Origin of the sequence: Buchnera aphidicola (Kaburagia rhusicola ensigallis) (genome assembly GCA_039830025.1) — a bacterium.
Lineage (GTDB): Bacteria > Pseudomonadota > Gammaproteobacteria > Enterobacterales > Enterobacteriaceae > Buchnera_B > Buchnera_B aphidicola_AW.
The window spans coordinates 230,685-461,370 of record CP140040.1 but is presented as its reverse complement, the minus strand read 5'-3'; the positions used below and the strand labels follow the sequence as shown (position 1 = coordinate 461,370).

The 230,686-nt window shown below is 25.6% G+C and carries 192 protein-coding genes, 12 tRNA genes, 1 rRNA gene and 4 pseudogenes (2 of these 209 only partly in view); 99 read left to right on the top strand and 110 right to left on the bottom strand.

Going from position 1 to position 230,686, the window contains the following annotated elements; genetic code table 11:
* From holA to ygfZ, 6 genes are all read right to left on the bottom strand, one after another.
* Positions 1 to 163 carry the start of a DNA polymerase III subunit delta gene (gene holA, locus U0T55_02020; protein XBC42688.1) on the bottom strand. 839 nt of this gene lie to the left of the window's left edge, so only the first 163 of its 1,002 coding nucleotides appear in the window; its start codon is at positions 161 to 163; its stop codon lies beyond the left edge, outside the window.
* 68 nt (positions 164 to 231) lie between these two features.
* A complete protein-coding gene (leuS, locus tag U0T55_02015; GenBank protein ID XBC42687.1) occupies positions 232 to 2,823 on the bottom strand; it encodes a leucine--tRNA ligase in 2,592 nt (863 codons plus the stop codon).
* Positions 2,824 to 3,723: 900 nt separating this feature from the next.
* Complete coding sequence (corC, locus tag U0T55_02010) at positions 3,724 to 4,623, bottom strand: CNNM family magnesium/cobalt transport protein CorC (GenBank protein XBC42686.1); 900 nt, start codon at positions 4,621 to 4,623, stop codon at positions 3,724 to 3,726.
* An 84-nt stretch (positions 4,624 to 4,707) separates the two neighbouring features.
* Complete coding sequence (gene ybeY, locus U0T55_02005) at positions 4,708 to 5,166, bottom strand: rRNA maturation RNase YbeY (GenBank protein XBC42685.1); 459 nt, start codon at positions 5,164 to 5,166, stop codon at positions 4,708 to 4,710.
* 103 nt (positions 5,167 to 5,269) lie between these two features.
* Entirely contained in the window at positions 5,270 to 6,631 is a 1,362-nt protein-coding gene (gene miaB, locus U0T55_02000; protein ID XBC42684.1) for a tRNA (N6-isopentenyl adenosine(37)-C2)-methylthiotransferase MiaB, read from the bottom strand.
* Between the two features lie 122 nt (positions 6,632 to 6,753).
* Complete coding sequence (gene ygfZ, locus U0T55_01995) at positions 6,754 to 7,716, bottom strand: tRNA-modifying protein YgfZ (protein XBC42683.1); 963 nt, start codon at positions 7,714 to 7,716, stop codon at positions 6,754 to 6,756.
* 273 nt (positions 7,717 to 7,989) lie between these two features.
* On the opposite strand from ygfZ, the gene prfB reads away from it, so the two are divergent.
* The 6 genes from prfB to gmk all read left to right on the top strand — a co-directional run bounded on the left by prfB (position 7,990) and on the right by gmk (position 14,752).
* Positions 7,990 to 9,088, top strand: a protein-coding gene (gene prfB / locus U0T55_01990) for a peptide chain release factor 2 (GenBank protein XBC42682.1) whose coding sequence is annotated in 2 segments (ribosomal slippage) — positions 7,990 to 8,052 and positions 8,054 to 9,088 — 1,098 coding nt in all. Because the reading frame shifts where the segments join, the coding sequence is not laid out codon by codon here.
* Positions 9,089 to 9,134: 46 nt separating this feature from the next.
* On the top strand, positions 9,135 to 10,631 hold the full coding sequence (gene lysS / locus U0T55_01985) for a lysine--tRNA ligase (protein ID XBC42681.1): 1,497 nt from the start codon (positions 9,135 to 9,137) through the stop codon (positions 10,629 to 10,631).
* Positions 10,632 to 10,866: 235 nt separating this feature from the next.
* The gene (gene lysA / locus U0T55_01980) at positions 10,867 to 12,123 is read left to right on the top strand and encodes a diaminopimelate decarboxylase (protein XBC42680.1); all 1,257 of its coding nucleotides are present in this window, start codon (positions 10,867 to 10,869) and stop codon (positions 12,121 to 12,123) included.
* Positions 12,124 to 12,384: 261 nt separating this feature from the next.
* Positions 12,385 to 13,245, top strand: coding sequence for a prolipoprotein diacylglyceryl transferase (gene lgt, locus U0T55_01975; GenBank protein ID XBC43074.1), 861 nt, complete (start codon positions 12,385 to 12,387; stop codon positions 13,243 to 13,245).
* Positions 13,246 to 13,254: 9 nt separating this feature from the next.
* The gene (thyA, locus tag U0T55_01970; GenBank protein ID XBC42679.1) at positions 13,255 to 14,049 is read left to right on the top strand and encodes a thymidylate synthase; all 795 of its coding nucleotides are present in this window, start codon (positions 13,255 to 13,257) and stop codon (positions 14,047 to 14,049) included.
* Between the two features lie 82 nt (positions 14,050 to 14,131).
* Positions 14,132 to 14,752 (top strand): guanylate kinase, encoded by a 621-nt coding sequence (gene gmk / locus U0T55_01965; GenBank protein ID XBC42678.1) that lies wholly within the window; start codon positions 14,132 to 14,134, stop codon positions 14,750 to 14,752.
* A gap of 110 nt (positions 14,753 to 14,862) precedes the next feature.
* On the opposite strand, the gene typA is transcribed toward gmk, so the two are convergent.
* Positions 14,863 to 16,683, bottom strand: a complete 1,821-nt coding sequence (gene typA, locus U0T55_01960; GenBank protein ID XBC42677.1) for a translational GTPase TypA — start codon at positions 16,681 to 16,683, stop codon at positions 14,863 to 14,865.
* Positions 16,684 to 16,971: 288 nt separating this feature from the next.
* On the opposite strand from typA, the gene yihA reads away from it, so the two are divergent.
* Positions 16,972 to 17,577, top strand: coding sequence for a ribosome biogenesis GTP-binding protein YihA/YsxC (gene yihA, locus U0T55_01955; protein ID XBC42676.1), 606 nt, complete (start codon positions 16,972 to 16,974; stop codon positions 17,575 to 17,577).
* A gap of 459 nt (positions 17,578 to 18,036) precedes the next feature.
* Here yihA and U0T55_01950 read toward each other — a convergent pair whose 3' ends face one another.
* Complete coding sequence (locus U0T55_01950) at positions 18,037 to 18,921, bottom strand: 5'-3' exonuclease H3TH domain-containing protein (GenBank protein ID XBC42675.1); 885 nt, start codon at positions 18,919 to 18,921, stop codon at positions 18,037 to 18,039.
* A gap of 122 nt (positions 18,922 to 19,043) precedes the next feature.
* Positions 19,044 to 19,673, bottom strand: a complete 630-nt coding sequence (locus tag U0T55_01945) for a DsbA family protein (GenBank protein ID XBC42674.1) — start codon at positions 19,671 to 19,673, stop codon at positions 19,044 to 19,046.
* Between the two features lie 2,520 nt (positions 19,674 to 22,193).
* Here U0T55_01945 and U0T55_01940 point away from each other — a divergent pair.
* From U0T55_01940 to ispF, 3 genes are read left to right on the top strand one after another with little or no spacing between them, the layout of a single operon-like run.
* Positions 22,194 to 22,487: a septum formation initiator family protein gene (locus U0T55_01940; protein ID XBC42673.1), complete on the top strand. Its 294-nt coding sequence runs from the start codon at positions 22,194 to 22,196 to the stop codon at positions 22,485 to 22,487.
* A gap of 29 nt (positions 22,488 to 22,516) precedes the next feature.
* Positions 22,517 to 23,221: a 2-C-methyl-D-erythritol 4-phosphate cytidylyltransferase gene (ispD, locus tag U0T55_01935; GenBank protein XBC43073.1), complete on the top strand. Its 705-nt coding sequence runs from the start codon at positions 22,517 to 22,519 to the stop codon at positions 23,219 to 23,221.
* Between the two features lie 12 nt (positions 23,222 to 23,233).
* Positions 23,234 to 23,722: a 2-C-methyl-D-erythritol 2,4-cyclodiphosphate synthase gene (ispF, locus tag U0T55_01930; protein ID XBC42672.1), complete on the top strand. Its 489-nt coding sequence runs from the start codon at positions 23,234 to 23,236 to the stop codon at positions 23,720 to 23,722.
* A gap of 712 nt (positions 23,723 to 24,434) precedes the next feature.
* Here the strand turns inward: ispF and eno are convergent.
* The 3 genes from eno to glnS form a co-directional block, all read right to left on the bottom strand.
* Positions 24,435 to 25,691: a phosphopyruvate hydratase gene (eno, locus tag U0T55_01925; protein ID XBC42671.1), complete on the bottom strand. Its 1,257-nt coding sequence runs from the start codon at positions 25,689 to 25,691 to the stop codon at positions 24,435 to 24,437.
* Positions 25,692 to 25,753: 62 nt separating this feature from the next.
* Complete coding sequence (locus U0T55_01920; protein ID XBC42670.1) at positions 25,754 to 27,397, bottom strand: CTP synthase; 1,644 nt, start codon at positions 27,395 to 27,397, stop codon at positions 25,754 to 25,756.
* Positions 27,398 to 27,752: 355 nt separating this feature from the next.
* Positions 27,753 to 29,420: a glutamine--tRNA ligase gene (gene glnS, locus U0T55_01915; protein ID XBC42669.1), complete on the bottom strand. Its 1,668-nt coding sequence runs from the start codon at positions 29,418 to 29,420 to the stop codon at positions 27,753 to 27,755.
* Between the two features lie 204 nt (positions 29,421 to 29,624).
* Here glnS and U0T55_01910 point away from each other — a divergent pair.
* The 6 genes from U0T55_01910 (at position 29,625) to U0T55_01885 (ending at position 32,025) form a co-directional block, all read left to right on the top strand.
* Positions 29,625 to 29,698, top strand: a tRNA-Met gene (locus U0T55_01910).
* 32 nt (positions 29,699 to 29,730) lie between these two features.
* A tRNA-Leu gene (locus tag U0T55_01905) sits at positions 29,731 to 29,812 on the top strand.
* Between the two features lie 25 nt (positions 29,813 to 29,837).
* Positions 29,838 to 29,908 (top strand) — tRNA-Gln (locus U0T55_01900).
* A 186-nt stretch (positions 29,909 to 30,094) separates the two neighbouring features.
* Complete coding sequence (gene rpiA / locus U0T55_01895) at positions 30,095 to 30,754, top strand: ribose-5-phosphate isomerase RpiA (GenBank protein ID XBC42668.1); 660 nt, start codon at positions 30,095 to 30,097, stop codon at positions 30,752 to 30,754.
* Between the two features lie 332 nt (positions 30,755 to 31,086).
* Positions 31,087 to 31,371 carry a cell division protein ZapA gene (zapA, locus tag U0T55_01890; GenBank protein XBC42667.1) on the top strand — a complete coding sequence of 95 codons (285 nt, stop codon included), beginning with the start codon at positions 31,087 to 31,089 and terminating at the stop codon, positions 31,369 to 31,371.
* A 66-nt stretch (positions 31,372 to 31,437) separates the two neighbouring features.
* Positions 31,438 to 32,025, top strand: a complete 588-nt coding sequence (locus U0T55_01885; GenBank protein XBC42666.1) for a 5-formyltetrahydrofolate cyclo-ligase — start codon at positions 31,438 to 31,440, stop codon at positions 32,023 to 32,025.
* Positions 32,026 to 32,150: 125 nt separating this feature from the next.
* On the opposite strand, the gene U0T55_01880 is transcribed toward U0T55_01885, so the two are convergent.
* The 6 genes from U0T55_01880 to alaS all read right to left on the bottom strand — a co-directional run bounded on the left by U0T55_01880 (position 32,151) and on the right by alaS (position 38,192).
* Positions 32,151 to 32,879: an endonuclease gene (locus U0T55_01880; protein XBC42665.1), complete on the bottom strand. Its 729-nt coding sequence runs from the start codon at positions 32,877 to 32,879 to the stop codon at positions 32,151 to 32,153.
* Positions 32,880 to 33,145: 266 nt separating this feature from the next.
* Complete coding sequence (gene gshA, locus U0T55_01875; protein XBC42664.1) at positions 33,146 to 34,690, bottom strand: glutamate--cysteine ligase; 1,545 nt, start codon at positions 34,688 to 34,690, stop codon at positions 33,146 to 33,148.
* 141 nt (positions 34,691 to 34,831) lie between these two features.
* Positions 34,832 to 34,905 (bottom strand) — tRNA-Arg (locus tag U0T55_01870).
* Between the two features lie 12 nt (positions 34,906 to 34,917).
* A tRNA-Ser gene (locus U0T55_01865) sits at positions 34,918 to 35,005 on the bottom strand.
* A 233-nt stretch (positions 35,006 to 35,238) separates the two neighbouring features.
* A complete protein-coding gene (csrA, locus tag U0T55_01860) occupies positions 35,239 to 35,424 on the bottom strand; it encodes a carbon storage regulator CsrA (GenBank protein XBC42663.1) in 186 nt (61 codons plus the stop codon).
* Positions 35,425 to 35,582: 158 nt separating this feature from the next.
* Positions 35,583 to 38,192, bottom strand: a complete 2,610-nt coding sequence (gene alaS / locus U0T55_01855; protein XBC42662.1) for an alanine--tRNA ligase — start codon at positions 38,190 to 38,192, stop codon at positions 35,583 to 35,585.
* A 321-nt stretch (positions 38,193 to 38,513) separates the two neighbouring features.
* On the opposite strand from alaS, the gene rluD reads away from it, so the two are divergent.
* Complete coding sequence (gene rluD, locus U0T55_01850) at positions 38,514 to 39,491, top strand: 23S rRNA pseudouridine(1911/1915/1917) synthase RluD (protein ID XBC42661.1); 978 nt, start codon at positions 38,514 to 38,516, stop codon at positions 39,489 to 39,491.
* Between the two features lie 154 nt (positions 39,492 to 39,645).
* On the opposite strand, the gene aroQ is transcribed toward rluD, so the two are convergent.
* Positions 39,646 to 40,104, bottom strand: coding sequence for a type II 3-dehydroquinate dehydratase (aroQ, locus tag U0T55_01845; protein XBC42660.1), 459 nt, complete (start codon positions 40,102 to 40,104; stop codon positions 39,646 to 39,648).
* A 399-nt stretch (positions 40,105 to 40,503) separates the two neighbouring features.
* Between aroQ and tldD the strand changes: the two genes are divergently transcribed.
* Entirely contained in the window at positions 40,504 to 41,961 is a 1,458-nt protein-coding gene (gene tldD, locus U0T55_01840; GenBank protein ID XBC42659.1) for a metalloprotease TldD, read from the top strand.
* 163 nt (positions 41,962 to 42,124) lie between these two features.
* Here the strand turns inward: tldD and rplS are convergent, their stop codons facing one another.
* From rplS to U0T55_01810, 6 genes are all read right to left on the bottom strand, one after another.
* On the bottom strand, positions 42,125 to 42,478 hold the full coding sequence (gene rplS, locus U0T55_01835) for a 50S ribosomal protein L19 (GenBank protein ID XBC43072.1): 354 nt from the start codon (positions 42,476 to 42,478) through the stop codon (positions 42,125 to 42,127).
* 40 nt (positions 42,479 to 42,518) lie between these two features.
* On the bottom strand, positions 42,519 to 43,271 hold the full coding sequence (gene trmD, locus U0T55_01830; GenBank protein XBC43071.1) for a tRNA (guanosine(37)-N1)-methyltransferase TrmD: 753 nt from the start codon (positions 43,269 to 43,271) through the stop codon (positions 42,519 to 42,521).
* A 25-nt stretch (positions 43,272 to 43,296) separates the two neighbouring features.
* Positions 43,297 to 43,530 carry a hypothetical protein gene (locus U0T55_01825; protein ID XBC42658.1) on the bottom strand — a complete coding sequence of 78 codons (234 nt, stop codon included), beginning with the start codon at positions 43,528 to 43,530 and terminating at the stop codon, positions 43,297 to 43,299.
* Positions 43,531 to 43,847: 317 nt separating this feature from the next.
* Positions 43,848 to 44,111, bottom strand: coding sequence for a 30S ribosomal protein S16 (gene rpsP / locus U0T55_01820; GenBank protein ID XBC42657.1), 264 nt, complete (start codon positions 44,109 to 44,111; stop codon positions 43,848 to 43,850).
* A 69-nt stretch (positions 44,112 to 44,180) separates the two neighbouring features.
* Positions 44,181 to 45,542 carry a signal recognition particle protein gene (gene ffh / locus U0T55_01815; GenBank protein ID XBC42656.1) on the bottom strand — a complete coding sequence of 454 codons (1,362 nt, stop codon included), beginning with the start codon at positions 45,540 to 45,542 and terminating at the stop codon, positions 44,181 to 44,183.
* A 356-nt stretch (positions 45,543 to 45,898) separates the two neighbouring features.
* Complete coding sequence (locus tag U0T55_01810) at positions 45,899 to 47,041, bottom strand: chorismate mutase (GenBank protein ID XBC42655.1); 1,143 nt, start codon at positions 47,039 to 47,041, stop codon at positions 45,899 to 45,901.
* A gap of 502 nt (positions 47,042 to 47,543) precedes the next feature.
* Here U0T55_01810 and rplM point away from each other — a divergent pair.
* The gene (gene rplM / locus U0T55_01805) at positions 47,544 to 47,972 is read left to right on the top strand and encodes a 50S ribosomal protein L13 (protein ID XBC42654.1); all 429 of its coding nucleotides are present in this window, start codon (positions 47,544 to 47,546) and stop codon (positions 47,970 to 47,972) included.
* Positions 47,973 to 47,987: 15 nt separating this feature from the next.
* Positions 47,988 to 48,380 carry a 30S ribosomal protein S9 gene (gene rpsI / locus U0T55_01800; GenBank protein XBC42653.1) on the top strand — a complete coding sequence of 131 codons (393 nt, stop codon included), beginning with the start codon at positions 47,988 to 47,990 and terminating at the stop codon, positions 48,378 to 48,380.
* A gap of 233 nt (positions 48,381 to 48,613) precedes the next feature.
* On the opposite strand, the gene cgtA is transcribed toward rpsI, so the two are convergent.
* From cgtA to U0T55_01775, 5 genes are all read right to left on the bottom strand, one after another.
* Positions 48,614 to 49,648: an Obg family GTPase CgtA gene (gene cgtA, locus U0T55_01795; GenBank protein ID XBC42652.1), complete on the bottom strand. Its 1,035-nt coding sequence runs from the start codon at positions 49,646 to 49,648 to the stop codon at positions 48,614 to 48,616.
* A 158-nt stretch (positions 49,649 to 49,806) separates the two neighbouring features.
* Complete coding sequence (gene rpmA / locus U0T55_01790; protein XBC42651.1) at positions 49,807 to 50,064, bottom strand: 50S ribosomal protein L27; 258 nt, start codon at positions 50,062 to 50,064, stop codon at positions 49,807 to 49,809.
* 11 nt (positions 50,065 to 50,075) lie between these two features.
* Positions 50,076 to 50,390 carry a 50S ribosomal protein L21 gene (rplU, locus tag U0T55_01785; GenBank protein ID XBC42650.1) on the bottom strand — a complete coding sequence of 105 codons (315 nt, stop codon included), beginning with the start codon at positions 50,388 to 50,390 and terminating at the stop codon, positions 50,076 to 50,078.
* A gap of 249 nt (positions 50,391 to 50,639) precedes the next feature.
* Entirely contained in the window at positions 50,640 to 51,905 is a 1,266-nt protein-coding gene (murA, locus tag U0T55_01780) for a UDP-N-acetylglucosamine 1-carboxyvinyltransferase (protein XBC42649.1), read from the bottom strand.
* Positions 51,902 to 52,150, bottom strand: a complete 249-nt coding sequence (locus U0T55_01775) for a BolA/IbaG family iron-sulfur metabolism protein (GenBank protein XBC42648.1) — start codon at positions 52,148 to 52,150, stop codon at positions 51,902 to 51,904. The genes murA and U0T55_01775 overlap by 4 nt, the downstream gene beginning before the upstream one ends.
* 392 nt (positions 52,151 to 52,542) lie before the next feature.
* Between U0T55_01775 and greA the strand changes: the two genes are divergently transcribed.
* The 13 genes from greA (at position 52,543) to U0T55_01710 (ending at position 68,925) form a co-directional block, all read left to right on the top strand.
* Complete coding sequence (gene greA / locus U0T55_01770) at positions 52,543 to 53,022, top strand: transcription elongation factor GreA (GenBank protein XBC42647.1); 480 nt, start codon at positions 52,543 to 52,545, stop codon at positions 53,020 to 53,022.
* Between the two features lie 295 nt (positions 53,023 to 53,317).
* The gene (locus tag U0T55_01765; GenBank protein ID XBC42646.1) at positions 53,318 to 53,944 is read left to right on the top strand and encodes an SAM-dependent methyltransferase; all 627 of its coding nucleotides are present in this window, start codon (positions 53,318 to 53,320) and stop codon (positions 53,942 to 53,944) included.
* Positions 53,945 to 53,997: 53 nt separating this feature from the next.
* Positions 53,998 to 55,827 (top strand): ATP-dependent zinc metalloprotease FtsH, encoded by a 1,830-nt coding sequence (ftsH, locus tag U0T55_01760; protein ID XBC43070.1) that lies wholly within the window; start codon positions 53,998 to 54,000, stop codon positions 55,825 to 55,827.
* A 378-nt stretch (positions 55,828 to 56,205) separates the two neighbouring features.
* Positions 56,206 to 57,531, top strand: coding sequence for a phosphoglucosamine mutase (gene glmM, locus U0T55_01755; protein XBC42645.1), 1,326 nt, complete (start codon positions 56,206 to 56,208; stop codon positions 57,529 to 57,531).
* Between the two features lie 144 nt (positions 57,532 to 57,675).
* A complete protein-coding gene (secG, locus tag U0T55_01750) occupies positions 57,676 to 57,912 on the top strand; it encodes a preprotein translocase subunit SecG (GenBank protein ID XBC42644.1) in 237 nt (78 codons plus the stop codon).
* A 47-nt stretch (positions 57,913 to 57,959) separates the two neighbouring features.
* Positions 57,960 to 58,041, top strand: a tRNA-Leu gene (locus U0T55_01745).
* A 306-nt stretch (positions 58,042 to 58,347) separates the two neighbouring features.
* Positions 58,348 to 59,835 carry a transcription termination factor NusA gene (gene nusA / locus U0T55_01740; GenBank protein XBC42643.1) on the top strand — a complete coding sequence of 496 codons (1,488 nt, stop codon included), beginning with the start codon at positions 58,348 to 58,350 and terminating at the stop codon, positions 59,833 to 59,835.
* Between the two features lie 14 nt (positions 59,836 to 59,849).
* The gene (infB, locus tag U0T55_01735) at positions 59,850 to 62,447 is read left to right on the top strand and encodes a translation initiation factor IF-2 (protein ID XBC43069.1); all 2,598 of its coding nucleotides are present in this window, start codon (positions 59,850 to 59,852) and stop codon (positions 62,445 to 62,447) included.
* Between the two features lie 60 nt (positions 62,448 to 62,507).
* Positions 62,508 to 62,864: a 30S ribosome-binding factor RbfA gene (rbfA, locus tag U0T55_01730; protein ID XBC42642.1), complete on the top strand. Its 357-nt coding sequence runs from the start codon at positions 62,508 to 62,510 to the stop codon at positions 62,862 to 62,864.
* Between the two features lie 22 nt (positions 62,865 to 62,886).
* Entirely contained in the window at positions 62,887 to 63,804 is a 918-nt protein-coding gene (gene truB, locus U0T55_01725; GenBank protein ID XBC42641.1) for a tRNA pseudouridine(55) synthase TruB, read from the top strand.
* A 125-nt stretch (positions 63,805 to 63,929) separates the two neighbouring features.
* The gene (gene rpsO / locus U0T55_01720) at positions 63,930 to 64,199 is read left to right on the top strand and encodes a 30S ribosomal protein S15 (protein XBC42640.1); all 270 of its coding nucleotides are present in this window, start codon (positions 63,930 to 63,932) and stop codon (positions 64,197 to 64,199) included.
* A gap of 278 nt (positions 64,200 to 64,477) precedes the next feature.
* Positions 64,478 to 66,559 (top strand): polyribonucleotide nucleotidyltransferase, encoded by a 2,082-nt coding sequence (gene pnp, locus U0T55_01715; protein ID XBC42639.1) that lies wholly within the window; start codon positions 64,478 to 64,480, stop codon positions 66,557 to 66,559.
* A gap of 560 nt (positions 66,560 to 67,119) precedes the next feature.
* Positions 67,120 to 68,925 carry a DEAD/DEAH box helicase gene (locus U0T55_01710; protein XBC43068.1) on the top strand — a complete coding sequence of 602 codons (1,806 nt, stop codon included), beginning with the start codon at positions 67,120 to 67,122 and terminating at the stop codon, positions 68,923 to 68,925.
* Positions 68,926 to 69,186: 261 nt separating this feature from the next.
* Here the strand turns inward: U0T55_01710 and U0T55_01705 are convergent, their stop codons facing one another.
* The 4 genes and pseudogenes from U0T55_01705 to argF form a co-directional block, all read right to left on the bottom strand.
* Entirely contained in the window at positions 69,187 to 69,576 is a 390-nt protein-coding gene (locus tag U0T55_01705; protein XBC42638.1) for a RidA family protein, read from the bottom strand.
* A 75-nt stretch (positions 69,577 to 69,651) separates the two neighbouring features.
* Positions 69,652 to 70,119 carry an aspartate carbamoyltransferase regulatory subunit gene (gene pyrI / locus U0T55_01700; protein XBC42637.1) on the bottom strand — a complete coding sequence of 156 codons (468 nt, stop codon included), beginning with the start codon at positions 70,117 to 70,119 and terminating at the stop codon, positions 69,652 to 69,654.
* Positions 70,106 to 71,046, bottom strand: a pseudogene (gene pyrB / locus U0T55_01695) (aspartate carbamoyltransferase). Before pyrB ends, pyrI begins: the two are co-directional and overlap by 14 nt.
* 156 nt (positions 71,047 to 71,202) lie before the next feature.
* Positions 71,203 to 72,219, bottom strand: coding sequence for an ornithine carbamoyltransferase (gene argF, locus U0T55_01690; GenBank protein ID XBC42636.1), 1,017 nt, complete (start codon positions 72,217 to 72,219; stop codon positions 71,203 to 71,205).
* Between the two features lie 621 nt (positions 72,220 to 72,840).
* On the opposite strand from argF, the gene U0T55_01685 reads away from it, so the two are divergent.
* From U0T55_01685 to U0T55_01675, 3 genes are all read left to right on the top strand, one after another.
* Positions 72,841 to 74,346, top strand: coding sequence for a leucyl aminopeptidase (locus U0T55_01685; GenBank protein ID XBC42635.1), 1,506 nt, complete (start codon positions 72,841 to 72,843; stop codon positions 74,344 to 74,346).
* A gap of 80 nt (positions 74,347 to 74,426) precedes the next feature.
* The gene (locus tag U0T55_01680) at positions 74,427 to 77,285 is read left to right on the top strand and encodes a valine--tRNA ligase (GenBank protein XBC42634.1); all 2,859 of its coding nucleotides are present in this window, start codon (positions 74,427 to 74,429) and stop codon (positions 77,283 to 77,285) included.
* Positions 77,286 to 77,371: 86 nt separating this feature from the next.
* Complete coding sequence (locus U0T55_01675) at positions 77,372 to 78,322, top strand: rhodanese-related sulfurtransferase (GenBank protein XBC42633.1); 951 nt, start codon at positions 77,372 to 77,374, stop codon at positions 78,320 to 78,322.
* 87 nt (positions 78,323 to 78,409) lie between these two features.
* On the opposite strand, the gene U0T55_01670 is transcribed toward U0T55_01675, so the two are convergent.
* Positions 78,410 to 80,305, bottom strand: coding sequence for an ATP-binding cassette domain-containing protein (locus U0T55_01670; GenBank protein ID XBC42632.1), 1,896 nt, complete (start codon positions 80,303 to 80,305; stop codon positions 78,410 to 78,412).
* Between the two features lie 925 nt (positions 80,306 to 81,230).
* Here U0T55_01670 and pncB point away from each other — a divergent pair.
* Positions 81,231 to 82,421: a nicotinate phosphoribosyltransferase gene (gene pncB / locus U0T55_01665; GenBank protein XBC42631.1), complete on the top strand. Its 1,191-nt coding sequence runs from the start codon at positions 81,231 to 81,233 to the stop codon at positions 82,419 to 82,421.
* Between the two features lie 46 nt (positions 82,422 to 82,467).
* Positions 82,468 to 83,868, top strand: coding sequence for an asparagine--tRNA ligase (gene asnS / locus U0T55_01660; GenBank protein XBC42630.1), 1,401 nt, complete (start codon positions 82,468 to 82,470; stop codon positions 83,866 to 83,868).
* Positions 83,869 to 84,348: 480 nt separating this feature from the next.
* Here the strand turns inward: asnS and U0T55_01655 are convergent, their stop codons facing one another.
* From U0T55_01655 to U0T55_01605, 11 genes are all read right to left on the bottom strand, one after another.
* Positions 84,349 to 84,753 carry a hypothetical protein gene (locus U0T55_01655; protein XBC42629.1) on the bottom strand — a complete coding sequence of 135 codons (405 nt, stop codon included), beginning with the start codon at positions 84,751 to 84,753 and terminating at the stop codon, positions 84,349 to 84,351.
* Positions 84,754 to 84,961: 208 nt separating this feature from the next.
* Positions 84,962 to 85,309, bottom strand: a complete 348-nt coding sequence (locus tag U0T55_01650) for a histidine triad nucleotide-binding protein (protein XBC42628.1) — start codon at positions 85,307 to 85,309, stop codon at positions 84,962 to 84,964.
* Between the two features lie 103 nt (positions 85,310 to 85,412).
* Positions 85,413 to 86,846: a PTS glucose transporter subunit IIBC gene (ptsG, locus tag U0T55_01645; GenBank protein XBC42627.1), complete on the bottom strand. Its 1,434-nt coding sequence runs from the start codon at positions 86,844 to 86,846 to the stop codon at positions 85,413 to 85,415.
* A 139-nt stretch (positions 86,847 to 86,985) separates the two neighbouring features.
* Complete coding sequence (locus U0T55_01640; GenBank protein ID XBC42626.1) at positions 86,986 to 87,786, bottom strand: YchF/TatD family DNA exonuclease; 801 nt, start codon at positions 87,784 to 87,786, stop codon at positions 86,986 to 86,988.
* A gap of 26 nt (positions 87,787 to 87,812) precedes the next feature.
* The gene (locus U0T55_01635; GenBank protein ID XBC42625.1) at positions 87,813 to 88,808 is read right to left on the bottom strand and encodes a DNA polymerase III subunit delta' C-terminal domain-containing protein; all 996 of its coding nucleotides are present in this window, start codon (positions 88,806 to 88,808) and stop codon (positions 87,813 to 87,815) included.
* The gene (tmk, locus tag U0T55_01630; protein XBC42624.1) at positions 88,805 to 89,440 is read right to left on the bottom strand and encodes a dTMP kinase; all 636 of its coding nucleotides are present in this window, start codon (positions 89,438 to 89,440) and stop codon (positions 88,805 to 88,807) included. The genes U0T55_01635 and tmk overlap by 4 nt, the downstream gene beginning before the upstream one ends.
* A gap of 79 nt (positions 89,441 to 89,519) precedes the next feature.
* Positions 89,520 to 89,756: an acyl carrier protein gene (acpP, locus tag U0T55_01625; GenBank protein XBC42623.1), complete on the bottom strand. Its 237-nt coding sequence runs from the start codon at positions 89,754 to 89,756 to the stop codon at positions 89,520 to 89,522.
* 93 nt (positions 89,757 to 89,849) lie between these two features.
* The gene (fabG, locus tag U0T55_01620) at positions 89,850 to 90,581 is read right to left on the bottom strand and encodes a 3-oxoacyl-ACP reductase FabG (protein XBC42622.1); all 732 of its coding nucleotides are present in this window, start codon (positions 90,579 to 90,581) and stop codon (positions 89,850 to 89,852) included.
* 62 nt (positions 90,582 to 90,643) lie between these two features.
* Positions 90,644 to 91,522: an ACP S-malonyltransferase gene (gene fabD / locus U0T55_01615; GenBank protein XBC42621.1), complete on the bottom strand. Its 879-nt coding sequence runs from the start codon at positions 91,520 to 91,522 to the stop codon at positions 90,644 to 90,646.
* Positions 91,523 to 91,796: 274 nt separating this feature from the next.
* Complete coding sequence (gene rpmF / locus U0T55_01610) at positions 91,797 to 91,961, bottom strand: 50S ribosomal protein L32 (protein ID XBC42620.1); 165 nt, start codon at positions 91,959 to 91,961, stop codon at positions 91,797 to 91,799.
* 160 nt (positions 91,962 to 92,121) lie between these two features.
* Complete coding sequence (locus U0T55_01605; GenBank protein XBC42619.1) at positions 92,122 to 93,066, bottom strand: RluA family pseudouridine synthase; 945 nt, start codon at positions 93,064 to 93,066, stop codon at positions 92,122 to 92,124.
* A gap of 475 nt (positions 93,067 to 93,541) precedes the next feature.
* Between U0T55_01605 and U0T55_01600 the strand changes: the two are divergent.
* Positions 93,542 to 94,835 (top strand): annotated as a pseudogene (locus U0T55_01600) (Rne/Rng family ribonuclease).
* An 874-nt stretch (positions 94,836 to 95,709) separates the two neighbouring features.
* Here U0T55_01600 and U0T55_01595 read toward each other — a convergent pair.
* The 7 genes from U0T55_01595 to flgB all read right to left on the bottom strand — a co-directional run bounded on the left by U0T55_01595 (position 95,710) and on the right by flgB (position 100,919).
* A complete protein-coding gene (locus U0T55_01595; protein ID XBC42618.1) occupies positions 95,710 to 95,889 on the bottom strand; it encodes a rod-binding protein in 180 nt (59 codons plus the stop codon).
* A 139-nt stretch (positions 95,890 to 96,028) separates the two neighbouring features.
* A complete protein-coding gene (locus U0T55_01590; GenBank protein ID XBC42617.1) occupies positions 96,029 to 97,147 on the bottom strand; it encodes a flagellar basal body P-ring protein FlgI in 1,119 nt (372 codons plus the stop codon).
* Between the two features lie 103 nt (positions 97,148 to 97,250).
* Positions 97,251 to 97,955, bottom strand: coding sequence for a flagellar basal body L-ring protein FlgH (locus U0T55_01585; protein ID XBC42616.1), 705 nt, complete (start codon positions 97,953 to 97,955; stop codon positions 97,251 to 97,253).
* A gap of 50 nt (positions 97,956 to 98,005) precedes the next feature.
* On the bottom strand, positions 98,006 to 98,788 hold the full coding sequence (gene flgG, locus U0T55_01580; protein XBC42615.1) for a flagellar basal-body rod protein FlgG: 783 nt from the start codon (positions 98,786 to 98,788) through the stop codon (positions 98,006 to 98,008).
* Between the two features lie 17 nt (positions 98,789 to 98,805).
* Complete coding sequence (locus U0T55_01575) at positions 98,806 to 99,546, bottom strand: flagellar basal body rod C-terminal domain-containing protein (GenBank protein ID XBC42614.1); 741 nt, start codon at positions 99,544 to 99,546, stop codon at positions 98,806 to 98,808.
* Positions 99,547 to 100,100: 554 nt separating this feature from the next.
* Positions 100,101 to 100,511: a flagellar basal body rod protein FlgC gene (gene flgC / locus U0T55_01570; protein ID XBC42613.1), complete on the bottom strand. Its 411-nt coding sequence runs from the start codon at positions 100,509 to 100,511 to the stop codon at positions 100,101 to 100,103.
* A gap of 3 nt (positions 100,512 to 100,514) precedes the next feature.
* Entirely contained in the window at positions 100,515 to 100,919 is a 405-nt protein-coding gene (flgB, locus tag U0T55_01565; GenBank protein XBC42612.1) for a flagellar basal body rod protein FlgB, read from the bottom strand.
* A gap of 221 nt (positions 100,920 to 101,140) precedes the next feature.
* On the opposite strand from flgB, the gene flgA reads away from it, so the two are divergent.
* Together flgA and murJ are read left to right on the top strand one after the other, a co-directional pair.
* Positions 101,141 to 101,806, top strand: a complete 666-nt coding sequence (gene flgA, locus U0T55_01560; GenBank protein ID XBC42611.1) for a flagellar basal body P-ring formation chaperone FlgA — start codon at positions 101,141 to 101,143, stop codon at positions 101,804 to 101,806.
* Between the two features lie 643 nt (positions 101,807 to 102,449).
* Positions 102,450 to 103,982: a murein biosynthesis integral membrane protein MurJ gene (murJ, locus tag U0T55_01555; GenBank protein XBC42610.1), complete on the top strand. Its 1,533-nt coding sequence runs from the start codon at positions 102,450 to 102,452 to the stop codon at positions 103,980 to 103,982.
* 5 nt (positions 103,983 to 103,987) lie between these two features.
* Here murJ and U0T55_01550 read toward each other — a convergent pair.
* A tRNA-Ser gene (locus U0T55_01550) sits at positions 103,988 to 104,072 on the bottom strand.
* 165 nt (positions 104,073 to 104,237) lie between these two features.
* Between U0T55_01550 and U0T55_01545 the strand changes: the two genes are divergently transcribed.
* Together U0T55_01545 and U0T55_01540 are read left to right on the top strand one after the other, a co-directional pair.
* Positions 104,238 to 104,308, top strand: a tRNA-Cys gene (locus U0T55_01545).
* Between the two features lie 27 nt (positions 104,309 to 104,335).
* A tRNA-Leu gene (locus U0T55_01540) sits at positions 104,336 to 104,419 on the top strand.
* A gap of 13 nt (positions 104,420 to 104,432) precedes the next feature.
* Here U0T55_01540 and rsmC read toward each other — a convergent pair.
* Positions 104,433 to 105,383, bottom strand: a complete 951-nt coding sequence (rsmC, locus tag U0T55_01535) for a 16S rRNA (guanine(1207)-N(2))-methyltransferase RsmC (protein XBC43067.1) — start codon at positions 105,381 to 105,383, stop codon at positions 104,433 to 104,435.
* 388 nt (positions 105,384 to 105,771) lie between these two features.
* Between rsmC and minC the strand changes: the two genes are divergently transcribed.
* Genes minC through minE form a run of 3 tightly spaced genes read left to right on the top strand, consistent with a single transcriptional unit; the run spans position 105,772 to position 107,557 of the window.
* Positions 105,772 to 106,464 (top strand): septum site-determining protein MinC, encoded by a 693-nt coding sequence (minC, locus tag U0T55_01530; protein ID XBC42609.1) that lies wholly within the window; start codon positions 105,772 to 105,774, stop codon positions 106,462 to 106,464.
* Between the two features lie 23 nt (positions 106,465 to 106,487).
* Positions 106,488 to 107,303 carry a septum site-determining protein MinD gene (minD, locus tag U0T55_01525; protein ID XBC42608.1) on the top strand — a complete coding sequence of 272 codons (816 nt, stop codon included), beginning with the start codon at positions 106,488 to 106,490 and terminating at the stop codon, positions 107,301 to 107,303.
* Between the two features lie 2 nt (positions 107,304 to 107,305).
* The gene (gene minE, locus U0T55_01520) at positions 107,306 to 107,557 is read left to right on the top strand and encodes a cell division topological specificity factor MinE (GenBank protein XBC42607.1); all 252 of its coding nucleotides are present in this window, start codon (positions 107,306 to 107,308) and stop codon (positions 107,555 to 107,557) included.
* A gap of 128 nt (positions 107,558 to 107,685) precedes the next feature.
* Here minE and tsaB read toward each other — a convergent pair whose 3' ends face one another.
* The 4 genes from tsaB to zwf all read right to left on the bottom strand — a co-directional run bounded on the left by tsaB (position 107,686) and on the right by zwf (position 113,346).
* Positions 107,686 to 108,354, bottom strand: coding sequence for a tRNA (adenosine(37)-N6)-threonylcarbamoyltransferase complex dimerization subunit type 1 TsaB (gene tsaB / locus U0T55_01515; protein XBC42606.1), 669 nt, complete (start codon positions 108,352 to 108,354; stop codon positions 107,686 to 107,688).
* A gap of 118 nt (positions 108,355 to 108,472) precedes the next feature.
* On the bottom strand, positions 108,473 to 110,056 hold the full coding sequence (locus tag U0T55_01510; protein XBC42605.1) for a TerC family protein: 1,584 nt from the start codon (positions 110,054 to 110,056) through the stop codon (positions 108,473 to 108,475).
* Positions 110,057 to 110,435: 379 nt separating this feature from the next.
* Positions 110,436 to 111,314, bottom strand: a complete 879-nt coding sequence (htpX, locus tag U0T55_01505; GenBank protein ID XBC42604.1) for a protease HtpX — start codon at positions 111,312 to 111,314, stop codon at positions 110,436 to 110,438.
* A gap of 562 nt (positions 111,315 to 111,876) precedes the next feature.
* Positions 111,877 to 113,346 (bottom strand): glucose-6-phosphate dehydrogenase, encoded by a 1,470-nt coding sequence (zwf, locus tag U0T55_01500; GenBank protein ID XBC42603.1) that lies wholly within the window; start codon positions 113,344 to 113,346, stop codon positions 111,877 to 111,879.
* Positions 113,347 to 113,763: 417 nt separating this feature from the next.
* Here zwf and pyk point away from each other — a divergent pair, with 417 nt between their 5' ends.
* A complete protein-coding gene (gene pyk, locus U0T55_01495; protein XBC42602.1) occupies positions 113,764 to 115,203 on the top strand; it encodes a pyruvate kinase in 1,440 nt (479 codons plus the stop codon).
* Positions 115,204 to 115,248: 45 nt separating this feature from the next.
* On the opposite strand, the gene U0T55_01490 is transcribed toward pyk, so the two are convergent.
* Entirely contained in the window at positions 115,249 to 116,313 is a 1,065-nt protein-coding gene (locus tag U0T55_01490; GenBank protein ID XBC42601.1) for a peptidoglycan DD-metalloendopeptidase family protein, read from the bottom strand.
* Positions 116,314 to 116,722: 409 nt separating this feature from the next.
* Here U0T55_01490 and znuC point away from each other — a divergent pair, with 409 nt between their 5' ends.
* Together znuC and znuB are read left to right on the top strand one after the other, a co-directional pair.
* Positions 116,723 to 117,433, top strand: a complete 711-nt coding sequence (gene znuC, locus U0T55_01485) for a zinc ABC transporter ATP-binding protein ZnuC (GenBank protein XBC42600.1) — start codon at positions 116,723 to 116,725, stop codon at positions 117,431 to 117,433.
* 41 nt (positions 117,434 to 117,474) lie between these two features.
* A complete protein-coding gene (znuB, locus tag U0T55_01480) occupies positions 117,475 to 118,254 on the top strand; it encodes a zinc ABC transporter permease subunit ZnuB (protein XBC42599.1) in 780 nt (259 codons plus the stop codon).
* Positions 118,255 to 118,436: 182 nt separating this feature from the next.
* Here the strand turns inward: znuB and aspS are convergent, their stop codons facing one another.
* The 3 genes from aspS to trxB all read right to left on the bottom strand — a co-directional run bounded on the left by aspS (position 118,437) and on the right by trxB (position 121,673).
* Positions 118,437 to 120,173, bottom strand: a complete 1,737-nt coding sequence (aspS, locus tag U0T55_01475; protein XBC42598.1) for an aspartate--tRNA ligase — start codon at positions 120,171 to 120,173, stop codon at positions 118,437 to 118,439.
* A 248-nt stretch (positions 120,174 to 120,421) separates the two neighbouring features.
* Positions 120,422 to 120,640, bottom strand: coding sequence for a translation initiation factor IF-1 (infA, locus tag U0T55_01470; GenBank protein ID XBC42597.1), 219 nt, complete (start codon positions 120,638 to 120,640; stop codon positions 120,422 to 120,424).
* Between the two features lie 73 nt (positions 120,641 to 120,713).
* A complete protein-coding gene (trxB, locus tag U0T55_01465) occupies positions 120,714 to 121,673 on the bottom strand; it encodes a thioredoxin-disulfide reductase (protein XBC42596.1) in 960 nt (319 codons plus the stop codon).
* Positions 121,674 to 122,429: 756 nt separating this feature from the next.
* On the opposite strand from trxB, the gene serS reads away from it, so the two are divergent.
* The 7 genes from serS (at position 122,430) to U0T55_01430 (ending at position 130,564) form a co-directional block, all read left to right on the top strand.
* Complete coding sequence (gene serS / locus U0T55_01460) at positions 122,430 to 123,722, top strand: serine--tRNA ligase (GenBank protein ID XBC42595.1); 1,293 nt, start codon at positions 122,430 to 122,432, stop codon at positions 123,720 to 123,722.
* Between the two features lie 112 nt (positions 123,723 to 123,834).
* Positions 123,835 to 124,935, top strand: a complete 1,101-nt coding sequence (serC, locus tag U0T55_01455; GenBank protein ID XBC42594.1) for a 3-phosphoserine/phosphohydroxythreonine transaminase — start codon at positions 123,835 to 123,837, stop codon at positions 124,933 to 124,935.
* An 82-nt stretch (positions 124,936 to 125,017) separates the two neighbouring features.
* A complete protein-coding gene (gene aroA, locus U0T55_01450) occupies positions 125,018 to 126,298 on the top strand; it encodes a 3-phosphoshikimate 1-carboxyvinyltransferase (GenBank protein ID XBC42593.1) in 1,281 nt (426 codons plus the stop codon).
* Positions 126,299 to 126,435: 137 nt separating this feature from the next.
* A complete protein-coding gene (cmk, locus tag U0T55_01445) occupies positions 126,436 to 127,125 on the top strand; it encodes a (d)CMP kinase (protein XBC42592.1) in 690 nt (229 codons plus the stop codon).
* Between the two features lie 97 nt (positions 127,126 to 127,222).
* On the top strand, positions 127,223 to 128,905 hold the full coding sequence (gene rpsA / locus U0T55_01440; protein XBC42591.1) for a 30S ribosomal protein S1: 1,683 nt from the start codon (positions 127,223 to 127,225) through the stop codon (positions 128,903 to 128,905).
* Positions 128,906 to 129,246: 341 nt separating this feature from the next.
* The gene (gene tpiA / locus U0T55_01435) at positions 129,247 to 130,011 is read left to right on the top strand and encodes a triose-phosphate isomerase (protein XBC42590.1); all 765 of its coding nucleotides are present in this window, start codon (positions 129,247 to 129,249) and stop codon (positions 130,009 to 130,011) included.
* A 118-nt stretch (positions 130,012 to 130,129) separates the two neighbouring features.
* On the top strand, positions 130,130 to 130,564 hold the full coding sequence (locus U0T55_01430) for a hypothetical protein (GenBank protein ID XBC42589.1): 435 nt from the start codon (positions 130,130 to 130,132) through the stop codon (positions 130,562 to 130,564).
* 358 nt (positions 130,565 to 130,922) lie between these two features.
* On the opposite strand, the gene pfkA is transcribed toward U0T55_01430, so the two are convergent.
* Both pfkA and gpmA read right to left on the bottom strand, forming a co-directional pair.
* Positions 130,923 to 131,885 carry a 6-phosphofructokinase gene (gene pfkA / locus U0T55_01425; GenBank protein ID XBC42588.1) on the bottom strand — a complete coding sequence of 321 codons (963 nt, stop codon included), beginning with the start codon at positions 131,883 to 131,885 and terminating at the stop codon, positions 130,923 to 130,925.
* Positions 131,886 to 132,063: 178 nt separating this feature from the next.
* Positions 132,064 to 132,756: a 2,3-diphosphoglycerate-dependent phosphoglycerate mutase gene (gpmA, locus tag U0T55_01420; GenBank protein XBC42587.1), complete on the bottom strand. Its 693-nt coding sequence runs from the start codon at positions 132,754 to 132,756 to the stop codon at positions 132,064 to 132,066.
* 720 nt (positions 132,757 to 133,476) lie between these two features.
* Here gpmA and U0T55_01415 point away from each other — a divergent pair.
* Positions 133,477 to 133,971, top strand: a complete 495-nt coding sequence (locus tag U0T55_01415; protein ID XBC42586.1) for an OmpA family protein — start codon at positions 133,477 to 133,479, stop codon at positions 133,969 to 133,971.
* An 81-nt stretch (positions 133,972 to 134,052) separates the two neighbouring features.
* On the opposite strand, the gene sucB is transcribed toward U0T55_01415, so the two are convergent.
* The 4 genes from sucB to phrB form a co-directional block, all read right to left on the bottom strand.
* Complete coding sequence (gene sucB, locus U0T55_01410) at positions 134,053 to 135,270, bottom strand: dihydrolipoyllysine-residue succinyltransferase (protein XBC42585.1); 1,218 nt, start codon at positions 135,268 to 135,270, stop codon at positions 134,053 to 134,055.
* Positions 135,271 to 135,284: 14 nt separating this feature from the next.
* On the bottom strand, positions 135,285 to 138,044 hold the full coding sequence (locus U0T55_01405) for a 2-oxoglutarate dehydrogenase E1 component (protein XBC42584.1): 2,760 nt from the start codon (positions 138,042 to 138,044) through the stop codon (positions 135,285 to 135,287).
* Positions 138,045 to 138,399: 355 nt separating this feature from the next.
* Complete coding sequence (locus U0T55_01400) at positions 138,400 to 139,143, bottom strand: Nif3-like dinuclear metal center hexameric protein (GenBank protein ID XBC42583.1); 744 nt, start codon at positions 139,141 to 139,143, stop codon at positions 138,400 to 138,402.
* Between the two features lie 18 nt (positions 139,144 to 139,161).
* Positions 139,162 to 140,592 (bottom strand): deoxyribodipyrimidine photo-lyase, encoded by a 1,431-nt coding sequence (gene phrB, locus U0T55_01395; protein ID XBC42582.1) that lies wholly within the window; start codon positions 140,590 to 140,592, stop codon positions 139,162 to 139,164.
* 269 nt (positions 140,593 to 140,861) lie between these two features.
* Between phrB and fldA the strand changes: the two genes are divergently transcribed.
* On the top strand, positions 140,862 to 141,380 hold the full coding sequence (fldA, locus tag U0T55_01390; GenBank protein XBC42581.1) for a flavodoxin FldA: 519 nt from the start codon (positions 140,862 to 140,864) through the stop codon (positions 141,378 to 141,380).
* 150 nt (positions 141,381 to 141,530) lie between these two features.
* On the opposite strand, the gene gap is transcribed toward fldA, so the two are convergent.
* The 4 genes and pseudogenes from gap to U0T55_01370 form a co-directional block, all read right to left on the bottom strand.
* A complete protein-coding gene (gene gap, locus U0T55_01385) occupies positions 141,531 to 142,523 on the bottom strand; it encodes a type I glyceraldehyde-3-phosphate dehydrogenase (protein ID XBC42580.1) in 993 nt (330 codons plus the stop codon).
* Between the two features lie 419 nt (positions 142,524 to 142,942).
* Positions 142,943 to 144,181, bottom strand: coding sequence for an FtsX-like permease family protein (locus tag U0T55_01380; protein ID XBC42579.1), 1,239 nt, complete (start codon positions 144,179 to 144,181; stop codon positions 142,943 to 142,945).
* A 15-nt stretch (positions 144,182 to 144,196) separates the two neighbouring features.
* Positions 144,197 to 144,885, bottom strand: a pseudogene (lolD, locus tag U0T55_01375) (lipoprotein-releasing ABC transporter ATP-binding protein LolD).
* Positions 144,878 to 146,080 carry an FtsX-like permease family protein gene (locus tag U0T55_01370; GenBank protein ID XBC42578.1) on the bottom strand — a complete coding sequence of 401 codons (1,203 nt, stop codon included), beginning with the start codon at positions 146,078 to 146,080 and terminating at the stop codon, positions 144,878 to 144,880. Before U0T55_01370 ends, lolD begins: the two are co-directional and overlap by 8 nt.
* A gap of 1,006 nt (positions 146,081 to 147,086) precedes the next feature.
* Here U0T55_01370 and pgl point away from each other — a divergent pair.
* Complete coding sequence (gene pgl, locus U0T55_01365; GenBank protein XBC42577.1) at positions 147,087 to 148,082, top strand: 6-phosphogluconolactonase; 996 nt, start codon at positions 147,087 to 147,089, stop codon at positions 148,080 to 148,082.
* A gap of 50 nt (positions 148,083 to 148,132) precedes the next feature.
* Here pgl and bioA read toward each other — a convergent pair whose 3' ends face one another.
* Positions 148,133 to 149,425: an adenosylmethionine--8-amino-7-oxononanoate transaminase gene (gene bioA, locus U0T55_01360; GenBank protein XBC42576.1), complete on the bottom strand. Its 1,293-nt coding sequence runs from the start codon at positions 149,423 to 149,425 to the stop codon at positions 148,133 to 148,135.
* A gap of 75 nt (positions 149,426 to 149,500) precedes the next feature.
* Here bioA and bioB point away from each other — a divergent pair, with 75 nt between their 5' ends.
* Positions 149,501 to 150,532: a biotin synthase BioB gene (gene bioB, locus U0T55_01355; GenBank protein XBC42575.1), complete on the top strand. Its 1,032-nt coding sequence runs from the start codon at positions 149,501 to 149,503 to the stop codon at positions 150,530 to 150,532.
* 928 nt (positions 150,533 to 151,460) lie between these two features.
* On the top strand, positions 151,461 to 152,144 hold the full coding sequence (gene bioD, locus U0T55_01350; protein ID XBC42574.1) for a dethiobiotin synthase: 684 nt from the start codon (positions 151,461 to 151,463) through the stop codon (positions 152,142 to 152,144).
* A gap of 88 nt (positions 152,145 to 152,232) precedes the next feature.
* Here bioD and glyA read toward each other — a convergent pair whose 3' ends face one another.
* The 4 genes from glyA to rlmN all read right to left on the bottom strand — a co-directional run bounded on the left by glyA (position 152,233) and on the right by rlmN (position 157,334).
* Positions 152,233 to 153,435 (bottom strand): serine hydroxymethyltransferase, encoded by a 1,203-nt coding sequence (gene glyA / locus U0T55_01345; protein XBC43066.1) that lies wholly within the window; start codon positions 153,433 to 153,435, stop codon positions 152,233 to 152,235.
* A gap of 181 nt (positions 153,436 to 153,616) precedes the next feature.
* Positions 153,617 to 154,891, bottom strand: coding sequence for a histidine--tRNA ligase (gene hisS, locus U0T55_01340; protein XBC43058.1), 1,275 nt, complete (start codon positions 154,889 to 154,891; stop codon positions 153,617 to 153,619).
* Positions 154,892 to 155,000: 109 nt separating this feature from the next.
* Positions 155,001 to 156,095: a flavodoxin-dependent (E)-4-hydroxy-3-methylbut-2-enyl-diphosphate synthase gene (gene ispG / locus U0T55_01335; GenBank protein ID XBC43057.1), complete on the bottom strand. Its 1,095-nt coding sequence runs from the start codon at positions 156,093 to 156,095 to the stop codon at positions 155,001 to 155,003.
* Positions 156,096 to 156,215: 120 nt separating this feature from the next.
* Positions 156,216 to 157,334 carry a 23S rRNA (adenine(2503)-C(2))-methyltransferase RlmN gene (gene rlmN, locus U0T55_01330; protein XBC43065.1) on the bottom strand — a complete coding sequence of 373 codons (1,119 nt, stop codon included), beginning with the start codon at positions 157,332 to 157,334 and terminating at the stop codon, positions 156,216 to 156,218.
* Positions 157,335 to 157,584: 250 nt separating this feature from the next.
* Between rlmN and U0T55_01325 the strand changes: the two genes are divergently transcribed.
* On the top strand, positions 157,585 to 158,376 hold the full coding sequence (locus tag U0T55_01325) for an inositol monophosphatase family protein (GenBank protein ID XBC43056.1): 792 nt from the start codon (positions 157,585 to 157,587) through the stop codon (positions 158,374 to 158,376).
* Between the two features lie 469 nt (positions 158,377 to 158,845).
* On the opposite strand, the gene sohB is transcribed toward U0T55_01325, so the two are convergent.
* Together sohB and U0T55_01315 are read right to left on the bottom strand one after the other, a co-directional pair.
* A complete protein-coding gene (sohB, locus tag U0T55_01320) occupies positions 158,846 to 159,883 on the bottom strand; it encodes a protease SohB (GenBank protein ID XBC43055.1) in 1,038 nt (345 codons plus the stop codon).
* Between the two features lie 487 nt (positions 159,884 to 160,370).
* The gene (locus U0T55_01315; protein ID XBC43054.1) at positions 160,371 to 161,291 is read right to left on the bottom strand and encodes a DMT family transporter; all 921 of its coding nucleotides are present in this window, start codon (positions 161,289 to 161,291) and stop codon (positions 160,371 to 160,373) included.
* A gap of 279 nt (positions 161,292 to 161,570) precedes the next feature.
* Here U0T55_01315 and trpD point away from each other — a divergent pair, with 279 nt between their 5' ends.
* From trpD to cls, 8 genes are all read left to right on the top strand, one after another.
* Entirely contained in the window at positions 161,571 to 162,566 is a 996-nt protein-coding gene (gene trpD / locus U0T55_01310; GenBank protein ID XBC43053.1) for an anthranilate phosphoribosyltransferase, read from the top strand.
* 15 nt (positions 162,567 to 162,581) lie between these two features.
* Positions 162,582 to 163,970 carry a bifunctional indole-3-glycerol-phosphate synthase TrpC/phosphoribosylanthranilate isomerase TrpF gene (gene trpCF / locus U0T55_01305; protein ID XBC43052.1) on the top strand — a complete coding sequence of 463 codons (1,389 nt, stop codon included), beginning with the start codon at positions 162,582 to 162,584 and terminating at the stop codon, positions 163,968 to 163,970.
* 15 nt (positions 163,971 to 163,985) lie between these two features.
* The gene (trpB, locus tag U0T55_01300) at positions 163,986 to 165,170 is read left to right on the top strand and encodes a tryptophan synthase subunit beta (GenBank protein ID XBC43051.1); all 1,185 of its coding nucleotides are present in this window, start codon (positions 163,986 to 163,988) and stop codon (positions 165,168 to 165,170) included.
* 8 nt (positions 165,171 to 165,178) lie between these two features.
* Positions 165,179 to 165,991, top strand: a complete 813-nt coding sequence (trpA, locus tag U0T55_01295) for a tryptophan synthase subunit alpha (GenBank protein ID XBC43050.1) — start codon at positions 165,179 to 165,181, stop codon at positions 165,989 to 165,991.
* Positions 165,992 to 166,133: 142 nt separating this feature from the next.
* Positions 166,134 to 166,874: a YciC family protein gene (locus U0T55_01290; GenBank protein XBC43049.1), complete on the top strand. Its 741-nt coding sequence runs from the start codon at positions 166,134 to 166,136 to the stop codon at positions 166,872 to 166,874.
* A 37-nt stretch (positions 166,875 to 166,911) separates the two neighbouring features.
* The gene (locus U0T55_01285; protein ID XBC43048.1) at positions 166,912 to 167,448 is read left to right on the top strand and encodes a septation protein A; all 537 of its coding nucleotides are present in this window, start codon (positions 166,912 to 166,914) and stop codon (positions 167,446 to 167,448) included.
* Between the two features lie 30 nt (positions 167,449 to 167,478).
* Positions 167,479 to 167,886, top strand: coding sequence for an acyl-CoA thioester hydrolase YciA (gene yciA, locus U0T55_01280; GenBank protein ID XBC43047.1), 408 nt, complete (start codon positions 167,479 to 167,481; stop codon positions 167,884 to 167,886).
* Positions 167,887 to 168,135: 249 nt separating this feature from the next.
* Complete coding sequence (gene cls, locus U0T55_01275) at positions 168,136 to 169,596, top strand: cardiolipin synthase (protein ID XBC43046.1); 1,461 nt, start codon at positions 168,136 to 168,138, stop codon at positions 169,594 to 169,596.
* 944 nt (positions 169,597 to 170,540) lie between these two features.
* On the opposite strand, the gene ribA is transcribed toward cls, so the two are convergent.
* Positions 170,541 to 171,140 (bottom strand): GTP cyclohydrolase II, encoded by a 600-nt coding sequence (ribA, locus tag U0T55_01270; protein XBC43045.1) that lies wholly within the window; start codon positions 171,138 to 171,140, stop codon positions 170,541 to 170,543.
* A gap of 477 nt (positions 171,141 to 171,617) precedes the next feature.
* On the opposite strand from ribA, the gene pyrF reads away from it, so the two are divergent.
* The gene (pyrF, locus tag U0T55_01265; GenBank protein ID XBC43044.1) at positions 171,618 to 172,322 is read left to right on the top strand and encodes an orotidine-5'-phosphate decarboxylase; all 705 of its coding nucleotides are present in this window, start codon (positions 171,618 to 171,620) and stop codon (positions 172,320 to 172,322) included.
* A gap of 12 nt (positions 172,323 to 172,334) precedes the next feature.
* Here pyrF and lipA read toward each other — a convergent pair whose 3' ends face one another.
* The 9 genes from lipA to mnmA all read right to left on the bottom strand — a co-directional run bounded on the left by lipA (position 172,335) and on the right by mnmA (position 182,188).
* The gene (gene lipA / locus U0T55_01260; GenBank protein ID XBC43043.1) at positions 172,335 to 173,312 is read right to left on the bottom strand and encodes a lipoyl synthase; all 978 of its coding nucleotides are present in this window, start codon (positions 173,310 to 173,312) and stop codon (positions 172,335 to 172,337) included.
* A gap of 125 nt (positions 173,313 to 173,437) precedes the next feature.
* A complete protein-coding gene (gene lipB / locus U0T55_01255) occupies positions 173,438 to 174,064 on the bottom strand; it encodes a lipoyl(octanoyl) transferase LipB (protein ID XBC43042.1) in 627 nt (208 codons plus the stop codon).
* A 140-nt stretch (positions 174,065 to 174,204) separates the two neighbouring features.
* Positions 174,205 to 174,852 (bottom strand): YchE family NAAT transporter, encoded by a 648-nt coding sequence (locus U0T55_01250; protein XBC43041.1) that lies wholly within the window; start codon positions 174,850 to 174,852, stop codon positions 174,205 to 174,207.
* Positions 174,853 to 175,067: 215 nt separating this feature from the next.
* Positions 175,068 to 177,008 (bottom strand): exoribonuclease II, encoded by a 1,941-nt coding sequence (locus U0T55_01245; GenBank protein XBC43040.1) that lies wholly within the window; start codon positions 177,006 to 177,008, stop codon positions 175,068 to 175,070.
* Between the two features lie 312 nt (positions 177,009 to 177,320).
* The gene (locus tag U0T55_01240) at positions 177,321 to 178,115 is read right to left on the bottom strand and encodes an enoyl-ACP reductase (protein ID XBC43039.1); all 795 of its coding nucleotides are present in this window, start codon (positions 178,113 to 178,115) and stop codon (positions 177,321 to 177,323) included.
* A gap of 109 nt (positions 178,116 to 178,224) precedes the next feature.
* A complete protein-coding gene (locus tag U0T55_01235) occupies positions 178,225 to 178,797 on the bottom strand; it encodes a transglycosylase SLT domain-containing protein (protein ID XBC43038.1) in 573 nt (190 codons plus the stop codon).
* Positions 178,798 to 178,951: 154 nt separating this feature from the next.
* Positions 178,952 to 180,340 carry an adenylosuccinate lyase gene (gene purB, locus U0T55_01230; protein XBC43037.1) on the bottom strand — a complete coding sequence of 463 codons (1,389 nt, stop codon included), beginning with the start codon at positions 180,338 to 180,340 and terminating at the stop codon, positions 178,952 to 178,954.
* Between the two features lie 57 nt (positions 180,341 to 180,397).
* Entirely contained in the window at positions 180,398 to 181,033 is a 636-nt protein-coding gene (gene hflD, locus U0T55_01225; protein ID XBC43036.1) for a high frequency lysogenization protein HflD, read from the bottom strand.
* Between the two features lie 42 nt (positions 181,034 to 181,075).
* Complete coding sequence (mnmA, locus tag U0T55_01220; GenBank protein ID XBC43035.1) at positions 181,076 to 182,188, bottom strand: tRNA 2-thiouridine(34) synthase MnmA; 1,113 nt, start codon at positions 182,186 to 182,188, stop codon at positions 181,076 to 181,078.
* Positions 182,189 to 182,618: 430 nt separating this feature from the next.
* Here mnmA and lepA point away from each other — a divergent pair, with 430 nt between their 5' ends.
* The 5 genes from lepA to acpS all read left to right on the top strand — a co-directional run bounded on the left by lepA (position 182,619) and on the right by acpS (position 187,468).
* Positions 182,619 to 184,427 carry a translation elongation factor 4 gene (gene lepA / locus U0T55_01215; GenBank protein XBC43034.1) on the top strand — a complete coding sequence of 603 codons (1,809 nt, stop codon included), beginning with the start codon at positions 182,619 to 182,621 and terminating at the stop codon, positions 184,425 to 184,427.
* A gap of 154 nt (positions 184,428 to 184,581) precedes the next feature.
* On the top strand, positions 184,582 to 185,331 hold the full coding sequence (gene lepB, locus U0T55_01210; protein ID XBC43033.1) for a signal peptidase I: 750 nt from the start codon (positions 184,582 to 184,584) through the stop codon (positions 185,329 to 185,331).
* A gap of 96 nt (positions 185,332 to 185,427) precedes the next feature.
* Positions 185,428 to 186,108, top strand: coding sequence for a ribonuclease III (gene rnc / locus U0T55_01205; protein ID XBC43032.1), 681 nt, complete (start codon positions 185,428 to 185,430; stop codon positions 186,106 to 186,108).
* Positions 186,105 to 186,974, top strand: coding sequence for a GTPase Era (gene era, locus U0T55_01200; GenBank protein XBC43031.1), 870 nt, complete (start codon positions 186,105 to 186,107; stop codon positions 186,972 to 186,974). Before rnc ends, era begins: the two co-directional genes overlap by 4 nt.
* A gap of 113 nt (positions 186,975 to 187,087) precedes the next feature.
* Positions 187,088 to 187,468 carry a holo-ACP synthase gene (gene acpS / locus U0T55_01195; GenBank protein XBC43030.1) on the top strand — a complete coding sequence of 127 codons (381 nt, stop codon included), beginning with the start codon at positions 187,088 to 187,090 and terminating at the stop codon, positions 187,466 to 187,468.
* Here acpS and tadA read toward each other — a convergent pair.
* Both tadA and smpB read right to left on the bottom strand, forming a co-directional pair.
* A complete protein-coding gene (gene tadA, locus U0T55_01190) occupies positions 187,455 to 187,952 on the bottom strand; it encodes a tRNA adenosine(34) deaminase TadA (GenBank protein XBC43029.1) in 498 nt (165 codons plus the stop codon). The two genes, acpS and tadA, sit on opposite strands and share 14 nt — an antisense overlap.
* Positions 187,953 to 187,999: 47 nt before the next feature.
* A complete protein-coding gene (gene smpB / locus U0T55_01185; GenBank protein XBC43028.1) occupies positions 188,000 to 188,485 on the bottom strand; it encodes an SsrA-binding protein SmpB in 486 nt (161 codons plus the stop codon).
* Between the two features lie 133 nt (positions 188,486 to 188,618).
* Between smpB and U0T55_01180 the strand changes: the two genes are divergently transcribed.
* A complete protein-coding gene (locus tag U0T55_01180; protein XBC43027.1) occupies positions 188,619 to 188,897 on the top strand; it encodes an RnfH family protein in 279 nt (92 codons plus the stop codon).
* A 95-nt stretch (positions 188,898 to 188,992) separates the two neighbouring features.
* Here the strand turns inward: U0T55_01180 and grpE are convergent, their stop codons facing one another.
* From grpE to dnaQ, 4 genes are all read right to left on the bottom strand, one after another.
* Positions 188,993 to 189,550: a nucleotide exchange factor GrpE gene (gene grpE, locus U0T55_01175; protein XBC43026.1), complete on the bottom strand. Its 558-nt coding sequence runs from the start codon at positions 189,548 to 189,550 to the stop codon at positions 188,993 to 188,995.
* A 29-nt stretch (positions 189,551 to 189,579) separates the two neighbouring features.
* A complete protein-coding gene (gpt, locus tag U0T55_01170; protein ID XBC43025.1) occupies positions 189,580 to 190,050 on the bottom strand; it encodes a xanthine phosphoribosyltransferase in 471 nt (156 codons plus the stop codon).
* Between the two features lie 337 nt (positions 190,051 to 190,387).
* Positions 190,388 to 190,461, bottom strand: a tRNA-Asp gene (locus U0T55_01165).
* Positions 190,462 to 190,531: 70 nt separating this feature from the next.
* Positions 190,532 to 191,254, bottom strand: coding sequence for a DNA polymerase III subunit epsilon (dnaQ, locus tag U0T55_01160; protein ID XBC43024.1), 723 nt, complete (start codon positions 191,252 to 191,254; stop codon positions 190,532 to 190,534).
* 37 nt (positions 191,255 to 191,291) lie between these two features.
* Between dnaQ and rnhA the strand changes: the two genes are divergently transcribed.
* Positions 191,292 to 191,753, top strand: coding sequence for a ribonuclease HI (gene rnhA / locus U0T55_01155; protein ID XBC43023.1), 462 nt, complete (start codon positions 191,292 to 191,294; stop codon positions 191,751 to 191,753).
* An 85-nt stretch (positions 191,754 to 191,838) separates the two neighbouring features.
* The gene (gloB, locus tag U0T55_01150) at positions 191,839 to 192,600 is read left to right on the top strand and encodes a hydroxyacylglutathione hydrolase (GenBank protein ID XBC43022.1); all 762 of its coding nucleotides are present in this window, start codon (positions 191,839 to 191,841) and stop codon (positions 192,598 to 192,600) included.
* Between the two features lie 3 nt (positions 192,601 to 192,603).
* Here the strand turns inward: gloB and U0T55_01145 are convergent.
* The 3 genes from U0T55_01145 to U0T55_01135 form a co-directional block, all read right to left on the bottom strand.
* Positions 192,604 to 192,676 (bottom strand) — tRNA-Ala (locus U0T55_01145).
* A 34-nt stretch (positions 192,677 to 192,710) separates the two neighbouring features.
* Positions 192,711 to 192,787, bottom strand: a tRNA-Ile gene (locus U0T55_01140).
* 64 nt (positions 192,788 to 192,851) lie between these two features.
* A 16S ribosomal RNA gene (locus tag U0T55_01135) occupies positions 192,852 to 194,404 on the bottom strand.
* Between the two features lie 385 nt (positions 194,405 to 194,789).
* Here U0T55_01135 and argS point away from each other — a divergent pair.
* Positions 194,790 to 196,514 (top strand): arginine--tRNA ligase, encoded by a 1,725-nt coding sequence (gene argS / locus U0T55_01130; protein ID XBC43021.1) that lies wholly within the window; start codon positions 194,790 to 194,792, stop codon positions 196,512 to 196,514.
* Positions 196,515 to 196,704: 190 nt separating this feature from the next.
* Here argS and flhA read toward each other — a convergent pair whose 3' ends face one another.
* Positions 196,705 to 198,798, bottom strand: a complete 2,094-nt coding sequence (flhA, locus tag U0T55_01125) for a flagellar biosynthesis protein FlhA (protein XBC43020.1) — start codon at positions 198,796 to 198,798, stop codon at positions 196,705 to 196,707.
* On the bottom strand, positions 198,798 to 199,922 hold the full coding sequence (gene flhB, locus U0T55_01120; GenBank protein ID XBC43019.1) for a flagellar biosynthesis protein FlhB: 1,125 nt from the start codon (positions 199,920 to 199,922) through the stop codon (positions 198,798 to 198,800). The genes flhA and flhB overlap by 1 nt, the downstream gene beginning before the upstream one ends.
* A gap of 237 nt (positions 199,923 to 200,159) precedes the next feature.
* On the opposite strand from flhB, the gene U0T55_01115 reads away from it, so the two are divergent.
* Entirely contained in the window at positions 200,160 to 201,872 is a 1,713-nt protein-coding gene (locus tag U0T55_01115; protein ID XBC43018.1) for a proline--tRNA ligase, read from the top strand.
* A 295-nt stretch (positions 201,873 to 202,167) separates the two neighbouring features.
* On the opposite strand, the gene dnaE is transcribed toward U0T55_01115, so the two are convergent.
* The 8 genes from dnaE to rpsB form a co-directional block, all read right to left on the bottom strand.
* Complete coding sequence (dnaE, locus tag U0T55_01110) at positions 202,168 to 205,413, bottom strand: DNA polymerase III subunit alpha (protein XBC43017.1); 3,246 nt, start codon at positions 205,411 to 205,413, stop codon at positions 202,168 to 202,170.
* 21 nt (positions 205,414 to 205,434) lie between these two features.
* Complete coding sequence (gene fabZ / locus U0T55_01105) at positions 205,435 to 205,893, bottom strand: 3-hydroxyacyl-ACP dehydratase FabZ (protein ID XBC43016.1); 459 nt, start codon at positions 205,891 to 205,893, stop codon at positions 205,435 to 205,437.
* A gap of 225 nt (positions 205,894 to 206,118) precedes the next feature.
* A complete protein-coding gene (gene uppS, locus U0T55_01100; protein XBC43015.1) occupies positions 206,119 to 206,862 on the bottom strand; it encodes a polyprenyl diphosphate synthase in 744 nt (247 codons plus the stop codon).
* 46 nt (positions 206,863 to 206,908) lie between these two features.
* On the bottom strand, positions 206,909 to 208,111 hold the full coding sequence (ispC, locus tag U0T55_01095) for a 1-deoxy-D-xylulose-5-phosphate reductoisomerase (GenBank protein XBC43014.1): 1,203 nt from the start codon (positions 208,109 to 208,111) through the stop codon (positions 206,909 to 206,911).
* Positions 208,112 to 208,233: 122 nt separating this feature from the next.
* On the bottom strand, positions 208,234 to 208,791 hold the full coding sequence (gene frr, locus U0T55_01090) for a ribosome recycling factor (protein XBC43013.1): 558 nt from the start codon (positions 208,789 to 208,791) through the stop codon (positions 208,234 to 208,236).
* An 83-nt stretch (positions 208,792 to 208,874) separates the two neighbouring features.
* Positions 208,875 to 209,606 (bottom strand): UMP kinase, encoded by a 732-nt coding sequence (gene pyrH / locus U0T55_01085; protein ID XBC43012.1) that lies wholly within the window; start codon positions 209,604 to 209,606, stop codon positions 208,875 to 208,877.
* 155 nt (positions 209,607 to 209,761) lie between these two features.
* Positions 209,762 to 210,571: a translation elongation factor Ts gene (gene tsf, locus U0T55_01080; protein XBC43011.1), complete on the bottom strand. Its 810-nt coding sequence runs from the start codon at positions 210,569 to 210,571 to the stop codon at positions 209,762 to 209,764.
* A gap of 28 nt (positions 210,572 to 210,599) precedes the next feature.
* Positions 210,600 to 211,313 carry a 30S ribosomal protein S2 gene (gene rpsB, locus U0T55_01075; GenBank protein ID XBC43010.1) on the bottom strand — a complete coding sequence of 238 codons (714 nt, stop codon included), beginning with the start codon at positions 211,311 to 211,313 and terminating at the stop codon, positions 210,600 to 210,602.
* Positions 211,314 to 211,635: 322 nt separating this feature from the next.
* Between rpsB and map the strand changes: the two genes are divergently transcribed.
* The gene (gene map / locus U0T55_01070; GenBank protein XBC43009.1) at positions 211,636 to 212,436 is read left to right on the top strand and encodes a type I methionyl aminopeptidase; all 801 of its coding nucleotides are present in this window, start codon (positions 211,636 to 211,638) and stop codon (positions 212,434 to 212,436) included.
* A gap of 91 nt (positions 212,437 to 212,527) precedes the next feature.
* Positions 212,528 to 213,352, top strand: a complete 825-nt coding sequence (gene dapD / locus U0T55_01065) for a 2,3,4,5-tetrahydropyridine-2,6-dicarboxylate N-succinyltransferase (protein ID XBC43008.1) — start codon at positions 212,528 to 212,530, stop codon at positions 213,350 to 213,352.
* 96 nt (positions 213,353 to 213,448) lie between these two features.
* Here dapD and U0T55_01060 read toward each other — a convergent pair whose 3' ends face one another.
* Entirely contained in the window at positions 213,449 to 214,891 is a 1,443-nt protein-coding gene (locus U0T55_01060) for a Do family serine endopeptidase (protein XBC43007.1), read from the bottom strand.
* A gap of 594 nt (positions 214,892 to 215,485) precedes the next feature.
* Between U0T55_01060 and U0T55_01055 the strand changes: the two genes are divergently transcribed.
* The 16 genes and pseudogenes from U0T55_01055 to murC form a co-directional block, all read left to right on the top strand.
* Positions 215,486 to 216,412 carry an FAD:protein FMN transferase gene (locus U0T55_01055; protein XBC43006.1) on the top strand — a complete coding sequence of 309 codons (927 nt, stop codon included), beginning with the start codon at positions 215,486 to 215,488 and terminating at the stop codon, positions 216,410 to 216,412.
* 156 nt (positions 216,413 to 216,568) lie between these two features.
* A complete protein-coding gene (locus tag U0T55_01050; protein ID XBC43005.1) occupies positions 216,569 to 218,290 on the top strand; it encodes an acetolactate synthase 3 large subunit in 1,722 nt (573 codons plus the stop codon).
* A gap of 5 nt (positions 218,291 to 218,295) precedes the next feature.
* The gene (ilvN, locus tag U0T55_01045; GenBank protein ID XBC43004.1) at positions 218,296 to 218,775 is read left to right on the top strand and encodes an acetolactate synthase small subunit; all 480 of its coding nucleotides are present in this window, start codon (positions 218,296 to 218,298) and stop codon (positions 218,773 to 218,775) included.
* 163 nt (positions 218,776 to 218,938) lie between these two features.
* On the top strand, positions 218,939 to 219,871 hold the full coding sequence (rsmH, locus tag U0T55_01040) for a 16S rRNA (cytosine(1402)-N(4))-methyltransferase RsmH (GenBank protein ID XBC43003.1): 933 nt from the start codon (positions 218,939 to 218,941) through the stop codon (positions 219,869 to 219,871).
* Positions 219,872 to 220,186, top strand: a complete 315-nt coding sequence (gene ftsL, locus U0T55_01035; GenBank protein XBC43002.1) for a cell division protein FtsL — start codon at positions 219,872 to 219,874, stop codon at positions 220,184 to 220,186.
* Between the two features lie 160 nt (positions 220,187 to 220,346).
* Positions 220,347 to 220,526 (top strand): hypothetical protein, encoded by a 180-nt coding sequence (locus tag U0T55_01030; GenBank protein ID XBC43001.1) that lies wholly within the window; start codon positions 220,347 to 220,349, stop codon positions 220,524 to 220,526.
* A pseudogene (locus U0T55_01025) lies at positions 220,505 to 220,816 on the top strand (peptidoglycan glycosyltransferase FtsI). The gene U0T55_01030 and the pseudogene U0T55_01025 overlap by 22 nt, the downstream one beginning before the upstream one ends.
* A gap of 3 nt (positions 220,817 to 220,819) precedes the next feature.
* The gene (locus tag U0T55_01020; GenBank protein XBC43000.1) at positions 220,820 to 221,929 is read left to right on the top strand and encodes a penicillin-binding transpeptidase domain-containing protein; all 1,110 of its coding nucleotides are present in this window, start codon (positions 220,820 to 220,822) and stop codon (positions 221,927 to 221,929) included.
* 27 nt (positions 221,930 to 221,956) lie between these two features.
* Positions 221,957 to 222,181, top strand: a complete 225-nt coding sequence (locus tag U0T55_01015) for a Mur ligase domain-containing protein (protein XBC42999.1) — start codon at positions 221,957 to 221,959, stop codon at positions 222,179 to 222,181.
* Positions 222,145 to 223,497: a UDP-N-acetylmuramoyl-L-alanyl-D-glutamate--2,6-diaminopimelate ligase gene (locus tag U0T55_01010; GenBank protein XBC42998.1), complete on the top strand. Its 1,353-nt coding sequence runs from the start codon at positions 222,145 to 222,147 to the stop codon at positions 223,495 to 223,497. The genes U0T55_01015 and U0T55_01010 overlap by 37 nt, the downstream gene beginning before the upstream one ends.
* Positions 223,442 to 224,830, top strand: a complete 1,389-nt coding sequence (gene murF / locus U0T55_01005) for a UDP-N-acetylmuramoyl-tripeptide--D-alanyl-D-alanine ligase (protein XBC42997.1) — start codon at positions 223,442 to 223,444, stop codon at positions 224,828 to 224,830. Before U0T55_01010 ends, murF begins: the two co-directional genes overlap by 56 nt.
* Complete coding sequence (gene mraY / locus U0T55_01000; protein XBC42996.1) at positions 224,811 to 225,890, top strand: phospho-N-acetylmuramoyl-pentapeptide-transferase; 1,080 nt, start codon at positions 224,811 to 224,813, stop codon at positions 225,888 to 225,890. The genes murF and mraY overlap by 20 nt, the downstream gene beginning before the upstream one ends.
* A gap of 40 nt (positions 225,891 to 225,930) precedes the next feature.
* Positions 225,931 to 227,223, top strand: coding sequence for a UDP-N-acetylmuramoyl-L-alanine--D-glutamate ligase (murD, locus tag U0T55_00995; GenBank protein XBC42995.1), 1,293 nt, complete (start codon positions 225,931 to 225,933; stop codon positions 227,221 to 227,223).
* A complete protein-coding gene (gene ftsW / locus U0T55_00990) occupies positions 227,220 to 228,404 on the top strand; it encodes a cell division protein FtsW (protein XBC42994.1) in 1,185 nt (394 codons plus the stop codon). The genes murD and ftsW overlap by 4 nt, the downstream gene beginning before the upstream one ends.
* The gene (gene murG / locus U0T55_00985) at positions 228,404 to 229,465 is read left to right on the top strand and encodes an undecaprenyldiphospho-muramoylpentapeptide beta-N-acetylglucosaminyltransferase (GenBank protein ID XBC42993.1); all 1,062 of its coding nucleotides are present in this window, start codon (positions 228,404 to 228,406) and stop codon (positions 229,463 to 229,465) included. The genes ftsW and murG overlap by 1 nt, the downstream gene beginning before the upstream one ends.
* A gap of 67 nt (positions 229,466 to 229,532) precedes the next feature.
* On the top strand, positions 229,533 to 230,686 hold the 5' portion of the coding sequence (gene murC / locus U0T55_00980) for a UDP-N-acetylmuramate--L-alanine ligase (GenBank protein ID XBC42992.1). It continues 283 nt past the right edge of the window; 1,154 of the gene's 1,437 nt are visible here — the first part of the coding sequence; it begins with the start codon at positions 229,533 to 229,535; its stop codon lies beyond the right edge, outside the window.

Sequence of the window (230,686 nt, the reverse complement as noted above, 5' to 3'; positions counted from 1 at the left end):
TTGTATGTATAGTATATTCAGTAAATCCATGTTTTTTAGCAGTAGAAATTATAATTTTTTTACTTTCTTGAATAAAAAATTCATCATTTCCAATTAAAACATAATAAGAATTTAATGTATTAAAAAAAACAGGAAATAATTGTTTTGGATAAATAATTTTCATAATTTTATTTTTTTAAATATTATTGCTTATTAATGTTTATATGTATATGAATAATATTCAGATTATTTTTAGTGATGCATTATTAAATTTATGAGTTTATTTGGAACATATATTATATTACTAATTTCATATTTTTGAGTATATTTAAATATTTTTGGTTCTTTCAAAACTTTATCTAATATTTCTTTTTTAGAATGTTGTTGCGCGATCGTAATTTTATGACGCATTTTCCCGTTTATTTGTATTACTATTACAGTAGTATTTTTATTTAAAATAATGTTTTTTTCAATTTTTGGCCATGAAATGTTTTTTAGATGTTGTGTTGTCAATAAATATTGTAATAGTGTATGACTGAAATGAGGTGTAAAAGGATATAAAATTTTTATAATAGATAATAAGGAATATTGAATTAGTTCTTGACTATCATTTTTATTTAAAGCAAACTTTAAAAGTTTATTAACTAATTTCATAATTGCAGCAATTGCTGTATTAAATGATTGTTTTTTACTAATGTCATCTTCTACTTTTTGCATAGTTTGATGTAATAGTATATATAGTTCTTTTTGATCATGAGTAAAACTTTCATAATTAAGTAATATATTAGAACATTTGTAGTTTTGAATATGATCATAACAAAATGTCCATAACTTTTTTAGAAATCGATACATTCCTTTTACTCCAGATTCTTTCCATTCTAATGATGCTTCTACTGGAGCGGCGAACATAATAAATAGTCTTACTGTGTCTGCACCATATTTGTTAATCATTTTTTCCGGTTCTACCCCATTTTTTTTTGATTTTGACATTTTAATCATACCTGCATGAAAAATTTTTTTTCCATGGTATTTAAAAGTTTTTTTTATATTTCCATTAAGATCATATTGAAAATTAGAAGCCGTAATGTTAATCCAATTTTGCGCATTTTTATTATCAATATAGTAGAAAGCATCGGATAACACCATTCCTTGACATAATAGTTTTTTTACTGGTTCATCTGATTGGACTAATCCAAAATCTCTTAATAATTTATGAAAAAATCGAAAATATATTAAATGCATAATAGAATGTTCTATGCCACCAATATATAAATCTATAGGAAGCCAATAATTAGCAGCGTTTTTGTCTATCATTCCTTGATTAAATTTGGTGCAGGTATATCTAGCGTAATACCATGATGACTCCACAAATGTATCTAATGTATCAGATTCGCATAGTGCTATTTTCCCGTTGATATATATTTTCTTTTTTTTAAAAGTATTTGAAAAATAGTTATGGGTGTATGTAGTATTTGTTTTTTCAGATAATAATTTTATAGGAAGGTATTTTTCTGGTATAGGAACGATCTCATTGTTTTCTAAAGTTGCCATTGGAATAGGGACTCCCCAATAGCGTTGTCTTGATACTCCCCAATCTTTAAGTTTACAATGTGTTGTTTTTTCTCCTATTTTTCGGTTTTTTAGTTCTGATATTATGGAAAGATATCCCTCCTTAGTATGTAGATTATCATATTGTTCAGAATTAAATAATTTTCCTGGTTTAGTCATAGCTATGGTTTGTATATTGGGTATTTTATCATTTTCATCAAGTATTACTGGTTTAATAGTGAGGTGATGTATTTTTGCGAAATCAAGGTCGTTTTGATTATGAGCAGGTACACCTAATATTGCTTTAGTGTTATATTCAGATATTATATAGTTGGCTATCCATATAGGTATTTTTTTTTCAGTTATTGGATGAAAAGCAAATTTTCCGGTATTAATTCCTTCATTTTTTTCAAAATTATTATAATTTAGATTAAGGTAAGATTTTTTTTTAATGAAATGATGTACATCTCGGTTGATATTAGATATTTTTTTAACTAATTTGTGAAAAGGTGAAATTGCGACAAATGTTGCCCCCATTAATACTTCAGGTTGAGATATGAAAACTTTGCATTTTTCTTGCGTATCAGACAATTTTAAATTTATTGTTGCTCCATAAGAAAGACCAATCCAGTTGGATTGCATTTTTTTTACTTTATTAGGCCATTTTTTTAATTTTTTTAATCCATTTAATAATTCTTCGGCATAATTTGTAATTTTAATAAACCATTGAGAAATATTTTTTTTAATAATTTTGGTATTGCAACGCCAACATAATCCGTTGATAACTTGTTCATTAGCTAAGATTGTTTGATCTGTTGTACACCAATTTACCCAAGATTTTTTTTTGTATACCAAATTTTTTTTGTATAGTTCTATAAAAAACCATTGTTCCCATTTGTAATATTCAGGTGAACAAGTTGTAATTTCTCTATTCCAATCGTAACTTAATCCTAATGATTGCAGTTGTTTTTTCATATAACTTATATTGTTATTAGTCCATATAGCAGGACTAACGTTATTTTGTATGGCAGCTATTTCTGCAGGTAGTCCAAATGCGTCCCATCCCATAGGATGTAATACGTTTTTCCCAATCATTCGTTGATATCTTGCTACAACATCACTAATGGTGTAATTTCTTACATGTCCCATATGTAATTTTCCAGAAGGATAAGGAATCATAGAAAGACAATAATATTTTTCTTGTTTTTTGTTTTCAGTTACTGAAAACATGTTGTTCTTTTCCCATAATTTTTGAATATTGTTTTCTATTTCTTTGGGCATATATTTTTTTTTCATTTTTATATTCATTTTTTGTATTGTAATAGAATTAAAAAATAAATTTTGTATGTTATTTTGATGATTGAATAGTGAGAATTTATAAAAAATGTTAATAAGAATTCATGTTTTGCATTTATTTTTTTGCTTTTAAATATAAATTTTAAATTTGATAAAATTTTAATTTATGTTGTTTATGGATATGAATTATTATTTTTTATTTAATGCTTTTATAATTTTGATATATTTTAAGAAATTTTTTAACTAGATGTTACTCAAAATAGAAAAAATAAAACATTTATATAAATTAAACAATAGTTTTTGATTTTAAAAAATAATTTATTATTAATTTTGTGTTTATGAGTGGCTTATTTTAACATCATTATAGATAGCTGAATGATAGAGTATAAACAATTTTTTTAATACGAGATAATTAAGTGTTAGATACGTTATTTTTAAATAGCGAAATTAAAATTAGAAGTAATTATAAGCGTAAAAAGTAATTACTTCTATAGTAGGAGTTTAGAAGCGTATCTTTTAATGACATTATGTTAATAAATAGTACTATTATTTTTATGGTATGCGTAAGCTGTTTAAAAATTTAATAAAATAACATGAAAAAATATAAGTTTTAACATAAAGTAAAATTAAATTTTTTGATTAAAAGTATGTTTTATTTGATTTGAATTTAGAATTGGGTATTTTACCATAAATTAATGCATAAAAATATGTTATTGACATGATAAATTGTAAACTTTTTATAAAAAATAAGAATTAATAAAATATATACTAGAATATATTTAATATATTTTAGCATTTAATAAATGAACTTTGTACTTACTTCTTGTTTTTAATTTATAAAAACATTTATTTTTTAAAAATAAAATTTTTTTGATTTCATTAAGCATATAACATTGATTGTTACCGTATTGTATGAATTTTTTTATTTTTTTTTGATAATTCGAGATAGTTTGTATCTTTCGGAATAGTAACTTGTAATTTTATAATTTTTCTATTATTGGCCATATTAACTTTAAATACGTATTTAGAAATATTTATAAGTTCGCCTTGTATAGGAAGATGTCCTAATCTTTTTATAATTAAACCACCAATAGTATCTACTTCTTCGTTATTGAAATTAGTTTTAAAGGTATCATTAAATTCTTTTATAGAAGTAAAAGATTTTACTATAAATTCATATTTGTTTAATTGTTGAATATTAGATTTATTTTCATCGTATTCATCATCAATATTACCTACGATTAATTCCAATATGTCTTCTATTGTTACTAATCCAGAAACTGCTCCAAATTCATCTACTACCATTGCCATATGACTTTTTTTTAATTGAAATTCTTTCAACATACAGTTTACGTGTTTACTTTCAGGAACTACAACAGCTGGTCTTAATATTTTTTTTATACAAAAGTTATTTTGTTCATTTTTTATAAAAGGTAAAAAGTCCTTAGCTATTAAAAATCCTTCGATGTAGTTTTCGTCATAGTTCATCACAGGAAATCGTGAGTGAGCGGATTCTATAATTATATCTAGACATTTTTTTAGTGAATAAGTTAATTTTAGAGTGATCATTTGCGTCCGAGGTATCATTATTTCTCGAACTTTTTGTTGTGTTATGTCAATAACTCCTTCTAACATATTACAAGTTTCTTGGTCTATTAACTTGTTTTTTTTTGAATATCGTATTAATGCTAATAGTTCTTTTTTATTTTTTGGTTCTTCATGAAATATTTGATTTAATAAAATAGAAAAGAAATTTTTTTTATTATGTCTATTATTATATCGAGAATCATCATCATTCATAACATGTTAATAAAGATTTTTTTATATGTTAATTTTAGTTGAATTTTTTTAAAAAAGTTTTAAGAAAGTGTTTGTAGTATTATTTTATTCTAAGTAAGGATTTTTATATCCTAAAGACAACATAATTTTGGTTTCTAAACTTTGCATTTTTTTTAAATTATAGTAATTTTTGTGGTCGTACCCTAATAAATGTAATGTACCATGTACTATCATATGTGCCCAATGTGATTCTATATTTTTATTATAAGTATTAGCTTCTTTTTTAATAACGTCACTGCAAATGATTAAGTCACCAATAAAATAAGATTGCATTGTTTTATACGTAGTAGATGGAAACGATAATATGTTGGTAGTTTTATTTTTATTTCTATATTTATAATTTAAAAATTGCATTTCACATGTTCTCACAACTCTTATTGTTATTTCTACATTAATTTTTTTTTTATTTAGACTAGCTTGTATCCATTCTAAGTATTTTGATTTTTTTGGAAAATATGATTTCTTAGAACAAGCTGTTTGTAAATCAATAATAATTTCTGTCATGATAATTGCAAGGATATTATTTATAATGAATAAATATTTTAGAATATAATATAACATTATTTTATATTTTATCAGATTTTTATAAATAAAAAATTTATATATTTTAAGTTATTTTTTGATTTTTATTATTAAATGTTTTGGAATAACTTCCCTTGAGAGAATGAGGATTTATTCCTATAATTTTTAAATTAATAAATTTTCCTATCATATTTGAGTGTCCTTCAAAGTTGACTATACGATTGTTTTCTGTTCTTCCTGATAGTTCCATAGGATTTCTATGAGATGGTCCTTCGACTAGTATTGATTGTATACTTCCTAACATTTTTTCATTCCATGACTTTGTATTTTTATTAATTAGCTTTTGAAGTTCATACAATCTTGTTTTTTTTTCGTCTAATGAAGTATGATCCAATAACTCTGATGCTGGTGTACCTGGACGAGAAGAATAAATAAAGCTAAAACTCATATCAAAATTCATTTCTTTAATTAAACGTAATGTTTGTTCGAAATCTTCTTGTGTTTCTCCTGGAAATCCAACAATAAAGTCTGAACTAATTTGCATATTAGGACGATGCGAAATTATTTTTTGTATAATATTTTTATATTCTTTAATATTGTGAGCTCTTTTCATTAATTGCAAAATTCTATCAGATCCACTTTGTACAGGTAAATGTAAAAAACTTACTACTTTTTTTGTATCAGAATAAACATCTATGATGTCATCAGTAAATTCAATAGGATTGCTTGTTGTGAATCTAATTCTATCAATACCTTTTATTAATGCTACTAATCTTAATAGTTCTGAAAATTTACAAATTTTCCCATCAAAAGTTTTTCCCTTGTATGCATTAACATTTTGTCCTAACAAGTTAATTTCTCGAACTCCTCTTTCAGCTAATATAGAAATTTCTAATAATATTTCGTCGACTGGACGGCTAATTTCATAGCCTCTAGTATAAGGCACAATGCAAAATGAGCAGAATTTGTTGCATCCTTCTATTATCGTTACATATGCTGTCACTCCCGGATAATCAGGATATTCAATAGTATCAAATTTTTCGATTAAGGGAAATTCAATGTCAATAACGTGTTTATTTCGTTCTTTTACTTTTTTTATCATATTTGGCAATCTATGTAACGTTTGCGTACCAAATATTATATCAACGTAGTTTGCGCGTTTATAGATTTCTTTTCCTTCTTGTGTTGCTACACAACCACCTACTGCAATAATTATATTAGGATTTTTATTTTTTAATTTTTTCCATCTTCCTAATTGATGAAAAACTTTTTCTTGCGCTTTTTCGCGGATAGAGCAAGTATTAAGAATTAAGATGTCAGCTAACTCAGGAAGGTGAGTTTCTTGGAAGTAATGCTTTTTTTTCAATAGTTGAGTTATCATTGAGGAATCATATTCGTTCATTTGACAACCCCAAGTTTTTATGTATATATTTTCTTTTTTTATCATTTTATTATCGCGTTGCAGTCAAAATGTTAAACAGATGTTAGTATAAATATATTAAAATGGATATACATAATTTTTTATAAAATAACATCTAATTGTGCAAGTGTATTTATGCAAAACATAGTTTATTTTTTTATATATAAATTACTTTCTTCATCATTTTTTATACGAAGTGTATTATCTATTTTAAAACTCTTTTTTAATACCGCTTGTATCCAGGTAGTTTTTTGATCGATTTTTGCAAATGCTAAAATATGTCCGATTTTGTGCCATTTATCGTCGTAGTTAGATTCTATTATTTCTCCTATATGTAATATTCGATTAGATTTTGTAATTAACCAGTACAAGTCATATTGGTTTAGTTTTTTAAATTGTGATTTAGCAATCATTTCTTGACCATGATAGCATCCTTTATTGAAGTCTATACCGTTTAAATTTTCTAAATTCAATGATTGAGGAAGAAATTTTTTGCTCATTTCTTGATCAATAATAGGGAATTTAGAACTAATATCTAAAGCTAGCCATAGGTTATCTGTGTTTTCTACTTTTATTAATGTTAATATTTTTTTTAAAATAGGATTATGTTTTTTTGCGATAAGCAAAAATCTTTCGCATGGAGTATTGAACCACAATAGTATTATGTCATTATAATGACGTACTGGGAATTTTTTATTGGGCAATTTATTAAAATATTTTTTTAATTTTTCTTTTGCTGTTATTCCAGTGATTCCCAATAAATTTACCGTATCATCATTAAATATATTAACGTTAGAAAAAATAGCATATTTTTTTAACGCTGCTACTTGATGGTAAGATATACTTTTTCTTTGAATGTACATATAATGATTTTTATTGATTCGAAACAATCTTAAATTACTTAATACTTTTCCATTAATGTTACAGTGAGAACATAATTCATGGTTGTTTTTTTTTAGTTTATCGATATTAATGGTCACTTGGCTTTGTAAATAGTTTGCACTATCATTACCTATTATTGTTGTTAGAGACCAGTTACTTAAATTTATTAACATTATATCTTTTTTTAAGAAGCTTGATAAATATTGGTTGCTTGATAGTAACATTGTCATGTTATTTTTTTTCTTATTTTTTAAATAGAGATTAGTATACTTTTAAAAATTTGAGATGAAAATATATATTTTTATATGCATAAAAATGTCAATTAAACTACATATATGTTTAATTAGAATTAAAAGTTTTAAATTATTTATTATTAGAAAGTGCGAAATGTCATAAAAATTTTGTTTATTTTGAAAGATTTATAGAATAATTTGTGCAGAAAAAGTATATTTTTATGTTTCTGTAATATAGTCGTTTAAAAATATGATTAAGAGAACAAAAATATGTGCGAAATTAATTTAATACAACATCGTGTTCAAATGTATAACAATAAAATTAATAGTTTAAAAGAATTTCTTTGACTATAGTAAGAAAAAGAATAGATTGCTAGAAATTAACATTTTACTCAAATCCTCTAAAATATGGAAAAATTTTAATTTAATAGAAAGTTTAAATCACGAAAAAAAAATATTGACCCATTTAGTTTATTCTATAGATAAGATAGAATCAAATTTAGATGCAATGTTAGATATTTTAACGTTGTCTATTCAAGAAAATAATAAGCAGTTATTACGAGATGTGATTAATGAATTAGATATATTAGATAATGTGATTCATGAATTGGAATTAATACTTGTTTTTTCAAAAAAAAACGATCATTTAAATTGTTATTTAGATATACAATCTGGATCTGGAGGAACAGAAGCTCAAGATTGGGCTAATATGTTGTTCAGAATGTATTTAAAATGGGCAAATAATAAAGGTTTTGAAACAGAAATTATTGAGAGAACACACGGTGAAATAGTTGGAATTAAATCTGTCACAGTAAAAGTATTAGGAAGATATGCTTATGGTTGGTTACGAACTGAAACAGGAATTCATCGTTTAGTAAGAAAAAGTCCATTTAGTTCTAATAATCATCGTCATACTTCTTTCGCTTCCGCTTTCGTTTATCCTGATATTGATGATCCTGTAAAAGTAAAAATTAATTCTTATGATTTGAGAATTGATGTATATAAAGCATCTGGAGCTGGAGGTCAACATGTTAATAAAACTGAATCAGCTGTTCGAATTACGCATATTCCTTCAGGATTAGTAACTCAATCTCAAAGTAGTCGTTCTCAGCATAAAAATAAAGATAGAGCGCTAAAACAATTGAAAGCAAAATTGTATGAGGCAATTTTTAATAAAAAAAATAATGCAAAAAAAGTACTTGAAAATAAAAAATCAGATATTCGATGGGGTAATCAAATACGTTCATACATATTAGATAGTTCTAGAATCAAAGATTTAAGAACTAAAATAGAAGTGAATGATGTATATTCAGTTTTGAATGGAGATTTAGATCTTTTTATTTTATCTAGTTTAAGAAAAGGATTTTAATAAACATTAAAACATAATTTTATTTAAGAGTACGCAAGAGGTTAATATGAACACATGTAATAATGAAGAGCAACAGAGACGTAAAAAATTATATATTCTTAAAAAAAACGGTTTTAATTTTCCTAATGATTTTAAACCAGATCAAAATATAATAGATATTAACAATAATTATGAGTTATGTAGCAATGATCAATTAAAAATTTTGAATGTATGTGTTAGCATAGCTGGTAGGATTATACGAAAACGTATTATGGGAAAAAGTTCTTTTTTTATATTAAAAGATTGTTTAGGAGAAATTCAATTATATATTACAGAGAAATATAGTGTAAATTTTTGTTACGCAGATACAGTTAAAGAATTGGATTTAGGTGATATTATAGGAGTTAAAGGAAGTTTATTTAAAACAAAAACAGAAGAGTTATCTATTTATTGTAAAGAATTAAAATTATTAACTAAATCGTTAAAACCATTGCCTAATAAATTTCATGGATTGTACAACAAAGAAATAAGATATAGACAAAGATATTTAGATCTTATTAGTAACAAACATTTGAGTTGTATTTTTAAAGAAAGATCGCAAATTTTTATTTATATTAGAACATTCATGTTGGAAAATAAATTTTTAGAAGTTGAAACTCCTATGATGCAAAGCATTCCTGGAGGAGCTACTGCACGACCTTTCGTTACTTATCACAATTCTTTAGATCTTAATTTATATTTAAGAATATCCCCTGAGTTATATTTAAAAAGATTAATTATTGGAGGATTTAATCGAATTTTTGAAATAAATAGAAATTTTCGTAATGAAGGAATTTCAACTCGACATAATCCAGAATTTACTATGATGGAAGTATATATGGCTTATTCAGATTATACAGATATGATGATTTTTACTGAAAACTTGTTGAAAAATTTAGTTCAGAAAACGCAAGGTAATTTAATATTTAAATATGGAAAATACGAACTAAATTTTGAAAAAAGTTTTTGTAAACTTACAATGAAGCAAGCTATATTAAACTTTAATTCTAATATTAAAATGTCCGATTTAGATAATTTAGAAAAAATGAAAAATATAGCAAATACGCTTGGAATAAAAATAGAACACAATTGGGAAATAGGTAAATTAATGTCAGAGATATTTGAAAAAACAGCAGAAAAATGTTTAATTCAACCCACTTTTATTACTGACTATCCTATAGATATTTCTCCATTATCTAGAAGAAATAATAAAAATATTGATGTTGCTGATCGATTCGAATTATTCATCGCTGGTTACGAATTAGCGAATGGATTTTCTGAATTAAATGATCCAGACGATCAAAAAGAACGATTTTTTAGTCAAACTCGAGAATTAGACGTACGATGCGAAGATAATTCAACGTTTTATGATGAAGATTATATAGCCGCACTTGAGTATGGACTGCCTCCAACTTCTGGATTGGGAATAGGAATTGATCGATTAATTATGATTTTAACTAATCAGAAAAGTATTCGTGATGTTATTTTTTTTCCTATTCTTAAACCGCTCCATTCTAAAATATAAATTATATGTATGTGTGATGTATTGAATTTTTTATGTTTTCATTTTTTCATGTATTGTTCTTCAACGTTTGTTTTTGATAAAATCATATATTTAATTTTTTATTTAACGTTTTTTAATAAATAGTATTCTATATTTTTAAAAATTTAATGTTTTACATCATTTTAATGTTAATATTGATTTTTTTATAAAAACATTTGCATATAAAAGCAATATGTCATTCTTGAGACAATGGGTTATGTTGAATTCCAAAAATAAAAAAAATACGATATTTAATAGAGATAATATATTAAAGTTAATTAAAAAATATTGTTCTCCGTTATGGATATATGATTCTACTGTGATATTGAATAACATTAAAAAATTACATCAATTTGATGTAATCAGGTTTGCTCAAAAAGCTTGTTCTAATATTCATATTTTAAATTTTTTTCGTAAACAAGGAGTAAAAGTTGATGCTGTATCACTAGGAGAAATTGAAAGAGGCTTGATTTCTGGATATCATCCTACTGATCAAGGGATTATATTTACAGCAGATGTTATAGATAGATGTACGTTAAAAAAAATAAAAAGATATCATATTCCAGTAAATGTGGGATCACTTGATATGCTACAGCAAATTGGAGAAGTATCTCCAGGGCACAATATTTGGTTACGTATTAATCCGAGATTTGGTGATGGATATAGTAAAAAAACTAATACCGGTGGGGAAAACAGTAAACATGGAATTTGGGATATTAGTTTGGCTAAGTCATTTATTAAGAAATATAATTTTAAATTAATAGGTTTACATATACATATTGGGTCTGGCGTAAATTACAAGTATTTGGAGCGTGTATGTCAAGAAATGGTTCGACAAGTATTACGTTTTAATCATGATATTTTCGTGATATCAGCAGGAGGAGGTTTAACAGTTCCTTATAAATTATACGAAAGCTCATTTGATGTTAATAAATATTTTATGTTATGGGATATGGCACGAAAAGAAATTTCTAATTATTTGAATCATTCTATTCAATTAGAAATAGAACCTGGAAGATTTTTAGTAGCAGAATCTGGAATATTAGTCACTGAAGTAAGATCAGTAAAAAAAACTAGTTCTAAATTGTTTGTATTAGTCGATGCCGGATTTAATGATTTAGTTAGACCTGTTATGTATGGAAGTTATCATCATATATCTGTTATTTCAGGTGATGGGCGCAAAATTAATGAATATGATACAGTAGAGACTGTAGTTGGAGGTCCTTTATGTGAGTCAGGAGATTTATTTACTCAAAATGGGCAAGGTGATATAGAAATTAGAATGTTACCTAAGGTAAAACCAGGTGATTATTTAATATTTCATGATACTGGAGCATATGGAGCTTCTATGTCATCCAACTACAATAGCCGTTTATTGATTCCAGAGATTTTATTTGAAAATGGAAATTTTCGTATTATTCGAAGACGTCAAACTATAAAAGAACTATTAGAACCTGAAATAAGTTGCATTTGACCAAATAAAGTATTTATTAATTAATGTTGTTTTATTTAAACAGCAGTCATATAATTACATAACTTATTTATTAGTGGAGAGCAGATGTATTATATGCAAATATTAATATTATTGAGTTTTGTTTGTATGTTTTTTTAAAAATATATAATATTTTAGCATAAGAATTTTGGTGCAATGTAATTTTAATAATTTAATTGTTAACTTTATGTAAATAAATATTTTAGTCAAATAAATATATTGTGAATAGGATGAGTAAAATTGATACATAATTCTTATATATTGTTTCCCAATTTTAATCCTATAATTATTTCTATATTTAATGTTTCTATACGTTGGTATGGAGTAATGTATTTATTAGGGTTTGTTTTTATTTTAAATAAAGGGACAAAAAGTATAAAAAAAATAGGATTAAAAAAAACAGAAATAGAAGATATTTTATATTTTAGTTTTTTTGGTTTGATCATTGGAGGAAGATTGGGGTATATATTATTTTATAATCCATTATTTTATTTTAATAACTTTATACATATATTTAAAGTATGGGAAGGAGGTATGTCTTTTCATGGAGGGTTATTAGGAGTGATTATAGTAATTCTGTATTTTTCTAGAAAGTTTAATAGAAATTTTTTTTTAATTTCTGATTCGATTGTCCCGTTAGTTCCAATTGCGTTAGGAGCAGGAAGAATAGGGAATTTTATTAATGGAGAATTATGGGGTCGTGTTGCTCCTGGTTTTTCTTTTTCTATTTTATTTCCTATGTCTAGAGAAATGGATTTAGAATTAGCTAAAAATGATTTGCAATTACAACTGTTGATCAAAAAATTTGGAATGTTACCTAGACATCCATCTCAAATATATGAATTTTTTTTAGAAGGAATAATTTTGTTTTTTGTCTTGTATTATTATTCAAAAAAGGTAAAAACTACTGGAGTTATTTCAAGTATATTTTTGATTTTTTATGGAATTTTTCGTATTATTGTTGAAATATTTCGCGAACCTGATTATCAAATAGGGTTATTTAAAAATGTTTTAACTATGGGACAAATATTATCCATTCCCATGATAATATTGGGAATTTTAATTATTTTTTCTATACGACGAAAATCTAAAACTCTCATATAATAGGATAATATGAAATCTTACTTATTACTTCTAAAAAAAATATTGAATAAAGGAAACAACAAACAAGATCGTACTGGAGTAGGGACATTATCTATTTTTGGTCATCATATGAAATTTAATTTACAAACAGGATTTCCGTTGGTTACTACCAAAAAATGTCATTTTATTTCTATTGTTCACGAACTTTTATGGTTTTTAAAAGGAGATACTAACGTTAAATATTTAAATGATAATAAAGTATCGATTTGGAATTCATGGGCGAATGAATTCGGAGATTTAGGTCCTATTTATGGACAGCAATGGAGAAGATGGAAAAACACAGATGGTACAGAAATCGATCAAATACAAAATGTAATTAAACAAATTAAGAATAATCCTAATTCCAGAAGAATGTTAGTATCAAGTTGGAATGTGAGTGATTTAGAAAAAATGGCGTTATTTCCGTGTCACGTATTATTTCAGTTCTATGTTATTAACAATGTTTTAAGTTGTCAATTGTATCAGCGTTCTTGTGATGTTTTTTTAGGACTGCCATTTAATATTGCTAGTTATTCCTTATTGATCCATATAATAGCAAATCAATGTTGTTTAAAAGTTGGTCATTTTTTATGGACTGGAGGTGATGTTCATATATATAAGAATCATATAGATCAAGTTAATACTCAATTATTACGTCAACCCTATCGTTTGCCAACATTAATGATTAAAGATAAACCTGAAAAAATATCTGATTATTGTGCGAAAAATTTTTGTTTATTAAAATATAAATCCCATCCTTCTATTAAAGCAAACATAGCAATATAAATGTTTAAAACAAATTGTCTTTCTATTTTAAATTTTTATGGCAGTATTTAGATATTTAGATTTATTTTAACTTTAGATGATTATGATAAAAGGCATATTATTTATAATTTCCGCCCCCAGTGGAACAGGAAAGTCTAGTTTAATTCGAGAAATGTTACAAACTAATTTATTGTTTAAAATACAAGTATCAATATCTCATACTACTCGTATAATTAGACCAGGAGAATATAATGGTAAACATTACTATTTTATTTCTATTCATCAATTTAAAAATATGATAAAGAAAAAAAAATTTTTAGAATATGCAAAAGTATTTAACAATTATTATGGGACATCTTATAAAGAAATTAATCAATGTTTATTAGCTGGAATAGATGTTTTTATGGATATTGATTGGCAAGGAGCACAACAAGTACGTCGCAAAATTCCAAATTCAAAGAGTATTTTTATATTACCTCCGTCTAAAGATGAATTGTATAGACGATTATGTAAACGAGATCAAGATAGTGAAGTAATAATACAAAAAAGGATGAATCAAGCAGTATCTGACATGCGGCATTACGTTGAATATGATTATGTAATTATTAATGATAATTTTAAATTAGCCGTGTCTAATTTAAATAAAATTGTTCAAGTAGAACATTTGTCTAGACAATATCAAACAAAAAAAAACAGTAATTTACTTCGTAATTTATTAAAATAATCGTATATTTTTAATAAGATACTGTTATTGAGCATAGAACATGTTTCTAATTATTATGTGGTTTACAAATACATTTATGTCAGACGCTACGTTTTAATATATTTTTTTTATTACAATTCCTTTTTTCTTGAAAATATCTTTCTTGAATTTTCTGTTAAGTGTTCTTTTCTTAATCTAATAGATAGCGGTGTTATTTCTACTAATTCGTCGTGATTAATAAAACTAATAGCATACTCTAAATTAACGGTTATAGGTGTAGTTAATGTTATTGCATCATCAGATCCTGATGCTCGCATGTTTGTTAACTTTTTACCTAATAAACAATTTACAGTTAAATCGTTTTTTCTGTTATGAATACCAATGATTTGTCCTTCATATACTTTTTCTCCATGTCCTATGAACAGTTTTCCACGATTTTGTAAATTAAATAGAGAAAAACCTACTGAATACCCTGTTTTGTTTGAAATTAGTACTCCGTTTTTTCGCAGTCCTATTGTTTCAGACTGAATTTTCCCATAATGGCTGAAAGAAGAGTGAAATGTTCCAGATCCTGAGGTAATAGTAGTGAATTCTGATCTAAATCCAATTAAAGCATTACTACTTAGAATGCAATCAATTCTTGTTCTATCTGTTTTATCTGAAGTAATATTAGAAATTGTTCCTTTGCGTTCACCTATTAATCTTATAATAGTTCCTTGATTTGCATTTTTAATATCTAATATAACTATTTCAAATGGTTCGTGTTTGATTCCTTTTATTTCACGTATAATTACTTTTGGACGGGATACTTCTAATTCAAACCCTTCTCTTCTCATATTTTCAATTAATATCGACAAATGTAGTTCACCGCGTCCAGACACTGCAAAAACATTGGAATTCGCTGTTTCTTTTATTTTTAAAGCAACATTGTGTATCATTTCTTGTTTTAATCGATTCAAAATTTGTCGAGAGGTAATATGTTTCCCTTCTGTTCCTGAAAAAGGAGAAGTATTAACAGAAAACATCATTTCTACTGTTGGTTCATCAACCTGTAATTTTGGTAATGGTTTTATATTAGTAGGATCACAAATAGTATCTGAAATATAAAGTTTTTCAATACCTGTTATAGCTACTATGTCTCCCGATTGTGCTTGATTAACTTCTATTTTTTCTAATCCAAAATAAGTTAGTACTTTTCCTATTTTTCCGTTGATTTTTAGTCCTTTATTATTGATAATTGTTATGTTTTGGTTGGGTTTTATAGATCCTTGATTAATTCGTCCAATTCCAATTGTTCCTAAATAATTGTCATAGTCTAGTTGCGAAATTTGCATTTGTAACGTTTTGCTAACATTAATTTTTGGAGGTGGTGTATATTTTATAATAGTTTCGTACAACGATGACATATCTAGTCCTATATCTTTGTAGTTAGTTCCAGATGTTCCAAGTAATGCAGAAGTATATATGACTGGAAAATCAAGTTGTTCATCAGTAGCATTAAGATGGACAAATAAATCAAAAATTTGGTCTACTACCCAGTTTGGTCTAGCATTTTTTCGATCAATTTTGTTTATTACTACAATAGGTTTGATTCCATAGTTAAAAGATTTTTGAGTAACAAATCTTGTTTGCGGCATTGGACCGTCTAATGCATCCACTACTAATAGAACAGAATCTACCATGGATAGTATGCGTTCTACTTCTCCACCAAAATCAGAATGTCCAGGAGTATCTATGATATTAATACGATAATTCTTCCATTTAATCGCAGCATTTTTTGCTAAAATAGTTATTCCTCGTTCTTTTTCGAGATCGTTTGAATCCATAATACGTTCGGAATATTTTTTATAGCTTTTAAAATGATCAGATTGTTTTAGTAATGCATCTACTAAGGTGGTTTTTCCATGATCAACATGAGCGATAATAGCTATGTTTCTTAAGTTTTTGTTCATTTTTTATTGGCATCGTAAAAGAAGTAAAAATAATTGTGGTTGTAAAATAATTGAACAACATTATAGAATTTTTATTCTAACATGTTTATTATTGAAATAATAATCTTTTGATACGTATTCATAAAATATAAATATTAAACTGAATGTAAGTGATTATATATGTTATTAGTTTAAATGTTATAATATTTTATTTTTTTATTATCACTAAATAATATTAAATATATTATTTTTTATGTAGTATGATTCATTAAAGTTAATAGTATTATAGTGTATTTTTGGAGCTGTATTGTGATTAGAAACAATTATTGTAACACTGTTTTTTTAAAAAGCATTGTAAATATAAAAAAAGAAAAATATAATTTTGGGTTTGAATTTGCTTTTATTGGATATTCTAATTCAGGAAAGTCTACTGTTATTAATGTTTTAACTAATCAAAAACATTTAGCTAGGGTTAGTAAAATTCCAGGAAGAACACAATTAATTAATATTTTTAAAGTTTCTTCCGAAATGCGTTTAGTTGATTTACCTGGCTATGGTTATTCTAAAGTTTCTAAAAATATTATGATGAACTTAAAAAAAATGGTGTTTCAGTATTTAAAAACTCAAACGTGTTTAAAAGGATTAATTATGTTGATGGATATTCGATATCCTATGAAATCTCTAGATGAAATGATAATTAATTTAACGAGGTTGAACCATATTCCGATGTTAATTTTGTTAAATAAAGCTGACAAAATGGTTTTTTCTAAACAGCAAGAACAATTACGCATTATTCGTTTAAATAGATTAATTTTACTATATGGTATACGAGTAGAATTATTTTCGTCATTTAAAAAAATTGGTATTGATAGTTTAAAGGATCAATTGGATTATTGGATGCATGACAATATGTAATTGTTAGATTAAAAGTTAATATTTTTGATTAGATGTTTTTCTTAAATATTAGTTATTAAGATAGAATTTAACTTTTTAGTATTGATATCTTATTAACATACATTTATATTTTTTGAATAGTGTTTAAATCATAATAGCGTTTGTTTTTTATTTTTCAAAGTTTGTATTATTGTTTACAGCAATGAATTGTATACGTTTCTGTATTCATATTTTTTTTAATCAATGTTTAAATAGAGGTTTTATTGTTTAAGCGAAAAATATTTTAGTTAATGTGATTTAAATTTATATAAAAAAATTTTGTTTTATAATTTGAATTATTTATTTTGTTCTGAAAATAAAATATTTTATTTCAGAAATTAAAATTCATGGTTAAGAAATTAGTGCATTCAGTATTTTAAGTCAAAATACACTTATATGCATTTTTTATTTTTAGGTAATTTATGTTTGTTTTTACTATTTTCATTCTCGTAATAATTTTAACCAATGATGAAATTTATAGTATTTAAAAAAATGAGTTAGTTTATGTATTGATGGTTTAGACATTTTTATTTCATTTATGGATTTATTTATAGTTACATCTGTTTTGATTGTAGCTAGTTTTTTTGAAAGAAGCGCTAAGTTTTTATGAATCATTAGCATTTCAGTAATATGTTTAGCTCGTTTAAATGAATATTGCGATATTTCATCAATATGAATATATATGTCTTCTAAAGAGTTAAAATGTTTCAATAAAGTAAGTGCTGTTTTTTTTCCTATTGTTGGTACTCCTGGAATATTATCTGATTTATCTCCCATTAATCCTAGTAAATCAGGAATTAAAGTAGGTATTACTCCATATTTATGTTTTATTTCTTGTTCTCCTAATATTGTATTAAATTTACTTTCTAATATATTAACATTAACATTTACTAATTGCGCTAGATCTTTATCATTAGTACAAATTAAAGTAAATTTTTTTTCTTTATTTGCCGCATGCGACAATGTTCCTATAATATCATCTGCTTCAAAATAAGGTATTATTACGATTGGAAATCCCATTGCTGTTATTATTTCGTATAACGGTTTAATTTGTAATTTTAAATTTGTTGGCATACTTGGACGGTTAGCTTTATATGGTTGAAATAATATATGCCTAAAATTTTTTGTTGGTGAATCAAATATTATGATTATTTGAGATTTTGGGTATTTTTTAGATAACGTTTTGAGCATTTTTATTACACCATATATAGCCCCGGATGGTGTATTATTTTTATTGCTCAGTGTAGAAAAAGAATAATATGATCTATAGAGGTATGATGTACCATCTATTAATAAATAATGGACGAATTTTTTTTTGGAATTCATATATATAAATTTATATCAGTTATAATTACATGTATTTAATATATATTGTAGTTTTTAATATTAATAAGATAATTAGAGAAGTTAAATAATTAATATGAAAATAATTTTTTAAGATAGTTATGTTAATGTTTATTAAGTAAACATTTTACAATATATACGTATTCTTTAATAAAATCTTTATTCGATTTTTGACTGATATTTGTGTTGTTTATAGCATATTTTCCATTAATAAATATAGAGGGAATACGATCTATTTTTAGAGTATTTTGTATAATCTGTTGATTATATAACATAGATTTTACAACAAAACTGTTCCAAAGGAAATTAAATTCTTTTTCATCAATTTTTGCTAACTTTAAAAATTCATTTTTTAAGGTATAGACATCAGTGATAGTTTTTTGTTGTTGAATTTTTTCAAATATAGGCATAAGAATTTTTTTGTCTAATTCCATCATTTTTGATATTTCCCATATGTGAGTTAATGATTCACCTAATTCTCCTCCTAAAAAATTAACGTGATATTTTACAATTTTAATAGAATTAGATATGTTGTTTTTTATATGGTAATCGAGTCGATATTTTTGTTCTAAAGTATAGCAATGAGGGCATAAAAAAGAAAAAAATTCTATTATTGGAGCAGCGTTTGCAATTTTTTTATCAAGTACGGTATATTTTTGTTTTTCTATAATGGGTGTATCTATGTTACAAAATCCAAATGACATGAGCGTCGCTAATATTAAAAATTTTTTCATACGTTTATTATATAATTAATTTTGTTATTTTTTTAAATGTTTTAGTTATCTATATCATAGCGTATTTTTAAAAAATCGTATATTTTTGGTGAACTAATATTTAATAAAATATTATTATTTTTTAGAAAAAGTAATAATGTAACTTTGATGTTAATCATACGTGTTTATTATTTGTTTGTGCGCGAGTAAAGTTATGAATAAAAATAGAGTGTTATGGTCTTTTAAATATGATTTGTATAAAAAGGATAATATTTAGGATTAAAAGTTCCGATGTCTAGTATTCCAGATAATTCATTAAAATGTCCATTTTTACTTAAATTAGTATGAAAAAAATAAAAGATTTAGAGCGAATTGTATAAATAGAGAATGATTAAAAAAGAGTGTACGATGATCTAAAATCGCCAGCAGTGCGAGAGTGAAAAAATTAGGTATAGAATTATTTAAAATTGTATATAACAAGATTTTTTGCTCAAATATGTTATTGCGTTTTTCTAATTTATCTGAACGAAATTTTGTGTATTAAATTATGTTTGTCCTAGTGTGTAGTTTGGAAGAGTTACATGCATGTTTTAATTGGTATTAATGTAATATGGATAAGATAGTTTATCCATACTAGCACATTAAAATTAGTATTGTGATAAAATTTTACTCGTATTAGTTTAGTAGAATGATGTAACTAATAGATAATAAATTCTGATTATGAAAATGATAGAAATTTCTAATATTTTTAAAAAATTCTAATCAAAATAGTTTAATTTTTTTTTATTAATAAGATTTTTTAGAGGAATGTCGATACATGATAAGTTATCTTTAACTTGGATTTTAAATATGGATTGTTTGATTGATACACTTAAATCTACGATGTTATTTTCTATTCATTATTGTACATTTGCTAACTTAAAAAAATAATTTTAAAAAAACATGTAAAGAATTTATATTTTTATTTGATAGAATATAATGAAAAAATTTCTTTTATATATTCTTTAAAAGAAAAATTTTATTATAAAAATTATGCTATTGTTTGTTATTTTATTAGTTAAATTTCTATTTTCAGTTACTTTGTGGAGTAGCTAAAAGAAAATTTAATGAATTATCAAGTATTTAAATAAAATTTTTTATATTTTTAATAATGTATGTAATATTTTTTATTTTATTTTTCTGATATTTGTATAATTTTGTATTATATTTTAAATGTTTTATAAGGTGTTAACATGAATTACGTATTACTAAATTAATTTTTAGTTAGATAAAAAAAATAAAAAGTATAGTTTTTAAAAAAATAAATTTTTTATTGTGGTTTAATATATCTTATTTTTATTTTTTAGGGTATTAACTGAAAAATACAATGTTGTTTTTATTTTATAAGTAAAAATACAATATTAAAAAATATAATTTATACAATTTTACAATATTATTTATATCTGATTTTTAATTTATACACTAACACTTATAAAAGGTTCTGTAATATTTATAAAAATAGGAAATATTTTTGTATTAAGTTTATATTTGAATTATATAAACATTTTTAAATAAATAAATAGTAAGAAATTGTGTAGTGTTTGTATAGTTATTAGTAATATTTTAATACAATTTTTTCATATGTTTATTGATAGTAGAGTAATTTTTAGAAAATATGTTAATTAAAATTTTTATTGTTTTGAAAATATTATAATGATTAGTTTATTGGTTATGTAGTAATCATATGCAATAAGTTAGTTTTATTTTATTTCGTTAACGTTATTTTTTTAACGTTAGTATAAATTAGGGGGTGTTATTTCTTGATATGTATTTAAAATGAGTTCATTAAGTTAATTAAAAAATGATAAATACTAGATAAATTAAACATGCAAGGTATATTGCATAACTTATAAATATGAATTAATAAACATTAATGATATTTTAATAGTTTGTATTTTAAGCGTAAATAAGTAGTATAGAATTCGGTTGAAATAAATTACTTTTTATAAAATAAAAAAATATTTTCAACTGTCAATTGAATTTATTTTTTTTGTTATATTAAAAATGTAAAGAACGTTATGTGTTATATATAAAAATTATTGAATTGGCATGAAAAGAAATTTATATATAATAAAAATATTGTTTTTTAACTTTAATAAGATTAGATTGACAATCTAACATATTTTAAAACAAAACACTATATGAAACATGATTATTATATTATATAGTAATAATTTGAAATGTTTATTTGTGTTTATATGTTTAGAAAAATATCTTGTCTTTTAAGAAACAATTAATATGTTTTATAATTGATGATTTTAGATTTCATTTATTATTATTTTAGTAGACATATGATATTTTATATATATGTATCATTATAATGTATGTAATATATATAAAATGTAGAAAATCTTGTATTTCACATGGATAAATAAATTTCAGTACAAACGTTAATTAAGGACTTAGCTTATTAAATTGGATTACTAAATAACATTACATTAACTATTTTAGTTTATTAGTTATTGATAGTTATATAATTAGTAATAAATTTAGAGTATATATATGATATTAATTAAGATAGGACTATTGGCATTATTATTATTATTGCAAATAAATTTTTTTGTAGGACAAGATGGTTTGTACGAATATATGAAATTGAGAAAAAAAATTTTACAAAAAAAATTAGATATTTTTTATCTTACAGAACGAAATGTAAAATTGTTTTCTGAAATACAGCTTTGGAATATGAATAATGAGTTAGTCGAAGAATATGCAAGAAGTAATTTGGGTATGATAAAAAATGGTGAAACCTTTTATAGAATTATAATTAATCATAATTTTGATGATATTAAATAATGCATTATAAAAGATTTGTAAATGATTTTATGAATAATATTGGTACTTTTCATTCTAACATTGTAGCTATTATTCCTGCAGCTGGAATTGGTAGTAGAATGTTGTTAAATAAGCCTAAACAATATATAAAAATTAAAGGGTATACTGTTCTTGAACATAGTATAAAATTTTTTTTGGTACATAATAATATTAAAAGAATCATAGTTATTTTAAATAAAAAAGATGTTTTTTTTCATAAATTATCTGTTTCTTTTCATCCGCGAGTTTATTTTGTTTTTGGGGGAGAACTTCGTGTACATTCTGTATTAGCTGGTTTATTGGTAGTTCATGATGCTAAATGGGTAATAATTCATGATGCTGTAAGACCTTGTTTAAGTTTACACGATTTAAATAAAATTATATCTTTAGTTGATACAAGTGCTATAGGGGGTATATTAGCTACACCGGTAAATAATACTATTAAATATAGTATGAATCATATTGATATTTTTGGAACTATAAATCGATACCAATTGTGGAATGCGTTAACTCCTCAATGTTTTCCTACGAAACTTTTGTTATTTTGTTTAAAAAAAGCTATAAAAGAAGGAATAAATATAACTGATGAAGCATCAGCTATGGAATATTGCGGATATCATCCAAAATTAGTAAGAGGTAGAGATAGCAATATAAAAATTACTTATCCAGAAGATATTTCTTTTGTTCGTTGTTATTTAAAAACGCAAATGTTATAAGAGAATGAGTTTATGAAAATCGGACATGGTTTTGATGTGCATGCATTTGGTAGCATAAAACCTTTGATTATTGGAGGAGTGATTATACCTTATATACATGGTTTGACAGCTCATTCTGACGGTGATGTTTTAGTACATACCGTCATTGACGCATTAATGGGAGCTACTGCTATGGGAGATATTGGTTCAGTATTTTCTAATACTGATCAAAAATATAAAAATATTGATAGTCGCATATTATTGAGGAAAACATGGAAAGAAATTACGAAAAAAGGATACGTTTTGTCTAACATTGATATAACAGTTATTGCGCAACTTCCGAAAATGTTAATTTATAGAAATAAAATGAGAGATAATATTTCTAGAGATCTTACGTGTTTAGTAGACAATGTTAGCGTTAAATTTACTACTACTGAAAAATTAGGTTTTATTGGGCGAAATGAAGGAATAGCGTGTGAATCGATTGTTATGTTGGATAATTTTAAATCGGATATAATTTAACATTTATAAACATATTGAAAATAATGATTTTAATTATTTTTTAAAGAAAATTTCTTTTAAGTATGTATTTTATGTATAGTCAGTCAATTTGACTACATATTATTTATTTTGGTATGTTATTTAAATTTATTTTTAGCGAATATTCGAAAAATAAAATTATTTAAAATAATTTTATTTTGAAAATTTAAAAAGATTATATTAAAAATATGAAATCGTATTTGTTTGAGTTGTTTGGTAAAAAGTTTTGATAAAGTATTTATTTTAAAATTGTTATAGTAGACAAATAAATGTTTTATGTTGAAACTATAATTTATTATAGAAATTTTTTTTAAAGAATTGATTTTCTTAAAAATAAGCGTATTAAAATAGTGACTTAATAATTATTCGATGTGTAATATGACTTTTGAATTTTATGTGCTTATATTATAGTCGTTTTGATAAAATACAATTTTAATATGTAAATAATGTAGGATTTTTGGAATAACCTAGTTTAAATACAGAATTTATAATGTTATACATTAAAAATAAATTAGTTTATATTTTGCATTGCATGCAATTTCATTGAATTATTTATCTCTATACTAAACTCTGTTTTTATTAGTATTTTACAAATAGCAGGTTTTAGTTAATGTTTAATATACATTAATTCTGCTATTTGTTAAAAGTATTTAATTACAAATATACAAAAATATTTTTTAATAAATAATTTTTTTTATTTTAAATTTTCTTCTATTCTTATTAGTTGATTGTATTTAGATGTGCGTTCTGACCTACTCATAGAACCAGCTTTTATTTTTTTAGCAGCGATTCCTACAGACAAATCAGATATAAAAGTGTCTTCTGTTTCTCCTGAACGATGTGAAATAATTACAGTATAATTTGCTTTGTTTGCCATTTGTATAGCTTTCAATGTTTCGCTTAAAGTTCCAATTTGGTTTGGTTTGATTAAAATAGAATTAGCTATACCTTTTTTTATGCCTTTTTTTAGTAATTGAGTATTAGTTACAAATAAATCATCACCTACTAATTGAATTTTTTTTCCCAATCTTTCTGTTTGATATAGGAATCCATCCCAATCTGATTCATCTTGTCCATCTTCTATAGAAGTAATAGGATATTTTTTAACTAGGTCTTCTAAATAATGGGTAAATTCTTGTGATGTAAATTGTTTTTTTTCTCCATGCAACATATATTTTTTTGTATGCTTGTTGTAAAGTTCAGAAGCTGCACAATCTAAAGCAATAGTAACATTTTTTTCTAATATGTATCCAGATTTTTTAATAGCTTCTTGAATAATTGTAAGCACTGATTCATTAGAGTTTAAATTAGGAGCATAACCACCTTCATCTCCAACAGATGTGCTTAATTTTTTTTGTTTTAAAATAATTCCCAATGTATGAAATATTTCCGATCCTATTTGAATAGCTTCTTTTATGTTACTAGTATTAATGGGTTGTATCATAAATTCTTGTATATCTATGTTATTATTTGCGTGTTTTCCTCCATTTATGATATTTATCATGGGAATAGGTATAGAAAATTTTCCTGGAGTATTATTTAATTCAGAAATATGTTGGTATAAAGGTATACCTTTATATTTTGATGCAGCTTTTGCTATTGCTAACGAAACAGAAAGAATAGTGTTTGATCCTAATTTAGATTTGTTTTTAGTTCCATCTAGCTGAATCAAAATGTTATCGATAGTTTCTTGATCATCGGCGTTTTTGTTTTTTAATTGTTTAGAAATAATGCTGTTAATTAGTTGAACAGATTTGGTTACTCCTTTCCCGAAAAATCTTGATGCATCATTATCGCGTAGTTCTAATGCTTCCTTAGAACCAGTAGAAGATCCAGACGGTGATGATGCTAATCCAACAAATCCTCCTTCTAAATGAACTTCAGATTCAACAGTTGGATATCCTCTAGAATCTATTATTTCTCTAGCAATTATTTTTTTAATTTTAGACATAAATAAATTGTTCCTTGTAAATAAGCATCTTTTACGTAAATATGTATGAATAGATTTCATATTTAATGATTAACGTTGTGTTTTTTTTTATATTTTATAGCAGCTTCAATGAAGCCAGAAAATAATGGATGTCCATCTCTAGGTGTTGATGTAAATTCTGGATGAAATTGACATGCTAAAAACCATGTATGGCCAGACAACTCAATAATTTCCACTAGTTTTTTTTCTTCAGAAAATCCTGTGACTAATAGTCCATGTCTTTCTATTGTTCGTAAAAAATTATTATTAACTTCGTATCGATGTCTATGTCTTTCTAATATGGTGTTAGTTTTATATAATTTTTTTGATAGGCTATCGTTTTTTAAATAGCATATTTGACTACCTAATCTCATTTTTCCTTCTAATATTTTCTTGTTCGTTACAATTTTTTTACTATATAATACATTTTTTCGTTCATGAATGAGAGAAATAATAGGATATTTACATTTTGGAGAAAATTCTGTAGAATTAGCTTCTTTTAATCCTACTACATTTCTAACAAATTCTATTAATGCAATTTGCATTCCTAAACAAATTCCAAAAAATGGAATATTGTTTTCTCTAGCGTATTGTACAGATATTATTTTTCCGTTTATTCCTTTTTTTCCAAATCCACCAGGAATTAAGATCCCATGAAGAAATTTTAGTGTATCCACATTTAATTTTTTAATTTTTTTTGAATCAATTAATTTTATATTAACAATTGTTTTATGTTTTAGTCCACCATGTTTTAACGCTTCTATAACAGATTTATAAGCATCTGGTAATTCGACATATTTTCCAATAATTCCGACGGTTACTGTTTGTGTAGAATTGTATTCGTCGTATATAACTTGATCCCATTCTGATAAATTAGCTTGAGGAACATACAATCTAAAATGATTACAAATTAAATCATCAACTTTTTGTATATTTAATAATTTAGGAATAGTATAAATAGATTTAACATCTTTTAATGAAATAACTGATTTTTCTGAAACATTACAAAATAAAGCAATTTTTTTACGTTCAATAATTGAAATCGTTTTTTTTGAGCGGCATATTAATATATCTGGTTGTATTCCAATAGATAACAGTTCTTTAACTGAATGTTGAGTAGGTTTAGTTTTAATTTCTCCTGTAGTAGATATATAAGGTACTAAAGTTAAATGAATATACATAGTATTTTTTTTTCCTACATCTACTGCCATTTGTCGAATAGCTTCTAAAAATGGTAAAGATTCTATATCACCTACTGTACCTCCTATTTCTACAAAAATAATGTCTTTATTTTTCGAACATTCAAAAATTCTATCTTTTATAGCATTAGTAATATGCGGAATAACTTGAATAGTAGCGCCTAAATAATCTCCATTTCTTTCTTTTTGAAGAACTTCAGAATAAATACTACCTGTAGTAAAATTATTACAACGAGTCATTTTGTTTCTAATGAATCGTTCGTAGTGCCCTAAATCTAGATCTGTTTCTGCACCATCTTCAGTAACAAACACTTCACCATGTTGTATGGGACTTATAGTACCTGGATCTATATTAATATATGGGTCTAATTTTATAATAGTTACATTGAGATTTCGTGCTTCAAGAATTGCAGCTAAAGAAGCTGTTGTAATGCCTTTTCCGAGAGATGATACTACACCTCCAGTTATAAAAATATAATGTGTTGTCATATTTAACCAACATGTGGATGAAATATCGAACAAGATTGTTAAAAAATGAAAATAATAGTATAGTTTTTAAAATTATGTGGAACGTTATTTGTTAGTAAATGTCATATAGAATCTATTTTTTAACACGAGTTTTTAATTGTGGTTAGTTAATAATATTAATTATTGTATAATTGTTTATGTAGATATAAAATATTTTAAGTCAGTTGTTTAAATTGTTGGATACTCGTTTCTAATGAATAAAATATTACTTTTGTTAGACGATATTTAGACGTGTGTTTTAGAGTCAAATATTTTAACTATGTATACAATTATGAAATTTATAGTGTATTGTGTAAGGTGTTTACTAAATAATATATTATTTGTTAATATTTTTTTTTATATTATCTTTTAATTTTACTATCCTGTTAAATATTAAGTTGTTTTTAATAGAACAATTTTTATCAAGATAAAAATATCCTTCTCTTTCAAACTGATATCTATTTTCAGAAATATTATGCAGAATATCAGATTCTACAAATCCTGTTTTAATAATTAATGAATTTCTGTTAATGTACTTTAAGAAATCTATTTGTGTTTCAGGATCTTTGAGTAAAAATAGTTTTTCATATAAATTAAATTGAGCTGGTAATGCATTTTTTTCAGAAATCCAATGGATTACTCCTGATACTTTTTTATGAATAGGATTTTTTCCTAATGTGTTTTTGTCGTATGTACAAATAATTTTAATTATGTTGTTATCAGTATCTTTGATTATTTTTTTTGCACAAATAGTATAAGCATGACGTAATCTAATTTCGTTCCCTATAGTTAATTTTTTATTTGGTATAGTGTTATTTTCTTGAAAATCAAAACGATCTATATATATTTTATTGCTAAAAATAGATTTGTGTGTTCCCATAGTATTAATATTAGGGTGGTTTGGAATCGTTAATATTTCTGTATAATCGTCAGATAAATTGCAAATATATATTTTTATTGGGTTAATAACTGCCATATAACGAATAGTATTTATATTTAGTTCATTTCGAATACAAGATTCTAATAGCGATAATTCTATGATATTCTCTTGTTTTGTAACTCCAATTTTTTCGCAAAATTCGCGTATAGAAGAGGATGTATATCCTCTTCGTTTTAATCCAGAAATTGTTGGCATTCTGGGATCATCCCATCCAGTCACGATGTTATTAGTTATCAAGAGTTGTAGTTTTCTTTTAGATAATACAGAGTATTCTAATTTTAATCTAGAAAATTCATATTGGTGAGGATAATGAGTAACACTAATATTATTTAATATCCATTCGTATAATTGTCGATTGTCTTGAAATTCTAACGTGCATATAGAATGTGTTATTTTTTCTATAGAATCGGAAATACAATGAGCAAAATCATATGTTGGATATATGCACCATTTTGTTTGAGTTTGGTGATGTTTTGAAAATAAAATTCGATATAATACAGGATCTCTCATGATCATTGAAGGTGATCTCATATCTATTTTTGCTCTCAAACATGCATTTCCTTCAAAAAAATGTCCATGTTTCATTTTTTTAAATAATGATAAATTTTCTTTAATAGTGCGCGTTCGATATGGACTATTGATTCCAGGTGAAGTTAATGTTCCCCTATATTTGCGTATTTCTTCTTTATTCAATTGATCAACGTAAGCTAATCCTTTCATAATTAATTCTTTAGCATATTGGTAAATTATTTTAAAGTAAGAAGATGCATAAAATATGTTGTTATCCCATTTACATTCTAACCATTTTATATCTTCAACGATTCTATTGATGTAGTGAACGTTTTCTTTTCTAGGATTAGTATCATCAAAACGAAGATTAAATGTTCCTTTAAATTGTTTAGCTAAATAAAAATTTAAAAATATAGATTTCGCATGGCCAATATGCAAGTAACCATTAGGTTCAGGAGGAAAACGTGTTTTAATATTTTTTACTTTGTTTTTTTTTAAATCATGATAAATTATTTTTTGAATGAAATTATGTATTTTTTTATTTTGATTATTCATTTTATTTCCTGTAGATATTTATCTAAAGTAACAAAGAGAAATTAAAAAAATAAAAACAAATAACTAGTTAATAGATAATTTTGGTACTATGGTATAAATAGTTTTACAAAGATCGTTTTTATAGTTATATCTTTTTAAAAATCATTGTTGACATTATTAGTATAACACAGCATAATTTAAAGTATAAAATAATTTTATATTTCCGGCTACGTAGCTCAGTTGGATAGAGCACAGCACTCATAACGCTGAGGTCACAGGTTCAATTCCTGTCGTAGCTACTTTTGAAATTTAAAAATTAAAATTTTAGAGTGTGGAAGTGGCGAAATTGGTATACGCACCAGATTTAGGTTCTGGCACCATTAGGTTTGCGAGTTCGAGTCTCGCCTTCCGCACATACAATATTTTAAATAATTATTTTGGGGTATAGCCAAGTGGAAAGGCACCGGTTTTTGATACCGGCATCCCTGGTTCAAATCCAGGTACCCCAGCAATACTTGGCTATAAAAAGTAAAAGTAAAATTTAAATTAAAATAGTATAATTCTTATCTAAAAAATCAAATAACATTCTTTTTTGTCTATTTATTTAAATATATTTTGAGTTAAATTATATAATAATAAAATTTAAAATAAATTTAATTGTTATACATAATAAAATTTAGTATAGGTTTTATTTTATGGATTCTGAAGAATTAAAAAAATCTGTTGCAAAGGCTGTTTTGGACTATATTTATCCCGGTTCAGTAATTGGTGTTGGAACAGGTTCAACTGTATTTCATTTCATTGAAGCACTAAGTTATACTAAAAATTTAGTTCATGGAGTGGTGTCTAGTTCTAGTTCTTCTACATTATTTTTGAAAAAACATGGAATTCCTGTGTATAATTTAAGTGATATTAAATCATTAATGTTATATATAGACAGTGCAGACGAGATAAATTTTAAATTACAAATGATAAAAGGAGGAGGTGCTGCTTTAACTAGAGAAAAAATTTTGGCTTCTGCGGCAAAAACTTTTATTTGCATTGTAGATGAATCAAAATTAGTGAAAGTATTAGGAAAATTCCCGTTGCCTATTGAAATTATACCTATGTCTATTTCTTATATACTAGATAAATTGATAAAATTAGGAGGCATACCAAAAATTAGGCACAATGTTATTACAGATAATGGGAACATCATTGTTGATGTTTATGATTTCAAAATATTAGACCCAATTAAAATAGAACATAAAATTAATTCTTTACCTGGAGTAGTGAGTGTAGGATTATTTGCAACTCGCACAGCAGATATTGCTTTAATTAGCAAACAATCAGGTATAACAGTTATGAAAAAATAAAATATATTTTATATAATGTGTTTGTTTTTACAGGTTTTTTAAATCAGCCAATGTGCGGAAGATATGTATAAACTTTAAGATTAATAAAACATTTTTAAAAATATATTTTTAGTGAATTAAGATTTTATGTTTTCTTTTTTAGTTTTAAAATTGTTGTATAAAAAATCTTGCATATTGATGTAAATACTTATGCTTATGCATGTATTATAATTATTTTGTGGATATTTAAATAATTTATATATACTATGTTACAAATGTTGTCTTTTTCATTAATAACGTTAAATATGTTATTAAAATAATTTAATTGGTTTATATTGGATAGTATAAATAAAATGCCAGTTCAATGTATAGAAGTCAAGCTTTTTGGTCAATTATTAAAAGTTAATTGCCCTAATGAGCTGAAAAATGACTTATATAATGCAGTTAATAGTTTGAATAAAAAATTACAGAATTTAAAGATTAAAACTGGAGTATCTAATACAGAGCATTTAGTGTTTGTAACAGCGTTAAATGTATCTTATGAATTAGAGCATGAAAAATCAAAAATAAAAGAAATTATTTTAAGATCCAAAAAAATTATCTCGCATTTAAATAAATTGAAGATAATTAAAGTTTAGTATAATTATTATGTATTAATTTTTATAGATGTATAATCATTTTTTCATTTTTTGTGATGTTATTTTATGCTATTTATAAGTCGTAATATTCAAAGAGAGTATTTTAGAAAATTGAGAAAAACAGTGAAATTGAAAGAAAAAATAGTTTCATCTATAAACATTTCTCATTTAGCTTTTTATTGCGAATATTTACGTGTTGCTAAAAATGTCGCTATTTTTTTTTCTTTTGATGGAGAAATTGATACTCACGTATTAATTTTAAAATTATGGAAAAAAAAATATAATGTTTTTTTGCCCATTATTGACTCAATTTTGGATAAAAAATTATTATTTTCTCAATATTTTCCTAATACTTGTTTAAAATTAAATGCATTTAATATTTTTGAACCAATTTTACATAAAGATATGGTTTTATCTTGTAATGACATGGACGTAATTTTTGTTCCACTAGTGACTTTTGATAAATTTGGTTATCGTTTAGGAATGGGTGGAGGATTTTATGACAAAATTTTAAGTAATTGGAAACAAAAAGGTTTTTTCCCCATTGGATTAGCCTACAATTTTCAATTAGTTGATAAAATTGTTCCTCTTCCTTGGGAATTTTCTTTACCTGCAGTTTTAACACCTAATAAATTATGGACGTGGAATTATTAATATAATATAGTATCAATAGTTACTATCTCTTTTAGTTCTACATGCTCTCAATAATAAATTTTGTATATGTTTAGTGTTGATGCAAATAATATTATATGTCAATTTTTTAGTTGGTGTCCATTTGATTAGTTCTTATTTTTAATAGTTTTCGTACAATTAGAATACACGTAAGGATTATGATTTCCTTGAATTTGAAAAATTAGTGTATCTCTTTTACATTCCCAAATACTAATAGGATATTTTTTATTCCATGTATTAAATAATTTCATTTGTTCATTAGAAATATTTAATTTATAGGTTTGATTCATATAGAAGTAGGTTCTGGCAATGATTCCTTTAGAGTTGTCAGGTGGTTCTGCTATTTTATTTTTAAAATCAATTTTCATTGAACAACGCCCATATTGATTTTTTTGTTTTTTATCTAGCTCTCCATACATAAAATTACTTCGGTCTGCATTGATTTCTCCAATTACAGGTTGTAAGTTATGTAAATCGGTTTCTATTTTTTCATAATTTGTATCGTGAGCACAATTTTTTCTTCCACCTTTTTTCCAACATTTTTTTAAATGCCCAAATTGCCATGCTGGTACTACATGTTCCCATTCTATTCGATTAGCTCTGTTTGTATTTTTTCGAATTCGATAACCACAAGATGTTAGTTGTGGAATGCCTTTTTTTTTGATCCACGATATTTTGCAACCGCAGTAAAATGAACTTGGTATATTAGCATTAACTTCTTGTGCTAGTAATTTAGTTTGATAAAAATTTCTATAATGATGTTGATACATTGTACTTTCATTAGAAGGTAATGTAATAAAAGAAGACAACAATATAAATAGTGTTTTAATTAGCATTTTATTTAAATCATTATAAAAATAATAGTTTATCAAAATACATTTAAATTTTAAACAAAATTTACTTTAAATTACAATAATTATGTATTTTTTGTATATAACTTGTTTAATATGATTCCATAAGAAGTATATTGTTTATTACGTTTAATATGCATTTTTTGTATTATATTTAAATATGAATTTTTTATATTAACGCATAAAGTTATTTCTATGTATTGGTTTTTTAAAAATTATTAGTTTTTAAAATTAATATTATCATAGCATTTTTAATAAAAAAATTTTTTTGAATACAATTTATCGTTCAATTCTATTATTTTTTGCATGAAATGAGAGCGATATGTTTCGTTCATAAAATCATTTTTATACAATTGTTCTAATTTTTCTTTTTTTAATTTACTTTTATTTTCTATAGCTAATTTGATTCCAAGATCTTGGATAGTATTGTTTATATATTGATTTAAAATTTTTTCAGAATAAGTTAGATCAGTGTGATCAAAATATTTAAATATTTTTTGACATGTTTTTTGATATTGATTGCTTTGGGATTGATGGTCCAAAATTTCTGCTATATGAAAAAAACCTTCTATTAAATATTTTCCTATCGATTCTAGTGATTTTTTTTGATGGTATACATTAATACGCACTGTTTGTTTAGGTTTTCTTCCTTCTAGACTAACTATTTCCCAATTTTTAGAGTGATATTGAAGATCTTTATTGGTCATTTTTGGAGAATCGGCAATTACGCACCAAATTAAAAATAGATCTAATAGTAATATTTGTATTTTTTTAATTCCTATACATGAAAAAGGATTTATATCTAATGATCGTATTTCTATGTATTGAATTCCTTTTTGTTTTAAAGCATTTAAAATAGTTTCGTTAAACGTTGTAGTTCTTTTAGGTCGAATATAAGTATATAATTCATTCTCCATTTGTAATATGTTAGTATTAATTTGTTTCTTATTACCACAAAAATCTGTTAGTCCTATTTTGTTAAATGTTTCAGACGTTGTATACAAACCATATTGTAGCGATGATATATAGTTATCTAAAGAATTAAACGTTAGTTTTAAATTTTTAATGGATTGATTAGTATAACCTAAACTACTTAGTCTCAAAGAAGTAGACCACGGCAAAAACAACATCCCATTTTTTTTAATAAAGTTTAAATTATGTTTTTTATTTTCAATGAAAAATGGTTCAATAGCTGGTGATGTACCGAATAAATAAGGAATGATCCATCCAAATCGATAAAAATTTCTGATTAAACATAAATATCCATTAGAAACAAAGTTTTTTTGGGTTATTTTATTGTTGTATTTCCATTCTTTCCAAAATGCCATTGGTAATGAAAAATTGTAATGAACTCCAGAAATAATATTCATTAGTGTACCATATCTGTTATTTAATCCTTTTCTATATAATGTCTTAATGCTTCCAAGATTAGATGTTCCGTATTTTGCTAAAGCTATAGAGTTAGTAGAATCCACGAATGGAGGAAGACTAAATGGCCACAAATATTCTTTATCTATATTTTTATTTACAAATCTGTGAATATCACGCAAAATTTTTAATAAATGGTTTATATTGTGAGTAGGTGGAGTAACAAGTTCTAATAGTGATTCAGAAAAATCCGTTGTAATCCATTTATGAGTTAAAGCTGATCCTAAAACATAAGGATGATCATTTTTAGAAATTTTTCCATTTACATTTATGCGTAACGCTTCACGTTCAACACCTCTTAATATATTTTGTATAATTTTTGGATTAGATTTTAACCAATTGATTTTGTGTAGTATTTTTGGAATCAAAGTAACCTCTGAAATAAATATAAGTAATATAAAACATTAATTATATCATTTTTTAATAATGATTTTGTAAACAAGTTTATGCGTAAATTAGAAAGTTTGGATTGAATTTTTAATAGAGAAATGTTAGTTACTAGAATTTTTTGCATCCGGAAGGATTTGAACCTCCGACCTCTCGGTTCGTAGCCGAGTACTCTATCCAACTGAGCTACGGATGCTATTTTGCTTTTCGGTGAGAGAGGGATTCGAACCCTCGATGCAATTGTATTACATACTCCCTTAGCAGGGGAGTGCCTTCAACCACTCGGCCATCTCACCTAACAATATTATAATGTTATTACTTTAAAAATGTATTATGTGGTAAATTAATAATTTATATATAATTTGCATCAGGTTATCATATTGATTTTAGATTGTATAGTAATTTTAAAAAATAGTTATTGTAGTATTATATTCAATTATTATTTAATGTTATAATTTACAATTTAAAATAATAGGTTAAGTAATTACAGCATCTCGCTTTGATAGAAGATAAGCAAGATGCTGATATTTTAGCAATTAGATTTTTGACTTTTTTCAGCTTGAATTCTTTGATATATTTCTTCACGATGTACTGAGATTGTTTTAGGAGCGTTTACACCAATACGCACTTGATTACCTTTTACACCTAATACTGTTACAGATATCTCATCACCGATGATGAGTGTTTCCCCTACTCGACGAGTTAGAATAAGCATGTATTTTCCTTAAAAACTTTTGAAAGATGCAACCGATCCGAATGTTGGCATGATGCCTAATACTAAACTAAATAAAAAATTTTATGATATCATATACTATGATATGTAATTTTAACATTTTGTGTGATTTTTAAAACATTTAATTTTAATTAAATGTTTTATAACTTAGAATTAATCCAACTTTTTATATTAATTAATTCTTGTTTTAACAAAGTTAAATTTTTTATTCCTCCTTCAGCTATAGAAATTTTTCCTCCTCCTTTTCCGTTTAACTTGTGTAAAAGTATATGCAATAGTTCGTTAGCAGAAATTTTTTTCGATATACTAGGTGTAATTCCTACAATAATTGTTGCATGGTTATTAGTAATATTTGCTAATATAATGATAACTGATTTTAATTGGTTTTTGATTTTATCTATTATGTTTCTTAACGTTTCAGGTTTTTGGTTTTTAAATGTATGTATGATTATTTTTATAGATTTTATTAAGATAAAATTTTTACTAAGTTTATTAACTATTTTGCATATTTCTTGCTCATGTATTTTATTTATCTTTCTTTCTAATTTTTTGTTATTTAATAATAGAGCTTGAACATTGCTTTTAATATTTTTGTTGTGAGTTTTAAGTATAGTTGCAATATTTTCTATTTCTATTTCTTGTTTATGAATACTAGATAAGGCTATTTGACCAGTTTTTGCTTCTATTCTTCTAGTTCCAGATGATATACCTTTTTCAGTAGTAATTTTGAATAAACCTATGTTTCCTGTTCTTTTAGTGTGAGTACCTGCGCATAATTCAATTGAAAAATCGTTAATCGAAAGAACACGAACTATTTCAGTATATTTATCTTGAAATAGAGCTATAATATTTTTTTTTCGTGCTTCGTTTAACGTCATGATATCTGTTTTAATTAATATATTATGACTAATTTTCATATTGACCATATTTTCAATTTTTTGTATATCATTTAAATGTATCGGGGAATGATGAGAGAAATCAAATCGTAAAAATTGATCTGTGATGTAAGAGCCTTTTTGAAAAATATGATTTCCTAATATCATTCGTAATGAAGAATATAGTAAATGAGTAGCAGAATGATTAATTTGAATTAATACTCTTCGATCATAATTAATTTTAGCTAGGACTCTACTGCGAACATTTAGATGTCCTGATATTAACTTACCAATATGTCCAATAGCATTTCCGTATTTTTTAGTATTGTAAACTATAAAATTTCCGTGTATATTTTTAATTGTTCCGGTATCACCAATTTGTCCTCCTAATTCTGCGTAAAAAGGAGTATTTTCTAATATCAATATGGCTGTATCATTGTCTGATATAGTTGTACAATATGAATTATTGCAAATCATACCTATTATATATGATTGCGTTTCTATAGTATTATATCCTATAAAATTAGATGACAAAGCATTATTTATGGGAGTATTAATGTTAATGTTGCTTATTTTACAAATTTTTTTTTCGTTTGTTTTTTTTCGTTGATTTTTTTGATATTTTTTAAGTTCTACGAGATTTACGAAAATATTTTTTTCACGACAAATTTCTATGGTTAGGTCTATAGGAAAACCAAATGTATCGTATAATTCAAAAATTAATTTTTCACTAATAGTATTGTTTTTAAGCTTTTTAATTTCTGTTTCAAGTAATCTTAATCCTTTTTCCAGGGTACAGATAAACTTGTTTTCTTCTAATTTTAATATAGTTTCTATTTGTTTTTGTTTCTTTTTTAAAATATAAGCATGTTCTCCCATGGAATGTATTAAAGTAGGGATTAGCTTATATAAAAATAGTCCTTTGATTCCAATATAATGTCCATGCCTTACAGCTCTTCTAATGATTCTTCTCAGAACATAACCGTGTTTTTCATTAGAAGGAGTAATATTTTCGGATATAATAAAAGCACTAGATCGAATGTGATCTGCAATAACATACATATGTTTGTAATCAAAGTTAGAATTGTTGCTCATTTTTTTAATTAAGTTTAATAATGGTTGGAATACGTCAATTTCATAATTAGAAATCACATTTTGTATGATTGCTGAAATACGTTCTAATCCCATTCCTGTATCAACTGAAGGTTTGGATAATTTTACAACGTTTTTATCATTTATCTTATTGAATTGCATAAATACGATATTCCAAATTTCGACAAATCGTTCTCCGTTGTCTGTATTGTATCCAGGAGGTTTTCCAAATAATTGATGTCCTTTGTCATAAAAAATTTCTGTAGATGGGCCGCATGGACCTGTGTTTCCCATTTGCCAAAAGTTATCGGAGGCATATTTATTGTGTTTTTTATGCCCTATTTTAATAATTTTTTGTTCTTGTATATTAATAATATTTTTCCATATGTTATAAGATTCTAGATCGTCTTTATATACAGTAATCCATAATTTTTCTGAAGATATATTTAACCATTTTTTTGATGTGAGAAATTCCCATGCATATGTAATAGCTTCTTTTTTAAAGTAATCTCCGAAGCTAAAATTACCTAACATTTCAAAAAATGTATGGTGTTTAGATGTATATCCCACGTTGTCAAAGTCGTTATGTTTTCCTCCTGTTCTGAGACAGTTTTGAACTGTAACTACTCGAGTATATTTGAAGTCGTGATCTTTTTGTAAAAATATATCTTTAAATTGATTCATTCCAGCATTAGTAAATAGTAACGAAGAATCGTTTAATGGAATTAAGCTACTTCCTGGAATAACAGTATGTTTTTTTTCTTTAAAGAAGTGTAAAAACATTTGTTTTATTTCATTAGTGGTTTTTTTCATTTTTTTAATAAAATTATTGGATGTTATAACTCATATGTGATTAAAAATTCATTTATAATTTATAAATATATTTTATGAGAACTATTTTTTGTTTTATTTAAAATATAAGAGGTAAATTTTAAAATTATATTAAGGTAGTAGGATAATTTATTATATAACAATAAATTTTTTAAGTAATAATATCAATGTTATTAATATAGAAAATGGTTATACGATCGATTCTAATTAAAATTAGAAAATGTTTTTTTTTGCTATACTATGTATTTATAATTTCTTTTTTTAGAATATTTTATGATCAATACTAAAAATGTAACTGTTATTATGTCTGATATTATTCCATCTAAAATGCGATTGGACAAAGCTATATTGCAATTATTTAGTGGATATTCTCGTACTTGTGTAAAGAAATGGATTGTAAACTGCCAAGTTAATGTAAATGATGTTGTTTTTAATAAGCCTAATACAAAAGTAATATGTGGAGATAAAATCACTGTTAATAATATTACTTCTGTAAAAAATGTTGACAATTCTCAAAATATTCCTTTAAATATTGTTTATGAAGATGAAGACATTTTAGTGATTAATAAACAAGTTGATTTAGTTGTTCATCCTGGACCTGGTCATGAAGATGGAACTTTATTAAATGCATTATTATATAAAGATAGTTGTTTTTTTAATGTTCCTAGATCTGGAATTGTCCATAGATTAGATAAAAATACTACTGGATTAATGGTGATTGCAAAAAATATCAAATCTTACGATAATTTAGTTAGTTCAATGAAGTCTAGAAAAATAGTTCGACAATATGAAGCTGTAGTACATGGTCGAGTTATTTCTGGAGGAACAATTTGTAAACCTATTAAACGACATCCGTTAAAACGTACTTCCATGACTACTAGCGTTGCGGGGAAAAAAGCTATTACTCATTATAGAGTTATGAAACGTTTTTATTGTCATACTCATTTAGTTATTACATTAGAAACAGGGCGAACTCATCAAATTAGAGTACACATGTTAAGTATTAATCATCCGTTAATAGGGGATCGTGTGTATGGTAATAAACATAAATTTTGTAAAAATGTTGTTTTTTCTTTGCGTAATACAGTTCGATCTTTTCCTAGACAAGCATTGCATGCAAGTAAACTTAGTTTAGAACATCCTATAAAAAAAGTACGTATGGAATGGAATAGTAATTTACCTCAAGATATTTCAATTTTATTAAATCAATTAAATGTAAGCGAAGATAAGTTAACACGATCACCATCTTAAATGTTTTAATTTAAACTGATTTAGGTTATTACTCTATTTTTTAGCTTAAGTATAATTGCATTATATTATAGTATTTTATATTATATAATTAGTTTTTTATATTAGTAATGTATAATTGATAGCAAAGTTTTATTTAATTATTTAAATATAAATTTTATGTTTTTTGTTTTTGTTTTACTCTTTTGATAGCTGTTTTTAAAGCCAAAAAATATCCATCTAATCCAAGTCCGCAGATAACTCCAGATGAAATATCGGATAGCCATGAATGTGATCGAAAATTTTCGCGTGAATAAATATTGGAAATATGTACTTCTATAAAAGGTATGTTAATGCTCATTAATGCATCACGTAATGCTATACTAGTATGCGTAAAAGCACCTGCATTGATTATAATATAATCCATTTTTTTATTAGAATCGTGAATGCTTTTAATTAATTTACTTTCTGAATTAGATTGTACATGATGTATATTAGCGTTTAGTAGTTTACCTTTTTCATCTAATTTTTTTATTAATTGCGTTAATGTAGTACTTCCATAAATATGTGGTTCTCTTTCTCCTAATAGGTTGAGATTAGGACCATTTATTATCAAGATATTGTAAAAAAGTTTCATATAATTTTTTAATAAATAACGTAAAATATTTAATTTATAAGTATTATACATCATTATGTATAAATTCGATGTTTTATCGCACAAATTTAATATTTATTAAATAAATATTGTGTATAAATGTCAATGATAGCGTATGAATGCGTATAGGTGGAGTGAAACGAATATATTTTAAAATCATTTTTTATTGAAGTAATAAAATTTTTTATAAAGTATTAATTGAAAATTATTATTTTTATTGATTATTTTTCTATATTACAAGTGTAATATAAAAAATTGGTATTAATTCTATTATGTTTTTATATATATCAATTGATGTAATACTTTATTCAAAATATAATAACAATGTATACGTAAACATTTAATTGGATGTATATTTATATTTAAAATAAGCGAGTTATAATGGTTCTTAATTCAGTTACTGAGTGTTTATTAACTGCAAATAAAATTACTTATCAAAATATTTTTGAGATGTTAGATGATATCTCAAAAAATACAATAGATTATTCTGATTTTTATTTTCAATCTAATAGTCATGAATCATGGACGTTAGAAGATAATATTGTTAGAGAAGGTACTTTTAATCTTAATCAAGGTGTAGGAGTAAGAGTTATATCAGGAGAAAGTACTGGTTTTTCTTATTCAGATAGTATTACGTTGAATACATTGAGAGAAAGCGTATGTTTATCTAGTAGTATCTTAGAAAAAACTCGTTCTATTCGCATAAAACCTTTTTTAGTGGTTAAAAATACATCTTTGTATACTTCAGATAATTTATTAACTAATTTTGATTCTAAAGAAAAAGTAAATATTCTTTATAAGATTAATTCTATTGCTAGAAGTGTAGATCATCGCGTAATTAGTGTAAACGCTACTTTAAGTGGCGAATATGATCAGGTATTAGTAGCTGCTACAGATGGTAGTTTAGCAGCTGATATTCGTCCTTTAGTTCGTATTTCGGTTTGTGTAATAGTTGAACATAATGGTAAACGTGAATATGGTTTCAGTGGAGGAGGAGGTCGAGAGGGATATACTTTTTTTTTAGATAACTATGTATCTGGTATGCCTTTATTAGAATATTATGCTAGAGAAGCAGTGAGGATTGCTTTAGTTAATCTATCCGCTCAAGAAGCCCCTTCAGGCATGTTTCCAGTAGTATTAGGTTCAGGATGGCCAGGGATTTTATTACATGAAGCAGTTGGGCATGGATTAGAAGGAGATTTTAATCGTCAAGGTACTTCGGTTTTTACTGATAAAATTGGACAAAAAGTTGCTTCAGAATTATGTACTATTGTAGATGATGGGACTATTAAAAATAAAAGAGGGTCTCTAACTATTGATGATGAAGGTGTTCCAAGTCAATATAATGTGTTAATAGAAAATGGAATTTTAAAAAGTTATATCCAAGATAAATTTAATTCTCGACTAATGGGTGTAAATCCTACAGGTAATGGTAGAAGAGAGTCATATGCTCATTTGCCTTTTCCTCGTATGACTAATACATATATGTTATCAGGAAGTTCGACTCCAAATGATATTATTAACAGTATTGAATACGGAATATATGCATTAAATTTCAGTGGCGGACAAGTAGATATTACTTCTGGAAATTTTGTATTCTCTACTTCTGAGGCGTATTTGGTAAAAAAAGGAAAAATTTCTAATTCTATAAAAAATGCAATGTTAATTGGATCAGGTAGTAACGTGATGCAAGAAATCTCTATGGTTGGAAATGACTTATTAATAGATGGAGGAGTAGGAACATGCGTAAAGAACGGACAAAGTATTCCAGTAGGTGTAGGTCAGCCGACAATAAAATTAAATAATATTACGATAGGAGGAACGGAACAAATAGTATAATCTTTATTATTTTATTCAGTTAACTATGTGGAACTATATAAGAACTAATAAATGGATATAATTTCTTATAGAGATTATGCAGTCAAATTATAGTTAGTATGACTGCATGATAAATATCTCGCGTATTTATATGGAAAATGAATAGCATACTTTTGAAAACATGTTATTTTTTTATTAATAATTCCTTTATTTTAGCTGATTTTCCTGTCCTATTTCTTAAATAGTATAGTTTTGATTTTCTAACATCACCATGCTTTTTGATATATATAGTTTCGATATTAGGCGAATTAGCATGAAATACGCGTTCTACAGCATATCCATTGGATATTTTACGTACACAAAAAGAATAGTTCAAATGTCTATTTCGTTTAGCTATAACTATGCCTTCAAATGATTGTATTCGTTTTTTTGATCCTTCTACTACCCATATTTTCATTTCTATAGTATCTCCTGTTTTAAAAGTAGGAAGAGTTTTTTTTATCTGTTCTTTTTCTATTATTTGAATTATGTTCACAATAATACTTTCCTAATATATTTTTTATATTTCAATAGTTTTTTCATGTTTTTGATTTTAATTTTTTTGCTTTAAATTGTTCTAATAAATTGTGTTCTTCTTTTGTAAGTGTGATGTTATTCAATAAATCTGGTCTTTTTATCCAAGTTTGCCCTAGTGATTGTTGTAGTCTCCACGTTTTTATTTTTTTGTGATTTCCAGATAATAGAACGTCAGGAACTTCTATATTATGAAAAATTTTTGGTCGAGTGTAATGAGGACAATCTAATAGTCCTTTATAAAACGAATCATGTTGTTTTGATTTTATCGCGTTTAAAGAACCAGGAAGTAATCGACATATCATATCAATTAAGATCATAGCGGGTAATTCTCCCCCGCTAAGAATGTAATCGCCAATAGATATTTCTTCATTTATTATTTTGCTATGTATAAGTCGTTCGTCTATTCCCTTGTATCTACCGCATAACAAAATTATGTGTTGCGTTTTTGATAACTGCACAATTTTTTCTTGATTTATTTTACATCCTTTCGGCGATAAATAAAGTACTTTTGCATCACATTCTAATTTAGATTTTGCATTTTCAATGGCCAATTTTAATGGTTGTGCTTGCATAAGCATACCAGGTCCTCCTCCGTAAGGACGATTATCGACATTTCGATATTTATTTTTTGTGTAATTTCTTGGATTAAAGATATCAAGTTTCATTATTCCTTTATGAATGGCTTTTCTAGTAATTCCATAATTGATTACGGTATGAAACATGTTTGGAAAGATACTAATTATTCCTATATGCAATAATGCTTTTTTTTTTAAAATTTTTTTATTCAAAAGTATATTCCCAATCTACTATAATTATTTTTTTAGTAATGTCAACTTTTTTAATAACTGTTTTATTAATAAAAGGTATTAACATGTTTTTTTGGATATGATTTGATTTTGATATTATTTTATTAACAACGAGGACATCATTTGATGATGTTGCAATTAAATCTGTTACTTTTCCTAGTATTTTTTTTTTATATCGAATACGGTACAATTTATTATATCTTTCCAATAATAATCATCGTTTTTTAACGGCGGTAATTTATTTTCGTTAATGATTATGTAACTATTAGTTAGTTTTTGAGCTGAAGAACGATCAATAATATTTTTTATCTTTACGATGAAGTATTTTTTTTTATCTTTCCAACTTTGAACATCAATAGTTGTTTTCTTGGTATTATTTTGAATGTGCCAAGGATGATAATTGAAAATGTTTTGTTTTTTTTCTGTAAACGAAAATATACGAATCCATCCTAATATACCATGAGGAATTCCAAATTTAGCAATAATTAAATGTTTAGAATGTTGTTTTTTAATTTTTATAATAGATTACACCTTTTTATTTTTTATTTTAGAAAAATTTTTAATTAAGTGCTTGACTCTACTAGACATTAACGCTCCATTTTTTATCCAATATTTTATTCTAGTATAATTTATATAAATATCATTACTAGGATTTTGTGATGGTATTGGATTAAAAAATCCTACTTTTTCAATAAATCTTCCATTTCTAGGACATCGGCTATCAGCGATAATAACTTGATAAAATGGGCGTTTTTTAACTCCTACTCTTGACAAACGAATTTTTACCATAATACTTACCTTTTAGTAATTGTACTTTTTTAAATAGTATAACTTAAAAAATTATTTTATAAAAATAGTTTATGATTTTAAAGATGTATTGTTTATTATGCTACTTATTCCTCTCATCATTTTATTTATTCCACCTTTTTTGATCATTTGTATTATTTTTTTTATGTTATTAAATTGTTTTAATAGCAAATTTATTTCCTGTATTGATAACCCTGATCCTTTTGCAATTCGACGTTTTCTTGATCCTTTTATAAGTTCTGGTTGTTTTTTTTCTTTTGAAGTCATAGAATATATTATAGTTTCCATTTGTAATAATAGTTTTTCATTTATATTATTGTGAATGGAATTAAATATTTTCGTTTTTTTTGGTAATTTTCCTAATATTGTAGTGATATTTCCCAGTTTTTTAATTTGTTTTATTTGTATTAATAAATCGTGGTAATCAAATTTTTCTCGACTTTTTATTGTATAAGTTAATTTTTTAATGTTTTTTTTATTAATTTTTTTTTCAATATTTTCTATAATAGATAAAACATCACCCATTCCGAGAATTCGGTTTACAACTCTATTGGAATGAAATACTTCAAATTCATTCAATTTTTCTCCAGTACTTATGAATTTAATTGGTTTTTGTGTAATATATTTCATTGAGAGTATAATGCCTGCTCTGGCATCACTATCTGTTTTAGTTATAATAAATCCGGTAATAGGTATATTATTACTAAATTTATGAGCAATATTTACTGCATCTTGACCTATCATAGCATCAATAACTAGTAGAGTTTCTATAGGTTTCGTTTCTTCATATATATTTGAAATTTCATTCATCATATATTCGTCAATATGCAATCTCCCAGCAGTATCAATTAATAATGTATCATACAATTTTAATTTAGCGAATTTTAACGCTTCTTTAGCTATTATTATTGGATTTTGATTGGTATTTGAAGGGTAGAAATCAATTTTTGCTTTTTTCGATAATAGTTCTAATTGTTTTATGGCTGCAGGTCTATATATGTCTGTAGATACTGCTAAAATTTTTTTCTTATAGGTGTCTTGTATCATTTTTCCTAACTTTGTTATACTTGTTGTTTTTCCTTGTCCTTGTAGTCCAATTACCATTATTACCGTTGGGACTTGTTTTGATAAATTTAAATCATTGTTTCCTTTTCCTAATATTTTCGTTAATTTTTCTTTTACTATTTTTATTAGTTCTTGTCCAGGAGTGAAACTTTTATTGATATTACTACCAATAGCGCTCTTTGATACAGAATCTATAAAACTTCGTACTACTGATAATGCAACATCTGCTTCTAGCAAAGTTTTTCTTACTTCTCTTAAAGTTTCTTTTATATTATTTTCAGTTAATCTTCCTCTGTTAGAAAGTTTATTAAAAATTTTTAAAAATTTATCGGTTAAATTGTTAAACATAACTTTTACTCTATAGTTAATTAAAAATTATTTTAGTAAGTTTTTTAGAAGAATTAGATTTATTTTTGGTATTTTAAATATAACTTTGAAATTTAATTGCGTAATTAGATTGCGTATATTTTAATTTTAGCATCAATCATAAATTAATATAATATCATTATTTATAATATGAATTGAATATAAAAATAGTATAAATAACATGTTTTTAGTTTTTTATTTCATAATAACGTATGTATTTTATTTGAATTTTATAAATATTGTTTTAGAACATTTTTTTAAAAGAACCAAAGTATAATGCTCTATTTTCCTATGTGGATTAAATAGAGCTGTATTAAAGATTATGGTAACTTATAGAATTATAAAGGATATTTATCTGCTGGATAACATCCTAATGTTTTAACTGAAGTAATGTTTTTTAATTCGTAAAGAGTTTTTTTCATTTGATTAGTGCTAATATGATTTTTAATATCAATAAATATTATTACATCTGATGATGTTTTAGAAAGAATATGAGATTTTAGTTGCCTAATTTTTAAATTGTATTTTTTGAGTATTTGAACTATTTCTTCAATTAGGTGATTATTATTTTTGATTGATATCATAATTGTTGTTATAGATGGTATATTCGTTGGCACATCTTTGTTTTTTTTTCTTAATATTATAAATCGAGTTGCATTATTTTTTAAATCAGAAATATTTCTAGATATCACTTTTAATTGATATTTTTTCTTACATTTTTCATTTCCTAATGCGGCAGATCTGAAATTAGTATCATTAGATACTGTTTTCATTGCGTCAGTTGTACTATCGGTATATTTTAGTTTCCAATCAGGAAAATGTTTAATAAATTTGTTGCATTGTATAAATGGTTGTTTATGACTATAAATTGTTTTAATGTTAACGAATTGAGTTTCTTGCTGAGATAGTAAACAGTGATTGATAGGAATATTAATTTCTCCAATTATTGATAATTGAGTGTGTATTAAAATAGTATATGTTTCATGAATTGATCCAGAGGTATTATTTTCAATGGGTAGTACTGCATAATCAGATTTATTTTGTTCTACGTGGTTGATGATTTCTTGAAAATTATTGCAATAGTTTTTTTTAAAAAATTGGTAATATTTTTTAGCGTATTTTTGAGTAGCTTCATAAGAATATGATCCGAAGTCACCAAGAAAAGAAAAACTTTTTAATTTTTCGTTTTGGTAATGGTTATTTTTTATCCAATTATTTTGAGTTATAATTGAATTGTTAATGATAATACTAAATAAATTATAAATATATTTTTTATCAAGGTTGTTTATTTTTCCAAACGCAATAAGATCATTTAGCAATGATTGTTCTCTTTCTATATCTTTTATCGGATAGTTTTTTTTAGCTTTTATTTCCGCTATTTGTATTGCTATTTTTTTTCTTTTAGCGAGTAAAGTAATTAAATTTTTATCTACAGTATTAATAATATTGCGTAAGGCTAGTAAAGCACTCATAGACGTCATATTGTACTACCTTTCTATCTGAATTTAATGTATAATTTTAAAAAATTATTTTTTTGTGTTTTTGTTGAAATTTATAATAATATTCTATGTTGAAATTACGTTCTTATTTAAGAATAATAGCATTTTAAATTTAATTATATGAGTATAAATCAATTGAAGTTTTTATCGTGCAATATTGCCTGATAAGTATTATAAATTCAAGGTAGAGAAATATATTCACATAACGTTTTCATTATGTTTAAGCATTTTAGATGTTAACTTTTTAATTTTTATTTGTAATACTTAAAAATTTTAATTATTTTTCGAAAGTGTTAATTTCATGTTGAATAAGTATTTTAGTAATTTATATATAAATTATTTATAAAAAAATCGTATTAAATCATTTTTTATTATAAAAGTTTTGGTTAATATTTTAATATTATTAAATTACTATTAATTAAGATAGTATTTATATTATAAATTTTTTATAATAAAAAATTTAATTGTATATGGACAATGTAATATGAAAAGTTTTTCTGCTAAAAAACATGAAATAGAGCGATCATGGTATTGCATTGATGCTGAAGGATGTATTTTAGGAAGATTAGCTTCTGCTATTGCGCTTCGATTGCGCGGAAAACATAAAGTAGAATATACTCCTCATGTAGATGTTGGTGATTATTTGATCGTTATTAATGCTAGTAAAATAAAAGTAACAGGTAAAAAATATACTGATAAAATTTATTATCATCATACTGGATACATAGGAGGTATTAAAAAAATAACATTTAAGGAAATGATATCTCGTTTTCCTACTAGAGTTATTGAAACTGCAGTAAAAGGCATGCTTCCAAAAGGACCTCTTGGTCGAGATATGTTTAAAAAACTTAAAGTATATTCTACGAAGTATCATAGTCATATAGCACAAAATCCAACAATGTTGGTTATTTAATTGAGAATATAAATAATGAATACAGTATATAATTATGGAACTGGTCGTAGGAAAAGTTCTTCTGCTCGAGTTTTTCTAAAATCTGGAAAAGGAGAGATTACAGTTAATAATCGTTCATTAGAAAAATATTTTGGATGTAAAACTACTTTAATGATAATAAAGCAGCCTTTGGAATTAGTTAATATGCTAAATAAATGCGATTTGTATATTACTGTTAAAGGCGGTGGAACTTCAGGACAAGCTGGTGCGATTCGTCATGGAATTACTCGTGCATTAATAGAGTATGATTCGTCTTTTCGAAATACGTTAAGGAAATCAGGTTTTGTAACTCGAGATTCTCGTCAAGTAGAAAGAAAAAAAGTAGGTTTTAGAAAAGCGCGGAAACGACCTCAGTTTTCTAAACGTTAATTTTAATAAAATCTATTTTTAAACTTTAGATTTAGTGCCCGGAATAAACCGGGTAAATTTTTATTTGATGAGATAATGTTGAATGAAAAAGTAGAATTTCTATATTTTTAGATATATTAATAGTTATATTTTATTTAGTTTTAAAATTTTAATATTAGCACAATTATTAATTATGTTTCATCTTAAATTTTCTATATAGAAGTTGCATACAATTTTTTATTTTTTACTTTATATTAAATATTGTGTTGTTTGTAAACAAGTTCATCTTTTTCTATAAAATTTGAAATGTCTTTACACATTTCTTGAATTCCAATGTTATGTATGGACGAAATTAAATAATAGGGTTGCGTAAGTTTAAAATTTTTTTGAATAAAATTAGTAATTTTTTTTATTTCATTTTGACTCATTAAATCAATTTTATTAAATATCATCCATACTGGTTTGTTATATAATTTTGTGCTATAACTTTTTAGTTCTTTTAAGATGATTTGTATATTATTTAATATAAAACGTGGGTTTTTTATAGAAATATCAATTATATGTAATAATAGGTTACATCGCTCTAAATGTTTTAAAAATTGAATTCCTAGTCCATATCCTTTTGAAGCTCCTTTAATCAATCCTGGTATATCAGCAATAATAAAATTTTTGGAATTTTTAATTTTTACTGTTCCTAATACGGGTATTAATGTCGTAAAAGGATAATTTGATATTTTAGTTTTTGCTGCTGATAAATTACTCACTAAAGTAGATTTTCCAGAATTTGGTAATCCTAGTGTACCTACGTCAGCTAACAATATTAGTTCTAGTTTGATTTCTCTTGTTTCTCCCTTTGTTCCTAAAGTTCGTTTTTTAGGGGTTCTATTGATTGAAGATTTAAATCTTGTATTGCCTAATCCATGCCATCCACCTTTAGCTATTAAAGTTAATTGTTTATTATTTTTAATATCATCTATTATTTCGTTAGTATTGTTGTCAATAATTCTTGTTCCTATGGGTACTTGAATAATAATGTCTTTTCCTTTTTTTCCTGATTTTTTTTTGTTATTTCCATTTTTTCCATCCTGAGCTTTAAAATTTTTTTTGAATCTAAAATCAATTAAAGTATTTAAATTTCTATTAGCCTGCAACCAAATGTTACCTCCATTGCCTCCATCACCTCCATCAGGTCCTCCTTTTGGGATATATTTTTCTCGTCTAAAACTAACACATCCATTTCCTCCATTTCCAGCAGTTATATAAATTATTGCTTGATCTAGAAATTTCATTTTAATGTCCTTGTGATGATTTTTAGAGATATATGTTATTGTTCTATAAATTTTTTATTTTATTTTTGGATTAATTTACATACAGTTTCATTTTGTACATAAATAAAAATACTTATATAAGGAGATTTTTATTTATGTACAAAATGAAAATATTAGTGTTATTGCGCAATGACATTTACATATGTTTTATTTTTTAATCCTTTTTTTGTAAATTTTATTTTTCCTTTAGTAGTAGCAAATAATGTATGGTCTTTTCCACATCCTACGTTTGTGCCTGCATGAAATTTTGTACCTTTTTGACGAACAATAATACTTCCTGAAAGTACTAATTCTCCTCCAAAACGTTTTATTCCTAATCTTTTGGCATGTGAGTCTCTTCCGTTTCTGGTTGACCCTCCTGCTTTTTTATGAGCCATTTATTAATTCCTTAATGTTTGTGAATATTTGTAATTAAAATTTCAGTGAAATGTTGGCGATGACCTTGGTTTTTTTTATGATGTTTTCTACGATTAAATTTAATTATATTAATTTTTTTGTTACGTCCATGTTTTATAACATTAGCCGATATAAAGCTATCTAATAATAGAGGTTTTCCTATTATTACTTCATTTTTATCTGAAATCATTAAAATTTTTTCAAATTGTATATTGTCTCCAATTGAGTGGTGTAATTTTTCTAACCTAATTGTTTGCCCTTTTTTAGCTTTATATTGTTTGCCGCCATTGATAAAAATTGCGTACATAATTTTGTTCCATATTATAGTTGTTTTTTGATTTTTTAAGTTGAATTTTTTATATTATTAAAAAATATTCAGTAAGTAATGCGTTCATTGTGTTAGTAGTTTTTATAATAGAACATTATAATTAAACAAATTTTATGCAATGCTGAGTATTTTTTCTAAAAATTATTTTAATGTGCTGAGTTTAATGTTTTGAATTGAAATAAACATATAATGTATATAGAAAATTTTTTAAAAGTTTCAAAATTTGTGTTAAATAGATTTATTTATTTTAATTTTAGCTCCTATGGTGTTAAGCTTTTTATAAAAATTTTCATATCCTCTGGTAACGAAATGAGAATTTGCGATAATTGTTTGTCCATACGCAATGCATCCAGCTAATATCAAACTAGCTGACCCCCTTAAGTCTAATGCAGTTATCTTAGCTGAATTTAATTTCTTAACTCCATAACAAAAAACTGAACGTTTTCTTATTATTGCCATTGCTCCCATTTTTTTTAATTCAGGTATGTGTATAAAGCGATTTTCAAATATTGTTTCAGTAACTATGCTTGTTCCATTTGATATTAAATTTAATAGTGTAAATTGTGCTTGTAGATCAGTTGGAAATCCTGGATATGGAGAGGTTATAATATTAGTTGCTGTAGGACGAATATTATTCATATTAAGACTAATCCAATCATTTCCTATTTCTATTTTTGCTCCTGCTTTAGTTAATTTTTGTAGAACAGATGTTAACATTTTTGGTTGAGTATTATGGCAAACAATATGTCCATTAGATATTGCTGCTGCTATTAAAAAAGTGCCTGTTTCAATTCTATCTGGTATAATTTTATATATGCTTCCATGTAGTTTATTTACTCCTTGGATGACAATTTTTTTACTTCCGGCTCCAAAAATTTTGGCTCCTAAGCTGTTAAGAAAATTAGCAACATCAATGATCTCAGGTTCTTGCGCAGCGTTAGATATTGTAGTAATTCCTATAGCTACAGCAGCTGTGCTCATAATAGTAATAGTTGCTCCTACACTTTTTTTAGATAATACAATGTTAGTTCCTTTTAACTTTTTCATTACTGATCCGATAATGTGATTATCATGTATAGTGATACTAGCTCCTAATCGAGTAAGTCCAAATATATGTAAATCAATTTTTCTACTTCCTATTTTGCATCCTCCTGGAAAAGATATTTTCGCATAATTAAATCTTGCTAATAAAGGTCCTAAAATCCAAATTGAAGCACGCGTTTTTTTTGTCATATCGTTAGGTATGGTACAATTTTTAATGTCACTAGAATCTATATATATTGTTTTTTTAACTTTTATTTTAACTTTTAATTTAGTTAATATTTTTATTATATTTTTAGTGTCTTGAAGCATCGGAACATTATGTAATTCTATTGGTTTTTCAGACAATATTGATGTTATCATTATAGGTAAAGCAGAATTTTTTGAACCGGATATTTTTATATCGCCAGAAAGGTGAGTAGGCCCGGTTATATAACATTTTTCGTTTTTCACGGATTATTTTTTATTTTTTTCCATTCTTTTAAAGAGTATGTTTTTATTGAAATAGAATGAATAGTTTTATCTATAATATAGTTCATCAATTTAGAATAAATTATTTTTTGTTTTTCTACTTCGCTTTTATTGTGAAATACATCGTCAATAGCTATTATTTCAATGTAGTTATTATTTCCAGTTACTTTTACCTGATGTAATGATAGAGATTGAATGAGTAAATGTTTGATTTTCTCTGTAATCATTGGTTGTAATCCTAATGAAAGTATATTATATAATGTCAGAATATTTTTTATGAATGCGTTTACTATTATAAACGGCATATAAATATATGTATATAACTAAAGTTGTTAGTGTAACTTTTAGCTGCTAATTTTCAATGTTATAGAAGTAATTGTCATTTTATATGCGACATGAATAGTAGTCATATTTTTTTAGCTGAAATTTGTGAATGCATATTATATTTTTAGTTATATTTCTGATTGATATAAATATAACATTTTAATAGATTGTTAAATAATTTTATAAAAATATATGATTTAGTTTTTTTAGGATATTTTTATGAGTATATTACATATTTTATTATTTCGACATATTTTACTATATTGTACTTGAGTTATGTTTATGAGGAGTGAATATGAACGATAAAATCCCAATGACATTATTAGGTGCCGAAAAGCTTCGTAGAGAACTTGAAATACTTAAAAAAATAAAAAGGCCTAAAATTATCGCTTCTATAATAGAAGCTAGGCAACATGGTGATTTGAAAGAAAATGCAGAATACATTGCAGCTAAAGAAGAACAAAGTTTTTGCGAAGGAAAAATTAAAGATATTGAGTTAAAGTTATCTAAAGCACAAATAATTGATATTACTAAAATAAAAAATTATGGAACTGTAGTTTTTGGATCTACAGTAACTATACGTAATATTAACACTAACAAAATTTTTACTTACCGTATTGTAGGTGATGATGAATCAAATTTTCGATTAAATTTAATTTCTATTAATTCCCCTATGTCTAGAGGTTTAATTGGAAAAAAAAATAATGATGTTGCTATAATAGAAACTCCATCTGGAAATGTAAAATATGAAGTTCTAAATATACTATATATATAGTAAACGATGGAATTGTATAAAATAAATTTTATGGTTTATGATTGCATTATATATTTTTTAAATAATATGGATATATTTATTTTTTTATAAATTTAATAAGTAATATAATATTAATAGATATAGTGAATTATCAATGTGGTGATAATATACGATTTTTTAAAGTTTTCTTATTAAATTTGATGTTTTTAAACATAGGAATATTTTAAAATACACAAATATTTTATAATTATTGCTGTATATTATTACTGATTCAAACTTGTATTTTAATTATTTTATTCAAGAAGTGGTATTATTAATGTCAAAAACTCGTTCTTTGAGTTCAAAAATATGGTTAAAACGACATAATAAAGATCGATACGTTAACTTAGCTTGGAAATATAATATTCGTTCTAGGTCACATTTTAAGTTAGATCAAATACATAGTGTTACTCAGTTATTTAGAAAAGGTATGACTGTGATGGATTTAGGGTCTTCTCCTGGAAGTTGGTCTGAATATGCTAAAAAACAAATAGGAAGAAGAGGGTCTATTATAGCATGTGATGTATTACCTATGTTACCAATTAGAGGTGTTTTTTTTATTCAAGGAGATATTAGAGATCCAAAGTTTTTTAATTTTTTATTAAACCATGTAAAGGATAAGAAAATAGATTTGATTATGTCTGATATAGCCCCTAATATGAGCGGATTTTATTGTATTGATCATTGTCGTTCTATAGAATTAAATCAATTGGTGTTAAAAATTTCTACGCAGTTATTATTCGATAATGGAAAGTTGGTAATGAAATCGTTTTATGGAAAACAATTTCGTACGTTAATTGAAAAAATTCATGTCTTATTTTTTAAAGTACAAATTTTTAAACCAAATGCATCTCAAACTCGTTCTAAAGAAGTATATATTATAGCTTCTGGACGAAGAAAATAAATATTTTATTTTATTCAATAGTTTTAAATTGTGAGGTTAATCTCTTGAGTGATATGGCTAAGAACCTAATTCTTTGGTTGGTAATTTCGGTTATATTAATGTCTATCTTTCAGAATTTTAATTATAATAGTATAAATTATAGAAAAGTCGATTATTCTACTTTTTTATCAGAAGTCAATCAAGATCAAATTCGCGAAACATATATTAATGGACGTGAAATTCATGTAATAAAAAAAGATAATAGTAAATATATAACTTATATTCCTATAAATGATCCCAAATTGCTTGATACTTTGTTAGTAAAAGATGTGAAAGTAATAGGAGTTATACAGGAAGAACCAGGTTTTTTTACTTCTATTTTCATTTCATGGTTTCCTATGTTGTTGTTAATTGGAGTGTGGATTTTTTTCATGCGTCAAATGCAAATTGGTGGTGGAAAAGGTGCTATGTCGTTCGGAAAAAGTAAAGCTAGAATGTTACCTGAAGATCAAATAAAAGTTACTTTTTCTGATGTAGCAGGATGTGATGAAGCAAAGTCTGAGGTAAAAGAATTAGTAGATTATCTGAGAGAACCTAGTAGATTTCAAAAGTTAGGAGGGAAAATACCAAAAGGGATATTAATGGTGGGTCCACCTGGAACTGGAAAAACTCTTTTAGCTAAAGCAATTGCGGGTGAAGCTAAAGTTCCTTTTTTTACCATCTCAGGTTCTGATTTTGTAGAAATGTTTGTAGGTGTAGGGGCATCTAGAGTTCGTGATATGTTCGAACATTCAAGAAAGTCTGCTCCATGCATAATTTTTATTGATGAAATTGATGCTGTGGGTCGTCAAAGAGGAACGGGATTAGGTGGCGGACATGATGAGCGAGAACAAACATTAAATCAAATGTTAGTAGAAATGGATGGTTTTGATGGAAATGAAGGAATAATCCTTATTGCTGCAACTAATCGTCCAGATGTTTTAGATCCTGCTTTGTTAAGACCTGGTAGATTTGATCGCCAAATATTTGTGGCATTACCTGATATTAAAGGTCGCTCACAAATAATTAAAATTCATATGAAAAAATTGCCTTTGGGAAAAGATGTAGATCCTATGATTATAGCTCGTGGCACTCCTGGATTTTCTGGAGCAGATCTGGCTAATTTAGTTAATGAAGCAGCATTGTTTGCAGCTCGTACTAATAATCAGGTAGTATCAATGTTTGATTTTGAACGAGCAAAAGATAAAATTATTATGGGGACTGAAAGAAGATCAATGGTAATAACAGATAAGCAAAAGGAGTCTACAGCATATCATGAAGCAGGGCACGTTATTGTAGGTAGATTAGTACCAGAACACGATCCTGTACACAAAGTAACTATTATTCCAAGAGGTAGGGCATTGGGGGCAACCTTTTTTTTACCGGAAGATGATATATTGAGTGTTAGTAAAAATAAGTTAGAAAGTCAAATATCAACATTGTATGGAGGTAGATTAGCAGAAGAAATTATTTATGGTATGGATAATGTTTCTACAGGTGCATTTAATGATATTAAGGTGGCCACTAGCTTAGCTCGAAATATGGTTACGCAATGGGGTTTTTCGGAAAAATTAGGTCCTCTTTTGTATGCAGAAGAAGAAGGTGAGATATTTTTAGGCAAAACAGTATCAAAATCTAAACATATGTCCAATGAAACTGCGAGAATTATAGATGAAGAGGTAAAAGTTTTAATTGAGAAGAATTATAAAAGAGCTAAAGATATATTAGATAAAAATTTAGATATTCTTCATTCTATGAAAGATGCATTAATAAAATATGAAACAATTGATTTTCATCAAATTAATGATTTAATGAATAGAAAACCTGTCAAGCACCCTGATGGGTGGAATGAAGATAATGATTAAAAAAGAAAGGTGTTTATTGCATATAGTATTTTAATTAGTCAAGTTGAAATATATTTGATTATGTTTTATAAAATTATACTTTTAAAATTAATGAAAATTCATGTAAATAAATTGATGTATATTTTTAGTGTGCTAAATTACTATCTCTTAAAATATGAAATTAAGAGATAGTGCTATGTTCTTTATACAATTTTTTTATAAGAATTGATAAATTATTAATTTTTATCAATTTTAATTTATTGTGTACTTGTATAGAATAACATGCAACAATTATTTATATAAGTTAATTTTATTGTTAGTATATAGTGTTTAAATATCATATTATTTTTTGTTGTTTGAATATACAATTATTATATTTTTATTAAATGAGATGATAACTTGAATTTTAAAAGATATTTTGGAACAGATGGAATTCGTGGAAAAGTTGGAAAATTTCCTATTACTCCATATTTTTTCTTAAAACTTGGTATTGTTATTGGAAAAATTTTATTTAAAAATAATTTCAAAAGAACAATAGTTGGAGTGGATACTCGAATTTCTAGTCGCATGTTAGAATCAGCATTAAATGCAGGTTTGTCTTCTTCTGGAATTTTGGTAATGTCTACAGGTATCATTTCTACTCCAGCTATTGGATATTTAACAAAATTGTTAAAATTAGAAGTAGGGATAGTAATATCTGCGTCTCATAATTTTTTTGAAGATAATGGCATAAAACTATTTTTAAAAGATGGTGTTAAACTACCCGTTGCTTTAGAACGTGATATTGAAATAGCTCTTCTAAAACCTATTTCTTTTTGGAATATTTCATATGTATCTTCTATTATGAGAATTGGTTATGCTCATTTAGAATATATTAAATTTTGTAAGTCGTTATTTCCAACAAATTTTAATTTAAAAAATTTTAAAATTGTATTAGATTGTGCTAATGGTTCTACTTATAAAATTGCACCTAAAATTTTTAAGAATTTTAATGCAAATTTAATTACAATTGCTGTTTGTCCTAATGGATATAATATAAATAAATCTTGTGGATCAATGGATGTTAGAAATTTACAAAAAATAGTTTTATCTGAACAAGCGGATTTAGGTTTGGCTTTAGATGGTGATGGTGATCGTATAATTATGATTGATCATTTTGGAAATAAGATAGATGGCGATCACATTTTATATATTTTAGCAAAATTTTATTTGCATCATAAAAAAAAGCAAGAAGGTGTAGTTGGAACTATAATGAGTAATAATGGATTACTTGTAGCATTAAAAAAATTAAATGTTCCTTTCATTAAAGTGGATGTAGGAGATAAAAATATAATACAAAAGTTAAGACAAAAAAAATGGAGATTTGGAGCAGAAAGTTCTGGTCATATTGTTATATTAGATAGTTCGCCTGTGTGTGATGGTATCATTGCTAGTTTGCAAGTTCTGAAGGTCATGATGAAAACTCATGCAAGTCTTTTTCAATTATGTTCTGAAATAAAATTGTTACCTCGAATAATAATAAATGTATATTTTGATAAAAAAAATATTTGTGTTAAGTATAAAGAGATAAAAGTTTTATTTTTTAATTATGTAGGTATGTTAGGTCCATTAGGAAGGATATTTTTTAGAAAATCTGGAACAGAACAATGTTTTAGAGTTATAATAGAAGATGAAAATAAAAGTGTAGTAACATTTATTTCTAATCAATTTAAAAAAATTTTTTGATTATTGTGAGTATTTTTATTAGCTAGATTTGTTTTTAACCTTTTATTTGAGTAGTTTATGTTATAATGTTATGAGTTAGTATATCAATTTTTTTATTTTTTATCTTAATTACGAATATTTTATATAATATTTAGAGAAGATTTTATGTATAATTTTTTTTTGGGAATTTTTGTTTTTGTTTCTTTTTGCCTTGTTTTTTTAATTATGATACAAAATGGAAAAAATAGTGATGTAAATGCTGGTTTTAATTTAATAAAATCAAAACAAACGATTACTTTTTGTAATAATAGTATGTTAATACGTATTACTGGTGTTTTTGCTTTTTTGTTTTTTTTAATTAGTTTAATAATATGCAATATCAGTTATAATAATGTACTTTAGTTATTCTTAAGATATACGTATTTATAGTCTTATATTTTTATTAATTGGCCGAGGTGGTGGAATTGGTAGACACGCTATCTTGAGGGGGTAGTACTTTTTAGTATACGGGTTCAAGTCCCGTCCTCGGTAATTCTAATGTTATTTTTTAATTTCTTTTTGTAAATTGATTTTAATATAATAAAATCCCCGAAAAGTTCGGGGATTTTATTATATTAAAATCAATTTACAAAAAGAAATTAAAAAATAACATTAGAATAATTGGCAATGTTTTAAAATTAAAATCTATTTTACTAAAAAATTCAATCTTTTTTAATTCATCGATTTTAATTTATTATTAATATTTTGATAAAATACGTATATTTCTACTTCTAAGATACTTATAATAAAGTAACGTAAACTCCACAATGTCATTTGTATAATTTAAGGTAAACTAAGATGAATAAAGAAATCTTAGCTGTTGTGGAAGCTGTTTCTAATGAAAAATCTCTACCTCGAACAAAAATTTTTGAAGCGTTAGAGAGTGCATTAGCAATTGCAACTAAAAAAAAATATGATCAAGATGTTGATGTTCGGGTAAAAATTAATAGAAAAGACGGAAGTTTTGAAACATTTCGACGTTGGTTAGTGGTACATGAAGTGTCATTTCCAACGAGAGAAATCACATTTGAAGCTGCTCAATTTGAAAATAATTTAATAAAAATTAATGACTATATAGAAGATAAAATAAAATCAGTTACATTTGATAGAATAACCACTCAAACAGCAAAACAAGTTATTGTACAAAAAGTACGAGAAGCTGAAAGAGCAATGATTGTAGATCAATTTCGAAATCATTTTGGAGAAATTGTTACAGGAATAGTAAAAAAAATTAATAGAGATAGTATTACTTTGGATTTAGGAAATAATGCTGAAGCGTTAATTTTAAAAGAAGATATGCTTCCAAGAGAAAATTTTAGATTAGGTGATCGAATAAGAGGTGTTCTTTATGCTATTTATCCTGAAGCACGAGGTATACAATTATTTGTCAGTAGATCTAAACCTGAAATGTTAATTGAATTATTTAAAATTGAAGTCCCAGAAATAGGAGAAGAAATAATTGAAATTAAAGCAGCAGCTCGTGATCCAGGATCTAGAGCCAAAATCGCAGTAAAAAGCAATGATAAAAGAACTGATCCAGTAGGTGCTTGTGTTGGAATGAGAGGAGCTAGAGTACAAGCAGTATCTAGCGAATTATGTGGTGAACGTATCGACATTGTATTATGGGATAAAAATGCAGCTCAATTTGTTATTAATTCTATGGCTCCGGCTGATGTTGCTTCTATTGTAGTTGATGAAGAAAGTCATACGATGGACATTTCTGTAGATCCTAGAAATCTAGCACAAGCTATTGGGAGAAATGGTCAAAATGTGCGATTAGCTTCTCAACTAAGTGGTTGGGAAATTAATGTTATGACCATTGATGATTTAAAAATAAAGCATCAAAAAGAGGCAGACAAAATTTTAAATATTTTTAAAAAATATTTAAATATAGATGAGAAAATATTGAAAATTTTAATTCAAGAAGGATTTTCTTCAATAGAAGAATTAGTATATATTCCGTTCGAAGAGTTACTTCATGTTAATAACATAAATGAAACGTTAGCTCTATTAATTCGAATGGAAGCAGAAAAAGCTTTAACCACAATTGAAAAAGAAAATGAAAAAAGATTAGAAGATAAAAAACCTAAACAGGAATTATTGAATTTAAAAGGAATGAATTCGAAAATAGCTTTAAAATTAGTACAAAAAAATATTTATAATTTAGAAGAATTAGCTGATCAGGGAGTAGATGATTTAATTGATATTGAAGAACTCAACATTAATACAGCTGGTGATTTGATTATGGCGGCACGTAATATATGTTGGTTTGGTGAAAAGACCTAAGTAGGAAAAATGTAATTATGGAAATAAATATAAAAATATTAGCTGAAGAAATGAATATTTCAATAGAAGATTTAGTAAAAAAATGTATTAGTGCGGGTATCTTAAAACAAGAATATAATTACATTAATGATCATGAAAAAAAAATTTTAGATAAATATTTAAAAAGTACTAGTACTATATTAAAAAATACATTAACTTTAAAAAGAAAAACTAGAAGTACATTGAATATATCTAATGTAGGAGGAAAAAATAAATATGTTCAAGTTGAAATTAGAAAGAAAAAAACATATATAAAGCCTCAACAAGAGTTTAAACATGATATTTTTAAGAAAATTAATTTTTTTTCAAAAAAAAATAATGATAATACACTACTAACAACAGGAAAAAAAGATGACAGCACAATTCATTCTCACAAAAGTTCTACTAAAAATAGTAGTATTCTTAATAATTTAAAATTAAATTTAAAATCTAATGATATTAGAAGAAAAATTAATAATTTTTCTCGTAATGCAGTTAATAAAAATCATTTTTCTAAGACAGTAATATCAAAACATGCTCCAGATATCAAACGGTCTACATTTGAAAATAAAAAAACTAATAAAGAACAAAAGAGAAATCAAATTCAATCAATTATTAATTATGATAAATATCATGTTGCTAACATGATACGTTCTAGTTACTCTCATAGCAATAATGATAGTATAGAAATAAAAAGTAAATCTAATAATAAACATACAAAACGTTTGCGTCATAAAAAAAAGATTTATCGAGTAGATTTAAAAAATTCTACTGATATAGAACACAATAATAGAAGTTATCCAAGTAGCATCTTACGACAAGTTTTTCAAAAACCATCTTGTATAATTAATCGAGATATAATAATTAATAATGCGATGACAGTATCTGAATTAGCAAATAAAATGGCAGTTAAATGTTCTGAATTGATTAAAATTATGATGAAATTAGGTTATGCGGTAACTATCAATCAAAATTTAGATCAAGATATAGCACAATTAGTTGCAGAAGAAATGGGCCATAAAGTAACTATACATCAAGATGATTCGTTAGAACAAAAAATTATGAGAAATCGTAATGTTAGCAATACCGTTTTAAAGATTCGCCCTCCTATAGTAACTGTTATGGGTCATGTAGATCATGGAAAAACTTCATTATTAGATTACATTAAATTAACTAAAATTGCCTCTCAAGAAGCTGGTGGAATCACTCAACATATAGGTGCATATTGCATTGAAATAGAACGTAAAATTATTACATTTTTAGATACACCTGGTCATGCAGCGTTTACTGCAATGAGAGCTCGTGGAGCTAAAATTACTGATATAGTGATTTTAGTTATAGCTGCTGATGATGGAGTTAAACCTCAAACAATAGAAGCTATACAACATGCTCAAGCAGCATCAGTTCCAATTATAGTGGCCATTAACAAAATAGATAAATTAAATTCAGAACCAGATAAAATTAAAAATGAATTGACGAAATATAATATCGTTCCAGAAGAATGGGGCGGCAATAATATTTTTGTACATATTTCAGCTAAAACAGGACAAGGTATAAATCATTTATTAAAGTCTATTTTAGTACAAGCTGAGATGTTGGAATTAAAAGCCTCTTCTTCTGGAATGGCTACAGGTTTAGTAATTGAATCATTTTTAGATAAAGGACAAGGCCCAATTGCTACGATATTAATACAAGAAGGAGTATTAAATAAAGGTGATGTAGTATTATGTGGATTAGAATATGGGAAAATTCGTGCTATAAAAAATTCTTTAGAACAAGAAATTGAATTTGCTGGTCCTTCCATTCCAGTAAAAGTATTAGGTTTATCAGGAATTCCTATATCTGGGGATACAATAATTGTTGTTAGAAACGAAAAAGAAGCTCGCGCAGTTTCTTTACATCGTCAAGAAAAATTTAGAGAAAAAAAGTTATCTAAAAAAACAATATATAATGTATCTAATATTTTTGAAAAAGTAAAAAAAGATAATGAATTAGAGTTAAATATTGTTTTAAAATCTGATGTTCAAGGTTCATTAGAAGCTATTTCTGATGCTTTACATTCATTGTCTAATAATAATGTAAAAATAAAAATTATAGGAAAAGGAGTAGGTAACATTACAGAAACTGATGTATCTCTTGCTATTGCTTCAAAAGCGATGATTATAGGTTTTAACGTTAAATCAGATTTGTCTGTTAAGCAAATGGTTTTCAAAGAAAACGTAGATTTACGTTATTATTCGGTAATATATCACATTATTGATGAAATAAAAAATTCTATATATGGTATGACTATTCCTAAATATAAACAAGAAATAGTAGGATTAGCAGAAGTAAGAAATGTATTTAAATCTCCAAAGTTTGGAAGCATAGCTGGATGTATGGTTATTGAAGGTATAGTAAAACGTAATGATTGCGTTCGAATATTAAGACAAAATAAAGCAATTTATACTGGAGAATTAGAATCGTTGAGAAGATTCAAAGAAGACGTGCATGAAGTAAGAAACGGAGTAGAATGTGGTATTGGAATAAAAAATTATAATGATATTTGTATTAACGATTTAATTGAAGCGTTTCAAAAACTTAAAATTAAGTAAGTTAAAATACAAATTTATTCTTGTTATTCTGTTTATGCAAATGATTGGAGAATTTTCTAGATGGTACAATCTAACCGTTTTTTTCGTGTATCAAGAGAATTGCAGAAAGAAATATCATGGATTATTTGTCATTCGCTATCCGATCCTAGTTTGAAAGCTATAATAACGGTGTTGGAAGTTCAGACTTCTTGTGATTTTAATTATTCTAAAATATATGTTAGCGTATTTGACAATAATAAAATATTATCTCCAAAAAATGTCGTGTTAACATTGCAAAAATCTTCATCTTACATAAGATATTTATTAGCAAAGAAAGTTCGTTTGCGAATCATTCCTAAATTACATTTTATTTATGATAACTCATTAATTAAAGGTATCAAATTAAGTAAGTTAATAAGTAGATCTTTTAAAAAATAATTTAATAAACAAGGATAGTTAAATGTTTTTTCGTGAATTTAAAATAATTAATGGTATATTATTAATTGATAAACCACGAGGGTTTTCTTCTAATAATATTTTGCAAAAAGTAAAAAAAATATTACATATAAAAAAAGCAGGGCATACGGGATCATTAGATCCTATTGCAACAGGAATGTTGCCTATTTGTTGTGGAAAAGCAACAAAATTTTCTCAATTTTTACTTAATTCTAACAAACATTATCGAGTAATTGCTCGCCTTGGATACACTACAAATACATCTGATTCTGAAGGTAAAACTATTAAAATTAGAAAAGTAAATTGCACATTAACGAAAATAATTGAAGTTTTAAACTCTTTTCAAGGTGATATTTATCAAATTCCTCCTATGTATTCTGCAATCAAATATCATGGTCAATCGCTATATAAATATGCTAGAAAAGGTATTACTGTACCAAGAGTGCGTAGAAAGATTACTATTTATAAATTACGGTATATTAACTATTATGATTATTTTCTAGAATTAGACGTTACATGTTCTAAAGGAACTTATATTAGAACTTTAATAGAAGATATAGGAGAGAATTTAGGATGTGGTGCACATGTGATCAAATTACATAGAGTTCAAGTGGGTAATTATCCAATCTCTAAAATGATAACTATGAGTCAATTAAACAAATTACATGAACACGATAGTATGCAGTTTTTTTCGAAAAGTTTATCTCAATTTTTAATGCCTTTAGATACCCCTGTTTTAAATTTTCCAGAAATAAATTTATCTATTGAAAAAGCAAGCAAAATAAAACAGGGTAATAAAATAAGAGTTATTTGTCATCTAAACAGTAAATTTTTTCGTATTACAGAAGGACAAAATAAAAATTTTATTGGAATAGGGAAAATAAATAATATTAATGAATTATTGCCTTATCGTATTATTTGATTATATCGTCTATGAATAAGTTATTTGCTATAAAAATTATATGATAGTACCATAAATAAAATGTTTTTAAGATTTGTATTAGTTATTTATTTTATATTTGCAACATAAAGATGGAGTGTAACAAAATGTCTTTAAACATTGTTAAAAAAAATACATTTATTTCACAATTTGGTGTTCATAAAAACGATAGTGGTCGATCTGAAGTACAAATTGCTTTGTTAACGAATAAAATCAATTGTTTACAAAAACATTTTTCTATTCATAAAAAAGATTATTGTAGTAGACGTGGATTACTCAATATGGTATCACATCGTAAAAAATTATTACATTATTTAAAAAATAAAAATATATTACGTTATACTAACATAATTGATCAATTACAATTACGTCGTTAACTAACAAATTGAAGTATATTATTTATAATTTATACATTAAAGTTACTAAAAATGTTATACCCTAAAAAGGTAGTTTTCTCTATTTTTAAAAAACTGTGAAATGTGTATTAATTCACTTAATTATTATACTTTATGCATAAAGTATGTTTATTATTTTTTAATAATTTTTTCATTTATTTATTAAAATTTTTATATTTCTATTTCAAGAAAATAAAATGCTGCGAATATTAATTCATATTTAATAAACATGTCAATTATAATATATTAAGGATGCTATTTTGCTAAATCCTATTGTACGTAAATTTCAATATGGTCAACATACTGTAACATTAGAAACAGGTTTAATAGCAAGACAAGCTACTGCAGCTGTTATGGTTAGTATGGATGATACTACAGTACTAGTAACTGTTGTTGGTCAAAAGAAACCGTTATTGGAGCAGAAATTTTTTCCTCTAACGGTTAACTATCAAGAAAGAACATATGCTGCAGGACGTATACCTGGTGGATTTTTTCGTCGTGAAGGTAGGCCAAGTGAAAATGAAATATTAATTGCGCGTTTGATTGATCGTCCAATTCGTCCTCTATTTCCAAAAAGATTTTTTAATGAAATACAGATTATTGCAACAGTTATTTCACTCAATCCCCAAGTTAATCCTGATATAGTTGCAATGATTGGAGCATCTGCGGCGTTAAGTATATCCGGATTGCCATTTTCTGGACCTATCGGGGCTGCTAGAATTGGTTATATACATAATAAATACATATTAAATCCCAATATTGATCAAATGAAATATAGTACGTTAGATTTAATAATATCTGGAACAAAAGATTCAATTTTAATGGTCGAAGCTGAAGCAAATATTTTATCTGAAAGTGAAATAATGAAAGCAATTACTTTTGGGCATCAACAACAACAAATAGTGATTCATAATATCTTTCGTTTAATGCATGATGTTAATATACCGAATTGGGAGAATTTTTTATGTCCTATAAACGATTATTTACGATCTCGAGTTGGTGATCTAGTTAAAGATCATATAAATAATGCATATGATATTTTTGATAAAAAAGAACGGTTAAAAAAATTAAAAGAAATTAAATCTAATTTGACATCTAATTTGATCAGTGAACACTTAATTTCAGATGAATTAGAAATAGAATCAATATTTTCTGACTTCGAAAAAGATATTATTCGAACACGTATTTTACGAGATGAATTAAGGATAGATGGTCGGAAAAAAGATACGGTGCGTAAGTTAGATATCCGAACAGGAGTTCTTCCTAGAGTTCATGGATCGGCATTGTTTACCAGAGGTGAAACGCAATCTTTAGTATCAGTAACTTTGGGAACATCTCGTGACGCACAAAACGTAGACGAATTGTTAGGTGATAGAACGGAAAATTTTTTGTTTCATTATAATTTTCCTCCTTATTCTGTAGGAGAAATAGGTATTGTAGGGTCTCCTAAACGTCGTGAGATAGGGCATGGGAAATTAGCAAAACGTAGCATATTAGCTGTTATGCCAGATTTAGAAACATTTCCTTATACAATACGTATTGTATCTGAAATTACTGAATCTAATGGTTCTTCTTCTATGGCTTCAGTATGTGGAGCTTCTTTAGCTCTTATGGATGCTGGAGTTCCAATATCTGAAGCTGTAGCAGGAATAGCTATGGGATTAGTTAAAGAAGGGGATAAATTTGTAATACTATCTGATATTTTAGGAGATGAAGATCACCTAGGAGATATGGATTTCAAAGTAGCTGGTAGCGAAAATGGCATTACTTCTCTGCAAATGGATATGAAAATTGAACATGTAACCAATAAAATTATAAAATTAGCTTTATATCAAGCTAAGATAGCTCGACTTCATATTTTAAGTGTTATGAAAAAATCTTTACAATTTCCGAGAAAAGATATTTCTGAATTTGCACCTAGAATTCATACTATTCAAATTAATCCTGATAAGATAAAAGATGTAATAGGAAAAGGTGGTTCGGTTATTCGTATGCTAACCGAAGAAACAGGTACTACTATTGAAATTGAAGATAATGGGATTATTAAAATTTCTGCTATGATACAGGAAAAAGCTAAAAATGCTATTCGCAGAATTCAAGAAATTACAGCTGAGATTAAAGTAGGCAAAGTTTATAGTGGTAAAGTAACACGCATTGTTGATTTTGGTGCATTCGTTTCTATTGGAATAGGTAAAGAAGGATTAGTTCATATTTCGCAAATTTCAAGTAAACGAATAGGAAAAGTAGCAGATTATTTACACTTAGATCAACAAGTATTTGTAAAAGTATTAGAGATAGATAGACAAGGCAGATTACGACTAAGCATTAAAGAAAACAAATAAACTTTATATTAAATTTTAGTATATAAACAAATCGTCCATATTATAAAATATATACAATACAATATATTTTAAGATCAATACTGGATATATATACTAAAAACTTGCTAGAATTATATATTTTGGTAATACTTTATTTAAAAAATTAATACTTTAATATTTAATTTATATCAATGTTTAGTATTTAAAAATTAGTTTAATAAACATTTTTATATTTTTTAAAAATATTCATCTCATAATTATTGTTAGATTTTAAATTTTTTAATTTTTTATAATTTTAAATATATGTTGTAGTATAAAACACATTTAAACATTCAATAAAATTCATATCTCATTTTTTATATGTAATAAGTTCGTATTTAACAAAAATATATAATTTTAAAAAAATTTTATATAATACGACAAAAAATAATTTTATTATTAAACTCTTATAGAGTATGAGTGTTTTTTCAAATTATCTATTTTGAGCCGGTTAACATTGTCCAATGAAAAATAAAAAGAGATTTTTATTATAAGTAATGTAAACTGGCTGCTGTAACTTAAGAGGCATACATATTTACATGATTTACACTTATAAAACAACATTTTCCAAGTTAGGTTTGAATTCGTCTATTTTAAATGCATTAAATGATATGGGATATATAGATCCCTCACCTATTCAGTCTGCATGCATTCCTTATCTTTTACAGGGCAAAGACGTCTTAGGAATGGCACAAACAGGCAGTGGAAAAACTGCTGCATTTGCATTACCTTTATTAAATAATGTAAAGTTAAATTTAAAATATCCACAAATTTTAGTTTTAACACCTACTCGCGAATTAGCAGTACAAGTTGCTAAAGCATTTTCGAATTTTTCAAAAAATTTAATCGGAATACATGTATTAGCATTGTACGGTGGTCAAAGATACGATGTACAGTTAAAAATTTTACGTCAAGGACCTCAAATTGTTGTAGGAACTCCAGGACGTTTACTTGATCATTTAAAAAGAGGAACATTAAATTTATCTAATTTAAGTGGTTTGGTATTAGACGAAGCTGATGAAATGTTAAGAATGGGGTTTATAGAAGATGTAGAAACGATTATGACTAAAATTCCAGATAAGCATCAAACAGCTTTGTTTTCCGCAACCATGCCAGATGTTATTCGAAGAATTTCTAAAAGATTTATGCATAATCCAAAAGAAATAAAAATTCAGTCTAACACTATTACACGCCCTGATATACACCAAAGTTTTTGGATAGTTTATGGAAAAAAAACTGATGCATTAGTTCGCTTTTTAGAAGCAGAAGACTTTTCCGCTACTATTATATTTGTGCGTACTAAAAATGCAACATTAGAAGTATCTGAGGCTTTAGAACGCAATGGTTATAGTAGTGCTGCATTGAATGGTGATATGAATCAATCACTGCGAGAACAAACATTAGAGAAATTGAAAGACGGAAGATTAGATATATTAATTGCTACAGATGTTGCTGCGCGTGGTTTAGATGTTGATCGCATTAGCTTAGTGATTAATTACGATATTCCTATGGATGCAGAATCATATATCCATCGAATTGGTCGTACAGGTCGTGCAGGAAGAAAAGGAAAAGCATTATTGTTTGTTGAAAATCGCGAACGACGTTTATTAAGAAATATTGAACGTATAATGCAACTCACTATGAGAGAAGTTACATTACCAAAAATCGAATTATTAAGTAAACGACGATTAGAAAAATTTTCTAAAAAAGTTCAATCACAATTAGAAAGTGAAGATTTAAATCAGTATCGTGATCTATTGTCTAAATTACAACTTACAGAAAAGTTAGATATAGAACTATTAGCAGCAGCATTGTTAAAAATGGCGCAGGGAGAACGTCCTTTGATCATAAAACCAGATTTAGTACGTTCTAATCGACATGTAAACGTAAGGGATACTCATCGATTTCATGACAAAATAAATAATGTTCGTCCTCGACGTGATAGTAAAGACGGTAAAAATATGGATTTATATCGTGTTGAAATAGGTCGTAACGATGGTGTAGAAGTTCGCCATATAGTCGGAGCTATTGCTAATGAAGGAAATATTAGTAGTAAAAACATTGGAAATATTAGATTGTTTTCAACATACTCTACTGTTGAGTTACCAATAGGATTATCTAAAAACTTATCAAAATTGTTTATTAATACTAAAGTACTTAATAAACCAATCAATATAAGATTACTATATAATTCAAATTTTAAAAATAGTTATCGATTCAATAATCATAAAAAAAATTATAATAATGAACGTTTAAATTTTAAAAAAACGATGGAAATAAAACGAAATATTAAAAGTACTCGCAAAGAAGGTAATACTTTAACTTCTTATCGTCGCAAACACGTTTAATTTATTGTTTATGATGTTATTTCTATAGTTAATATAAGAATATAAAGTTATATGTTATCTACCATATAATGTTTAATGAACAATAATAAAATGAGTATAAAAGGTTATTTTAAGAACATATTTTAAATATTGGTTATTAATTGAATGAAATTGTATTATGAGTTTTACATTTCATGCACGGTTATTTTTTTAAAATATTAATAATTCCAATATAAGGCAAAGGAATAAATTCTTTGCCTTGTAAATTTACATTTAAATGTATTATGATTTTTTATAAGCAATAACTTCAATTTCAATTAAAGCATTTTGAGGTAATTTAGATACTTCGATACAAGATCTGGTTGGAAAATAAGTAGAATATTTTAAAAAAAATTTTTTATATATCTCGTTGACAATATCTAATTTTTTCAAATTAGTTATGAATATAGTAGTTTTTACGATGTTTTCAATATTTGTCTTAGCTTTTTTTAAAATTAACTTAATATTATTTAATATCTCTTGAGTTTGAATAACAATATTATTGCTACTATTATTTAAATCTATGGCATTAGAAATTTGTCCAGATACAAAAATTAAGTTTTCTATCTGTATTGCTGTTGTATAAGGACCAATAGGATTAATTATTTTTTTTGTGTCGATCATAATTTTCATAAATTACATTGTCTCTATAAACATTAGTTTGAAAATGAATATTATTAGTTATATGTAAAATTGTAAATAACATGATTATTTGCATGGATTTTTTAAAATAATGTTTTTTTGAAATTCTTTTTCGCAATATTTGCATATTAAATACATATCATTATTTTTTTTAAACGTAAAACTAGAAGCAATTTCTATATCATTACTAACACAATTACTATTTGGACATACTAATATTTTATCTATACTGCTAGGTACAATAGGAAAAATTTTTTCTACCAGTTTATATTTGTTAATATAGTTTACTGTAGCATGTGGAGCATAAATGGATAATTGATTTATTTGATGATCTGTTAAAAATATGTTTTCTATTTTTATTAAATCTTTTTTTATTAATTTTCTTGAAGGTAAATTTAATCCTATAGTAATTCTTTGTTCTATTTCTGTAAATCTAAATAACGTAAGTAATTTAAATCCAATTTGAGCTGGAATATGATCAATCACACTACCGCAATTAATAGCTTCTACTTTTAATTTTTTAATTTGATTCATATATATCCTTTCTTAATACTAACGCTAATAATGCTTGTCGTGTATACACTCCATTCTTGGCTTGTTGAAAATACCAAGCATACGGTGTTTGATCTACATCTTTAGATATTTCGTTTATGCGAGGTAATGGATGTAAAATTTTAAGATTTTTTTTTGCGTATCTTAAATCTATGGCTTTTAAGACGCATCGTTCTTTGACATTGACATATTCAGTAGGTTCGAATCTTTCTTTTTGAATACGTGTAATATATAAAATGTCTACTTTAGAAATAATTTTTTTTATGTTATCGTATTGATTCCAAACAATATTTTTTTCATATAACATATTATTAATGTAATTCGGCATGGTTAATTCATCAGGTGAAATGAAGAAAAAACGATTATTTTTAAATTTTGACAAAGCTTGAGCTAAAGAGTGCACTGTTCTGCCATATTTTAAGTCACCAACCATTCCTATATTTAAGTTGTGTAATTTTTTTTGAGTTTCTTTAATAGTAAATAAATCTAACAGTGTTTGAGTGGGATGTTGATTGGAGCCATCTCCAGCATTTATAATAGGAATATTATTAGAATATTCAGATGCAAGACGAGCTGCTCCTTCTTTAGGATGTCGAATAATAATTAAATCAACATAAGTACTAATAACTGAAATAGTATCTGATAAATTTTCTCCTTTTTTTCCAAAAGAAATATTATTTCCATCAGAAAAACCAATTATTGATGCACCTAATCTAAGTATTGCAGTTTCAAAAGACAATCGTGTTCGAGTAGAAGCTTCGAAAAAACAAATAGCAATAATTTTATTTTTTAGTATTTTTAAATGATTTTTTTTTTAAGAATACTAGCAACATGTAAAATTAATTCTAATTCTTGCTTAGTTAAATCATTAATAGATATAATATTTTTTAAATATAAAGAATGATTCATATTAATTTTCCTTATTTTTAAATAAACACAAGTGCATGTTTAATGTTATACAATCTTATTTTAAACGTAAGATATTTATTTAGCATTAAAAATATTAATGATTTAGTTTAATTTTAAGTTGATAGTTTAAATAAAAATACATTTTGTTTTGCACGTTTAATAAGAAAAATTTTTTGTTAGACTGGTGATCATTAATGCTTTAATAGTGTGTAATCGATTTTCAGATTGTTCAAAAATTGTATTTGCATGTGATTCGAATATTTCATTTGTAATTTCTATTCCATTTTTTAAATTATTTTTTTTAATTATTTCTTTTCCTACGATTGTATTATTATCATGAAAAGCTGGTAAGCAATGTAAAATTTTTACTTTTTTATTTTTTGTTAAATGTAACATTTTGGAGTTAATTTGGTATTTTTTTAATAATAAAATACGATTTTTCCACTTCTTGTTTGGTTCTCCCATAGACATCCAAACATCAGAATAAATAAAATTAACATTTTTTACACCTTCTTCAATATTTTCTGTACAAATTATATCTCCATTATTTTTTTGCGCTTCAAGTTTGCATTGTAAAAAGAAATTTGATTCTGGCCAAAATTCGGAAGGTGAAACTAAACGTAAATTTAAACCTAAACGAGCTGCAGCTTCTAACCAAGTGTATCCTATGTTATTTTTTGTATCACCAATGTAAGCACAACTAATTTGAGACAATGATGGAGACGATAAAGTTTCTTTCATAGTTAGCAAATCTGCTAATACTTGTGTAGGATGAAATTTTTCTGTTAATCCATTCCATACTGGAACATTAGCATATTTTTCTAATATTTCTATAGTTTTATGATTATGTCCGCGATATTGAATACCATTATACATACGACTTAATACTCTAGCAGTATCTTTTATGGATTCTTTGTATCCTAAGTGAGTATTTCCTGGTCCTAAGTATGTAACATTAGCTCCTTGATCGAATGCTGCAACTTCAAATGCGCATCTAGTTCTAGTTGATTCTTTTTCGAAAATCAATACAATGCTTTTATTTTTTAAATAACGTACTTCTTTATCATTTTTTTTTAAATGTTTTAAGAAACTAGAAAAATTAATAATGTATTCAATTTCACATTTTTGGAAGTCTAATAATCTAAGACAGCTTTTATTATATAATGTTTGCATAATTTATTATCTCTAATACAATTTGATATTTATATTGAAATTACAAAATGAATACAAAAGCAAGTAATTCATAAAAATATATTTAATTGATGTATGTATTCTATGTAATTTTATTTTTTTTTGCAGGCTTATAATGTTGTAAAAAAGTTTTAATTATAATATATTAATTTTGATTAGTTGGGTTATTTGTGAAAAATTGAATATTACATAATTTAAAAATTAATTTAATTTCATTTTTTATAATGATATATTTATTAAAATAAAATTATATATCTGAGTTTTTTAAAAAATAAATTAATATTTTAAATATGTACATATTTAATCGTTAAAATTAGTTAAATAAAACTAGATATTATCATATTGAACATTTAAGTTACATTTAAATTTAGTTCAAATAAGTAAAAATCAAGTTAATATGAATTTAAAATGTTTATATGATGAATTTTTTCTAATAAAAATATTGAAGTTGCTTTAAAAATGATAAAAAACTTCTATGTTTTATATTATATATACTCTTGAAATTTGTGATTTTTGTATATCTGTGTTGTTTTTAATACGTAATTTAAAGCATTAATTTATTTTAGTCGGTAATGAATAAGTTTTATTTTTTTTGGAAAAAATATGAAATATAATATAAAATACAGTAGTTTAGATGAAAAAAACCCTGATTGCCTAATTCTTGGGTTGTTCGAAAATTCAAACATTGATGGATTAATGCAAGATTTAGACCAACGTTCTAATGGTTACATTAGCGAAATGATCAATACAAAAGAAATAGAAGGAAAGTTGGGTCAATTTTTATTATTGTATGATCTTCCTGCTATTCCTGCAAAACGAATTATATTGTTTGGATGTGGAAAGCAAGATGCATTCGATGTATGTATATACAAAAAAATTTTTAAAAAAAGTATAAATATAATTCGAGAATTACCAGTTTCCAATGTTCATTATTTCTTTTCTGAACTTAATGTTAAAGATTTAAGCATATATTGGAAAATTAGATTTGCAATAGAATCTATTCAGAATCGTTTGTATCATTTTGATAAATTTAAAACTACGAAATTAAAACTGTTTTCTTCATTAAATAGTATTTTTTTTAATATAAAGCACAACGACAACATGTCTTATGCTAAAATAGCATTGGAACATGGAATAGCAATTTCAAAAGGAACAAAGTTTGCTAAAAATTTATCAAATACTCCACCTAACATTTGCACTCCTTCGTATTTGGCTGTTAAAGCTAAACAATTATCTTTAAAACATCCTAATATTATGAATACTAATGTTATTGACTGTAATAGTATGAGGAATTTAGGTATGAATGCATATTTATCTGTTGGACAAGGATCTAAAAATAAATCTCTAATGTCCATAATAAAATATAATGGAGATAAAAGACATCATTCAAAGAACATTGTTTTTATAGGAAAAGGGGTTACTTTTGATTCTGGTGGTATTTCTATTAAGCCGTCAAAACATATGGATGAAATGAAATATGATATGTCTGGAGCAGCAGTTGTTTTTGGACTGATGGTTATTATTTCTGAATTAAAATTACCTTTAAATGTTATAGGAATATTAGCGTGTTGCGAAAATATGCCTAGTGCAAAATCTTTTCGTCCCAGTGATGTTTTAACAACAATGTCTGGAAAAACAGTAGAAGTATTAAACACAGATGCTGAAGGTCGATTAGTGATTTGCGATGTGCTTACGTATGTTAAAAGATTTAATCCTGAAATAGTCATTGATATAGCTACTTTGACTGGCGCATGTGTTGTTGCATTAGGAAATGATGTTACAGGTTTGATGTCTAACGATGTTATGTTAGCACAAGATTTAGAAAAAGCTGGTGGTCAAACCGATGACAAAGTATGGCAGTTACCTTTGTTTAAAGAATATTATAAAAGTTTAGAATCAAATATAGCTGATATTAATAATACTGGGGGAAATGTAGCTGGTGCGATTACAGCAGCTTGTTTTTTATCTGAGTTCGCCAAGCAATATAAGTGGGCTCATTTAGATATTGCTGGAACTGCTTGGATTTCAGGAGACAAAAAATGTTCCACAGGACGTCCTATTCCATTACTTTCTCAATTTCTTTTAAACATATTAAAAAATTTAAAATGACATAAAATATAAAAATGTTTATGCTTTGGAACGACTATTTCACACAATATTAACTTACTTTTGATTAATAAAGTTTAAAAATGAAAAAATCTTTTAATCCTTTTGAAATTGAACGAACATTATATGATTTTTGGGAAAAAAATGGGTATTTTAAACCTAACTTAGAATGTGATAAACCTAATTTTTGTATAATACTACCTCCTCCAAATATAACTGGTAATTTGCATATAGGTCATGCATTTCAATATACAATCATGGATATTTTGATACGATATCATCGTATGCAGGGAAAAAATACTTTTTGTCAAGTGGGCACAGACCATGCTGGCATTGCTACTCAAATTATTCTTGAAAAAAAGATATTATTAGAAGAAAAAAAAACTATTCGAGAGTTAGGAAAGGATAATTTTATAAAAAAAGCATGGCAATGGAAAGAAGAATCTGTAAAAAGAATTACTAATCAAATGCGTCGATTAGGAATTTCTGTAGATTGGACAAAGATCAGATTTACTTTAGATTCCGAGATATCTAATGCAGTGAGAAAAGCATTTATTATTTTATATAATCAAAAATTAATATACAAAAGAAAAAAAATAGTTAACTGGGACCCTATGCTAAAAACAGTAGTATCTGATTTAGAAGTGCAAAATCGTGATTGCATAGGAAAAATGTGGTACATAAAATATACATTAGTCAACGATGATTTGTGTTGTATCGATAAAACTTGTAATCAGTTTTTGATAATTGCTACTACTCGACCTGAAACGTTATTTGGAGATACAGCCATAGCTGTTAATCCTAATGATGTAAGATATAAAAAATTAATAGGAAAGAAAGTGTTAGTTCCATTAATCAATAGAGTAATTCCTGTTATTGGAGATCATTTTGTGCAAATGGAAAAAGGTACCGGTTGTATGAAAATTACTCCTGCTCATGATTTTAATGATTTTGAAATTGGTGTAAGACATAATTTACCTATGATTAATATTTTAACTCTTGATGGAAATATTTCTCATATTGCGCAAGAATATAATGTTAATGGATTACCTTCATATTTTTATAGCGAAGAAATTCCTTTTAAATTTCATAATATGAATAGATTTTTAGCACGAAAAGAAATTATTAATGAATTAATGATACATAAAAAATTAGAAAAAGTGGAAGTACAAAATTTGACTATTCCATATGGAGATAGAAGTGATACTGTTCTCGAACCATTGTTAACTGATCAATGGTATTTAAATGTTGCTGAATTAGCAAAGCAAGCTTCGCAAGCTGTAGCAAATGGAGATATCACATTTATATCAAAACAATATGAAAACATGTATTTTTCTTGGATGAGTAATATACAAGATTGGTGTATTTCTCGGCAATTATGGTGGGGACATCAAGTTCCTGTTTGGTACGATGAAAAAAATAATATATATGTAGGAAACGACGAAAATGATGTAAGAAAAGTATACAAATTACCGGATAATATAGAGTTAAAACAAGATAGTGATGTTTTAGATACATGGTTTTCTTCTGGTTTATGGGTATTTTCATCGTTAGGTTGGCCTGAAGATACTAGTTTTTTAAAACATTTTTATCCAACTAATGTAATCGTAAGTGGGTTTGATATAATTTTTTTTTGGATTGCTCGAATGATCATGCTTAGTATGCATTTTATCAAGGATTCAAATGGAAAACCCAAAATTCCATTTAAAGAAATTTATATTACTGGTTTAATTTGTGATGAAAGTGGTCAAAAAATGTCTAAATCTAAAGGTAATGTCATTGATCCGTTGGATATGATTGATGGAATTACGTTAGAAAAGTTAATTCAAAAAAGAACAGAAAATACATTAAAACCGAATTTAAAAATATCAATATGTCAAAAAACTAAACAACAGTTTCCTAATGGAGTTACGGCAGTAGGTACTGACGCATTGCGTTTTACTTGTGCAATATTGTCTAGTCCAACTCGATATATTAACTGGAATGTTGACCGTCTTTATGGGTATCGTAATTTTTGTAATAAGTTGTGGAATGCTAGTCGTTTTGTTTTATTAAACATTGATAAACAAGTAATAATAAATGATAAAAGAAAGATGTTATCAATCGCTGACCAATGGATTTTGCTAAAATTGAATATTGTAGTTAAAAGATATAGATGTGCGTTAGATACGTATCGGTTTGATATAGCTTCGAGTATATTATATGAATTTGTTTGGAAACAATTTTGCGACTTTTATATAGAATTAGTTAAATCTTTTATTACATCTTGTTCACGTTTTGAATCAGTTGGTACTAAACATACTTTGTTTTATGTGTTAAAATCAATATTATGTTTGGCACATCCTATTATTCCATTTATTACTGAAGAAATTTGGCAAAAATTTCGTATTTTTTTAAACATAGAACATATTAAAACAATTATGTTATGTCAGTTTCCAAGACATGATGTAAATTTAAAAAATGATGTTGTCATAAAAGAAATGAAGTGGATCAAACGTTTGATGTCAATAATTCGTCAAAGTCGAATAGATATGAACTTGCCTTATCAAATGCCAATATCTATATATTTTTGTAATGTTGATTTAGAAACGCGCGCATTAATAAAAACATATCAAGAGTATATAAAGAAAATTTTGTATTTAAAAGATATACATATATTGACTAATAATCAGCATACATTATCTGTTTTGTTGTATTCATTACCTGGAGCAGAACTATTAATTCCTATATTAGGTCATTTTTCTGAAGCAAAAGAGCTTAAAAAAATAAAAAAAGAAATATCTGAAATTAACTTAAAAATAAAAAAATTAAAGATAAAATTGCTTAACAAGAATTTTTTACGATATGCTCCATATGCAATTGTGAACAACATAAAATCTACTTTGTTTCAATATCAATCAAGAAAACAACAATTACTTTTAAAAAAATCTAAATTACTTTAATATATGCTATGTTATATAAATGTCCATTAATTTAAAATTTCATTTTTTAAATGTTGTATTATGTAAACATAGGAGAAATTATGTAAATGGTTATTTTACACAATGTTATTTCTAATAAAGAATTAAAAAGCAAGATGTTATGTGATAATGTCCCCCGTATTACAATTTCTTTTTATAAATATTTTCCTATAATGAATACTCAAATATTTAGAAAGGATTGGTATATAACTTTATACAATTTTAATGTTTTTGGTAGAATATATATAGCTAGAGAAGGAATTAATGCACAAATTAGTATTCCTAATAACGTATATGATAATGTAAAACGTTTCATTCGTACATATTCTAATGATTTAAAAAATGTATATATTAATAGGTCATTAGATAATAAACAGTCTTTTTGGGTATTACGTATAAAAGTCAAAAAAACAATTCTTGCGGACAATTTATGTAAAGAGTTGCATCATGTACATTATGATGGAGTATATTTAGAATCTATAGATGTGAATAATATGTTAAATAAAAATAACGTAATATTTTTAGATATACGAAATCATTATGAATACAAAATTGGTCACTTTGAAAGAGCAATTAATATTCCGGTAAATACTTTTAGAAGACAATTAAAAGAAATTGTTAGTGTTTTACAGCATAAAAAAAATGAACACATCGTAATTTATTGTACTGGAGGAATTCGGTGTGAAAAAGCATCATCTTGGATGATGTATAACGGATTTAAATATGTGTACCAAATAAAAGGAGGAATTATTGGATATGTTAATGATGCTAAAAAAAATTGTTTACCAGTGCTTTTTAAAGGAAAGAATTTTGTTTTTGATGAAAGAATAAGTGAAATAGTATCGCATGATATTCTATCTAAGTGTTCTCAATGCGAAAAGTATTGTGACGTATACAAGAATTGTTATAATAATTCATGTCATAATTTATTTATTCAATGTATCAAATGTTCTAAAGAATTTAAAAATTGTTGTTCATATAATTGCATGATTATCAACCATTATAGATGTAACGTATAAGCTGGCATATTTATGTAAATTTTTACAAATATTTTATTTTCCAATAAAATTTTGATTGTTTTATATTAATGATATGAAATTTAATATTTATAAGTTATTTTTTAATTCTAAATATTCCCATTTTAAAAAATGTTTTTCTAAATTTATTTCTGCATTTTTTAATTGATTTAAGAGTTCTTTTTTATTTTCTAATGATAAATAAAAAAAATTTGAAGAATTTATTTCGTTTTGTAATTGATTAATACAATTTTCTATTTTTTCTATTTTTTTTGGCATATTTTTTAGCTCTTTTTTTAAATCTTTTTTTGATATTTTAGAAATTAGTTTGTTTTTAGTTAGTATAGTATTAGTAGTTTTTTGCAAAGAAGTAAGATTTTGAACTTCTGGTATAATATTTTTCCATTTTTTTATGTCAGGAAAAATTAAATGTTTATCAATATGTCCGTTTTTTTTAAAACACCAATATTTGTTAGCTACTTGTTGAATAAATTTTTGATCATGACTGACTAGAAGTATTACTCCTTTGTATTTTTTTAATGCAATTTCTAGGTTTTGTAATGACTCTAAATCTAAATCATTCGTTGGTTCGTCCAGTATTAAAACGTTACTTTTTTTTAAAAATAATTTTGCCAACAGTAGTTTATTTATTTCTCCTCCTGATAGGACTCTAGCTTTTAATTTAATTTTTTCTTTTGGAAATGAAAATTGTTCTAAATATTTTAATTTATGATATTTTTTATTGTTAATGGTAATTTCATTTTTTTCATGAGATAAGTTATCTAAGACAGTTTTGTCAAGATTAATTTTGACTCGTTTTTGATCAAAATATGCTGTTTTAACGTTAGAATTAAAATCAATACTTCCACTATTTGGTTTTAATTCTCCTACAATTAATTTTAATAGTGTGCTTTTTCCACTTCCATTTATTCCAATTAACGCAATTTTTTCACCTCTTTGTACAATATCAGAGAAACTATTAATTAAAATCATTTGATTTGAATTGAAACATACTTCTTTTAGTTTAAAAAATAAGCGACCTGAATAATTATCTTCATTGATAACAATTTTTGTTGTTTTCATAATGGGTTTACTAAGTTTACTTTCGTTTATCATTTTTTGTAATTGTTTCATTCGGCTTTCATTTTTCGTAGATCGTGCTTTCACTCCACTATTAGCCCATAATTTTTCTTTATCTAATTTTTTTTCAAATTTTATTTTTTTTACTGCATTTATATATCTATTATTAGATTGATTATTTAAAAAAGAATCATAATCTCCTGTCCATGAAATTAAACTTCCAGAATTTAAATGAATAATTCTAGTTGATACTTGGTTTATAAATGATCGGTCATGAGATACAAATAATACACTAATAAGATGTGTTGTTAAAAATTTTTCTAGCCAATGAATAGTAATTATATCTAAATGATTTGTAGGTTCGTCTAATATTATTAAGTCAGGTTCACTTACTAATATTTTTCCGAGTTCTATTTTTCTTAGCAGTCCTCCAGAAAGTGAAGATAACATAGCATGACTATTCAATCCAAAATAGTTGATAATATCGTCAATTTTTTTCTTTTTATCCCATAATTTTTTTGTATCAAATATTTTTTTCAATTGGATTAATTTTTGCGAATTATTTAAAGATGTCATAAATTTTAAATGATGCAAAATGCGAAAATAGTCTTTTAAATATTGAGATTCATGTGTAATACCTTCGCAAATAAATTCGTAAATAGATTTATTGCTATTGTAAACAATATTTTGTTCTAAATATTTTATTTTTATATTTTTTTTGTATGTAATAATGCCATTGTCTAATGTTTCTATTTTTGCAATAATATTGAGGAAAGTAGATTTCCCAGTTCCATTATTTCCTACTAAACAAATTCGTTCTTTTTCTTTAATTTGAAAACTTACATCATTTAGTAATTTAACTTGATTAAGTAAAAAAGTTGCGTTTTGTACATATACTAGTGACATGATTACCTTCTTTAGATTGTACTTTTTGATAATAATTCGAAATGTGTTATGAAATGTATGAGTGATAGAAAAATTTTTATAAATATTAGATTTATACTATGTTAATTATGAAAATAAGTTGTTGTATTGAATGACATATTTTTGTTAATTATTGTGAATTTGAAAGTACGAATAATGTTTAATTACAACGAGATATTTCACAATTCATGTTTCATTTAGTGTCAGTTCTTTAATAATAGCTGCGAACAACTAATTTATAAATGTTATATAATATTTATAAATTTTAAGTTTTATATGCTAATGTAAGTTCTAATTAAACAAAATATATTTCTAAACATAGTTCTTACTAAAGCTAATGAATACGTTTTGTTTTACTAAGAATAACCATTTTAGTGATATTAGTCTTTGTTATATTGTAATCATTAATTATTTAACTATATTGTTATAAAGATAAATTTTTTATTTCTCAAAGTCGGTGGAAAGATCTATTAAAATAGGATATTTTATTTTTTGCATTGATTTTTTTATTGCTGTTTTAAAATTAATTTTTTTAAGTTATTAGTATATATTTCATTTTTGAATTTTGCTATTAAATGCAAGATATTTTTATAGTTCTTTTTTATAATTATTATCACATTTTTTTAACTATTTATTGAAATATGTAATAAACATGATTTCTAATAGAATGAGAATAATATATTATTAATTAAATTATACAATATAAATACTTAAAATTATGTATACGTTTTAAAGATAGTACATATTAATAGTTATATTTCATAGTATTATTTTTATATTTAATTAAACATTTCAACAATTTTTATATATATATTCATATTTTGGAAAAATATAAGTGTAATATGTATTGTTAATACATTATGATTTTTAAAATTTATTAATTACAACAATATGCATCAAACATAATATGAAGAAATATAATTATCCAATATTAAAAACTTTTTTAGACACCGATGCTTACAAATTTCATATGCAACAAGTTGTGTTTTATTATTACCAAAATGTTACTGTATCTGCAAAATTTATATGTCGAGGTATCAATGTTTTTGGAAATTATTCTAAAATGTTGATTAATCAAATTGAAATGATGGCTACTAATTTATATCTTACTAATGATGAATACATATATATGTCTTCTCTTCCTTTTTTTAAAAAAGAATATTTGCTGTGGTTAAAAGATTTTCGATATAATCTTTCACAAGTGAATGTTTGTAATAAGAATGGAAAATTATGTATTTACATACATGGATTATGGAAAGATGTGATATTATGGGAGGTTCCGTTGTTATCGTTGATAAGTGAAATAGTTCATAAAAATACATCGCCTAATGTCACATCACGCATTGCTTTAAATTATTTAAAAAAAAAGATTACTCATTTTCATAAAATAACTAAAAATTTAGATATATCTAAATTAAAAATAATAGATTTTGGAACTCGCAGAAGGTTTTCATATGACATTCATTTTTCTATAATTAAATTTTTAAAAATGAATTTTCCATGGTTAATTGGATCAAGTAATTATCATTTTTCTAAAATGTTTGGAATGAATCCTGTAGGTACTCAATCTCATGAATGGTTTCAAGCACATCAGCAAATTAGTCCTATTTTAGAAAATAGTCAAAAAATCGCTTTAAAAACATGGTTGCTTCAGTACAAAGAATATTTAGGTATTGCTTTAACAGATTGTATTTCTATGGATTCTTTTTTAAAAGATTTTAGTTTTGATTTAGCAAATGATTACGAAGGATTAAGACATGACTCTGGTGATCCATTTCAATGGGGAAAAAAAGCCATTAGTCATTATGAAAAACTTGGAATAAATCCATCAAAAAAAACACTGTTATTTTCAGATAGTTTAGATTTTAAAACAATAGTGCGTTTATTTCAATTTTTTAATAAAAAAATCAATACAATATTTGGTATAGGAACAAAATTAACTTGTGACATTCCTAATGTAAATCCTTTAAATATTGTCATTAAATTAATAGAGTGTAATGGTAAACCGGTAGCTAAACTTTCAGACAGTCCAGAAAAAATAGTTTGTTTTAATAAATTATTTATGAAAAATTTAAAAAAAGCTTTCAGCTTAAAATAAAATAATTTTTTTTAAATAATTTCATATAATTATTGAGGATAACGTCATGGATATAGTTTCTGTATCTGATATATATCATAATAAAATAAAAAAAAATGCACTTATTAGTGTAAGAGGATGGGTAAAACATAGAAGAAATTCCAAATCTGGTATTTCTTTTATTGATTTGTATGATGGATCTTGTTTTAATACAATACAAATTGTAGTTCATTGTTCTTTATTTAATTTTTATCAAGATATTATGAAATTAACAGTTGGGTGTTCAATAGTTGTACATGGTATGTTAATACAATCGCTAAAAAAAAATCAATTATATGAAATTAATGCAAAAACAATAAAAATAGTTGGATTAGTTGACGATCCTTCAAGTTATCCCATGTCATCTAAAAAACATACTATTGAACATTTAAGACAATATTCTCATTTAAGACCACGGACAAATTTTATTGGTTCTATATCTAGGATTAGAAACTGTTTATTTCAAACTTTACATCAATTTTTATATCAAAAAGAATATTATTGGATCGCAACGCCTATTATTACAGGATTAAATGCCGAAGGGTGTGGTGATATGTTTAAAGTATCTACACTTGATTTTTCTAATCTTTCTAAGACTGATGGTTCAAATGTAAATTTTAAAAAAGATTTTTTTGGAAGAGAAAGTTTTTTAAGTGTTTCTGGTCAATTAAATTTAGAAGCGTATGCATGTGCATTGTCAAAAGTTTATTCTTTTGGTCCGACGTTTAGAGCGGAAAACTCTAATACTAGTAGGCATCTTGCTGAATTTTGGATGTTGGAAGTAGAAACTGCTTTTTTTATATTAAACGATTTAATTGCATTTTCTGAGGAGATGTTAAAAAATGCAGTGAATAATATTTTAGATAAATGCTTAATAGATATTGAATTTTTTAAAAAAACTGTAGATATAGATATTATATCTCGATTACAAAAATTTTTAAAAAGAAAATTTGTTCAAATAGAATATGAAGAAGTTATAAATATTTTAAAAAAATCGGGACAATTTTCTTTAAATTCAATATTTTTAGAAATGGATTTATCATCAGAACATGAAAAATATATTGTAGAACAGTATTTTGGTTGTCCAGTTATAATTATAAATTACCCTAGGTCTATTAAAGCTTTTTATATGAAGTTAAATAAAAATGAAAAAACTGTTGCAGCAATGGATTTATTAGTACCTAAAATTGGAGAAATTTTAGGAGGGTCTGAGAGAGAAGAAAAACTAGATATTTTAGATAAAAGATTTTCTGAATTTGGTTTAAATAAAGAGAGTTATTGGTGGTATAGAGATCTTCGTAAATATGGAACTGTCCCGCATGCAGGATTTGGATTAGGTTTTGAACGTTTTTTATCATATATAATTGGAGTTAAAAACATTAGAGATGTATGTCCTTTTCCTAGAACTGTAAATAATATTAGTATTTAGTCTATTTTTAAAAATATATGTTTTAACGTACGTTAAACATAAAAATGCATCGCGAATAGAAAACTAAATTTGATTTTTTTTAACTTGATGGAATAATTAAAATACTTTTAAATTAATGTTTGTAATATCATAATGTTGACATTTGGAGTGAATATAAAAAATTGTAATATAACAAATATAATTCCATTAGAACTTTAATATTTTGCATACTTAAATGTATATATTAAAAAATAAACAATTGTTTTTCAATAATAGTATGATACTTATTATTTGGTTAAGATGAGTTTATTTATCTAAAAACTTTCCAATATAAAATGATACTTGTATATTTATATTAATTCTATTAAATATATATTATACATATTGTATATTTTATCTATTTTAGTATATTAAAATTTTTATTAGTATTACCATTTTTTGAATTTTACAAGTAGGTTGAAACACTTATTATATAAAGCAAATATTAAATTAATAAAAAAATTAATTTTCAAGTTTTCCTATTAATATGTTGTCTTCTAAAAAAATTTCTTTAGAATTCACTAAAATGATTTGTAATTGAACATATAATTTTTTATATTTTTCATATATAGAATTGTATAATAAATAATTTACATTTATTTTTTTAGCTAACATTAATGCTTTGTTTCTATTAATTAATATATCTGTAGAAGAAATGTTTAAATCTTGTTTAGCTTTTTCAATATTATCTTTTTGAGTTACGCTAAAACAAGAAATTTCTTTATTAAAAAAATTAATAAATATATTTTGAATTTTATTTGTGTTTATTTCATAAATAGTATTGTTATTAACTTCATTTACAAGTATTAAATTATCTTGAAAAGGTATATTAATAACTTTTATTTTTTTTAATATATTGTTTTTCAATACTTTTTCAAAATTTAATAAATCAATAAATACATGTTTTTTTAGTAAAAATTTTGTATGATTTCTATCTTTTAAAAAATTATTTTTAAATAAAAAATTACAATCAGTTAGTATTAATGTAGATAATAATATTAATATGTATATGATTTTTATTAAAAGCTCCTTTATAATTATTTTAGTGATGTAATTATTTTTGATAATTAATTTTTTAAGAAGTCATTTTTCCTAATTTTTTTCCTCCTAATAAGTGTAAATGTAAGTGAAAAATTTCTTGTCCACCATGTTCATTACAATTAATTATCATGCGATATCCAGTTTTATTGATTTTAAACTTTTTAGCTAATATAATTGCTGAATACAACATATGTCCTAGTATATCTTTATTTTTTTCACTAATGTCATTAGTAGATTTAATTAATTCATTTGAAACTACTAGTATATGCACAGGTGCTAGTGGCTTAATATCGTGAAAAGCAGTGACATTTTTATCTTTATAAATTATTTTCGAGTCAACGTTTTTCTCTATTATTTGACTAAATACGCTTTTAATATTCACATCAATATACCTTTTAAAAAATATCATTACAATTTTATAATTATATGTTAGAGGTAAGGAATAAATATCTGAAATTAGATTTCAGTTTTTTATTTTCAGTATATTAATTATTTAAGATATAATTATCTATTTCTGTTTTTATATTATCTGATTTAGTTCCAAATACAATTTGTATTCCTAATCCTGAAATGATAACTCCAGAAGATCCAAGATTTTTTATTTTCTGCACATTCACTTTAGATACGTCAGCTACTGTAATGCGTAATCGAGTAATACAAGCATCTAAGAAAGTAATATTGTTTTTTCCTCCTAAAGCAGATATTAACAATGGCGCTATTTCTTGTGTATTTTTTTGTAATAATATTGTTTCAGAGTTTTCTCTTCCTGGTGTAGGTAAATTTAACTTAATTATGATTAGATAAAAAATAATGTAATAGAGAAAACCATATAGTATTCCTATAATAGGAAATAGCCATAAATTATGGCTGTTGCCACTTAATACTATAAAATCAATTAATCCATGAGAAAAACTAGTACCTGATCTCATGTCTAACCAAATACAAATAGGAAAAGCTAAGCCAGCTAAAATAGAATGAATTACATATAATATAGGAGCTACTAATATAAATGAAAATTCAATTGGTTCTGTAATTCCTGTTAAAAAAGCAGTTAATGCTCCAGAAATCATAATTCCTCCTATTTTTGCTCTATTATGTTTGTAAGAGCACCGCCATATTGCTAGTGCTGCAGCAGGGATACCGTACATTTTGAATATAAATCCTCCCGACAATTTTCCAGCTGTAGTATCACCTGCCATATATCTAGCAATATCTCCATGAAATGTTTGTCCTATAGAATTACTATATTCTCCTATTTGCATTTGAAAAGGAACATTCCATATATGGTGTAATCCAAATGGTACTAAAGCACGTTCTATTGTACCATATATTCCAAAAGCTAGTGTTGGATTTTGATACGCTGCCCATTCAGAAAATATTTTTATTGTATTTCCTATAGGTGGCCATATGAGTGATAAAATTAAACCCATTATAATAGCTGATAAGCCTGAAATAATTGGAACGAAGCGTTTTCCAGAAAAAAAACCTAAATATTCTGGAAGTTGAATACGATAAAATTTGTTAAACATATATGCAGAAATAGTACCAGCGATAATACCTCCTAATATTCCAGTATCTAGTAAATGTTTGTTGCTTGTTTCTAAAATTGATGCTTTTAGAAAAAATGGAATCATTAACGAAAACGTATGAGTCATGATTCCATAAGAAATTACTGCTGCTAAAGCAGATACTCCATCGTTTTTAGTAAAACCTAAAGCTATTCCGATGGCAAAAATTAAAGGCATGTTAGAAAATACTGATCCCCCTGCTTCTGCCATGATTTTAGAAATAACGTGTGGAATAACATAAAAATTTGCAGATCCAATTCCTAGTAGTATTCCAGCGATAGGGAGTACAGATACTGGTAACATTAATGATTTACCTATTTTCTGTAAATTTGAAAATATATTTTTAAACATATATTTTAATTTCCTATGAAATTGATTGTGTATAAACATTTTCAAATAAAATTTTTTTAATTCTATATATTTATATAAATATTATTATTAGAATATTAGTTATTAAATGACATCACGTGTTCAATTATTATATAATAGTTCATGAAATGTATTTGAATAATTTTTTGTTTAATCGGAATAGTTTTAAAAAATTTTGTGTAGTATTATTAGCTAGGGTTTTAGTATCTACTTTCTTTAATTCAGAAATTGTTTTTGCTATATAATATAAAAAAGCTGGTTGATTTTCTTTTCCTCGGTTTGGTGCGGGTGTTAAATATGGAGAATCAGTTTCTAACAATATTCGATCTAAGGGTACAAATTGTGCAACTTCGCGTATGTTTTCAGAATTTTTAAATGTTACGATACCAGAAAAAGAAATATAAAATCCCATATCTAATAATTTTCTTGCGTAATGGGTGTTTTCAGTAAAAGAATGCATAATTCCTATACATTTTTCTGCTTTTTCTTCTTTCAAGATGGTGATTGTATCGTCAATTGCACATCTAGTATGTATTAATAATGGTTTATTCAGTTTAATTGCAATACGAATATGTTGTCGAAATGATAATTTTTGAGCTTTACAGTTATTTTTTTGATAGTAATAATCTAATCCAGTTTCTCCTATAGCAATTACTTGTTTAATGTTAGAAAGTAATTCTAATTGTTTTATTTCGTTTTGATTTTGATTAAGATATAATGGATGAATTCCACAAGATAATAAAACATTTTTACTATTTTTTATAAAATTTTTTATATAATTAAAATTTTTAATAGACGTTGATACTGTCAATAATAATTTAACATTATTTTCGGCAGCTTTTTTTAATACATCTTCTATTCCTGAATGTAAATTATGATAATTTAATAGGTCAATATGACAATGCGAATCTACGAAAAACATAGTTTTTTCTCTTTTTAAAAACCGTTTTAATGTTTATATAATTTTAAAATATTTTCCCATCGTAATAATTGTTCAGTAAGTAATAATTCTGTATTGATTCCGGAAATGTTGGTTAATTGAAAATTAAAGCGAATCCATGATCTAAGACTATTATCAAGTGAAAAAAAAGAATATTTTTCTTCCAAATATCTTATTATATCTATTTTGTCTAAATTAATGATATTTCTCATATCATTGTATTTTGCTTTCATAGAATCAAATAGTAAACTACATAACCAAAAAATTTTTTCTTTTATGTTGCCTAAATTCAAATTATCTAAAATATGAAATAGGTTATCGTTTTTTATAGAATGTTTTAAGTCATGAAAAAATATATTTCGTGTTTTCCATAATTGTGTAAAAATGAATGTTTGAGCATAAATAGGCGATCCTTTATTAACACGCAATGCAATTTTAAAGATGTGTTCTTTTATTTCAGGGTGATCATTTTTTAACCAATTGATGCTAATGTTTTCTGATGGTGTGGCAATCTTGTATAACGTACATCGACTACGTAATGTTGGTAACAATGGATAAGAAAAGTAGTTCATTAATAAAAAATACGTATTTTTCGGAGGTTCTTCTAGCGTTTTTAATAAAGCATTGGTTCCGTGCTCTGTTAATTGTGATATATCAGGAAAGTATACAACTTTATTTTTACTTATTTTAGGTGTTTTAAATATTTTATTACATAACCATCGTACCGTATCAACGCCTATTATATTATTATGAGAAAATAGTTTCATATTATACCAATCAGGATGGTTTTTTGAGCTAATTAGTTGACAATTTCTACATTGATTACAGAACAATCCATTTTTCATATGATTCATACATAATAACCAAATCCCAATTTTTTTTATCAACGAAGTCGTCCCTATTCCTCGATATGCATTTAAGATAATAGCGCGATTATTTTTTTTATTTTTAAAATGGCAAACAATATTATAATAATGCGTATCTAACCACGGATATAAATTCATATATTTTTTTTAAACCAAGAATAAAATTTTTTTTCAAACATTTTTTGTACTATGTTTAAATTGTAATTAGCATTAATTTTAATAATGTTAGGACGATTTTTTATGTACTTTAAATACGTATGTCTTACTTTAATAAAAAAAGTTAATGTATTTTTTTCTATTCGATCTAATTTTTTTCTTTTTTGAATTCTTTTTAAACCAATTTCTGGGTGAACATCTAAATAAAATGTTATATCAGGAACGGGATTTCTGAAAAAAAGTGATTGTAATAATAATATTTTTTTTTTACTAATACCTCTCCCTCCTCCTTGGTAAGCTAAAGAAGATAATGTATATCTATCAATTATTATCCAAGTTCCTTTTTTTAGTTCTGGATGAATAGTTGATCTTATTAATTGCATTCTAGCTGCATAAATTAATAATAGTTCAGTCTCGCTATGAATATGTTCGTTTTTGATAGAGCATTTAATTAAGCTTCTTATTTTTTCAGATAAAGGAGTACTTCCTGGTTCTCTTAGATTTATGACATGAGTGATACCATATTTAAATAGTAATTGTTTAGTAAAATGGCACATAGTAGTTTTTCCAGACCCTTCTATTCCTTCAATAACTATGAATTTACTATTTAACATGTGTATATATTCCAAGTTAATTTTTTAACAGAAAGATAGCGATTGTCAATATTTTGTTGAATTAAAATAGTAACGGGTGTTATAAAGTTTTACTTTTTATAAAATCAAGTATTGATTGTACTGTATTAAAGTTTTCTGCTTCTTTATCTTCAATTTCAATATTGAATTCATCTTCTAATGTCATAATTAATTCAACATTATCTAATGAATCTGCACCCAGGTCTTCAAATAAATGAGATGAGTTTTTTATTTCTTCTCTTATCAATCCTAACTGTTTTGAAATAATGTTTTTGACTTTTTTTTCTATGTTGTTCATATGCATATCTTATAGTAATTTAGTAAAACGTTTTTCGTCAAAGATATTCTAAATATATAATCATTTAAACATTATTAAATATATTTTAAAAGTTTAAGGCATGTACATCCCCCCATTGATATGTATAACTTGACCTGTAATATAACTAATACGATCAGATATTAAGAATAAAACAACTTCAGAAATTTCATTAATAGTTCCAAGTTTTTTCATAGGAATTTTTGATAAGTATTTATTTATTTGACGTTGTGTTAAATGTTTTGTTATTCTTGTTTCAATAAAACCTGGTGCTATCATGTTAATACAAATACCTTTATGAGCAACCTCTAATGCTAAAGATCTATGAAACCCTATTAACCCAGATTTAGAAGCAGAATAATTAGTTTGTCCGTGATTACCTATATGTCCCATAATTGATCCTATTGTAATAATTTTTCCTTTTCTTTTTTTAGTCATGTTTTTGACAATAGGTTTGGATATGTGAAAAATGGAATTTAAATTAATATTTATAACATCATTCCATTCTTTATACGTCATATTAATTAATAATTTATCTTTTACTATTCCTATGTTATTTATTAATATATCGATGTATTTAAAGTCATTATAAATATTTTTTATAGTTTTTTCAATGGAATTAGTATTCGTAGTATTGAGAATGATACCGATGCCTTTGTTTTTTAAGTAATTATTGATTATATTTTTTCCATGTTGCGATTTAGAAGTTCCAATTACTGTGATTCCTTGATTTACTAGTTTTTTAGCAATTCCTTTTCCTATACCATGACTTGCTCCTGTAACTAATGCTATTTTTTTGAAGTTCATTATGAGTTTTGAATGATTATTTTAAAAATTTAGAAAAGACTAATTTTATTGTTAAATTTAATTTATAATATTTTGATTATAGATTTGTTTAGATTAGTTAATGTATTATTTAGTCCAGCTTCAATAAATTTTAATGTATAATTTGAGATTAGATATGTGATAGTGTTGACCCATTGTACTGGACTACATAATTGCTTCGCTAATGCTTTTCGGATAGCTGATATAGAGGTTTCGCATCGTGCATCGACATTATTAATTACTGGAAACATGGGTGTTTTAAATTTTATTTCATTGAGTATTATTGATAATTTTTTAGAAGCTTGCTTCATTAAAATGCAGTGAGAAGGAGGAGATATAGGAAGAAAAAAGATCTTTTTAGCACCATGTTTTTTGCAAATAGCACTGACTTGATGAACTACAGAAAATTCTCCTGAAATAACAATTTGATATTTAGTATTGATGCAAGCTATTGAAACTGATTGTGTGTGTTCGAAATCTTTTAATATTTTTTCAATTTTAGATTTTGTTAATCCTATTATTGCATGCATAGCTCCTTGGTTATTATTCATAGATTCTTTCATAAATTTTTTTCGAAGGATAATTAATTTTACAGCATCGTGAAACGTTAATGATTGTGAACATACTAATGCCGAATATTCTCCTAAACTATGTCCAGCTAGTATAATTGATTTATTGTTATTATTATTATTCCATAAACGATACATAGCAATGGATAATGTAAAGGTAATTAATAATTTAAATTTATTTTTATTAATTTCTTTTTGCGAATTTCTTTTTATTAACGCATTTAAGTCGTATTTAATATATTCAGAAGATTCGTCAAAAGTTTTTTTTATAATTGTGTTCTCTTTAATGAGAGACAATAACATATTTGTATTTTGTGATTCTTGACCTGGAAAGAGTATGGAGTGCGAATACATTAATGTTCCTTTTATAATGATAAATTATAAGACACAAATATTTAATATTTAATTTTATTTTTTCTAATATAAATTTATTTTTTAGCTAAAATAAATTTCATTCTAAAAAATAAATAGAGTTATTTTAATAATAATCAATCCATTTTTAATATACACACATAAATTTTAATTTCGTATATTTTAATACTGTATACATGATACATGCATAACATAAATATATATAGTGCTATTTCTTAAACAGCACTATGTGTTTTATATATAAAATATTAAACAATTAAAACATTTTTACACCTTTGTAATATTTTTTTTTGGTGACATGATGTCTAATATGAGTTTCTCCTGATTTTTTATCTATAGATAATACTGGAACTCGTATATGATCATGAGATCTACGCATTCCTCTTTTAGAACGAGTCGGTTTACTTTTTTGTACTGCCATATTTTTTCCTATTTTCTAAAAAGTGTTATATGACGAAAATATGTTGATACTGCTACATTGGTGTTATTAAAATTTTCTATAAAAATAAACATTTTATGGAATATGTGCTAAAAAATTCTTATCTTATAGGAATTCTGTAATTTTATTGGATTTAATTATTTTAAAGATTTTTTAAAATAGTTTTAAATTCTGCGTCTATAGGTGCTATTACATGAACAAATATTTTCTTTTGGGGATGAAAAAAATTAATAGAACTAGCATGCAATAATACTCTGTGAGTAGATATATTATTTTTGATTAAATTATCTAAATTGATTTTACCATATTTTTTGTCTAAAACAATTGGATGATTTACATATTGAGCGTGAACTCGAATTTGATGTGTCCTTCCAGTTATTGGAGTAATAAGCATTAAAGTGTTGTTAGCATATTGTTGTTTTATTTGAAAGTAGGTTTTTGAAAATTTTCCTAAAGTATGATTTATTTTAACAATATGATCATAATTTGATTTAGTTTTTAGTAAAGGAACAGAAACATGTTTTAGTTTTTTTGGCCAATTTCCATGTACTAAAGCTAAATATTTCTTTTGAATCTTATTTTCTCGTAGTTGTTTATGTAATGCGCATAATATTGAGCGTTTTTTAGCTATCATCAGTACACCAGATGTGCCTCTATCTAATCTATGAACTAGATCAAGATATGAGTTTTCATAATGCAATGTTCTAAGACATTCTATAATTCCGCAGCGAATACCACTTCCATTGTGTACTGCTATTCCAGGAGGTTTATTGAGTACTAGTAGATAATTGTCTTCATATAAGATATTATTAGACAATAAAGATAGTAATTTCGTATTCGCATTTGCGTTGTTTTTTTTTATATCAATATTTTTCATAGGAGGAATTCTTATGAAATCTCCAATTTTTAACTTATATTTAGGTTTTACACGTTTTTTATTAACTCTAATTTGTCCTTTTCTTAGTATTTTATAAATTGTATTTTTTGGTAATTGTTTAAACTTATTATGCAAGAAATTATCTATTCTTTGTCCTATATTGTTTTTTGTAATATATAAAAACGATACAGGAAGCATTTTATCTGTCATTGATGATCCTATATATTATAAATAACAAGTATTTTAAATTTTATGATAATGTTAATTATAATAATATCAGCGAAACAGATGAATTATAACTATAAAATTATATAATATACATTCAATATAACGAAATATGGAAATAAAGCATATTGTTTAATAGTTGAACATAACAATGTTTATATGTTAGTTACAGAATTTGATTTATAATTTTGAAAATCATTATTTTTAAGCGTTAAAAGTAATAATATTCATAATGATATTCTTCGTCCATTAAAGTCAAATTACCTAATTTTAGTAATAATATGTAATTAAACAAAAAGTAATTTATACGTAATTATATAAATTACTAAAAATTTTAGTTACTATAATTGTTAAAAATAATAGTAAGTTTTTATTTTCAACATTAAATATTTTTAATTTTATCTATATAGGGATTTAATGTATGCCCTTTCATTAATTTTAAACAAGAGAACCAGGTATAATGAAAAGAATGCTCATTAATATTACTCAAAGAGAAGAACTTCGTGTTGCTCTTATAGATGGTAAAAAATTATATAATTTAGACATCGAACACCTATGTCATAAAAAAAAAATCAAATATTTATAAAGGCACGGTAATTCGTATTGAACCTAGTTTAGAAGCTGTATTTGTTAATTACGGATCGTGTAGGAATGGATTTTTACCATTTAAAGAAATTTCTAATAAATATTTTTGTATCAATAACTTTGAAAAAATTCGTTATAACAATTTTTTAAAAATAGGACAAGAGTGTATTGTACAAGTTAATCAAGAAGAAAGAGGAGATAAAGGTGTTTCATTAACTACATTTGTTAGTTTAGTTAGTAGTTATTTAGTATTAATGCCTCATAATCCTCAAATCAGAGGTATATCCAGAAAAATTGAAGGAGACGATAGGACTTATTTAAAAAAATTGTTATTGTTACTAAAATGCCCCGCCGACATGGGATTAATTATTCGCACTGCTGGAATTAAAAAAAAACTAAGCGTTATACAGTTAGATTTAAACTTTCAATTAAAACGTTGGAGTAAAATTCAAGAAATAGCCCAAATTAATACAGCACCTTTTTTAATTCATCGAGAGAATGATATTATTATTCGAGCTTTACGAGATAACTTACATCATGATGTTGATGAAATTCTTGTCGATAATCCAGTAATATTAAATTTAGTACATCACTGTATATCCTTATTGGGAAGATTTGATTTTAAAAACAAAGTTAAACTATATACTGGGGAAAATTCTTTATTTAATTACTATCAAATAGAGTCACAAATTAATTCTGCTTTTCAACGCAAAGTAAAACTTCCTTCTGGAGGTTCAATTGTAATTGATATTGTAGAAGCATTAACTGCTATTGATATAAATTCAGCTCATTCTACTCAAGGAATAGGTATTGAAGAAACAGCTCTTAATACAAATTTAGAAGCTGTTGATGAAATTTCACGTCAACTTAGATTTCGAAATTTAGGAGGATTAATTGTAATTGATTTTATTGACATGGCAATATCTAATCATCAAAGATTAGTTGAAAATAGATTACGAAATACTATTCAACAAGATCGCGCGCGTATTCAAATTGGAGATATTTCTAAGTTTGGTTTATTAGAAATGTCTAGACAACGTTTAAGTTCATCTATAAGAGAACCCAAATCTCATACTTGTTCTAAATGTAATAGAAACGAAATCATTAAAAATGATAAGCATTTATCTCTTTCTGTTTTGCACTTGATTAAAAAAAAATTGTTTAAAAAAAAGATATAAGTGCAATTAAATTTTTTAAATAATTTTTTTACTAATGTTTTAAAAGATAAAATTATACTAATAAACTTTGACTAGGAAAACATTATTTAACAATGAAAAATATTAATATCATAAATGCATCAACATTAATAGAATTTTTTAACAGTATGATTACTGTATTAGTATAGTACTATAAAATTTTTTATGTTGTAAACAGAAATAATGCAATAAAAAATTTAATGTATAATAAAACAAGCTATATTCAAAACAGTTAGGACTCGATAACTATGTGATTTTATATAAATTATATAATGCATTCAACTAATTTTTTAAATATTCATGTAATAATCATATTGAATAAAATAAACTATGTTATTTTAAATATTATATTACTCTTAATAAAAATATATAAAATTTTTAAACATTCATGTAAATGTTATCATTTAATATATTGATATAATTTAAAAATTGTTTTATTTTAAAAAGTTATTTAGTATAGTACATCAATATATCGCAAAATATGTATTTTAAGATGAATAAAAGAACACATTGACGCTATAAATTTATTTAATATATTTTTATCTATATAAATATTAAAAAATAAAAAAATGCAAAACTTGTATCAATAATCGTTTTGAGATTTTTGATATACAAGTGTGTTTAAAATTGTATATTATAGTAAAACTATACAATTATTTGTTTTTAATTGTTCTCCCATGAAAATAAATATATCTTAGTTATAGATCATGGGATGAATTTTTTAAATCAAAAATTTTTTAGAACTTACATCAAATATTATAAATCATGCTTTTATTTTACAATTATACGTTATTATAAAAACACTATTCATTATTTAGGTTATATTAATATTTTAGTTATTATAATATTAATTTGGAATTATTTCACGTGATTTTTGGATTTGTTTTTCAATTATTTTTGCTAATCCCAAACCTGTTTCACTCATTTTTTGAGTAATAAATTGATCATATATATCTTCATATATACGTTCTTGACTTTTATCAATTAAAGTATCTTTTTGACAACCGTTTCTCATACTTTTTAACATCATATAGAGAAACAACCCTTCTATTTTTTTTGCAACGTTTATAATACTATCTTTTTTTTTTGTTTTAAAGAAGCTAAATCATCTTTATTTTCAATATTAAAATTCAAATTGGTAAAAAAATAAAAATCGTTGTTCATAATTATATAATCTCTAATTTTGCGCGTAAACATCCTACGTTTTGCATAGCTTGAAGAATTGATATTAATTCAATAGGTTTTATTCCAAGAGAATTGAGTGCACGAACTATATTATTAAGATGCGTAACTTTATTGATATATTTTATTTCATGATGACTATTATAGTTATTTAAGTCATTTTTTTTATTTTTTAAGTCATTATTGTCCATATGATTGGCAGAATTATCAGAATGATATTGTACATTTTTAGTTGCATTGATAATCATAGACATATTTCCATGTGCTACTGCACATGAATTTATTTTTACTTCATGATTCATAACAATGTCACCAGTTTTAGTATTAATAATTATTTTTGCATTTTGAATAGGCAGATCGACATCGATATCTTGAATAGTGGATAACATACGCACTTGAACAGTACTATCTTCTGGAGTGTATAATTGTATTGTTCTAGAATTCAATGCAACAGCAGTATTGGGATATTTTGTATTAATTAAATCGCTAATCTTTTGAACTACAGTAAAATCTTCATCATGAAGTTGCAAAACAACAATTTGACTTTTTCCAAAATTATTATTAATTTCTCTTTCTATTATTGCTCCATCAATTATTTTTCCGCTATTATATTGGTTTTTTATGGTTTTATTAAGCACATTTTTAGGGTAATAGATTTCATCTATTGAAACGTTTCCTTGAGCAATAGCATATATTTTATTATCAATACTTTTTAAAGGAGTCATTAATAACGTACCTCCTTTTAAGCTTTTTGCATTACCTATAGAAGAGACATTTACATCTATCTTTTGCCCTAAATGAATAAAACTAGGATATTTTGCAGTCACCATAACCGCTGCAATATTTTTTAGCTGCATATTTTTTTCTGAAGTAAACCCAATTCCTAATTGGGACAACATGTTTTGAAGTGTGTGCATAGTATATGGAATGTATTGAGTATCATCTCCAGTTCCATCTAAACCTGCAATTAAACCATAACCTATAAGTTGATTATCTCTAGTTCCTTGAATGGTCATTAAATCCCTTATTTTATCAGCGTATACGCTTGGATGTATAATAACTAAAACTATAAAAATACATTTTAATAAATATTTTTTGAACATAGAATTCCTCAATTGATTAATATCAATGATTAAATATTTTCATAACAAACATCAATAATTTACATAATGATATATAATATTTATTTTTTATTATTGATCCGTGTTAAAAAGATAAAATACTTAAAAATAAACGTTGAAACCAGCCAACATTGAGTCCTTTATTGATAAATCCATCACTGATATATTCAATATGAGCATTAGCTATTTGAGTGGAAATTACAGAATTATTTTTGGAAATAGTACGAGGGTTAACTACTCCCGAAAAATATATTTTTTCCCCTTCTTTATTAATTGAAATTTTTTTTTCCCCTGATACTTCTAAATTTCCATTTGGTAATATTTTTTCTACCGTTACGGTAATTAATCCTACAAATTGATTATTTGCAAAAGAACTTTCTTTTCCAGTAAAATTGTTCTTAAAAAAGCTATTTAATCCAGTTTGGTTTTCATAATTGTTGCTTTTATAATCATTTCCGAACGTTATTCCAAGATCAGCATTACCATCGTGAATTAAATTACTAGATAAATTATTACTTGCACTAAGGTTTTCTTGTAAAATAACAGTAAAAGTATCTCCTACGTTTCTAGGTTTATAATCTTCAAATAATGGTTCAAAATGATAATCGTTAGTGTTTGATTCTTGATAATTTGAATGATTAATCGATTTTGGCCAAATTATAGAGGAATCAGAAGATTTTAACATATTTTTGTTAAAAATTGTGTTGGGATTTAAAGCACAACCATTAAGTACTACGAGAAATATAAAGATTACATAATATCTGATTTTAAAAGTAAATAACATAGTCACAAAAATATCACCTTTAATGATCACGATTTGATAAAAATTTTTATAATGTATTATAATTGGGATAGTTTTTGTAGCATTTGATCAGCTGCAGTAATAACTTTACTATTAATTTCATAAGCACGTTGTGTTTGAATCATATTAACTAACTCTTCTGCGATGTTGACATTAGAAGTTTCTACATATCCTTGATAAAGCAATCCTGTACCATTTAATCCAGGTATTGTGACGATAGGATCACCAGAAGCTTCAGTTTCTTGATATAAATTTTCTCCTAAATTTGATAATCCGGAGCTGTTAATAAAATTAATAAGATGTAATTGTCCTATTGGCATAGGTTGAGATTGACCTTGTAAAGTAACTGTTACTGTTCCGTCTCTTCCTACCTGCATATTAACACTGTTAGATGGAAAATTGATTACTGGTTGAACAGGAAATCCACTGTTAGTTACCAATTGTCCACTTTGATCTACTTGAAAAGATCCATCTCGTGTGTAAGCAAAATCTCCATCTGGTAATTGTACTTGAAAAAATCCATTTCCATTTATAGCGATATCTTTAGAAGAATCAGTTTTAGATAAATTTCCTTGGTTGTGAACTCTTTCTGTAGATACTGGTCTTACTCCTGTCCCCATTTGAAGTCCAGAAGGTAATGTTGTATCACCAGACGATTTTGATCCTGGTTGTCGTATTGTATGATAAATTAAATCTTCAAAAATTGCTCTAGAACGCTTAAATCCATTAGTACTGACATTGGCTAAGTTGTTAGAAATTACGTTCATGTTTATTTGTTGAGCATCTAATCCGGTCTTTGCAATCCATAAAGAAGGTATCATGTACAAAATTTTCCTTTTTAATTGTTGATATTTAGAAATTTGTTAATAAGTTGTATATTTTCATCAAAACTAGTCAAAATTTTTATTTGCATATCAAATTTTCTAGAATCAGAAATAATATTAACCATACTTTCAGAAGGATTAACGTTACTATCTTCTAGCGTTTCAGATAATATTTTTATATGAGGATTGTCTTTAATTATTTTGTTAGATTGGTTTTTGTCATTAATAAAGTATAATCCACTATTTCTATGTATTAAATTTTCTATTTTAATTTTCACTAACTTTATTTTATTTAATTTTTGATTAAATTTGTTGCTTCCTTTTGTTATTGTTATTGTTCCATTTGATAATATTCTACAATTAACATCCTGCGGTATAACTATAGGTCCATCTTTTCCCATAATTATATATCCTTGACTTGTTAATTGTCTTTTTTCGTTAACTTTTAAATGTCCATTTTTAGTGTAAGCTATATTATTTTTGTTAACTTTTACCACTATCCATCCGTCTGGGTTAATAACAGCAATATCTAAAGGTTGCATAGTATTTCGAAATGAACCTTGCGTAAGATCGTACCGTTTTTCAAACTCATAAGGATTTTTTTTCCAACTAACATGATCATTTAAAATAGTTCTAGAGTATAATTCTGCTTTAAATCCTGTTGTCAACATGTTAGCTAAATTGTTGGCTAATATTTCTTGATTTTCTAATATTTTTGTAGCAGACATCATAGATAAATATATTGAAGATTCCATAATTTTTTTTAAAAAAATATAATGTAATATTTAATTTGATATCAATACTTGAATTTATTAAAGATAGAAACGTTATTTATTTCAGATAACACTAAATATTATATATACATTTACTATTTATTAAGCTTGTTACAAATAATTACAATAATATTGTTGTGTTATGTACTTGGATAGTAATATATATTATTTTTAAAAAAAATAATATGCTTATTGCATAATTAATATAAATTTATGAAATTTTATATTTTTAAAATAATTATATCGTTAAAAATGATCTTTATGTTATAAAAAGTGTTAATAAAATTGTTTTATGTATTATTTTAATTTTGCAGTAATTTTTTTATTGATCTTAAGAGTATCTATTGTATTTATTATTTTTTAAATTAAAAAATATATTGAATACTAATATTTAGTGAACTAATTCATTTACGTTTTGTGTTTATTTGAAAAAATAGCGTTATGTTATTATACGCATAACATCACGCTACTAAAATTTTACATTTATCGCGAATGTTTTAAATTTTTAATAAAGTGAAAATTGTTTAAATTTATATTTATTGTCCAATGGTTAACGTTTTCATAATCATAGATTTTACTGTATTTAATACTTCTAAATTAGCTTGGTAGTTTCTAGATGCTGCAATAGCATTAATAGTTTCGGTGACTACGTTAACATTGGAAATTTCAGAAAATCCCTGAGAGTTGGCAATAGGATTTTTAGGATCATATATCACTTTTAATGGCGTCGTATCGTCTATTATTTTTTCAACTTTAACTCCTCCAGATCCAGAATCATTAGAATTATCAAATTTTAAAATTATTTTTTTTGCTATATATGGATGTAATTTTCCATCAGTGTTAACTAAGCTATCTATATTGGCTAAATTGCTTGCGTGTATTTGCATTTTTTGAGATTGCGCAATCATTGCAGAATTTGCAATGTCAAATATTTTTAGTAAAGACATATGTCATCCTTTTAATACATTCATTAAACTTTTAAATTTGTTATTTATAAAAATAATGTCCATTTGATACAATAAACTATTGTTAATAAAGTTTACTTTTTCAACATCCATATTTATTTTATTTTTTTTTATAATATATTTTTTCGCTACAATGTTTTCATAGTTTTCTGATTTTTTATGTTGCGCAATAGGAATATGTTTTTTAGAAGTTAATGTTAATTGGCATTGCGGCTTTTTATTATTTTTTTTTAAGAGCTCATTTAATGCTTTTGAAAAATCGATATCTAATGGTTGATAATTTGGCGTATCGCTATTAGCGATATTAGAAGCTAATAGTTCTTGCCGATATGAACGTAAATTTAATACGCATTTATTAAAATAAAATTCTTTATCTAATTTATTTAACATTTTTCATCCAATGTACTTATTGTTCAGATATGATATTAAAAATATATTAATTTTTTACTAAACCGAATTAAGTGATATAAAAATATATAATACAATAATTAATATAAAATTATTAATTTATATTAATTATAATTTTATATATATAAATTAATATAATTATATACATAGTATACGCATATTTTATGAGTATTATTATAATAACTATTATAACGGAAAAGTATATGATTTTTAAAATATGTATTTTATTAAATTTATTATTTTTAATAGTTTTTAAAATTCAAGCTAACAGTTTTCCAGAACATCTTGTTAGTTTTTTAAAACAAAAAAATCTTGCGTATTCTGATAGTATGAGCATTATTGTATATAATGATATTTCTTCCAAAAAATGGTTAACATGTTCTTCTCCTACGTTTATTGCTTCAAATACTCTAAAATTATTTGGATTAATGAATATTGAAGTGATATGTGAAAAAATACATCAATTCATCCAAGTAGAAGTCAAAGTTAAAGGAGAATATATAGTAGCCGCTCGAAATATTAAAAAAGGAAAAAAAATAGTAAATTCAGATATCTCTACAAAATATGGATATTTGGATAAAAACAAGTTGAATGCTCATTTAGATAAGAAAAAAATATTAAATTTAATGAGCTTAAAAAATATTAAAAAGAACGAATTAATTACTAGAAATTTATTACGTCCTATGTGGTTGATTAAAATCCATCAAAAAGTATCAGTAACAATTAAAGATATAGGATTCATAATTATTTCAGAAGGACATGCAATGAACAATGCATATAGAAATCAAAAAGTAAAAATAAAATTGGACAATGGTACAATAATATCAGGAATAGTAAATGATAAAGGCGTTATTATGGTAAATAGATAAATTTTTATTTTTTGATCTATAATTTTTTAACTAAAATAACTTTTTTATTATAATTGTATTTTAATTTTATATGCATTTAATGTAATTAATAAGTCTTTGGTATTTAACCGTATCCTAAAATTATTTTAAGTTGTAGAACTTGTACGCAATATAGTTAATACTTTTTCAAAATCACTTTTCTATCAAATGTATAAATATTTTTATTAATTAATTTTCTATTAATTAATAACATTGTTTTTTGTTATATGTTTTAAAATAGTAATAGCATTAAATTTTATTAGTTTTTTATTTCAACGAATTAGTATTATTTTGTTGCTCTAGAGTTTAATAATAAAAATTTTAGAAAATATTTTAGTACTATCAAGATTGCTTTTGTAAGGTTGTATCTTTTTAACAAAAAATTCATTCACTATTAAAATTTCATAAAATAAATTGTGTTATTTTGATCTTTTAATCACGAGTATGTTCACTATTTTAAAATAATGATCTATTTTTTAAAAACTATTTTAGAAATTACTATAAATTTTAAATTTGAGTAGTATTCTAATGATGCAATATAATAACTAAAATTAATTAATAGTTTGACTTTTTACATTATACATAATTAAAAGGTAGTATAATTGTGAATGTTTTGAAATTGTTAATGTCACTAAGTTTTATTACTTTCTGTTCAAGAATATTAGGATTTATACGAGACACATTTATTGCATATACATTTGGAGCATCAGGATTAACAGATGCTTTTTTTTTAGCTTTTAAAATTCCGAATTTGTTTCGTAGAATTTTTGCAGAAGGTCTTTTTTCTCAAATATTGATACCTGTTTTATCAGAATTTAAAAATATTCATAATATTAAGTTTATAAAAGAGTTCATTGCTAACGTATTAGGTTTTATGATGTTTTTTTTAAGCATTTTTACATTTTTAGGAATATATTTTGCATCAAATATAGTTTCAATTATTGCTCCTGGTTTAAACAATAATCCTCATGAATTATATTTAACAACAAAATTACTTGAAATTGTTTTTCCTTATATATTTTTTGTTTCTTTAGGATCGTTAATTAGTTCTATTCTTAATACTTGGAACTATTTTTTTATACCTGCTTGTTCTCCTATGATATTAAATTTAAATATAATAGTTTTTGTATTATTTTTTTCTTCATATTTTTCTATGTCTATTTTTTCTTTAGCTTGGGCAACTTTATTAGGTGGATTAATCCAAGTATTTTATCAAGTTCCATTTTTAAGAAAAATTGATATGTTGGTGTTTCCAAAATTAAATATTAAAAATATGAGATTGCAAACAAGTTTAAAAAAAATTAGTATAATTATCTTTGGACTGTTAATCAGTCAAATTTCAGTCATTATAAATACTATTTTTTCTTCGTTTTTGGTTCCTGGATCTATATCGTGGATATATTATGCTGATAGATTAGTAGAATTTATTTCTGGAATTTTTGGAGTCTCTTTAGGAACAATTTTATTACCTTTATTATCGAATAGTAAAATTAGTACTGATAGAAACAGACATTCTAAATTATTAAATTGGGCTCTTCGAATTGGATGTTTAGTAGCTATTCCTAGTTCTATCGCGTTAGCGATTTTATCAAAAATAATAATAATCGTATTATTTCAATATGGAAGTTTTTCGACGTTCGATGTTCTTATGACTAAGAATATTTTAATGTTTTATTCAATAGGATTAGTTCCATTAATTTTGATAAAAGTTTTATTACCCCAATTTTATTCAAAAAACGATTTTATTAGTCCTACGATTATTTCTATTTTAGTTTTAATAATAACTCAGTTAATGAATAGTATCTTTTTACCTTATCTAAAACATAATAGTTTTGCATTATCTTCTAGTGTTGCAGCTTGGATGAACTTTATTTTATTATGTTTGATATTATTGAAAAAAAAATTTTTTCAGTTTGAACCTGGGTGGTTAATGTTTTTAGGAAAAATATTTATTTCTTCTACCGTTATGACTTTTATTTTATACTTTAATTTAGATTTTTGCTCTAACTGGAATTCAGGAACAATGTTGTTTAGATTATATCAATTAATATTAATATGTTTGTTATCAGGATGTAGTTATTTAATAATGCTTTTTTTATTAGGATTGCGTTTGAAACACTTTTTGTTAATTGAATTAAAAAAGACAAATTTTGAATAGTATTTTGGAGGAAGAGGGATTCGAACTCTCGGATGATTTCTCATCGGCGGTTTTCAAGACCGCTGCCTTAAACCACTCGGCCATTCCTCCATAAATTACGATCACATATCAAAATATTATATAATATTTATCTAAAACTTTAAAGAAATTATTTTTACAATAAACGTAATTTTTTAAATAATTTATACTACCGTGTTTAATTGATATTAAAATACTTGTAATTATGAATTAATATTGATAGAATTTAAAAAGTATGGCGCGTTGACAGATTGGTTATGTAGCGGATTGCAAATCCGTTTAGCCCGGTTCAATTCCGGGATGCGCCTTGTTATTTTTGCATTTATCTTTATAAAGCCCAGATGGTGAAATTGGTAAACACAAGGGATTTAAAATCCCTCGGCTGTATGGCTTTGCGGGTTCGATTCCCGCTCTGGGTATTAATTTTTTATTTTACTTTTTATTTTTTTGATATGCTTGATAAACTTTAAACTGAGTATTTTCTTTTAAAATATTATATTTTGCAAAAGCGCATTTAAAAAATGGATCGCAAGAGATACTCGAATTGACTACAATTCTTATTTCACCTTGTTTTTTTAAATATCTAACTGAATCTTTAATAATTGTACTTATACAACGTAAATTTATTTTTGAATTACAATGAAAAGAAGGATTTGACATAATAAAATTGAATTTTTTATGAATATTTGAATAAACATCACTAGGAAATATATCTCCTATGATATTATTACATTCTAAAGTTAATTGACTAGATATTAATGCAGCTATATTTGTATCTACTAACGTTAATTTTACTTCGCTAGATTGTTTAGCTAATGATACTGATAAAATTCCTGATCCGCATCCTATATCAAGTATGTCTCCTTTTATTGATTTTGAAAATGTTGATATTAATAATTGTGAACCTATGTCAATTTTATTGTAACTAAATACCCCTGGTATAGTTTTTACAAAAATGTCTTTCCATGTTTGTTTGTATATAAAACTTTCAAATTTAAATTTTGGTCTAACAACAATGTTACCAGAAAAAAGATGACAATGTTTTGCAGAATCTATTTTTTCTAGATTTATCCATGTCTTCAATAATTTTTTTGCAGTTTGTATCCCACTTCTTTTTTCTCCAACCAAAAAAATGGGGGTTTTTTTAGATAAAAAAGAAAAAATACGTTTTAAATGAAATATAGCTTCAAATTTACTTATTGGCCAAAAATATAATATAAGATCAGAATTTAAAATTGTTTGTTCATCTTCTAGTAAAATAAATTTTACTACATGTGTTGTTTTATTTTTTAAATAAATCCAATTATTTAACGTTTGAGTATATATAGTTATTTTTTTTCCTAGTCTATTGAGATATAAATCACTACATACGTTCCCTGATATGAAAATTTTTTTTTTAAAAATAAATGCATATTTTTTAAAATTAATTTGTTTGTATTTATCATATGTTTGACATTATTTTCTTTCGATAGATGTTTTAACTATACATTGAATTATCATGTTGAATATCATATATTTATTGACAATATATTGTAAAATATCATTATATAAAAAGGATATTATGTTTTATAATAATATTTTTATAAGTGACTGATGTTTTTTAATTTTTTATTTATATTATGTATTTTATTAATATAACACCCTTATATGATAATTCTATTTAATATTGAAGACGAAATAATTGTTCAAGAATATTCTAATGCTATTTAAAATTTTCTATATTAAAATATTAAAATATTAAAATTTTTTCATTTAAAAAGTGTTTAAAATAATGAAAATTTTACCACTTGAATTAAAAGAAAGTACTCTTAAAATATTAGTTCTTCATTTAAAAACTGATTCTATCGTTTTAATACGTAAAGAATTAAATAAAAAAATCCAAATATCTCCTAATTTTTTTAAAAATTTACCAATTATAATTAATGTAGAACAACTATCGAACTTAGATAATCTAGATAATATAAGAAGAGTTATTATTTCTTTTGATTTATGTATTGTAGGGGTAAGTGGTTGTTATAATCATGTTTTAAAAAATACCATTTTAAAATCTGGATTACCCATTTTATCCAACAATACAATTAATGATATTCATCGACATCAATCAAATAATGATTGCGCTGTTTCTTTCAGTAAATATGAAAAAACTAAAATAATTGATTTTCCAGTTAGATCTGGTCAAAAAATTTATGCTATTGATTCTGATTTAATAGCTACTAGTAATGTGAATGCAGGAGCGGAAATAATTGCAGATGGTAATGTTCATGTTTACGGAAATATGAGAGGAAGAGTATTGGCTGGTGCTAAAGGAGATATTACATGTCAAATATTTTGTATCAGATTTTTTGCAGAACTAGTTTCTATTTCGGGAGAATATTTATTAATTGATCAATTTTTTTCTGATTTTATAGGACAAAGTGTTAGAATCTATATAAAAAATAAAACATTAAAAATATTCAAGCTTTAATAAAAATTGTTAAGGATGTATTTATGGCGCGTATTATTGTAGTAACATCAGGTAAAGGAGGCGTTGGGAAAACTACTTCTAGTGCAGCTTTAGCAACAGGTTTTGCACAAAAAGGAAAAAAAACGATAGTAATTGATTTTGATATAGGACTACGAAATCTAGATTTGATTATGGGCTGTGAGCGTAGAGTAGTATATGATTTTATAAATGTAATTAATGGGGATGCAAATTTAAATCAAGCGTTAATTAAAGACAAAAGAACAGATAACTTATTTATTCTTCCAGCATCTCAAACTAGAGATAAAAATGCATTAACTACGTTGGGTATAAACAATGTTTTTAAAGAACTAATAGCAATGAATTTCGACATCATTATTTGTGATTCACCAGCAGGAATCGAATCTGGTGCAATTTTAGCAATATATTTTGCAGATGAAGCAGTTATTACTACTAATCCCGAAATATCATCTATAAGAGATTCTGATCGTATATTAGGCATCATTGCATCAAAATCTAAACGTTCCAAAAATATATCCAATTCTCCTATAAAAGAGCATTTATTGTTAACTCGTTATGATCCAATTAGAGTCAATAAAGGAGAAATGTTAAGCATACAAGACGTTTTAGATATTCTTAGAATACCATTAATTGGAGTAATTCCTGAAGACTCTTCTGTTTTAAAAGCATCTAATCAAGGTAAACCTATTATTTTACATACTACTTCTCATGCTGGACAAGCGTATTATGATACTGTAGAGCGTTTATTAGGTGAAAACATTCCTTTTCGATTTATTAAAGAAGAAAAAAAGAGTTTTTTGAAACGGTTATTTAGGAGATAAACATGGCTTTATTAGATTTTTTTTTATCTCGAAAAAAAAATACTGCTAACATAGCAAAAGAACGATTACAAATTATTGTTGCTGAACGTAGACAGAAAGATAATGAACCAAATTATTTACCTGAATTAAAACAAGAAATTTTACGCGTGATTTGTAAATACGTTAAAGTTGATCCTAACATGATTTCAGTTCAACTAGATCATAAAGAAAAAGACATTTCTATATTAGAATTAAATGTTACTATTCCAGAATAGGCATAAATAAAGGCAACACTAATTTTCTATAAAAAGATTATTTATAGTTTGAATATTTATTAATCCAGAATGTTAATTCTGGATAAATAGATGCATTTTATATTAAATTAATGGTTATGCAATTTTCATTAATATATTGTTTGACGATAATATATTGGCAATATTTTGTAAGAATTTTTATAATTTTGATAAATTTTATGTGATAGATATAAAGAAATGGTAAATTCTGATTGAGGGAATGTAATATTAGTTACGATTAGATGTTTGTAAACGTTATTTAGAAATGATCGTGAAAAATTTCCAACCATTATCCACGGTTTTTGAAAGGTAGAAATTTTTCTAATGGTCTGTTCAACAGACAGTATTATTTCTGATGTTTTCTGCGTCCAATAACATTTTTTATTTTTTATATATTGTACAACATACAATAAATTATTATTTATTTTTAAAAGAACTAATACTTTTTTTTTGTGAAACATCTTCCATGCTTGTTCTGCCATGATTAGTGTAGTAGGAAATGCAATAATTGGAATTTTTAATCCTAATGCTAAACCTTGAGCGACAGCAATAGTTGTCCTTGTTCCTATAAAATTCCCAGGTCCTTTAGAAACAAGTATAATATCTATTTCATTTAAAGCAATATCGTTTTCTATCAATAGTTGTTTTATCATAGGCAAAATATATTTAGTTTGATTTTTATTACATAATTTATTTCTACTATAAATATTATTTTTATGTAGTAAAGCAACAGAACAATTGGAAATTGAAGAGTCAAAAGCTAAAATAGTATTATACATATGAATTTTATCTTTTTAAGATGTACTAAAACATTTTATATTAATGAATATATCAAAAAATACATAAAAATATTTACATTGTATTATTTTAATTGTATTAGTTTAGTAATAATGTTAATTATTTTTTTGATGATGGGAATATGTTGTCTTTAGTAATTCGTACTAAATTAATTCGATATTGTGTTGCTTCTACGATGTAAAAATGTAAAGGAGGAATATGAATAGTTTCTCCTGGTAAAGGTAATTGTCCTTTTTGAGCAATTAATAATCCAGCTAGTGAAGCATAACTATTTTCTTGTTTAATTAAATTTGTAGTACTTAAATATTGTTGTAAAGAATGCAAATCTGCTCCACCTTTTACTAGCCAACTATCTTGTTCAACAATAATATCAGGTGTTTCATCTGCATCAGGAAATTCACCAGCAATAGCTTCTAAAACATCTAATGGAGTTACTAGTCCTTGTACTACACCAAATTCATTAGTAACAATAACTAAACTTCCTTTAGCACGCCTTAATACTCCCATTAAATTAATTGGATCGATCGTATCTGGTATAATTATTGGTGGAATAGTAGAAGAAAATTTTACTACATCTGTTTTATTTTCTATTTCTACTAGTAGTTCTTTAGCACGTGCAATTCCTATAACTTCATCTAATTTTCCTTTACAAATAGGAAACAAACTATGAGGAGTGTCTAATAATTGCGTACGAATACTAGATATTGATTTTTCTACGTTAACCCAGGAAATTTCGCTCCTAGGGGTCATGATACTTCTAATAGATCTAGCAGCTAATGTTAATACACTATTGATCATATACTTTTCTTCTTCTTTGAATTCTCCAGTATCTGTAAAAGATGTATTTACAACTTTTTTTTCTGTACTGCTGATGGAAGAAGGTATTATACTAGCATTTTTATATTGATCTCGAATCATTAATCTCAATATAGCTTCTGCAGCTCTTTGTCTCATCGGTCTTCGAGATTGATGTCGAATAAAATTCCGACGCGCAATTTGATTAAATAGTTCTATAATAATAGAAAAACTAATAGCAGAGTACAAATATCCTTTTGGTATAAAAAATCCCAATGCTTCTGATACTAATCCGAATCCTATCATAAGTAAAAAACTTAAACATAAAACCACTACTGTTTGATGTGAATTAATAAAGTTTATTAAAGGCTTAGAAGCTAATAACATTAAAGTCATAGCTATTATTACTGCAGTCATCATAATTGGTAAATTGTTTATCATTCCTACAGCAGTAATAATAGAATCTAAAGAAAAAACAGCATCTAAGATAACAATTTGAATTACTATAGTCCAAAAACTAGCATAGTTTTTATTATTATCATCTTGACGTATATCATTGTCTAATCTTTCATGTAATTCTATAGTTGCTTTAAATAGTAAAAATAAACCACCAATCAATAATATTAAATCTCGTCCTGAAAGAGAAAAATATTTATTACTAATGATAATTGACGTTAAAGTTGCCATCCATGACATAAGTGAAAGTAAACTTAATCTCATTAAAAGCGCTAAACTTAATCCGATTAAACGAGCTTTATCTTGTTTACATGGGGGTAATTTTTTTGAAAGAATCGCAATAAATACTAAATTATCGATACCTAATACTACTTCTAGTATGACAAGTGTTAATAGACCTGCCCAGCTTGACGGATCTAAAAAAAGTTCCATTAGAAACTCCGTAAAATAATAGGACAGAATAAAAATTTTTAGTTAACATATGAACGTAAAAGTTTAAAATTAGTATTTTAATTCTTCTTATTATCTATTTTTTATATTTATGTTAAGATATAAACAATGTTTTTTAAAATAAAGGCCTGATGAAATTGTACATAGGCCTTCATTAGAATTTTAAGGTAATAAACCGTCACATTGAGAAAAATTTTTTAATTTTACATAAATCATGTTATTAATAATTGATTTTTTATCGTTTGATTTCTATAATTTTGTAAAAATAATATAAAATATTACTTTTTAGATAATAAATATTATGTTCTTTATTTATTACAAAACAGGTTTTATATATTATCGCAATTAGTTGATCGATTTTTTACATATATTCTCTATTATATAGAGCGTTAATTCGTTTTTCTAATGATGGATGAGACATAAATAAATTTAAGAAACGTTTAGATTTTCCATTAATACAAAATGCAATCATGCTATTAGACGCTTGAGGTTCGTAACTCAATTTTAGTTTTTCTAATGCTGCAATCATTTTATGTTTTCCTACTAATTTCGCAGATCCTGCATCAGCATAAAATTCACGATGTCTAGAAAACCATAGAGTTATTATACTAGCAAAGATACCAAAAATTAGTTCTAAAATAGTAGAAGAAATTATATATATCCATTTATTTCCAGAGGAATTGTCATTCTCGTCTTTATCTTTTGATAGAACATGTGATATCATTTGAGCTACGATTCTAGATGCAAAGATTACAAATGTATTTACTACTCCCTGCAATAAAGTCATAGTAATCATATCACCATTAGCTATATGCGTAATTTCATGAGCTAGAACAGCTTCCGCTTCATCTTTATTCATATGATCTAATAAACCAGTAGAAACAGCAATTAATGCAGAATTACGTCTTGGACCAGTAGCGAACGCATTTATATCAGCAGCACAATATATTGCTACTTCTGGCATTCGAATACCTACTCTTTCAGACTGATGTTTAATTGTATTCATTAACCAAATTTCGAGATCACTATTTGGATTTTTTATTATTTGTCCATTAATAGATTTCAAAGCGATCCATTTTGACATTAACAATGATACAATGGATCCGCTAAATCCGAATATAGTTGACATTATTAATAGTCCATATATACTCTCAGATTTTATTCCTGTAACACTTAAAATAAAACCAAAAACACACATAACAGCTAAATTAGTTAGCAAAAACAGAACGATACGAATCATGATTGTTTTCCTAAATTTTTTATTGAAAATAAACGTTTAAGTTGTTTATATAAATAATTAATTTAATTTTTTTATCTTTTAATAATAATTCTCATATTAACTTACAATCGATATTTATGTATACTTTGTAAACTAGTTTTACTTCGAATTATTTTCAAATAATGTTAGGTATAACTGTAATAATATAATTTAGAATATTTTTTAAAATTTAGTTATTGATATAAAATATTTTATATGCGCATCTGTATAAATTTATAAAAAAGATAATGTTAATTATTAAACAAAATTATTTATATTGTATATGTCGCTGTCAAAATATGTTTTATATTATTGTGATATTTAAATTTATAGAATTTATTACCATATAATACATATTTTAAATGATATTATTACATGTTTAAGGACAGTAATGAGATGTTTAAAAAAGTAAAATAAACACGATTTATATTAGTTATTAACTATAACAACATTTCTTGGGACAAAACATTATTTTTAATACTATATAGTTAAGTACGACAATATTTTATACTAGTTAACTTATATTTATAATACAACTTTAATTTTACAGAACGTCGTTCCATTCATACCCGTCTTTTTGCATCATATCATGAGATGAACGAGGCCCCCATGTTCCAGAAGGATATAAATGCAGCAATTTTTTTTGAGAGCTAAAAGAACTAAAAATTGAGTCAATCCAATGCCATGCTAATTCTACTTCATCTCGACTCACGAATAAAGACCGATTTCCTCTGATACTTTCTAATAATAATCGTTCATATGCATCAAATAGCTTGTATTTTTTAAAGTGTTGAGAATAACTAAAATTAAAATTCGTTATATCTAATTTATAATTAGATTCTAATCCTGGAATTTTATTTAGAATTTGAATGTTTATTCCTTCATTTGGTTGTAAAGAAATAATCACTTTATTTTTTGGCAAATTACCATCTTGGTGATTAAAAATATTAATTGGTATATTTTTAAAATATACAACTATTTCTGAATATTTTTTAGGAAGTCTTTTTCCTGTTCTTAAGTAAAATGGAACTCCATACCATTGTTTATTGTCAATATTTACTTTCATTGATACAAACGTTTCAGTTTTGCTATCTATGTTTTCCCCTATATCTTCTAAATATGAAGGTATTTTTTTTTCGTTGATGATACCTGAAGAATATTGACCTAATATTACTTTTTTATGGATGTTTTTTTTGTTAAATGGTCGTAATGACTTCAATACTTTTATTTTTTCGTTTTGAATATTCTCAGAACATAAATCCGTTGGTGGAGACATTGTAATTATAGTTAATATTTGTAATAAATGATTTTGTACCATGTCTCGAATTTGGCCTGTATTATCAAAATATTCTTTTCTACCTTCAACTCCTATTTTTTCAGCAATAGTTATTTGTATATGATCTATGAAATTGTTGTTCCAGTTGTGATAAAAAATAGAGTTAGAAAATCTAAAGGCCAGTAAATTTAGTATGGTCTCTTTACCCAAATAATGATCAATTCGAAAAATTTGATTTTCTTTAAAATATTTACTAATTTCATGATTTATATTTTGAGAAGTTTGTAAGGAAGAACCTAATGGTTTTTCTATTATAATCCGTGTAGGTTCAAGATTTAAATTTATTTTTCCTAATCCTTGGCAAATAGCACTAAATGTATTAGGAGGCACTGCAAAATAATTTATAATTAAATGATTAGTTTTAATAAACATTTTTTTTAGTTCGTAAAAACTATGAATGTTATTGACATCGAGATTACAAAACTCTAATCGAAGAGAAAAAATATTCCATATATTTTTTTTTATATTTTCGTTCATAAATTTTTCTAGAGATTTACGAACTACAGTTGAATAGATATTTTTGTCCCAATTAGCTCGTCCAACTCCAATAATTTTCATATTTTTTGATAATTTTTTTATTTTTTCTAATTGATACAAAGAAGGTAACAGTTTTCTGCAAGCAAGATCTCCTTTCGCACCAAAAATAACTAAATAGCATGTTGTATTTGTTTCTTTCATAATTATTTCCTTATCATTTTAATTCTATATACTTACAGTTTTGTTGTATTATATATTTCTAAAATTTTTATTTTAATTCATAACGTTGATCATTGCATACAGTGTATGTATGTAATGTCCATTTTTTTGTTATCGTAAATATGATAATAAAAAATTATTATTATTTATGTAAATGAATTATAATATATATTATTGTTATATTGAATAAAAAATTTACATTATTTAATTTCGCTTATATAAGTTAGAAACTTTAAAAATTACAATGTATTTAATATAAATATTTACGGTATTGATTATAATTCATAAAATTATATACCATAGTTATATTTTCGTAAATGAGACTTAAGATTTACATTTTTACGAAAATATTTATTAGAAATTTATTTATACTACTAAAAACCATTTAAGAGGAAAAATATGAAAAAATATTTTAAACGAACTAAGATTGTTGCTACCTTAGGTCCGTCTACAGATGATAATACTGTTCTTAAAGAAATGATTCAATCAGGAGTAAACGTTCTACGTTTAAATTTCTCTCATGGTACTAAGGAAGAACATGAGCTTAGAGCTAAAAATGCACAAAAAATTATGGAAGAATTGGACACATATATTGCATTACTAGGAGATTTACAAGGTCCAAAAATTCGTATTTCAAAATTTAAAAAAGGTAAAGTAATATTAAAAACAGGAGCATTATTTATTTTAGATGCTTCTTTAAATACAAATTTAGGAAATGAACATCAAGTAGGAATAGATTATAAAAAATTACCTGATGATGTTTTTAAAGGGGATGTATTATTATTAGATGATGGAAGAATACAATTAGAAGTAATTAGTACTACAAGTAGTACAGTACTAACTAAAATAATTGTAGGAGGAATACTTTCTAACAATAAAGGTATAAATAAGCTTGGAGGAGGTTTGTCTGCTGAAACTTTAACCAAAAAAGATAAAGAAGATATTAAAATTGCATCTAAAATTGGAGTTGATTACTTAGCTATTTCCTTTCCTCGTTGTAGCGAAGATATAAAGATAGCACGTAATATAGCATTAAAATGTGGCAGCATAGCAAAAATAGTTGCTAAAATAGAACGTGCTGAAGCAGTATCCAATCAAAATATTATTGATGATATTATATTAGCATCAGATGCTATTATGGTAGCAAGAGGTGATTTAGGTGTAGAAATAGGCGATTCAGAACTAGTTGGTATTCAAAAAATTTTAATAAGACGTGCTCGTCAGTTAAATAGAGTAGTAATAACAGCAACTCAAATGATGGAGTCTATGATCGTTCATCCAATGCCCACGAGAGCAGAAGTCATGGATGTAGCTAATGCTGTTTTAGATGGAAGTGATGCAGTAATGTTGTCAGCAGAAACTGCTTCTGGACAATATCCAATTGAAACAATAAAAATAATGTCTAAAATTTGTCAAGGCGCAGAAAAAGTACCAAGTATTAATGTATCTCGTCATAGGATACACGACAAATTTTACGATGTTGAAGAAGCAATTGCCATGTCAGCTATGTATACAGCTAATCATTTAGATGGAATTACTGCTATTATTACTATGACAGAATCAGGAAAAACAGCTTTAATGACATCACGTATTACTTCTGGTCTTCCCATTTTTGCTTTATCTTCTCATATTAAAACACTAAAGTTAACTTCTTTATATCGCGGAGTTACTCCCATATTTTTTAACAGCCAAAATTCCGGTGTATCAGCAGCTAATGATGCAATTATATTATTAAAAAACAAAGGTTTTTTAAATTCAGGTAATTTAGTAATTATTACGCAAGGAGATATAATGGGAAAAGTAGGAAAAACTAATACTAGTAGAATTTTAAAAGTATAATTTGATGAAATTAAAAGAAATTAAATAAAAAATTAAATATTTTTACTAAATATTTCTAAGATGCCAAATGATTTCTTTGAGAGATTTTAAATACTTATTTAAACTATCTCCTGACAATCTTTCTGGAATTATTAATTTTTCAGGATTAATAACTTTATTTTTTAACCATATTTCATAATGTAAATGTGGTCCGGTGGTATAACCTGTATTTCCAGATAATCCGATTTGTTCTCCTTTTTTTACCTTTTCTCCTACTTTAACTAAAATTTTTTTTAAATGCATATATCTAGTGACATATTTGATATTATGTCTAATAGCTATGTATCTTCCTGCTGCTAAGCTAAATTTAGTTTGTATAATTTCTCCACTCCCTGTTGATAAGATAGGCGTTCCTATTGGCATGGCTAGATCTATACCTTGATGAGGAGAAAATTTTTTAGTTATTGGATTTAATCTATGCGGATTAAAAGTAGAAGAAATGCGATATTTTTTTAACGATGGAAATTTCAAGAACGTTTCCATTAAACTGTATCCTTCTTTATCATAAAATTTTCCATTTCCTGCTATCACACCATAATAATTTGTTCCTTTATGATATATTTTAAAACCTACAATTTTGTTTTTATAAATTTTTTTATCGCATGTATTTTTTTTAATTAAAATGCTGAATGGGTTATTATGTTTTAATTTATGAAAATGAATTTGATGTTTTATAATATGCATTATATTAGTAATTTCGTTTATATCTAATCCAGAATTCTTAGCAGTTGTTACGAAATTTTCGTTTAACGACCCTTTAATACTTATATATTTACAATATTTTTCCATATAATATGTCAATATTTTATGAGAAAAATTTTTTATATTGTGAGTTGACAGTGTAAAAAAACATGAATCGTGCTTTGGAATGACACTTGGTGTATATAATTTATTAAACGTTAAATTTTTAATCAAATTATTATAAGAATAATTGAGAGATGTATTATGTTTAAAATAATTTAAAAAAAAGTATTTTTTAGTGAAACAAGAATATTTAAAATTTTTTTTAAATTGAAAATTTTTTCGTTCATTTTTTGTATGGCAATCTAAAGAACTACAGTTAATAAGCATAATTTCAAAAAAAATAATTATGAAAAAACTAACTATAAGTATAAAGTTTTTTTTAAGAGTAACAAATGAAATATTTTTAAATTTATATAACACGTTCGGGTTATCCTATGTTCTCCTTATAAACTATCAATACAATATACTATAAAAAAATTAAGTATATTTTATGTAAATAAAATTAATTTTATAATTTTAATTCGTTTTTAATAATTTAAATTATGAATTTTTTGTATGTATTTAATCATGAGTTTCGGTTAGTTAACTTTAGTTGAATATTGTAATAAAACATTTTTATTATGTTTTATGATGGATACATATATATGTTTCATACTAACATAAAATTTTTTATTTAAATAAATATAACTTTATGATAGCATATTATATTAGTAATTTTATATAATGTTTGCTAAATATGTCATTATTTATTTCATTAAAAAATGTTTCAGTAAATTTCAACAAAATAAAAATTCTTTCTAATGTCTCATTAACTTTAATTGCTAATCGCATTTTAACGTTAATTGGCCCTAATGGCGCAGGAAAGTCAACTTTAGTAAAAATAATACTTAGACTTTTGCAACCTAATTCAGGAAAAGTAATATATAATAAACACTTGCGTATTGGATATGTACCACAAAAGCTATATTTTAATACCACTCTTCCCATTACAGTCAATAGATTTATGAGTTTGTTTAAACATAAAACATCTAATTTAAGTGTGTTAAAACGCGTAAATGCTATTCATTTAATAGATACTCCGTTAAAACAATTATCTAATGGAGAAATGCAAAAAATATTATTAGCTCGCTCATTATTAAATAATCCTCAACTACTAGTTTTAGATGAACCAACACAAAGTATGGATTTTTTAGGACAGACTATGTTTTATAAATTAATTAGCGAAATTAAAAACGATTTAAAATGTGCTATTTTAATGGTTTCTCATAATTTAAGTGTAGTCATGTCTAATACTGATGAAGTGATTTGTCTCAATAAACATGTTTGTTGTTCAGGATCACCAGAGGTAGTTTCGAAAGATTCGAAGTTTATTGCTATTTTTGGACATTTAAAAAAGAATAAGTTAGCTTTATATCATCATAAACATAATCATTATCACGATTTTTAAACAAAGTAAATTTAATATTAAGAGAATAAAACAAGTTAAATATGTATCAATTACTTTTTTCTGGATGGTTAGCTGGAATGTTGTTGGCTATGATTGCAGGCCCTCTTGGTTCATTTATAATTTGGCGTCGTATATCATCTTTTGGAGATACTTTATCTCATTCTTCATTATTAGGCATTGCATGCGCTATATTGTTTAATATACACCCATTTTATATAGTTTTAATTATTATTCTGTTTTTTGGAGTGTTTGTTCATTGGATTGAATATCATTCGGCCCTATCTCTAGATACTATTCTTGGAATCATAGGCTATAGTTCGCTATCATTAGGTATGATGATAATGAGTGTAGTGTCAAGCACCCAGAAAGAACGTTTTACAAACTATTTGTTTGGAAATTTATTAGAAGTTACTGTTTCTGATTTAATTTTTATATTTTTTAGTTGTGTTATAATTCTTTTGATTATATTAAAATATTGGAATAATATGTTATTAGTAACTATTAATTCGGATCTAGCTAAAATAGATGGAATTAATGTGTATAAAATAAATTTTATTTTAATGTTTTTAATTGCTTTAACTATTAGTATTGCAATAAAATTTGTAGGATCTTTAATTATTATATCATTATTACTGATTCCTTCTGCAACTACGCAATTTTTTTCATCTTCTCCAGAAAAAATGGCTGTTTTTTCAATTTTTATAGGAATGATTTCTATAACAGGAGGTGTTATATTTTCAATATTTTTTCATTTTCCTGTTAGTCCTTCTGTTGTTTTATTTTCGACTGGTATATTTTTAATTAGTCATATCAAAAGATAAAATTGATTATTTCATTAAATTTTTTAAATTTTAAGATAAAAACTTTTTACATTTTTAATAGTATTGTATTTTAAATTATAAGTAAATAACGTTGTTTTTGCATCCAGTTAACTAATATACAATATAATATATTTTGCATATCTTGAATGATATTTTATTATGCAATAGTTTTACATAATCATTTACAATCGTTTTAATATATCAGTATCAATGTTACTTGGCGCTCCAGTAGTTAAACATGAAGCAGTAGCAGTTTTAGGAAAAGCAATTACATCTCTAATATTATTACTGTTGGTTAATAACATAACGATTCTGTCTAGTCCTAAAGCAATTCCAGCATGCGGCGGAGTTCCAAAACGTAATGATTTTAAAAAAAATCCAAATTGTTCTTTTTGCTGTTTTTTATTGATTTTTAATATTTTAAAAACAGTTTTTTGTATTTCTTCATTATGAATTCGTACTGATCCACTTCCAATTTCATATCCATTTATAACTAGATCATAAGAGTTAGCAAGAATTTTGTCTAAATTTTTATTTAACATTAACTTTTTTTTGTTTTTTGGAGCAGTAAAAGGATGATGAGTAGAAGTATAACAGTCTAATGCATTTTTCTTAAATAATGGAAAGTCAATAATCCATACAGGTTTCCAAGAATTTTCATCAGTAATTTTTAATTCATATCCAATTTTTATTCTTAATTTATTCATGGCATGATTTGCCAAGTTTTTAGTATCTGAAATAAAAAATATAATATCACCATGTTTTGCAGACGTGTCATTAAGTAATTTTTGTAAAACTTGGTCATCTAACAAATGTAAGATAGAACCTTGAATATTTTCTTTTTGTTGTGTATCGGTTATTTTTGCAAAAAATAAATTTTGATTAGTATATTTTTTTATAAATTTATTATATTTTTTTAATTGATTTATATTTAAAATAGCGCCATTTGGTACGCGCAATGCAATTACTAAATGTCCTATATCTAAATTCAACATAGAATACAATTCATTTTTTACTGTTTTAACTAGATCAGTAACATGGATAAACTTCATAGGATTTCTTAAATCAGGCTTATCTGTTCCATATTTTTTTATAACGTCATTAAAAGTAAGTATTGGAAAGGTCTTGAGATGAATTTTTAATACTTGTTTCCATAAATATTTAATCATTTTCTCTACAATTTTACGTATTTTATTTCCTGTTATAAATGAAGCTTCAATGTCAATTTGAGTGAATTCTGGTTGCCGATCTGATCTTAGATCTTCATCTCGAAAACACTTAGCAATTTGATAATATTTATCAATTCCAGAGATCATTAGTAATTGCTTAAATAGTTGAGGAGATTGTGGTAAAGCATAAAATTTGTTTTTATGAATTCTACTTGGAACAATATAATCTCGAGATCCTTCTGGGGTAGACTTAGTTAATAAAGGTGTTTCAATATCTAGAAATTTATGTCGATTCATAAATGATCTTACTATGGTAGTAATTTTATTACGTATTATCATATTATGCATCATATCGAAACGTCTTAAATCTAAATAACGAAATTTCAAACGAGACTCATCTAAATTTTTTTTATGAAAGTCTAAAGGTAGAGGTTGTGATTTATTAATAATTTTTAATGAAGAGGCTAAAATTTCTATTTTTCCAGTTAATAGCGTATGATTTTTGTCTTTTTCGTTTCTTTCTTGAACTATTCCAGTAACTTGAATGCAAAATTCGTTTTTCAAATTTATAGCTTTTTGAAACAAATGAGTAGATGAACTATGAAAAACAACTTGTACTACACCTTCTCGATCTCTCATGTCTAGAAAAAATATCTTTCCTATGTTTCTATATTTATTAACCCATCCGCATAATATCACTTTTTTATTTACATGATTTAAAGTTAATTCCCCACAGTATTTCGTGCGCATTCTTATTAATTCCTAAACTTTTTAGTATTCGAATATAATTAACAATATAGATATAATTTACATGCAAGCTGCATTTTTAAAAATTTATATGTAATATTACAGATACTGTAGCTATTTAATATAAAAATATAACATTTATATATCTTAGATAAGTATTTTATTAATATGTTATAATCGATAATTTTAAAAATACTAATTATATTCTTGATATATAACGCGTTTATAGATACATGTTTATGCAAAAAGTATCATCTGCTTCTAAATATAATTCTTCCTTTACTCAAATCATAAGGAGTTAATTCTATTGTCACTTTATCTCCAGTAAGAATTCTAATGTAGTTTTTTCGCATTTTTCCAGAGATATGTGCAATGACAACATGTTTATTATCTAACTCAACACGAAACATAGTATTAGGAAGAGTATCAATTACTGTACCTTGCATTTCAATATTATCTTCTTTAGCCATTTGATTGTTTCCTCTAAACGTAGGTATGTAAATTGGTAAAAAATTAAATTTATTATATTAATGTATTGATATTTTATAATGCGTTAAGATAATGTTCTGCATCTAAGGCAGCCATACAACCACTAGAAGCTGCGGTAATAGCTTGTTTATAAACATGATCTATTACATCTCCAGCTGCAAAAACTCCTGGAACGCTAGTTTGAGTATAGTTTCCATGTATTCCAGATTTAATAATAATATAATTATTTTTCATAGACACTTGATTTATAAAGATTTTAGTATTAGGATCACTTCCAATAGCTACAAATACTCCAGATACATTAATTTCATGATATCGTTGTTTAGTGCTACTGTTATTGATTATTTGTATCCCAGTTACACCTTCATTGTTTCCTAAAATTTCATTAACTACGCTATTTTTATGCAATATAATATTATTATTTTTTACTTTTTTTGATAAACGCGAAATTAATATTTTTTCAGCGCGAAAAATATTTCCTCGATGGATTAAATACACTAATTTTGCTATATTGGACAAATACAATGCTTCTTCTATTGCAGAATTTCCTCCTCCAATAACAGCAACATGTTTATTTTTATAAAAATAACCATCGCAAGTAGCACATGTCGATACACCTTTTCCTATAAATTTTTTTTCCGAAGGTAAGCCCAAGTATTTTGTTGAAGATCCTGTAGCAATAATTACTGCATCAGAAGTATATTTTTTATTTGATTCACTTATTAATACTAAAGGATGTACATCAAATTTTACTTTAACGATTTCTTCAGACACAATAATGGTATTTAATGATTTTGCATGATTATACATTTTATTCATTAATTTTATTCCAGTTATAGTTTTGGAATTACCAGGCCAATTTTCAATGGAATTGGTATTTGTCAATTGTCCTCCAGGATTAGTTCCAGTAAATAATATAGGAAAAAGATTAGCTCGAGATGCATAAATTGCTGCAGTATATCCAGCTGGACCTGACCCAATAATAATTAATTTTTTATGTTGAATAGTATTCATATTGTTTGATACTTATACTAGAAATGTGAAATTTAAGACATTGTTATATAGTATATAATAAAATATTTAATTTTGTTTATCAAAAAATAAAACAATGAGAACATTTATGATAAAAAAATTTTTTATAGAAGTATATGTGTTTTATATACGATATGCATAGTATTATATCATCATAATAAACTAGATTATTAAAAGCGAATAGTATATAAAATAATAAGTAACATTTTTAAAATTTATTCCATTCTTAATTTTTATGTAAATTTATAACTTACCAAAAATATTATGTTTATAATTAGAATTTAATGAAATTCATAATTTTACATTTTTAAGATAATGAAATGTTTCTTCCTTATAAAAATATAATTAATACCACTATTTTATGTTGTTTGCTGAAAAATTTTATTAACATGTAAATAACAATATATTTTAAGAAATATGATTATTTTATTTTGATTTTTAAACATCAACATTAAATTATATCATTTATGTAAATAATAATAACTTAATCTAAGTAATAAAATTTATGAATAATAATTGTAAAACGTCATTGCATAAACAAATATTATATAAACTGAATTTCAAATGATTTATGTTTCATATGTACTTTAAGTTTAAATATCAATAATACCAATATGTTGAAATACAAACTGTAATAAATGATCAAAATACATAGTTTTTAACATTTTAATATTATTTATCAAAAAAATTTTATTAAAATTAAATATAATTTTTTACAATACAAAATTAATTAAAAATATGCTAAACGTTAAATTATTACGCAACGATGTTAATCCTATTGCACAAAAATTAGCAAGAAAGGGGTTTTCATTAGACAAAGAATTGTTTATTACTTTAGAAAAAAAAAGAAGATTACTGCAGATAAAAACTGAAAACCTCCAATCTAAACACAATATTATTTCAAATCTTATAAAAGAAAATAATGATATTAATCAAGATTGTTCTGATCTTAAAAATAAAGCAAAAACAATTATTAAAGAATTATTTCATATAAAACAAAAACTAAAAAATGTTTTGGAAAAAATACATGTTTTTTTAACTTATATTCCAAATATTCCTGATGATTGTGTCCCAAATGGATGCAATAGCGCATATAATAAAGAAATATACCGCTGGGGAAACATACGAAATTTCTCTTTTCAAGCTAAAGATCACGTGGAATTAGGAAATAAGATAGATGGTTTTGATTGGATATCATCAGCAAAAATGTCAGGATCTAGATTCGTTGTTATGAAAGGGAGTATTGCATTATTGCATCGTGCATTAGGACAATTTATGATAGATGTACATACCGTGCAACACAAATATTTAGAAACTTATGTACCCTATTTAGTATCTAAATCCAGTTTGTATGGGACAGGACAATTACCAAAATTTAGTACGGATTTATTTTATACTCAATTATCTCCTGACACAACCAAAGATAATAGTTATGTACTGATACCTACAGCGGAAGTTCCATTAACTAATTTATTTCGAAATTGCATACTTTCAGAAAATAAATTTCCCATAATGTTAGTAGCTAATACTCCTTGCTTTCGTTCAGAATCCTCTTCATATGGACGCGATACTAGAGGGTTGATTAGAATGCATCAATTTGAAAAAGTAGAGATTGTTCAAATTGTGCATCCAAATAGTTCTATGGAAAAATTAGAAGAATTAACGTTGCATGCAGAAAAAATTTTAACCTTGTTAGAATTACCATATCGTAAAATGCTATTGTGTTCGGGAGACTTGAGTTTTTCATCTGCAAAAACCTATGATTTAGAAGCATGGTTTCCATCGCAAAATTCTTATCGTGAAGTATCTTCATGTTCTAATATGTTAGATTTTCAAGCACGTCGTATATATGCAAAATTTCGTTCAAATGTTAATAATAAAAATTATTTTGTACATACTATTAATGGATCAGGATTGGCCATTGGTAGAACATTAGCTGCTATTTTAGAAAATTATCAATGCTCCGACGGTCGTATAGAAATACCTAAAATATTACAAAAAAATTATATGAGAGGATTAAAATTTTTATAAAACATGTAACGCTTCTTTATACTATATAAAATTTAAATGTGTATTGTGAAGGTTTATTAATATTAAAATTTAATTCGTAGAACATCAAGATTTAATATCATTGGATTAACTTATGGATAAAAATAAAAATATAGTTTACAATTTTAGTGCAGGTCCTTCTATGTTACCTAAAGAGGTGTTAAAAACAGCACAATTAGAGTTACGCAATTGGAATGACTCTGGAAAATCTGTCATAGAAATTAGCCATAGAAGTAAAGAATTCATGTTAGTATTAGAAGAACTAGAATATAATTTGCGAACATTACTAAATGTTCCAAAGTACTATAAAGTGTTGTTTTGTCATGGTGGAGCAAGAGGACAATTTTCAGCTATACCCATAAATTTACTTGGAAACAAAAAAATTCCAGATTACATTAATAGTGGATATTGGTCATATAATGCAGCATTAGAAAGTAAAAAATATTGTATTCCTAATATTATTAACGTTAGAAAAATTTCTAATAAAAAGCACTATGTATCTTCTATCAATAATTGGAATATAAATATTAAAAGTGCTTATTTGCATTATTGTCCTAACGAAACAATTGAAGGAATAGCTATTCATGAAGAACCAAATTTTAATGACAACGTCATTGTAGTAGGTGATTTTTCATCAACTCTTTTTTCTCGAATTATAAATATTGAACGATATGGTGTTATTTATGCTAGTGCACAAAAAAATATAGGTCCATCCGGAATAACAATAGTTATTATACGCCAAGATTTATTAAAAAAGGTAAACAGTACCTGTCCATCTATTTTAAATTATAAAATATTATCTGAATACAATTCAATGTTTAATACACCTTCTACGTTTTCTTTATATATGTCTAATTTAGTTTTAAAATGGATAAAAAAGTTAGGTGGATTGAAAGTTGTGCAAAAATATAATACAAATAAAGCTAATTTGTTATATGACATGATAGATAGTACTGATTTTTATGTCAACAACATAGTTAATCATAATCGTTCTATTATGAACATTACATTTACTATTGTAAATAACAATTTTCTTGCACCATTTTTAAGAGAATCTTATGATTTTGGATTACACTATTTAAATGGACATAACGTTGTTGGTGGATTACGAGCTTCTATTTATAATGCTATGCCTATAGAGGGTGTACTAAAGTTAATAAAATTTATGAAAATTTTTGAAAAAAAATATAGATGATTGAATAACCTTTTCAAAATAGTAGAAAATATTATCATATGTTTTTTGGTTAATGTAATAACTATTTTTAGAGAGATTTATAATGCAAGATTTTATAACACTTAATCCCATTTCATCTATTAATGGAACTGTGAATTTACCAGGATCAAAAAGTATTTCTAATCGAGTACTATTATTGTCAGCTATGTCAGAAGGCATTACTTATTTGCATAATTTTTTATATAGTGATGATACTAAATATATGTTAGATGCGTTAAAAATGTTTGGAATCAATTGTACCTTATCTCCCAATAAAACTATATGTACAATTGAAGGACAGCTTCAGTCACTATATGTAAATAAAAAGCTATCGTTATTTTTAGGTAATGCGGGAACTGCTATGAGGCCTTTAACCGCAGTGTTATCATTAAATAGAAATAACGTATTTTTGACAGGTGATAAAAGAATGAAAGAAAGACCGATAAAACATTTAGTTGATGCTTTGCAAAATGGAGGTGCGGATATTCAATATTGTGAAACAGAAGGTTATCCACCAATTTACATAAAAGGAGGATTTTCTGGAGGAAATATAACTATTAATGGATCAATTTCTAGTCAATTTTTAACATCTTTGCTCATTGCAGCTCCTCTTGCTGCTTTAGATTCTAAAATTATAGTACGAGGACAATTAGTATCTAAGCCATATATAGATATGACTCTTAAATTAATAAGAATGTTTGGAATTAATATAATTAATGAATCTTATAGCTGTTTTTATATTCAAGGTCGTCAACGATATCAGTCACCAGGAAAATATTTCATAGAAGGAGATGCTTCTTCTGCTTCTTATTTTTTAGCGTCTGCTGCTATTAAAGGAGGATCAGTATGTGTCACTGGTGTTGGTTCAAATAGTATTCAAGGAGACATAAAATTCTCGCAAATATTAAAAAAAATGGGTGCATTTATTACCATAGGAAGAAATTTTATTTGTTGTCGAAAGGGAAAATTAAATGGTGTTGACTTAGATATGAATGATATTCCTGATTCAGCTATGACCATTGCTATGGTTGCTTTATTTTCTATTGGAGACACTATTATTAGAAATATTTATAATTGGAGAGTAAAAGAAACTGACAGATTGTCTGCAATGTCTATAGAATTAAGAAAAATAGGGGCTACAATAAAAGAAGGGAATGATTACATTCATATTTCTCCACCAGAAAAATTTTTTCATGCTAACATTAATACTTATAATGATCATAGAATAGCTATGTGTTTCTCTTTAATAGCGTTGTCTAATAAAAAAGTAACTTTATTAAATCCAAGTTGCGTAAATAAAACATTTCCACATTATTTCCAAGAATTAGAATGTATTAGTTTCTAAAATACAAATGTTTTATATAAACATTTGTATTTCATATAAATAAATTGAATTGCAAGTAGCATATAATATTAACATTAATTTTAAAACATAACAAATACTACCCATATTGCAATTTGAATTGTAAATTAAGGTTTTTCATGAAACAATGTATTTCTGTTATTACTATAGATGGCCCTAGTGGATCAGGAAAAAGTAAATTATGTAAAAAAATAGCTGAAAAGTTAAATTGGAATGTTTTAGAATCTGGATTGATATATAGATTTTTAGCAGTAATGGTTTCTAATGAAAAATATAACAAAAAAGATCTAATTTTTTTATCACGATCTTTAAATTTTTTCAATATTATAAACAACAAGAATTTTAAAAATAAAATAAGAAAATCAAACATTTTAAATCAAATTGATACAGAAATAATAGGAAATCTTGCTTCTAAATTAGCTGGAATTTCATATATTAGAAAATGTCTTTTATTTCAACAGCGGTTGTTTCATCAGTTTCCAGGTTTAGTAGCTGATGGAAGAGATATGGGTACTGTTATTTTTCCTAGTGCTTGTTTGAAATTTTTTTTAAAAGCTGATTTAAATGTTAGAGTACAACGACGTTTACAATATTTAAAACAAAAAGGAATAAAAACAGATTTTAATAAATTATTTTTTATGATGAAACAACGAGATTATCGCGACCATAACAGAACAATATCACCGTTAGTTCCAGAAAAAAACGCTATCATAATAGATTCAACTGATATGAGTTTACAGCAAGTTGTTAACGTATGTATGAAATACATAAAAAATGTAAAAGATATTAATATAAATACTAAACTTTAAAAAATCTATGATAAAGACTATCATAGAATTTACAAAATAAATACTATTATACATGATGTTAACAATAGATGTTTAATCACAATTTAAGGTCATCAATATGACTGAATCCTTTTCTCAATTATTTAAAGAATCCTTAAAAACTATTGAAACAAAACCAGGATCAATTATTCAAGGTATCATTATCGACATAAATAAGGATACTGTATTAGTCGACGCTGGATTAAAATCTGAATCGACTATTCCTATAGAACAATTCAAGAACATTAAAGGTGATATAGAAATTAAAATAGGAGATCAAGTGGATGTTGCTTTAGATGCCATTGAAGATGGATTTGGAGAAACGTTATTATCTCGTGAAAAAGCTAAGCGTCATGAGGCATGGTTAACTTTAGAAAAAGCATACAAAGATTCTAACATAGTTCTTGGAGTGATTAATGGAAAAGTAAAAGGAGGATTTACTGTAGAATTGGATGAAATTCGAGCATTCTTGCCTGGTTCTCTGGTAGATGTTCGTCCTGTTCGAGACACTAGTCATCTAGAAGGAAAAGAATTAGAGTTTAAAGTTATTAAATTAGATCAAAAACGTAATAATGTTGTTGTATCTCGTAGGGCAGTAATTGAATCAGAAAATAACATAGAACGTAATTTATTACTTGAAACGTTGCAAGAAGGTATGGAATCCAAAGGGATAGTAAAAAATCTTACTGATTATGGTGCTTTTGTAGATTTAGGCGGGGTAGATGGACTACTACATATTACAGACATGGCATGGAAAAGAGTAAAACATCCTAGTGAAATTGTTAATATAGGTGACGAAATAAAGGTAAAAATACTAAAATTTGACCGAGAAAAAACGCGAGTTTCATTAGGATTAAAACAATTAGGTGAAGATCCATGGACAAATATTTCAAAAAGATATCCTGAAGGCTCAAAATTAACTGGAAAAGTTACAAATTTAACAGATTACGGATGTTTTGTAGAAATTGAAGAAGGTGTAGAGGGTTTAGTTCACGTATCAGAAATGGATTGGACTAATAAAAATATTCACCCCTCTAAAGTAGTACATGTCAACTGTATTGTAGAAGTAATGGTATTAGATATTGATGAAGAAAAAAGACGCATTTCTTTAGGGTTAAAACAATGTAAAATCAATCCATGGAAAGAGTTTTCAAAACAAAATAGCAAGGGAAATCGCGTACAGGGAAAAATAAAATCTATTACCGATTTTGGGATTTTTATTGGATTACAGGGTGGAATTGATGGATTAGTACATTTATCTGATATATCTTGGATATTGTCAGGAGAAGAAGCAGTCAAAAAATATAAAAAAGGTGATGAAATTTCAGTAATAGTATTACAAGTTGATCCTGAAAGAGAACGTATTTCTTTAGGTATCAAGCAATTAGAAGAAGATCCATTTATCCAATATATTTCTGATCATAAAAAAGGAGAGGTAGTATCTGGAATTGTTAAAAAAATGGATGATAAAATTATTGTCATTCAACTAACTGAATTTATTGAAGGATACATAAAAGTATCAGAATTATCTTGTGTAAACACTAATATTTCACCAGTTTTTGAAAACTTCGTTATTGAAAAACAAGTAGACGTAAAAATAAATAATATTGATCGAAAAAATAGAACTATTTTTTTATCTGCTATCATGTCTGAGTGTTTAGATAAAAAAGAAGGTATTGAACAACAAGATAAAAAGAAAGATGAAAAAGATTTTTCAAATGCTATGACTGAAGCATTTAAAGCTGCAAAAAATGTAGATTAACAACATATTTTATAGTTTTAATTAAGTATATTTATATAATTTATAATGTAATTTGAATTTTTTATAGCAAGTATGCAAAACATCATTATTTTTATTAAAATTCTAATTAGCACGTTTAATTTTTTTATTTTTTTATTTTTTGTTCAGTTAAGACGTGTTTAAGACTATTTTTTAATTCAATAGATACAAAAAAATTATATTTTTTAAAATTTTATAAGCTTAACATTTTAAAAATGATTACAAGTATAATGTAATAATTATAAATTACAAAACTTAATGCTAAGTTACTAACCGACAATATTTAATTAGTAACTTAGTTATCTTTTATATGAGATATGGTCATGACCAAAAAAATAATTGCAGCTAACTGGAAGCTTAACGGAAGTACAGTTTTACTCCAAAATTTATTAAAACCTATAGTTGATTTTGTAAAAATAAATAAAATAGCATCAAAACTAATTATTTTTCCTCCTTTTACATATTTATATCAAACGCATAATATTGTTATGAATACAAATATTATAGTAGGAGCACAAAACGTTGATATACATTTAAACGGGGCTTTTACTGGAGAAATCTCAATTGCTATGTTAAAGGATGTAAATGTTGAATATATTATTATTGGACATTCTGAAAGAAAACTATATCATAAAGAAAATGATTTATTAATTGCAAAAAAATTTAAAATTGTAAAGGATGCTAAACTAATTCCAATATTGTGTATTGGAGAGACTAAAGAAGATTATGATGCTGGTATGACGCAACAAATATGTAAACATCAAATAGATGTTATTTTTCATTTGTTAGGAAAACAAGCTTTTTGTAATACAATCATAGCTTATGAACCTATTTGGGCTATTGGATCAGGACAAATCCCATCACTTGATTTTATAAAAGATACATGTTCTTTTATAAAAAATTATGTTCTAAAAAATCAAAATATAAATAATAAGGAATTTTTTATTCAATATGGCGGCTCTGTAGACGAAAATAACATTAAAGAATTATGTAGTATTACTGAAATTGATGGTTTTTTGATAGGTTCAGCGGCATTATCTTTACATCGTTTTTTAAAAATATTAACCACAATTTCTATTGTGGAATAGATCTGTATTCTTGAAATGAATTATTCATAAAAAATGTAGTTTTTTAATATACATATAAATATAACAAGATATAATTGATCCTATAATCGTTCCAAATATAGGAACAAAGAAATAAATTATGTTGAATCCACTTGCAAATGTTACTTTGTCCCACCCAAATAAAAAAACAAATATACGAGATCCAATATCGTGCGCAGGATTTAATGTAAAATTAGTTATTGGAGAAATACAAAAATCAATTATAAAAACTAATATACCTATTAATATAGGAGAAATAATTCTTTTAACGAAAAAACTTCGTTTTTTATCGTTTAAAATTAAAATTACAAATATAAATATACAAGAAATAATAATTTCTATTGTAAAAAGTTGTATTATATTTATTTTGTTGTTTGGAAAAAAAGAAAAAATAGAAGCTAATTCTAAACTATCTAAACTACCTCTTATAATTTTTTTTTTTGCTCAAAGTTTATTAATAAGTGATAATACCATTCATATACTAACATTGAAGAAAAAAAAGAACCAAATATTTGAGACAGAATATAAGGAATAACTTTTTTAGTATTAAAATCAAAAAATAAAAAAAATAACAAAGTAATAATTGGATTTAGATGTGCACCAGATACGAATATACTAATGTATATCGCTATACAAGTGCTTAATCCTAATACAACACTCATTTTCCATGAATGATCAAATCCATTTGTTAATTTTAGCGATGCAATATAGCTACAACTTAGTAACGTTATTAATCCTGTACCAAGAAATTCAAAAATGCATTGCATCCATAATACAATTTTTTTTTCATCACTCATGCGAAAATTCCTTTGGTATAGGATTAAATTAAAATTTTAACTTTAATAATCTTAAAATTGACAAATGCATAGATGACGAGGTACAGATATTGTTTGTTAGTATAGTTTTTTTGCAGTAACCAACCAATCAAATTTAAATGGTCTTTTCATATTTTTTAAAGCATCGGTAATATCATGGTTTACCATTTTTTCATTTTTAATTCCAATACATCTACCTTGATATCCTTGTAACAACAATTCTACAGCATATTCACCCATTCTAGAAGCTAAAATTCGATCAAAAGCTACTGGAGCACCTCCTCTTTGTATGTGACCTAAAATTGTTGCTCGCGTTTCTCGCTTTGTTGCATTTTGAATATGTTTTGCCAATTGTTCAACATCACAAATGTATTCAGTAATAGCTACTATTGCATGCTTTTTGCCTTTTTTAATTCCCGCTTCAATTTCTTTTATTAATTCTTCTTGTATATAATTAATTTCAGGTAATACTATAAATTCACATCCTCCTGCTATAGCTGCAGCCAAAGTTAAATCTCCGCAATGTCGTCCCATTACTTCTACTATAGAAATTCTTTGATGAGAAGAAGACGTATCTCTTAATCTATCTATTGCTTCTACTATTGTTTCTAATGCCGTGAAGTATCCAATTGTATAATCAGTGCCTGCTACATCGTTATCTATAGTTCCTGGTATACTGATACAAGGAAACCCCATTTCTGTTAATTTTTTAGCACCTATATATGAACCATCTCCACCAATTACTACTAAAACATCTATTTTACGTTTTTTCATGTTTTCAATAGCTTTCCATCTTACATTTTCCTTTAAAAAGTTAGGAAAACGAGCAGATCCGAGAAAAGTACCTCCTTTATTAATCATATCAGAAACACTATACCGATCTAAATTTATCATTTTATCTTCATATAATCCAAGATATCCATCGTATATTCCAAACACATCTAAATTTTTACTTAATGCAGTTCTTACTACTCCCCGAATAGCTGCATTCATACCTGGAGAATCGCCTCCGCTAGTTAGTACACCAATTTTTTTAATCATATTATTCTCTAAAATCATTACTGAATAAGCTTTATGTCAAGATATAATATCTAAACTAATATTAATAACTAAAATATTGTAATATAATGTCATTGAAAATAAATTTTACTGTCAGTTTTTTATAACAGTGATTAAACATATATATTATATGTTTAAAATGTTAATATATTACAAATTATCATAGATAATAATATTTTATAGGTTCAAAACAATTATTAAATTCGTATACCATAGGAACGCCAGTAGCAATATTTAAATTCATGACTTCTTGATCGTTTATATCGCTTAAATGTTTGATTAATGCGCGAAGAGAATTTCCATGAGCTATTATAATAATTTTAGTTTCCTTTTTAAAATTAGGAAAAATGCATGCTTCCCAAAAAGGAATAACTCTTTTAGATGTAGATTTTAGACTTTCGGATAATGGAATATCATGAATATTTATAGTAGAATACTTAGGATCTAATGCTAAAATTTTTCTTTCTGAAATACTTATTTTTGGAGGAGAAATGTTAAATCCCCTTCTCCATTGTTGAACTTGTATTTCTCCATATTTCTCAATTACATCATTTTTATTTAATCCTTGCAAAGAACCGTAATGACGTTCATTTAAATGCCAAGATTTTTCTATTGGAATCCACGATAAATTCAGATATCTTATGATGGTCCAAAGAGTATGTATAGATCTTTTTAAGACAGACGTATATGCATAATTAAATTGAAATCCTTTTGATTTTAATAGTTTAGCAGATTTTACAGCTTCAACTATCCCGGTTTCAGATAAATCTATATCTGTCCATCCGGTAAATTTATTTAATTTATTCCATTCACTTTCACCATGTCGCATTAAAACTAATTTGTGTATTTTCACAATAATTTAACCTTGTAATTATGTATATTGATAATACTCGATATCGTTTTATATAATTAAAAGAAATACTTATTACTTTATGAAAGAATAATATTTTTTGTTTTTCTAAAGTAATGTTATATATAAAATATAAGTTCTTATATATCGCATAACATTATAAAATTTTTAAATAACTATGTAAATGTTTAACAATATTTTGTTAAATTCATGATAAAATACGTTTAGTAATAAAAGTAATAACATTATATTTTTATTTTTTATTAAAAATTTAGTTTAACTTTCAACTAAAAATTGTATTTAATGTATAATAAATTTATAGTTTGTATACCATAATTCAAATGAGTTATTATTTGTTAGAATGTTTTTATTGTATATATTTTTATTATTTATGTATAAAAATAATTTAATCAAAAAGTATCATTATTTATATAAATTAAATATTTTCGTATAATTTAGTATTTGTACAAAAGTATAAATATAGATTAAAATAAAATTTATTTTATATATAAAATTTATAGAATATCAAGTAATTTTAAAATTATACTTTAATAAATAAAAAACATAAATATATTTTTATGTCATTATTATTAATATTAACATTAAATATATATTAAAATAATTTTATATATTTATGTTTGACATTAACATCACATATTTTAAAATCTGTAATATATAATATTTAAAATAATATAAAAACGTATTTAATCATAGGAACTATGAATGAAATTAAATAAAATGTTTAAAATACTAACTCTTTTTTTACCAATAATAGCAATGTTTTCATGTAGTTTTCAGAAGGATAAACTTAATCCAATAATTGCGGATCAAAATAATCCAGTAGTAGATGCTCAAGAAGATTCTAATATTATTAAACCATTTGATGACGTACAGCAAGATAATACAATTTATTTTGGCTTAAATACAGCTGATGTAAATGCAAAATTTTCTAAAATATTGAATAGTGCTGTTACGTACTTGTATAATCATCCCGAAATAAATGTTGTTATTGAAGGGCATGCTGATAAAAGAGGGCCAAAACAATATAACATCGATTTAGGAAAACGTCGTGCTGAAGCAGTAAAATTATATTTAGAAAGTAAAGGCATACCATCTAATCAAATTTCTACCGTATCTTATGGTTCAGAAAAACCAGCGAAAATTGGGAATACAGAAGAGGCCTATTCAAAAAATAGAAGAGCAGTTATAATATATTAATAAACACAATGTTTTTATTGGTGCTAAGATTTATCATAGCACCAAAAATAGTTTTGTATATTTAATGATAATATTTATATATTATACATTAATGGTAATTCTATTAAAATCTTCTAATAGTTCTTTTATTCTTAGCAAAAATCCTACTGACTCTTTTCCATCTATTAAACGATGATCATATGTTAATGCTACATACATCATAGGGAGTATTTTTATGCTACCTTTTACAACCATTGGTCGTTCTTTAATAGCATGTATACCTAAAATAGCTGATTGAGGCGGGTTAATTAACGGAGTAGAAAATAAAGATCCAAAAATTCCACCATTAGTAATGGTAAAGTTTCCTCCTTGTAACTCGTCTATAGTTAATTTAGAATTTTTTCCTTTCATAGCTAGTATTTGGATATTTTTTTCAATATCAAACATACTCATTAAATTGACATTTTTTAGTACAGGAGCTACTAATCCGCGAGGTGTTGATATAGCAATATTAATATCAAAATATTTATAGTAGATAATATCGTCTCGATCAATTGAAGCATTAATTTCTGGAAAACATTTTAGCGCTTCTATAACGGCTTTTACATAAAAAGGCATTAATCCTAACTTAATATTATATTTTTTTTTAAATAATTCTCCGTATTCTTTTCTTAAATTTAAAATAGATTCCATATTCACTTCATTGAAGGTAGTTAGCGAAGCTGAATTATTTTTTGATGCTGATAGTCTTTCAGAAATTTTTTTTCTTAACTCGCTCATTCTTACACGCTTAACATTTCGATCATTATTTTTTTCTTTAAGTGTTTTTTGATACTCATCACTGTGTTTATCATAGACCTTTGTATTTAAGTTGTTTTTATTTATATATTTCATTATATCTTCGCGAGTGATGCGACCTTTTATTCCACTACCTTGAATATAAATATTTTTTAGATGATGTATTGAAGTTAACCGCCTTACCATAGGACTAAGATAATTTTTAGGATGGGTGAATGTTTTTTGTATTTCAACGATTTCATTTTTACTATGATTACTAATTGATAAATGATTATTAACAACTGATTTAATTAACGTTCCTATAATTTGACCTGAAATTACTTTTTGCCCTGTTTTTACAATAATGTCTTCCAATATTCCATCAAACAATGATGGTATTTCTAGAACTATTTTATCAGTTTCAATATCTACTAATATTTCGTTTTCTTTCAAGGAATCGCCAGGGTTCTTATACCAAGATGCAATGATAGCTTCGTTGACTGATTCAGGAAGTTCAGGAACAAGAATGTTCATTCTATTCATTATTATCTCTTATTTTAACTTACGTTTAAAGCGTCATATACTAATTTTTTCTGTTGTTTTTTATGAACATTCATATATCCGGTAGCAGTAGATGAGGATTCAGGACGTCCTATACAATCCAAACAAGATGTTCTAGATAATATTTTGTTTAAGTAATATTTACTATGAAGCCATGCACCTTGATTTAACGGTTCTTCTTGACACCATATAAAATCATTAATATTCGAATATAATTGTAGTATTTTTGATAAAGTATTATTGGGAAATGGATATAGTTGTTCTATTCTCAAAATAACTACATTAGTTTGCCGATTGATACGTCTTTGATTTAATAAATCGTAATATATTTTTCCAGAACATAAAATAACTCTTTTTACAAATGTAATATTTATGTCATCAATTTCATCAATAACTGTTTGAAAATTATTTTTTGAAAATTCTAATAAAGGTGAAAAAGACAATGGATACCGTAAAAGAGATTTAGGTGTCATAATAATTAAAGGCTTGACCACAGAATCATATAATTGGTTATATAATACGTGATACATTTGAGAAGCAGTTGTAGGTATACAAATTTTTATATTGTTTTCAGCAGACAATTGAAGATATCGCTCTAATCGAGATGAAGAATGTTCCGGTCCTTGTCCTTCATATCCATGTGGTAATAATAGTACTAAATTACATGAAATACCCCATTTTTGTTCACTGGAGCAAATAAATTGATCAATTACAATTTGTGCTCCATTAGTAAAGTCTCCAAATTGCGCTTCCCAAACAGTCAATGTATTTTTTTGACTAATAGAATACCCATATTCAAAAGCTAATGCTGCTTCTTCTGATAATACAGAATCCCAAATATAAAATTTTCCTTGTTGATCATGTATATGTTGCAAAGGAATGTATGAAATACCACTTATTTGATCATAAACAATAGCATGTCTATGAGAAAACGTCCCCCTACCAACATCTTCACCAGATAATCGGCAAGAAATTCCTTGATTTAATAAAGCAGCATACGCTAATGCTTCAGCTGCGCCCCAATCTATACATTTGTTTCCATTTGCCATATTTAATCTATCGTTATATATTTTTAAAACTCTACTGTGAATTGTAATATTAGGTGGAAAAATATTAATTTTTTTAATTAGTTTTTTTAAATCGTGTTCAGAAGGTTTTTTAATTGTTTTAGAACAAATTATAATGGAATCATTTTTATGGGATGAATGTTTATATTTTAGTTCTATTCCATTTATATATTCCGAATACTTTTCGTCAAGCTTTGTTTTATATTTTTTTATAGTATTATTTATATAATCTTGATTAATAACTTGTGTTTCTATTAACTTTTTATTATAGATACTGCATACAGTAGGATGTTTTTTAATTACTGAATACATAATTGGTTGTGTAATAAATGGATCATCTACTTCGTTATGCCCGTGACGTCTATAACAAACAAGATCTACAAATACATCTTTTTTAAAACGATTTTTGAAACTAGTAGCTAAGCGTATTACAAATAATGTTGCTTCTGGATTATCAGCATTAACATGAAATACAGGTGATTCAATCATTTTAGCGATATCAGTACAATATTTACTGCTTCTTAGATTGTTAGAATCAGATGTAGTAAATCCTATTTGATTGTTTAAGACTATATGCATAGTCCCATCTACTTTATATCCTCTAACTCGAGACATATTTAAAATTTCTTGTACTACACCCTGACCAGAAATAGCTGCATCTCCATGCAGTACTAAGGAAAAAATATTTTTTTTATCATGTTTTTTGATATTGTCTTGATATGCTCGAGTAGCACCAACTACAACTGGGTTAATAATTTCTAAATGTGAGGGATTAAATTTCAAGTCTAAATTGATAGTTCCAAACCGAGTAATTTTATCTTTATTAAAACCCATATGGTATTTTACATCTCCATTTGTAAAATTTTGTTTTTTAGTAATTTCAAAAAACTCGTTAAATACATTTTGAATTGGTTTATCAAGAATATTAATTAATACATTCAACCTACCTCGATGAGACATACCTAATATAATTTTTTTAATATTGTGTCTAGCTGCGCAATGAATTACTTCTTGCAACATAGGTATTAATGATTCTGCTCCTTCTAAAGAAAAACGTTTTGACCCAGGAAATTTAAAAGAAAAATATTTTTCTAATGTTTCTGCTGAAATTAAATTGTTTAATAAACATTTTTTTTCTTGTAAGGTACATACATGTTTTTTGAAATCACGTTCAATATAATTTTGAATCCATTTTTTCTCTTCTAAACAACTAATGTGCATATATTCATATCCTATATTATTACAATATATGTTAAATAGCATAGAATATAATTTTTTTAAAGTAGTTGTATGGAAAGAAAAATTTGAAAGTTTTAAAGAAAAGGGTTGATCAATGATTTCAACGTTTTTTTTATTTAAAAAGACTTCTAGTTTAGGAAAAGGCTTGTATTTTTTTAAATTTAATGGATCTAAAATCGAATATATATGTCCTGCGTTACGAAAAGTACTAATTATATTAGATGCTATATATTTAATGTTTATTTGATTTTCAACACTTCTACTTCGGCATATTTTTGGTTTATCATTTTTGCTAGTTATATACGATAATTCTAAAAATAAAGAACGCCACGATTCTTCTATAGAATTAGGATTTTTTAAAAATTTTTGATGCATATTATTTAAATAACGTTCATTAACTTGTGTTAAACACAAAAGATCTAATTTTCTTTTAAATTCATCTTCTTGCATAATTATCCTTAATCAGTAGTAAAATTTAGGAGATAACGTTTAATTGAATATCGTTATAAATTTTCCACAATAAAAATTGATAAATTTAACATATAATAAGTCTATTATATAAATTTTTATTTTAAAAAATGATAAATATTACCAATAATATTATACATTTATTTTTTTATATCGTTACTCAAATAAAATTTGTTATAGTTCAAAACATATATATAAGATTTAACAAATTTTAAATAATTAGAAAAAATATATTGTTACAAAAAAAAGAAAACTATCAAGATATATTATTTTCCAATACTTTTTAATAAAATTAAGTTAAACATATAAAATTATGTTTAATTAATGCATAATCGCGTTAAACGGGATTATGAACATTAATAAAAGTAACATCTAAATCACTTAGTTTTTTTAACCAATTAGTCAAAGCTATTATTCCTCCGCATTCACTAGCATGGTGTCCTATCGAAAAAAAATGAAAATTGTTTTCTTTAGCAACATGGATTGTTTCTTCCGATACTTCACCAGTTAAAAATGCATCAACTCCATGTTGCGCAACAGAGTGGATAAAACCCTGTCCTTTTCCGCTACACCATGCTACTTTGCGGATAGTTTTAGATGCATTGTATTTATAGTGAAAAGGTAATCTATTAAACTTTTTTGTTATTATATTTAATATTTGTTTTTCAGTCATTGCTTGTTCGAAAATTCCCCAAGGTACTAATGGTAATATATACCCTTTTAATTTCAGTTGGAGAATTTTTCCTATTTGAACATTATTTCCTAATTCAGAATGAAGATCTAAAGGTAAATGCCAACAATACAAATTAATATTATTTTCCAGTATAGTTTTTATTCTATTTCTCAGTATTCCTGTAATAGTTCTTTCGCTATTTTTCCAAAAATATCCATGATGTACAATTACAGCTTGAGCTCTTTTTTTGACTGCAGCATCTAATAATTCTTGACACGCTGTAACTCCAGTTATAATTTTTTTAATTTCTTGAATTCCTTCTATTTGTAATCCGTTTGGAATAACATCATGAATTTGACAAGAATTAAGTTTCTTATTAATAATTTTTTCTAACGTAATGTTTTTCATAAATTAGTTTTCATATAATTATAATTTATATTTTGCACGCCTAAATATTGTTAACGTCTCTCTCCTAGAATGAGAAAAGTCAATAATCGGTTGAGGATAATTAATTTCTTTTTTTACTTTTTCATGCCATAAATTGGGATCGTGAATACTAACTGAAGAAATTTTTTTTAATTCAGGAACATATTTTTTGATAAATACCCCTTTTGGGTCGAATTTTTTAGATTGTAAAATAGGATTAAATATACGAAAATACGGAACACTATCGCTACCTACTGAAGATATCCACTGCCATCCCCCATTATTTAATGCCACGTCTCCATCAATAAGCTGCGACATAAAATATTTTTCTCCTTTTTTCCAATTAATTAATAAATTTTTTACTAAAAAACTAGAAGTGATCATTCGTAAGCGGTTATGTATCCATCCTATTTGGTTTAATTGCCTCATACCAGCATCTACAATAGGAAACCCCGTTTTTCCTATTTTCCATGCATTAAAATGTTTTTTGTTATTTTTCCATGTTATGTTTTTTTCCCAATTGCATAATATTGTTTCTTTATATAGTAATGGATAAAAATATAATAAATGTTTGAAAAATTCGCGCCAAATTAATTCGTTGATCCACAAACACTTTTCGACAGAATATTTATGTACATTAAAACGATACTTAAATAAAAGTAATAAACATTGCAAAGGTGATATTACTCCAATAGATAAGTGAGCAGAAATCATGCTAGTACTATTTAATGAAATACTATTATGGTCACTATTATAGTTATTTAATTTATTTTTAAGAAATAGTTTTAATTTTTTAATTACTTTTTTTTCTCCTATTGGAAATAATTGTTCATTAAACTTTTCAAGAGAAAAACGGAATGATGGAATTTTGTAGTTAGAATGGTTGACAATTTTTTTTCTTTTTTTAATTTTAAAAATATAATTTAATTGTTTTGTTGCTAATATTTGAATACATTTTTTTTTAAAAAAACTATATTTTTTATACATATTTCCTGTTTTATTTGTAATTATTCCAGGTTGTATCAATGTAGAACCATGAAATCCATACGAAAAAATAGAATTATTTTTAAGTATCTTCATTGCCATGATATCTCTTTTTTGATGAAAAAATTCATATTCATAATTGTAATATAGATTGTTTACTTTATTTTTTTTACAAAATCGAACGAGATAATTTATTGATTTTGAAAAAGTAGTAGATTCATAATAATATAGAATAATATTAAGTTTTCGTAACTCTTTTCTTAAAGAAATAACATTTTTATATATTAGACTGATTTTTTTGGAAGAAAACAAATTAAGTTTCCATTGTTTCATAGAGGAGATAAATAAAGCCAATACAATCGATTCATTATTTTTGCAAGCAAAATAAAGCGCTGGATTATAACGCACACGTAGATCACTTCGAAACCAAACAAGATTAATTGTCATTATATTAATAAATTCCTTTATTAGAAAAACATTGTCATTATATTTATTTTTTACGCATATATTATGAAGTAATAGTGCTATTTTAATTTTAAAATTAATGTAAAATATATCTAATAATGAAATAATAATTTATATTACAATATTATAATATATCTACTTTACTTTTTGATATGTGAGCTATTTTAATTAAAAACATTACAAATTTTATATAACATATACATTTATTAAAAATATTAATAAATGTTTCATTGTATTAAATAGGATTATATATGACAACTGATATAGGCATTTTTTTTGGTAGCGATACAGGAAATACAGAAAAAATAGCTACGCGTATTCAAACATGTCTTGGAAAAAATATTTCTACTATTTATGATATTGCTGACTCTAAACAAGAAGATATAGAACAATATAATACTATTATATTAGGGGTTTCTACATGGTACTATGGCGAGCTACAATGTGATTGGGATGATTTTTTACCAATTTTTAAAAAAATAAATTTTTATAACAAAACTATTGCTTTTTTTGGATGTGGGGATCAAGAAGATTATTCTGAATATTTTTGTGATGGAATGGGAATATTATTTAATAATATTAAAAAAACACATGTAAATTTTATCGGAAAATGGTCAACTAATGACTATTTTTTTGATGATTCTAAAGCATTACATAATAATCAATATTTCTTAGGATTAGCTATAGATGAAGATCGACAACCAAAAAAAAGCGAAAAAAGAGTTATTGAATGGACACAACAATTAAAAAAAGAATTACAAATGACATAAATATACATGTTTTGTTTATATATATACTACAATAATATTACTTTTTAAATATCTTATTTATTATAAATTTCATATGACATTACAAGATATAATGTCAGTATGAAATTTATATATTTTTTAAACAAAACTTCAATATTAAATTTTCTACTTTTAATAAATTAATTCTACTAAATCCAATACTTTACTAGAATATCCAGTTTCATTATCATACCAAGCTATTAATTTCATAAAATTATTGTTTAAATGTAATCCAGCTGTAGCATCAAAAATAGAGGTTAGTTCACTTCCATTAAAATCTGTTGATACAACTGGTTCCTCAGTATAACCAATAATATTTTTCATATCTGCTTCAGAAGCATTTTTAATTCTTTGACAAACATCTGAATAAGTAGCTGATTTTTTTTGACGAACAGTCAAATCTATTACAGAAACATTAGCTGTAGGAATACGAAAAGCTATTCCTGTTAATTTTTTATTTAATTCAGGCAACACTTTTCCAACCGCTTGAGCTGCTCCTGTCGTAGAAGGAATAATGTTTTGCAATGCACTTCTACCCCCTCTCCAATCTTTATACGATAATCCATCTACAGTTTTCTGAGCGGCAGTAGTAGCATGAACTGTTGTCATTAATCCCTCTATAATACCAAATTCATCATTTATTATTTTTGCTATAGGTGCTAAACAATTAGTGGTACAAGATGCATTTGAAACTATTTTTTGACCTGAATATTTTTCAAAATTAGCACCTTTTACAAACATCGGAGTATCATCTTTTGACGGACCAGTTATTATTACTTTTTTAGCGCCAGATTGTATATGTTTACATGCTTCGCTAGTGGTTAAAAATACTCCCGTAGATTCTATTACTATGTCAACATTTAAATCTCCCCATAATAAACGTTCTGGATTTTTTTCATTAGTTATCAAGATATTTTTATTATTTACAATAAGAACGTTGTCTTTAACTTTTATAGCTCCAGAAAAATGTCCATGCGTAGAATCATATTTTAACATATATGCCATATATTTTGCGTCAATGAAATCGTTTATAGCCAATACTTCAATATTAGAACGAGCTTGAGCTAATCTAAACACCATTCTTCCTATTCGTCCAAATCCATTAATACCAACTTTAATAGTCATTTTTATACCAATTATTATTGTAACATTAAGAATTTTAAAAAATATATAAAAACATCTTAAACATTGTCATTTATAATAGTCTAATAACAAAATTATGATCTTAGATCATTTAAGAAATTTATAACTAATACTATTATTCTTTTTAAATAATATGAATATGCGATGTATGTCATATAAAAAAAGATTTTATCTTATTTAAAAAATATTGTGTATTAAAAAATATTTTTTTAATTTCGCGTTCAAAAATATTTTTTCGAAAACGTTGATGAATTTTTCTTTTGTGCTTTTTATAACGTGTATTTTTCAGTCTTCGGTTAGTTACCTGCATTATTTACCTTAATGATTTTTAATTAAAAAATTTAATATGTAGTTCACTATATTTTTATGTTTAAGTACATTTTAATGCAGTGCATTCGTATTCAATATTTTTTTAAAATTGTTGCAGGATCAATTTTACTAGCATAATTTGCAGGATAATAACTAGTTATAAATCCTATTAAAAAAAGTATGAAAAATATTAAAAAAATGTCTGAAAAAGCAATAGAAATAGGGATAAAGTCAATAAAATAAACAGCACTAGATACCAATTTGTAACCTAAATATTTTTCTATATAATATATGAAATACTGAAAATTGAATAATAATATCATGCTTAGTAACAAAGATAATAATCCAATTTTAAATATGGATTTTATGCCATATATTAATAGTATAAACTTAATCGAATTATTGTTTATTCCTAAAGTTTTAAATATTGCAATGCTTTTTATTTTTTTTGATATATTGAATAAAGTAATCGAAGCTATACTACAACAAGAAATAATAATAATTAATATCATAGCGAAATAAATAATAGTTTTTACTAATTGAATTTCATGATAAATATAATTATATTCTATCATCCAATTTTTAATAATAAAATTATTTGGTAAGTTATGTTGAATTTTTTTAAAAATTTTATTTCCATCAAATGGATCCTTTATAGATAGTTCTAATCCTGAAATATTAGAACGCATATTTAAATATCGTTGTAAATCAGACATAGGAACTAACGCTAATGTATCATCCAAACTACTATTTATATTAAAAAAGTCCAATACTTGTAAAAAAATGTATTTAGGATATAATGTTGAAGAATGATAATTATCAGAAAAAACAATATTTATCCAATCTCCTTTATGAATAGATAAGTATGTTGCTATGCTTTTTCCAAGAATAACTTGATATTCATTTTTTTTTATTTTTTTCAATGTTTTTTTATTTATAAATTTATATAAATTATTTGGTTCATGATTACTATCAAAGTTTAATCCTTTTAATTGAATCCCTTTAATTCCATTTATGTGATTTACTAATGCTGTAGTACTTACATATGGTACTATAGATATAATGTCGGGTGAAAATTTTAATAAGTTTTTAATTTTTTTCCAATTTTGAAACGGATATTTGGTAGGTAGGATTTCACCATGTGGAAGTATTGATAAAATTCTATTATTTAATTCAAATTTGAATCCATTTAATGCACTAAAACTTATGATTAATACTAATACTCCTAAGAATATACCAATTTTAGAAACAATAGAAACTAAATAGGTTATACTGTTTTTTTTAAACTGAATGTTAAGTTTTTTAGATATTAAAAAAGATAAATAAATCACTTTATAATTTCCTGTCTAAGAATCTATTTTATATAACGTTCCAGTTTTCAATTTCATCTTTAACGGTATATTTTTAAAAAATTCCATATCATGTGTGACTATTAAAAAAGTAATTTTATATGTGCTGTTAAGATTAAAAAATAGATCTAAAATTCGATTGGAATTGTTTTTATCTAAGTTTCCGGTTGGTTCATCGGCTATAACAAGACTAGGTTTCGTAACTAATGCTCTGGCAATGGCTACTCTTTGTCGTTCTCCTCCTGATAATTCTGAAGGAAAATTTTTAATTTTTTTTTCTATTCCTACACTTTTTAAAGCATTATATGCTTTTTCAAATGCAAACGACTTATTTTTTTTTTGAATAAGTAAAGGTAAAGTAACATTTTCAATGATATTAAAGTCCGATAGTAGATGATGCAATTGATATATAAAGCCTAAATGACAATTTCTTAATATAGATTGTTTTTTATTAGAAATACTATGTATATTTTGGCCTAAAAAAAAATTTCTCCTGAATTAGGAGAATCAAGGCCTCCTACAATATGCAAAAAGGTGCTTTTTCCTGATCCAGAAGAACCGATTATAGAAAGCATATCACCTTTTTTCAATACCAATGAGATATTTTTTAAAATATAATTTTTTACTGTTCCATTGAGATAATATTTACATATAGAACTACATTTTAACAAGTTTACATTATTCATAAGCTAGCCTTCTTGATGGAAATATTGTAGTTGCTTTCCAAGCGGGATAAACGGTAGATAATAAAATAAATATTGTAGATATCACATCAATTGTTATAATTTGATGAGGAAAAATAACGTAAGGTAATGAAATATTTGGAAAAAATAGTTTTATTATAGACATAATACCAATTGTTTCGTTCATAATTAAAAAACTCAATACTGTACCTAATGATATCCCTATTATGCCACTTAGCATTCCTTGAAATATAAAAACTAACATAATATTACATTTAGATAAACCTAATGTTTGAAATATAGCAATATCTTTTTCTTTATTCATAATAAATAAACTAATAGATACAAATAAACTAAATACAGACACCATGACAATTAGACTAAACAAAAATATCATCATATAATTTTCTATTTTTGCAGCTTGTAATAATTCACCCCTACTTTGTTTCCAATTCTTTATTTTTATACCAGGTAAATGTAGATGCTCTAAATAATTATCAATGTCTAACGGATCTTTTAACCATAATCGTAATCCTGTAATGTGATCTTTTGGATAACACAAAAAGGTAGATAAATCTTGATGATTTACTAATATTTGATAACTGTCAATTTCAGTATTAGTAATAAAAGTGTCAATCACTTTGAATATACGCCTATTAGTTATATTTTTAAATAAAAAAAATGGACGAAAATTCGGAAAAATCAATGTGAATTTATCACCAATATGAATATTTAATTTGTTTGCCAATCCTTGCCCTATTATCGCATCATAATTGTTTTTATTTAAAATTTTTAAATAACTGTTATTTCTTAAATAAGGTTTAAAAACGTTGTATTGTTTATGGTTCATAGATAACACTGAACCAATAGAAATTTCAGAATTACCTTGAACAATGACGTCGCTAATAATTATTTCAGATATTTTTTTTACATATTTTGAAACTAAGTCATGTTTGTTAATACTAAATTTGTTCATATTGTTACTGTTCTTACTAACAATAACATGAGGAATAAAATTTAAAATGCGATTTTTAAATTCATTTTCAAATCCATTCATAATAGAAATGATAGTTATTACAGCAGATACCCCACATGACATGCTCATAATAGATAATATGTTGGTTAATTTATTAAGAAAAGTTCTAGATTTGCTAAAAAAATAACGAAATCCAATGAAAAACGAAATCAATAAATTCATATAAATATTTCTTGTAATAAAAAACTTTTCACAACAGTGGAAATATTATTAATATTTTAAATTTAAGAGACAATTAAAATTGAAATAGGAATTATAGTTAATAAAAGAATATAAAATTATTTCTGTTATTCTAATTAATGCAGATAAAATATTAAATTTATTAGTATTGTAATACAGATTAAACGTTCTTATTATCTAAATAAAAAATAACATATGAACATTAAAAAATTTATTTAATAGTTGTATAGATTTTTAAAAAGTATATCAATAAGAGAGAAGTAATAAAATTATATTCTAAACTTAAATTAATTATAAATAAAAAATAAAAATCATAATTAATATTTTATAGATATTTATTTTATACATGATAAATATCATGTTTTATTTTATATAACAAAGATTTAAATATGGTACATAAAATGTATGAAATGCTATTGTGTCATGTTAAATAGTTCATTTAAAAAATATAAAAATTTTATATTTTGAATGTATAATATGAAGATAAATAAATAATACAGCTCTAAAATATATTTTTTGTAAGTGAAACATAATACATATTAAAATATACTAAGTATAAAATAAATAATTTTTTTAATATTATAGAACATACGTTATTAATTAATCTTTTTAACTTCCTTTAAATAAACATTTATATATAAATTATACGTATAATTTTCTTTAATTAATAAATTGATACTATACTTGTGTTCTTTACTTGTTATTCTAATAAGTACTATTGTGTATATTGACTTATACGTACTTTAGTTTATTTTGTATTAAAAAATTATATTATGTTTTATAAGTTCAATTTATATTAAAGAGATACCAAAATATTACCAATATAGTATATATAATATTTTAAATTTTTATATTTTTGAAAATAAACTTGTTTTTAATAAACATGCTATAGCTTAAAATATTAAATGATAAATTAGTAACGATGTTTTATATTAGTTAACACATAATATACCTATATTATCTGTCACTTTCAATTAGGAATTGATGCATGAAACAAATACTTTATGTCTCTAGCGCAAACAGTCAACAAATAGAGGTATGGGAAATAAATCCTGATATGTCTCTAAACTTAATTCAAGTTGTAAAAGTTGATGGCGAACCTCAACCTATTCTCATCGTAAAAAATACAAAACGTTTATATTTAGGTATACGTCCTAAATTTTCTATTTATACATATCAAATTGAAACAGATGGCACTTTGACACAAATAGGACATTCTAACATTTTCTGTAGTATTAATCATTTTGAAATAGATAAGACTGAAAGATATTTGTTTTCTAGTTCTTATCATTTTAACTGCATAAACGTTTCTGCAATGAACTCATATGGAATTCCTCAACCTATTATACAAACTATACATGAAATAAAAGGATGTCATGCATCATTAATGCATTATAACAATAAAAATTTATTTGTATCATCTCTTAAAAAAGATCGAATTTATTTATATAATTTTACAAATTCAGGAGTACTTTTAGAGAATAAATGCAAATTTATATCAGTAAAAAATAATTCTGGCCCAAGACACATGATTTTCCAAAAAAGTGTTAATCGTTTATTTAGCGTCAATGAATTAAATGGAACTATAAGTATATGGTATGTAAACAATTCATGCAATATTATTACATTTTTGAAAAATGTCAATGTCATATCACATGAATTTATGCATTGCGCATGGTCGTCAGATCTTCATATTTCTCTGTGTGAAGAATACTTATACGTTTCTAATAGAAGTAATAGCAGTATCGCAATTATAAAAAATGATAAAGATGTTAATAATATAAAAATAATTGGATATATTCAAACAGAAACACAACCAAGATCATTTTGCATCGATACAACTGGAAAAATTTTGATTGTTTCTGGAGAAATATCAAATAGCATTAGTGTTTATAATATATGTTCTAAAACAGGATTATTAACATTTAAAAATAGATATCCTACTGGAAGTAGACCTGTATGGATATCTATCTATACAATATAATGAATAAAATCAATATTATTGTGATATTTATAATGAAATAAACATGTATTTTATCGTAAAAAAAAATTTTTATGATCTAATGCAATAGAAATAACGTATATAAGTTTTTTTAAAGAATTTTCGTCAATAATGTAAGATGGAATAAGATAAATAATTTTTTCAAATGGTCTGATCCATACACCATTTTTTACAAAAAATTTTTGCATATATGCAACATTTATAATATGCACACATTCAACAACTCCGATAGCACCTAAAATTCGAACATCATTCACTTCGGGATGACTTTGTAAAGGTAATAAGTGTAAACGGAAGCATTTCTCAATGTTGTTAATTTGCATTTTCCATTTATTTTCTTTAAGTATTTTTATATTTTCATTTGCTACTGCACATGCTAAAGGATTGGCCATAAATGTAGGACCATGCATGAAACATCCTGATATGTTATTCTTACTAATAGTTGTTGCAATTTTTTTCGTCGTCAACGTTGCGGACAAAGTTATAGTACCTCCTGTTATGGCTTTTCCAATACAAAGAATGTCTGGAACAATATTTGCATGTTCAAAAGCAAAAAATTTTCCAGTTCTACAAAACCCTGTAGCAATTTCATCTAAAATTAATGGAATTTCGAATGTATTGCATAATAATCTTACTTTCTTTAAAAACATTGGATGATAAAAATTCATACCACCTATACTTTGTACAATAGGTTCTAAAATAACAGCTGCAATAACATCTTTATATTTTTCTATGAAATTATTAAACGAATATATATCTTGTTCATCCCATTTATTGTAAAATGAACATTTAGGAGCATCCGAAAATAAATTTTTTGGAAAAAAATTACTATATAAATTATGAAAAGAATTATTGGGATCACATACTGAAATAGCAGAGAATGTATCGCCGTGATATCCGTTTTTTATAGTTAAAAACTTAATTTTATTTTTACCCAACGATTTCCAATACTGTAATACCATTTTTATTGCTACTTCGATAGCTACAGAACCTGAATCTGACAAAAAAATACAACTTAAGTTTTTTGGAGTGATCTTTATAAGATTTCTACACAATGAAATAGCTGGATGATGCGTAATACCACCAAACATAACATGAGACATTCGGTTTATTTGATTTTTTAATGCTCGATTTAATCTGGGATGGTTATATCCATGAATAACCGCCCACCATGAAGACATTCCATCAATTAATTGTTGTCCATTACTTAAATTTAAAAAAATTCCTTGAGCTGATTTTACTAAATAGCAAGGTAATGGATTAATCATAGAACTATAAGGATGCCAAATGTGTTGTTGATCAAAATCTATATCAGATTTATTCATAAAAAATATTATTAAAAAATGAAATGACAATTATAAACTTTTATTTATTTAAATAAACAATTTTTGGAATTAACAATGAAAAAAAAGTGGGATTTTAAAAAAGTTAAATTATTATTTGATTTACCATTTCTAGATCTTTTGTTTTCTGCTCAAACGATTCATCGCAAAAATTTTAATCCAAATGAAATTCAAATTAGTACTTTATTATCAATTAAGACAGGTTCATGTCCGGAAGATTGTAAATATTGTCCTCAAAGTGCTAGATATAACACCAATATAAAAAAAGAAAAACTATTAAACATAAAACAAATATTGAAGTTTGCTAAAGAAGCTAAAAAATCAGGATCTGAACGGTTCTGCATGGGAGCAGCTTGGAAAAACCCTAAAGATAAAGACATACCATATTTGGAAGAAATCATTAAAGAAGTAAAAAAAATAGGAATGGAAACATGTATGACTTTAGGATCCTTGAATGAAAATCAGGCAAATAAACTAGCAAAAGCAGGATTAGATTTCTATAATCATAATTTAGATACTTCAGAAAGTTTTTATAAAAAAATTGTAACAACTCGAAGTTATCAAGATAGATTAAACACTTTAAGAGTAGTACGACAATCTGGAATGAAAGTGTGTTCTGGAGGAATTGTGGGATTAGGGGAACAAGTTAACGATCGAATAGAATTACTAATACAATTGTCTAATTTATCGATAGTTCCAGAAAGTATACCTATAAATATGTTAGTAAAAGTCAAAGGGACACCAATGGAACACAATGAAGATGTAGACATATTGGATTTTATAAAAACTATTGCAGTAACACGAATAATGATGCCTAAGTCTTATATACGTTTATCGGCTGGTCGAGAAAATATGAATGAACAAACTCAAGCAATGTGTTTTATGGCTGGTGCTAATTCTGTTTTTTATGGATGTAAACTACTAACTACTCCTAATCCTACACAAAATTCTGATCTAAATTTATTCAAAAAATTAGGATTAAATTCAAAAAACAATTATATTAATTCAAAAAATTATTTAGATATAAAAAATGTCATAAGTAAAAAACAAGATAAAACACAAACGCAATATTATAACGCGGGTATATAATAATTAAAACATTAGAATTTTAAGCGTAATAAAATTATTAAAGAAAAAGTATTATATTATAAAAATAATTTTCTAAACACATATTAATTTATATAATAAAAAATATAATCTGTTCTTGAATATATAATTAATCCATTAAACCAATAGTATATTTCCATAAAAACATTTTACTTATATTTTCAAACAATTGTTATATACATTACCAATATTTGTATATAATTGTAGCAAGAAATAGAATGCTATTCTAATTTGAAATATTAAAATTATCATTTGTTTATGTAACACGCGAACCATTAAAAATATTTTCAAGTCAGAAACACTATTTTTATTTGTTAAATAATTTTGAATAAATGATGTAAACAAAATGACGTACGTTATTATAGCAATAGTAATCAATGTTTTTTAATTTAATTTTATAAAAATTTTTAATAAATATTACATAAAAAATTGAATTTTTTATGTAATCGTTTTATTTTAATTTTAAATATGAAACTAAGTATATCAATATAAAAAATTAATAGTATAGTGAAATTAAAAGTTTTTCAAGGTAAAAGAATATACTAAAAACAGTTAAAACTATTAACACCGATTAATATATTTATTTTTAATCATTTTTATTCATGCAGTTTTTATATGTTTTTACAGTTGTTATCAATTTAATGTTGCAAGCTTTTTTAAAATGGTGTTAAAAAAGTAATTATGACTAAAATAATAAAAATATTATTTTATTTTTAAAAAAATCATTATAAAAAATTTAAATTAAACTTTTTAAAAATTACTGACAAATAATGTATTAAATAGAACACTAATTATATTTAACGAACTAATGACGTTCATTAAACTAAGAAAAATTAAAAAATAATTTTTTATTTTAAGATAATGTAAATATTTATTAAATCATCGATAATTTTTTTGGAGTAACGTATTAATGAAACATTGTTGGTTTGTAACTGGTACAGATACTAATGTAGGTAAAACAATATGTACTGTTTTATTATTAATATTAGCTAAAAATAGTGGATATCATGCTATCGGATATAAACCAGTGGCTTCTGGATCTAACAAAAAAAATGGAAAAAATAATGATGCAATATTACTACAACGTTTTAGTACTATTAAATTAACTTATTCAGAAATAAATCCCTTTTTTTTTCCTGAATCAATTAGTCCTCATTTTGCAAGTAAAAAATATTCTATTCCTATTTGCATAAAAAAATTATCGCTGGGTTTGCATAACTTAAAAGAAAAATCTAATTATGTATTAGTAGAAGGTGCTGGAGGATGGCATACGCCTTTATCAGAAAAAATCACATTTTCGCATTGGGTAATAAAAGAAAAATTAAGCGTAATTTTAGTAATAGGTATAAAACTAGGATGTATTAATCATGCAATTCTCACGCAACAGGCTATTTTAGATTCAGGCGTTACATTTTTAGGCTGGATTGTAAATTATTTGTCCCCTATAAATAAATACGATTTCGAATACATCATAATTTTAAAAAAACATTTAAAATCTCAATTTTTGGGATATGTGAAATATTTTAAAAATCTAGATAAACTTTATACTTCAGATATTACTATTATATTACCTAACACAAAAAAAATAAATTAATAAGAAATATAAAATAAATATTGCTGTACAAACATTTGATTACACCATCTAATGTAGATGGTATAATACTGCGTAATACTGACTAATACTATTTATAAACAGGAAATAATTTACATAAATCTAACACTTTTTCTTTTATTTTAGAAATATTTCGAATATTATTTACATCATCCAATATATCGCTAATCCAATGAGATAGATTGTATACTTCTAGTTTTTTGAAACCTCTCCTTGTGATTGCAGGTGTTCCTATTCGTATTCCTGAAGTAATAAATGGACTTCGAACATCATTAGGTATACTATTTTTATTTACAATAATATTAGCTATATTTAATGCTGATTCGGCGTCTTTTCCTGTTATATTTGTATTTGATAAATCTAGAAGAAATAGATGATTCAATGTTTTTCCTGAAACAACTATATATTTTCTTTTTAAAAAAACTTCTACCATAAGTTGAGCATTTTTCATTACTTGCATTTGATATATTTTAAAAGAAGAACTCATTGCTTCTTTTAATGCAACTGCCTTAGCTGCAATAACATGAACTAAAGGTCCACCTTGACAAAAAGGAAAAACTGATGAATCTATTTTCTTATATAAAGATTCATTATTTGTTCCTTTTGCCAGAATTAATCCTCCTCTAGGACCTGCTAAAGTTTTGTGTGTAGTAGTAGTTACAATATGCGCATATTTAAGCGGACTTGGATATAAGTTAGCTGCTACTAAACCAGCAACATGAGCCATATCTACCACAAAATATGCATTAATAGAATCAGAAATTTCTCTAAATAACTTCCAGTTACATATTCCAGAATAAGCAGAAAATCCTCCAATAATCATTTTTGGTTTATAAGTATTAGCTAATTTTTCTATCTGAGAATAATTAATATTACCTTCATTATCTAATCCATAAGAAATAGATTTATATAGTTTACCTGAAAAATTTACTGGAGATCCATGGGTTAAATGCCCACCGTGAGACAAGCTCATACCCAATATAGTATCTCCTGGATTTAACAATGCATTATAAACTGCAAAGTTAGCTTGTGATCCAGAATGAGGTTGTACATTTGCATAGTCCGCGTTAAACAAAATCTTAGCACGTTTAATTGCTAATTGTTCTATCATATCCACATAATCGCAACCTCCATAATATCTTTTATTTGGATATCCTTCTGCGTATTTATTAGTCATAATAGATCCTTGCGCTTCCATAACGCATGAACTAGCATAATTTTCTGAAGCAATTAATTCGATATGGTTTTCTTGACGATTTTCCTCTTGTTGCATAATATTCCATAAATCTAAATCATAGTCTTTAATACTTTTAACAATGTTGAACACAAATATATCCTTTTATATTAATTAAAATTATAATATGTATACTAATTAATTCTAATTCATCACTATACAATGTATATTTTATTATCGTTTTAATATTGTTACATAATGTTTTATTGTGAAGAATTATTTATGAAAAATAATTTTTTAATTCTTGAACAACATTTTTTACTAAAAAAGTTTTTTGTTCATTGGATTTCAGATCTTTTATTAATACTGTTTTATTGCGTACTTCTATATGACCTAATAATAATACTATACGAACACCTAATTTATTTGCTTTACTAAATTGCTTTTTTATATTCCCACTTAAAAAATTAATTTGAATTTTTTTATATGGTAATTCTTCACGAATTTTTTCAGATAATTTTATTGCATATAATTCTATATCTTTGTTTAAAAAAATAATAAAAATGTCAATAAAATTTTTCAAATTTAATGATTTTTTTAATGATTCTAATAATAATACTAACCTTTCCATTCCAATAGCACAACCAATAGCAGGAATTGCCGAGGTTCCAAAAGATTGAGATAAATAATCGTATCTACCACCTGCACAAACAGTATTTTTTGATGCTAGTTTGTTTATTTTCCATTCAAAAACAGTCTTGTTATAATAATCTAATCCTCGAACTAATTTATGATTAATGGTATAAGAAATACCTATATCACTCATAAATTTACATAATTGTTTAAAATGCGTTAAAGAATCATGATCAACATAGTCTATCAAAATTGGAGCTTTATGAATAAGATTTTTTATAGCATTATTTTTACTATCTAAAATACGAAATGGATTTGTATACAATCGACGCTTACAATCTTTGTCTAAAATAGATTCATATTTTTTAAAATATGAATACAACAATTTCTTGTAATTAATTCTATCATTGATTGACCCAATAGTATTTAATTCTAAACTAATATACTGAGAAACATCTAAATTTTTCCAAATTCTTTGAATTAACAAAATAATTTCTAAATCAACATTTGGGCCTAATAAACCAAAAGATTCAATTCCTAATTGATGAAATTGCCTATATCGCCCATATTGCGGTTTTTCGTAACGAAACATTGGTCCTAAATACCATAATTTTTGTTCTGAATTTCTTAGTAGCCCATTTTTAATACAAGAACGCATACATCCTATTGTTCCTTCTGGACGAAGTGTAAGACTATTTTTATTCCTATCTTGAAATGAATACATTTCTTTTTCAATTACATCAGTAGCATTTCCGATATTACGTTCAAACAGTTCTGTTTTTTCTATGATAGGAAAACGAATTTCTTGATAATTATAACTAGATAAAGTTTGTTTTAGAATTTTTTCTATGTATTGCCAAATTTGAACATCTTTAGGAATATAATCGTGCATTCCTTTTACGGATTGAATTGTTGAATTCACTGATTTACCTTTCTAAAAACATTAAAATATGAATAATAACAATTTGTTAAGAAAAATTATGTTATACAATTCATTTTTTATAATTAATTTTATTGTAATTAAATAAAAATTATGTTAGTAACAATAATTTTTTAGATTTATTTCGAATATATTTTTCCAACTCATCAATGATTTGATCATTGTTAATGCGTTGTAATTGACGTACTCCGTCTTCATATAATACACTGCTTTTTCTGTAACCAGTAATTCCTATAGTAGAAGTAAGAGCTTCTCCTAAACCATTAACTACGCATCCAATTATGGAAACATTTATAGGTGTTTTTATATCTTCCAATCTTTTTTCTAGAATATTGACTGTTTTAATAACATCAAATTCTTGACGAGCACAAGTAGGACAAGCAATAAAGTTGATCCCTTGTAAACGAATATGCAATGACCGAAGTATATCAAATCCTACTTTTACTTCTTCTATTGGATCTGCTGCTAATGAAACTCTAATCGTATCGCCAATTCCATTTAATAATAACGATCCAATTCCGATAGAAGATTTTACCGTGCCATTACGAAAACCCCCAGATTCAGTTATTCCTATATGTAAAGGTTGACTAATCTTTTTTGCTAATAATTTGTAAGCTTGAATAGCTATATATATATCAGAAGATTTTATGCTAACCTTAAATTTATTAAAGTTAAAACTATCTAGATAATTTACATGCCGCATAGCTGATTCTAATAATGCTTCTGGAGTTGGAAATTTATATTTTTCTAATATATCCTTTTCTAAAGATCCAGAATTAACACCGATTCTAATAGGTACACCATTATATTTTGCACAATCTACTACTTGCTTAATTTTATTTTTACTTCCAATATTTCCAGGATTTATTCTTAAGCCATCAGCTCCATAATTTAATACTTTTATCGCTATTTTATAGTTAAAATGTATATCTGCAATTAAAGGAATATCAACTTGTTTTTTAATTTTTTTGAATGCATCTGCAGCTTCCATGGTAGGTACTGAAATACGAATTATTTCTGCTCCAACATTCTTTAACTGTATGATTTGTTTAACTGTAGCAGAGATATCAGTAGTTTCTGTATTTGTCATAGTTTGAACAGAAATAGGTGTATTATCACCAACTGGTACGTTTCCTATATAAATTCGATCAGATTTTCTTCTTTTAATATATTTTTGTATATTCATGTTTCAATCCATATTTTAAAAAAATTTATTTTAAATGTGTTTAAAATAATTTCATAACCAATATGAATATTATTTATAATAATATAAAATAATTTATAGAGAAATTTTATTACATAATTTTTAAATATTTTTTGATGCGATTATATTAGACAAATTTAAAACTTGACCTGTTAATTGTCCGCAAGCAGCATTAATGTCAGCTCCTCTAGTTTTTCTAATTGTAGTAGAATATCCTCTTTTTATAAGAATGTTAGCAAAATTTTTAATATTAATATTACTACTAGGAATATAATCGCTTTTTGGAAAAATATTCCATGGAATTAAATTTATTTTACTAGGAATATATTTTAACAAAGAAGACAATTCTTTTGCATAATACAAGTGATCATTGACGTTATGCAACATAACGTATTCTATTGTTACTTTTCCTCTATTAGCATGAGAACGTCGAAGATATAATTTAACCGCATCTAATACCATTTGAATATTATATTTTTTATTAATAGGCATTAATTGATTTCGAACAATATCATTAGATGCATGTAAAGAAATTGCTAATGATACATCAATCATATTTGTAAGTTTTTTTAAAGCAGGTACAACTCCTGAAGTAGATAAAGTTACACGATTTTTAGACAAACTAAATCCTGATGAATCAATCATAATGTTTAATGAATTTACAACATTCTTTAAATTTAATAAGGGTTCTCCCATGCCCATTAACACTATATTGGTAATTTTTTTAATATTCATTAATCGTTTATTATATATCAACTTTCCGACATACCAAACTTGTCCTATTATTTCCGATGTAGTCAAATTTCTATTAAATTCTTGTTTTCCAGTAGAACAAAATTTACAAGATAAAGGACAACCTGATTGAGATGAAATGCATAATGTTGTACGTTTATTACTAGGAATATAAACTGTTTCTACAAAAGAATTATCAATAGAAACATTCCATTTTATTGTACCATCCAAAGAAGTAATTTTATTTAAAAATAAAGGGGGGGCAATATAACATAATTGTGATAATTTTTTTTTTAAATTTCTTCCAATATTAGACATTTTTTCAAAATCATCACAATAATATTTGTATATCCACTGCATAACTTGTACTGCACAAAATTCTTTTTCACCTATAGACGAAAAAAAATTACGCATTTTCTTTAAATCAAAATTTAACAGATTAATTTTAGTATCATAAGACATATTTAAAAACTTTTTCATCACGTCAATCCTAGTAAATAATGTTTAAAACATATATTAAAGTAAAATACAAAATTTGATATTATAGAAATTTAATATTTTTAAAAAAATAAATATTTTGATATATAATGAACATAAATCGTAAAATAATAATCTTCATATAATTCTTATTACATGAAAAATTAATTTTTTAAAAAAATAAAAGAACATGGTATTTAAAGTATAAAAGATAAAACTATAACTTTATTATATAACTAATATTTGTTAAATAAGGACAATTATGCATCCTATTCTTAATATTGCTATTCGCGTAGTTAGAAAAGGCGGAGCTATACTTATTCAAAACTATGACAACCAAAAAATTAACCATGAAAAACAAGCTGGAAAACATGAATTAATTTCTAAAATGATTGAAATATCAGAAAAATTAATGATTAATATCATTCATAAATCTTATCCAGAACATATTATCATTACACGAAAAAATACTAATGTAGTGTTTAAAATATCAGAAATAGTATGGTTAATTAATGCATTAGACGGAATTAGTAATTTTGAAAGAAATTTACCACATTTTTGTGTTTCTATTGCTGTTATAATTCGTAAAACTACTGAAATATCTGTAATATACGATCCTCTCAGAAATGAATTGTTTACGGCTGTTAAAGGACAAGGAGCTCAATTAAATGGATATAGAATGAGATGTAATAATGTCAGCGTGTTAAACAACAGTTTGATTGGAATCACTCTTCCATATAAAAGATATCGTATCAATGAACACTTTTTAAAGATTATTAATAAATTTTTATTAAAAAATGTTAAGTTAAGATCAACAGGATGTATAAACCTTGATTACAGCTATATTTCTGTCGGAAGATTAGATTTTTTGTGTAATTTTGATATACAACCTTTTATGCTGACAGCAGGATTTTTACAAGTCAAAGAAGCTGGGGGGTTAATTAGTGATCCAAATGGGGGTAATAATTATTTTTTATTTAGATCTGTATTAGCAGGAAATTCAAAGTTAATGCGAGTAATTCTTATAGAATTACGAAAATACTTAAGTTTTTAACAAAACTGTCACATAAAATGTTTGCACTTATTATTTTTGGAAAAATACTAAAAATTCCAAGTTAAATACAACTAATAATTTTATTCCTTGTAAAATACTATTATTAAAATGTTTATTCAGACAACATATGATTTCTATTTGTCATAACAGCATGTGTGTTTAAAATTTTAACTCATATTATTTATTCGCAATAAAATATGAAATAAAAATATAGTTATGTAATACAACATTTAAAAAGACATGTATAATTTTTTTATTTAACAATAATAATTTTTATTAATGCTTTATAAAAATCACAAAGGATGTATAAAAGTTTTTATTGTTTATATCTTTAATGTTTAACACTTCCAATAGGTTATAACTATGTCATACTTATAGTACACATAATTCTAATATAGAATAAAAAATTTTTTAAATGAATTCAAACCATTTCATATAATAAGAAATGATATTATTTATTATAAAATATTTATATATTTAACATTTTACACGTTATATTTTTAATACTTTTTATTACCTTTAAAAAAAGAGAAACCAATGTTGTTTTATGCTGAACGTATTTCAGCTGTAATATAGAAAAATGTTTAATTTTTGACATAATAAAATCATCACTAGTACTAATACTATCTATTAGCCCCTTTTTTAAAGCAGTAGTTCCAAACCAATATTTTCCATTAGAAACTTTTTCGATGTTCAATGATGGTCGCATATCGTGAACAAATTCTCGGAATAAAGTATGAGTAGAATGCAGTTCGGAACAAAACTTTTTACGATCTTCTGATGTATTTTCTCCAAACATAGTCAACGTTCTTTTATAATTTCCAGATGTGTGTAATTCCATATCAATGTTATTTTTTTTTAATAATTTATAGAAATTAGGTATTTGAGCTATTACTCCAATAGATCCGATAACAGAAAATGCAGATCCCATAATATGGTTAGCGACGCATGCCATCATATATCCTCCGCTAGCTGCAATTTTATCTACAGAAATTGTTAGATGTATATTTTTTTCTCTTAATCTTTTTAATTGCGAAGCTGCTAAACCATACCCGTTTACTACTCCACCCCCACTTTCCAATCGCAATAATACTTCATCTTTTTCTTGATAAACTAAAAGTATTGCTGATATTTCTTCGCGCAGTGAAGTTACTTCTGTTGCGTTAATATTACCTTTAAAATCTAATACATATAATGTAGGTTTTTTCTTATAAAAAAGTTGATAATGATTTTTTTTAACAAATTGTATATCACTTTTTAACTTTTCTTTTTTCTTTTTTTTATGATTTTTTTTCCATATTTTTTTTTCATATTTTGACATCATAGAAAAAAAAATTTGATTTTTAATTGATTCATAATGATCATTTAAAGATATAATATCAAGTTTAAAATTTTTTTGATTTTTTTTTCGCACGATGTTAAAAAATATAACAGTAGAAAGTAAAACTAATAAAATAGTAGTAAATATTTTAGAAAAAAATAACATATAATTAGAAATAAAATCCATAAAACCTTCCTTTTTCGTTTTTTATTAATTTAAAAAATACAATAATTGTTTTTAGCTAAATAGTTAATTATTTATTAAACTAATAAAATTAACATATTATAATACAACTTAAAAAAATAAGTATATTTTTTAGTATTATGAATGGCATAAATGTTTGAAATGTCATTTTTATATTTATTATAATATTGTAGTTATATTATAATATTTTCATTCAATGATATGTATATAAATTCTATTTAAAGATAAAACATATCAATGTATATAATTGCACTAATTTATAAAGATATTTTGGTATTGATTTAATTTTTTAACTTTTGAATAAACATATATTTAATTAAAACAGTTGTTCAATGTCATAATTACATAAAGAGATATATGATTTTTAAGAAATGATTCTATTTAGATTATTACAATAATAGTTGTAAATTAAAAAATACATATATCGTATATATTGTTACAAATATTACTGTACATGAATAAAAATACGTTAAATTTTTTTTCTTGTTTTTTTAATATAATTTTTAATTTTTTTATAATTAAATGGAACTAATGTTAAAAATATACTACTCATTAAAAAAGTTAGTAGTTGTAATTGATGCATGTGTAAAGAATTTCCATAGATCCATTTTTCTAAAATTAAAGTTATAAAAGGAAATATAAAAAAAACCATAGAAGCATGAAAGGGACTAACTTGTTTTTGTAAATAAAAATAAGATAAAATTCCAAATACTCCTGAAATGTAACTTAAATAAAACGTTGCCAAGATAGATGCAAAAGAGAAGTTATGAAATGTGGGATGTTCTACTATATTAGAAATGCATAATAAGCATAAACCTGAAAAAAATGAAGGAAGAGCGTTAAAAGTTAAAATAGATATTTTAGGATATTTTTCTTGAGAATATAAATATATTATAGCATGACTCATCATAGCTAATATCAGCACTACTATCCCATTGATTGTTTTTATGTTTCCTAATTTTATTTCTTGAAATAAAATCATCGATAAAAATAAAATTGCTAACGTTGATCCAATATATTGCATATAACATAATTTTTTGTCAAAAAAGAAAAAAGAAAATAATAGTACCATAATCGGCATATTAGCAAATATAGCGGATGCAATAATCGAATTTACATAAGTCCCACCATACAACATTAATGAAAAAGGTATTATAAAATAAAATATACATACAATTATTTGAAAGACTTTTTCTCCATGGGGGAACAATAAGGAGGTGTTAGTATAATAACAAATATAAATTAATAATAAAGATGTTAATAAAAATCTCGCTCCAGTGATAAATAAAGGAGGAATAGTATTTACAGCAATTTTCATAGCCATAAACGTAGTACCCCACGTTATAGATACCATTGTAAACAATAGTATTATCATTATTTTTCGTGTCATTATTATTCCTAGTTTATATTAATGCAAATCATTATATTTTTAAAAACGTCAAATTATTCAAAGTGATATTTATAAATAATAATTTTACATCATGAAAATAATTGCAATTAATCTAATAAGTTATATGATCTATTATTAAATGACAGTGAGATTGATGCAATTAAAACTACATTGAATATACAATTAAAATATAAACAATATGTTTTAATTAATTATTAATAAATCGTAATATATGTTTTTAAAAACTATAAAGACATATTGCTTACTATAAGATATAAAATGCAAACTATATTAAATAAAATTTATAATGGCGATTATTTAACAGAACAAGAATCATATAAAATATTTACATGTATAATGTCTAAAAAAATTAATGATATACAATTGTCTGCAATATTAATAGCTTTAAAAATTAGAGGTGAATCTGAAAGTGAAATAATGGGAGCATTGCGTGCTTGTTTAAAATATGTCAAACCTTTTCCTAAACCAAATTACATGTTTGCTGATATTGTAGGAACTGGTGGAGATTCTAGTAATAGTATTAATATATCTACTACTAGTGCATTTGTAGGAGCAACTTGTGGATTAAAAATAATTAAACATTGCAATACAAACATATCTAGCAAAACTGGATCATATGAATTGTTAAAAGAATTTGATATTGACGTAAATGTATCACCAAGAAAATCTCGAGAAATGTTAAATACATTAAATATTTGTTTTTTATTTGCACCTCAGTATCATATAAGTTTTAAATATGTAACGTTAGTTCGAAAAATATTAAAAACGAAAACACTATTTAATATATTAGGACCGTTGTTAAATCCGTCTCAACCACCGTTATCTTTTATAGGTGTTTATAGTATTAAACTAATGTTTCCTATTGCAAAGATATTAAGAAAATTAAACAGTCACCGTTCAATAATAGTATACAGTAATCATACAGACGAAGTTACTTTACATAGTCCTACAAATGTCATTGAATTAAATAATTCTAAAATTAATTCATATACACTATATCCAGAAGATTTTGGGGTTCATTATCACAATAAAAATTCTATTTTAGGGGGTACGCCTAAGGAAAACTATGAAATTATTAAAAAAACATTACAGGGCAAAGGTCCTTCTGCAATTGCAGAAACCATAGCAGCTAATGTAGCTGTATTATTTAAAGTATTTGGTAACGAAAATTTAAAAAAAAATACAAAATATGCTTTAAAAATAATTCGTAGTGGAAAAGTATACGAAACTATTTCTGCATTGTCTAAATTTTAAAAAGGATTATTTATTTTGACTAGTATACTAACAAAAATAATAAAAAATAAATTAAGTTGGATTGTAAATAGAAAAAAAATACAACCATTGTCTATTTTTAAAAATGATATTATATTATCAGATCGTGATTTTCATCAATCATTAAAAAAAACGCATCCTGCTTTTATATTAGAGTTTAAAAAGGCATCACCTTCGCTAGGGGTACTTAATAACTTTGATCCTAAATTTGTAGCTAAAATATATAAAAAGTATGCTTCAGCTATATCAGTATTAACTGATGAAGAATATTTTCATGGAAAATTCGAATTTATACCTACTATTCGAAATATTGCTGTTAATCAACCAATTTTATGCAAAGATTTTTTTATAGATCCATATCAAATATATTTAGCGAGGTATTATCAAGCTGATGCTATACTATTGATGTTATCTATTTTAAATGATTATCAGTACCTTTTACTTAAAAAGTTAGCTAAATCTCTCAACATGGGAATATTAACTGAAATAAACAACATCGAAGAACTAAATAGAGCTATAAATTTAAATGCAAAAATTATTGGAATTAACAATCGAAATTTACATGATTTTTCTATTTCAATGACTAATACACCCCACCTAGCCTCTAAGATACCAAAAAATATAATTATTATTAGTGAATCAGGTATCAAAAATTATCATCAATTAAGACAATTAAAATCTATTGTACAAGGTTTTCTTATCGGATCTTCTTTAATGGTTAAAACCAATCTAGAAAATGCTATTCGTAAAATTATAATAGGAAATAATAAAATATGCGGCTTAACACGACTACAAGATGTTAAAATGTCAAAAAAATATGGAGCTATTTACGCAGGTTTCATTTTTTGTAAATCTTCTCCACGATGTATTAATTTCGAAACAGCTATTAATATAAATAACGTTATTCTTATGAAATATATAGGAGTCTTTTGCAATGAAGATATCAGTATTATTATTCGTTTAGTAAAATATCTGTCATTATATGCTGTTCAACTCCATGGACAAGAAGATCAAATTTATATTAATAACTTAAGAAAGAAACTACCAGAAAATATAAAAATTTGGAAAGCTATTTCATTAAACAATAAAAGCAAACCATTAAATTTTAAATATGTAGACAAATATGTTTTTGACAATACACATGGAGGTAGTGGTTCTCCGTTTGATTGGTTGTTACTAAAAAATCAAGAACTAAATAATATTATTTTAGCTGGTGGACTAAATATAAAAAATTGTATTTTAGCATCTAATTTAGGTTGTTTCGGACTCGATTTTAATTCTGGATTAGAAACTTATCCTGGAATTAAAGATAAAAGTAAAATAAAATTATTATTTCGCTCTCTAAGAGAGCATAAGATAATAATTAATAAAAAATGTATAAATTAGGAATTTATTTTCAAAATGACTTTATTAAATTCATATTTTGGTAAATTTGGTGGTATGTATGTACCGCAAATTTTAATGCCTGCATTATATCAATTAGAAAAAACGTTCGTTTCCTCTTTAAAAGATTATCAATTTAAACAAGAACTATCTAATCTTTTAAAAAATTATGCAGGTAGACCGACACCATTAACGTTGTGTCAAAATTTAACAAAAGGTACAAATACACGTATTTATCTCAAACGAGAAGATTTACTTCATGGAGGCGCGCATAAAACTAATCAAGTTTTAGGACAAGCTTTATTGGCAAAAAAAATGAAAAAGAAAGAAATAATTGCAGAAACAGGAGCAGGTCAACACGGAGTTGCATCAGCTTTATCGTGTGCCTTATTGGGTCTACAATGTCGAGTTTATATGGGAATAAAAGATATTAAAAGACAACAACAAAACGTTTTTAGAATGAAACTAATGGGTGCAAAAGTAATACCAGTAACAAGTGGAAGTGGAACTTTAAAAGATGCATGTAACGAAGCACTACGAGATTGGTCAAAAAATTATGTTAACGCTCATTATATGCTTGGAACTGCTGCTGGACCTCACCCTTATCCGACTATAGTTAAGGAATTTCAAAGTATTATTGGAAAAGAAGCAAAAAAACAAATTCTTGCAAAAGAACATTGTTTACCTCACGCTATTATTGCATGCATTGGAGGAGGATCAAATGCTATTGGAATATTTTCATCCTTTATTACGGATAATTCAGTTAAACTAATTGGTGTAGAGCCAGCAGGAAAAGGCATTCATACTAAAAAGCATGGAGCCCCTTTAACTCATGGAGATACAGGTATATTTTTTGGTATGAAAACAAAAATTATGCAAACAGAAGAAGGTCAAATTCAAGAATCGTGGTCTATCTCTGCTGGCTTAGATTTCCCTGCAGTAGGACCTGAACATGCTTGGCTAGATAGCATTAAACGAGCTACATACGTATCAGTGACTGATCATGAAGCTATACATGCATTTCAATGTTTAAGTCAATCAGAAGGGATTATTCCAGCATTAGAATGCTCTCATGCATTAGCTTATGCACTTAAGTTGATGAAAAACGATCCTAATAAACATCAAGTACTGATTGTAAACATTTCAGGAAGGGGGGATAAGGACATTAAAACCGTAAAAAATTTTTTAAAAAATTCAGAGTAATACTTATAATGAACCGTTATCAAAAATTGTATAAAACATTAATTCCATTTAAACATGGCTGCTTTATTCCTTTTGTAATTTTAGGTGATCCATCGATTAATACATCATTGAAAATTATTGATATTTTAATTGAAAGTGGAGCTGACGGGTTAGAACTAGGTATCCCATTTTCTGATCCTTTAGCAGATGGTAAAATTATACAAAATGCTAATTTAAGGGCTTTTAGTTCTGGTATTAGCATATATAAATGTTTTAAAATGTTACATGATATACGTAAAAAACATAAAACTATTCCAATAGGATTATTATCTTATGCTAATTTAATATTTAAATTCGGAATTAAAGACTTTTATTTAAAATGTTCTAATATGGATATTGATTCTATATTAATAGCAGATCTTCCGATTGAAGAATCATATAGCTTTAGAAAATATGCTAAAATTTGTCATATATCACCGGTGTTTATCTGTCCTCCTGATGCTGAACAGAACATAATTAAAAAAATTGCCAAATATAGCACGGGATATATTTATTTATTATCTAGATCAGGAGTTACTGGGATAGATAACGAAATAATAGTGCCACCATTATATTTAATTAATAAATTAAAAAAAATAACTAATGTACCCATAATACAGGGTTTTGGTATCTCTAATACTAAGCAAATAAAACAAATTATATTATCAGGAATATCTGGCATTATTTGCGGATCAATTATTATTCAATTGATTGAGCAATATTATCATGATGAAGAAAAACTTATACAAAAAATTAAAAATTTATCTCTATCTCTAAAAAAAGCTACGAAAATTATTGCATAATGCTACTTTCTAAACATAAGTATGATGTTTTAGTATCAGAACGTAGCATTTCTATAAGATCATATTATATCAAAATAATTACAATATAGTTTTATAGAAATATTATATTCTGATACTAAAATCATAATATTAAGGAGAATTCATGTATATCACGGCAAATTCGTTATACCGTGACACTGTCAATTTTTTTAAAACACAATGGTTAACAGTATTTGTTATTATATTCGCTTCTTCTATCATAACTGCAACTTTAGATAATTTTTTTGCTCCTACTTCAAATATATTAATTTTTTTTCATGAATCAAAAAAAGATCAATATTATTCATTATTCGAATTTATACAAACGTTGACACCTAATCAACAAAAACAACTATTACTGTTTTCAATAATAAAACTAATTTCATCATTGGTTGGAAACACTGTATTAATAGGTATCCTAATAATATTCATACAATATATTTCATTTAAAAATGAAAATTTATTTTTACAATTAAAACCTAAAAATTTATTTTTATTTTTAAACTTGTTTACGCTAATATTGGTCAATACTGTGATTATTCAAATAGGATTAATATCATTAGTATTGCCAGGGATAATACTAGTCATACTACTATCTTTATCTCCAATTATATTAATAGTCAACAATGTAACTATAATACAATCTATTTTATCAAGTATAAAAATGACTTTATGTCATGCAAAAATAATTTTTCCTGCTGTTATATTATGGCTATTTTCAAAATTTGTTGTTTTAGTAGTTTTATCAGATGTAAAAGTCATTCCTGAATTCATACTATTATTATCATTAAACATAATAATTAATTTTATTTCTTCTATATTGGTTATATATTTATTTCGTTTTCACATGTTATTATCTGCATAATAAAATTATCACTAAATACCATTTCGGACATACTTTTATGAAGCATTTACTTAATATTACTCCAATTCTTGCCTTTTTTATTGCGTATAAATTTTACAATATTTTTTACGCATCTATTGTATTAATTATTACAACAGTATTATCGTGTATATTAATGCAGATTATGTTCAATAAAGTTGAAAGAATAGATTATATTAACTGTATTTCTGTTTTATTTTTTGGAAGTTTAACATTGTTATTTCATAATAGCGCTTATATTAAATGGAAAGTTACAATAGTATATTTAATTTTATCTCTCGTGCTTTTTATTAACCAAATTTGTTTTAAAAAATTACTCATACAAAAATGGTTAGGAAAAAAAATAAAATTAACCAATTCTACCTGGAACAAACTTAATATTATTTGGTCTGTTTTTTTTCTATCATGTGCTGGCATAAATGTATATGTTATACATTATTTATCGGAAAATGCATGGGTATTTTTTAAAGTTTTTGGATTAACCTCGATAACATTATGTTTTATGTTACTTAATGGAATATACATATCTCTTTTGCTATCCAAAAAAAATAAATAGTTAACAACGTTATCAGAGAAAAAATTATTTATGAATAAAAAATGTAAATTACCAACAGGAAAAATAGTCTTACGAACTTTAGCTATGCCAGCAAATACTAATGCAAACGGAGATATTTTTGGAGGATGGATTATGTCTCAAATGGATATAGGAGGAGCTATCTTAGCAAAAGAAATAGCAGGAGGGAGAGTAGTAACTGTCAGTGTTAATGGAATGACATTTTTAAGATCAGTTAGCGTAGGAGATGTAGTAAGTTGTTATGCGCATTGTATAAAAGTAGGAAATAGCTCAATTACCGTAAAAATTGAAGTATGGATTAAAAAAGTAACTTCTGAACCATTAGGATTGCATTATTGTACTACAGAAGCCGTTTTTGTATATGTAGCTATAGATAAAAAAGGAAAACCTAGAAATATATTCCCACTAAGTATTATGTGATGTATGTTAACAATTTATATTTACATACTACAATTATATAATTATATTACAATGCAATACATTTTTTACAATTTAAAAATGTACTTTAAAATACAATAATTATATTAAAATCTGCATTTTAAATAATAATATCGCAAATACACAACTTAATTTTTTATAAATGATAATAATTACAAAAAATACAGAAATAAAAAAATTAATGTTTTATTTTATCATTTAAAATTTTAAAAATATTAACTGGATTATTAAATGGCTAATTTTTCTTATATAGTCACTTGGTTAACTATTTTGGGATATTGGTTATTAATTTTTAGTGTAACTATACGTATATTTTCTAAACGTCGAGCAATATCATCAGCAATGGCTTGGTTATTGGCTATTTACATACTTCCTATAATAGGTGTTATCACTTGGTTGTTTTTCAAAGAATTTTATCTTGGGAAAAGACGATTAAAATTAGCTAGTACTATGTGGTCGAAAAAAAATAAGTGGTTAAGTAATTTAAAATCTTGTAGTTCTATTTTTGAAAAAAATAACAGTGAAGTAGCCACTTCAGTATTTCAGTTATGCAAACATAGACAAGGAATATCAGGTGTTAAATATAGTAAATTAAAATTGTTAGCTAACACAAAAGAAATTATTAAGACTTTAATACATGATATTTATTTAGCAAGAAAAAATATTGAAATCGTATTTTATATTTGGAAACCTGGCGGATTAGCGGATGATGTAGCAATAGCTTTAATGAAATCAGCTAAAAGAGGAATAAAATGTAGAGTCATGTTAGATTCTGCAGGTAGTTTAGAATTTTTTAGAAGTAAGTGGGCTAACATCATGCGTAACTCTGGAATACAAATAGTTGAAGCGCTAAAAATAAGTTTATATCACTTTTTCCTTAGAAGAATTGACTTGAGACAGCATCGAAAATTTATTCTTATAGATAACTATATTACGTACACAGGAAGTATGAATTTGGTAGATCCACGCTTGTTTAAAAGATCATCAAAAGTTGGTCAATGGATAGACTTAATGATACGTATAGAAGGGCCAGTGGCTACTACTATGGGAATCGTATATTCTTGTGATTGGGAAATAGAAACAGGAAAAAAAATTTTTCCACGAAAACCAAAATGTAAAGTAGATGCCTTATCTAAAAACGAAACTTCTGCTATACAAATAATTGCTTCTGGTCCAGGATTTACTGAAAATATAATTCATCAAGTATTATTAACTTCTATTTATTCAGCAAGAAAGAAAATAATAATAACAACTCCATATTTAATTCCCAGCGATGATTTGCTATATGCGATATGCTCAGCTGCTCAAAGAGGTGTAGAAGTAAGTTTAATCATCCCAAAGAGTAATGATTCTATATTAGTTAAATGGGCTAGTCGTGTTTTTTTCAGTGAGTTGTTAGAATCTGGAGTAAAAATTTATCAATTCGAAAAAGGATTGTTACATAGCAAAAGTATCTTAATAGACACGCAACTCAGTTTAATTGGTACTGCAAATTTAGACATGAGAAGTTTATGGTTAAATTTAGAAATTACCTTAGTAGTAGACAACAAAACTTTCGGAAAAGATTTATTTTTATTACATAATGAATATATTTCGCATTCTAAATTAGTAGATCCAAAATTATGGGCTATTAGATCTTACTGGGAGAAAGTAATAGAAAAATTATTTTATTTGTTAAGCCCTTTATTATAAAAAATTTATATTTTTATATACATAAGGAATTGATATATAAACAGAAATATATTAAATTGTCTGTTTTACTGCAGAATTATAGTATTATTGCTAACTTCTAAAATATAAACATACATATACGTATAATGATTATAAAAAATAAATTTATTTTACAACACAGATTAATACTCAAGTTTTTAAAGCTAAACATTCTAATATGTATTTCTAAATTTTAAGACTCAGAATACAATACATAAACGTTTTAAAAAATAAATTCACTATTCTAAAAATATTACATTATTTTTTTAAGTGTATTGTTATTATATAATGATTTGAATAAATTTTTAAAAATATTTTACATATTTAAAATGAAATTTAAAAAAATAAAAATGAAAATATTAAAAAAGTTATAATTACACGCAAATAATAATTGTAAATGAAATTTATTGTTCTCGATGTATCTCCTATTTAATTAATTTAAAAAATTTTAATATTTATTGTTTTTATTTACAATGTAATAGAAGTTGGTTATATAATTTTGTATTTATATATAAACACATTATTTTAAAAAATTTTGGTTCAATCAGTTATAAATATTAAAGTTTATGTTTAATATTATTTTTTGTGTCAAAATTATCACATAAAAAGTACATTAAGATTATCAATTTTAGATGTTTATTTAATATTACACCATGACTTTTTATAGTATTATATTTGAAATATATGTTATGTAGGCATGCGATAAATTGAAATAAATATAAGATGCCTACATATAGAAATAATCATTTATTATGAGTGATATATTTATTAATGTATTAATGAACTATTTTTAAAACATTTGAAGTATTCAATGGTGAATAAAAAACAAAGATTTTATTTTAATTAATACCTGTATTACACTTTATAACATATTTACAGATAAATATTTCATAAAAAATTAAAATCAAATTTTACAATTTGAAATGTTATTTATTTAAAATTGGTAAAATGTGACCCATTTTTTTTGCTTTAGTATTTAAATATTTGTAATTGTTGGAATTTCTTCCAACGATTAATGATATTCTTTCTATAATTTTAATACCATTTTTTTTTAATATTTTTACTTTTAACGGATTATTCGTTAATAATCGTATTTTTTTTATATCTAATAGTTTAAATATATCTGCGCAAAAAGTAAAATCCCTTTCATCTTTAGAAAAGCCTAAATAATGATTAGCTTCAACAGTATCTAATCCTATATCTTGTAATGCATAAGCCCGAACTTTATTGGATAAACCAATATTTCTTCCTTCTTGGCGGTGATATATAAGTACTCCACTACCAGCTTGAGCAATAGTCATTAATGCTGATTGTAACTGAAAGCCACAATCACAACGCAAACTAAATAATGCATCACCCGAAAGACATTCAGAATGAATTCTTGATAAAACTGGACGATGATTTTTGATATTTCCGTAAACTAAAGCAATATGATTTTTTCCTCCATTTTTCTCTTCGAAAACAATCATCAAAAATTCACCAAATATAGTAGGTAATTTAGTTTCTGCTATCCTTTTAAGCTGCATATACTCTCCATTTTTTTTTATTTTGTTAAAATTTTATTTTTTAATTATATTATTTTGTAAAAAAATATTTTCTTTGTTAATATAAATATATACAAATTATATATATTGTAATTTTGATAATGTTTAATTATCATATTAATGATAATTTTTTAATAAATAAATATATAGTTTATTAATTTAAAAAAATAAAAACTGAATTATTAAATGCATAGTGTAAGATTACAAATATTCTTTAATAAATTTATTGATGTTATTATAAATTTTACATTTATTAACATTAATTACAGATAATAATATTATTTATGATGGCATATTTCTATTTTAAAATCATTAAATGTTTCGAAAAAATGAATTATTAAAACTCGAGAATTCGTTAAAATATCTGAAATATATAAATATCTATAATTCAATGTTTCGTAATTTATATATTAAATATTTTAAAAAATAATTTGTGTCACTAATATAAGTCTAATAGATATGACTATTCAAAAACCAATTATTATTATTGCTTTAGATTTTGTTAGCAAAAATAAAGCCATGAAACTAATAAATACTCTTAATCCTAATATTTATGCACTAAAAATAGGAAAGATTATGTTTACTTTATTTGGAAACAAATTTATAAAAGAACTACAAAAAATGGGATTTAATATTTTTTTAGATCTAAAATTCTATGATATTCCTCATACAATATTTAAAACTATACAAGCAGTAGCTAGTTTAGATGTGTGGATGATTAGTATACACATCTGTGGAGGTATACAAATGTTACATTCAGCTAAGTTAGCATTAAAACCTTTCCATGAAAAAAAACCGCTACTAATGGGTGTAACAGCACTTACTAGTTTTGATGAATTAGATATTCGCAATATGGGAATTAATATGTCCATTCAAAATTATGTGTTAGTTCTATCAAAATTAGCACAAAATTGTAATTTAGATGGCATTATTTGTCCAGGAAATACAGTGTTAGACGTTAAAAAAAACCTAGGAAAAAAGCTAAAAATATTAGTGCCTGGAATTCGATTCCAAAAAAGTATGTGCTATGATCAAAAAAACGTTATTACTCCGCAACAAGCTAAAAAATATAATGTTGATTATATTGTTGTTGGAAGGGCTATTACATCTCTAAAAAATCCATCCATTGTATTAAAAAACATTTATTCTAATTTAAAAATTTAAAAGTTTCAAAATTCATATATTTTTTAAAATAGATTTAGAATGTTTATATTGGAATTCAGCATGATAAGATGAACGAACAAAAGGTCCGCAGAAAGCTTTTTCAAATCCTATTGATAATGCTTCTTTTTGAAATTGCAAAAATTCTAATGGATCAACATATCTTTGAACTGGAAAATGCGCAATACTAGGTTGCAAATATTGACCCAAAGTTAATATACTTGTACCACTATTAAACAAATCTTTCATAACCTGTATTACTTCGTTTTCAGTTTCTCCTAATCCCAACATCAAACCTGATTTAGTTGGAATCATTGGATTATTGATTTTAAATAGTTCTAATAATTTTAGTGATTTTTTGTAATTTGCTCCAGGTCGTACTAATTTATATAATCTCGGTACATTTTCTAAATTGTGATTAAATACATCTGGTGGAGATAAACTAATAGTTTTAATAGCATTTCGCAAAGCTCCCCTAAAATCTGGAACTAAAATTTCAATTATAACGTTTTTCTTTTGACGAATAGCTTGAATACAATTTAAAAAATGCTCTGCTCCTCGATCTTTTAAATCATCTCGAACTACAGAAGTAATAACAATATAATTCATATTTAGGTCTATTACAGCTTTAGCTAATTGTTGTGGTTCTTTTAAATTAATAACAGATGGATTATTTCCATGGTCTATTGCACAAAAAGGGCATCTCCTAGTACAAATTGCACCAAGAATCATAAACGTAGCTGTACCTTTATTAAAGCATTCAAATAAATTTGGACACAATGCTTGTTCGCACACAGTATTTAACTTGTTTTTTCTCAAAGTATATTTAGTACGACGAATTTTTTTTGTATCAGATGGAAATTTAATTTTTACCCAGTTAGGTTTTTTTAAAATTTGGTCACTAAAATTTGGCAAAACTTTTACTGATATGTTTTTTTTATATAATGTGTTAATATTTTTGTTACATAATTTTTTTGACTTTTTATCATGCATTTTTTAATCTTCCTATCAATATGTATTAATAAACAATATTTATTCTTTCAAAAATTTATAACGTTCTTATATTATAAATTTTTGAAATGCATTACCAGTAAATTATTAATAACCGTTAATTAATACTATATATTTACATTAAAATCATAAAAAATATTTTTAATGTTGTTTATTAATACTGATTGAACTATTCTAAAACTTAAAGAAGGTTGAATATCAATGACTTGTGTCATTTTAATGTTATTCCCGCAAGGATTAATATAGTTAAATGGAGACAGATTCATATCAATGTTTAAAGCCATACCATGTAGAGAACAACCTTTTTTAATACGCAATCCAAAAGAACATATTTTTTTATCGTTTACATATATTCCAGGAAATTTTTTGGAAGCATATGCATGAATAGAAAAACATTGCAAAGTAGACAATATTATTTTTTGCATTAATAAAATAAGTTGACTTATTTTCATTTTACGACGTACTAAATCTAATAAAAAATATACTACTAACTGACCTGGGCCATGATATGTCGTTTTTCCTCCTCTGTTACTAAATAAAATTGGAATATTTTTTGGAATAAACCAACGACATTTTTTTTCACTAATTCCAAAAGTAAAGGTAGGATAGTGTTGTACTAACCATATTTCATCTAACGTAAATTTATCTCTCGTAATAGTAAAATATTTCATATAATTTGATATAACTTTAATATGACGTAATCCTAAATTACGAATTTTAAGGTTAGATTTCACAACTATTGATAACCTATCAAAAATGAAAAGACTACAACATTTAATATTATAAATATTGTACACGACAAAGTATCTAAAAAAATTATTTTACATCAAAATTTATGAAATTAGTTATGACTTAAAAACTATAAAAAAGAAATTCAAATATAACTAAAAAAAATAGACTTTAAACCAGCGACGATAAATTCTATACCTATAGACATCAATAGTAAACCCATAATTCGAGTCATAATATTAATTCCACTTTCACCTATGATATTTGCAATTAAAGGTGCAATTTTGAATAGACACCAACATAATAACGAAAAGAGAATTATTGTAATAGTACATCCTAACGTATTAATCCAACTAGAATAGTGAGTACTCCAAATGATAGTAGCACTAATTGCTCCTGGACCCGCTATTAGAGGCATAGCTAGCGGAACCACTGCAATACTATCTGTAAAACTGTTTTGTACATTTTTGTTGTTATTATCTTTTATACTGGCTATTAACTTCCCATTTACCATAGAAAATGCGATAGAAATGATTAATATTCCTCCTGAAATCCGAAAAGAACTTAAAGAAATATTAAATAAATCTAAAACAATGTTACCAAAAAGTAAAGAAAAAAATAAAATAAAAACTACTGCTAAATTTGCAGTAAAATTTGTTTGATTTCTTTCCTCTATAGACTGAAAATTAGTCATACTGGTAAAAATTGGAATCATTCCGATAGGATTAACTAAAGCAAATAAGCTGAAAAAAAAACTTATATATTCGGACAAATCAAACACAGAAATATGCATGTTTTACTCCTAAATTATCATTAATTAAATAAAATATTAAATAGCTAATAGATAAAAATTAATAATTTTAATATAAAATAATAACATATCAAAATATTTAAATATGTTGGAATAATTCTTTTTAAATATTAAAAATATAATGTTCATTTTTCTAAATAGACTTCATTACATATTAGAAACTATAAAAATTTACAAAAATTGATGTTCTATATATATTAAATTGGTTTGCCTATTATTCTTCTTGTGTCTGTTTTTATGTCCGTTAATACAACTTGAATCATATTAGAAATAGTATAATATTCCTTTCCAGTAATATACACAATTCCCTTTTCTTTATCGCAAACTAATTCATGTTTGACATTATGTAAAAAGGGAGCTGGTATGAATACATTTGCTCCATTTTCCAACAATTTAACTTTCATTCCAGAACGAAATATATCAGTTATCTTAGCATTAAAAACTTTATTTTCACAATTTGTTTTTTTTAAAAAAGAAGTATACAACCAATTTTCTATGTCTCTTTTTGCAACTCTAATACGACGACGTATATCAGTAATTTTTGATAAAATTTCATTACTAGGTGGAAGAGCTTCACCAATACCTGTAATAATTATTTTTAAAAGACGATGATTAACTATATCTCCGTATTTTCTAATAGGTGATGTCCACGTAGCATAAATTGGTAATCCCAAAGCAAAATGAGGACTTGGTATACTATTTATTTCTCCAAAAGATAAAAATTTTTGAATACGATTATTAAGATATTCATTTGACATGTCATCCAACGTACGTCGTAATTTACAAAATCCTTCTAATGTTTGAATTTGATTAATATCAAATAAAAGGTCATATTTAGATAATAATGAAACAGCGCACTCTGCATTAATAGATTCAAATCCAGAATGTATATTATATACTCCAAAACCTAGTTTATCTGACAATAATTGAGCCGCACATACATTAGCTGCTATCATGGCTTCTTCAATAATTTTATTAGCTATACGTTTAGATTCAATACAAATTCCTAATACTTTAAAAGTATCTGATATTTTAAAAAAATACTCTGGACGTTCTTTAAACAATAATGCATTTTTTTTTCTCCATCGAGTTCTTAAAATACATAACTCATTTAATAAAGATAATTGATTAGCTACTAAATGAGATTCTGGACGCCATGTTCCCTTATGTTCTAACCAGTCAGATACAGATTCGTATGACAATTGAGATTTAGATTTGATCCACGTTAAAAAGAAATTAGTTTTTTCATGTAATATAGTTCCATCATAATTAAAAAAAATCTTGCATGCTACAGCAGGGCGACGTTGGTTCATCTTTAATGAACACTTATCTTCTGATAAAAAACGAGGTAGCATAGGAACATTTAAACCAGGTAAATAGTTAGTAAATCCTCTTTTGAATGCAATATCGTCTAATATACTTCCCAAAGGGATATAAGCAGTAGGATCAGCAATAGCTACAATTAAACTAAACATTCCTAATACTTCTTTTTCTATAAACAAGGCATCATCAATATCCTTTGTAGAACTATGATCAATAGTGATAAAATTTAAATTAGTCAAATCTATTCTTGAATGATGATCATGAAAAATTACCTCAGATTTATTTAATTTAGGTTCTGATATGTCTAATTTATGTCGTGAAAGAGTCACTAACCATGGTACTAATGGATTTTTATGTTCTGCAATAAACTTAATTAATTCAGCAGAAAATCTACAATCTCCTCTTAATTTGTGCTGAATTAATACAGCCATCACCCAATCTCCAGTGCGAATGTTGTTCAGAAATGAACCAGAAATAACACAAACAATTAGTTCTTTTAAAAATGGATAATCCGGTTTTATATAAAAAGTATTTTTTATTTTTTGAACTCTTCCAACAAATTTCGACAAAAATGGTTCTACTAACCTTTCTGGACAAACAATTTCTCGAGCATGTTCAATTTTCAATTGAGCTATAATACGATCTCCATGCATAACGCGTTTCATTTTTCGAGGTGGTATAAAATAACTAGTTCGTGAATCTATTTCTAAAAATCCAAATCCTTTTTCTGTACTTTTTACAATTCCTTCAATACGAGTTATCTTAGAATGCAATTTTTTTTTTAATCGTGACAGCAATGGATGATTACGAAACATGAGTATAAATCCTGTATTTAAAATGAAGCAAACACATCAAACACAATATTTATGAAAATATTAATAATGATAATATCTTAAATAAAAATGTTAAAAATACATTAACCATAATAACTATATTATCTACTTTATATATCTTATACGTAATTTTATAGACATAAATATGTGATATCAATCACTATGACTATCATTAATACTATAAAAGTTCATATTTGGTCGAGGCACATAAGAACCAATAATAATTTTTTTGCATATGTAAGACTAGGACTATCTTAAACTACGCAAAAATGCAAAAAAATAAAAAATGATTTATCAATGTGGTTCATTATCTAATTTATTCATAGTAGTAATATTAAATCCTCCATCTACATAAATTGTCTGACCAGTAATACCCTTAGATAAATTAGAACATAAAAATGCTGCAGTATTACCTATATCTTGAATAGTAACCGGGTGATTACTAAAAGTGATACTATTACTAAAATTTAACATTTTTCGAAAATTTTTTATTCCATATGAAGATAAAGTCTTAATAGGGGCAGATGATATTGCATTTACTCTGATACTGTCAATTCCCATACTATGAGCCATATATCTCACATTAGATTCTAAAGAAGCTTTAGCAACACCCATAATATTATAATTGGGTATCACTTTTTTAGAACCTATATAACTTAAAGTTAAAATTGAAGAATTTTTTTTTAACATTGATCGACATTCTTTAGCCATTCCAACGAAGCTGTAAGAACTAATATCATGCACGCGAGAAAAGTCGCTTCTAGTTATATTGCTAACATAATCTCCGGACATTTGATTTCGTGGAGAAAAAGCAATAGCATGAACAAAACCATCAAATTTTTTCCATTTTTTTGATATATTAAAAAACAATGTTTTAATACTTTCATCACTAGAAACATCGCACGGAAAAACAATGTTAATTCCTAATTCTTGTGCTAAAGAATACACTTTTTCTTTCACCTTATCGAGATGATATGTCAATGCTAATGTAGCTTTTTGTGCATGCATTGCTTTTGCTATACCGAAAGCAATAGAATACCGATTTGCTATTCCAGTAATCAAAATTTTTTTACCTTTCATAAAACCCATATTCTATTATCCTATGACAACAATTTATATTTTATTAAATTATACAAATTTTTACATATATAGATTTGTTTCTTAACGCATTAGCATTACATCAAATCGTAAATCATCATTATTTTTTCAAGATATTTCCAAGCTTGCAAGGCTGGATGTTTTTTTTTATGTAATGAAAAAATTCTCTTTTTGTCATTTTATTTATTTTTTTTACTGCTATTTTTCTATTATTAGATAAAATTTTTAACAACGTATCTGAACCATTTACATACGATACAATCGTAGCATATCTTAACATTTCTGTATTATTGATGCCTACTAAATCCCTATTTTGTAAAATATGAATGTATGCTGTTCCTATGTCAATATTAATTTTAGGATTATATAAATCATAAACAGATGGGTGACCATCTTTTTTTTTAAAACGATACACTTCTTTACCAGCACTTAAAGGTTTTATTTGCATCAATCCAACAGCATGAGAACGGCTAGTAGCTTTTTTGTTTCCAGATGATTCGATACAAATAATAGATTTAATTAATTTCGGATCAACATTATACTTCTTTGAAGACTTTTTAATTATGCTAGACCAAGACTTTATAAATTTAGTAGAACAAAATCGATTATTATTATGTGTTTTATAATAAATATCATGTCTTTTATCTACATGATATAATCCAGAAAAAAACATCGCACAAAATCCCATGCACGCTATAGATACTATTTTTTTTTTAAAAATTGATATTTATACATAAGTTATTGTTCTTTTTTATTTAAAAACAAAATTTAATTAGAAAATATAGTTACTTGAAATATATTAAAGTTGCTATGATGGCATAAATATATTATTCATAGTACTGTTGATTTTTAAAATTTTTTGCTAATTTTGTTGCTAATCCTAAATAATTCATGGGTGTTAATTGAATTAATTGTATTTTTTCCTCTTCTGGAATAGTTAAACTATTGATATAACTATGAATTATAGCTGAATTAATTTTATTTCCTCTAGTTAATAACTTCAATTTATCATAAGCATCTCTTATCCCATATTTACACATTACAGTATGAATTGGTTCTGCTAATATTTCCCAATGTTTATCTAAATCTTCTAATAATTGTACTTCATTTACTTTTAATTTTTGCATTCCTAATATCAGGGAATCATATGCTATTACTGAATAGGCAATTACCGATCCTATATTTCGTAATACTGTAGAATCACTTAAATCCCTCTGCCAGCGAGAAATAGGTAACTTGCTAACGAAATGGTTTATTATAGCGTTAGAAAGCCCGAGATTACCTTCAGATTTTTCAAAATTTATAGGATTGATTTTATGAGGCATAATAGAAGATCCTACTTCATTTGAATTATTTTTTTGAATAAAATAGTTTAATGAAATATATCCCCACATATCTTGGTTAAAATTAATTAGAATTGTGTTAACTCTGGCTATGCAACTAAAAAATTCAGAAATATAATCATGTGGTTCAATTTGAGTAGTGTAAGGGTTCCAAACCAATCCAAGAGAAACCACAAATTCTTGACTAATTTGATGCCAATTTACATTAGGATAAGCAGAAAAATGAGCATTATAATTTCCTGTAGAACCGTTAATTTTTCCTAATAAATTGATTTTTTTTAACTGTTTTAGTTGACGTTCTATTCTATAAGAAAAATTAACCATTTCTTTTCCTATAGTAGAAGGAGTGGCTGGTTGGCCATGAGTACGAGACAAAATAGGAAAATTATAATAATGAGATATAATTTTTTTTATTTCTTTAATGATATTTTCCCACATCGGAATGATAATTTTTTCTTTAGCAGTTTTCAGCATTAGAGAATAAGCTAAATTATTTATATCTTCTGAAGTACAAGAAAAGTGTACAAAGTTTATGATACGATGTGTTCCTAGAATTTTAAACAATTTATCTTTTAAAAAATATTCTATTGATTTTACATCATGATTAATAGTTTTTTCTAATTTTTTTATATTTTGAGCATCATTTTCATTAAAATTATTTATAATTTCATCAAGATGAAAATTAATTTTTTCATCTTCTCGTTCAAATAACTTTATTTCATGTAATGTTAACAGTTTTTTTAACCACAAAATCTCAACTTTTACTCGAAATTTTAAGAATGCATATTCGCTAAAAATTTCTCTCAGTTTAACAGTATGACTATTATAACGTCCATCAATAGGTGAAATAGCAGTTAAAGATGATAATATCATTGTGTATGTACCTCTTTAAAAAATATATGTAAATCTTAAACTTATAATTCAAAAAGTTTAAGAAGAAAATTTTTTAAATACATTGTTTGCTTGATTATATATTTGATTTCTAAAAAAAATAAATTGAAAAAAATTACCACCTACCTGCCTCCACAAAACAGCCGAACGAATTCCTGAAAATAAAGCACAACGAATTTTGTTCTGTATTAATATATTTTTTAGAATTTCTGGTGATCCAAATACTTGAATACGAGATCCTAACTTACTGATTATATTTAAATATATTTCTGATAAATGATCAGTTAATATATCATATGAACTAAAGCCATTAACATTTTTTTTAATTAATTCAGAAATACGTTGAAATAACATTTCATTATAAATAGCATTTTTTTTTAATTTTTTTTCTAAAATCATTATTTTTAATATATAGCGTAACATTTTTGCTGAAGTATCATAACTATTAGAATTATGTAATAAAGATAATAACGTTGTTATACCCAACTGTAAATTTTTTTCTGAATTCCCATATACAGATAATGTAGTTTCGGGATTAATATTTAAAATACTATCAATACTAATTTTAAATGCATCATTATTACAAATTCCAGTTTGAGACAGTTGACACACAATAGCAACAGATTGACATATTCCAGAAAGAGACAACATAATCGAATAAAAATTCTTTGTCACAATTATATATTTCCCTAAAATGTAAAAAATACTATGATTGATTTATAGTGATAAAATAGGTAATCTTGTTTTAATTATCCCCCCCCCAAGACATAACTCAGACAAATAGAACACTGCAGATTGTCCAGGAGTAATGGATGAAATTGGATTTTGAAACAATACCTTAACAAATTTTTTCTTATATAAAAATATTTGACATGAAACATCTTTATGACAATATCGAATTTTCACTGAACAAAAAAAAGGAACGTTACTTAGCTGAATACGATTTATCCAATGTAACTGATATGCTATCAATCCTATAGACATTAAATAATCATTATTTATACCTTGAGCAACAGTTAGAGAATTACGTACAATGTTTTTATCTACTACATACCATGGAATGTTTTGAATACCCTTAATTCCTCCAACTCCTAATCCTTTTCTTTGACCTAAAGTATAATGCGCTAATCCATTATGCTGTCCTATTATTTTGCCACAAGGTGTAACTATATCTCCTTTCTTTTGAGGAACATAAACATTTAAAAAATGATTAATATTCTTTGGATTTATAAAACAAATCCCAGTAGAATCTTTTTTATCAGACACAATTAAATTTAAACTTTTAGCTATATTACGCACTGTTTTTTTGGTAAATTTTCCTAATGGAAATAAACACTTATCAAGAATATTTTTATTAATGGTATATAAAAAATAACTTTGATCTTTGTCAAGGTCAATGCCACGTAATAAAAACGATGATTTTTTAAAATATTTTTTTTGCACGTAATGACCAGTTGCAATAAAATCAGCTCCTAAATTATTAACAGCAAATTCGTAAAATACTTTAAATTTTATTTCCTTATTACATAATATATCAGGATTAGGTGTTCTACCTAATTGATATTCTTTTATAAACACTTGAAATACATTTTCCCAATATTCAAAAGAAAAGTTTACTGTATTGAGATAAATGCCCAATTGACGACAAACATGCTCAGCGTCTTCCAAATCTTGTTTTGCAGAACAATAAAAATCGTTGTCACTTTCCTCCCAATTTTTCATAAACAAACCTTCTACGTGATAGTTTTGTTGCTTCAACATCCATGCAGATACAGATGAATCTACACCCCCAGACATAGCTAAAATCACTTTTTTTTTTAATTTCAACATATTATTTATTTTTTTAAATGTAAAATTTTCATTAAAACACTCTATATAACATTTTTTAAAATCAAAGTAAAATCATAAACAACATTTATTAATTTTTATCATGCAATAATACTTAAAAATTAATTTATATTATAAAGATTAACAAACAATAAAGTATATTTTAAAAAATATTTTAATTATTTACGTTTTTAAAAATTTTAACAACATAATTGATATATTAATATTATCAATAATCTATGTTAATCTTATTAAAGATATCATGACATATTTTAATTTATATATTGAATTGGATGGCATATAAATACAATGATATATACGAAAAACTTATATAACACCCATATTATTAAATATACTAATAATGTTGTAAATAATATAAATTTAATTAAAATAGTAAAATGATTTAATCTTATCAGGAGTTATTTTAAATTCAATGAAAGAAATAAGAAATTTTTGTATTATTGCCCATATAGACCATGGAAAATCAACTATATCTGACAGATTTATTCAAATTTGTGGTGGTTTATCAAAACGAGAAATGTGCTCCCAAGTATTAGATTCAATGGAATTAGAAAGAGAACGAGGCATTACCATTAAAGCACAGAGTGTTACAATACAGTATACATCCATAAAAAATAAAAAATATCAATTAAATTTCATTGATACACCAGGTCATGTAGACTTTTCCTACGAAGTATCACGTTCTTTATCTGCTTGTGAAGGTGTTTTATTGATTGTAGATTCAGTACAAGGAGTAGAAGCACAAACCGTATCTAATTGTCATAAAGCTATAAATATGAACCTAAAAATTATACCCGTATTAAATAAAATTGATTTACCCAATGCTAATCCTATTAAAGTAGAAAAAGACATAAAAAATATTATAGGAATTTCTACTGAAAATTCAATATATTGTTCAGCAAAAACAGGTGAAGGTATTACAAATTTATTAGAATGCATTATTCACAACATTGCACCTCCTAAAGGTAATATAAATAACGAATTTCAAGCATTGATTATTGATTCATGGTTTGATAATTATTTAGGAGTAGTATCTTTAATTTGTATTAAAAATGGAATTCTCAAAAAAAAATCTAAAATTAAAATCATGAGTACAGGAAAAATCTATTCTGTAGAAAAAATAGGAATATTTACTCCAAAACGCATATATAGAGATTATTTAGAATGTGGAGAAATAGGTTGGATTATTTGCGGAATCAGAAGCATTATTGGTGCTCCTGTAGGAGATACTTTGACTACCATTTATAGTAATTCAGAATATACATTACCTGGTTTTAAAAAAGTTAAACCAAAAATTTACGCAGGATTATTTACAACTAAATCTAATCAATTTAACACTTTTAAGAATGCATTAGAGAAACTAAGTTTAAACGATACGTCTTTATTTTATGAAATTGAAACTTCTATAGCATTAGGGTTTGGATTTAGATGCGGATTTTTAGGACTACTACATATGGAAATTATAAAAGAGAGGTTAGAAAGAGAATATAATTTAGAAATAATAACTACTGCTCCTACGGTAGTATATAAAATCATAACATCCGAAGATAAAATATTTTTTCTTGATTCTCCATCTAAACTTCCCGAACTAAACAAAATTAAGAAAATTCAAGAGCCTATTGCTAAATGTAAAATTCTACTTCCAATTCAATATTTAGGAAAAATATTGCTATTATGTTCACAAAAAAGAGGAATACAAAATAATATAATTTATTATGAAAATCAAGTATTATTGTGTTATAACATACCCATGTCAGAAATTATATTAAACTTTTTTGATCAATTAAAATCTGAATCGAGTGGGTATGCATCATTAGAATACGATTTTGAATCGTATCAAACTTCTGATATGAAAAAATTAGATATACTCATTAATTATAAAAAAATTGATTCTTTATCATTAATAATTCATAAAAAACAATCTACTATGCAAGGACGCGTAATAATAGAAAAAATGAAATCATTAATTCCTCGACATCAATTTAACATTGTTATTCAAGCCATGATAGGTACAAAAGTCATTGCACGTTCTACTGTCAAACAATTAAGAAAAAATGTATTAGCAAAATGTTATGGAGGAGATGTAACTAGAAAGAAAAAATTATTAGAAAAACAAAAAACTGGCAAGAAAAAAATGAAAAAAATAGGAAATGTCAATATACCTCAAGAAGTATTTTTATCTATTTTAAATAACAAAATGAACTTAAAATATGGTCAATAAAAGGAAATTATTATGAGTAATGATGATCTAATTATATTTCTATTAGTTTCTACATTGATTACTGGAATTTTTTGGATATCGCAAAGAATAAAACAAACTTTAAAAAAAAAACATAGTAGTTACTAGCATTAATTTTAATTCTAAAATCATTGAGTTGATTAAAAATGGAATTCAATTTTTAGCATCTTTTTTTCCTATATTCCTCATAGCATTTTTAATTCGATCTTTTTTATATGAACCATTTCAAATCTCATCTGGATCAATGATGCCTACGTTGTTAGTAGGAGATCTTATATTAGTGCAAAAATTCGCATATGGGATTAAAAATCCAATTACTAATACTACATTAATTGATACAAATACCCCCAAGTATGGAGATATAGCAGTTTTTAAATATCCTAAAAATATGCACTTAAACTATATTAAAAGAATAGTTGGATTGCCTGGTGATACAATTACTTATAATTCATTAACAAAAGATTTAATTGTAAAACATAGTAGCATGCATTCAAAAAACGACCAAAATAAAATCCTCATTTCTCATATTGATTTAAAACCAAGTAATTATATCCAAACATTTCATAACAATATTTTTCATTTAAATACATGTACAGAAAATATAAAAGATTTAAAATATCAGATATTATTTTCAAAAGAAATGATAGATCAAAAAATTATGTATTTCAAACAATTTAATCAAAAACAAGGAACTTGGATAGTTCCAAAAAACATGTATTTTGTAATGGGTGATAATAGAGACAACAGTTTAGATAGCCGCTATTGGGGATTTGTTCCAGATAAGAATTTAATAGGAAAAGCTACTTTTATATGGATGAGTTCAGAGAGAAAAAAAAATAGTTGGCTAACAGAAATTCGAATGAATCGTATCGGAAGCATATATTAAAATAATTTGCGAAACACTGATATTTCTTGTGATAAAATATATATAAAATCGTTAAATGGTATTCTAAATTACTACATCAGTATAATTGGCAACAATATGAATCATAATGTAGTTCGAAAATTACAAAAAACTCTAGGATATACTTTTGTTAAAAAACATTTGTTAATTCAAGCATTAACACATAGAAGCGCAAATAGCAAACACAATGAAAGACTTGAATTCTTAGGGGATTCTATTTTAAGTTTCGTTATAGCTAACGCTCTTTATCATTACTTTCCGAACGTTAATGAAGGAGATATGAGTCGAATGCGGGCAACTTTAGTTAGAGGGCATACTTTAGCGAAAATAGCACATGAGTTTAATTTAGGTTACTATCTACAATTAGGACAAGGAGAGCTCAAAAGTGGGGGTTTTAGAAGAGAATCGATATTAGCAAATACTATAGAAGCGCTTATTGGAAGTATATTTTTAGACAGTAATTTAATAACAGTTGAAAAATTAATTTTAAAGTGGTATCAAAAAAGATTAGAAAAAATTAGTCCTGGAGATACTCAAAAAGATCCAAAAACTAGATTACAGGAATATCTACAATCAAAACATTTACCATTGCCTTTATATTTAGTAGAAAAAGTATATGGAGAAGCGCATAATCAATTATTTACTATTTTCTGCGAAATTTCTGGAATCAATGAAAAATCAATTGGGATTGGCTCTAGTCGAAGAAAAGCAGAACAAGAAGCTGCACAAAATGCTTTAATAAAATTAGGATTGGAATGAAAAAAATAAATTATTGCGGTACAATTATTATTATTGGAAAACCAAATGTTGGAAAATCAACAATAATTAATAAATTGGTGAAATCAAAAGTATCAATAGTTTCTAAACGACCTCACACTACTCAAAGTAACATAATTGGAATTCAAAACGACGAGGGTATTCAGGCTATTTATACAGATACACCCGGTATATCTCGTAAATGCACAGAACTTATAAACAAAAAACAACATAATTGTATCAAAAAATTATGTAACAGTTCAGAATTAATATTATTAGTTTTAAATCAAACTCGTTGGACATTAGATGATGAATTAGTTTTACAAATGATAAAAAATAGTATTACTCCTACAATAGCCGTTATTAATAAAAATGATAAAATTTTACAAAAAATTTCTTTATTACCATATATGGAATTTTTAAGAAAAAAATATTCATTTCAAGAAATTATTCCTATTTCAGGAAAAACAGGAGACAATATTGATTTATTATCAAACATAGTTCAAAAAACATTACCTATATCTGAACCACAATTTTCATCTAATCAAGTTACAAATAATAGTTTACATTTTCAAATTTCAGAAATTATTCGAGAAAAATTTATATTTTATTTAGGAAATGAACTTTCTCATTCAATAAAAATTATTATTGAAAGTATAAATTTAAAAAAAAGAGTTTATATTATAAAAGGTATAATAATTGTAACAAATAATTCGCATAAGAAAATTATCATTGGATATCAAGGAAAAAAAATAAAATTATGCGGAACAATTGCTAGGAAAGAACTAGAAAAGTATTTAAAAAGTTCAGTGTATCTTTCATTATTTGTAAAAAATAAAAAAATACACTACGCTAATTTATATACATAATTAATATTTAATTAATTAAAATAATGATATAAATTTACCAAAATATAATTACTTAAATACGTATCATAAATTACGCGCCAAAATATTTGGATTAATAAAGGAAATTAAACTATATGAGTATTATTGGAATAGGTATAGATATCTTATCCATAACTAGAATTAAAAAAATTATGTATAAATTAGAAGAAAAATTTTTATACCAAATACTATCTAATTATGAATTAAACGAATACAAAAAAAGTAAAAATCCCGTAGTATTTTTAGCAAAAAGATTTTCTGTAAAAGAAGCAGCTTCAAAAGCATTAGGAACAGGAATCAAACATGGTGTAAAATTCAATAACTTTGAATTGTACCACAATCATTTAGGAAAACCAAATTTACGATTATTAAAAAAAGCCAAAAAAATAGCAAAAAATTTAAACATAAACTCAATTCATGTCAGTTTAAGTGATGAAAAATCACATGTATCCACTATCGTTATTATTGAAAAATAAATTTTAATGTAGAACCTGAATCATAATTTTTTCTTTCTTTTTTTTTAAAAAAAAATTTTAATATATTTTTGCATTCTTTATTTAAAATATTTTTTGTAATTATTATTTTACTTTTTTTAATTCTTTCATATTGATTTTCATTAAAATGAGTATAACTATTTTTATTATTGTAACTTGTTCCAAATACTAGTCTAGAAATTCTACTATGAATAATAGCTCCATAACACATAGAACAAGGTTCTAATGTAACGTATAATGTCGTATTTGTTAAACGATAATTCTTGAGAAACGCCCCTCCAGAACGTAATGCTATAATTTCAGCATGAGCAGTAGGATCATGTGTCGAAATAGAACTATTGGAACCTTGCCCAATAATAACATTATTTAGTACTAATACTGCTCCAACAGGAACTTCTTTATCTATTTCTGCTAATTTAGCAAATTTTAGAGCATGCTCCATAAAATACTCATCACATTTGTACATATTTTAATCCAAAACAATTTCTATTATATTAACATATTAATTATGCATTAAAAAATCAATTTATTTTTTAAAATTCGATTTTTTTCCAGTTTCCATTGAGACTCTTTTTTTGTTTCGCGTTTATCGTATTTTGTTTTTCCTTTTGCGATAGCTATTTGTATTTTGCACCAACTATTTTTTAAAAAAAGTGATAAAGCTATAGCAGTATAACCAGTTTTATATATTTTACTGTGCAAAGACGTAATTTCATTTTTATGCAATAATATTTTTCGATTTCTGCTAACATGATGTAAAGCATGTAAATTAGTGGTATAAAGAAAATTAAATTGTGATCCTATTAAATAAACTTCATTAAAATAAAAAGCAACATAACTATTACTAATATTTATATTTCCTGATTTAAATGCTTTTACTTCCCAACCTAATAATACTAATCCAGCTTCTAATGTTTCTTTGATAAAATATTTATGTTTAGCTTTTCTATTAACAATAATACTAGTTATCGGATTTTTAATGTTATTTTTTTTTATCATAATTTTAATCCCAAATCCAACATAAATTGTATATTCCAAATCATCAATTTTAACTAAAATATTTTTACGTTTATATATATTAATAATAATATAAATTATATTTTTAAAACAGTACCAATTAATGCGACATAAAATGAAACTAATTAAAATAAAAATTGTATATGCTCTAAAACATAAGCAATTTATTAAAGAGATGAAATTAAAAAACAAAATTTCTATAAAAGAAGCTATATTAACTTCTAATATTTTTGATAAAAAAGTGGTGGATATAACAAAAAACAATATAGGAATTTATGGAAATATAGTTAACTTAAAAGATTTAGTAAAAAACGGAGATAGAATTGAAATTTATAGACCATTATTAATAGATCCAAAAGAACTAAGAAGGAAAAAAATGTTATTAAAAAAATAAAAGACATTTGAATACATTCTTGCAGAGCAAAATATTCAATATTGTAATATTGCCTGCAAGAAAACGATATTATTATATGCTTCAGATTTTTGGGACTATAGTTTAGAAACTGTTACCATAGCTGGACGTAACAATCTACCATTTAGTAAATAACCCTTTTGCATAACAGCAATAACATAATTTTCTTTTATTTTTTTAGATGATTGTATAGTCATGGCTTGATGTATATCAGGATTAAATGGAACACATGTTTCATCTACTTGTGTTAAACCGAATTTTGTTAACAATTTCATTAAAGATTTCAAAGCTGCATTTAATTCACTAAATATAGGTTTTATAATATCATCTTTTTTCTCAAATAAATCTAAAGCACGCTCTATATTATCGATAGTAGGAAGTAATGCATTAAAAAAATCTTGTAATGCAAACTTATAAGTGTTATCAATTTCTTTTTTTACCCTATCATAGTACGATTTTAACTTATTTTTTGACAATAATTCTTGATCTAATAAATTTAACTCAAGATCTGAAATTTGTTTATTCAATATATCTATTTTTTCTATATCAATATTTACGTTTGATTTTAATTTGTCGTTTTTTATATCAGAATCGCTAATATCATGTTTATCTAATATTTCTTTTTTTATGTCCATGATTAAAAGTACCTAAAAAATGCAATATTTTAAAAATCTTTTACTAATGGAGATTGATAAGAAATCCCCATATCCCATGGTTGCTCCACCCATACTTGTTGCGGTATATCTATAATATATTTATCTACTAATAATTTGCCCATAGGCTTTGCAAAAATTGAAACAAATGTTGCTTTAGAATACATATAACGAATTATCTGACCTGTTCCACCAGTATCTACTAAATCATCAACTATAATAATTTTAGATTCATTTATGTTTTTTATAGAAGTATGCTTTAGAATTTTTAAATCGCGTAAACGATTATGATCGTAACTAGATATACAGATTGTATCTATGAACCTAATATTTAATTCTCTTGCTAATAATGCTGATGGTATTAATCCTCCTCTACTTACTGCAATAATACCTTCCCATTGTTTTGCTGGAAGTAATTTGTAAGCTAATTTCCTAGCATAAATTTGTAACATATCCCAAGTAACAATATATTTTTTACTCATAAAAAACCTAAAACAGCGTAATTTTAAAATTATCTAAATTGTATGAGAAAAAGTTACAAAATTTATGCTAAATATATTTTTTGTAAATTTTAAACTACCGTTTTTAAAAATAAAAAAAATTAAAAACATAAAAACGTATCGCAATATCTATTGATATAAATTACATATATATTTATTCATTTAAGTTTATTTGAATATTAATAAAAATGTTATATATACTATTCTAAAAATATTTTTTATTGTTTCAATTATTAAATTTTTTCATTTTTAAAAAATTTTATTATTTAACATTACATTTATAACAAAAAACGAAATTTAATTTAAAAAACTTTAAAAACGGTGCGGACGGGACTCGAACCCGTGACCCCCAGCGTGACAGGCCGGTATTCTAACCAACTGAACTACCGCACCATACTACTAAAATTCTACACTTAAATTATATAATTTAATATCATATCTGTCAACACTGTTCATATACATTTTACTTATCCATCCATACGCATTTTCCTGAATTTTGAATCATATACTCCAAAAATTTTTTATGAAAAATATTTTCTTGGTCTGTTGCCAACAAAATTTTTGATTGGATATGTTTTGAAGGTATAAACTTCTTGGCATAACGATAATACGAAACATCACGATTTAAAAAAGTCAATGATTCTTGACGATTAGTCATAAATATATATACTTTAGATAATAATTGAGCATCATAAATAGCACTATGGATACGTTTTTTTTTAATGTTAATTTTATATCGAGAACATAAAGCATCTAAAGTATTTTTCTTTCCAGGAAAAATCTTACGTGCCATTACTAGTGTATCAATAATATTACAATGTTTTTCAACATTTTTTATTTTTGAACTAAGCATGTTTAATTCATAATTAATGAAGCTAACGTCAAACTTAGCGTTATGAATAATCAAATCAGAATAGTCAAGATATTTTAAAAATTCTTTAGCTATTTCAACAAATTTTGGTTTATCTGATAAAAAATTATCAGAAATACCATGAATTTTAAAAGCACTATCATCTACTGATCTATCAGGACAAATATATGAATGAAAATAACTTCCTGTTACGCAATTATTAATAATTTCTACTGCCCCAATTTCAATGATTCTATGGGTTTTGTAAAAACACCCAGAAAAATTCATACCAGTTGTTTCAATATCTAAAACAACTTTTCTTTTATTATTTTTCATACATTTTAAACATCGTATTTTTAAGGAACTTACAATTATGACAAAATTTATTAAAATATTTTCAGATGGATCTTGTTTAGGTAACCCAGGTCCTGGAGGTTGTAGCTCAATAATTAAATGCAAAAACCATAAAAAAATTATTAGTTCGGGTTTTTATTTTACTACAAACAATCGAATGGAACTCATGGGGGTAATAATAGCATTAGAAAAAATTCGAAAACCGTGTAATATAGAAATTACTGTTGATAGTCAATATGTAAAAAAAGGAATTTTATTGTGGATAAAAAATTGGAAACGTAATAATTGGAAAACTACAAAAAACAAACCAGTCAAAAACATCGATTTATGGTCTCGTTTAAATACTATATCAAATTTGCATCATATGAATTGGCATTGGATCAAAGGTCATTCAGGACACATAGAAAATGAAAAATGTAATAATTTAGCACAATATTATGCAAGAAACCCAACTTTGGAAGATATCGGATACATATCTTAACCTTATTAAGGTTATACATCATTAAATCTGAAATACAATTAAATAATTTTTAAAAAAACTTACTAAATAATACAACAAAATATATATGAAAATAAAATACATTCCTATATTAAACGATAATTATGTTTGGATAATAATAAACCATAATAATTTATGTATCATTATTGATCCAGGTGATCATATACCTGTGATTAATATAATTAAAAAACTTAATGTACATCCCGTAGCTATTTTAGTTACACATCATCACTATGATCACATCGGAGGAATAGATAAATTATTAGAAATTTATCCTAATTTATTAATTTATGGTCCTAACGAAGCAAAAAAATTTGGCGTAAATAAAGTATGTAAAGATAATGATTGTATTGATATTTTAAACTATAAATTTAAAATTTTGTTTACTCCCGGCCATACTTCTGGACACATTTCTTATTATACAAAACCATATTTATTTTGTGGTGATACATTATTTTCTGGTGGGTGTGGAAAAATAAAAACAGGGTTGACATTAAAAATGTACAATTCGCTTAAAAAAATTATGAGACTTCCTGATAATACTTTAATTTACTGCGCGCATGAGTACACGTTTAAAAATTTAAAATTTGCTAACTCCATTTTTTCAAATAATAATGAAGTAACAAAATTTTACAAAAAAATTAAGATTATGCATTCCAACAAACGTTGCTCACTTCCTAGTCAATTAAACACAGAAAAAAAAATAAATCCATTTTTAAATTTAGATAAACAAGAAATTCAAAAGTCTACCAAAATTCATAAAGATTTGATGTTTCAATTAAATATATTACAGAAATTAAGAAAAATGAAGGAAGAATATAAAAAATAGAATTGGAGCTAAGCGGGATCGAACCGCTGACCTCCTGCGTGCAAAGCAGGCGCTCTCCCATCTGAGCTACAGCCCCATATTTAAAAATATTAACTAACTTATTTGATATATGGTAGGCCTGAGTGGAATTGAACCACCGACCTCACCCTTATCAGGGGTGTGCTCTAACCAGCTGAGCTACAAGCCTGTTTTTCATAAAAAACTGATCAGAAAATTTGTGTGGACACAACCTAAAAATTAAGAATCATTTATAAGGAGGTGATCCAACCGCAGGTTCCCCTACGGTTACCTTGTTACGACTTCACCCCAGTCATGAATCACAAAGTGGTAAGCGCCATCCGATAAATCTGGTTAAGCTACCTGCTTCTTTTGCAACCCACTTCCATGGTGTGACGGGCGGTGTGTACAAGGCCCGGGAACGTATTCACCGTGGCATTCTGATCCACGATTACTAGCGATTCCGACTTCGTGGAGTCGAGTTGCAGACTCCAGTCCGAACTACGACATACTTTATGAGGTTGGCTTATCTTTGCAGAGTTGCATCTCTTTGTATATGCCATTGTAGCACGTGTGTAGCCCTGGTCGTAAGGGCCATGATGACTTGACGTCATCCCCACCTTCCTCCGGTTTATAACCGGCAGTCTCCTTTGAGTTCCCGGCCAAACCGCTGGCAACAAAGGATAGGGGTTGCGCTCGTTGCGGGACTTAACCCAACATTTCACAACACGAGCTGACGACAGCCATGCAGCACCTGTCTCATAGCTCCCGAAGGCACTTTTTTATCTCTAAAAAATTCTATGGATGTCAAGACCAGGTAAGGTTTTTCGCGTTGCATCGAATTAAACCACATGCTCCACCGCTTGTGCGGGCCCCCGTCAATTCATTTGAGTTTTAACCTTGCGGCCGTACTCCCCAGGCGGTCGACTTAACGCGTTAGCTTCGGAAGCCACTTCTTCTAGGAAACAACCTCCAAGTCGACATCGTTTACGGCATGGACTACCAGGGTATCTAATCCTGTTTGCTCCCCACGCTTTCGCACCTCAGCGTCAGTATTCATCTAGGAGGTCGCTTTCGCCACAGGTATTCCTCTAGATATCTACGCATTTCACCGCTACACCTAGAATTCTACCTCCCTTTACGATACTCTAGTCTATCAGTTTCAAATGCAGTTCCTAAGTTAAGCTTAGGGATTTCACATCTGACTTAAAAAACCACCTACGTGCTCTTTACGCCCAGTAATTCTGATTAACGCTTGCACCCCCCGTATTACCGCGGCTGCTGGCACGGAGTTAGCCGGTGCTTCTTATTCGGGTAACGTCAGAAAAGCGCATTTATTAAACATGCTTTTTTTCTTCCCCGCTGAAAGTACTTTACAACCCTAAGGCCTTCTTCATACACGCGGCATAGCTGCATCAGGCTTTCGCCCATTGTGCAATATTCCCCACTGCTGCCTCCCGTAGGAGTCTGGACCGTATCTCAGTTCCAGTGTGGCTGGTTGTCCTCTCAGACCAGCTAGAGATCGTAGCATTGGTAAGCCATTACCTTACCATCAAGCTAATCTCGTCTGGGTTCATCTAAAAGCATAAGGCCAAAAAATTTGGTCCCCTACTTTGGTTTTCCAACATTATGCGGTATTAGCCATCGTTTCCAATGGTTATCCCCCTCTTTTAGGTAGATCCCCAGATATTACTCACCCGTTTGCCGCTTGCCGACAAGAAAAAATCTTCTTTCGATGCCGCTCGACTTGCATGTGTTAGGCTTGCCGCCAGCGTTCAATCTGAGCCATGATCAAACTCTTCAATTTAAAAATTCTTTTATAAAAAATAAAAAAACTATTTTTTAATAAATAAAAACATTAAAATAATTTTAATCTTAAGTTTTGGTGTGTCCACACAAATTTTCTAATATTTTTTTAAAGAGCATTACTTTTAACTTTTTATATAATTACATTTTTTATATATCTTGTCAACAACTTTACATACAAATTTAAATATTTTGCGTATATAATTTATATAATTACTATTAATACCCTCGAAGAAAAAATAAAAAATTGATATAGTGCAAATAATATTATTTAATTGCTCATTATTAAATCTATTGTTTCTAAATATTAGAATATACATAACCATTTCGGAAAAATGACTTATTCTAAAAAATTCATATATCAAAAAAAATAAAATAAAGCCAACATGAATATAAAATTAATATTAGAACAGCACGTAATCCAAGCTTTAATAGACAACGGAATAAGAAATACTGATAATCTTTTAATTAATAGTACTCGTCAAAAAAAACCATGGGATTATCAAATAAATGGAATAATTAAAATAGCTACAATGTTAAACATAAATTCCTATAATCTGGCAAAAAAAATAGCTTGCAAAATCCATATTCATAAAATATATCAAAAAGTTTACGTTTCTAAACCTGGATTTATTAATATTTTTTTGAATGATAAATGGATAATTGAAATGTTAGAAAAAAAAATGAAATCGACGCGATTAGGTGTTAAACGCGTAGAATCCAAAAACATTATTATCGATTATTCATCTCCCAATATAGCTAAAGAAATGCATGTAGGACACTTGCGTTCAACAATAATAGGAGATGCTACAGCTAGAATAATGGAGTTTCTTGGACATAATGTTATAAGGATAAGCCATATCGGAGATTGGGGAACACAATTTGGAATGATACTAGCTTACTTGAAAGAACAAAAAAAAACAATAATCATAAAAGATATAAATTTTAATAAGATTTATCAAAAATCAAAAATAAAATATGAAAACGATAAAATATTTTCAAAAAAAGCGAAAGAATATACTTTAAAATTACAGTCTGAAGATCAATTTTGTATAAATATCTGGAAAAAAATTGTTGATGCTACTATTCAAAATAATGAAAAAATTTATAAAAAATTGAATGTAACTTTAACTAAAAAACATATTATAGGAGAAAGTTTTTATAGAAATATGTTACCTGGTATCATCCACGATCTCAGAAATAAAAAGATCGCAGTAAAACATCGCGGCGCAACAATAGTATTATTAAATAATTTTAAAAATAGAAATGGAGAACCACTTGGTGTCATCATTCAAAAAAAAGACGGAGCATTTCTTTATGCTACTATTGATTTAGCATGTTTAAAATATCGTTATGAAATTCTTCATGCTGATAAAATATTGTATTATACTGATATTCGCCAACATCAATATTTAATGCAAATAATAGAAATAGGAAAATTAGCTGGATATATTCCAAACCATCTCATAGTAGAACATCATATGTTTGGAATGATATTATCTAAAAACAAACGCCCTTTCAAGACTCGATCTGGAGATAATATAAAATTGTCTGACTTATTAAACGAGTCAATAAAACGAGCTAAAATTATCGCAAAGCAAAAAAATCCTAAACTTTCTACTAATAAATTACATTTTTTAGCTAAAAAAATAGGTATTGGAGCAGTAAAATATTTCGATTTGTCTAAAAATAGATCCACTAATTACGTTTTTAATTGGGATAACGTTTTATCGTTGGATGGTAATACAGCTCCTTACATACAATATGCATATACTCGAATATTATCAATATTTAAAAAATTAAATATTTCAATGTTTCGAATAAAAGGAAAAATTCAATTAAAGGAACAATGTGAAAAACAGCTAGGATTAAAATTACTACAATTTGAAGAGATTATCTTAGAATCATCTAATAAAGGTATGCCACATATACTGTGCAATTACGTATATGAACTATCTACAATATTTTCAAATTTTTATGAAACATGTTCTATTCTATTTTCTAAAAATGTTAAAATTCGTGATAGCAGACTAATTCTGTCATCTTTAACTGCAAAAACAATAAAAAAAAGTTTGAATGTTATCGGTATTTCCACAACGAATTATATGTAAATAAAAACGTGACTGCGAAATATATAATTGTAATATTTTAACGTACATTATATTATTAAAATTAATAATACATTATATTATTATGTATATAAAAAGTGATACATAAACCTAAATATGTACCACTAAAAAAATAAATTCAATTATAAATATTATTATAAACATAAAATACAATAAAGGAATATAAACTTAATTAAGATCCTACAATGCTAGTAATATGTATTTTTTTATCATTTTCTTCTAATTCTAAATTAGATAAAATCACCAAATTCGGAAATATTTTTAATAATATTTTCGATAAATACATACGTAATTTATGATGGACTAAAAGTACAATAGAATCACTAAGTGATGTTTGATTATCAATTACTTTTTTTAGCTCTTTTAAAAAAAAGTCATATAACCCAGGTTCCAAGACACCACTGCTATTATTTTCATCTTGAAAAGTTTGTAAAAATATTTGTTCCAATTTAACGCCTAAACCTATCACTTTAAGTTCATTATTTTTAAACACTTTTTGAACAATCAATTTTTGTAAAGAAATACGAACTAAGCTAGTTAGCATTGATACATCATTTTGATAAGAAGTAGAATTAATTATTAAAGTTTCTAAAATAGTTTGCATATCACTAATAGGAACACGTTCCAACAATAAGTTTTGAATAACTTTATGAAATGTTGTTAAACTAATTAAATTTGGAATTAAATCTTCAATGAGTTTTGGAAAATATCTACCGACATAATCTAGCAAGTGTTGAGCTTCTTGTCTTCCAAACAATTTACTGGCATTATTTAAAATAATTTGATTAAGATGAGTTGCAATTACAGTACTATCTTGGACAATATTATAACCCTTGTTTTTTGCCTGATTAAGTAAAGATTTATCAATCCAAAACGCACGAAAATTAAAAGTAGGATCAACAGTTTCTTCTGCTGGTAATGCATCTAACATATTTTTTGAGTCAATAGCTAAAAAATAACCATGTTTGATTATTCCTTTTCCTACTTCAATACCCTTAATTAATATATGATAAGTATCATTAGGTAAATAAATGTTATTTCTAATATGAATGAACGGTGGTAAAAATCCAATTTCTTTAGCACACTTTTTTCGTATACGTCGAATCTTATTCAATAAATTATCTTCTGTTTTACTAGTTATCATTGATATAAGATAACTACCTAATTCAATTCCTATAGAATCTTCTAATTTTACGTCATTCCAAGTAGCATCTTGAGCATAATTAGAAATATTTTCCTTGCTCTTCTTTAATGGTGATTGTTTAAACTTTGAAGGGTTTTTATATAACAACCAAGACAACATAAACAATAAACTAGTAAATAGCAAAAAAATTATATTCGGCATACCAGGTACTAATCCAAGAATTCCTAAAACAATCCCACTAAGTAATACTACTTTGGGATTATAAAATAGTTGACTGATCATTTGTTCACTAACATTTTGATCTGTGCTAACACGAGTAACAATGACACCAGAAGCTGTAGAAATTACTAATGCAGGAATTTGAGCTACTAATCCATCTCCTATCGTTAATATAGTATATACTTCTGCTGCTTTTTCAAATGGCATACCATGTTGTAGTACACCAATAATTAATCCACCAATGACATTAATTCCCATAATTAATATTCCTGCTATAGCATCACCTCTAACAAATTTACTTGCTCCGTCCATCGAACCGTAAAAATCAGCTTCTTGCGTAATTTCCAGTCTACGCTGTTTAGCTTGCTCTTCTCCTATTAAACCTGCATTCAAATCAGCATCAATGGCCATTTGTTTTCCAGGCATTCCATCTAATATAAACCTTGCACCTACTTCTGCAATTCTCCCAGCTCCTTTTGTAATAACCATAAAATTTATGATTACCAAAATAATAAATACCACAATACCTATTGCAAAATTTCCGCCAACTAAAAACTGACCAAATGCGTGTATCACATTTCCAGCAGAATAAGATCCTATATGCCCATGTAATAAAATAATTCTTGTAGACGCAATGTTTAAAGCTAAACGCAATAATGTAGAAAATAATAAAATTATAGGAAAAGCAGTAAATTCTAATGTATGAACTGTAAACATAGCAACTAATAATATTACAATGGACAAAGCGATATTAAAAGTAAAAAATAAATCTAAAACAAATGGAGCTAAAGGTAAAACCATCATTGACAAAATAATTAAAATTAATACAGGACCAGATAATACCTGCCATGGGATTGATTTTAATTGTTTTAAGAAATTTGATAATGAAAAAACACGAATCATTAATTTTTATCCTCTCCTAAAGTACGCAATTCTAAAGGAATAAAAAAGTTATTAGGCTGTTTAGGAAAAATCCCTCCTTCTTTTCTCCAACTTCGAATTTTCCACACCCATGCTAATACTTCTGCAACAGCTGTATACAATTTATTAGGTATGCACTGTCCAATATCAGTGTAATGATATAATACACGGGCAAGCGAAGATGAAAAAAGAACAGGAATAGAATGTTTATTTCCTATTTTTTGAATTTTCAGAGCAAGTTCACCAGATCCTTTTGCTAATATTTTCGGTGCTTTCATACTTTTCTCATTATATTGTAGCGCAATAGCATAATGCACAGGATTTATAATAATTACGTCAGATTTTGAAACATTTGACAACATACGACGACGTGCTATTTCTCGCATAATTCTACGGATATGAGATTTAATATGAGGATTTCCCTCTGTTCTTTTAAACTCATCTCTTACTTCTTGTCGAGTCATCCTAAGTTGCTTATAATAATTATATCTTTCCCAAAACACATCAAACACAACAATGGGAATTATAGTAACTAAAATAATTAAAATACATAAAAAAATTGTAAAAAAACTATTTTGTAACACAAAAAAAACATTTTTATTTATAAAATTTAACGATTGTAAAAAAAAATAGGAAATATGACAATAAACAACATAACCAACTAAAAATACCTTTAACATTGTTTTAAATAATTCTAAAATAATTTGACTTGAAAACAGTTTTTTAAAACCTGTTAAAGGATTTAATGTACTAAAGTTGACTCTCAAAAACTGTATATGAAAATTAAAATTGCTACAAATTATTGATAACAATGTAGTTAAAAACATAGGAAAAAAAATTACTTCAAACAGATGAAAAAAGGAATCAACATTGAAAATATACTTTTGTCTCAGAGAGTCATGATCAAAAACTAAACTAGAACGCATGATTGTTTCGAATGAAATTGCTATATCTTTTTTTTTAAACCAAAATATCATTAAAGCACTAACCAAAATTAATAATGAATTTAATTCACGAAAATGTCTTTTGTTACCTTTTTTTTTTGCTTCTTTTAACTTATGACTCGTTGGTTGTTCAGTTTTTTCTTCATTATTATCATCACTCATAATGACTACCTCTTATTATTCAATAATTTACTTTACATATAATATATACTTACATAAATATAAAAACTATTGTGCAATAATTGTACATAATAAAATTATAAATATACAAATAAAAAAGTTTTACACATAACGAACCATGTCAACAAACAAAAAAAATTAAACATTCAAAATTAACATAAATTTTAAATAACGTTTAAAATATATTACAAATATTATTTTATTTGAGAACTAAAATAAATGCGCGCTAAAAAATATCTATTTTCAACACTAAAAGACAATCCTAAACATACAGATAGTATTAGTCATAAACTCATGTTACGATCTGGAATGATACGGCAAAATTCTTCAGGTATATATACTTGGCTACCTACAGGATTACGAATACTAAAAAACGTATGTAAAATAATAAGAACTGAGATAAAAAAAATACATGCATTAGAAATTACAATGCCAATATTACAACCCGAATTTTTATGGAATCTTAGTAATCGCAAGAAAATTTATGGAAAAGAATTATTTGAAATCTTAGATCGTAAAAATAATAAATTTATACTAGGACCTACGCATGAAGAAATAATAACCAATCTAATTAAAAACGAATTACAATCATATAAACAACTTCCGCTACTACTATATCAAATTCAAACAAAATTTCGAGATGAAATTCGACCTCGTTGTGGAGTAATAAGATCTCGAGAATTTATTATGAAAGATGCATATTCTTTTCACATAAATTCGTTATCATTAAATAATACCTACAATTCAATGTATAACGCTTATAAAAATATATTTTCAAATATGAAATTGAAATTTCACATTGTAGAAGCCGATTCGAATTCTATGGGAGGAAACCAATCACACGAATTTCAAGCATTAAGTAAAAGTGGAGAAGATAGTATCGCATTGTCCACTAAATCAAACTATGCAGCTAATATACAGGTAGCTACTTATAAAACAAGTACTAATAAATGTCAATTATTAAAAGTTTCAAAAAAAACAAATGTTCCATCAACCCTTCTGCACCACTCAAACAAATGTCGTTCGCTAAAAGAAAATACTATTAAAACAATTTTAGTAAAACTAAAAAAAAATCAAGAACATAACTTTGTAGCAATATTAATTAGAGGAGATCACGAAATTAATGCAAAAAAAATTTCTAATATAGATTTCATATCTTACCCTGTAGTTTTTGCTTCTCAAAAAGAAATATTAAATATAACTGGTACTACATTAAAATTCTTAGGACCAATTGGTTTAAATTTACCTATTATAGCTGATTTTTCAGTGATTTCTCTTAAAAATTTTACCATTGGATCCAATACTACAGGAAAGTATTTTAATAATGTTAATTGGAATCAACATTTGTCTATCCCGAAAAGCTTCGACATTAGAAACGCTGTAGAAGGAGACATTAGTCCTGATGGTATGGGAACATTAAAAATTAAAAAGAGTATTGAAATAGGTCACATTTTTCAATTAGGAGACAAATATTCTCAAACAATAGGAGCTCAAGTTCAAGATCGTACTGGATATAAAAAATTTTTAAAAATGGGATGTTATGGAATTGGTATTACGCGGACCATAGCAGCTATAATTGAACAAAACAACGATGAAAAAGGCATCATTTGGCCTATTTCTATTACCCCATTTCAAATAGCCATTATACCTATTAATTTTTACAAATCTAAAATAATACAAAATGAATCACAAATTATTTATCAAATTTTAAAAAATCACAATATTACAACTATGTTAGACGACAGAAACGAACATCCTGGAGCCATGTTTTCTGAAATGGAACTTATCGGTATACCTTATAGTATCGTAATTAGTGAAAATTTGATAAAAAATAATAAAGTAGAATATCACAATAGATATGACGGTACAAAAAAAATTATTTCTAAAAATGAAATAATTCAGTTCATAATACAAACAATAAAAAAATATTAGCACAACATGGTTAAATTATTTTATTTTTAATAAAAAATTTAACCATAAATAAACAATAGTTTTTTAAAAAAATTTAAACATAATCCAATACTTCATTTAAATATTTTCTTAAAAATATTCCACTAACAATTATTTTACTTCGCTACTTCTCAATGCAAAAAAAATCATTATTTACATTCAAAACAATTAAATAAAAATATGATCTAATTTCAAAAACTAAAATATATACATATATTAAAACTTTTACAATTAACATGTACCGTTCTAAAAATAATATAAATAAAAAAATAACCTTTTATACTATTATATTTCCTAAACTTAAAATCTGATTTGCTAATATTACACATTTCTTATTCATCGGGTTAACTTTAACGCAACCAAAAACTATCACAACTAAATCATTATTTAAATTGAGTTTATACCTATCTAAAACGGCATTAAATACTATGACATCAAGGCGAGAAAAATAATCTTCTAAAAAGAACACCATCATTTTTTTATTTTTTTTTGTTATTTTAAGTTTTAATTCAGTGACCATACCTAGAATTATAACGTCTTTACCATCATTTAAAAAATTTGCATTTTTCGCACGAATACATTTTGGATACTTATGTAATATATCCAAATATTGATCTACAGGATGCTTAGTTAAATAAAATCCCAAACAATCTCTTTCCCAATCAAGTATTAATCGTTTGTTAATATTAACATTAGTGAAAGAAGAGTTATTATATGTTTGTTTTAAGTCTTCTAATAAAGATCCAAATAGTTCTATCTTTTTTGATTTTTTCGATTGCACATATTGATATGCCGATTGAATAATATTATTGCAATTATTTATTAATATAGATCTGTCTATCTTAAAACAATCGCAACTTCCTGATTTAATTAATTTCTCAATTACTCTTTTTGTTAATTTAGATGAGTCGACATGAACACACAAATCAAATAATTCAGAAAAAATTCCATAACACTTTCTAGCTCGAATAATAGCAGTAACAACGTTTTTTCCAATTCCTTTTATTGCTCCTAACCCATATATAATATTACCACAATTATCAACTCTAAAATAATAATCACTATTATTAACACTAGGGGCAACAATATTTAGTTTAATTCTTTTACATTCATAAATTAATGTCACTAACTTATCAGTATTATCTATATCAGCATTCATAGCAGATGACATAAATTCAGCTGGATAATACAATTTTAACCATAAAGTTTGATATGATATTAAAGAATAAGCAACAGAGTGTGATTTATTAAATGCATATCCAGCAAAATTTTCTAGTAAATTAAAAATATTCATAGCCAATTTAGAATCAATTCCATTCTTTTTTGCTCCTTCTTTAAACATAGTTCTTTGGTTTTTCATTTCCAAAGGATTTTTTTTCTCCATAGCACGACGTAAAATATCTGCACTGCCTAAAGTATAATTTGCTAATACTTGTGCAACTTTCATTACTTGTTCTTGATATAACACAACTCCATAAGTTGATTTTAAAACTGGTTTCAATAATATATGTTGCCATTTCTTATCAGGATAAAAAATTTTTTCATTACCATGTTTTCGATTTATAAAATTATCTACCATTCCTGATTGCAAAGGTCCTGGTCGAAACAAAGCTATTAAAGCAACTAAATCATCAAAACAATCCGGTTTCAAACGAAAAATTAAATCTTTCATTCCATAAGATTCTAATTGGAAAATACCTATAGTGCAGCATGATTGTAAAAAACAAAAACAATTTTTGTCATTCAAAGGAATGCAATTAATATCAATTGGACTTTTTTTTCGTATCGACAAGTTGTGGTTAATTACTTTTACTGAATTATGTATTATAGTTAACGTTTTCAATCCAAGAAAATCAAATTTAACTAATCCTATTAATTCAATATCTGATTTATCAAATTGAGTAATAGGATTACAACCATTTTCATCATAATGTAATGGCGAGAAATCAGTAATTTTTCCAGGTGAAATAACTAATCCTCCAGCATGTTTTCCAATGTTTCGAGTAATTCCTTCTAATTTTTTAGCAATGTCAATCAATACTTTTACATCTTCATCAGAATGATACAGTTTTAACAATTCTGATCGATTAGATAAAGCTTGTTGTAAAGTTATTCCTGGATCTAATGGAATTAATTTAGAAATACGATTCAAAAATCCATAAGGAAAACCCAGAACTCGACCTACGTCTCGTATCACTGCTTTAGCTGTCAAAGTACCAAAAGTAACAATTTGAGATACTGATTCTCGTCCATATATTTGAGAAACATGCTCAATAACTCTATCACGATTATCCATGCAAAAATCAATATCTAAGTCTGGCATTGAAACACGTTCTAAATTAAGAAATCGTTCGAATATTAAATCAAATCGCAAAGGATCTAATTCAGTAATATTCAAAGCGTATGATACTAAAGATCCAGCACCAGATCCTCTTCCCGGACCCACTGGAATTGCATTTTGTTTTGACCAATTAATAAATTCCATAACTATTAAAAAGTATCCAGGAAATCCCATTTTATTTATTACATCTAATTCCGAAAATAAACGAGAAATATATTTATCTAAATGAACATCTCGGATTTTTTTATCCGGATACAAATGAATAAGACGTTTAAATAATCCTTTTTTTGCTTTAATGACTAAATAATCATTAATACTATTACATCTTATAGGAAACTTTGGTAAAAAATGTTTATCAAATTTTAAAATTACATTACAACGCTTGGCAATTTCTACACTATTCGAAAGTGATTCAGGAATATCTGAAAATACTTCTAACATTTGAACTTCATTTTTTAAAAATTGCTGCGACGTGTAATCATGATTAATGTTCTTATTATTAATGACACATCTTTGGTTAATAAAAACACGAATTTTATGAACTGAAAAATCAATTTCATTTAAAAAACAAACAGAATTAGTAGCTACCAAAGGTATCCCTTCTTTTGCAGATAAACATTTAATTTTATCAATGTATTCTTCTTCATTAGGCTTTCCATTACGTACAATTTCAAAATAATAAAAATTTTGAAAATACTTATTGTAAAAAAATAAACTTTTGTACAATGCTGACTTATTACTTTGCAATATATTGATACCGATATCGCCATAACAACCACCGGACAACAAAATTATGCCTTTACGATATTCAATTAACCATGCTTTTTTTATTATTATTCCAATTGTGCTGTTGTATCCGTTATGATATGCTCGAGAAAGTAATAAAATTAGATTTCTATATCCCGTATTAGTAGAAGCTAACAAAGTAATTTTAGACAATTTATCTAATGAATATTCATCAACGTACATGTTAAAATCAACACCAATAATTGGCTTAATTCCTTTATGCAAAGCTGCTTGATAAAATTTAATGACACCATGTAAGTTACTAAAATCTGTGATAGCCATCGCAGGCATGCCAAATTTTGCAACTCGATTGACTAATAATTGAGGTTTTGATAATCCATCAACCATAGAAAAATCACTATGCACTCGAAGATGAATAAATTTTGGATCTGCCATTTCAACATTCCAATATAACATTTAAATAAAAAATTTTTTTAATTTTGTATCATGCATGAAAGACATTTTTGTACTACATACAACTTTATTTTTTACAAATACATTTCCCTGAAAACGAATAGCATGAGCACGGATAGTAATAATATCTACATAAATTGTCATTATATCACCGGGAAATATTTTGTGTTTAAATTTAGCGTAATCAATACTAGAAAGATAAAATAACTCTCTCTTGCATAATTGATGAGTACTTTTATATGCTAAAACACACGCTGTTTGAAATATAGACTCTAAAATTAATACTCCAGGAACTACAGGAAAATTTGGAAAATGTCCTTTTAAAAAAAATTCGTGTAATTTTACATGTTTTGTCGAAATTATATACTTTTTTTCTTTATATTTTATAATTTTATCAATAAAAATAAAAGGATTTCGATGAGGCAACAACATTAAAATATCTTTAAGTTTAAGTTCACACATTTAAAAAAATCACAAAAGATACCAATAATAATATTACTATTATAAATAAAAAAAAATATGTTTATAAGATTTTAAACAATATTTTATAAACATTATTTAGTTACTGTTAGATCATATATGATGATACATTAAAACATTATGTTCAAATTTTAATTTTTTACCCATAATAAAGATTATATTTTTAAATTAAATATCGCAGTAGTTGCAGTAACTCACATAAAGTAATTAATCTAAAGAACCAAAACGACGCTTTCTATTTATAAACGAAAATATAGCTTTTTCAAAAATGTTTCTATTAAAATCAGGCCAAAATATATTAGTAAAATATAATTCCGAATACGCAATTTGCCAAATAAAGAAATTACTTAAACGATATTCACCGCCTGTACGAATTACTAAATCTATAGGAATACAATTACTAATAGACAAATATTTAGAAATAGTAGATTCAGTAATATCGTCAATAGATAAATAACATTTTTGAATTTTAAAAAAAACCTTTTTTACTGCTTCAACAATATCCCATTTACCACCATAATTAGCTGCAATATTCAATATCAAACCATCATTTTTTGTTGTTAATTCTTCTACAGCATAAATTTTTTTTCTTAGAACAGAATTAAACTTTGTAATATCTCCAATCACTTTTAAACGAATATTTTGTTTATTTAAATTATTAATTTCGCTATGCAAACCATTAAAAAATAGCTCCATTAACACCATAATTTCTAAAAGAGGTCTCTTCCAGTTCTCACTACTGAACGCATATAAAGTAAGAACTTTCAATTTATAAAAAAGAGAAAAAGATACAGCACGTCGAACTGCTCTTAATCCTGCTTGATGACCAAAAATTCGCAGTTTTCCTTTTTTATTTGCCCATCTTCCATTACCATCCATTATGATAGCTACATGTTGTGGTAAAATATTTTTATAATTTTTGTTAATAGTTAAAAAGTGTTTTAATGACATAAAACTTACTATAACCTTATTTAAATGAATAAAATAATCAAAAAATTCATGTTTTATCTACAAAATTTGAAAGAACTTTTTGTGTTCTAATACGAGTTATTTTATCAATTTCTAATATTTCATTAAAAGTTTTAGGATTAGGATAAGATAATAAATTTAACGTAGAATCAATAATTTTATAAATATCGTTGAATTTAATTTTTGAACATAAAAATGCAGAAACAGCAACTTCATTGGCAGCATTTAATATAATAGTAGAAGCATGTCCACTTAAAAATGCATTTAACGCTAATTTTAAACATGGATATTTTTTAAAATCTGGTTCTACAAAAGACAATTTTTTAACTTTAGAAAAATCAAGATGAGGCACACCAGAAACTACACGATTTGGCCAAAACATAGCATATGAAATAGACAATTTAATATCATTAATTGATAAATTTGCTATTATATTTCCATCGCAATATCTTACCATAGAATGAATAATTGATTGAGGATGAATAACTAATTCTATTTTAATATCAAAAGCGTGAAATAACAATTTAGCCTCAATGTACTCTAATCCTTTATTCATCATAGTAGCAGAGTCAACTGAAATTTTTTTTCCCATACGCCAAGTAGGATGTGTACAAGCTTGACGAGGAGTGACATTGTTTAGTTTATGCAATGGAAAATTTAAAAAAGGCCCACCCGATCCTGTCAAAACCATAGATTTAATTCCATATTCACTAAGTTTTACTAATCCTAAATTTTTTTGAACGTCAATAGGTAAACTTTGAAATATAGCACTGTGCTCGCTATCAATAGGTAATAACATTGCATTATTATTAACTACTTCTTTCATCAAAATACTATTTCCTATTACCAGAGACTCTTTATTTGCTAATAATATTGTTTTTTTAGATTTAACTGCATATAATGTAGATATTAAACCTGCGGCACCAACAATAGCAGAAACAACATAATCTACCGATTCTAAACTAGCAAACTTACAAGCTGCACTATCTCCCGAAAGTACTTGAGTTTTAATATTTCTAATCTTAAGTTGTAATTTTAATTCTTTAGCTGCTTTTATGTTCTTTAAAGAAGCCCATTCAGGAGAAAAAAGTTCACACTGTCGTACCATTACCTTAACATTTTTATTCGCAGACAGAGCAATAACTTTAAATAAATGAGGATTTCTTTCAACAATTAATAAAGTATTAACTCCAATTGATCCCGTAGAACCTAAAATAGCCAATTTTTTCATGATCTCATTCCACACTATATAAATAAAATGAACTCAATAAAAATATTTTTAATTAAGTAATTAATGAATATTAAGCATCTTTCAATGCAATAAATATATAATTTGCATATAAAAGAACTTTATTATATGTTAATTAGATCTTGTTCTTTCTTTTCCAATATCTGATTAATTTTCTTTATAAAATTGTTAGTTATGTTTTGAATATCGTGTTGTAGTCTCCGTTCTATATCATGACTAATTAACTTATCTTTTAAAATACACTTTATTCTATCATTAGCATTACGACGAATGTTTCTAACACATACTCGACCTTGTTCTGCTACGTTTTTTGCTAGTTTTATATAATGTTTTCTTCTTTCTTCTGTCAAAATAGGAAGTACTATTTTTATAGCACTTCCTATAGAAATAGGATTTAAATTTAATTCAGAATTTTTAATAGCTTTTTCTACATCATTTTTAAGAGAAATGTCAAATAAATTAATTTTCAAAGTGTTAAAATTTTCTATAGCTATACTAGAAACTTTACATAATTGTACTTTTTTACCAAAATAATTTATGTAAATAGAATTTAAAATAGAAGGAGATGCTCTAGTTATACATAACGTACTAAGATGGTGTTTAAATAAAGTTATACAATTATCCATTTTTGTTATCGTAATTTTTTTAATGTTTTCAACCATAATAATTTCCTTAAAATATTTATCCGCGAAGTTAACATATGAAATATGTAATCTTTAAAACTTTGCATTATATATTTAAATTTCTAAAATTCAATTAACGTTCCTTCTTTTTTACCCTGTATAATCCGGCATAAAATTCCTGGATTATATATATTAAAAATACAAATGGGTAATTTATGATCTCTAGCTAATATAAAAGCAGATAAATCCATAACTTGTAATTCTTTAGTTAATACTTCATCATAGGTTATTGTTTTATATAACACCGAATTAATATTTTTTTTTGGATCGCTTGAATATACCCCGTTAACTTTAGTTCCTTTTAAAACAATATCGGCTTTTATTTCTATTGCGCGTAAACAAGCTGCCGAATCTGTAGTGAAACATGGATTTCCTAAACCTCCCGAAAATATCACTATGCATTTATTTTTTAACCAATTTATAGCTTTTTCATAGTGATAAATCTCGCATATTGAACCAATTGGAATTGAAGACATTAAATACGCATTAAGATTCATTTTTTTCATGGAATTGCACAATATCAATCCATTAATAATAGTGGATAACATACCTACATTATCAGAAACAATTTTATTAATGCCAAAACTTTTTAATTTTTCTCCTCGAAATATGTTTCCTCCACCGACAACAATACCTACTTGTATTCCTAAATTCACAACATCTTTTATTTCTTTTATAATACAATTTAATGCATCTATATCTATTCCAAATTTATTACTACCTTGTAAAAATTCACCACTTAATTTTATTAGTATACGTTTAAATCTAAATACTTTATTATTTTTTTTTTTCATATATAACTCATGACTAAATTAAATTTAAGAACATAATATTCTCTAAAACCTGTATTTCTTTAAATAAAAAGACATATTAACCGCCATTAGGCGGTTTATAAAAAAACGATTTATTATTTATTTTAAATTACATACTCCTCATAGTTAATAAAATCTTATTTACAAGCTAATTCTCCCACTTCAAATCGAACAAACGAAGCGATATCAATATTGTTTTCTATAACAATTTCACCCACAGTTTTTTGTGGATCAAATACAAAACTTTGACCAAACAATGATTTTTCATTAGAAAATTTAATCATTCTTCCTTTTACTATTTTTTCTACAATCGATTCAGGTTTATTAGATTGCATAGCTAATTCTAACTGTATTTTGTATTCTCGTTCTATAACAGAACTAGGGATCAAATCAGGTCGTAGATATTCAGGTTTACTAGAAGCAATATGCATAGCAATATTTTTCATCAACGTTTGATTACTTTGTGATGTAGTTTTTACTAGTACACCAATTCGATTATGATGTAAATAACTAGTAATATTTGTTCCATGCAATATTACTATGCGACGAATAATAATGTTTTCACTCAATTTCGAGACTAAATACATCCTTTCTTCTTCAAATAATGTTTTCAGTAATGATGAATCATCATTCGTTTGTAAAGTAATAGCACGATGTATTATGTTGTTTCCAAAAGAAAGAAAACTATCTTCTTTTGAAACAAAATCAGTTTCGCAATTTAGTTCTACCATAGCAGTACATTTATTATTAGCACCTATAAATATAACACCATGAGAAGTAAAAAAGGACTGTTTTTGCTTTGCTTTTACACGGCCTAATTTTCTTAAAACATCAACAGACTTTTCTATGTCTCCCTGCGTTTCTATCAACGCTTTTTTACAATCAAGTATCCCTGATCCAGTTTGAATACGCAATTTTTTTACTAAAAGTGCAGTAATTTTTTTCATTAAACATCCTTATATAAATTTTATCGCTTTAGTTATTAGATGTTACATTATGAGATTGATCGCGAAAACAACATTTTAATATAGTTTTAACAACAATACTAAGATATAAGTTGATTGCTCTGATAGCATCATCGTTACCTGGAATAATAAAATCTACACCATCAGGATTAGAATTAGTATCTACTATAGAAAATACTGGAATTTCTAAATTATTTGCTTCTCTTATAGCTATTTTTTCATGCTCTGCATCTATCACAAACAATGCGTCAGGTAAACTTCCCATATTTTTAATACCACCTAAACTATTTTCTAACTTCGATAATTCACGCATACGTAATAACGCTTCTTTTTTTGTCAATTTGTTAAAAGTTCCATCTTTAGATTGTATCTCTAAATCTTTTAATAACTTTATAGACTGACGCACTGTTTTCCAATTTGTTAACATTCCACCTAACCAACGACGATTGACATAAAATTGTTTGCAAGATATCGCAGAACTTTTAACTATTGCACTTGCTGCTTTTTTTGTACCTACAAACAATATTTTTCCTTTTTTTAATATAATCTTTTTTAATTCAGATAAAGCAACGTTAAACATTAACAAAGTCATTTCTAAATTTATAATATGAACTTTATTTTTTGATCCAAAAATAAAAGATTTCATTTTAGGATTCCAATAACGAGTTTGATGACCAAAATGTACACCTGCTTTTAACATATCTTTTATCGATATAACAGACATAAATACTCCAAAACGAATGTGAATTAGATTAACCAGATAATCTGACGTATTAAAAATTCCATTACATCATTGTCATTTTATACAAATATTTGCAAAATATACTCTACGTAATATGTCTTATTCATTAGAAATTTTTTAATATAATTTAATCTATAAAATAACATATATAGATAAATATACTCAAAATAGTACTAAACATGAAAATAATAAATTTTTTATTAAATAAGAATACTTATATTAAAAGATATAATTATCTAATGATATATGTTTTATCAAAAAACATTTATAATTGTATTTATAAAAAATAAACATATAAAAAATTATGACTACTATTTCTATTAAAAATGAAATTGAAATACAAAAGATGCGAGTAGTAGGAAAACTTGTAGCAGAAGTATTAGAAATGATTGAACAATATATTGAACCTAATATTTCTACAGGAGAATTAGATTCAATTTGTCATGATTACATAATAAATAAGCAACAAGCTAAACCAGCTTGCTTAGGATACAATGGATTTCCAAAATCTGTTTGTATTTCTGTTAACAACGTTGTATGCCATGGAATTCCTAATTACAGCGATAAATTAAATAATGGCGATATTATAAATATTGATGTTGCAATTATTAAAAATCAATATTATGGAGACGCATCTAAAATGTTTTTTGTAGGAAAACCCAACCCGCTAGGAAAACTATTATGCAAAGTAACCCTGGAAAGCTTATATTTATCGTTATACGCAGTAAAACCAGGAGTACACCTTAATAAAATCGGTACGATAATACAAAAACACGTAGAAAAACATAGTTTTTCTGTAGTAAAAGAATATTGCGGACATGGCATTGGAAGAAATTTTCACGAAGATCCTCAAATATTACATCATAATTATTATGACAATAAAAAAGTAATATTACAATCAGGCATGACATTTACAATAGAACCAATGGTAAATGCAGGGAATAGTCAAGTAAAATGTATGCATGATGGATGGACAATAAAAACACAAGATAATAGTTTATCTGCACAATATGAACATACTATTTTAGTAAATGAAAAAGGATGCGAAATACTAACAATACAAAAAGAAGAAAAAATACCAAAGATATTGAACAATTGTGATTAATATATAATCTTCAGAAGTTGATATTAATTATTTACGTTACATTTTTAAATAATTAACTTTCTCTTAAACACAAATAAAATTATGACTACATATGAAAAACTTAAAAAAAATAATTAAATATACATTTGAAAATAAAAATAATATTGATTTTAAAAATATTGATAACACTACTACCAATGCTATTAATCAAGTAATATCCATGTTAGACCAAGGAATATTGCGAACTGCAGAAAAAATTAAAAATAACTGGATTACTCATCAATGGATAAAGCAAGCTATTTTACTTTATTTTTGTATACAAAAAAATAATCTTATTAAAAACAATGAAACGCAATACTATGATAAAATTAAATTGAAGTATTCTGAATACCAAGAAAAACATTTTATTCGAGACAAAATAAGAATAGTACCTCCAGCATCAATCCGATATGGTTCTTTTATTGGACAAAATACAATTTTGATGCCTTCTTTTATAAATATCGGAGCGTACGTTGATTCAGGAACCATGATAGATACATGGGCAACCGTCGGATCTTGTGCACAAATAGGAAAAAATGTACATTTATCAGGCGGGGTAGGAATAGGAGGTGTATTAGAACCATTACAAAATAACCCAACAATTATTGAAGATAACTGTTTCATTGGAGCTAGATCAGAAATTGTTGAAGGAGTAATTATTGAATCAGGATCAGTAATTTCAATGGGTGTTTACATCGGTCAAAGTACTAAAATTTACGATAGAAAAAATAAAACCATCTCTTATGGAAGAATTCCAAAAGGATCTGTAGTAGTTCCAGGAAGTTTACCATCCAAAAACAAAGATTATAATCTCTACTGTGCTGTTATCGTAAAAAGCGTAGACGAAACAACATTAAAAAAAACCGAAATTAATAATATTTTAAGAAATATTGATTAAAATTCATTTCTTAAAAACTCCAACAATTGTTTAAATAAAAAACCTACCTAAAAAAATATAATATTTTTATTATTTCTCTAGGTAGGTTGTACTAATTTAGTCTTTCATAACTAAATATATCATCTCATTACCACGCTTAACATGAAAAACTAATGCTTCTGGTTTCATGCGGAGTAATTGTCTAAAATCTTCTAAAGATGATATAGAATTCTTATTAATATCAATAATAATGTCATTTTTTCTTAAGCCTATGCGAAAAGCTGCTGTGTTTTTTTCAACATATTCAACATAAATTCCCTTTTTTTGTCCATTTAAATAAAAATCACTTAATTCAGCTCCTGCTATATCAGGACATAAATCTGAAGAATAAACTTTATTTGTTACATACGGTTTTAATTCCACTATGACGGACTGCAAACTTCCGCTTCTTAATAAACCTAATTCCATTTTTGTATTCGCTGGTAAAGAAGCTACTTCAGCTCGTAATGCTAAAAAACTAAAAACAGGTTTTTTGTTTAAAGAAACAATCACGTCTCCAGGTTTTATTCCTGCAATATCAGCTGATGATTTTAGCAAAACTCGACTAACAAAAGCTCCTCTATGCACATTTAATTTCATTACTTTCGCTAAATCAGAATTAAGTTCAATACCCATAATTCCTAATTCATTACGATGAACTTGACCATAAGCTATCATCTGATTAGTCAAACTTTTAACTATATTAGTTGGAATTGCAAATCCTATACCTATGTTTCCACCATCTGGAGCTAAAATAGCCGTATTAATTCCAATTAATTCTCCTTGTAAATTAATTAATGCTCCTCCAGAATTACCTCTATTAATAGCTGCGTCAGTTTGAATAAAATTTTCATAATGTTCAATATTTAATCCACTACGATTCAAAGCCGAAATAATTCCTGACGTGACAGTTTCACCTAATCCATAAGGATTTCCAATAGCAACAACATAATCCCCTACTTTTAATAAATTCGAGTCAGACATCTGTATTTCTTTTAAATTCTTGATTTCATCTAATTGAATTAAAGCAATATCGAAACGCGCGTCTCTACCAATCACTTTAGCATTATACTGACTACCATTACTCAATTGAACTTGAATTTTATTAGCATGATCAACAACATGATTGTTAGTAACCACATATCCTTTGCTAGAATTAATAATTACTCCAGATCCTAATGCACGAAATTTATCTTGATTGGAATCATCATTAAAATCATCTTGGCACAACGGAGAATCCTTCAATAAAGACTCTGTTTGGCAAAACGGAAACATATTTCCAAAAAAAGATTTAAATCGATGAGGAGGAGCATAAGAACTATGAATAGCAGTACTACCTTCAACGTTTATGCTTACAACAGAAGGCATCACTCGTTCTATCATCGGTGCTAAACTGGTATTCATAAATTCTAAACGCGGAATAGCATGAAAAGATGATGGGGTATTCCATGATAAACCTAAGTTTAGAACTAAAATTGTAAATATAGATACTATGCGTAATACTAACTCTTTAATTTTCATTTTTTTCTCATAATTTAATTAATACTAGGTATTATAAAATTAAAGCTAAATTATTATATTTTACTTAATTGTATGGAATAAATTATGTTAACAGAAAAATCAATGAACTCTATAAATTTAGAAGTATACTTTATATAACTCAACGATGTTTTTCTTTCTATAAAGATTTTAACATACATAAAATGTTAATCTAAATATAAAATTTATATAATATTAATATAAACATTCGAATACACAGTTACATTTTTTTATTTTAATTTGATATAGTAATATGATATGCATTATAATACTTTTGCATAAAAAATATGTATAAAAAAATAAATTTATATATCACCAATATTTTTAACAATTTTCATTAAAACTCGCATAATATACAATAACTGTTGTAATCAACGATTACATAATTTCAATTAAATAACTTTATTATATTCGCCTCTAAAATATATGAATATTCCATATCAATATAACTTTTTTAAAATGTTTAGAAAAATTGTAAAAATATATTTTAAAAACATTTTTTTTTTGCTTATATTTCTATACATAAATTCATATAAAAAAGAAAAAACAAAAACAATTTATTTGTCTGGAAAAACTATGGGAACAACATGGCAAATAAACCTTATCAACACATATTCAAATGAAAAAAAATTAATAAAAGAAATTAATCAACAAGTATATTATGATAACAAAGAATTATCTTTTTGGGAAAAAAATTCTAAAATTTTAAAATTTAACAATTATCACGGCACTAAACCTCAACGCATTAGCAAAAACTTTGCAAAAATCATGTTAACAGCATTATTAGTAGGAAAAAAAACATCTTACGCTTTAGATGTTACTATAGGAAAATTAGTAAATATATGGGGTTTCGGACCAAAAAAACCTCCAAAAAACATTCCTAAATCAAAAACAATTAAAAACGCATTATTATCGACAGGATTGAAAAATATACAACTTATTAAAAAAAATAAAAAATATTACTTAAAAAAAAACATAAAAAAAATAACATTAGATTTTTCTACACTAGGAGAAGGCTTCATTGCTGATCATTTAAGAGAACTACTCATAACGAAAGGAATAAAAGATTTTGTTATTTCTGTTGGAGGAGCAATTACTACTCATAGTAAAAACAATTTTTCTAATCCTAAAATAATAGCTATACAAAAACCAACCGACGAAAAAATTAACATTCATATGATTGTAAAATTATATAATCATGCCATCAGTACATCTGGTACTTATAGAAATTATTATTATCTAAAAGGAAAAAAAATTGTACATTTACTTGATCCTACTACAGGATATCCCACTAAAACTGATTTAGTTTCAGTAAGTGTAATCACAAAATCAGCATTAGAATCAGATGCATGGGATACAGGATTAATGATATTAGGATTTGAAAAAGCTAAACAGTTAGCTATTAAAGAAAAATTAGCAGTATGTTTAATAAAAGAACATAGATCTAAATTATTTACATGGATTTCGCCTCAATTTCATTTTTTTTTAAAAAAAGATTTCTAAACACATTTATTTTTTTGAATAACAATATCTTATGCTATACAATTTAACAACATTAAAAATTAAAACTAATAACAATAATAGATAATAAACGAAAAAAATTTTAATATTAAAGCTAATATATATCGATTTATATTTAAAAACAAAATTGGAGAAAAAATGGAAATTCTATCAGGATCTGAAATGGTTATTCAATCACTGATTGACCAAGGTATTCAACATATTTTCGGATACCCAGGAGGAGCAGTATTAGATATATACGATTCTCTAAAATCCACTAAAAAAATTCAACATATTTTAGTTCGCCACGAACAAGGAGCAACACATATGGCTGATGGGTATGCGCGAGCTACTGGAAAGGTAGGAGTCGTTTTAGTAACTTCTGGACCTGGGGCAACTAACGCTATAACAGGTATTGCTACAGCATATATGGATTCCATTCCTATAGTAGTAATATCAGGACAAGTAGCATCTTCTTTAATAGGATATGATGCATTTCAAGAATGCGACATGATAGGAATTTCGAGACCAATAGTAAAACATAGTTTTTTAGTAAAAAAAACAGAAGATATTCCCATTACTTTCAAAAAAGCGTTTTGGTTAGCGTCTAGTGGCCGACCAGGTCCAATAGTTATCGATCTTCCAAAAGACATTCTCAATTCAAATAATAAAAAACCATATATATGGCCTAAAGAAGTGAATATAAGATCCTACAATCCCATCATTAAAGGACATCCAGGTCAAATAAAAAAAGCTATCGATATTTTAAAAACAGCAAAACGACCCGTAATCTATATAGGAGGTGGAGTTGTTAGTTCTAATAGTCATGTAGAACTAAAAAAATTTGTAGAAACACTTAATATTCCAGTTACCACTTCTTTAATGGCTTTAGGTGCATTTCCTGGAAACCATCCCCAAAATCTACATATGTTGGGTATGCATGGTACCTACGAAGCTAATATGGCTATGCATCATTCAGATGTAATTTTAGCGATTGGAGTAAGATTTGATGATAGAACTACTAATAATGTAAACAAGTATTGTCCTAATGCAACAATTATACATATCGATATTGATCCTACTTCTATATCAAAAACTATTACTACACATGTTCCAATTGTAGGAAACGCAAAAAATATCTTGAAACAAATGTTACAATTCATAAAAAATAACATGCTTATACAAGAATTTTGCTGTTTAAAAAAATGGTGGATAAAAATTCATAGTTGGAAAGATATAAATAGTTTGCACTTTGATACAGACAATAATAACATAAAACCACAAAATGTGATTCAAACGATCTGGAAACTTACTCAAGGACAAGCTTACATTACATCAGACGTTGGACAACATCAAATGTTTGCAGCATTATATTATCCTTTTTTTAAACCGAGAAGATGGATTAATTCAGGTGGTTTAGGAACTATGGGATTTGGATTACCAGCAGCACTAGGTGTTAAACTAGCATTTCCAAAAGAAATTGTTATTTGTATCACTGGAGATGGAAGTATCCAAATGAACATTCAAGAACTATCCACAGCTATGCAATATGAATTGCCAGTATTAATATTAAATTTAAACAACAAATCTTTAGGGATGGTAAGACAATGGCAAGATATAATTTATTCAGGTCGACATTCTCATTCTTATATGAAATCACTTCCAAATTTTATAAAATTAGCTGAGTCCTATGGTCATATAGGAATTTCCATCCAACACCCTAAAGATCTAGAACAAAAATTAAAATTATCTCTAGAAGAACTAAGTAAAGGACATTTAGTTTTTGTTGATATTACTATTGATGCTTCAGAACATGTATATCCCATGCAAATTCGAGATGGCGGGATGAACAATATGCTATTAAGGAAAAAAGAAAAATAAATCTTATGAAAAGAATTATATCTATTTTATTAGAAAACGAATCTGGAGCGTTATCAAGAGTAGTAGGTTTGTTTTCGCAACGAGGATACAACATAGACAGTATTACTGTAGCACCAACAGAAGATCCGTCTTTATCAAAAATGACAATACAAACAATGGGAGACGAAAAAATAATCGAACAAATCGAAAAACAACTACACAAATTAATTGATGTTTTAAGAGTTACTGAAATAGAATACGAAAATTATTTAGAACGAGAAATTATATTAGTGAAAATTAAAAGTACAACTAGTATGATTCGAAAAGAACTAAAACACATTACAGATATTTTTCAAGGAAAAATCGTAAACGTTACATCTTTACATTATACTGTACAATTATCAGGAACTAGTAATAAATTAGACTCATACTTAGCAGTCATACGAGATATATCGGAAATTATTGAAATTTCTCGTTCAGGAATCATAAGCATCTCTAGAAACTAACGCTTATAATTTACGTTTGAAGATAATTTAAAAAATAACGTTATAAAAATCATTTTTTTAAAATATCTTTCTTATTGTACTAATTTTTCTAAACATATATATCAATAAGAACAAAAACTATAAAAATTACATCATTAGAATATTGAAGTGCTGAACTATAACTATGAACAATATACATTTAACTCATATTCCTGTTCTAAAAGAAGAAGCTATTACATCGTTAAACATTAAACAAAATGGAATTTATATTGACTGTACATTTGGATGCGGAGGTCATTCAAAAGAAATATTAAAAAATTTAAACCAAAATGGAAAATTATATGCTATTGATAAAGATCCATTTTCCATCAATATAGCATCTAAAATTCAAGATCATAGATTCTATTTTATTTCAGATAATTTCTCTAACGCTTTACAATATTTCCAAGAAACAAATATAACAAAAAAAGTCGATGGAATACTATTAGATTTAGGAGTATCATCTATACAAATTAGTAATTCCAATCGAGGATTTTCTTTTTTATTAAACGGACCACTGGACATGCGTATGAATCCAAAGATAGGAATAACAGCATCGCAATGGTTAATGAGAGCCAATATTAAATCGATTACAAACGTACTATATGAATTTGGAGAAGAACGTTTTGCAAAAAGAATAGCCAATCAAATTGTAAGACAAAGAAAAATTAAACCAATTGTTAAAACTTTGGAATTAGCTGATCTCATAAAAAATATTGTTCCAAGAAGGAATAAACACCCTGCTACGAGAACTTTTCAAGCTATCAGAATACATATTAACCAAGAATTAATGGAACTTAAGAAAGTCCTAAAATATGCGTTAACACTATTAAATTCTGGAGGTCGACTCGTAATAATTAGTTTTCATTCATTAGAAGATCGTATAGTTAAAAAATTTTTTATAAAAAACAGCAATACACCTTTGATTCCTATGGGAATTGCTATTAATGAAATACAATTAAAGAACCTAAAAAAAACAAAATTAAAAATTATTAATAAAATTATACCAACTAAAAACGAAATTAAAAAAAATCTGAAATCACGTAGCGCAATTTTAAGAACCTCGGAAAAAACATAGATGAATGACGATATTTATAATTTACCTAAAATAATTTTTAATGATGTTATAAACATACACAAACAAGTATTAATTTTACTTATAATCATTACAGTTTTTTCAATATTAATTATTACTACAGTTCATAAAACAAGATTACTAATTGCACAAGGAGAACGATTAAATATTATTCAAAAGAAAGCAGAAATAGAGTGGAATAATTTAATTTTAGAAAGAAACTTGTTATCCTCCCATAGAAAAATCGAAAAAAATGCTATAGAAAAATTAAATATGATCTATATTAACCCATTAGAAGAAAATATTTTTTCACAATAATTACTGAAACAATAGGAAATGTACAAATTCATGAAATATTTTTTTAACAACATTCCATTTAGTTATCTAAAAAAAAAATTGTTGTTTCAATCATAGACTTATTATACTGCTTAGCATAATTACTATTTCTATCGTTATAATTTTACTTAAAATAACTATATTGCAACTATTTAAAACTAAACAATTAATTAAAGAAAGCGATTTAAGATCGTCAAGAATACAAGTAGAAATAAATTCAAGAGGAACTATTAAAGATAGATCGGGAAATATATTAGCTCTAAGTATACCTACAAATAACATTTGTATTGATCCAAAAGTATTTTTTTTAAAAAAAAAATAGTTATAAATGCGCAGTGGAAAGCGTTATCAAAAGTACTATCCACTCCTCTAGAAAAAATCATATATAAAATTAATCATTTTAAAAACAATCGCTTTACATATCTAGCACGAAAAGTTAGTCCAGAAATTGGGGAATATATAAAAAAATTAAACTTACCAGGCGTATATATTATTGAAGATTTCAAGCGATATTACCCTTCTGGAAAAATAGTTTCGCAATTAATTGGATTCACTAACACAGATGGAATAGGAATCGAAGGAATAGAAAAAAGTTTTAACAAAATACTTCAAGGAGTGCCAGGTAAAAGAAAAATTAGAACCGATAAGTTTGGAAATATTATCGAAAGTGTTTCATTAATTAAAAAAAATGTGCCGCGCAATATAAATCTTAGTATAGACATACGATTACAAACAATTATATACCGCGAACTAAGTCATGCTGTTAGTTTTCATAAAGCTCAATCTGGAACGGCTATTTTGACAAATATTAAAACTGGAGAAATTCTAGCTATGGTCAATAGTCCTGCATACAATCCCAATAATTTAAAAAAAATACCTATGGATTTAATTCGTAATAGAGCCGTTACTGACGTATTCGAACCTGGATCAACAGTTAAACCAATGGTAATTATGAAAGCGCTACAAAAAAAAATAATAACACCAAAATCTATTATTGATACAACACCATTCGTAATAGATAAACACATAATAAAAGATGTTTCGTATAATAAACAATTATCAGTTACTGATATTTTAAAAAAATCAAGCAATACAGGTGTATCTAAAATAGCACTATCTATGTCAAAATCTGAATTAATCGATATTTATTCCAGATTTGGTTTAGGAAAATTGACGAAGTCAGGATTGATAGGAGAAAAAAAAGGAATTTATCCCAAAAAAAAACATTGGTCTAACTTAGACAAAGTAACATTTTCTTTTGGATATGGATTGATGGTTACACCACTACAATTAGTTAACGTATATACAATTATGGGTAGGTATGGATTATACAAACCATTATCTATTATTAAAACTAATAACAAAAAAAACGAAAAGCAAATATTTTCCAAATCTTTAGTAAAAATCGTATTAAACATGCTCGAATCAGTAACTCAACCAGGAGGTGTAGGAGTAAAAGCAGCAATTAAAGGCTATAAAGTTGCTGTAAAAACAGGTACTGCAAAAAAAGTCGATTCGCACGGAAAATACGTAAATAGATATGTATCATATGCAGTAGGACTTGCTCCAATTAGTAATCCGCAATTTTCCTTGCTTGTAATGATTAATGATCCACGAGCAGGACAATACTATGGAGGCACTATTTCTGCTCCAGTATTTAGTACAATTATGAGCTTTGCATTAAAAATTATTAATATTAAACCTGATAATTTATTTATATATTAAATAAATCACAATATTTTGGATTAGAAAATGAGCAAGAACCTAAAAACCCTATTACAACCTTGGACTAAGATAGTACAATCATATAATATAACTGGAATAGCATCAGATAGTCGAAAAATTACTACAGGAAACTTATTCTGTGCACTACAAGGAAATACTTGTCATGGAAAAAAATTTATACAAGAAGCTATTGATAATGGAGCGATAGCTATTCTTTGCGAAATAAAAAAAAAGAACGTCACGGACATATAACATATACAAATAAAAACATTCCAGTGATTCATTTTTTAAAATTGTCTAAAAATTTGTCCAAAATATCTAATAGATATTATGAAGTGAACGAAAAATTAACACTTATTGGAGTCACTGGAACTAACGGAAAAAGTACCGTGACTCACATTATTGCTCAATGGAATTACTTACTAAACCAAAGAATAGGAATTATGGGAAGTCTAGGAAACGGAACTTATAATGATCTAAAACCGTCTAAAAATACAACTGATTCTCCTATAAATATACAAAAATTCTTAAAAAAAATGTTGATAAACAACATAAAAACAATTGCTATGGAAATATCTTCGCATGGAATCGCACAACATAGAGTGTCAGATTTAAATTTTTCTATAGCAATTTTGACAAATATCACATCAGACCACTTAGACTATCATAAAACTGTAGAAAACTATGTTAAAGCAAAGTGGACTTTTTTTTCTAAAAATAATATCAACACATTCATAATTAATATAGACAACAATATTGGAAAACTATGGACAAAAAGATTATCTAAAAAAAGAACTATCGTCGTAAGTATAAATAAAAACTTTAATTACTCATTATTCAAACGATGGATACATGCATATCATATAATATATGATACAAATCATACTTATATTTACTTTAAATCTAGTTGGGGAAAAGGATTATTAAAAAGCCAATTAATTGGAAACTTTAACGTTACTAATTTACTACTAGCTTTAGTTGCATTATTAGACTTAGGATTTTCATTGTCTTCTCTGATAAACGTATGCGAGCATATAACAGCTGTTCCTGGTAGGATGCAATTTCTTAAAGTTCCAAATAAACCAAATATTATAATTGATTATGCGCACAATGAAGATGCCTTTAAAAATGTACTACAAACTGTTCGTGAAATATGTCATTACAATATATGGTGTGTATTTGGATGTGGAGGAAATAGAGACAAATTCAAAAGATCCCTAATGGGAAAGATTTCTGAAGAGATTGCTAATAAAATAATTCTAACTAATGACAATCCCAGAAATGAAAATCCAAAAGAAATTATAAAAGATATCACACAAAAAATTCAAAACAAAAAAAATATACATATTATATTAGATCGAAAACAAGCAATTAAATTTGCCATAAGGAATGCTAACATCAATGACTACATAGTTGTATTAGGAAAAGGTCATGAAAGACATCAAATAATAAAAAATAAGACTTACTATTTTTCTGACTATGAAATAATTAAAAAACTATTGGAAAAAAAATATGATACCAATATCTTTTTATCAAGTATGTCGTATCACAAAAGGTTACTTTTTTAACAAAAATAATGTAAAAATAAATAACCTAATTTTTCACGTCATAAGTACTGATTCAAGAACAATTACTCCAGGGTGTTTATTTATCGCTTTGATTGGAAAAAATTTCAATGCACATGATTTCGTTTATGAAGCAATAAAAAAAGGAGCTAAAGCAGTAGTGTTAGAAAATAAACTTGATATCAATTTACCACAAATAATTGTGCAAAATACCACTTCAGCCTTAGGAAAGATAGCATTCTGGATTAGACAAAAAAGCAATGCTAGCATCATAGCATTAACTGGATCTTCCGGAAAAACATCTGTAAAAGAAATTACTACTTCTATCTTGCAATGTTATGGAAAAACTTTATCTACCTTTAAGAATTTTAACAATAATATTGGAGTGCCATTAACTCTACTAAACCTTGATCTATCATATAAATACGCTGTGATTGAAATCGGGGCTAATCATCCTAAAGAAATTTTATATGCAACACAATTAACCAATCCTAATATTGTATTAATAAACAATATTTATTATTCGCATTTAAATGGATTTAAATCTTTATTAGGAATTTCTAAATCAAAGCAAGAAATTCTTTGTACATTACCTGAAACTGGTACAGCTATATTTAATGCTGATAGTCATCATTGGTCAAGATGGAAAAAAAGTATAAAAAATCAAAACATTATTTGGTTTTCAATAAAAAAAAAAAGCCAACTTTTTGCAAGTAACATCGTTATTAGTAATACAGGTTCGTCTTTTATTCTACATTCTCCAAATGGAGTTATAAATATTAATTTACCTTTACTTGGATTTCATAGTATTTCTAATGCTCTAGCTGCAGCCGCTATAGCAACAGCATTAAACATTCCGCTTCAATTCATTCAACTGGGATTATCTAAAATTCCAATACTCTCAGGTAGATTAGAAACTATTACACTAAGCCAATATAAAACTATTATAAACGATACTTATAACGCTAATGTTGCATCAATGATTGTAGCAATTAAAGTATTAGAAAACATGCCTGGATATAAAATTTTTGTATCTGGTGATATGTCTGAATTAGGAAAAATGAGTATTATGTATCATAAAATAATTGGTAATGCCATTTATATATCTGACGTAAACGAAGTTATGAGCGTGGGAAAATTAAGTAAATCTATCAGTATTAATAGTAAAAAAGGAAATCATTATACTAATGTTAATGCATTAATTAAAGATTTAACTAAAAAAATTTTTATATATGAAAAGATCACAATTTTGATCAAAGGATCTAGAAGCGAAAATCTAGAAAGAGTAGTAAACAAATTAGTTGAGGAATATAATTATGATCGAATTCATCATTAAATGCTATTTTCATATAAATTTTAATAAGACATCATATTTAGTTTATCGTTCTATTATTAGTTTACTAACATCACTATTTTTTTCTCTAATAGTAGGATCGCACCTAATCAAATTTTTAAACAAACACCAAATATACCAAACTATTCGAAGTAATGGGCCTAAAATACATATTAACAAAAAATGTACGCCTACTATGGGAGGGGTACTTATATTATCTTCTATCATTGTATCTACTTTATTATGGTCTAATTTATCAAACATATATATATGGTATGCACTAATGATTTTAATAGGATTTGGTGTAGTAGGATTTATAGATGATTATAAAAAAATTTACTTCAACACATCCACGGGTTTACAACCTCGATGGAAGTTCTTTTTTCTATCCATAATTACTATTCTTGTTATTACCTTAATGTATCATAATAATAACAATAATTTTATAATTCAATTAATATGTCCTATCCAAGAAAATGTTGTTATAAACATAGGTATAGCATATATATTTTTATCATATGTTATATTGATAGGTTCTAGTAACGCTGTAAACTTAACAGACGGGTTAGACGGGTTAGCCATTGTTCCTGTCATCTCAATAACTGTAGGATTGTATTTACTATCATTTATTTCTGGAAATTCATATTACTCAACACACTTGAATATCGTATATATTCCTAGCGCAGAAGAGCTAACTGTTCTTTGCTCAGCCATTATAGGATCAGGATTAGGATTTTTATGGTTTAATACCTATCCAGCACAAATATTTATGGGCGATATAGGATCTCTATCTTTAGGAGGAGTAATTGGAATAATAGCAATATTACTACACCAAGAAATAATATTTTTCATTATGAGTGGAATTTTTATACTTGAAACTACGTCAGTCATAATTCAAGTGACATACTTTAAGTTAAAGAAAAAAAGAATGTTCAAAATGACTCCTATTCATCATCATTACGAATTAAAAGGTTATCCAGAACCAAGAATAGCAGTAAGATTTTGGATTATATCTTTAGTATTCGTGTTGTTAGGATGTTCTTTCATATTTAAGGTCAATTAAAAATGTATAATTATTATAAAAAAAAATACTAATATTTGGAATGGGATTAACAGGTATATCTTGTCTACATTTTTTTATATCACGGAACATTTATCCTAAAATTATGGACTTCAACAAAAGTCCAAAATACATTCATAATGTACAATGTTTGAAAAATATACAATATCACGTGGGCTCAATACATTATCCATGGATTCAAGAATCCGATTTAATCATTACAAGTCCTGGTATACAATTATTTCATCCAGCGCTAATGTATGCCAAAAAAAACAAAATTGAAATTATTGGAGATATCGAATTATTTGTTAGAGAAACTAAAACTCCAATAATAGCCATTACTGGTTCAAATGGAAAAAGTACAGTAACCATGATGGTAAGAAATATACTACAACTAGCTGGATTTAAAGTATGCGTAGGTGGTAATATAGGGATTCCTGCATTAAACATACTTAATTATCCCTCAGAACTATACATATTAGAATTATCTAGTTTCCAATTAGAAACTACTTTGAATTTGAAAGCAAAAGTTGCTACTGTACTCAACATCAGTTCAGATCATATGGATCGATATCCGCTAGGTATTACTGAATATGCAAAACATAAGTTAAAAATATATAATCAAGCCGAAGTATCTATTTTAAACTTAGACGATCATTTATCATTTAATCCGAGCATTAAAAAGCAACCTAATGTTACATTTGGAATTAATAAAGGAGAGTATAATCTATATAGAAACAATTGTAATGTGTGGTTATGCTATAAAAAAGAAAAATTGTTGAATACTGATAAATTGCTAATATCAGGTCAACATAATTACATTAATGCACTATCTGCTTTATCAATAGTTCACATTTTAAAAGTTAATATTCAAACTAGCTTAGTAGCATTAAAAAAATTTTTAGGATTACCTCATAGATTTCAACTAACATATCAAAAAAACAACATAACGTGGATTAACGATTCTAAATCTACGAATATTGGAAGTACGAAATCAGCTATAAATAATATTTTACCTTATGTAAAAGGAAAAATAAGATTAATATTGGGAGGAGATGGGAAATTAGCCAATTTTTCTTTATTAAAACCTTATTTAAAAGATGAAAAAATAATTATTTATTGTTACGGAAGAAGCAAAAAAATACTTTTCTCATTATATCCAAAAAAATCAATATGTTTCAATACACTGACAAACGTAATATATTTTATAAAAAAAATAGTGAAACCTGGTGATGTAGTATTATTATCTCCTTCTTGTAGTAGTTTAGATCAATTTTCTAATTTTGAAGAACGTGGTAATACTTTTGTAAAGTTAATAGAAGAACTATATTCATGAAAATAAAGCATTTATTATTAAATAAAATAAAAAACATCTTAACAAACAATAAAATGCATTACAAGCCACAATTATATGATTCTAAATTAGTATGGTGCACTATAAGTTTACTATTAATTGGATTAATTATGGTAACTTCTGCTTCTATACCAATAGCTAGTCATATATATGGAGATGTATTATTTTTTACGAAAAAAGAAATAATATATTTAATATTAATTCTTTTTTTAACTAAAATATTTCTTAAAACTCCTATCATATTTTGGAAAATGTATAGCACAAAAATGCTTTTAACTTCTATCATTATGTTGCTGCTCGTGTTAATAATAAGTACTCCTATTAATGGTTCTTTTAGATGGATAAAAATAAGTTTCATACATATACAGCCCGGAGAACTATCTAAACTTACTGTTTTTTGCTATTTATCAAATTACCTATCACAAAAACGTTATGAAATCATGAATAGTTTTTGGAGTTTTTTAAAGCCTTTAGGAATAATAAGTATTATATCGATATTATTATTAACAGAACCTGATTTAGGAACAGTAGCTATATATTTCATAACTATATTATCTTTATTATTTATTTCAGGGGTTCAAATTTGGAAATTTATACCTATTATATTTTTAGGGATTATCATAACTATTCTATTAATAATGATTACGCCTTATCGTAGCGAACGAATATTATCATTTTGGAATCCCTGGAAAGATCCATTTGGAAAAGGTTATCAACTCACACAATCATTAATGGCTTTAGGTAGAGGAAATTTTTTTGGAGTAGGTTTAGGACATTCTATTCAAAAATTAGAATATTTGCCTGAAGCACATACTGATTTTATTTTCTCAATTATTGGAGAAGAATTAGGATATTGTGGAGTTTGTGTCATATTATCTATGATACTGTTTATTTCTTTTAAGGCAATAAATATCGGAAAAAACGCATTAAAAAATAATGATTGTTTTTCTGGTTATTTTGCTTTTTCAATTGGGATATGGCTAGTATCTCAGACGTTAATTAACATAGGTACTGCTGTGGGAATATTACCAACAAAAGGATTAACATTGCCACTCATTAGCTATGGTGGATCCAGTTTACTAATTATTTCTATTGCTATTTCTATATTATTACGTATAGACTTTGAAACACGCATAAAAAATAAATTTTATCAAGGTTTGTAATGAGGAAAAAAACGATAATAATTATGGCAGGTGGTACTTGCGGACATATTCTACCTGGACTAATAATTGCTGATGAATTAATAAAAAAAGGATGGGATGTATTTTGGATAGGAACACCTAATCGTATTGAAGCTAAAATTATTCCAAAGAATCACATTCCTATTAAATTTATTAATATAAATGCAATTAAAAGAAATATTTTTAGCATGATAAAGTTTTTTTTTCAACTGTTAAATTCCTGCTACAAAACTACGACAATTATAAAACAATTAAAACCCAACGTAATACTAGGAATGGGAGGATATATATCTCTTCCCGGTGGTTTAATGTCTATTTTTTTTAGAATGCCACTATTAATTCATGAACAAAATAGAGTTATGGGACTATCTAACAAAATATTATCTCGATTTTCAACTAAAATCATGCAGGCGTTTCCAGAAACAAAGCCACATGCCATTACAGTAGGTAATCCATTAAGAAAAGAAATTATAAATCTACCCAACCCTACTTGTCGTTTTAAAAATAGAATAGGTCCACTTAGAATATTAGTTATTGGAGGAAGTCAAGGAGCTCAAATACTTAACTCTATTTTACCTGAAATAGCATATAAATTAAAGAAAAAAATCATAATTTGGCACCAAGTTGGAACAAAAAATAAACAATTTACAATAAACCATTATAAGAAATTTAAATTATATCCATATAAAATGACTTCTTTCATCGAAAATATAGCAGAAGCATATAACTGGGCTGATCTAACTATTTGTCGCTCCGGTGCTCTTACAGTAAGCGAACTGAAGTACATTGGACTTCCAGCTATATTTATTCCTTTTCCCCACAAAGACAAACATCAATATTGGAATGCTTATCCACTACAATTACAAGGAGGAGCTATAATAGTAGAACAAGATCTACTGAGTACTAATAAAATAATTAATATATTAAGCGAAATAGATCGAGATAAAATAACTATTATGGCAAAAAAATTATATTCTTCATCAAAAATTAACCCTGTCACAAAAATTATTGATATAATTGAAAGTACAATGCGCATGCACTAAACATCATGTTCATTTTTATTAAAAAATTAAAAAACAATTTTATATAATACCGTTATAGAATAGTAAAATGAAACAGCTAAATTTTCTTAACACCAAAACAAATCATATTCATTTTATCGGAATAGGTGGTATAGGTATGAGTGGAATAGCCGAAACATTACTAAAAAACGGCTATATAATAAGCGGTTCTGATTTGACATCCAGTGATATTACCAAAAAATTACAAAAATTAGGTGCTAAAATATTTTTTAATCATTCTAAATGTAATATTAAAAATGCAAACATAATAGTAATATCAAGTGCTATTTCACCATATAACCCTGAAATTGTTCAAGCTAAAAGTTTAAATATTCCTATTATAAAAAGAGGCAAAGTTCTAGCAGAGATAATACGATACAAACATGGAATAGCGGTATCTGGCACGCATGGAAAAACTACTACTTCTGCAATCATTTTTAGTATATTCTTTAAAAGCAATCTAGATCCCACTCTCATTAATGGAGGACTCGTAAAAGAAATAAATAGTAATACTAGATTAGGGAAAAGCCCTTATTACATTGTAGAAGCAGACGAAAGTGATGCTTCTTTTTTATATTTACGACCAATTGTTGCTGTAGTAACAAACATTGACAATGACCATCTAGACAATTATTGCAAAAAATTTAATAATATTAAACTAGCGTTTATTAAATTTGTTCAAAATATTCCATTTAACGGAACAGCAATCGTGTGTTTTGACGATAAAAATATAAGAAAAATCATTCCATTAATACGTTGTAATGTTATTACTTATGGATTTCACATAAAATCTGACATACGAATAAAAAAGTACACACAAAAAAAATTCTCTAGTTATTTTAAAATAGTTAGAAAACATCAACTTAATTTAAATGTAACTTTGAATATACCTGGAAAACATAATGCTCTCAATGCAGCAGCAGCAATAGCAGTTGCTACTCAAAAAAATATTAGTGACATTAATATTCTCAAATCACTAAAAACTTTCAAAGGAGTTAAGCAAAGATTCGAACTATGTGGAAAATTTTTAGCATATAATGCATCTAAAAAACATAATATCATTACTATTATTCAAGATTATGGACATCATCCTAACGAAATTTTAGCTAGCATTAACACTGTTAAATCAGGATGGCCAAATAAAAAATTAATGATGATTTTTCAACCTCACAGATACACAAGAACTTATTATCTATTTGAACA

What these genes read in the sequence shown, in the direction of transcription:
- U0T55_01575 (XBC42614.1), bottom strand. Translation starts at nt 99,546, where the DNA reads ATGGAATCTTCAATATATTTATCTATGATGTCTGCTACAAAAATATTA.
- trxB (XBC42596.1), bottom strand. Translation starts at nt 121,673, where the DNA reads ATGAATACTATTCAACATAAAAAATTAATTATTATTGGGTCAGGTCCA.
- dnaQ (XBC43024.1), bottom strand. Translation starts at nt 191,254, where the DNA reads ATGAAAAATAATAAAAGAAAAGTTGTTTTAGATATTGAAACAACTGGT.
- U0T55_01605 (XBC42619.1), bottom strand. Translation starts at nt 93,066, where the DNA reads ATGACAGATAAAATGCTTCCTGTATCGTTTTTATATATTACAAAAAAC.
- bioA (XBC42576.1), bottom strand. Translation starts at nt 149,425, where the DNA reads ATGAATAAATCTGATATAGATTTTGATCAACAACACATTTGGCATCCT.
- lipA (XBC43043.1), bottom strand. Translation starts at nt 173,312, where the DNA reads ATGCATGATAAAAAGTCAAAAAAATTATGTAACAAAAATATTAACACA.
- uppS (XBC43015.1), bottom strand. Translation starts at nt 206,862, where the DNA reads ATGTCATTAAAACACTTTTTAACTATTAACAAAAATTATAAAAATATT.
- miaB (XBC42684.1), bottom strand. Translation starts at nt 6,631, where the DNA reads ATGATAAAAAAAGAAAATATATACATAAAAACTTGGGGTTGTCAAATG.
- gap (XBC42580.1), bottom strand. Translation starts at nt 142,523, where the DNA reads ATGACTATTAAAGTTGGTATTAATGGATTTGGACGAATAGGAAGAATG.
- U0T55_01810 (XBC42655.1), bottom strand. Translation starts at nt 47,041, where the DNA reads ATGACGTCTATGAGTGCTTTACTAGCCTTACGCAATATTATTAATACT.
- aroQ (XBC42660.1), bottom strand. Translation starts at nt 40,104, where the DNA reads ATGAAACTTTTTTACAATATCTTGATAATAAATGGTCCTAATCTCAAC.
- U0T55_01680 (XBC42634.1), top strand. Translation starts at nt 74,427, where the DNA reads ATGAAAAAATCTTTTAATCCTTTTGAAATTGAACGAACATTATATGAT.
- U0T55_01405 (XBC42584.1), bottom strand. Translation starts at nt 138,044, where the DNA reads ATGCAAGAAGATGAATTTAAAAGAAAATTAGATCTTTTGTGTTTAACA.
- dapD (XBC43008.1), top strand. Translation starts at nt 212,528, where the DNA reads ATGAAAAACTTAAAAAAAATAATTAAATATACATTTGAAAATAAAAAT.
- pyk (XBC42602.1), top strand. Translation starts at nt 113,764, where the DNA reads ATGAAAAAATATTTTAAACGAACTAAGATTGTTGCTACCTTAGGTCCG.
- bioD (XBC42574.1), top strand. Translation starts at nt 151,461, where the DNA reads ATGAAACATTGTTGGTTTGTAACTGGTACAGATACTAATGTAGGTAAA.
- pyrF (XBC43044.1), top strand. Translation starts at nt 171,618, where the DNA reads ATGACTATTCAAAAACCAATTATTATTATTGCTTTAGATTTTGTTAGC.
- U0T55_01640 (XBC42626.1), bottom strand. Translation starts at nt 87,786, where the DNA reads ATGTTTTTCGTAGATTCGCATTGTCATATTGACCTATTAAATTATCAT.
- fabD (XBC42621.1), bottom strand. Translation starts at nt 91,522, where the DNA reads ATGTATTCGCACTCCATACTCTTTCCAGGTCAAGAATCACAAAATACA.
- acpP (XBC42623.1), bottom strand. Translation starts at nt 89,756, where the DNA reads ATGAACAACATAGAAAAAAAAGTCAAAAACATTATTTCAAAACAGTTA.
- U0T55_01880 (XBC42665.1), bottom strand. Translation starts at nt 32,879, where the DNA reads ATGCTAATTAAAACACTATTTATATTGTTGTCTTCTTTTATTACATTA.
- nusA (XBC42643.1), top strand. Translation starts at nt 58,348, where the DNA reads ATGAATAAAGAAATCTTAGCTGTTGTGGAAGCTGTTTCTAATGAAAAA.
- cgtA (XBC42652.1), bottom strand. Translation starts at nt 49,648, where the DNA reads ATGAAATTTCTAGATCAAGCAATAATTTATATAACTGCTGGAAATGGA.
- U0T55_01240 (XBC43039.1), bottom strand. Translation starts at nt 178,115, where the DNA reads ATGGGTTTTATGAAAGGTAAAAAAATTTTGATTACTGGAATAGCAAAT.
- asnS (XBC42630.1), top strand. Translation starts at nt 82,468, where the DNA reads ATGGATATAGTTTCTGTATCTGATATATATCATAATAAAATAAAAAAA.
- rpsI (XBC42653.1), top strand. Translation starts at nt 47,988, where the DNA reads ATGAATACAGTATATAATTATGGAACTGGTCGTAGGAAAAGTTCTTCT.
- U0T55_01285 (XBC43048.1), top strand. Translation starts at nt 166,912, where the DNA reads ATGAAGCATTTACTTAATATTACTCCAATTCTTGCCTTTTTTATTGCG.
- rpiA (XBC42668.1), top strand. Translation starts at nt 30,095, where the DNA reads ATGGATTCTGAAGAATTAAAAAAATCTGTTGCAAAGGCTGTTTTGGAC.
- flgB (XBC42612.1), bottom strand. Translation starts at nt 100,919, where the DNA reads ATGTTAAATAAATTAGATAAAGAATTTTATTTTAATAAATGCGTATTA.
- minC (XBC42609.1), top strand. Translation starts at nt 105,772, where the DNA reads ATGAAAATTTTACCACTTGAATTAAAAGAAAGTACTCTTAAAATATTA.
- U0T55_01180 (XBC43027.1), top strand. Translation starts at nt 188,619, where the DNA reads ATGAAACTAATTAAAATAAAAATTGTATATGCTCTAAAACATAAGCAA.
- ispF (XBC42672.1), top strand. Translation starts at nt 23,234, where the DNA reads ATGAAAATCGGACATGGTTTTGATGTGCATGCATTTGGTAGCATAAAA.
- argS (XBC43021.1), top strand. Translation starts at nt 194,790, where the DNA reads ATGAATATAAAATTAATATTAGAACAGCACGTAATCCAAGCTTTAATA.
- frr (XBC43013.1), bottom strand. Translation starts at nt 208,791, where the DNA reads ATGGTTGAAAACATTAAAAAAATTACGATAACAAAAATGGATAATTGT.
- ffh (XBC42656.1), bottom strand. Translation starts at nt 45,542, where the DNA reads ATGTTTAACAATTTAACCGATAAATTTTTAAAAATTTTTAATAAACTT.
- lysS (XBC42681.1), top strand. Translation starts at nt 9,135, where the DNA reads ATGAACACATGTAATAATGAAGAGCAACAGAGACGTAAAAAATTATAT.
- rpmA (XBC42651.1), bottom strand. Translation starts at nt 50,064, where the DNA reads ATGGCTCATAAAAAAGCAGGAGGGTCAACCAGAAACGGAAGAGACTCA.
- U0T55_01490 (XBC42601.1), bottom strand. Translation starts at nt 116,313, where the DNA reads ATGCTTATTAACTGTAGTTCTTTAGATTGCCATACAAAAAATGAACGA.
- alaS (XBC42662.1), bottom strand. Translation starts at nt 38,192, where the DNA reads ATGTTTTTACACTTCTTTAAAGAAAAAAAACATACTGTTATTCCAGGA.
- leuS (XBC42687.1), bottom strand. Translation starts at nt 2,823, where the DNA reads ATGAAAAAAAAATATATGCCCAAAGAAATAGAAAACAATATTCAAAAA.
- znuC (XBC42600.1), top strand. Translation starts at nt 116,723, where the DNA reads ATGTCATTATTTATTTCATTAAAAAATGTTTCAGTAAATTTCAACAAA.
- U0T55_01945 (XBC42674.1), bottom strand. Translation starts at nt 19,673, where the DNA reads ATGAAAAAATTTTTAATATTAGCGACGCTCATGTCATTTGGATTTTGT.
- zapA (XBC42667.1), top strand. Translation starts at nt 31,087, where the DNA reads ATGCCAGTTCAATGTATAGAAGTCAAGCTTTTTGGTCAATTATTAAAA.
- greA (XBC42647.1), top strand. Translation starts at nt 52,543, where the DNA reads ATGAACGATAAAATCCCAATGACATTATTAGGTGCCGAAAAGCTTCGT.
- serS (XBC42595.1), top strand. Translation starts at nt 122,430, where the DNA reads ATGCTAAACGTTAAATTATTACGCAACGATGTTAATCCTATTGCACAA.
- minD (XBC42608.1), top strand. Translation starts at nt 106,488, where the DNA reads ATGGCGCGTATTATTGTAGTAACATCAGGTAAAGGAGGCGTTGGGAAA.
- U0T55_01430 (XBC42589.1), top strand. Translation starts at nt 130,130, where the DNA reads ATGTTGAATCCACTTGCAAATGTTACTTTGTCCCACCCAAATAAAAAA.
- yciA (XBC43047.1), top strand. Translation starts at nt 167,479, where the DNA reads ATGAATAAAAAATGTAAATTACCAACAGGAAAAATAGTCTTACGAACT.
- flgG (XBC42615.1), bottom strand. Translation starts at nt 98,788, where the DNA reads ATGATACCTTCTTTATGGATTGCAAAGACCGGATTAGATGCTCAACAA.
- ybeY (XBC42685.1), bottom strand. Translation starts at nt 5,166, where the DNA reads ATGACAGAAATTATTATTGATTTACAAACAGCTTGTTCTAAGAAATCA.
- U0T55_01315 (XBC43054.1), bottom strand. Translation starts at nt 161,291, where the DNA reads ATGACACGAAAAATAATGATAATACTATTGTTTACAATGGTATCTATA.
- cls (XBC43046.1), top strand. Translation starts at nt 168,136, where the DNA reads ATGGCTAATTTTTCTTATATAGTCACTTGGTTAACTATTTTGGGATAT.
- rplM (XBC42654.1), top strand. Translation starts at nt 47,544, where the DNA reads ATGAAAAGTTTTTCTGCTAAAAAACATGAAATAGAGCGATCATGGTAT.
- tpiA (XBC42590.1), top strand. Translation starts at nt 129,247, where the DNA reads ATGACCAAAAAAATAATTGCAGCTAACTGGAAGCTTAACGGAAGTACA.
- pfkA (XBC42588.1), bottom strand. Translation starts at nt 131,885, where the DNA reads ATGATTAAAAAAATTGGTGTACTAACTAGCGGAGGCGATTCTCCAGGT.
- trpA (XBC43050.1), top strand. Translation starts at nt 165,179, where the DNA reads ATGAACCGTTATCAAAAATTGTATAAAACATTAATTCCATTTAAACAT.
- trpB (XBC43051.1), top strand. Translation starts at nt 163,986, where the DNA reads ATGACTTTATTAAATTCATATTTTGGTAAATTTGGTGGTATGTATGTA.
- fabG (XBC42622.1), bottom strand. Translation starts at nt 90,581, where the DNA reads ATGAACTTCAAAAAAATAGCATTAGTTACAGGAGCAAGTCATGGTATA.
- U0T55_01765 (XBC42646.1), top strand. Translation starts at nt 53,318, where the DNA reads ATGTCAAAAACTCGTTCTTTGAGTTCAAAAATATGGTTAAAACGACAT.
- htpX (XBC42604.1), bottom strand. Translation starts at nt 111,314, where the DNA reads ATGATTCGTATCGTTCTGTTTTTGCTAACTAATTTAGCTGTTATGTGT.
- flgC (XBC42613.1), bottom strand. Translation starts at nt 100,511, where the DNA reads ATGTCTTTACTAAAAATATTTGACATTGCAAATTCTGCAATGATTGCG.
- ribA (XBC43045.1), bottom strand. Translation starts at nt 171,140, where the DNA reads ATGCAGCTTAAAAGGATAGCAGAAACTAAATTACCTACTATATTTGGT.
- rnc (XBC43032.1), top strand. Translation starts at nt 185,428, where the DNA reads ATGAATCATAATGTAGTTCGAAAATTACAAAAAACTCTAGGATATACT.
- ilvN (XBC43004.1), top strand. Translation starts at nt 218,296, where the DNA reads ATGAAAAGAATTATATCTATTTTATTAGAAAACGAATCTGGAGCGTTA.
- fldA (XBC42581.1), top strand. Translation starts at nt 140,862, where the DNA reads ATGACAACTGATATAGGCATTTTTTTTGGTAGCGATACAGGAAATACA.
- U0T55_01685 (XBC42635.1), top strand. Translation starts at nt 72,841, where the DNA reads ATGAAATATAATATAAAATACAGTAGTTTAGATGAAAAAAACCCTGAT.
- truB (XBC42641.1), top strand. Translation starts at nt 62,887, where the DNA reads ATGTTTTTTCGTGAATTTAAAATAATTAATGGTATATTATTAATTGAT.
- gpt (XBC43025.1), bottom strand. Translation starts at nt 190,050, where the DNA reads ATGAGTAAAAAATATATTGTTACTTGGGATATGTTACAAATTTATGCT.
- rluD (XBC42661.1), top strand. Translation starts at nt 38,514, where the DNA reads ATGATCAATACTAAAAATGTAACTGTTATTATGTCTGATATTATTCCA.
- U0T55_01325 (XBC43056.1), top strand. Translation starts at nt 157,585, where the DNA reads ATGCATCCTATTCTTAATATTGCTATTCGCGTAGTTAGAAAAGGCGGA.
- trpD (XBC43053.1), top strand. Translation starts at nt 161,571, where the DNA reads ATGCAAACTATATTAAATAAAATTTATAATGGCGATTATTTAACAGAA.
- rnhA (XBC43023.1), top strand. Translation starts at nt 191,292, where the DNA reads ATGACAAAATTTATTAAAATATTTTCAGATGGATCTTGTTTAGGTAAC.
- rpsO (XBC42640.1), top strand. Translation starts at nt 63,930, where the DNA reads ATGTCTTTAAACATTGTTAAAAAAAATACATTTATTTCACAATTTGGT.
- rsmH (XBC43003.1), top strand. Translation starts at nt 218,939, where the DNA reads ATGAACAATATACATTTAACTCATATTCCTGTTCTAAAAGAAGAAGCT.
- sucB (XBC42585.1), bottom strand. Translation starts at nt 135,270, where the DNA reads ATGAATAGAATGAACATTCTTGTTCCTGAACTTCCTGAATCAGTCAAC.
- U0T55_01950 (XBC42675.1), bottom strand. Translation starts at nt 18,921, where the DNA reads ATGAATTCCAAAAAAAAATTCGTCCATTATTTATTAATAGATGGTACA.
- rpsB (XBC43010.1), bottom strand. Translation starts at nt 211,313, where the DNA reads ATGTCTGTTATATCGATAAAAGATATGTTAAAAGCAGGTGTACATTTT.
- U0T55_01885 (XBC42666.1), top strand. Translation starts at nt 31,438, where the DNA reads ATGCTATTTATAAGTCGTAATATTCAAAGAGAGTATTTTAGAAAATTG.
- ispC (XBC43014.1), bottom strand. Translation starts at nt 208,111, where the DNA reads ATGAAAAAATTGGCTATTTTAGGTTCTACGGGATCAATTGGAGTTAAT.
- rbfA (XBC42642.1), top strand. Translation starts at nt 62,508, where the DNA reads ATGGTACAATCTAACCGTTTTTTTCGTGTATCAAGAGAATTGCAGAAA.
- tsf (XBC43011.1), bottom strand. Translation starts at nt 210,571, where the DNA reads ATGAAAAAAATTACTGCACTTTTAGTAAAAAAATTGCGTATTCAAACT.
- U0T55_01775 (XBC42648.1), bottom strand. Translation starts at nt 52,150, where the DNA reads ATGATTACAGAGAAAATCAAACATTTACTCATTCAATCTCTATCATTA.
- rpsP (XBC42657.1), bottom strand. Translation starts at nt 44,111, where the DNA reads ATGGTAAAAATTCGTTTGTCAAGAGTAGGAGTTAAAAAACGCCCATTT.
- murD (XBC42995.1), top strand. Translation starts at nt 225,931, where the DNA reads ATGGGATTAACAGGTATATCTTGTCTACATTTTTTTATATCACGGAAC.
- U0T55_01235 (XBC43038.1), bottom strand. Translation starts at nt 178,797, where the DNA reads ATGTTTTTTTCTGGATTATATCATGTAGATAAAAGACATGATATTTAT.
- U0T55_01590 (XBC42617.1), bottom strand. Translation starts at nt 97,147, where the DNA reads ATGTTCAAAAAATATTTATTAAAATGTATTTTTATAGTTTTAGTTATT.
- U0T55_01940 (XBC42673.1), top strand. Translation starts at nt 22,194, where the DNA reads ATGATATTAATTAAGATAGGACTATTGGCATTATTATTATTATTGCAA.
- U0T55_01675 (XBC42633.1), top strand. Translation starts at nt 77,372, where the DNA reads ATGGTTATTTTACACAATGTTATTTCTAATAAAGAATTAAAAAGCAAG.
- flhA (XBC43020.1), bottom strand. Translation starts at nt 198,798, where the DNA reads ATGATTCGTGTTTTTTCATTATCAAATTTCTTAAAACAATTAAAATCA.
- gloB (XBC43022.1), top strand. Translation starts at nt 191,839, where the DNA reads ATGAAAATAAAATACATTCCTATATTAAACGATAATTATGTTTGGATA.
- glyA (XBC43066.1), bottom strand. Translation starts at nt 153,435, where the DNA reads ATGCAACAAGAGGAAAATCGTCAAGAAAACCATATCGAATTAATTGCT.
- aspS (XBC42598.1), bottom strand. Translation starts at nt 120,173, where the DNA reads ATGCGCACGAAATACTGTGGGGAATTAACTTTAAATCATGTAAATAAA.
- lepA (XBC43034.1), top strand. Translation starts at nt 182,619, where the DNA reads ATGAAAGAAATAAGAAATTTTTGTATTATTGCCCATATAGACCATGGA.
- ygfZ (XBC42683.1), bottom strand. Translation starts at nt 7,716, where the DNA reads ATGACAATGTTACTATCAAGCAACCAATATTTATCAAGCTTCTTAAAA.
- murF (XBC42997.1), top strand. Translation starts at nt 223,442, where the DNA reads ATGATACCAATATCTTTTTATCAAGTATGTCGTATCACAAAAGGTTAC.
- purB (XBC43037.1), bottom strand. Translation starts at nt 180,340, where the DNA reads ATGATATTATCATCTTTAACTGCTATTTCACCTATTGATGGACGTTAT.
- map (XBC43009.1), top strand. Translation starts at nt 211,636, where the DNA reads ATGACTACTATTTCTATTAAAAATGAAATTGAAATACAAAAGATGCGA.
- minE (XBC42607.1), top strand. Translation starts at nt 107,306, where the DNA reads ATGGCTTTATTAGATTTTTTTTTATCTCGAAAAAAAAATACTGCTAAC.
- U0T55_01060 (XBC43007.1), bottom strand. Translation starts at nt 214,891, where the DNA reads ATGAAAATTAAAGAGTTAGTATTACGCATAGTATCTATATTTACAATT.
- eno (XBC42671.1), bottom strand. Translation starts at nt 25,691, where the DNA reads ATGTCTAAAATTAAAAAAATAATTGCTAGAGAAATAATAGATTCTAGA.
- ispD (XBC43073.1), top strand. Translation starts at nt 22,517, where the DNA reads ATGAATAATATTGGTACTTTTCATTCTAACATTGTAGCTATTATTCCT.
- grpE (XBC43026.1), bottom strand. Translation starts at nt 189,550, where the DNA reads ATGGACATAAAAAAAGAAATATTAGATAAACATGATATTAGCGATTCT.
- cmk (XBC42592.1), top strand. Translation starts at nt 126,436, where the DNA reads ATGAAACAATGTATTTCTGTTATTACTATAGATGGCCCTAGTGGATCA.
- acpS (XBC43030.1), top strand. Translation starts at nt 187,088, where the DNA reads ATGAGTATTATTGGAATAGGTATAGATATCTTATCCATAACTAGAATT.
- U0T55_01290 (XBC43049.1), top strand. Translation starts at nt 166,134, where the DNA reads ATGTATATCACGGCAAATTCGTTATACCGTGACACTGTCAATTTTTTT.
- ptsG (XBC42627.1), bottom strand. Translation starts at nt 86,846, where the DNA reads ATGTTTAAAAATATATTTTCAAATTTACAGAAAATAGGTAAATCATTA.
- flhB (XBC43019.1), bottom strand. Translation starts at nt 199,922, where the DNA reads ATGAGTGATGATAATAATGAAGAAAAAACTGAACAACCAACGAGTCAT.
- U0T55_01370 (XBC42578.1), bottom strand. Translation starts at nt 146,080, where the DNA reads ATGAATTTATTGATTTCGTTTTTCATTGGATTTCGTTATTTTTTTAGC.
- serC (XBC42594.1), top strand. Translation starts at nt 123,835, where the DNA reads ATGGATAAAAATAAAAATATAGTTTACAATTTTAGTGCAGGTCCTTCT.
- bioB (XBC42575.1), top strand. Translation starts at nt 149,501, where the DNA reads ATGAAAAAAAAGTGGGATTTTAAAAAAGTTAAATTATTATTTGATTTA.
- aroA (XBC42593.1), top strand. Translation starts at nt 125,018, where the DNA reads ATGCAAGATTTTATAACACTTAATCCCATTTCATCTATTAATGGAACT.
- era (XBC43031.1), top strand. Translation starts at nt 186,105, where the DNA reads ATGAAAAAAATAAATTATTGCGGTACAATTATTATTATTGGAAAACCA.
- ftsW (XBC42994.1), top strand. Translation starts at nt 227,220, where the DNA reads ATGAAAATAAAGCATTTATTATTAAATAAAATAAAAAACATCTTAACA.
- lysA (XBC42680.1), top strand. Translation starts at nt 10,867, where the DNA reads ATGTTGAATTCCAAAAATAAAAAAAATACGATATTTAATAGAGATAAT.
- corC (XBC42686.1), bottom strand. Translation starts at nt 4,623, where the DNA reads ATGAATGATGATGATTCTCGATATAATAATAGACATAATAAAAAAAAT.
- U0T55_01115 (XBC43018.1), top strand. Translation starts at nt 200,160, where the DNA reads ATGCGCGCTAAAAAATATCTATTTTCAACACTAAAAGACAATCCTAAA.
- U0T55_01015 (XBC42999.1), top strand. Translation starts at nt 221,957, where the DNA reads ATGAGCAAGAACCTAAAAACCCTATTACAACCTTGGACTAAGATAGTA.
- U0T55_01055 (XBC43006.1), top strand. Translation starts at nt 215,486, where the DNA reads ATGGGAACAACATGGCAAATAAACCTTATCAACACATATTCAAATGAA.
- flgA (XBC42611.1), top strand. Translation starts at nt 101,141, where the DNA reads ATGATTTTTAAAATATGTATTTTATTAAATTTATTATTTTTAATAGTT.
- phrB (XBC42582.1), bottom strand. Translation starts at nt 140,592, where the DNA reads ATGACAATTAATCTTGTTTGGTTTCGAAGTGATCTACGTGTGCGTTAT.
- tmk (XBC42624.1), bottom strand. Translation starts at nt 89,440, where the DNA reads ATGTTAAATAGTAAATTCATAGTTATTGAAGGAATAGAAGGGTCTGGA.
- murJ (XBC42610.1), top strand. Translation starts at nt 102,450, where the DNA reads ATGTCACTAAGTTTTATTACTTTCTGTTCAAGAATATTAGGATTTATA.
- sohB (XBC43055.1), bottom strand. Translation starts at nt 159,883, where the DNA reads ATGGATTTTATTTCTAATTATATGTTATTTTTTTCTAAAATATTTACT.
- ispG (XBC43057.1), bottom strand. Translation starts at nt 156,095, where the DNA reads ATGAATATACAAAAATATATTAAAAGAAGAAAATCTGATCGAATTTAT.
- U0T55_01595 (XBC42618.1), bottom strand. Translation starts at nt 95,889, where the DNA reads ATGTTAAAAAGTATGAGAAACGGTTGTCAAAAAGATACTTTAATTGAT.
- pyrI (XBC42637.1), bottom strand. Translation starts at nt 70,119, where the DNA reads ATGAATCAAATTAAAAAATTAAAAGTAGAAGCTATTAATTGCGGTAGT.
- mraY (XBC42996.1), top strand. Translation starts at nt 224,811, where the DNA reads ATGATCGAATTCATCATTAAATGCTATTTTCATATAAATTTTAATAAG.
- typA (XBC42677.1), bottom strand. Translation starts at nt 16,683, where the DNA reads ATGAACAAAAACTTAAGAAACATAGCTATTATCGCTCATGTTGATCAT.
- pyrH (XBC43012.1), bottom strand. Translation starts at nt 209,606, where the DNA reads ATGAAAAAAAAAAATAATAAAGTATTTAGATTTAAACGTATACTAATA.
- U0T55_01400 (XBC42583.1), bottom strand. Translation starts at nt 139,143, where the DNA reads ATGAAAAACATTACGTTAGAAAAAATTATTAATAAGAAACTTAATTCT.
- U0T55_01510 (XBC42605.1), bottom strand. Translation starts at nt 110,056, where the DNA reads ATGGAACTTTTTTTAGATCCGTCAAGCTGGGCAGGTCTATTAACACTT.
- secG (XBC42644.1), top strand. Translation starts at nt 57,676, where the DNA reads ATGTATAATTTTTTTTTGGGAATTTTTGTTTTTGTTTCTTTTTGCCTT.
- gmk (XBC42678.1), top strand. Translation starts at nt 14,132, where the DNA reads ATGATAAAAGGCATATTATTTATAATTTCCGCCCCCAGTGGAACAGGA.
- dnaE (XBC43017.1), bottom strand. Translation starts at nt 205,413, where the DNA reads ATGGCAGATCCAAAATTTATTCATCTTCGAGTGCATAGTGATTTTTCT.
- U0T55_01705 (XBC42638.1), bottom strand. Translation starts at nt 69,576, where the DNA reads ATGAAAATTATGATCGACACAAAAAAAATAATTAATCCTATTGGTCCT.
- ftsL (XBC43002.1), top strand. Translation starts at nt 219,872, where the DNA reads ATGAATGACGATATTTATAATTTACCTAAAATAATTTTTAATGATGTT.
- U0T55_01245 (XBC43040.1), bottom strand. Translation starts at nt 177,008, where the DNA reads ATGTTTCGTAATCATCCATTGCTGTCACGATTAAAAAAAAAATTGCAT.
- rpsA (XBC42591.1), top strand. Translation starts at nt 127,223, where the DNA reads ATGACTGAATCCTTTTCTCAATTATTTAAAGAATCCTTAAAAACTATT.
- rpmF (XBC42620.1), bottom strand. Translation starts at nt 91,961, where the DNA reads ATGGCAGTACAAAAAAGTAAACCGACTCGTTCTAAAAGAGGAATGCGT.
- smpB (XBC43028.1), bottom strand. Translation starts at nt 188,485, where the DNA reads ATGATAAAAAAAAATAACATTAAAAATCCGATAACTAGTATTATTGTT.
- tsaB (XBC42606.1), bottom strand. Translation starts at nt 108,354, where the DNA reads ATGTATAATACTATTTTAGCTTTTGACTCTTCAATTTCCAATTGTTCT.
- tadA (XBC43029.1), bottom strand. Translation starts at nt 187,952, where the DNA reads ATGTACAAATGTGATGAGTATTTTATGGAGCATGCTCTAAAATTTGCT.
- U0T55_01415 (XBC42586.1), top strand. Translation starts at nt 133,477, where the DNA reads ATGAAATTAAATAAAATGTTTAAAATACTAACTCTTTTTTTACCAATA.
- U0T55_01250 (XBC43041.1), bottom strand. Translation starts at nt 174,852, where the DNA reads ATGCATATTTCTGTGTTTGATTTGTCCGAATATATAAGTTTTTTTTTC.
- mnmA (XBC43035.1), bottom strand. Translation starts at nt 182,188, where the DNA reads ATGTTGAAATTAAAAAAAAAAGTGATTTTAGCTATGTCTGGGGGTGTA.
- pgl (XBC42577.1), top strand. Translation starts at nt 147,087, where the DNA reads ATGAAACAAATACTTTATGTCTCTAGCGCAAACAGTCAACAAATAGAG.
- csrA (XBC42663.1), bottom strand. Translation starts at nt 35,424, where the DNA reads ATGCTTATTCTAACTCGTCGAGTAGGGGAAACACTCATCATCGGTGAT.
- rplU (XBC42650.1), bottom strand. Translation starts at nt 50,390, where the DNA reads ATGTACGCAATTTTTATCAATGGCGGCAAACAATATAAAGCTAAAAAA.
- U0T55_01920 (XBC42670.1), bottom strand. Translation starts at nt 27,397, where the DNA reads ATGACAACACATTATATTTTTATAACTGGAGGTGTAGTATCATCTCTC.
- zwf (XBC42603.1), bottom strand. Translation starts at nt 113,346, where the DNA reads ATGAAAGAAACAAATACAACATGCTATTTAGTTATTTTTGGTGCGAAA.
- fabZ (XBC43016.1), bottom strand. Translation starts at nt 205,893, where the DNA reads ATGTGTGAACTTAAACTTAAAGATATTTTAATGTTGTTGCCTCATCGA.
- thyA (XBC42679.1), top strand. Translation starts at nt 13,255, where the DNA reads ATGAAATCTTACTTATTACTTCTAAAAAAAATATTGAATAAAGGAAAC.
- ftsH (XBC43070.1), top strand. Translation starts at nt 53,998, where the DNA reads ATGGCTAAGAACCTAATTCTTTGGTTGGTAATTTCGGTTATATTAATG.
- znuB (XBC42599.1), top strand. Translation starts at nt 117,475, where the DNA reads ATGTATCAATTACTTTTTTCTGGATGGTTAGCTGGAATGTTGTTGGCT.
- pncB (XBC42631.1), top strand. Translation starts at nt 81,231, where the DNA reads ATGAAGAAATATAATTATCCAATATTAAAAACTTTTTTAGACACCGAT.
- tldD (XBC42659.1), top strand. Translation starts at nt 40,504, where the DNA reads ATGGTTCTTAATTCAGTTACTGAGTGTTTATTAACTGCAAATAAAATT.
- glnS (XBC42669.1), bottom strand. Translation starts at nt 29,420, where the DNA reads ATGAATAATCAAAATAAAAAAATACATAATTTCATTCAAAAAATAATT.
- murG (XBC42993.1), top strand. Translation starts at nt 228,404, where the DNA reads ATGAGGAAAAAAACGATAATAATTATGGCAGGTGGTACTTGCGGACAT.
- U0T55_01670 (XBC42632.1), bottom strand. Translation starts at nt 80,305, where the DNA reads ATGTCACTAGTATATGTACAAAACGCAACTTTTTTACTTAATCAAGTT.
- argF (XBC42636.1), bottom strand. Translation starts at nt 72,219, where the DNA reads ATGCAAACATTATATAATAAAAGCTGTCTTAGATTATTAGACTTCCAA.
- U0T55_01050 (XBC43005.1), top strand. Translation starts at nt 216,569, where the DNA reads ATGGAAATTCTATCAGGATCTGAAATGGTTATTCAATCACTGATTGAC.
- U0T55_01635 (XBC42625.1), bottom strand. Translation starts at nt 88,808, where the DNA reads ATGAATTTATATCCGTGGTTAGATACGCATTATTATAATATTGTTTGC.
- infA (XBC42597.1), bottom strand. Translation starts at nt 120,640, where the DNA reads ATGGCTAAAGAAGATAATATTGAAATGCAAGGTACAGTAATTGATACT.